The sequence below is a fragment of the Telluria sp. AZSoR62 genome (genome assembly GCF_058111565.1).
On sequence record NZ_JBYTST010000010.1, the window covers coordinates 56,910 to 233,656 of the forward strand.

Consider the following 176,747-nt stretch of genomic DNA (forward strand, 5'->3'; position numbering starts at 1 on the left):
GTGTCTTCGATCAGGCCGCCGAGCACGACGATCTGGCCATCGTCGGCCAGCACATTGGTTTCGATCGCACGCACGTTCGTGGTCACGCCCGAGGCCAGGGTACGGGTGGACGTGTCCACGCTCGAATTCTCGTGGTAGATCGCCATCTTGATGGTACCCCCTTCCGAGATCTGCGGGCGCACTTTGAGCAGCAGGCCGACATCCTTGCGGTCGATGGTCTGGAACGGGTTCGAGCTGCCGCTGGTGCCGGTCGTGAACGAGCCGGTGATGATCGGCACATTCTGGCCGACCTTGATGGTGGCCAGCTCGTTGTCGAGGGTGATCATGTTCGGCGTGGACAGGATGTTGGCATTGCCGTCGTTCTCGAGGAAACGCGCCACCGCGCCCAGGCCGAGGTTGCCGGCCACCTGGCGGAACAGGCCGATCGACAACCCGCCCGGCAGGCTCGGAATCGAGTCGCCCGACAGGCCGCTGGTGGCGGCCGCGGCCAGGTTGACGATGTTGCTGTTGCCGTTGGTGGCAAACGACTGCAGGCCGCCGATGCGGTACTTGCTGTCGGAGTCGCCGCTGGCGCCGACCCATTGCACGCCGAATTCCGAGGCCTTGTTGGAGGTGACTTCGACCACCAGCGCCTCGATGTACACCTGGGCGCGGCGCACGTCGAGCATGTCGATCACGCTGCGCAGGTTGCGGTAGATCGCGTCCGGGGCGGTGATGATCAGGCTGTTGGTCGAGGCATCGGCCTGGATGAAGCCCGAGCCCTGGCCGCCGCCGGCGCCGCTGGCGGTCTGCTGGCTCTGCTGGCCGAAGGAATTGCCGGTGCCGCCCATGCCCACGCTGCTCTGCTGGCCCTGCTGGCCGCCGAGGCCGCCCTGCCCGCCCCCGCCGCCGGCGGAGCTACCGGACTGGATCGAGCCGCCGGAAGTGCCCTGCTGCTGCACCGGCACCGCCGAGGCGTCTTGCGACACCACGGCGCGCAGGGTCTGGGCCACGCGGCTGGCGTCGGCGTTCTTCAGGTAGACGACGTGGATATTGCCTTGCGCCGAGGTCTGGGCGTCGAGGCGCGCGATCAGCGCCTTGGCCAGGTTGGCGCGCGCCTGCGAAGGCGCACGCACCACCACCGAATTGGTGCGCGGGTCGGGCAGCACGCTCACGCGGCCCGAATCGCCGCCGGCCGCCGGTTCCATCAGGCGGCTCACGAGTGCGGCGATGTCGCTGGCGATGGCGTTGCGGATCGGGATCACGTCGAGATCGGCCGCCACCGGGGTGTCGAGCGCGCCGATGATCTTGGCCAGGCGGCGCAGGTTGTCGGCGTAGTCGGTGATGACCAGGGTGTTGTTGCCCGGGTTCGCCATGATGGAATTGTTCGGCGAAATCAGGGGACGCAGCACGGCCGTGAGATTCGCGGCCGACTCGTAGGACAGGTAGAACACCTGGGTCGCGATCTGGTCGCCGGTGGCCTTGCTGGCGCGCACGCCGCCGACCTGGGTCGGCGAGGACTGGGCCTTGGCTTCGGCTTCCGGCACCACCTTGGCGTAGCCGTCGCCGCTGGTGACCACGGCATAGCCCTGCAGGCGCAGCGTCGAGGTCAGCAGGCCGAAGGCCTGGGTCTTGCTGAGCGATTTTTCCGACACCAGGGTGATCGTGCCCTTCACGCGCGGGTCGATGATGAAGGTCATGCCGGTGTAGTGGCCGACGGCCTTGATCACCGACTCGATGTCGGCGTTCACGAAGCTCAGCGCCGCGGCGTTCGCACTATCCTGAGCCCAGGCCGGCGCCGGCGGCAGCACGGCCGCCGCGGCGCAGCACAGCATGGCTCCGGCTGCCAGGCGGCGCAGCGCAGGGAAACGGAAGGTGGTGCGGGTAATTGTTTTCATTATCTGAACTCGAGTGCGATTATGTTTTTGCCGTTCACCATACGACGCTGGCCCAGCAGGTTGAGCATATTGCCCAGCGTCGCTTCGTATCCTTCGGCGGCCGAGGCCTCGCCGGAAAAGCGCAGGCGGCCGTTTTGCAGCATACCGGAGCCCGACAGTAAAAGCGCACCGCGCACGGTACGCAAATTCAGGTCGGCCGCGTTGCCGCGCCAGTTGAATGCCATTTCATAGCTGCCCAGCGGCTTGATCGGCGACATGCGCGAGCCCATGTCCGACAGGGTCAGCACGGTGCGGCCCTGGACGGCGACCGCGTTCGGCTGGCGCAGCAGGTCGAGCGTGTTCCAGACCAGCCGGATGGTGCCGGAGGGCGCCAGCGTGTTAAGCGGCGCGCCGAGCCCCGCCAGGCCTTCGGCCGGCAGCAGTAATTCACCGCTGCTCACCTGCCATTGCGACCAGCTGCCTTCGATGCGTACCGGGCGCACCAGCGCCTGCGGGTTTTCCAGCGTCATGCTGACCTGGCCGAACAGCACCAGCGGCGACAGGCGCCAGGCAAATCGCCCCGGCAGCAGCGGCGTGACCGCCCCGCCCTGTCCCGGCGCCCCGCCCACGAAGGCTGAGCCGTTCCAGAGCGTACCTTGCGCATCCCCGATAGTCAAACGCCCGGCGGTCTGCCGTTCCACGACCGGGCCCAGCCACGAAGCGGGCAGGAAAGCCAGTACCGTGACCAGCACGGCCAGCGCCGTCGGCACCAGCCACAGGAAGAAACGCTTCATTGGGCCGCGCCATTGTTCTGGCGCAGCGTCAGCGTGGCATCGACTTGCCCCACGGCCGCCAGGGCCGTGAAGGCGGCATCTTGCACTTGCACCCGGTTCTCGCGCCGCTGGGCGTCCAGCCAGGACACCAGGTTGGCGAAGGAGACGCCATTGAACTGGACCTTGGCGTATTCGCCGGTCATGGTAATGGAGCCGGCCGTCAGGCCGCGCTGGCCCATGCTCGCCAGCAGGGCTTCGCGCGTCATGGGCGGCGCGGGCGGCGCCGGGTTGGCGGCCACGGTGGAGGCTTCGGCGGCCAGGGTCTGCAGCTGGGCGGCCTGCTGGCGCAGCTCCGGCAGCGCGCGGCGCAGGGTGTCGCGCCCTTCGAGGGCCGGGGCCAGCAGCAGCGCGTAGACCAGCGCGACCAGGACCACGGCGGCGCCGATGGCGAGGAACTTGCGTTCCTGCTCGGTGCGGGCCAGCCAGTAGGCCAGCGCGCGTTCGCGCACGGCGCCGAATCGGGCGCCGACCTGCGCGCCAATGTTTGCTGCTGCCGTCATTGCGGGGCTCCAGTAGTCAAGCCGGTGCTGCGGATCACCCAGGTGGCGGGCGCGGTTTCTTCGATGCTCATGCGGCGCGCGCCGAGGGTGGCGCGTAGCTGGTTCAGGGAAGCCGGGTCGACCGTTTCGGGTTTGACGCGCACGGTCAGCGCGCGTTCGCGGAACTCCATTGACGCAATCCCGGGTGGACGCCCGAGACCGCGTACCGCTTCGCCGAACACGCCCGCGATCCAGCCGAACTCGTCGGTGCCGACCTGGCCGCCGGCCAGCTTGGCGCGCGCGATGTTCTGGCGCATCTGCGCCACCGGATCGATCACCGGCTGGTTCGGATAGGCGCTGCGGAAGGTCTGGGCCATTTCCTGGCGCACCGCATCGGCTTCGCGCTTCAGGCGCAGCCACTCGATGTTGACGCCGATGATGTTGACCACGACCGCGGCCAGCGCCAGGCGGATCGGCCAGCGCCAGCGGCTCCAGTCGCGCTGGGCGACACCGGCCGTGCCCAGGCCCGGCACCAGGTCCAGGGTCGAGGTCTTCGATCCGGCGACCCAGTGCTCCCACGCATCGGCTTCCAGCGTGACGCCTGGACCGGCGTCGACCAGCAGCGCCTGGTATTCGCCGAGCTGCTCGTGCGGCACGTACAGCACCATGGGCGCGTCGCCGGACAGCGCGCGCGCCGTCTGCAGCGCGGCTTCCGGGTTGCCGTCGAGCGCCAGGCCGATGCCTTCGTACTGTCCCTGGCGCAGCAGCAATTCGCCGTGGCCGATGGCGGCGCTCACGCTCCCCGGCAGCAGGGGCAGGCACAGCTGCGAGGGCATGGCGGCGACGGCGCGTGCACCCATGCCGAGCAAGGCCTTCACCATCTGCTCGAGCCAGCTGCGGTGCACCACGCCGACCGCGCGGCGGCCGTCGGGCAAGGCGGGACCGGCGACCAGCACGCAGTCGAGCGGGTCGCCCAGGATCTGTTCTTCGACCAGGCCAGGCAGGGCCGCACGCAGGCGCGCGGCGCTCAGGGGTGGGGCCTGGACCGCCAGCAGGGTGACGTCGGCGCCGGCCAGCAGCAGCACCACGCGGCGGCTGGCGGCGACCACGTCGGCCAGGTTGCGCAGGGGGCCTTCGCCCTGCTGCTCGATGGCGCCGGTGTCGGATACCAGGGCAAAGCGGCACAGCGCGCCTTCGCCCTCTGCCCGGGCCGGGTGCCGGATATATAAAGTAGTCAAACGGTCTCGCTTTCTTCTAATTTTGGCGGGTCCAGATTACTTTGGTGCCGCCGCCGCCGATCACGCCATCCTTGCGCTCGATGAGCGATTCGGCGTTGAGGGCGGCGCGGTCCAGGCGGATACGGCTCTGGACCAGGAACCAGTTGCTCTTGATTGCATAGGCATCGGCCGGGACGAGTTCATCGTTCATCCGGGCTTCCGACTTGAACTGCTCGACCTGGTTCCATGGCGCGGTCTTGCGGCGCGCCACCAGGGTATTGGCCTGCGACATCGACATGTCCGGCACCAGCGCCGCTAGCAGCTCGGCCGGCACCGTGTTCACGTTCAGCGGCGTCGGGGCCGTCGACGGCAGCACGATCAGGAAAGGCCGCAGCGTCGCCAGCACTTCGGGCGTCACACCCTGCACCGCCAGCAGGTCGTCCACCTGCAGCAGGGGGATCGGCACGCCGCTGCTGGGGGGCACCACCAGCTGTCCAGTCGGCAGCGGTGGCAGCGGTGCTTGCTGCGGGTCCTGCACGGCCGCCTGCTGGCCCTGCGCCACGAAAATCCCGATCCGCTCCGCCAGGCGTGCATCCAGGCGCAATTGCGCCAGCAGCCGCTTGAGGATGGCTTCCTGGGCCGCCACCCGCTGCCGGCCCTGCGCCAGGTTGGCCAGATTGTAACGCGACGTGGCGTCGACAATGTTACCCGACAGCGAGGCGTCGAAGGTTTCGCCTTCGACCCGTTCGCGTTCGATGTACTGGTCCAGCCGGGTTTCGGCCAGCGGCGTGGCCCAGACCTGGTCGAGCGAGGTGTATTGCGAGGTATACGCGTCCTGGCGCAGCACCAGGCTGGCCCAGTCGAGCGCGCCGCGCAGGATCCACTGGGTCTGCAATTGCAGGCGCTGGTTTTCCATCGAGCGCACCTGCACCTGCTGCTGCCAGAACAGGCTGGCGACGATCGAGATCGCCAGCGTGGTCAGCAGCAAGGCGGTGACGACCGCGACGCCGCGCTGGCGCAGCAGCAGCTTGGGTCGGCGCATCAGGTACCCCCGAGCAGGAAGAACTTGACCATCGGCCCGACCAGCCCTTGAGAAGTGAGGGCGACCTGGATGCCGCTGGCCTCCTCGGCCTGTGCGCCTTCGGGGACCGGGACCGGTTCCTTGTGCCAGGCATCGTTTTGCCAGGACTGGATTTGCATCGCGGCCACGCCGGTCTGCAGCGTCACCGGCGGCGACGATTCGGAAGGGGCATCGCTGGCGGCGGCCTGCCACAGCGCATCGAGCTGGGACAGGTCGCGCGTGCCGCGCGATTCGCGCCGCACCAGGGCGCCATTGACGACGCGGTAGGACACCACGGCCAGCTGCGAAGGCTCGTTTTCGTTATAGACCTTGCGCACCAGCGTGAGGCGGTTGTCTTCCCATTGCAGGTTGGGACGGCGGCCGATCACGGCGCGCTCGGCCAGGTGCTCGCCGTCGCTCTGCATCTGGGCAAACGCCAGCTGCATGCCGCGCGTGACTTCCATGTTCTCGGTGAGCGCAATGCGGGCGCGCACGATGCCGTCCAGCCCGCGCCAGCCGAGCACGGCCAGGATGGCGAGGATGCTGATCGCCACCAGCAGCTCGACGAGGGTGAAGCCGGCGCGGCGCCGCCGCTTGGCCGGTTGCTGGGCTGGCATCATGGACGGGATGGCCTCAGGACCAGCTGGATCAGCTTGACGATGCGGCGGTCGGGACGCTCGGCGTCGTACACCGACACTTCGATGCGGCGCAGCTGCGGATTCGGGCTGGTGATGACTTCTTCCTCGCAGATCAGCTGCAGGTCGCCCTGGGCGCAGGGGAAATTGCGCTTGCCAACCTGGGGGAATTCGCGGCCGAGGCGGATCTGCACCAGGCGGTTTTCGGCGGACCAGGTCGCCATCATCGAGGACCGCAGGCCGGCGCTGTTGGACGTGAGGCTGCCGACCGCGCGCAGACCGGCCCCGAGCGCGGTGCCGACGATGACCAGCGCCACCAGCACTTCGAGCAGGGTGAATCCTTGGGCGGCAGACGGGCGGCGTGGGTGCATGGTCATGGACGCGTCACTCCACCGTGAAGTGGCCGACGCCGTCGGCGCGGATCGCGACCGCGTCGTCGCCAGCGGCCAGGGTCAGCACGAAGGGACGGTCGACCGGCTCGCGGCCGAACACGATGCGCAAGGCGCTCGGATCGGCGCCGGAATTGGGTTCGAGCACGAGGCGCAGCGGGCCGCTCTTGAAGATGCGTTCGCGCAGCAGGTCGTCGCGCGTCACCGGCACCCAGCCGGTGTCGCTGCGCACGATGAAGCGGTAGCGTTCGGGATTGGCCTCGAAGGCCACCTGGCGGTTGCGCACGATGGCTTCGTCACGCGCCAGCTGCAGCAGCAGGGCGATGCGCTGGGCTTCCTGCTGCAGGTTCTGGCGCGGCGATGGGATGGCGTTGAGCGAAGCGAGCCCCAGCGTGATGCCGATGATGACCATCACGACCAGGAGCTCCACCAGGGTGAAGCCGGCTGCCCTGCGCAAGGCGCCCCGGGCGCGCATGGACCTTATTCCCAGGAGCCGACGTCGGCGTCCTCGCCGGTGCCGCCGGGCTGGCCATCGGCGCCGAGCGAGAAGATGTCCACTTCGCCATGAATGCCCGGCGACAGGTACTGGTAGGCATTACCCCATGGGTCTTTCGGCAGCTTCTCCAGATAGCCGCCGGATTTCCAGCCGTTCGCGGCCGGGCCGGAGGTCGGCTTGGTGACCAGGGACACCAGGCCCTGCTCGGTGCTTGGATAGCGCTGGTTGTCGAGCTTGTACAGCTTGAGGGCTTGCATCATGGTGGCGATGTCGACCTTGGCGGCGGTGACGCGCGACTCGCCGGTGCGGCCCAGCAGCTTCGGCACGACCAGGGCGCCGAGGATGCCGATGATGACCACCACGACCATGATCTCGACCAGGGTGAAACCGCGTGCGCGGCGCTGCTTACGTTGCGAATCAATGTGCATGGATACTCTTTGCAATGGGCGGTTGAAGCGAGACAGTATACGGCCCGATTATGACCGGAACACTGCCGGGGGTGAGCAATTGTAAGCCAGCTTGGCGTGCGCCGCCTTTGTTAATTGTGTGCCACGCCACGGGCGGCGCAGACCGGGCAGGATGGGTTGCGGGCCACCCGGATCGTGGTCCATTCCATGGCGCGCCCGTCGAGCAGCAGCAGGCGTCCCGCCAGCGGCTGGCCGATGCCGGCCACCAGCTTCATCGCCTCGGCCGCCTGCATGGCGCCGACCACGCCCACCAGCGGCGCGAACACGCCCATGCTGCTACAGGCGGCGTCTTCGAAGTGGCTGTCCTCGGGGAACAGGCAGGCGTAGCACGGGGTATCCGGCCTGGTCGTGTCGAAGACCGAGAGCTGGCCGTCGAAGCGGATCGCGGCGCCGGAGACCAGCGGTTTGCCTTCCAGGACACAGGCGCGGTTGACCGCGTGGCGGGTGGCGAAGTTGTCGGTGCAATCGAGTACGACCGTAGCGGCGCGCACCAGTTCCCGCAAACGTTCTCCGCCAGCGCGTTCGCGCAGCGCGACGACCGCGATATCGGGATTGATGGCCAGCAGGGCGGCGCGGCCGGAATCGGCTTTCGGCTCGCCGATGCGCACGGTGGTGTGCATGACCTGGCGCTGCAGGTTGGTCAGGTCCACAGTATCGTCGTCGACCAGGGTGATCTTGCCGACGCCGCTAGAGGCCAGGTAGAGCGCGGCGGGCGAACCGAGGCCGCCGGCGCCGATGACCAGGGCGTGGGCGTCGAGCAGGCGCTGCTGGCCGTCGATGCCGATGTCGTCGAGCAGGATGTGGCGGGAGTAGCGCAGGAGTTGGGTGTCGTTCATTTGGGGGTGCGACGGAGGTCAACTGGATCCCGGTCTGCGCCGGGACCCAAGTCTGCAGCATCAAGCCAAGGCTTATTTCTTCGCCGGCGCCTTCAACTCCGGCGGCTTGGTCTCCGCCCCCGGCAGCGCTTTCGGCGCCGCCGGCTTGGCGGCATCCGGATCGGCCTTGGCCAGCACCACCTTCTGCCCCTTGAAATGGTTGAGCGCCTGCGCCAGCTGGAAGTCGTCCTTGCTGCCGTAGTCGAGCGGCTTGCGGTCTTTCAGCTGGGCGATGGCGCGCTGCTGGGCTTCCAGGGCCGCGCGGGCATCCTTGGCCGCCGGCGTTTTCTCCGCTTCGCCTTCGCTCACCAGGTGGCGCTGCAAATCCGCTTCGCGCACGCGCAGCACGGCCAGCGCGTCGCCTTCGAGCGTCTCGTCGACCTTCATGTCGGGCACGATGCCGGTGGCCTGGATCGGCCGGCCTTTCGGGGTGTAGTAACGCGCGGTGGTGAGCTTGACGGCAGTGTCGGCCGACAGCTGGCGCAGGGTCTGCACCGAGCCCTTGCCGAAAGTCTGGCTGCCCATCACGATGGCGCGCTGGTAATCCTGCAGGGCGCCGGCGACGATTTCGGAAGCCGAAGCCGAGCCGCCATTGACCAGCACCACCATCGGCACCGTTTTCAGGCCTGCCGGCAGGCCGGCCAGCGGGTCGGCGCCGCGCTGGGCATAGTGGTCGCGGCGACCGTAGAACTGCTGGTTCGAATCGGGCAGCTGGCCCTTGGTCGAGACGATGAGTTGGTCGGGCTTGGGCAGGAAGGCCGCCGACACGCCGATCGCGCCGGGCAGCAGGCCGCCCGGGTCGTTTCGCAGGTCGAGCACCAGGCCCTTGATCTCCGGATTCTCGGCGTACAAGGCCTTGGCCTTTTTCGCCAGTTCCTCGACGGTGTTTTCCTGGAACTGGCTCACGCGCAGCCAGGCATAGCCTGGCTCGACCATCTTGGCCTTGACGCTTTGCACCACGATTTCCTGGCGCGCCACCGGCAGCACCCATGGGCGGTCTTCGCCGCGGCGCGCGATCGTCAAGGTGACCTTGCTGCCGGCCTTGCCGCGCATGCGCTTGATCGCTTCGTCGATCGACATATTGCGCACCGGGACGTTGTCGATGCGGGTGATCAGGTCGCCGGACTTGATGCCGGCCTTGTGCGCGGGCGAATCCTCGATCGGGGCCACCACTTTCACGTAGCCGTCTTCGCTGGCCACTTCGATGCCGACGCCGACGAACTTGCCCTGCACCGCTTCCTTCATTTCGCGGAAGGCTTTCTGGTCCAGGTAGGTGGAGTGCGGGTCGAGCGAGGCGACCATGCCGCCGATGGCTTCGGACAGCAGCTTCTTGTCTTCGACAGGCTCGACGTAATCGGTCTTGATCAGGCCGTAGACATCGGCCAGCTGGCGCAGCTCGTCCAGCGGCAGCGGCGCCTTCAGGTCTTTTTGTGCATACGCCGAGAACTGGAAGGAGGCGGCGACACCGGCCACCACGCCCAGTCCGATCAAGCCGAAGTTCTTTGCTTTGCTGCTCATAAATGTGTGCCCTTAGAATTTGATCCAGCTTGCCGGATCGAAGGCCTTGCCACGGTGCCTGAGCTCAAAGTATAGCCCCGATTCCTCGTTGCCGCCGGTGTTGCCGGCGCTCGCGACGGCCTCGCCGCCCCGCACCATGTCGCCCGGGCGCTTGAGCAGCGCCGAGTTGTTCCCGTAGATCGACAGGTACTCGCCGCCATGGTCGATGATGATCAGGTTGCCAAAACCCCGCATCCAGTCGGCATGCACCACCCGGCCCGGTCCGACGGCGCGGATCTCGGTGCCTTCCGGCGCCTTGATGAACATGCCTTTCCAGGTCGGGCCTTCGCCGCGGCGGGCGCCGAAGCGCGCCGCGATGCTGCCGCTGACCGGTACAGTCAAGCGGCCTTTCAGGCTGGCAAAGGCGCCGCTTGGCGCGGCCGGGGCCAGCGTGACTTCGGGCGGCGGCGGCGCGGTCGGTTTCTCGACCGGTTTGGGCTGCTCGGCCACCTTCGGCGGTTCCGGCTCCGGCAGGGGCGCCGGCTTGGCGCCGGGCTTGGCGTTCTGGCGCGCGATGCGTTCGCGCTCGGCCTTCTCGGCCGCCAGCTTGGCGCGCGCCAGGGCGCGGGCTTGCTCCTCGGCTTGCGCCTTGGCCCTGGCGGCGGCCAGCGCCACCTGGCGGCGCTGCTCGGCTTCGGCCTGCTCGCGCAGCAGGCGCGTCAGGCGATCGACCAGGCCGCTCATGCGCTGCTCGTCGCGCTGCAGGCGGTCGGCCTGCTTGCGCTGGTCGGACAGCTTGGTCGACAGATTCTGCAGCAGCGCGCTACGGCGCGATTTTTCCTTCTCCAGCAGCGCTTTCTGGTCGCGCTGCTCGTCGGCGATTTCCTGCAGCTCTTGCTGGGCGTTCTCGACCTTGTCGCGGTTGGCCTCGACCTGGGCCAGGTTGGTGCGCAAGGAGCCCAGCAGCTTGGCCTGGGCCTGCGAGACATAGGCCATCATCTGCAGGTCGCGGTTGATGCGGTTCGGGTTGTCGCCGGACAGCAGCAGCTTGATCCGGTCTTCGTTGCCAGCCACATAGTGCTCGCGCAGCAGCTTGGACAATTGTTTCTTTTGATTAACAATTGTTTGGGCCAGCTGCTCCTGCTCGCGCGCCAGGTCGTTGACGCGGGTGCTGGTCGCATCCTGCTCCTCGGCCAGGTCGCGCAGGGCGCGGTTGGCGTTGGAAATGGCCGCTTCGGACTCCGCCAGCTCGTCGGCAGCGTCTTCCTTTTCGCTTTCGGTGCGGGCGATCTCGCGCTTGATGGCTTGCAGCTGCTGCTGGATACCGGCGCGCTGCTTCTCCGCCGTCACCTTCTGGCGGCTGCGGTCGGTCTGGCGTTGAGCGTAAACAGGGCTGGAAAGCGCGATGGCCAGCAGCGTGCAGAGCAGCGCACTGCCGGCGGACTTCATGGATGGCAAACGCAAGTCTTACTTCGCCTTCCCTTGGTTGGCCACGGCCGCCATCGCGGCGGCAATCGCGTCCTGGTCGCCCAGGTAATAGCTCTTGATCGGCTTGAGGTCGGCATCGAGTTCGTACACCAGCGGCTGGCCGTTCGGGATGTTCAGGCCGACGATGTCGGTGTCGCTGATGCCGTCCAGCATTTTGATAATGGCGCGCAGGCTGTTGCCGTGGGCCGAGATCAGGATGTTCTTGCCGGCGCGGATGGCCGGTGCGATTTCTTCGTTCCAGCATGGCATGACGCGCGCCACGGTGTCCTTCAGGCATTCGGTCAGCGGGATCTGGGATTTGTCGAGGCCGGCGTAACGCGGGTCCTTGAACGAGGTGCGCTCGTCGTGCTCGTCCAGCGCCGGCGGCGGCGTGTCGTAGCTGCGGCGCCAGACCAGCACCTGCTCGTCGCCGTACTTGGCGGCGGTTTCGCCCTTGTCCAGGCCCTGCAGGGCGCCGTAGTGGCGCTCGTTCAGGCGCCAGTCGTTCTTCACCGGCAGGTACATCATGTCCATTTCGTCCATCGCCAGCCACAGGGTGCGGATGGCGCGCTTGAGCACCGAGGTGTAGGCCAGGTCGAAGGTGAAACCCGCCTCGCGCAGGGCGCGGCCGGCGTTCTTCGCTTCCTGGATACCTTTTTCGGTCAGGTCGACGTCGACCCAGCCGGTGAAGCGGTTGGCCAGGTTCCAGGTGGATTCGCCATGGCGCATGAATACGATTTTGTACATAAGCTCGACTTTACATTGAAAGAAATAATGCGATTGAGATCCGGTCCAGCATCTATTTTATAATGCGCCGATTCAGTTCAACCATTGGAAGCCTTGTGAATTTCATTCTCGATAATATCTTTGTCGTGGCAATCGCCGTCGTGTCGGGCGCCGCCCTGCTCTGGCCAGCCATGGCGCCGCGCGGCAAGCGTGCCTCGCCGCTGCAGGCCACGCAGATGATCAACCGCGGCAAGACCGTCGTGCTGGACGTGCGCAGCGCCGACGAATTTGCGGCCGGCCATGTGCGCGACGCCAAAAACATCCCGCTGGCAGACTTGACCAATCGTATCGGCGAGCTGGACAAGTCCAAGGGCCGCACCATCGTCGTCGTCTGCCAGACCGGCGCGCGTGCCGACAAGGCAGTGCGCATGCTGGCGGCCGCAGGCTTCGAGGACGCGCATGCGCTCGAAGGCGGCTTGTCGGCCTGGACCGCGGCTGGCTTGCCGGTAACCAAGTAACTCAGTATGCCTTTCAGGAAGGAAGCATCATGACCCAACATGTCGTTCTGTACCACACCGCAAGCTGCCCCTACTGCGTCCGCGCCGAGCGCCTGCTCGAAGCCAAGGGCGTGACCGACATCGAACGCATCCGCGTCGACCTGGACCCGGAGCAGCGCCAGATCATGATGCAACGCACCGGCCGCCGCACCGTTCCGCAAATCTACGTCGGCGAGACCCATGTCGGCGGCTTCGACGACCTGTACGCCCTCGATCAGGCCGGCCGCCTGGACCCGCTGCTGCAAGGCGCCTGACAGGCCCGATCCCACCTGGATGGAGCCCGGATTGACGGGCTTCGGGGCCTGCGGCGGTGGGGGTATTGCATCCAAATTGATTTTGATACAATTGCCGTCGCGTTTGACCAAAGCACCGTGACGGCGCGTCCGTCCATCCAAAATTTCACGAAAGCGTTCCATGTCTGACGAAAACCTGCAACCAGTCTTCCAAATCCAACGCGTCTACCTGAAAGACATGTCGCTGGAGCAACCGAATTCCCCGGCGATCTTCCTCGAGCAGGAAGCCCCGACCATCGAAGTGTCGCTGGACGTGGGCGCCGACAGCATCGCCGACGGCATCTACGAGTCGACCGTGACCATCACCGTCACCGCCAAGGTCAAGGACAAGGTCGCTTTCCTGGTCGAAGGCAAGCAGGCCGGCATCTTCGAAGCCCGCAACATCCCTGCCGAGCAGATGGATCCGCTGCTGGGGATCGGCTGCCCGAACATCGTCTACCCTTACCTGCGCGCCAACATCGCCGACGTGATCAGCCGCGCCGGCTTCCCACCGGTGCACCTGGCCGAGATCAACTTCGAAGCCTTCTACCAGCAGCGCCAGCAGGCCATGGCCCAGGCTGCCGAAGCTCCGGCACAGTAAGTCGTTTTCTCGCGGGCATCGCTAGCGGTGCCCGTGCTTGCCTTTCCGGCGTCCACGGCGTTACCCCCGGTTTAACCCGCGGTTTTGATCCGATCTTTGGCTCGCCATGATTCCATCCCGTCTCCTCGCCAGCGTGCTCGTGTTGTCCGCACCGGCTGCGTTCGCCTTCGATTTCAAGAGCGTCGGCCCGGCTCCCGTCATCCTGTACGACACCCCTTCCACCCGTGGCGCCAAGCTCTACATCGCCCCGCGCGGCATGCCGCTGCAGGTCGTGATCGGCTATGGCGACTGGGTCAAGGTGCGCGACATGAACGGCGAACTGGCCTGGACCGAGGCCAAGGGCCTGGTGGCCCGCCGCAACGTCATCGTCAGCACGCCCGGCGCCAGGGTGTTTGCGGAAGCCGATGAGACTTCCCCCGTCCTGATGACGGCCGACAAGGGCGTGGTGCTCGAACTGGTCGATCCCTCGGCGATCGCCTGGGTGCGCGTGCGCCACCGCGACGGCATCCTCGGCTATATGCGCTCGAACGACCTCTGGGGCCTGTAATGCCGCCTGCTCAATAAAAATGCAAGTACAAAAACAACCCTCCAAGATTACCGTCCTGGGCGCCGGCGCCTGGGGCACGGCCGTGGCCATTGCGCTGGCGGCCCGCCACGACGTGCTGCTGTGGGGCCGCAACCCCGCGCAAATGGCCGAGACCGAAGCCGCACGCGAGAACCTGCACTACCTGCCGGGCTTCCCCCTGCCCACCAGCCTGCGCGTGGGCGCCGATTTCGAGGCGGCGCTGGCCCACGTGGTCGATGCCACGCTGGAAGAAGCGCCGCTGCTGATCCTGGCCTGCCCGGTGGCCGGCCTGCGTCCGCTGCTGGGCCAGTTGAAGGGCCGCGCCATTCGGAACGTCGTCTGGCTGTGCAAGGGCTTCGAAGCCGGCACCGGCCTGCTGCCGCACCAGGTGGTGGCCGAAGTCCTGGGCGACGCCGCCGAGGGCGCGGCGCTGTCGGGCCCCTCGTTCGCACAGGAAGTCGCGCGCGGCCTGCCCTGCGCGCTGAGCGTGGCCTCGACCTCGAGCCAGCTGCGCGAACGCGTGGTGGCTGCGGCGCACGGCAACAACCTGCGTGTCTACGCCTGCGACGACATGGTCGGCGTGGAAGTGGGCGGCGCGGTGAAGAACGTGATGGCGATCGCCACCGGCGCGGCCGATGGCCTGGGCCTGGGCCTGAATGCACGCGCGGCCCTGATCACGCGCGGCCTGGCCGAAATCACCCGCCTGGGCGTGACCCTGGGCGCGCAGCCGGGCACCTTCATGGGCCTGTCCGGCATGGGCGATTTGATCCTGACCTGCACCGGCGACCTGTCGCGCAACCGGCGCGTGGGCCTGGCGCTGGCACAAGGCAAGCAGCTCGACACCATCGTGGCAGAACTGGGGCATGTGGCCGAAGGCGTGCCCTGCGCGAAGTCGGTGCGCGCGCTGGCGCGCCGCCTTGGCGTGGACATGCCGATCACCGAAGCGGTGGCGGCAGTGCTGTTCGATGGGGTGGATGCGACGGAGATGGCCCAGCAGTTGCTGGCGCGCGATCCGCGGGACGAGCTGGCGTAAATCCAGGGCGCCGCAGCGCGGCGCTCTACTTGCCTGCTGCGCCCTCGTGCGTCGGCCCGCCGCCGCGCTTGGGCACCAGCAGGATGGTCATCAAGGCCACCGCATCCTGGATTGCCCGGATCGCATGCGGCTCGCCGGCCGCCAGGTACACCATCTCGTTGGGCCGCAGGATCGTGGTGCGTCCATGCGCATCGAAAGCGATCTCGCCTTCCAGGCAGACCAGCGTCACTTCCCCTTCGACCCGGTGCTCGGGCATGGGTTTTTCCGTGGGCAGCACCAGGCGGATCAATTCCATGTACTCGGTCTTGATCAGGGCGATCGAAGTGAAATGCGCGATGTCGTCGTCGCCGCGCTGCAAGGCGATGCGTTCGCCCGAAACTGCATGTTGCAAGGCCATGTCGCCCTCCGTAATGAACGTGTGTAGTTATGCCGGCTCTTCGTGTTTTTCCGGGACCCCGCGCAGCCAGGTGACCAGCGCGAACGCATCCTTCATGCCGCTGGCCAGTTGTGGCACCAGCAATTCGGGGGCGTTCAGCAGCAGCGGCACCTCGACCCAGACGAAGAAGCTCTTGAGCTTGAGGTATTCGACCAGCGGGTGATCCGGATCGACGCCCTTCGGGGGACGCTGCAATTTATCTTCTTCCTGCAGGTCGCCGTAGGTAGACCGGAGATGCTTATTCTTCAACATTTTTGCGAAGCCTGTCGCATCGTTGACGAGGTGCTCGCGGATCGCCTTCAGGCGCGGCGCCGGCGGCAGGTACTCGCCGGCCCCGAACAGCAGGTTGCCATTGGCTTCGATATGGAAGTAATAGGTCGGCCCGCCGGCCGCGCTCGGGCGCCGCTTGTTCAGGGGCGCGATACCGGCCGAGAAATGGGTTTTGTAGGGCCGCTTGTCCTTGGCGAAGCGTACGTCGCGGTGGATGCGGAACATCGCCTTCTTGGGATCGCAGCCGGCCACCTGCTTGTCGAACGTGCCCAGCTCGCGAATGAGTTCGGTGACGACATCGAGGAATTCCGCGCGCAGGATGTCGTAGCGCGGCTTGTTCATGATGAACCAGGGACGGGTGTTGTTCTCGCTGAGCTCGCTTAAGAATTGCGTCAGGTCACGCAGGTGCATGCAGGTTCCAAAAAAGAAGTTTACTGGGGCTGGCGCGGCCGCTTGCCGACGGTGACGGCAAGCGTTGCCTCGCGGTTCTTGCGCATGATACGCAAGGGCGCCTTCTCCCCCGGTTCCAGTTGGGCGATCAGGTTGAGCATCTCGCTGGTATTGGACACCGGCTTGCTGCCCACCGCCACCAGGATATCGCCCGGCTGGATGCCGGCGCGGTCGGCCGGGCCGCCGCGCACCACGCCGGCGATGATGGCCCCGCTGTCGCGTCCCAGGCCAAAGCTCTGGGCCAGCTCGGGCGTGATGTCCTGGGATTCGATCCCGATCCAGCCGCGCACCACCGTGCCGTGCTTGACGATCGAATCGAGCACCGTCTTGGCGGTGCTCACGGGAATGGCAAAGCCGATCCCGACCGAGCCGCCGGTCTGGGAATAGATCGCCGAGTTAATCCCGAGCAGGTGGCCGTTGGTATCGACCAGCGCCCCGCCCGAGTTGCCGAAGTTGATGGCGGCGTCGGTCTGGATGAAATTCTCGAAGTGGTTGATGTGCAGGTTGTTGCGCCCCAGCGCAGAAATGATGCCCAGCGTGACGGTCTGGCCGACCCCGAAAGGGTTGCCGATGGCCAGCACCACGTCGCCCACGCGCGCCCGTTCCGGGTCGCCCAGCACCATCACCGGCAAGTTGTTCGCCGAAATGCGGATCACGGCCAGGTCGGTTTCCGGATCGGTGCCGACGATGCGCGCCGGGATCTTGCGCCCGTCCGCCAGGCCGACCTCGATGATATCGGCGCCCTCGACCACGTGGTTATTGGTCAGGATATAACCGTCGGTGCTGACGATCACGCCCGAGCCGAGGCTGGCCAGCTGCTCGTCGGGCGGCATGCGGTCGCCGAAGAAGCGGCGGAAGAAGGGGTCTTTCAGCAGCGGATGGGTTTCGCGCGAAGCCTTGCTGGTGAGGATATTGACCACGGCCGGCATGGCGCGCCCGGCCGCCTCGCGGTAGCTGCCGCTCGCCGGCAGGGCCGGTCCCTGCAGCACCGGCACGGCCTTGCCCGGCGCGCCCTTGCTGCCGATCATGACCTGGGTGGGCGCACGCTCGATCCATTCGGGCCGCAAGGCCGCCACCACGACATACAGCGCCAGCGCCACTGTGACAGTCTGCGCGAACAGCAGCCAGAGCCGCCGCAGGGGGCGGACTGGCTCGATCTCGTGGAGGGTACCGGGTTTCACTTTCTTAATGCATCACGGATGTCGCGCAGCAGCAGGATTTCCTCGGCCTCGGCCGGCGTGACTTCGACCGGCTTGCGGATACGGTTCACGATTCGCACCATCTGGAAGATGACAAACGCCAGCAGGATAAAGTTCAGGAGGATGGTCAGGAAATTGCCGTAAGCGAGCACGGCGCCGGCTTTCTGGGCCTCGGCCAGGGGCAAGGTGGTGCCTTGTCCGTTCAAAGGCAGGTAATAGTTGGCGAAATCGAGGCCGCCCAGCATGGCCCCGATCGGCGGCATGATGATGTCCTTGACCAGCGAATCGACGATGCGCCCGAAAGCACCCCCGATGATGACGCCAACTGCAAGATCGACGACGTTACCCCGCGTTACGAACGTTTTGAACTCACCCATCATGCTCATCACCACCCCTTTCATTATTATTGAGGCAAGGATGGTCATCATACCGTAAGCTGTCGGGCGTGTATGCACAGCCTATAAAGCCACGAAAAATGCTTCAACTTTCAAGCTTGTTGTGTCCGCTTGATAATTTTTTTCCAATCGGTATTGCCCTTCACATATAATTTTGTGTTGCTGGAAGCTCTTTACTAGATTCTTTAAGTTCGTATTTTCACGAGGTGGGGTTGGTATGAGTAACGAAAAACAGGTCGATTCAGGCCGACGCGGGCTGCTCGTCGCTACATGCGCGGCAGGTGGCGTCGTTGGAGTATCCACGGCGGGCGTTCTCGTCAGTACCTTCCAGCCGTCCGAGCGAGCGAAAGCCGCCGGTGCTCCGGTCGAGGTCGACATCGCGGACGTCAAGCCGGGGGAAATGAAGGTCGTCGAATGGCGCGGCAAGCCGGTCTGGATCCTGCGTCGCACGCCCGAAATGATGGCCGCCCTCGAGAAGGATTCGGGCGATCTGGCCGATCCGAACTCCGAGAAAGAGTATCAGCTGCCGACACCGGCATATGCCAAGAATCCCTACCGCGCGCGCGCCGAGCACAAGGAAGTGCTGGTCACCGTCGGTATCTGCTCCCACCTCGGCTGCTCGCCGTCGTCGCGCCTGGCATCCGGCGCCCAGCCGAACCTGCCGGACAACTGGCCGGGGGGCTTCCTTTGCCCTTGCCACGGTTCGACCTTCGACCTGTCGGCGCGTGTGTTCAAGAACAAGCCGGCGCCAACCAACATGGATGTCCCACCGTACATGTACCTGTCCGATAACCGCCTGGTGATCGGCAAAGACGAGAAAGGCGAGGCATAAATGGGCGCCCCGTTCAAAGATACGCAGCTCCCGGCCAACGCGCCGGCGGGCCAGAAGGCCCTGGCCTGGGTCGACGACCGCTTCCCGCTGTCCAAGCTCTGGAATGACCAGTGGGGCAAGTACTACGCTCCGAAAAACTTCAATTTCTGGTACATCTTCGGCTCGCTGGCAATGCTGCTGCTGGTGCTGCAGATCATCACCGGCATCTTCCTGACCATGCACTACAAGCCGGACGCCAACCTGGCCTTCGGTTCGGTCGAATACATCATGCGCGAAGTCCCGTGGGGCTGGCTGGTGCGCTACATGCACTCGACCGGCGCCTCGATGTTCTTCATCGTGGTCTACCTGCACATGGCCCGCGGCCTGATGTACGGCTCGTATCGCAAGCCACGCGAGCTGATCTGGATCTTCGGTTTCGCCATCTTCCTGTGCCTGATGGCCGAAGCCTTCTTCGGCTACCTGCTGCCATGGGGCCAGATGTCGTACTGGGGCGCGCAGGTGATCGTCAACCTGTTCGGCGCCATCCCGCTGATCGGCCCTGACCTGTCGCTGTGGATCCGCGGCGACTATGTCGTGTCGGACGCTACCCTGAACCGCTTCTTCGCCTTCCACGTCATCGCCCTGCCGCTGGTGCTGCTGGGCCTGGTCGCCGCCCACCTGATCGCGCTGCACGAAGTCGGCTCGAACAACCCGGACGGCATCGAGATCAAGGACAACCTGGGTCCGGACGGCCACCCGGTGGACGGCATCATGTCGCACCCGTACTACTCGGCGAAGGACATCTTCGGCGTGTCTGTGTTCCTGGTCATTTTCTCGGCAATCGTGTTCTTCGCGCCTGAGATGGGTGGTTACTTCCTGGAGTACAACAACTTCCTGCCGGCCGATTCGATGAAGACGCCGTCGCACATCGCCCCGACCTGGTACTTCACGCCGTTCTACTCGGTGCTGCGCGCCACCACCGCCGACTTCATGTACGTGCTGATGGCAGCCGTGGCCCTCTACGTCGTGTTCATCTGGTTCAAGTCGCGCCTGGCCTACCGCACCAAGATCATCGTCGCCGTCATCGGCCTGGTGCTGGTGATCGGCATGCTGCCGCAGGTGCTCGATGCGAAGTTCTGGGGCGTGGTGCTGTTCGGCTCGTCGGTGGTGATCATTGCCTTCCTGCCGTGGCTCGACCACTCGCCGGCCCGCTCGATCCGCTACCGTCCAGACTGGCACAAGACCGTGTACATCGTGTTCGCAGTGGTCTTCGTGGTGCTGGGCTACCTGGGTACCCAGCTGCCGACGGCCACCTTCACGATCATCTCGCAAGTGGCGACCCTGCTGTACTTTGCGTTCTTCCTGTTGATGCCGTGGTGGAGCACGATGGGCCGGTTCAAGCCGGTCCCGACGCGCGTGACCTTCACGCCGCACTAATCGAAGAACAAGAGCACAAGGACATCACATGAAATTCTTTGCGAAGAAACTGATCGCAGTCCTGGCGCTGGTGCCGGGACTGGTTTTTGCGGCCGAAGGCGGCTACCCGCTCGAGTCCGCGCCCGAGCGCGCCGACATGTCGTCGCTGCAGAACGGCGCCAAGCTGTTCGTCAACTACTGCCTGAACTGCCACTCGGCATCGAGCATGCGCTACAACCGCCTGCGCGACCTTGGTTTGACGGAAGAGCAGATCAAGACCAACCTGTTGTTTTCGCAAGACAAGGTCGGCGGCATGATGACGACGGCCATGCGCCCGGACGATGCCAAGGCATGGTTCGGCGCCGTGCCGCCTGATCTGTCGGTCATTGCCCGCGCGAAATCGTCGGCAGCCGGCAGCGGCGCGGACTACCTGTACACCTACCTGCGCACCTTCTACGCCGACAAGGATCGCCCGACCGGCTGGAACAACATGGTGGTGCCGAACGTGGCCATGCCGCACGTGATGTGGCAGCAGCAAGGCATCCGCACCGCCAAGTTCGAGGACGTGGCCGACCCGCACGATGCGACCAAGAAGATCCACAAGTTCGTGGGCTTCGAACAGGTCACGCCAGGCACGATGAGCCAGCAGGAATTTGACACTGCAACGGCTGACTTGGTTGCCTACCTGAGCTGGATGGCTGAGCCAGCGCAAGACACCCGTAAGAAGTTGGGCGTTATTGTGTTGTTATTCCTGTCCCTTTTCGCTTTCCTGGCCTGGCGCCTGAACGAATCGTACTGGAAAAACGTCAAGTAAATTCGCTTTCATTGCCCGGTTGGCTATAATACGGGCAATCATTTTTCGGGGTGAGTCGCTCGGCGCTTCACCCCTTTGTTTCTTAAGGAACTATAAACCATGATGGTTCTCTACTCCGGCACCACGTGCCCGTTCTCCCAACGCTGCCGCCTGGTCCTGTTCGAAAAGGGCATGGACTTCGAGGTGCGTGACGTCGACCTGTTCAACAAGCCGGAAGACATCTCGACCATGAACCCGTACGGCCAGGTGCCGATCCTGGTCGAGCGCGAACTGATCCTGTACGAATCGAACATCATCAACGAGTACATCGACGAGCGCTTCCCGCATCCGCAGCTGATGCCGGCCGACCCGCTGATGCGCGCCCGCGCCCGCCTGATGCTGTTCAACTTCGAAAAAGAACTGTTCGTCCACGTGCACGTGCTGGAAAGCGAGCGCAACAAGACCAACGACAAGAGCCACGACAAGGCCCGCACCGAAATCCGCGACCGCCTGACCACCCTGGCTCCGCTGTTCCTGAAGAACAAGTACATGCTGGGCGACGAGTTCTCGATGCTCGACGTCGCGATCGCCCCGCTGCTCTGGCGCCTGGACCACTACGGCATCGAACTGTCGAAGACCGCGGCCCCGCTGATGAAATACGCCGAGCGCATCTTCTCGCGTCCTGCCTACATCGAAGCGCTGACCCCGTCCGAAAAGGTCATGCGCCGTTAATCGGTGCATTGATGCGGCGTGGCGGGCTTGATGTCCGTCACCTGCATCGCCGATCCGGTACACGCCAGTTTCCCACGCCCCCAGGGCGAATCCAGTAAACTGGCGTGGACAACCCGTCTTGTTACCACCAGAGCCAATGTCAGATATCTCCACCAAGCCCTACCTCCTGCGCGCCATCTACGAATGGTGCACGGACAGCGGCTACACCCCCTACCTCGCCGTCAAGGTCGACGCCGCCACGACGGTGCCGATGGAATACGTGCGCAAGGGCGAGATCATCCTGAACATCAGCTACGGCGCCACCTCGGGCCTGAAGATGGACAACGACGCGATCCATTTCCGCGCGCGCTTCAATGGCGTCTCGCGCGAGCTGTATATCCCGGTGCAGAACGTGCTGGCGATTTACGCCAACGAGAACGGCCAGGGGATGGCGTTCGAGGTGGGAGCCACGGCGTCCGAGTCCACGCCTCTGGAGAGTGTCGAGGAAGCGTCGGCGCCGGCCTTGTCGGCGGTGCCGGACAGGCAGCAGGCGGAGGCGTCGGTTGAACCGGCAGCGTCGCCGGATGACAACGACGAGCCGCCCAAGAAGGGTGGGCGTCCAACGCTGACCCGGATCAAGTAAGCGCATCAAATCAGGTATAATTCTTGTCCTAAAGATCACGCCGGCTTAGCTCATTTGGTAGAGCAGTTGATTTGTAATCATCAGGTGGCCAGTTCGAAACCGGCAGCCGGCACCAGTAAAATCAAGCACTTAGCCCAGCCTTCATGGCTGGGCTTTTTGCTATATGAACCTTATGTAGGGTTGATGTAGGTTTTACAGCCGTGTTGTAGATTCTGCTGTTAGACAATCGCAATGATCGAGCCATGTCGGCTTTAAGGAAGAAGGCTCTATAATTTTCAGCCACTGTTGCCCTGCCAACAGTGGGGCAATGCCGGTCATAAAGAACTCATTCATGAAATTCGATCTGAGCACAATAGCTGACTTAACGACCTTATCCGAGACGGTGTCCTTGGAGTGCAAATTGGCACAGGGCGAGGATGGAAAAGGGGCGGTGCCCAAAGATTTTTGGCGCACTTACTCAGCCATGGCTAATACTCAAGGCGGTATCGTTTTGCTTGGTGTACGCGAAGTTGCGGGGAAGTTTTCCGTGGCTGGCATCGATGATGTCGAACGTGTACGCCGCGACCTGTTTAACAACCTCAACAATCCAAGCAAAGTAAGCGCAAACCTGTTGCTTGATGCTGACGTAACAGAGCTGGATTTGGAAGGCAAAAAGATTCTTGCTGTTCGCATCCCTCAAGCACCACGCAAGCGAATGCCAGTGTTCCTTAACGGCCAGCCCCTAGGCAACACTTGGCGCCGGCTCAATGATGGCGACCGACAGTGCGATGATGAGACTGTTAAGCGTATGTTGGCAGAGCAAATCGAGGATGTACGTGATCGACGGGTACTACCGCATTACGGACTAGCTGATCTCGACCAAGAGAGCGTACGTATATATCGTCAAATGCTCAAGGATGAGTCGCCAGCTCACCCTTGGCTAGAGCTTGCAGATGCGTCTTTTCTTCAGCAAATCGGCGCTTGGCGACGGGACCGAGAAAACGGGGATGAAGGCTTGACGTTAGCCGGGCTACTCATGTTCGGCAAGTGGAGTTCGATCCAAGAAGCAGTTCCTCACTACTTCGTTGACTATCAGGAACGTCCAGAAGCTCGTACTGAGCGACGATGGATAGATCGTTTAGTGCCGGACGGCACTTGGTCGGGAAATATCTTCGACTTTTATCGACGAGTGTATCGCAAGCTCGTGACTGATCTAAAGGTTCCATTCGCGCTAAAAGACGGACAGCGTCAGGACGATACCCCTATCCACGAGGCGTTACGGGAAGCGCTGGTTAATACCTTGGTACATGCGGACTATACGGGTCGCGTATCCGTCCTAATTGTCAAACGGCCGGATATGTTTGGCTTCCGCAATCCTGGGTGCTTACGTCTGCCACTAGAGCAAGTTTTGCAAGGTGGAGAGAGCGATTGCCGCAACCGTCTAATGCACCAAATGTTTCTTATGATTGGACTAGGTGAGCGCGCTGGATCTGGAATGCCGAAGATCTTAAGCGGCTGGCGTAGCCAACATTGGCGTCAACCACTACTTAGAGAAAAAAACGATCCAGATCAAACATTGCTAGAGCTGCACATGTTGGATTTGTTGCCAGAGTCAGTGGTACAACAGCTACAGGCGCGCTTTGGCAAGACGTTTGACGCGCTTGATCATGGTGAACGCCTCATTATGGCTACGGCATCGATTGAACAAGTAGTCAACCACGCTCGCCTCATCGAAATCCTAGATCTCCACCCGCACGATCTAAGTATAAAGTTAGCGCGTCTCGAGAAGGATGGCCTGCTCCAGTCATCTGGACAGTCGCGTGGCAAAGTTTACTACCTGCAAGGCGAACATCCTCTATCTCCAGAGGACGTCTTCCCCTCTACAAGCCCAAGTGTTTTAGGCCGTCCGGAGATCATCGAATTTAGCTCCGGAGGTATGACTGTAAGGTTCGTACCTAAGCCTTCTAGCTTCGTACATAGTGCTACTAGCTCCGCACATAACGCTACTAGCTCCGTACATAACGAAACACTAGACAGAGATGATGACGGATGCCTGCTTGCCCAGCGCCTAGACGCTCCTGTAGTAGATGACCTACAAGCAATAAGTGCCGAGCTAAGGGAGGAGTTAGAACAGCGAGCCGCACTGCCACGGAACAGGCCACGCTTAAGCCCGGCTGAGATGGAACTGACTATCCTCTCGGTTTGCCGTGGACGCTATATCAGGCTCAATGTGTTGGCAGAGCTATTGAACAGGAACCCTGGGGCTCTGCGACGGCAATATATGGACAAGCTCGTGAAGGGTCAACAAATGCTCCGCGCGTTCCCAACAAAGCCCAACCATGAGATGCAGTCCTACCGAACGAAAGACTAGTTTGCATCCGGTACGCAAACTAAAGTTGCAATTGATTGCAACCGGCTGTGCAACCGGGAGGATGAAAACAAGGCTATTGCTGCAGCAAACGACGTATCTCAGCCACCGGCCAGCTCAACCGTCTATTGATTCGAACAGGTCGGAGTGGCCCCTGCTCCTTCGACGCCATAGTCGCAATGTCTGCGGCTTACGGCTGAGATGGAAGGCGGCACACGCAGTGTCTACATGACTTCGCACTTCGTGCTCTAGTGATGCAAACTTCGGCCCCGCCAAGCCCAAGACTTCTCGCTTACAGTCGCTCATAGCTCCAACCTCCAAATCGAAACTGATGAGCTAATGGTCCCAAATTCGACTAGGCGTGGTTGCAAAACCTTCCCAGAACTCACTTTGCACGCAGCGATATGGTTAGGTGGAACCGTGAACCTAACAGCAACGAACCTGTTAGGTGCAACCCATCACCTAACCAATCTTGTGGGCGGTTAGGTGATGGGTTCAGAGGGGGCTTTGACCTGTCACCTAACTGAAGGGTAGAGATAGTTTTCCCACGAAATCATGATTGAGAAGATGCGTAGCTGGGATAGGGTACATTTCCTCATTCACCACCACCTTCCCGCTGCGATAAGTCGGTCAAGGCACTCCCCCGTCACGCGTGTGGCGCGAGCACCGATCCGGACCAGCTCGAGCTCGCCGCGCGCCCCCGTCCATGCCTCACCCCCGACCAGCAGCAACACTTCTTCAGCAATCTCGTCTGCCAGATATACGCACGTACGAAGGTTGCCCAGCCTGGCCGTCTCCGAGAGGATATTCATGGTCTCCAACAGCGAACACATGGCATTAGCACGCGCCGTGACCTTCTCGATTGCCGCGGTGCGATCCGCGGACGACCCGAAAACCACCTTTGCGGCCTCCTCAAATCCTTGCCCCTACTCGGCCAACAAATGATCGAGCTCTTCGGGAGTGGCGTCATTCGCGTAAAAGTCGCAGCCGCGACCAGTCTCAAAAAGGAAAATGATGGCAGCCAGCGCGGACTCGCGAAGCGCCTGAATAGTTGGCATTTTGGAGCCTGGGCCAGCCCATTCGACAACGCAATCGCGGCCTGCGGCGCGCGCGTTCTGCTCCAGTGAGAGGTGCCTCATCATGACCGGCCTCCCCTGGATCAGCGTGCAGGCGATTGGCGAGCGGGCGCTCTGGACCGGACTGTCGTTGGTGGCAGCAAGGCTCAGCAACGTGGGCTTCCTTGCAGGGGAGGCTTTCGCCATTGCATCAAGCACGAGGAGCATCTCTGCCTGCTTGTGCGGTTGCATGGCGCGCAGGGCGGCCAAGGAGCAATGTTCGATGGGAATGTTGAGTTGGAGTAGCGCCAGGCATGTGAGCCTCCTATGTCGGTTAGCGAACCGCGCATCCCGCTTCCAAACGGGGTGAGCAGCGAATGGTAAGGTTGGAAGACCGGTGACATAGGAAACCGGCAGACTCGCGCCTCCTCACCACTCGCCGCTCATAGAAGTTGCAAGTGGTCCAGACAAAAAAATACCGCCAGTTGGCGGTTGTCCGCCTGTGTCATTCGAGCTTCCAAACTCGGTCCCCTTTTTCTCGGGACGTATTCAGACTACGCCAGCAAACTTTCTTCTTCAAGTAAATCGCGATGGGGCGAACTATCTCTTAAGCCCTACGGTCTGTAGCGGTCTTCCGCTCATAAGGAACATGGTAGGGTGCTGGCGGCATGCCTACCTCATGAGCACTACCGAATAACTCCAGGCTGCAATCCCCACGGTGAAGCACAGGCGCAGTTCCAGCCAATTGGGCCTATCCATGGGCACATATTAACTTGTGTCGTGCATACAGAACCCTGCTGCATGGGGGGCTGCAGAGGCGGCGGCGCGTAAGGTTGCTGGTTTGAGCCTGCCATATTCCCCAGATTTACAGTTTGCCTCCTAGCGCGCCAGTTCATAAACTCATCAGCACGACGATTCGCCTCAGCCTCAACTGAATCATAGTCTCTGATGTAACGTTTTACGAAGTCATCGATACCCCAGCTTCGATACTGTTCAATATGTGCGAGTTCATGTGCCCAAAGCCAAACGCTGTTGGCGTCGCCACTAGATCGGAAGACTAATACCGTATCTAAAGCGATGGCTGCACGATCACCAAACCGAAACGAATTTGCTTGAAGGCTAAGCTCATGCCCCTGTCCTACACGCCAATAGGCGCTCAGCACCTCTGGTCGGTAGAAGCCACTAAACTCCCAGACAACTTCCGGCGGAAGGGGTCCAGCTCCTGCGTTGAGCGCATCTTGCCTCGACGCCAAAATCAAGTTCTTGAGAATTGGTGCAGTTGACTCGACGGTTACTTCGGAGATTAGTTTTCTACCAACCCCGGCTACAGCCTCCTCGGCTTGACCATATATCGGAACGGCTTTCTTAGCTTCTCTGTTTGCGTTATCGATAGCTCGGCCAACATTTCCCGCACCGATTCTATCGCCGATCCATGTTGCAATTCCCTGGGCTTTAGCAGGCGCATTTGCAGCAATAAGGGTTAGTAAAATTGCGGAGCGACAAGCTACTAGAATGCGTGTAGACATTTCGTTGTCTCCTTGTTCCATTGGAATGGTACTGAGGTCGCGCGCCCATGCGCCATCATCATAATTGCCAAGTCGATCTAGGCTGTTGCTCTCCATCTGCGGGCGTATTTATTCTTCGATGATGGACGTGACCACTTCAACGGCGTTGATTCAGATCATAGATCTGCAAAATTTAACCCGATTTGACTAGAGTAGCTCCTAGGCATCCTATATGGAGAACTTTAGGTTACGCTACTTCATAGTTGGTTAAGAAGCCACGATTCTGTCAAGGAGATGCCAAGTGGAAGTAAGTTTTGATCGCGAGTGTTTATACCGTGAAATTTGGTCAACCCCGTTAAGAGCAGTTGCGCAGAAGTACAATGTATCGGATTACGACATAAGAAAAGCTTGTCTTGCACTTGCCATTCCGCTCCCCGCACGTGGGCATTGGCAGAAGGTCGCGGCTGGCCGCCCTCCCCCTACCCCGCCCCTAGAGGCGGCAGTCGGCCGCACTAAATTTGTATGTGAGAAAAATGCGCCGCCGGGTGGCGCCGAAAAATTAGATCGGGAAAATTTGTTACTTGCCGAGGCCAAAGCCTGGCGCGATGCGGAGGTCATCCGCGAATACGTAGCGCATCTTAGGGCGGCCGCTACAGTCGCCGCTCCATCCCTGGATGGATGGCTGGCTTGGGCCGACGTTGTGGCAGATGAGCTCGATCCCACCTTAAAGCGATTAGGATAGTTGGGCTCTGCGGTTTTGTCGGCTGCAGAATATATGGCGCTATAGATTGCAGCCGACATACAATTATTTTCCTGGCCAGCGGTAGTCCGTCTGATACTTGTACTGACAGTGTGATCGCTCGGCAAACTGCCCAGTTTGGACGCCACGGCAGGTCCAGATGAGTGAGCCTTGGTGATAGAACTGATCCCAGTCCCACTCATACTCGACTGCGGCCGGCGTATATCCTCCGCCTCCACCGTTCCGAGTCGCCGAGTAGGCGATGGCGCCTATGGCGATGACCGCTGCAACCGCAGACCACCTTTGACGATCTTCCGGCGTGGCGCAGCCGGCGAGATGGGCCGCGATGAGCAGGCAAACAATTTTCTTCATACGTCTTTCTCAGCATCTACACGTGCTGTTTTGGGTGGGTAGCTCTTGGGGCACATGCTCCGACGAGAGGCTCACTCGGGCAGCTTCAGCACTTCGCCACCAACGAAGGCAATGGATGTCACTTTAAATGTTCCGCTCATGGCACTGAAGTCCCGTCGAGCGATGCGTTCAATCTCGCCATTGCTGAACTCATTCGTCCTCCAACCAATTCCAGTGTCGGTTTTGATGGTCTGACCTGGTTTAACCGCGTTGTCAATGTCAACCTGGAGGTCACCGATCGGGTCGCCAGACGGATCTACGAAAAAGACCTGTCCCTTGATCTGACGGATGGCCTTCTCAGACTTATTCTCCACGGCATACTTAATCATGAGTAGCTCGTTATAACGACCTGAGTAGATGTCTTTCGGGCGAACTACCTTATCGATCACGGCGACCGTCACCAAGTTGGCCATCTTATTGGCTAGCACCTTGTTTTCCGCCTCCACCTTCTTGCGTAGAGCTGCGGCCTCGTCGTCGCGTTTCTTCTGCTCGGCCTCGGCTAGTTTCACTTTTTCTCGCCAGGCGCGAGCATCCTTCATGACCTCGCCGACAGTTTTACCGGTTACCGAGACACCGGCGCCACCAAAGGTTTTCCCCATCTCACTAAGGCTCAGATAACCTACAAGGAGCATTCGATCGTCTTCTGACATGCGTTTGAACTTGTCGCCCTGTTCAGCGAGTTGCTTCAAGGGCTCAGGGCCCAGCACAATGTCGTTAGGCGACGAACAGCCCGCGGTCAACGCCGCAAAGGCAGCCGCTACAATTATCTTCTTCATGAAATTCCCAATGACAGCATCTAAGCGTGCCGTTTCGCTTGATCATGATACCGCTATGATTGGCGCAAATTCTCTCGAACGATCACCGCATTGTCACTCTGCTGTGTGAAAGACTTTGCTTTCCGAGAACGATCACGGAAGGCCGAACATCGCTGCCAAGGAAGAATGAGCGAATCTTTCGTAGTTCGGAATTGTGCGCGTAGAGGGCCAGATGTAGAGATGAGTAGGAAAATCTGCAGTTGGAATGAGGTAGACGCGCTCGACGTGTTCGTTGGCTTGGTCCATGCGCCCCCAGACTACAAAATCGACTGCAGGCGAGTGCGCCAAAGTGACCTTCCAACACGGATGACTTCGCTCGTAGCGACAGCGAGTGCAGAGCAGCCGCACTGTAACGCCGTTCAGACACCATGTGCGAGGAGTGACATGCTCGATTCGTGCGCCAGCCTCTCGCGCACAGCGCTCAAGCTCGTTGGTCATATCACGTGTCACGCAGCGCAAGCGATAACGCGTGATCGTGGTACGCGACAATGAAGGCCAGCTCACCCCGGCTAACCCTATCGCCGAGACCAAGCCGTTAAACCGATACGCGTATGACTTTACCGATGGCCCAGCGCCAGCGTTGATCAGGTCCGGTGTGACCTTGCCATACTCGACAAATATCTCCCGCAGCGCGTTAAGCATTTCGTCGTCGGTCCACTGCTTGCGCCGGCGTTTGCGCTCCGCTCCAGCCTGATCAAAACGCTCCTGCGCCACAACAGCCTCGAACGCGTTTTCACAGCGCACCCATTTCGTCTTGTCGTTCGCACGCCGAACACTGCGCATGCGTTGCGTGCCGCGGTTGAAGGTCATTGTGCCCACGTACTTTTCGTTGGTAAGCACCTGCTTGACCAGATGCGACGACCAAGGCCGCCCCAGCCCGGTCGGCACCCCTTCGCCATTGAGTCTTGCCACTATGGCGACGTCAGACAGGTGCTCCTCTAGGTACATGGAGTAAATGCGCTGGATAATCGCGCGTTCCTCCGCTGGCCCCGGAACATAAGTGACGCGATCGCTAGGCATATTCTTGCGCTCGCCGTGATGCAGAATGCCCTTTGGTTTTTTGGACGAGGATAGCGCCATGCGACGAAGACCATACCCTGCAGTGCCGCCCTGCTTGTAGCCTGCTTCAGTCAGGCGGACCTGTGCCTGGAACACCTTACCCGACAGCTCCCGACTATACTCAGCAGCCATTGCGCGCTTAAGGCCTTTGAGAACGGTGGCCAACGGCGAGCCGTCGTTGGTGAACGGTTCAGCGCAATACGCGACCGAAATGCCGGCGCGGCGGCAAGCGAACTCGTAGTAGGCACTTTCGTCAACATCCTGAAACCTCCCCCAACGGCTGACGTCGTAGACCAGAATTAGGTCGAAGCCGGGCAACTCCGAATGGATGTCCGTAAGAAGCTGCACTAAGCCACTCCGTCCATCCAGGGTCAGGCCGCTACGTCCCTTGTCGCAATATGTTTTGACGATCTCCAGACCATGCAGGGCTGCATATTCTTGGAGAGCGGCTTCTTGATGATCGGTCGAATAGGTTTGGTGTTCGGTAGATGCCCGGACGTAAAGGACGGCGCGTCTGAGGCTAGGCTTCAGCACGGCGCACCCGGCACGGCCGCGGCTGTGTCCCCAAACATCTCGGCAAGAGAGCTGTACCTCATCGAGGCATACTGATCGAGGTTCGACGCTTTCAAGTAGATAGGCCCGGTTGCCAGGTCAGCCTCGGAGATGAGGAAGTAGTCCGCGATCTCTCCGGTCGAGGACTCCATTCGCCCTGTGATCAAGAAGTCGACACCAGGCTTGCCGGCGATTCTCCAATTGCGTGAACCCCGCCGGGGATTTCGAGGCACTGCAACCGCTACCCAAACCACCAGTGTTCCGTTCAGCACGAAAGTATCTGCTGCTAGCGAGCGGTCGACGGTTCCTCCTGCTCCTTGGGCGAGCGCTTTGGCTTGCGACATCAGTTGGTCTCGCGATACGGACAGTCTCGTTTTTGTGCCGACGAAGGCATATGTCAGAGAGCGAGGCAAGCCAGCCAAATCGTATGCACGGACGAGCGACCCAAACGTTCGAACAAATAGTTGAGGGTCCGGCATCGCAGGATCTGCCGCAATAATTTTCGCGCTCACCTTGCCGTGCTTTTCGTAACAGGCCTGCAATAGGGTTCTCAACTCTGGAGCGGTGTAGCGCCGGAGCCTGCGAGCGCGCTCAGCCTGAGCCAACTCGAACACGTCAGGCTGAATAATCGGGGCGACCGCAGCTGGGTTCACCACCCATTTGTCCTCCGCGTTGCGCGTGCGTGGCTTGGACAGCTTGCATGAGCGTCGGTTGTAAGCGAGGACGCCGCAGTACTTCACGTTGGTCAGGACAGAGTTGACCATGGCCTGGGTCCAAAAGCGGCCAAATTCGCTCGCTATCTGCTCGCTATTGAGATGACGGGCGATGCCGGCCTCGCTGAGCCTGTCGTTCGTGTACAGAACATAGATCCGGCGGACAGTCTCTACTTCATTGGCTGGGCCCCATATCAGAATCACCCGATCGGTCACCGCCACCTTTGACTCTCCATACTCTAGTACCGTCCTTGGGGTACCGCAGGCCTTGAGCGCTAGGCGCCGAAGGCCGTAGCCAGCATGCCCTCCCTGCTTAAAGCCCATCTCGATAAACCGCGACTGGGCGATGAAAACCTTTTCCGATAGGTCGCGGCTGTACTCTGCTGCCATAACTCGCTTCATGCTCTTGAGTAGAGAGGCGTACGGCCCACCATCGTCAACAAACCTCTCGCCACAGTAGACAACCGCGATCCCAGCACGCCGGCAACTGTGCTCGTGGTAAGCGGCTTCGTCGATGTCCTGAAAGCGGCCCCAACGGCTAATGTCGAACACAATGATGTGTGTGAAGTCAGGTTGAGGAGATTGAACGTCTCGCATTAAGGAGAGCAGGCCAGCGCGCCGCTTTATATCAAGCCCGCTCTTTCCATCGTCGACATATTCCCGGACGAGGGTGAAGCCACGCTCGTCAGCGTACTTTCGAATCTGCGCCCGCTGATGATCTGTCGAGTAATCTTGGCTCTCAGTAGACATGCGGACGTACATTACGGCACGTAGCTCCATCTTTAGTCTCCCAAATTGAGGTAGCGCAAGAACCAGCTCATCATTTAAGAGATTATAGGAAGGTCTATAACTATGCCGCACAGGTGAGTAACGAGACCAACTGTCTTAGCACTAGTGGGTACCCATCATTGCATCCTTTGAATTTGTTCAATAGTAAGTTCTTGCCCTTTGGTTTCAGATTTGTCAATTTCTGCCGCTATATTTCGGAGTTCAGCAGCTATAACTTGTTGCACTACTGTCTCATTTGGAATGCACAATTGTTTAGGTGTAGGGTTTCCATCTACCCAAGGTTGTAGCGTAGTTCCGTCAGGACAACCATCTGCTCTTGGAGGAGGTGCTGGAAGGCGAAAAGCAGGAGATCTTTCCCCGGCGATGATATCTATTGGGTTTCGAATGATTATGTCGGCCCCTCTGTCCATCCTTATCGAACTGATGGGTTGTGTAACTTGATTAGCCACTGCTTTGGGAAGTGGTTTATATGTAGGCCCACCAGGGTTCCACCTTGGCCCAAAGTGATATACAGCGGCATACATTATTTTCGCAGTTCGTTGGGGAACACCTGATGCAAGCATTGCATGGTAGAACATCAGATGAACTGCTTCCCAAGGGCGGTTTTTCAGTACACATGCAACATCATGGATGACTGCAGCGTTCCGATATAAGCCATCCCATGATCCGCCGACAAAACTTTTCGCTACTTGTGGAATAGATGCTCCGTCTGTAAGTGCCCCAGCCGGGGCAAGCCAAACCCCACCGGACGCATCTATGAACTTATAAGGTGACATCAGGCGCATTCGCGGCCCAGATGCTTCAGGCGCTAGTAACAGTTGCCCAACGTAATGCCCATAGTAGGGTTGGGGTTGAGCATGTACATAATTCCCGAAGAGGTACATGGCAAAAAGCAAGCTTACACTTGCTACTTTAGAGAAAGGTGTTTTAACGAAACGTTTTGTGGTTTGGTACACGATTCCTCCATACGGTAAACGGCATTCGGAGCTTGAAGATACCGTATTAGAGCTATCTTTAAAAATCAAGATGACATGATGTTGCTAAATCCACTAAATTTTGTTGTTACTACGAAATAAGATATTGCTTCAGCGCTACAAGGCCATGGCTTAATAATAGTACTCATCAGCTATTTGCCATTCAAAATCGTCCGTTTTCTGACATCAGCAAGATCAGCACTAATCACTGTCAGAAAAATAGCCATTGCACTTTCTAACAGTATCGATATTCTGACGGCGTTTTCTAACAGTCTATCCCCTGTAGTACCCATCAGGAGTGCATCATGGCAACTTTCGCCTACGGTCGAGTCAACACGAAAGAGCAAACCACTGAGAACCAAAAGCGCGAGATTGAAGGCGTCAGCTACGCGGTCGACTATTGGTTTGCAGATGAGGGCGTGTCGGGCAAGGTATCGGCAACGCAGCGTCCACAGTTCGCCAAGATGCTGCAGCAAATCCGCGATGGTGAACGCCTGGTGGTGACGAAGCTAGACCGCCTTGGCCGTGATGCGCAAGACGTCGATGCTACTACCAGAATGCTGACTGCTCGTCGGATCGAGGTAATTGTGCTCCAGCTCGGCAAGCTCGACCTAAGCAGCACTGCGGGCAAGATGATGCTGACCATGCTGGCCGCTGTCGCTGAAATGGAGCGTGATTTGCTGGTGGAACGTACTCAAGCAGGCTTGTCCCGCGAAGGCAGAGGGCAAGACGCTGGGCCGTCCATCCAAGACAACCGAGGAACAGCGCTGCCAGATCGCCACAGACTATGCGGCCGGCGTGTCGGTCAGCAAATTAGCCCGCCGCTTTGAGGTCTCCCGAGCCAACATCCTGGGCATCGTGAAGCCTGTAGCAGCTGCTACTTAGATATCGGAAGTGATGCCAATCAAGGCCCGCTCCCAGGCACCGGGGGCCGTATGGTCAAAATTGACTAAAACGCGACCGGAGCTATCACGAGAAGTCACGATCTTGTAGGAGCTAACATCTACAATCTCGAAGGGACCTGGGTAATCATTGTGCAAGGGCACTGGTCCGTCTTCGATACAAATCACGTCCAGATCCGGATTTAGTTTACTTAGTTTCGCAATCAGGTCTTTGACTTTCATACGTCCCTTGTTAGGTTGGCCATAGATGGTAACGATGATAATACGAGTTATCATCTAAAGGCGACCCGAAAAATGTCCTGAAGGCCGTCCGTCATCGTTAAGCTGCTGGATCGCCAGCTCGCAACATGCTTGTTACGCACGACGCCGGCGACGCAGCACCCCAAGCCGCCAACACCCGCAAGCAGCAAGGCTAGGCTGCTTGGCTCCGGAACCTCGGCAACCAGCTCCCGATTATGGTTGATGATAATTCTACCGCTCCTTCATGCGTGCCATCAACGAAGGGTAACCGTCGTGCAAGTGTCAGCAAAAGTTAGCAATCCGGTGTGTCCGCTGCTCACTTTCTTGCAAGCATCGCTCAGCTGATCATTTCGGGCTTGTAAAGCGGATGGCAACAAACCAGCAAGGCTAGTGTCTACGGTTTCAATACGATCAAAAACGTTTGTTTTCATTGAAACCTTAATTGAAACCTGACCTAAACCTGAGCTCGCAACCCACCTACCAGCTAACCGTTTTCTAATCAGGTCATCGTTACGGAGAACACTGTTGTCCTCCGTATTCTTTCGCTGCCCGCCGAGGTAGCTGAAGGCACATGCGGGCTACTTAGATAAATTCATCGGCCCAGTCCTTACCTATTTGTCTTGGGATCTGGATGTCGACCGCGTACCCATTTCGCACCAGACGTCTAGCCAAGTTGAATGCGGCCGACTGACCGGTGAAACTGGCGTCGTTATCTGCGGCGATGAGCACTCGGTCAACGCCTACGGGTGGAACCCAAGATTCCAACAATGCAGCATTAGTTGCCGCCCACACAGGCAGATAGAAGCGAACAGAGGCGGCAAGAGCTGTTTCTATGCCTTCGGCTATACCGAGTGTCGACTGAACCGCTCCTAGCCTCACCGCAGCTGTATTTAGCGGCTTGCCAGCCATGATCTTCTTCGGCCGTGCCACCAGGGCCTTCTCACCATGGTCCGTTAGATAGGTCCGGTGGATCGATGCGCCGGTACCGTCCGGATACTGCAGCCGGGCGATCATCGCGGGGAAGCGCTCCAGATCGCCCCCATTCTCGCTGGTGTACCGCAACCCAGGGTGGAACCGCAGGCTTGGCGGAACCGCCTCGATTCCGAGGCGCCGGTTCAGGTATCGCCACACCGGGTCGCCGTACACGACCGACTTGCTGGTCTCCCACACCTGATTCAGCGCGCGGAGCTTGCTAGCCTCAGTACGCTCCGGTGCGATCGGCCCAGGCGGGATCGTCCCGACGATCCGGTCGACCTGCTTGGCGGCTTCGCTAAACGACCAGCCCATCACCTTCTGCAGCAGCTGGAAGCCGTCGCCTGACCCGCAATGCGAGCAGATCCACGTCCCCCGGCCCGCTTTATCGTCGAACCGGTACCGGTCCTTGCCGGCGCAGATCGGACAGGGCCCGTGCTTCTTGCCTAGGAAGGACTGGTCGATTCCGAGGAACTGAAGGATGCCGGGCCACCGGCCGACTGCCTCGTCGGCGGTACGTGGCTTAAGCGCCTGCATGCTTCGCCTCCCTCTGTTTCGTCCCCTTGATCTGCAGGTGCTTCAAGATACCCATCACCTCGGGGGTGACCGGCGCAGGCACGTTCTGCATGCCGCGAGGCCAGACTCCGAAGTATTCCCGGTACTTGTTCGACACCACCTCTACCAGCTGAGAGTAGAACGCCTGCGTGTCGATCTTCTGCACCTTAGACTTCTTCAGCGGCACCAAGTTGCCAGCGCGGGTCTGTACGTTCGATCGGCGCTCCGGCGCGAACCCGCATACCGGGCACTTGTGCACGGTCTTGACGTAGCTGTAGGACAGGCAGGCCTTCGGCAGCGGCTTCTCCCGCTCCTTCTGGCTGCCCTTCGCATTCTTAGGCGAGCCGTCGTCGAGCTCGAGCGGGAACTCGTCGGTCGGGAAGCCGAGGCGCACTACCGCCCCAGAGTGGTCAAGGATAAGAGCGCGATCCTTGCTAGCGTGCGGATGCAGCACCCGCCCAGTCATCTGGATGTAGCGGATCAGGGAGCGCGTCGGGCGCGCTAGGATCAGCGTGCGGCATGCCAGGAAGTCCCAGCCCTCGGCGAGGATGCCCACGTTCGACAAGACCATAGTCTCACCCGCCTCCATGCGACGCAGGATTTCGCGGCGCTCCTCAGTGTCGGTAAAGCAGTCGATGTGCTCAGCGCTGATCCCCGCCGCCTGAAAGCGCTCGACGATGTGCTTGCTGTAGGCGATGTTCGCCGCAAAGCAGACGGACGGCGTGCCAGCGGCCAGGCGCAGCCAGTGCGTTACGATGTCGCCCACCAGCTCCGGCTTGTCGGCGGCGCGCCCGACATCGGCGTCGGTGTAATCAATGTCGCCGAACGAATTGCGTGCCTGCTTGATGCCGGTCATGTCCGGCTCGCTCGGCGCGTACACGTCAACATCTACCAGGTAGCCGTCTGCAATCAGCTCTGGGATCGTAGCAGCGATCGTCATGTGCTCGAATAGCGGTCCTTCGAGCTCGTCGTAATGCTTCCCGAGCCCCTTAGAGTATGGCGTCGCCGCCGGCCCTACGACAAGGGCGCCCTTGGCTGCCGCCAACACTGCGCGGTACCCGCTCGACCATGCGACCGTGTGTGCTTCGTCAATGATGATTAGGTCAACGTCGGGTAGACCGCGGCGCGCCACAGTCTGGATGCTGGCCACCAGCACGTTTTCATACACGCGAGAGGTGTTCTCACCCTGGATGATCCCATGCGTGATCCCGGCGCGGTTGAAACGGCGCGAGGTTTGTTCGACCAAGTGAACTCGATTACACAGACAGGCCACGCGCTTGCGTTTTGTCATAGCTCCGCGAACCATGGCCATGCCCATCTCGGTTTTCCCGGAGCCAGTGGGCGCTACCAGCATCTCACGCTGCGCGCCCTCGGCCAAGGACAAGCGGAGGTTTTTGACGGCTGCGGACTGATATGGACGCAAAGTCAGCAGGTTTGAAATACTATCGCCTTGGCTGGGTGGGGTCCCAGGCTTTATGTCTTCTCTTCTCTTCTGAGTTGCAATCCAATTGCTAGCGTACTCTTCTGGGCTGCAAGTCAGCGGATAGCTTGGTGCTAGCATGCTGCTAGCGAATGGAATGTGGTACATGTGCTATCCCTTCGCAAGCGCAGCGCTAGCAACGCCGCTCTGGGTCAAAAAACCATGCTGGATCAACACGTCCATGTCTAAGTTGGCGATCGACAGTTTCCGCTCGAGGAAGGGAATGTCATGCGGTACGGTGCCGTTGTTCTGGCTCGCATAGAGCCATAACAACATCAAATGACCCTTCGAGACATCCGGTAAAGCACAGAAAGCGTAATCGTCGAGGATGGCTCGGTGCAGCTTGATCCAGGGTGGATTTCGCTTGCCATAGTGCTGGAACGTATTCCAGTTCTTGATTGCGAGTGCCTGGACAGTCATGTGGCCCCCAAATCGAGCTGAGCCTGGGCGGACAACAGATCCTGACGACGCCCCAGTAGCACGTACCGAGCCACTCCCCTGTGCAGGAGGCCGTCAGGACCAATCACATCTTCACGAAGAGCGTAAATGTTCCACTTTGCTTTGAGTTCTTTGACTCGTGTAGCTAGCCGTAAATAGCCGGCTGCCGTCCCTTCATAAGTGTTGAGTCCACGCGTCCCACGAAACTCGAGAGCTCGACGCAGCGTCTCGATCTGGGTTGCGCCAGACGCATCTCGTAGGCCGATACCATTCTGTACAAGCTCTTCGCAAACGGCTGTGATATTCTGCGCACTGCAGTCGAGAACTTTGCTTTGCCCCGTCATTTCGGACCCGCCAGCCCGATCGACATGAGCGCCTCCCGCAACGGAGGCGTTTTCATTTGTGCGATTAGACATTGGCGCCTCCGCTGGTGAGGCGACGAATTTCGACCACCGGCCAAGCAAGACGGCCGTTGATGCGAACGGGGCGAATGGGACCATTTTCGTAGCAGGCCCATGCCCTCAGGGTTTGTACACGCCGGTTAAAATAATAGGCAGCAGCGGCGGTATCTACCGTCGGGCGAGTGACCGTTTCCAAAGCAGGAAACGTTTTTGCGAGATTGTCTTCCATGTTGCACCTCTTGTGGTTGGGGTGCTTGCATGGTCATTTCGAGTCGTAGATTTCCCTATGATGTCGGCCGAGCCGGCCTCGATCCGGTCAAGTCGGCCGCTATTCGGTCGAGTCGGCCGCGTTATCGGTCATTCTTTTGATAGCCTTTCGAATAGCGTTTAGGTCAGCAAACTTCGGATTGCCGTTAGCATCGTAATACTTCAAGCCATCAGCTAAGATTTCCATGACCTCAGGTGGAGAAATTTTCTTAAATGCATCTAGTACATCCCTTGCAGTCGGCATTTGCTTGTTAGCCGCCTTCTCGCTTTTCAGGAAATCGTAGAGAGGTTTTCCGTATCCTTGGTAGCGATCTGGTCTTCTAACAATCCAGTCTTGGGCTGAACTCAGACCGACGACGTCGTCTGAGATTCCGTCAGACTCGAAAGCGGCCATATCTCGAGATGCCAGCACGCGTAGCTCATCAGGCACTTCGAGCTTCTTGTTTAGCGCCCACTTCGCAAAACCGCGTAAGTGGACACGCGACAGCATACGTTCTGAATATTCCAAAATCTCAAGTTTCGAAAATTCCGCGTCGGCATTGATCACTTCCCACACGTCGTGAAACTCTTGGGGTAAGGCTACTAGTTGGTACAGCGCCCAGGTCTCGCCGTCTGGAGGCTCGATATTTGCAACCAGACAGGCTGCCTGCCACAATCGAACAAAGTCGAGACGTGACCATCGCTCCCAGTCAGGCGTATTTGTCTTTAACTTGGCCGATGCTCCATACCCTGTTGGCCTCAAGATCGTTACAGGGGGCGGAGGCGGAGGCGGAGCTACCCCAAGGGCATTGGTCGTGTCGCGTTGCGGTCGAGGTTCTGCCTGCCTGAGATCGTTCGCGTGTTGGCGCAGCTGCTTTTCTTCGCTATAACGCGTGACGATCTGGTGCAACCATGGAGACACGGAAAAGCCGGTTTCTTTAGCCCATACCAGCCAGTCTGAAGGAGCGAGGGCGGGAATCTTCTGAGCTTGGGCTAAGCGTTCTATCCTCTTCGCCGTGGCGACCGCCTTGCTGTAATTATTTTGGTTCGGCCGAGTTTGATAGCTCTCAAAGACGTCCGGGTCGAGAGCGCATATCAGTCGAGCAGCCTGTTCAGGCGTCCAAACAGGCATCTGCTTCGCCCAGTATCGCCAGTCGATACAACTGCCATTATTTACCGTTTCTTCAAACGCCGCGACGAACTCTGCATCGTCATCTGCATCCTGCGTCATATGCACCCCTTCAGGTGTCGCCTTCATTTGTTGGGGCACCAGCCAGGCCGGTGAAGGAGTCCGGCTTTTCGCCCGCTAAAGCTAGGCTGGTGCGTGAAAATTGCGAGGCTAGGTTTTTGCCACGATCTTGAGCCCTGGCGTTTGAGTCTGGAGATTTATGCCAGCTTGCTCCAGCATCCAGTTTTCAATCTGTACGTGCCAAATTCGAAGGAGGTCGAGGGGCCGGCGGATATAGTTCTGTTCTCGGACGCCTTGTGGAGCATGTCCTTGGATTTGCGCTGCGATTCCTGGCGGGGTCTGTACCCATTCACTCAAGCTAGCAAATGAGCGTCGCAAACCATGCAAGGTCAGCGGTGGCAGACCAGCTACCGCGACCGCCTCATTGTGTGCATAACGAGGCTCTGCAATGTAACCCGACGCTGAACTTAAGCTGGAAAACACGTATGCATTGCGCCGAGGAAGCGAACTCATAAGAGCGGCAACATAAGGCGTAAGCGGCACCATTCGGAAGTCCTCGACCTTGTCTGATAGCTTGATGCTCTTCCACTGGACGTTCACATCCTCCCACTTCAACGCCGCTAGCTCTTCGCGGCGTGAGCCGATTAGCAGCAAAATCTGGAGGTAAGCCGAAATAATGGGATTTCGAATCTGCCGTACAGCCGTAAACCAAGATGCAAGCATCTCACGCTGCAAAACATCGTTACGGATCGTAGGCTTACCAAGGGCCTCACGCGTGCGCGCGCTCTTTGTCGGGTTGCCATCAACCAGAGAGGAATAGACTTTGTGCTCGCCACACCAATTCATGCACGCTTTGAGGAGCCGCCAGGCGAGACGAGCACTGGATGGCCGGCGTTTAGCCTCGTCTCTCGCCCACAGCTCAATGCAGTCAGTGGTAAGGTCGATCAGACGGACGCTGGCTAAAGAGTTTAGCGGCCCTGGCTGTGTAAGCGCTGAGCCACGCTTAACCGGCAGACCTCCAGCCTGCATCAGGATCTGATGGGCACGCACATGATGGTCGGACCAGCCACCAGTCCGCGTTGCCATCCGATCAGCGATATAGGCGGGCCAGACGTCCCCGAGGGTAACTGCGTTTCGAATTGCTGCGGCAGCCTCCGCCTCATCCGCATCAGCTCGCGCCAACTCAGCCGCTTTCTCAGCTGCTATTTGATCGGCAAGAACCCTGCGGGGATCGATTCCACTATCGGTCTGAGCCTTGTAGGCAGTGGCCTTCGCTTGAGCTTGGCTAATAGACCACGTGCGCACATCGCCAATGGTGATCCTCAACGTCTTACTGTTCAGGGTGGTCTCAAAAATATATGACTTGGCTCCCTTGGCAGTTACACGCACCCCAAGGCCCGGCGTCTTGCCATCCCAATATATGCTCTGCTGCTTGCCCTCTGTGCACTTGAACGCCTCGACGCGGGCACTGGTGAAGTTTTCCCATTTCATCCAAGGCTCCCTTCATGTAGTGACTATGTAGGGAATCTTAACATATGAAGATCAACACTTTCCAACAAAAAAGCCGCACGTATTCGTATTAAGTATATGATTATTAAGAATTTATCAGTTTCGACCGACAGAAATCTACACTTCAAAATGCTTCAGCTTGGTGATTTGTAATCATCAGGTGGCCAGTTCGAAACCGGCAGCCGGCACCACATGCTTCAGTACAAAGCCCAGCCCTCACCGGCTGGGCTTTTTGCTTTCCAGTCTTACACCGCTTTCCCACCAGCCGCCAGATAAGCCGCCAGGAACTCGTCGAATTCGATGTAGCGCTGGTGCGGATAATGATTGGATTGGCCAGGCCCTTTTGGCAACGCTGCCCAGGTGCGCGCGACCTTGGGCATGACTCCGGCAATCTCCCCTCCCTTGATCCGATCGATCACCCCAAGGCTGCGCAGGATTTCGACAGCAATCAGATCCTGCGTTCGCGGCGAAAAATCGTCCAGCCCCAGCTTGCCGCCATGATGCTGCCAGGTCGGCCGTGTGATCTGGTACATCCCTGCCGCCGTGGACTTGCCATCGATCCCGGGCCCCGGATGCGTCGACATATCGGTGAAGCGCCACCGGTCGTTGCTCCGCCCTTTTAAGGCCCCGTACTTGAAGTCGTAAGCTCCGCCCTCCGCCGCCGCAATGGCCTTGAGAAAGGCGGCGACGTTGGGATGACACAGGTCTTGCGCGTTCTGTTCGCAGCGCTCCTGGTGCGAACGCGTTGGGCGCCCGTCCTGGGCGCGGGGCTGTGCTTTCGACATACATCCTCCTAGTGGACACGATGGCGACATCGAACAGGTGCACTACGGGGCGTCTGGCTACCGCGGAGAGCGGCTGCCAAGCCCACACAAGTGGCGCGCCCCGTGAACTCATCTTAGAAATCGTCACCACTTGGCGCTTGAGCACGCACAATCCCCTTCTGCGGCTCGACCAAGCGCATGGACATCGAACAAACCGCTTGCGCTTGAGCAAACTGGTCTTCGAGAAAATGCTTGCCGATCAGCCAGCAAAACTGTGCCAAAATCCCCAAGTGCAATATTTGTTTGACCACGATTTCACCCGATGCTATAGTCGGCCAAAGCCAATGGGAACGTTTCCAACGTCCCGACAATAATGGCAAGGAACGGAGACACGATGTCCACAGTACGCACCTTGGCGTCAGCCTGCGCATGGCTCGCCGTTGCCATGACGACTGCCGCTTCGACGCCTGCCGCGCGCGCGGCGCCGGCGCGTGCCGCATCCGTTCCCACGGCCCCGAAAGCAGAAGTCATCCACTGGTGGACATCCGGCGGCGAGTCCGCCGCCGTCAAGCAGGTCGCCCAGGCCTACCGCAATGCGGGCGGCGTCTGGATCGATACGGCCATTGCCGGCGGCGACCAGTCGCGCGCCGTCACCATCAACCGCATCGTCGGCGGCAACCCGCCGACCGCCGCCCAGTTCAACACCTCCAAGCAGTTTCTGGATGTGATCGAAGCGGGGATGCTGAACAACGTCGACGGGGTTGCACGCGCGCAGAACTGGGACCAGATGCTGCCGGCGCCGATCATCGACGTCATCAAGGTGGATGGCCACTACTACGCGGTGCCGCTGAACATCCACATGCAGACCTGGTTCTGGTATTCGAAGGCCGCCTTCCAGAAGGCCGGCATCACGAAGGAACCCGCCAGCATGCAGGAGCTCTTCATCGCGCTCGACAAGCTCAAGGCGGCCGGCATCATCCCCCTCGCCCACGGTGGCCAGTCGTGGCAGGAGACCGTGCTGTTCTCCGCCATCCTCGCCAACATGGGCGGCAAGGAGCTGTACCTGAAAGCCATGCGCGACCGCGACCAGGCGACGCTCCTGTCGCCCGCCTTTCGCAACGTGCTGCTGACGTTCAAACGCATGAAGTCCTATGTGGACGCCGGCGCGCCGGGCCGCAACTGGAACGACGCCACCGCCATGGTCATCGCTGGTCGCGCAGGGCTGCAGGTGATGGGCGACTGGGCCAAGGGCGAATTCACCAACGCGCGCCAGGTGGCGGGCCAGCACTACGGCTGCATGGCCGGCCTGAACGCCTCTACGCCCTACCTGATCCAGGGCGACGTGTTTGTCTTCCCGCGCACCGACGACGGACAGACCGTCAGGGCGCAGAACCTGCTGGCCAAGGTCGTCTCGCAACCGGAGCTGCAAGTAGGTTTTTCAAAGCTGAAGGGCTCGATCCCGGTCCGCACCGATGTCAACCCGGCGGAACTGGACCTGTGCGCGCAAAAGGGCATCGAGATCATGAAGGACCGCTCGCGCCAGGCCGGCGTCACCGAGGTCTATCTCACGCCCGACCAGAACGGCGCCATGCAGGATGTGCTGACCGCCTACTGGAACACGAACATGCCGGCCGAGAAGGCCCAGAAGAGCATCGCCAACGCGCTCAAATATTAACGCCATGCTCGCCCGCGCCAACAAACTGACTCCCCACATCGCCCTGCTGCCGATGGCGCTGACGGTGCTGGTCGCCTATATCGGCGCGGCGCTGTGGACCTTCCGCACTTCGCTTACCAGCTCGCGCACTTTCTCGTCCGATCACTTCATCGGCTTTGCCCAGTACGCGCGCCTGTTCGACAACGAGCGCTGGATGCTCTCGCTGAACAACCTGGCCGTGTACGGCACGCTGTTCATCGTGGCTTGCATGGTGCTGGGCTTCCTGCTGGCCGCCTTCATCGACCAGAAGGTCACCGGCGAAGGTTTCCTGCGCACGGTCTTCCTTTACCCGTATGCGATGTCCTTCATCGCCACCGGCCTCGTATGGCAGTGGATGCTGGCGCCCGGCGCCGGCATCGAGAGCGCGGTGCGCGCCCTGGGCTGGTCCGGCTTTACCTTCGACTGGCTGGTCGACCAGGAGATGGTCATCTACACGATCGTCATCGCCGCCGTGTGGCAGGCCTCGGGCCTGGTCATGGCGATGATGCTGGCGGGGCTGCGCGGGGTCGATCCGGAGATCTACAAGGCGGCGCGCCTGGACGGCATCCCGGCCTGGCGCGTGTATGCCTCGATCGTGCTGCCGATGCTGGGGCCGACCATCGCCACCGTCTTCCTGCTGCTGTGCACCGCGGTGGTCAAGCTGTATGACGCGGTGGTGGCGATGACCGGCGGCGGACCGGGCACGGCCAGCGAAGTGCCGGCCAAGTTCATCATGGACCACCTGTTCCTGCGCTCGAACATCGGCCTGGCCTCGGCCGGCGCGGTGACCTTGCTCATTCCCGTGCTGGCGCTGCTCGCGCCTTACGCCTACGCACGCAGCCGCAGGAGCCGCGCATGAACACCACCCTGGAGGTGCCAGCAGTGAGCTTCGGTTCGGCGCCGGCCGTCCGCCGCAAGCGCTTGTCTCCGGCGCGCATCGGCGTGTATGCTTTCCTGTTCAGCGCCGCGCTGTACTTCCTGCTGCCGCTGTACGTCATGATCATCACCTCGTTCAAGTCGATGGACGAGATCAGGAGTGGCAGCGTGTTCGCCCTGCCCCTGCTGGCGACCGTCGAGCCGTGGCAAAACGCCTGGGCCCAGGTCAGCGGCGGCTTCTGGAATTCGGTGGCGATCACGGTGCCCAGCACGATCATCCCGATCCTGCTGGGTGCGATCAACGGCTATGCGCTGTCGTTCTGGCGTCCGCGCGGCGCCAATGTGCTGTTCGGCGTGCTGCTGGCCGGCGCCTTCATCCCGGTGCAGGTGATGATTTATCCGCTGGTATGGATGATGGCGCGCGCCGGCGTGTTCGGTTCGCTCCCGGCCATCGTGCTGGTGCACGTCATCTTCGGCATGCCGATCATGACGCTGCTGTTCCGGAACTACTATGCCTCGGTGCCGCAGGAGCTGTTCCAGGCGGCGCGCATCGATGGCGGCGGCTTCTGGCGCATCTTTGCGCAGGTGATGCTGCCGATGTCGCTGCCGATCGTCGTGGTCGCCGCGATCATGCAGGTCACGGGCGTGTGGAACGACTACATCCTGGGCCTGGTGTTCGCGGGCCGCGAGAACGCGCCCATGACGGTGCAGCTCAATAACGTGATCAACACCACCACCGGCACCCGCCTGTACAACGTCAACATGGCCGCGACCATGCTGACAGCTAGCGTGCCGCTGGCGATCTATTTCATCTCGGGACGCTGGTTCGTGCGCGGCATCGCCGCCGGCGCCGTGAAAGGTTAACCGCATGTCCAACGTCCACCTGCGCAAGTTGTGCATCACCCGCGGCAGCAATGCCGTCATCCGGGACCTCGACCTGCAGGTCGAGCCGGGCGAATTCCTGGTGCTGCTGGGGCCTTCGGGCTGCGGCAAGTCCACGCTCCTGCACAGCATCGCGGGCCTGATCGACGTGGCCGGCGGCAGCATCGAGATCGGCGGGGTCGACATGAGCCACGCCGATCCGAGCGAGCGCGGGATCGGCATGGTGTTCCAGTCGTATGCGCTGTACCCGACCATGACGGTGGAGAAGAACATGTCCTTCGGCCTGCGCATCTCCGGCGCACCGAAGGCCGAGATCCAGCGCCGCGTGCGGCGCACGGCAGAAATGCTGCAGCTCGAGTCGCTGCTCGACCGCAAACCGGCCCAGCTCTCGGGCGGGCAGCGCCAGCGGGTGGCGATCGGCCGCGCCCTGGTGCGCGAAGCGGGCGTCTACCTGTTCGACGAGCCGCTGTCGAACCTCGACGCCAAGCTGCGCGCCGAGCTGCGCCGCGAACTCAAGCTGCTGCACCAGGCGCTCGGTTCGACCATGATCTACGTGACCCACGACCAGGCAGAGGCGATGACCTTGGCCACCCGCATCGTGGTGATGCAAGGCGGGCATATCCAGCAGATCGGCACGCCGTGCGAAGTCTACGAGCGCCCCGCCAACCGCTTCGTGGCCGGCTTCCTCGGTTCCCCGTCGATGAATTTCGTCGACGGGCGGCTGGAGGCGGGCCGCTTCAGCAGCGGCGCGCTGGCGCTCGCTCTGGCGCCGATGCATGCCGGCCCGCGTGGCGCGGTGACGCTGGCGGTGCGGCCGGAAGACATCCACCTCTCGGACGACGGCCCCTTGCAGGCATCGGTGACGCTGGTCGAGCCGATGGGGAATCACCAGGTCGTGTGGCTGGACTGCGGCGGCCATGCCTTGTCGGCCATCGTGCACGATCAGCGCCCGCTGGCAAGCGGACAGTCGGTGCGCTTTGCGATCGATGCCGCGCGCGTGTCGCTGTTCGACCCGGCCAGCGGCAAGCGCATTTGAAGACAGATGCCAGTGTCACTTGAATACAGTATGCTTCAGTGTTTTTCGACTAATCGTGTAGACCATAAGGATCGTCAGTGGCAACCATCAAGGACGTAGCGCGTCTCGCCGGGGTCGGTCTCGGCACCGCCTCGCGCGTGGTGAGCGGCAAGGGCTCGGTATCGCCCGCCACGCTCGAACGCGTGCGCAAGGCGATCGACGAGCTGGGTTTTCGCCCCTCGCATGCGGCGCGCGCCCTGCTGTCCGGCACCAGCCGGATGATCGGCGTCTACATCCCGGTCCTGAGCGGCACCTTCTACACCCCGATCCTGCAGATCATCGACACCGAGCTGCGCGCCGCCGGCCTGCACATGGTGGTCGCCTTCGGCGTCGGCTTGGGCGATGCGCGGCGCCAGGCGATGGAAGGCATCGAATTCCTCATCGAGCGCGGCTGCGATGGCCTGATCATGATGACCAGCGCCCTCACCGACGAGGACCTGGCCACCCTCGGCGCCAAGCAGCGCCAGCTGGTGGCGCTGAACCACGAATTCGCCGGCATCCCGGAACAGTGCTTCACGGTCGACCACGCGCTGGGCGGCCGGATGGCCGCGCGCGCCCTGCTCGACCACAAGCACCGCGACATCGCCGTGGTGTCCGGCCCGACGGCGCTGGCCGACAATGTGGCCCGCATCAAGGGCTTCATGGATGAACTGGCGAGCGAAGGCATCGATCCGGGCAAGCTGTGGCTGATGGAGAGCGACTTTTCTCCTGCCGGCGGCTGGGCCGCGGCCAAGGCGCTGGTCGAATCCGGCCGCACCTGCACCGCCCTGTTCTGCGCCAACGACGAGATGGCGGTGGGTGCACTGTCGTACTTCCAGGAGGCCGGCATCAGCGTACCGCGCGACCTGTCCGTGATCGGCTACGACGACACGCCGAGCGCCGAATTTGCGGCGCCGCGCCTGACCTCGGTGCACATGCCCTGGCGCGAAATGACGCTCAATGGCCTGAACGCCCTGCTGAACCGCTGCTACGACCTGCATCGCCCGGTGTCGCGCGACTTCCCGGTCAGCGTGACGCTGCGCGCCTCGCTTGCCAGGCTGCCGGCCAGGAGCAAGAAAAAATGACGCGCGCCGCCCTGTGCGGCCGCTCGCCGGCCTTTTTTTTCGATTGCAATTGGAAAGCTTTCCAAATATCCTTGCATAACGACTTCAATTCTCTACGCGACCATGACAACAGCTGACAGTCCCGAGCCGACCGCCCCGGTGCGCGGCGATTTTGCCTCCGATTTCTTGTGGGGCTGTGCCACCTCGTCCTACCAGATCGAAGGCGCTGCCTCCGAGGACGGCCGGGTCGAATCGATCTGGGACCGCTTCGCCGCGACCCCGGGCAAGGTCAAGGATGGCTCGAGCGGCGCGGTCGCCTGCGATCACTACCACCGCTGGCCGGAAGACTTCGACATCGGCCGCGACATGGGCCTGAACGCCTACCGCTTCTCGATCGCCTGGCCCCGCATCTTCTCGGAGATCGGCGGCAAGCCGAACCAGAAGGGACTGGATTTCTACTCGCGCCTGGTGGACGGCATGCTCGAGCGCGGCCTGCAGCCATGGGCCACCTTGTATCACTGGGACCTGCCGCAATTCCTGCAGGACCAGGGAGGCTGGAACAGCCGCGCCACGGTCGACGCCTACCTGGCTTTCGTGGATGCGATGACGCGCCGCCTGGGCGACCGCGTGCAGCACTGGATCACCCACAACGAGCCGTGGTGCACCTCGATCATCGGCAATTTCGAAGGCTGGCATGCACCCGGCCTGACCGATTTCAAGACGTCTTTGCAGGTGGCGCATCACGTGCTGCTCTCGCACGGCAAGGCGGTGCCGCTGATCCGCGCCAACGTCCCAAGTGCGAAGGTCGGCATCGCCCTGAGCCTGCATCCGGTGCGCGCGGCCAGCGACTCGCCAGAAGACGTCGCCGCGGCCGCGCGCCACGACGGCCTGCGCTACCGCTGGTTCCTCGACCCCTTGTATGGCCGCGGCTATCCGCAGGCCACGCTCGACGCCATTGGCGCAGCGGCGCCGGTCGTGCTGCCGGGCGACCTGGAAGCGATCGCCACGCCGACCGACTTCCTCGGCGTGAACTACTACTTCCCCGAGACGATCCGGCACGAAGACGGCCACGCGCCCTTGTCGGCGCGCGTGCTGCCGCCGCGCGCAGGCGCCGAAACCACCTACATGGGTTGGGAAGTGGCGCCGCAAGGCCTGGCCGAGCTGCTGCTGCGCATCGAGAACGACTACCACCCGGGCCCGATGTACATCACCGAGAACGGTTCCTGCTATCCGGACGAAGTCAATGCCGAGGGCGAGATCGACGACGCCGAGCGCCGCCGCTACCTGGTACGCCACCTGGCTTCGCTGGCCTCGGCCATCCGCGACGGCGCGCCGGTGAAAGGCTATTTTGCCTGGAGCCTGCTCGACAATTTCGAATGGGCGGAGGGCTACCTGAAGCGCTTCGGGCTGACCCATATCGACTACGCCACCCAGGAACGGCGCCTGAAAAGCAGCGGCAAATGGTATCGCGGCTTCCTGCGCGGCGCATGACATCCAACTATAAAATACAGCGAGACAGCCTATGACACCCACGCTTCGCAACCCGGTAATGGCGCTTGCCATTGCCCTGGCCCTGCCCGCCGGCGCGGCGCCCCTGACCGACTGGCCGCGCGTTACCAGCGCCATCGGCAAGGACGCGGCGCTGGAGCAGCGCGTGCGCGAGATCGTCGGCAAGATGACGCTCGCACAGAAGGTCGGCCAGATGACCCAGCCCGAGATCAAGAGCGCTACGCCGGACGACGTGAAGCGCTATTACCTCGGGTCGGTGTTGAATGGCGGCGGCAGCTGGCCGAACGGGAACAAGCATGCCAAGGCGGCCGAATGGCTGGCGCTGGCGCAGCGCTACCACGAGGCCTCGCTGGCCACCGACATGGCGGTCAAGGTGCCGGTGATCTGGGGCACGGACGCGGTCCACGGCCACAACAACGTCTTCGGCGCCACGCTCTTCCCGCACAACATCGGCCTGGGCGCGGCGCGCAACCCGAAGCTGCTGGAGGAAATCGGCGCGGCCACCGCGAAAGCCACCCGCGCCAGCGGCATCGCCTGGGTGTTCGGCCCGACCCTGGCCGTGGTGCGCGACGACCGCTGGGGACGCACCTACGAGAGCTATTCCGAGAACCCGGAAGTCGTGAAGAGCTATGCCGGCGCCTATGTGCGCGGCATGCAGGGCATGCTCAAGGACGATGCCAATACCATCGCCACCGCCAAGCATTTCATCGGCGACGGCGGCACCGAGTTCGGCAAGGACCGTGGCGTCAACAAGTCGAGCAAGTCGCAGATGATCAACATCCACGGCGCCGGCTACTACCCTGCCCTGCAGGCCGGAGCGCAGACGGTCATGTCGTCCTTCAATTCGTGGAACGACGTCGCCGCCGGCACCGATTACGGCAAGATGCACGGCAGCCGCGCCATGCTGACCGACGTGCTCAAGACGAAGATGGGCTTCGATGGCTTCGTCGTCACCGACTGGAACGGGCATGGCGAAGTGCCAGGCTGCAGCAACGAGAGCTGCGCCGCTGCCATCAATGCCGGCAACGACATGGTCATGGTGCCGGACGACTGGAAGGCCTTCATCGCCAACACCATCAAGCAGGTGGAAAGCGGGCAGATCCCGATGGCGCGTATCGACGATGCGGTAAGCCGCATCATCCGCGTCAAGCTGCGCGCAGGGTTGTTCGAGAAAAGCCCGGCGCAGAACGCGTATGCCGGCAAGGACGAGGCCATGCAGCCGCGCGAGCTGGCGCGCCGCGCGGTGCGCGAGTCACTCGTGCTGATCAAGAACGACAAGCCGGTGCTGCCGATCGCACGCGGCAAGAAGATCCTCGTGGTCGGCAAGACCGCGGACGACCTGTCGAACCAGAGCGGCGGCTGGTCGATCACCTGGCAGGGCACGGCCAATACCAATGCGGACTTCCCGAATGCCGATACGATCCTGGCCGGCATCCGGGCAGCAGCGGGCAGCGAGAACGTGCACTTCAGCGTGGATGCGAAGGGCGTCGACGTGTCGCAGTTCGACGCCGTGGTGGCGGTGATCGGCGAGCGTCCGTATGCGGAAGGCGACGGCGACATCGGCCCGAACGGCACGTTGCGCCACAGCGGCCGCTATCCGGAAGACCTGGCGGTCCTGCAGGCGGTTTCTGGCCGCGGCAAGCCGGTCGTCACCGTCTTCGTGTCGGGCCGTCCGCTCTACGTCAACGACCTGCTCAATTTGTCGGACGTGTTTGTCGCAGCCTGGCTGCCGGGCACCGAGGGCAAGGGCGTGTCGGACCTGCTGGTGGCAGGCAGCAAGCGCTACGAGTTCACCGGCAAGCTGCCGTTCTCCTGGCCGAAGTCGGCCTGCCAGACGGACTTGAACGTCGGCGACAAGGGGTATGCGCCACTGTTCGCCTGGGGTTATGGCCTGAAGTCTGCTACGCGCTCGAAGGTCGGCGAGCTCGATGCCACCTACCCTGCCGGCGGTTGCGGCATCAGCAATACCTTCCCGGTGTTCAGCCAGGCCGACCGGGCCAGCTTCCCGATGGCGATCCGCAGCGGTTCCCAGCAGCTGGTGCTGGGCGCCGATCTCAATTCGAGCTTCAGCCTGCCCGGCGTGACGGTGCAGACCTCGCAGGTGAACACCCAGCAGGATGCGAAGCTCATCACCTGGACTGGCCCGGCCACCGTCGAAACCCGCGGTGCGCGGCCGATGGTGCTGCCGACGGCAGCCAGTGCGAATGCCGCGCTGCGCTTCGACACCATCGTCTCGGGCGCACCGGCTGGCAAGGTAATGATGACCATGGGCGGCGGCACGCTCGACACCACCGCGTTGTTCAAGCGCCTGGCCGGCAAGGGCAAGCAGACCGTCAAGATCCCGCTCAGCTGCTTCCAGGCCAAGGGCACGGACCTGGCGAAGGTCGATGCGCCGTTCAGCATCGCCAGCGACGCCGGTTTCGCTGCGGCCTTTACCGGCATCGAGATCGCCGGCGGCGCAGCTAGCGAAGCCGATGCCGTGCGCTGCGAGGAACTGCGATGAACGGGGAGCTGCGCCTGCTGGCCGACATCGGCGGCACCAATGCGCGCTTCGCCCTGGAGTCCAGCGACAGGCAGCTCGCGGACATCGAGGTGCTGGCCTGCGCCGATTATCCGACGCTGGACGATGCGATGCGGGCCTACCTTGGCAAGGCCGCGGGGCGCGGTCACGCAGTGGAAACGGTGCGCCATGCGGCGATCGCGATCGCCAACCCGGTCGAGGAAGACCGGGTCAGCATGACCAACCACCACTGGAGCTTCTCGATCGAAGCCCTGCGCCTTCAGCAGGGTCTGGCGACGCTGCTGGTGGTGAACGATTTTGCAGCGCTGGCGATGTCGCTGCCGCACCTGGCGCTCGAACAGCGCGAACGGATAGGCGGCGGCATCGAGCTGGCCGACCGTCCCATCGGCCTGATCGGTCCCGGCACCGGGCTCGGCGTCTCGGGCGTGATTCCGGCAGGCGGCAAGCGCTGGATTGCACTGGCAGGCGAAGGCGGGCATGTGAGCTTCGCGCCGGCGAACAAGGACGAGGTGGCGATCTTGGAGGCGCTGTGGGGCGAATATGGTCACGTGTCGGCCGAGCGTCTGCTATCCGGGATGGGCCTGGAGCTGATTCACTGGGCGCGCACCGGCGAGCGCCTCGATGCCCCGGCCATCACCGGCGCCGCGCTCGATGGCAGCTCCGGCGACTGCCGGCGCACGGTCGACACCTTCTGCGCCATCCTGGGCAGCGTGGCCGGCAACGTCGCGCTGACCCTGGGCGCGACCGGCGGCATGTATATTGGCGGCGGCATCGTGCCGCGCCTGGGAAGGCTGTTTGCCGAATCCAGCTTCCGCGCGCGCTTCGAGGACAAGGGACGCCTGAGTCCTTACCTCGCGCGCATCCCGACTTACCTCATTACCGAGCAGTACCCGGCGCTGCGCGGCGTGTCCGCCATGCTGTCGGACCGGGTCGCAGCCCAGCCATAACAATACGGAGACACCATGCAAAGCACAGCACCGAAATCGCCCGAGGCGCCATCGCTGGCGCAGGCCACGGCGAACGAGCACAACCCGCATACCGGCGCGCTCGTCATCGTCACCATCCTGTTCTTCATGTGGGGCCTGCTTACCTCGCTCAACGACGTGCTGATCCCGCACCTGAAGTCGATCTATACGCTGACCTACCTGGAAGCGATGCTGGTGCAGTTCTGCTTTTTCGGCGCCTATTTCATCGTGTCGCTGCCGGCGGGCGCGCTGATCCGACGGATCGGCTACCAGAATGGCGCCGTCGCCGGCCTGAGCATCGCGGCTGCCGGCTGCGCCCTGTTCTACCCGGCCTCGAAGGGCAGCTACGGCCTGTTCCTGTTCGCCTTCTTCGTGCTCGCCAGCGGCATCACGATCCTGCAAGTGGCTGCCAATCCTTTCGTGACCGTGCTCGGGCCGGCGCGTACCGCATCCAGCCGCCTGACCCTGACCCAGGCCTTCAATTCGCTCGGCACGACGGTCGCGCCGGCGCTGGGCGGGATCCTGATCCTGTCGACGGTGGCGCTGGGCGCCGACCAGCTGGCGGCCATGACCGCCGCCGAGCAGGCAGCCTACAAAGCGCAAGAGGCGGCCACCGTGCAGGGTCCCTACCTTGGCCTGGCGGCGGCGCTGGCCGTCCTCGCGGTGTTGTTCGCGGTGGCGAAGCTGCCGAAGATCAGCCATGCCCAGGACGGCAAGCCGGCCATCGACGGCAAGGGCGGCGCGATGGCCTACCGCCACCTGGTGCTGGGGGCGGTCGCGATCTTCCTGTACGTGGGCGCGGAGGTCAGCATCGGCAGCTTCCTGATCAACTTCCTGGGTGAGGGCCATATCGCGGCCTTGAGCCACGCGGATGCGGCGCAGTACGTCAGCCTGTACTGGGGCGGCGCGCTGGTGGGACGCTTCATCGGCTTTGCGGTGATGCGCTACGTCAGCCCCGGTAAAACCCTGGCCTTCAATGCGCTCGGCTCGATCCTGCTGGTGCTGGTCGCCACCTTCGGCGAAGGCAAGCTGGCGATGTGGGCGATCCTGGCGGTGGGCCTGTGCAATTCGATCATGTTCCCGACCATCTTCAGCATGGCCTTGCATGGCCTGGGCAAGTTCACCGGCCAGGGCTCGGGTATCCTCTGCATGGCCATCGTGGGCGGCGCGGTGGTGCCCTTCGTGCAGGGCATGTTCGCCGACACGGTCGGCCTGCAGCCGTCCTTCTTGGTGCCGGCCGTGTGCTACCTGTTCATCCTGTACTTCGGCGTGAAGTATGCGAACCTGCACAAGCAGCCGGTGGCAAACGCCTGATTTTTTTACCAGTTGTAAAAAAAATGCCCACATCGATGTGGGCATTTTTCATGGTGCTTACTTGACCTCGCGCCACCAGGGTTTGCCGGCATGCGGCGCCTTCAGGCTCAAGGGCTCGCCCATTTCCGGGGTCGTCATCGATACGCCTTTTGCTGCGGCCAGCGCAGCGATGCGCTCGAACGGGTCCTGCCAGCGGTGCAGCGCCAGGTCAAAGGTGCCGTTGTGGATCGGTAGCAGCCAGGCGCCCTTCAGATCGAGGAAGGCTTGCAGGGTTTCTTCGGGCTGCATGTGCACGTCGGGCCACTGCTTGTCGTAGGCGCCGGTTTCCACCAGGGCGACGTCGAAGGGACCGAAGCGCTCGCCGATCTCCTTGAATCCCTTGAAATAGCCGCTGTCGCCGCTGAAGAACAGGCGCAGGTCGTCGTGCAGGATGACCCAGGAGGCCCACAAGGTGGTGTCGCGGTCGCTCAGGGTACGGCCCGAGAAGTGCTGGGCCGGGGTGGCGACGAAGCGCACGCCGTCGATGGACGCTTCCTGCCACCAGTCCAGCTGGCGTACTTTCGATGCCTCGACACCCCACTTGATCAGGCGCTCGCCCACTCCCAGCGGCGTCAGGAAATGCTGGGTCTTCGCGGCCAGGGCCATGATGGCTGCATGGTCGAGGTGGTCGTAATGGTCGTGCGACAGGATGATGGCCTTGATCGGCGGGAGCTCCTCGATGCCGATCGGTGGCGCATGGAAGCGCTTGGGACCGGCCCACTGCACCGGCGAGGCGCGCTCGGAGAAGACCGGGTCGGTCAGGTAGAACTCGCCCTTGATCTTGACCAGCATGGTCGAGTGGCCGAGGCGGTACAGGGTGTTGTCGGGTGCGGCAAGCAGCGCGGCGCGCGACAAGGGCCGCACGGGAATCGCGCCTCCCGGAAGGGTGCCGGACGGCTTGTTGACCATGGCGTTCCACCACAGGCTGGCCATCTCGCCGAAGCTGTATTCGCGCATCTTGATGGCGTTGCGGAATTTACCGTCCTGATAGTGGGTCGAGGCCGGGAAGACGGGTGCGGCCGAGGCAAAGGTGCAGTAGGTCATGATGGAGACAACTCCCAGAAGAAGCGTGGTGAACAGGATGCGCATGGTGGACCTGACAGTAGAAAGTGACAATGTACACTACACAGTGTAGTTTCTATTTTTGAGAAAGTAAACTGGTCGGTGTAAAATAAACGCATGCATACTCCCCGGCTTACCGATCTCAAGCGCAATGCCATCGTCAATGCCGCTGCCGCCGAGTTCCGTGCCAACGGGTTCGAGGCGACCAGCATGGACCGGATTGCGCTTGTCGCCAACGTGTCTAAGCGCACGGTCTACAACCACTTTCCGAGCAAGGAAGAGCTGTTCGCGGAAACCATCGTGCAGCTGTTCCAGGCCAGCGCGGAGCTGCTCGAGCTGCCTTACCGCAGCGACGCCGGCCTGCGCGAGCAGCTGACGGAGCTGATGCGCCTGAAGATGCGCACGCTGGAAGACCCGGATTTCATCGCGCTGGCGCGGGTGGCGATTTCGGAAGCGATCCATGCGCCCGCGCGCGCGCTGCCGATTTTCACGCGCCTGAACGAGCGCGAGGAAGGGGTGACGGCCTGGATCCGGGCGGCCCAGGCGGACGGCAAACTCAAGGCCGGCGACCCGGCATTTGCGGCGACCATCCTGCAGGGCCAGCTCAAGGCCTTCGGCTTCTGGCCGCAGGTGGCGATGGGCGCCGCCCCGATCACGCCAAGCGCAGCGCAGCCGGTGATCGAGGCCGCGGTGTCGATGTTCCTGGCTTACTTCGGCGCGGAGTAGTACTTGGGAGAGCATTGGTGCGATGCCGAGCCTGCCATTTCCATGCTGTTTCTGCTGGAATAAGCCCGCGCTCTAAGCTTGCGAAGCATCGCATCGTCCTACTCATCGCGATCGACTAGCTAGCTGGATGTCTTAAAAACAACTGTTGTACCATATCGACAAGGGCCTCCTTAAGTGTTCGTGAATTTCGTCTGCCATACGGAACATGCGTAACGAATTTCCAAATGTCTATAAAATACGGTTTTTACAACAACTCTTGAGTTCGAGTAAGCATCGAATGCTGCGTCGATCTTCAACTACATTCTAGGAACCGCAGGGATGACTATCCTCGTAACGGGCGGAGCAGGCTTCATTGGGTCGAACTTCGTCATTGACTGGCTTTCCCATCACGACGAGCCAGTCATCAACCTTGACCTGTTGACCTATGCGGGCAACCTGCAAAACGTCGATCGCCTGAAAAATGACCCGCGCCACCATTTCGTGCGCGGCGACATCGGTAACAGTGCCCTGGTAGCGCGTCTTCTTTCCGAGCATAAGGTACGCGCAATCATGAATTTTGCTGCCGAAAGTCATGTAGACCGTTCCATTACAGGTCCTGGCGCGTTTGTCGAAACCAACATTGTCGGCACCTTCAAACTGCTTGAAGCGGTGCGCGCCTATTGGAACGGGCTCGACGGTGGCGAAAAGGCGGATTTCCGCTTCCTCCACGTTTCCACCGACGAGGTCTATGGCTCGCTCTCGCATGATGCACCGGCGTTCGACGAGCAGCACCGCTATGAGCCAAACAGCCCATACTCGGCCAGCAAGGCGGCCTCGGACCATCTCGTGCGCGCCTACCACCATACGTATGGCTTGCCGGTACTGACCACCAATTGCTCGAACAATTATGGTCCTTATCATTTCCCGGAAAAGCTCATTCCCCTGGTGATCCACAACGCCTTGGCCGGCAAGCCGCTGCCGATCTACGGCGACGGCCAACAAATCCGCGATTGGCTGTACGTAACCGACCATTGCAGCGCCATTCGTCGCGTCCTGGCCGATGGCAAGCTGGGGGAAACCTATAACGTTGGCGGCTGCAATGAAAAAGCGAATATCGAGGTGGTGCGTACCCTGTGTGCGATCCTGGATGAATTGCGTCCACGTGCAGACGGCCAGTCGTATGCAAGCCAGATGACCTTCGTAAAGGATCGTCCGGGGCACGACCGACGCTATGCTATCGATGCAGGCAAGCTGGAGCGCGAGCTGGGCTGGCGACCGGCAGAGACCTTCGAGACTGGTATCCGCAAGACGGTGGCGTGGTACCTGGCCAATGGCGAGTGGGTCGAGAATGTCACCAGCGGTGCCTACCGTGAATGGATGGAAAGGCAGTACGACGTATGAAGATTCTGTTGCTCGGCAAGGACGGCCAGGTCGGCTGGGAGCTGCAGCGTTCGCTGGCACCGCTCGGCGAGCTTTCCGCGTATGGCCGCACCGAGGCCGATTTTACCGCTCCCGAATCGCTGCGCGCCCTGGTCCGCGCCCATGCCCCCGACGTCATCGTCAATGCCGCTGCCTATACGGCCGTGGACAAGGCGGAAAGTGAAGAAGCAGTCGCGCACACGGTCAATGCGGTATCGCCCGGTGTGCTGGCCGAGGAGGCCGCTGCCTGCGGCGCCTGGTTGGTGCATTTCTCGACTGATTACGTCTTCGACGGCACAAAGGACCGTGCTTGGCTGGAAACCGATACAACCCAGCCCTTGTCGGTATATGGCCGTAGCAAGTGCGAGGGCGAAGAGCGCATTCGTGCGAGCGGAGCGCGTCACCTGATCCTGCGCACCAGTTGGGTATTCGCCCTGCGAGGTGGCAATTTTGCAAAGACCATGCTGCGGCTTGCCAAGGAGCGCGACACCCTGAACGTGGTCGCGGACCAGCATGGAGCGCCGACTGCCGCTGAACTGTTGGCCGATGCGACAGCCCTTGCACTCCACCGTATTATCCTGGCTGGGGCCGACGCTGGCGCCCTGGCCGGCACCTATCACCTGGCGGCGGCTGGAGAGACAACCTGGCATGCCTATGCCCGCCATGTGCTGGCCCAGGCGCAGCTGCATGGGGCAGCGCTCAAGGTGGGACCGGAGCAGGTGCTGCCGATCGATGCCAGCGCATTCCCCACACCCGCAGTACGCCCCTCGAATTCACGCCTCGACAGCAGCAAATTTTGCAACAGTTTTGGTTTAGTGCTGCCTGACTGGCGCTACCATGTCAACCGTTTGATCGCCGAACTGGCATCCCAAGGAAATCTATGAGCGCATCCATGCAACGTAAGGGCATCATTCTTGCCGGCGGCAGTGGTACTCGCCTGCATCCGGCAACGCTCGCAATCTCGAAGCAGTTGCTGCCGGTGTTCGATAAACCAATGATCTATTACCCGCTCAGCACGCTGATGCTGGGGGGGATCCGCGATATCCTGATCATTTCGACGCCGCAGGATACGCCGCGTTTCCAGCAGTTGCTCGGCGATGGCGCGCGCTGGGGATTGAACCTGTCGTATGCGGTCCAGGACGCACCGGACGGACTGGCGCAGGCTTTCCTCATCGGCGAGGCATTCCTTGACGGCGCGCCGTCGGCACTGGTGCTCGGCGATAACCTCTTCTACGGCCACGATCTGCACACCCTGCTCGACCGCGCCAACGCGCGTACCGATTGCGCCAGTGTGTTTGCCTACCATGTCCACGATCCGCAGCGCTACGGGGTTGTCGAGTTCGACGCCGGGGGCCGGGCCATTAGTCTCGAAGAAAAACCGGCGGTGCCGCGCTCCAATTACGCGGTGACAGGGCTGTATTTTTACGATGAACATGTTTCTGAAATAGCGCGCTCGCTCAAGCCGTCCACACGTGGCGAACTCGAGATTACTGACCTCAACCGTATCTACATGGACATGGGGAAGATGCATGTCGAGATAATGGGCCGCGGCTATGCTTGGCTCGACACCGGAACGCACGAGTCTCTGCTCGATGCCAGCCAATTCATTGCGACAATCGAACGTCGCCAGGGGCTAAAGGTCGCTTGCCCTGAAGAGATTGCATTCCGTCAGAACTGGATCGATGCCGGACAGCTTGAAATGCTCGCCGCCCCGATGCGCAAGAACGGTTATGGCCAATACCTGATGCGTGTATTAAACGAAACGGTTTTCTGATGCAAATTACTCCATTGGCCATTCCCGATGTTCTGTGCATCCAGCCGCGTGTATTCGGCGACGAACGTGGCTTTTTCTATGAAAGCTTTCATCACGCCCGCTTTGAGGAAGCGATCGGACGCAAGGTGAATTTTGTCCAGGACAACCATTCGAAATCAGCCTACAACGTCCTGCGGGGCCTTCATTATCAGACTCGCCAGACCCAGGGCAAACTGGTGCGGGTGGTTGCCGGCAGCGTGTTCGACGTAGCTGTCGACCTGCGCCGCTCATCCCCCACGTTCGGGAAGTGGGTGGGCCAGATTCTCAGCGCCGAGAACAAGACGCAGATGTGGGTGCCGGAAGGTTTTGCGCATGGTTTCGTCGTGCTGTCCGAATCGGCTGAGTTCCTCTACAAGACGACCGATTATTATGCGCCGGAATACGAGCGCTGCATCGCCTGGAACGATGCGACTCTCGGTATCGCCTGGCCGGTCGACAGTGCACCTGTCGTGTCGAGCAAGGATGACCAGGGCGTGGGGTTCCTGGCAGCCGAAACCTTCGACTGAGCTTGTCGCGTCAGGCCTTCTGCAGTTTTATCTGAGCGCGGAGCAGTAACGCTCGACATAGGACTGGTGCGAGGGCAGCCCCGCCACCGTCTTGTCGATCTGTCCCTTGATGGTGCCGAGGAAGTGCGACAGCTCCTCGTCGCCCATCAGGTCGGCCGTCTGGTGGTGCTGGAAAGGCATGATGCCCTGCCCCAGCATCACCTGGATCCACGAGTTCTCGGCAAACAGCTCGTTCGGCACGCGGAATACGCGCCCTGTCTCGCGGAACAGGTCGATGCGGTGCTGCAGCGACACCGGAACGGCCATGTTGCGCGCATCCCGCCAGTAAGGTGCGTCGATGCGGTTGTTGACCTTGTAGTGCAGGATGATGAAGTCGCGGATATGCTCGACCTCAATCGAGGACTGCCGGTTGTACTCGTCGACGTCCGTCTGTGCGATGCCATTCGTTGGGAACATCTGCATCAGGCGCACGATGCTGCGCTGGATCAGGTGGATGCTGGTCGACTCGATCGGCTCCAGGAAGCCGCTCGACAGGCCGACCGCCACGCAGTTGCCCTTCCAGACCTGCTCGCGCTGGCCCGGCGTGAACTTGATCACGCGCGGCTGCATCAGGGGCTCGCCCACGATATTCCCCATCAGTGCCTGCACCGCCTCGTCTTGCGCCACGTAGCGGCTCGAGAACACGATGCCGTTGCCGACCCGGTGCTGCAGCGGAATGCGCCACTGCCAGCCGAAGGGATGGGCGATCGAGCGCGTCAGCGGCACCGCGTCGCCGACGGAACTGGTCTGCAGCGCCGCGGCGCAGTCGTTGAACAGCCATTGCGACCAGTCCTGGTACGCCACCTTCATCGCCTGCCCGATCAGGAGCGCGCGGAAGCCCGTGCAGTCGATGAACAGGTCGCCCTCGATGTCCACGCCCGAGTCGAGCGTGATCGAGCGGATATGGCCGGAGAGCGCGCTGGTGGTGACATCGACGATCTTGCCCTCGATGCGCTGCACGCCAAAGCGCTCGCTGAACTTGCGCAGGTAGCGCGCATAGGCGCTGGCGTCCAGGTGGTAGGCGTAGTTCATGCCGCCGCGCGGCAGGTGGGCGAACTTGTTCTCCTGCGAGGCGCGCAGCTCCAGGCAGTAGTCGCCGTAGTCGCCCGCCAGGCCGCGCTCGCGGCCCTTGTGCCAGAAGTGCTGGAAGCCCGCCGTCCAATGGTCGGTGCCGGTCAGGCCGAAGGAGTGGATGTAGTCCTCGTTCACGTTGCGCCAGTTTTCGAAACTGATGCCGAGCTTGAAGGTGGCCTTGGTCTCGGCCATGAACTCCTGCTCGTTAATCTCGAGCAGGTTATGGAAATTCAGCAGGGTCGGAATGGTGGCTTCGCCCACGCCCACGGTCCCGATCTCGTCGGATTCGACCAGGATGATTTCGAGCTGCTTTCCCAGCACCTTCGAAATGCAGGCCGCCGCCATCCAGCCGGCGGTGCCGCCGCCGGCAATCACTACCCGGCGTACCGGCTTGCCCATGCCATTGATTCCCTTGTCCACGTCTGGTCTCCTCAGCGGTTCATTCTTTTTAATAGTTGGGCGCGGATGCCGCGCACGGCGTCGCCGTCGAGCGGGCCCAGGATGCGGCGGGCGGCTTCCGGGATGTGGGCGGAGGTGCCGTCGTCCGCCTCGAACACGTAGTGGCGGAACAGCTCCTGCCAGGCCTGGCGCTGCTCGCGCGGCAGGTCGCGCACCGACATCAATGCGTGCATCAGCGCGTTGGTGGGCGTGTCCATGTACTCGGGCGAGCGGCGCCACCAATAGTTGACCAGCACGTTGAAGGCGTCCAGCGCCTGGATGTGGTGCCACCACATGCTGGGGATGAACAGGGCGTCGCCCGGCTCCAGGTCTGCGGTCAGCGCATGTTCCATCGCCTGCGCAAAGCGCGGGAAGCGCTCCAGGTCGGGCTGCAGGAAATCGACCAGGCTGATGGCCTGCCCCGCCGGCGTGAAGTCGAGCGGGCCGATATACAAGTTCTCCACCTGCTGCGGCGGGAACAGGGTGAAGCGGCGCCGGCCGGCGGCGATGCAGGCCAGGTTGTCCGGCAAGTCGTAATGGGCGGCGATGCGGGTGCGGTTGCCGATCCAGATACTGGCCAGCGCGTCGCGCCCACCGAGATCGACGTCGTTCTCGCTGCGAAAGCCCGGCAGCGCGGTGTCGATCGTGGTCGAGCCGACGTAGATGGCCGGCGCCTTGTCGGCATCGCGGTAGCGTGCGAGTTCGTCGAGCACCTTGTCGATGCGCACCCGCACCGGCGCGAAATTGAAGCCGCTGAGGTCTTCGTTATAGAAAAAGCGTCCCTCGATCTCCGGCGTGCCGAGCATGGCGGTGACGGTGGCGTCGCGGTAGAAGCGGCGCAGGTAGGCGTCCGCCGCGCTGCTTGACGCGCGCGCGGCTGCCACCATCGGCCAGCCGGCAACCAGGCCGCGCAAGACCACCGGCTCGGTCGCCTCGAGAATGTCCGGGCCGAGGTCGCGCGGCGTCAAGCCGGCGAGCTCGCGGATCGCCCGGGCTGCGGGCAGATTAGCCTTTGGCGGCATTGCGTGCGTTCTTGCGGTCGATCAGCGCCCGGAAGTTCGACAGCGACGCCAGCTGGAAGAAGATCGCGGCCAGGTAGCCTTCCTTGTGCAGGCTGTCCAGCGTCGCCGCATCGAGCTTGTTCAGGTTGTCTTCGTGGATGGTATGGAAGCCGGTCATGCGGTGCTGCGAGCCGTCGTCCAGCTGCACGTCGAGCGCAAACGATTCGAGCAGGTCGTGCTTGACCAGGGCGGCGATGAAGCCGGCATTGGACTCCATCCCCTGGTGCACGGTGATCAGCATGGAGTTGACGTTTTCCAGGTAGGGCGTCATACCGCCATGCTCCAGGAACAGCGGCTCGCCTTCGGTCTTGCTGATGCGCGGGCTGTCCAGGTCGATGTGGATCATCAGGTCTTCGCCGTGCTTGCCGATCAGGAAAGGCAGGCGCTCGACCAGCAGCGGAATGGTGGCGGCGTCCCAGCCGCTGTCGGTCAGGAACAGGTTTTCTTCGTTCTCGAAGCCGAACAGGGCGACCGGCTCGAAGGGCTGGTCTTCGGCAGGCTTGCTGAAGACGATCGGATAATGCGCCTGCAGCAGGCGGAATTCGCCGGCAAAGGTCGGTACATAAGGATGGCTGTCGCCCAGGCCGTGACCGTGGCGGGTGATCACGCGCAGGTCTTTGTGTTCGATGTTATTCAGCAGTACAGGGTTGGCCATTACGTGTCTCTTTATCGGTTGTCGTTAATGCTTGTGCAGCCCATGGCGCAGGATGTGCGCGATGAGCGTGCGGTTGTCGGGCAGCGCAGGCAGCATCTTGCGCGTCAGGTCGGCCGCCTGGCGGAAGAATCCATCCGCCGTCTCGCCATTGCCTTCGCCGGCGCGGTCGCGCCGCGCGAGGCCCGGTTCGGGGCGGAATCCCATCCCATACAAAATATACTGGTAACTCGCCGCCGGGAACACCTCCTGGATGCGATTAAAGTCGTAGCGCGAGGGGGGACGGTGCCTCCATAGCGCCAGCAGGTCGTGCAGGCGGCCGGGAATCGTGCCGGCGGCGCGGTTGTCGCGCCAGTAGCCGCTGGAATCGACGCCACCCTCGCGGCGGCTCAGGACATAGTGCAGCTTGAGGAAATCGATCACCCGCTCCCAGCGGTAGGTAAAGGTGTCGTTGAAGCGCGCCGCGCCGATCTCCATCTGCGCGCGCGTGACCGGCATCTCGTCGGCCAGCATGGCGGCGGACAGTTCCACCAGCGCCAGGGCGGATGCTTCGAGCGGCTCGATGAAGCCGGCCGACAGGCCGATGGCGACGCAGTTACGGTGCCAGAATTTTTCGCGGTAGCCGGGATGGAAAGTCAACTTGCGCGGCGTCGGCATGTCCTCGGGGCCGCCGGTGGCGCGGACATAGGCGCGCAATGCCGCCTCGGCCTGCTCGTCGCTCGTATGCGCGCTGGAGTACACATGGCCGATGCCGCGCCTGTTCGGCAGGCCGATGTCCCAGATCCAGCCGGCGTCCTGCGCGGTGGAGGTGGTTTGCGACGCGATCGGGTCGTCCTCGCGCGCATAGGGCACCTGCACCGCCAGCGCGCTGTCGTTGAACAGGATACCGCGCTGGGACAGGAAGGGAATGTCGTAGTGCTTCCCGAGCAGCAGCGACTGCATGCCGGTGCAGTCCACGAACAGGTCGCCCGCCAGCTCGCCGTGCGCTTTCGTATGCAGGGCGGCGATGTCGCCATTGTCGTAGGAACGGATGCCGGTCACGTGGTCCGGCACGTAGTGCACGCCGAGTTGTTCCAGGCAGTGCTTCTTCAGGAAGACGCCGAACTTGCCCGCGTCCAGATGGTAGCCGTAGTTGGCCACCGCCGCGAATTCGGGCGTGCCGGCCTGCTTCGGCGCGCGGCCGTGCACGCACAGGTGCGGCTGGTAGCTGGCCAGGTCGGCGAAGGGAACGCCGGCATGGCGCTCGAGCCAGCGCCCGGCCAGGTCGGCGTCGCCATACCCCTGGGGCAGCACGAAGGGATGGAAGTAATAGTCGTTCTCGGCGCCCGTCACCCAGCGGTTGAAGCGCGAGCCCTGCTTGAAGGCGGCGTCGCATTCGCGGAAAAAGGCGGTCTCGGAGATGCCGGCTGCGCGCAGCGTGTCGCGCATGGTGGGCCAGGTGCCCTCGCCTACGCCGATGGTCGGCACGTCGGGCGATTCGATGAGGGTGACGCGGATGCCGCCACGGTCCTCGGCCTGGAGGCTGGACGCGAGCACGGCGGCCGTCAGCCAGCCGGCCGAGCCTCCGCCTACGATCACGACATGCCGGATGGTGGTGGTCACCATGGAGTGGTTCCAAAAAAGATGCGGGCAAGTTTAAACCAGAACAGGCCACAGCGGACTGTGGCCTGGGGCGATCCTTTCCGCTGGCGCGGAAAGGCCCTGGTCAGAACTTGTAGCGGGCGGCCAGCATGTAGCGCGGACCGGACTGCTCCACGTACAGCAGGTTGCGCTCGGTGCGGCCGTGGATCCGCTTGATCTCGTCCGTCAGGTTGATGCCTTCGAACTGGATGCTCAGGTTCTTGTTGATGTTGTAGCCGATGCTCAGGTCGAGCTGGCCGTAGGCCTCGACATAGTTCGGGTTCGGGCCCGAGCCGTCGAAGGTCGAGGAGAGGAACTTGTCGCGCCAATTGTAGGCCGCACGCACGTTCCACTTGTCGTTCTCGAAGATACCCACCAGGTTGGCCGAGTCGCTCATGCCCACCAGCGCGAACTGCTCGCCGATGCTGCCGTTGTCGTAGGCCAGGCCCGAATCGACCTTGGTGTAGTTGGCGGAGATGCCGAAGCCGCTGGCGCCGAACATGTGCTGCACGTTGAACTCGAGGCCGCGCAGGCGTGCTTCCTTCTGGTTCGAGTAGCTCGTGATCTGGAAGTTCGCCACCGGATCGTTGCCCTGGCCGGTGATCACGCCGGTCGCATTGCCGCTGGCGTCATCCGCGCCGCGCACCACGCCGGGCTGGCCGTTGAAGTTGCGGAAGATGTAGTTGCGGATGCAGGTGGTGTCGGCGGTGGTGCAGCCATTGGCCAGCGCCGCGTTCCAGTAGGCGCCGCCCACCGGGGTGCGCAGGCCGAAGGGCTGGGCGATGACCTGCGACTGGCCGGCGTAGTTCTCGAGATTCTTGCGGAAGTGGCCGACCGACAGGAAGCTCGATTTTGCGTAGTACCACTCGTAGGCCAGGTCGAAGTTCTTCGACTTGACCGGCAACAGGCCGGGATTGCCCTGGCGTCCGGTGCCGCCCTGGACGCGCGCCAGGTTGTCGAGTACCTGGCCGCCGGTGAGCTGGTCGTAGCGCGCACGGCCGATGGTTTCACCGTAGCTGAAGCGGCCCTTCATGTCCGAGCGCAGTTCGATGTCGGCATCGAAGCTCGGCAGCACGTGCTTGTATTTGCCGGTCAGCGTGGTGAAGTTCGGTGCGCCGAAGACGATCGGCAGTTCGTTCTGCGAGACCCAGGTGATGGCGGTGGCGGTCGGCACCAGCGCCGTCGAGGTGACGTCGGTCTTCTCGTAGCGCACGCCGATCGAGGTATGGATCGGCAGCGCCGTATCCCAGTCGGTGTTGAACTGCAGGTACAGGCTCTTCGACTTTTCGCGCGTGCGCTGGTCGGTGTCGTAGGTGGTCTTCGGCAGGTACAGGTCCGGGCGGCCCGAGGCCGTGGCCGCGGCGCGGCGCACCTGGTCGAAATCGAAGGTGTAGAAGGTGTTGAACAGGGCCGGGTTGTCGCTGCCGTCGATGTTGTCGAAGTACTGGCGCAGGCTCTCCTGGTGGAACAGGCTGGCCGGGTAGTCGGCCGGCGAGGTGGCGCCGCCCCAGGTGTCGCGCTGCTGCGTCGAGAAGGCCGAGCGGTTTTGCACGTCGGTGGTGGCCAGGCCGAATTTCAGCTCGGACGCTTCCAGCATTTTCCAGCTGCCATGCGCCTGTACCTGCTCGATCTCGCTTTTTACCAAGCCGTTCTGGAACACGGAGCCGGTAACCTGCTGCGGCGCGCGTGCAAAATCGGCGCCGGCGATGCTTAGCACCGGGAAGTCCTTCGAAAAGTCGACGCCGGTGTTGCCGCGGCTGAAGCTGGCGGTGCCCAGGGTATTGTCCGAGCCAAACGGGCTGTCCGGCAGCGATTCGGCAGTCGACTTGTGGACGTCGAGCTCGAGGCGGATGTCGCTGTTGACGCGCCAGGCGGTGTTGAAGCCGAGCGACTTGTTCTCGGTCTTGGTGGCGAAGTCGGCAGCGCCCATGGCGATGTCGCTCACGGCCGGGTTGATGATCTCGGTATAGGTCAGCGGGCCGGCAATCGGGCCATCGGTCCAGCTGCTGGTCGACGGGCCAAAGTTGAACCAGGCCGAGATGTCGTTGCGGCGGGTCTGGATCTTGTTTTCCGAATAGGTGTAGTCCAGCGTCGTGGTCAGTTCCTTGACCGGGGCGAACTGGAATACCAGCTGGCCATTGGTGCGCTGGCGCTGCACGCCGTTCATGTTGTAGTTCAGGTTCTGCGGCACCTGGTAGAGGTCGGCGCCTTCCGGGCGGTTGACGGCGCCGGCCTGCGGGATCGTGCCCCAGTTGTTCTCGTCGCCGCGGAACGGGCCTTTCCAGCCGTTGGACACCGCGGCCTGGTTGTAGCCCAGGTTGCGTTCCTGGTAGCTAGCCGACAGGGCGATACCGAAGCGGCCGTCGGCCGAGGTATTGCTGTACAGGCCGGAGATTTCCGGCGTGATCTTGTCGCCGCGCTTGACATCGTTCGGCAGGTTTTCGGCCGACTTGTCGTACACGCCCTTGACGCCGACCGTGGCCTGCATGCCCGGACGCGACAGCGGACGCGCGGTAATCACATTGATGGTGGCGCCGATGCCGCCGGTCGGGGTCTCGGCGCGCGCCGACTTGTACACCTGCAGCTGCGCGACGCCTTCCGAGGCGATATTGGCGAAGTCATAGCTGCGTCCCGGGCGGTCGCCCAGGTTCGAGGTCGGCATCTGACGGCCGTTGAGCAGCACCAGGTTGAAGTCGGGGCCAACGCCGCGCACGGTGACTTTCGAGCCTTCGCCGATCGAGCGGTCGATCGAGACGCCGCTGATGCGCTGCAGCGATTCGGCCAGGTTGGTATCCGGGAACTTGCCGATGTCTTCGGCGACGATGCCGTCGACGAAACCGGTCGCATTGCGCTTCAGGTTCATCGACGATTCGAGGCTGGCGCGCAGGCCGGTGACGAGGACGGTCTGGACGCCGGCCGGCGAGGATGGGGTGGTCGCTTCCTGGGCCTGGACCGATGCCGGGTCAGTGGCGGTGGCGGCATTCGGAGTCGGGGCGACTTCCTGGGCATAGGCCGGCATGAATGCTGCGCAAGCGCTGGCTACGGCCAGGCTCATCAATGTCTGTTTGGCATTGGGGTAATGCATGGTGCTCTCCTGTTTTTTTAAATTTTGACCGTCACCCATATCGACGGTGTCTCCACTACCAATGCCGGCTCGACTACAGCTGCACGCTGCCGGCGATCATGCTGTCCCTGCACGTCCTGTCGTCAAGCACCTCCCCAGCCCAGTGCCGGACCGCATCGGCCCAGCTGGGGCAACACGTCCGGTGCGGACGGACCATCCAGCCGCCACGCAACACAGCGATGACATCCGGGCAGCGCCGATGTCGCCGCTTTCAAGTCGCGGGCGATGGCTTGCGCATTGCGCTTGTTCATCTCATTCATCCAGGCACTCACATGCACATGGAAGCCGATGCTGAAACATTTTTTCGGAGACAGTGGAAACGTTTCCACGTTGCTTGTCTGAATATTAGGGTTAGCAAAAAAAATTGTCAACGGAATATTCCGCGTAGGTATGCACTCACCTGCGGCTGATTTGCAACACCTTCACTGATGCATGGAGCCTTGCCGCTGTGTCAGCCGGATGTGCTGATGAGGGGAAGGCAATTGACACTCAAAAAATCGAATGTTATCGTCAGGTGGACAATTTGGTAACGTTTCCACCAAGGAGGAGCGGTAATGGAAAGGCGTTGGATTCGCAGAGCACAGCCTGCCCTCTCTTCGCTGGCTGGTCAGCAGCCTGGAGCCGAGCGCCGATGCTGGCGCGCTGTCGCAGCAGGCGCACTGTCCCTCGGCCTCGTCGTGGGAACAGGCCCTGCCCGTGCAGACGAGCCGGGCGCGGCATTTGCGTGGCCCGATGGAGCGCGCAGCGCCGTCAGCCTCGCCTATGACGATGCTCTCGATTCGCAACTCGACTACGCCCTCCCCACCCTCGACAAACACGGTCTCAAGGGCAGTTTCTATCTGCAACTGTCGAATCCTTCGGTAGCGCGTCGCATGCAGGACTGGCGTACAGCGGCGCGCACTGGCCATGAACTGGGCAACCATAGCCTGTTCCACCAATGTGCCCGCAGCAAACCTGGGCGCGACTGGGTCGAGCCGCACCGGAACCTTGATACAACCAGTGCAGAACAGATGCGCGATCAGGTCTTGTTGGCCAATACGATGCTGACGGCAATCGACGGGCGCCAGGAACGCACGTTCACGGTGCCCTGTGGCGATACCGTGGCAGGCGGCCGTGATTACCTGTCTTCCGTGCAGGACAGTTTCGTCGCGGTCAAGGTGAGCGGCGGCAACGGCATCGTGGAATCGATGTCCGCGCTCGATCCACTTGCGGTACCGGTCGCGGCGCCGAGCGGTGTCAGCGGCGCGCAACTGATCGCCCTTGTCCGGCAGTCGATGGTGCGCGGGACCATGGTCAACTTCACCTTTCACGGCATTGGCGGGGACTACCTCGGCGTGTCAGCGCAAGCGCACGAAGAGTTGGTGCGCTTCTTGGCAGACAACCGCAAGCTCGTATGGACCGATACCTTTATTCGCATCATAAAACACGTCCGGCAGGAGCAGGCACGCAGGCCTGCTCCGCGCTGACACCACGAGGATACGTATGACGATTCGCCTTGCCGCCATGCTGCTTGCCATTGCCGCCACTACCGCTTGCACCACCCCGGCTCCTGGTCCGGTCCCCGCTTCCGCGCCGGATGGCGTGCCCGCCGGATGGACGCTGGCGTGGAGCGATGAATTCGATGGCATGGAACTCGACCGCACGAAATGGGTCGCCGAAACGGGCGGTCATGGCTGGGGCAACAAGGAATTACAGCACTACACTGACCGGCCGGAAAACGTCAGGCTGGCAGATGGCAAGCTCATCATCGAAGCGCGTCGCGAGCCCTATGGGCAGAATGCGTACACCTCGGCCCGGATCAAGACTGCCGGGCGGATGGAGCAGATGCATGGGCGCTTCGAAGCACGCATCAAAGTGGCGAAAGGACAAGGCATCTGGCCGGCCTTCTGGATGCTGGGCGCGGACATCCAGCAGGTCGGCTGGCCGCGCAGTGGCGAAATCGACATTATGGAAAACATCGGCAAGGAGCCCTCGATCGTGCATGGCACGCTGCACGGACCGGGATATTCGGGCGAGCATGCCTTCGGCAGTCCGTCCCCGCTGGAACAGGGCAGCTATGCCGACGATTACCATGTGTTTGCGGTGGAATGGGAACGCGGCGAGATCCGCTGGTACCGCGACGGCATGCTCTATCACACGGCGCGGCCAGGTCTGGTCACGGGTGAATGGGTCTTCGAGCATCCCTTCTTCGTTCTGCTGAACCTGGCCGTCGGCGGACTCTGGCCCGGTAACCCGGACAGCAGCACGGTGCTGCCGCAACAGATGCTGGTCGACTATGTGCGTGTCTTTCGCCGCACTCCTCCCGCAGGCCAGGCCAGGTAGCATTGCCCGCCGCCCGCCAGGCTACTCGCCTTGCCGCCAGCCGTGCTGCGCTTTCCCGGTTTTTAACGCTTCAGGCAGCGGAATGCGCAGTCCATCGCAATCGCTATCAACGCATGCGATCTGGCCCCTATAGTGGTTTCATCGCTATCCTATCGGAGAACCAGCATGAAACAACTCTTGAGCGCCGCCGCCGTGGCAGCCACCCTCGCCTTCGTTGCCAGCCCTGCCCTCGCCGGCGACATGGTGCGCGAAACGCGCAGCGTGGATGCACGGGTGACCAAGGTCAAACTGGGAGGCGTCGTGGACCTGGTGCTGCGCCAGGGCGCCACGCCCTCCCTCGTGGTATCAGGCGACCGCCGCTACGTGCAGCGTATTACGACCTCCCAGCAGGGCGACACGCTGGAAATCGGCACCGAATCGTTCAACTCGCGCGATGGCGACCGGCACGAGAAGCTGCGCGCCGAGCTCACGGTGCCGAACCTGAGCGAGTTTGCCTCGCAGGGCGTGGGGGCATCGACCGTGACCGGTTTCTCGGGCGACGCGATGCGTGTGGCGCTCGATGGCGCCGGCTCGGTGACGATGAACAGCAACTACCGCACGATCGATGCCCGCCTTGGCGGCGTAGGCGGCCTGACCATCAATGGCGTGCGCGCCGAACGCCTCGACCTGAGCCTGCGCGGCGCCGGACGCATCAGCGTCAGCGGCGAAAGCAAGCTGCTTAACGCCAAGCTGGCGGGCGTCGGCAGCCTCGAAGCTCAGGGGCTGCGCGCGGACACGGTCGACCTCGACATGAGCGGCCTGGGTGGCGCGACCGTGCACGCAACCCGCGCTGCCGACGTCGACCTGAGCGGCATGGGTTCTGCCACGGTCTACGGCAACCCGTCGACCCGCAAGGCCAACACCAGCGGCATGGGCCGGGTAGCGTGGAAGTAAGCCGGAGCCTGCCCGATACGCGTCGTTAGCGGCGCGTATCCTTGGGCACCATGGCGTTGCGCACTTCTTTCACGCCCGGTACGGCACGCGCAATCTGCGCTGCCTTGACGGCGCTCTCGGCCGACTCGATGAAGCCGCTGAGCTGCACCGTGCCCTTGAAGGTCTCGACCTGCACTTCGGTGGCCTTGACTGCCGGGTCGGCAGCGAAGGCCGCCTTGACGCGGCTGGTGATGACGGCGTCGTCGATGTATTCGCCGGTGCCCTGGCGCGTGCTGGTCGGCGCGCAGGCGGTGAGCGCGGCAAGCATGAGGCCGGCGAGGATGAAATAGAGGCGGTAGGAAAGGTTCATGGCAGGCTCCCGAGAGAAGTCGAATCAACTCATTCTCTCGGGCGCCGCCTTCCCGGGTTTGATGCTGAGCAAACGTGCAATCGGACCTTTTTTAACCAGGCCCGTTCGCGGCCAGCACCGGCGCAGATTCTTCAGCCGGCGCGGGCGGCTTCAGGGCAAAGCCGCGGCGTGCGATATCGCGCCCGATCACCACGCGCAGGCCCGCGGGCGCGCAGTTCGCCACCTCTTGCAGAGAGACGGCGCCGAAGCGGGCCGCGAGCCGCTCGGCCAGCGCGCGGTCGGCCGCTTCGTACTCGATGCGGGTGGCGGGCACGCCGAAGCCCTGTGCGTTCGACAGGCGTGTCACTTTCCATTCGGTGCCGCCGAGCTGGCGCGCCAGCATGCGCGCCATCCCCTGCACACCATTGCCGTTGCGTATTTCAACCGCGACCGGGGCGCGGCTGCCCGGCGCCGCTGGTGCCGGTACAGGCGCGGGTCCGGGCAGCGGTAGCGGCGCCGGGCTGCGCCGCAATTCGAGCATGCCGTTGGCGCCCACGTGCAGGTGCGTCTGGCCCCAGCCCGGCTCTTCCCGGGTGGGCGACTTGACGGCACGGTCGATGGCCGCAACGCTGCTCTGGCTGCCGGTGGCGGCGTAGTCCTTCTGGAAATCGTGGCTACGCAAGGCATCGGCCTGGCTCAGCATCTGCTGGGCACGCTCTTCCTGGCCGAGCTTGCGCAGGGTTTCGCCCAGCAGCTGCCAGGAGCGGTGGTTCAACGGGTCGAGCAGGCAGGCTTTTTCGAGCGTCACGAGCGCCTGGTCGTAGTCACCGTTGAGGAAGTAGGCATGGCCCAGGTTGCTGAACAAATACGCCTTGCCGGGACCGGAGGCCAGCGTCAGCGACTCGGTCAGCGTGCGCCACGACGCGATCGCGGCGCCGAATTCGCGCTGCTCGGCATGCAGGGTGGCCAGGCCGTTGCGGGCATCGACATGCTGGGGCGAGACCCTCAGCACCGCCTGGTAGGCCGCGCGCGCTTCGTCGTAGCGGCGCGCCAGGTGGTGGTTGCGGCCGGCCAGGTAGTCCTGGTCGGCAGGCGAGATGGCCACGGCGAGGCTGCTCCGTCCGGAAATCGGCGCGCAGGCGAGCAGGCTGCAGGCGGCGCACAGCAGCGTCAGGCGGGTGAACAAGATAGGGATTCGCATCGCAGGCTCCTTCGTACTCATTGCGCGCCAGGCAGGGCGCCCAGGGCGCGCCCGATCTGCATCGCGGCGGGACCGAGCAGCACCATCAGCAGCGTCGGGAAAATACAGAAAATCAGGGGAAACAGCAACTTCAGGCCGATCTTGGCCGCGCATTCCTCGGCCATCACGCGCCGCTTGTGGCGCAGGTTATCGGAGTGCACGCGCAGCGCGTCGCCCACGCTGGTGCCGAAGCGCTCGGACTGGATCAGCATCGCCACCAGGGTGTCGACGTCCTCGACGCCCGAGCGCAGTGCGAAATTGCGCAGCGCCTTCTCCTTGGTGAAACCGGCCCGCATCTCCATCAGCACGAGCTGCAGTTCCTGCGCCAGCACGGCGCTCTTGATGTGGATTTCGCTGGCCACCTTGACCATGGCCCGCTCCAGGCTCAAGCCGGCTTCGACGCAGACCGTCAGCAGGTCGAGTGCATCGGGGACGGTCTCGAAAATCTCGCGGCTGCGACGGGCCACGATCCTCCCCAGCACGATGTTCGGCAGGTAGTAGCCAAGCGAGGCAGCCGCCAGCAGCAGCGCCAGCAGGTGGCCGCTGGGCATCGTGCTGCCGTAGATGAAGGCAAAGGGCGCCGACAGGGCGGGCAGCAGCAGCGCCAGCCCTGTCTTCGAGGCGAAGTACAGGGTCGGCGCAGCGGGATTGCGCCAGCCCGCTTTCATGAAGCGGGTGCGCAGGGTCGATTTTTCCCAGCCTTCGTCGGGGATCGAGAGCTTGGTCAGCGGCTTGGCGACGATGGCCACGCGTTCGATCCAGCCGCCGCCCGCATCGAGCTGGCCGGGGGCCGCGCTGCCGAGGAAGCGGCTCAGGCGCTCGCGCAGGGCCAGCGGCGCGAACAACACCACGCCGAGCCAGGCCAGGCCGCAAACGACACACAGGACGAGGAGCAGGAAGGTCAGCTGGGATGACGTCATGTTAACCTCAGATGCGGATACGGATGATCTTGCGCAGCCAGACGACGCCGAAGGCGATCATGCCCAGGCCATACCAGAGCATGCGCACGCCTTGCGGGTCGGTCCAGAGCATGCTGACGTACTGCGGGCTCGAGATCGTCATCATGGCCATCACCCCGAAGGGCAGCAGGCCGAGGATCCAGGCAGACATCCGCCCTTCCGCCGACAGCACGCGCACGTGCGCCACCAGCTTCAGGCGGGCACGGATGATCTGGCTGATGTTGCCCAGGATTTCGGCCAGGTTGCCGCCGGACTCGCGCTGGATCAGCACCGCGATGATCAGGTAGCGCAGGTCGGTCAGCGGGATCCGTGCGGCCATGCCGTGCAGCGCTTCGTTCATCGGCACGCCGTAGTTGATTTCCTCGCGGGCGATGCGGAATTCGCCGCTGAGCGGCTCGGGCAGCTCGGTGCCGACGATCTGCAGCACGTTGGTGAACGAGTGGCCGGCGCGCAGGGCGCGGGCGATGAAGTCGGCCGCCTCGGGCAGCTGCTGCTCGATCCGGATCAGGCGCCGCTGGCGCGCACGGCGCACCAGGAACCAGGGAATGGCCAGCCCGAGTACCGCCACGAAGACACGCGCCGGCGCCGGCAGGGGCCAGCCGAGCGACAGCAGCACGAGCATGGCCATGCAGCCGAACGACCAGGTCAGGAAGCGCCCGACGGTGGCGCGCGAGCCGGCCTGCACCAGTAGCACGTCGATTCGCTGCGCCGGCGGGAAGCCGTGCAGCAGCCGGTCGAAGGTGGCATTGCGGCTGTAGGGCCGCTGCTTGAGGATCGAGATCCGCTCGCCGCTGCGCCCCGCGGAGCCGGACATGAGCTGCAGCCGGCGGGCCACCCGGCGCGCCGCCGCGCCATAGGTGCCCACCCACCACAGGTAGCTCGCTTCGATCGCGAGGATCACCGCCGCGAACAGGAATACCGCAAAAGCATAGAACACCGCGTCCATGCGTCCTCCCTTAATCGAACGTCCGGTCCGGATCGAAGGCGTTGTCCGGCACCGGGACGCCGTACATCTTCAGGCGGTCGGCAAAGCGCGGCCGTACGCCGGTGGCGCTGAAGCGGCCCAGTACCTTGCCGTCGGTACCGACGCCGCTCTGCTCGAAGCGGAAAATCTCCTGCATCGAGATGATTTCGCCTTCCATGCCCGTGATTTCCTGCAGGCTGACCACCTTGCGCGTGCCGTCGGTCAGGCGCGAAGCCTGCACCACCACCGTCACCGCCGACACGATCTGCTGGCGGATCGCACGCGCGGTCAGGTTCACGCCGGCCATGCTGACCATGTTCTCCAGCCGCGACAGCGCATCGCGCGGGGTGTTCGAGTGGATCGTCGCCAGCGAGCCTTCGTGGCCGGTGTTCATCGCCTGCAGCATGTCGAGCGCCTCGGCGCCGCGCACCTCGCCCAGGATGATGCGGTCGGGGCGCATGCGCAGCGCATTGCGCACCAGCGCGCGCTGGGTCACCTCGCCCTTGCCTTCGATGTTGGGCGGGCGCGTCTCCAGGCGCACCACGTGCGGCTGGCGCAGCTGCAGCTCGGCGGCGTCTTCGATCGTGACCACGCGCTCGCTGGCCGGGATGAAACCCGAGATGAGGTTCAGCAGCGTGGTCTTGCCGCTGCCGGTGCCGCCCGAGATCAGGATGTTGACCTTGGCCGCGCCCAGGCACTGCAGCACGTGGATCATCGGCTCGGTCAGGCTTTTATAGTCGAGCAGGTTTTGCACCGACAGCGGCGTGTTGCCGAAGCGGCGGATCGACAGCAGCGGCCCATCGACTGCCAGCGGCGGAATGATCGCGTTGACGCGCGAGCCGTCCGGCAGGCGCGCATCGACCATCGGGCTCGACTCGTCCACCCGCCGGCCCATGCGCGAGACGATCTTTTCGATGATCTTCATCAGGTGGGCGTTGTCGTGGAAGGTGATGTCGGTCAGTTCGAGCCGGCCGCGCCGCTCGACATAGACCTTGCTGGACGTGTTGACAAGGATGTCCGAGACGGTCGGGTCGTTCAACAGCGGCTCGAGCGGGCCGAAGCCGAGCATCTCGTGCTGGATGTCGAGCACCAGGTTGTGGCGCTCGTGCTGGTTCAGCACGATGCGTTCTTCCTCGATGATGCGCTGGATCAGCAGCGCCAGCTCGTGCTTGAACTGCTCGGCCGTCAGGCGTTTCAGGCGCTCCAGGTCGATGCGGTCCAGAATCATCTGGTGCATCGACTTCTTGAGCTCCTGGTAAGCCTGGTTGGACGTGTCCGGAAGGACGGCGCCGGACTGGCGTTCCGGGGCGGTGGTCGAAAGACGTTCTCGTAAGGACATGGGATGCTCCGTGGTGTCCGTGGTTGCGTTCAGTCGTCGGAATCGCCGCGCCCGAACAGGCGGTCGAACAGGCCCTTGCTTTCCTGGACGCGGCGGGTGGTCACGAGTTCGACCATGTCGGCCAGGCTGCGCGCGGCGGCGCTCGAGCGCGACAGCTGCAGCACCGGCACGCCCTGGTTGACCGAATCGGTGACGGCGACGTAATCATTGGGGAAGGTATGCACGACTTCGCAGCCAAGCGCCCCGTGCAGGTCCTGCAGGCGCAGCTTGCCGCCCTTTTCGTAGCGGTTCACGATCAGGCGGATGTTGTCGAGCACATAGCCGAGCGAGCGGAAGATATCGAGCAACCGGCGCGCATCGCGGATGTCGGGAAGCGCCAGCTGCAGCACCGGATAGATGGTGTCGGTGACGTCGAGCGCGCGCAGCGATACCGCGTCGATCTGGCGCCCGACGTCGAGCAGCACGTAATCGTAGTGCTGGCGCGCCACGCGCAGGATGGTGTCGATGTGTTCGGGCTTGGCTTCCTTGGCATGGCCCGGATCGTCGGCTGCGGCCAATACGCCAAAGCCGGGCGTGACGTGCACCACGCAGTTTTCCAGGAAGGGACCGTCGATACGGGCGATCTGCGCGCACACGTCCGACAGGGTCATGGTCGGCTTCTGGTCCGAGACATACAGCGCGGCGTCGCCAAACTGGCCGTGCAGGTCGATCAAGAGCACCTTCTTGGCCGCCAGCGTGGCCAGCGCATAGCCGAAATTGGTCGAGATGAAGGTGGCGCCGCTGCCGCCCTTGCAGGCGATGAAGGCGAGCACCTTGCCGTCGCGCAGGGCCGAGACGCCGGCGGCGGTCGAGATGCGGTCCATCGACTCGTGGAAGGCGCGGTGCACCAGGGGCAGCTGCAGCACCTCGCGTACGCCTGCGCGCATGGCGCGGATCAGGAGCTCGGGCTGGTTCTGGTCGGTCAGCAGCATCAGGTGCGCTTCGGGATACTGGCGCCCAAGGCGCTCGAGCAGCGCAACTTCGGACGGCTCGGTATCGGTGGCATCGACGATGACCAGCTGCGGACTGTCGGCCTCGGGCCGGTCGAGCGCCTCGCGCATGCTGGCGCGAATGGCGCCGAGGTTCAGCGGCGGCACGCGCGCAGCGCCCTGGGAGGCGATTTCCGCGTAAAGCTGGCTGTCGCGGCTGATGAGTAGCGCTTTCATGGCGGGCCTCGTAGCAAGCACATTCGGATCAGGATTGGAGGGATGCGTTCATCGCGCGCCGCCGGCGTTGATGACCAGCGTCGGCGCCTGCGCTTCGGGCTGCGCGAAGCTGCGCTGGTAGCGGTCGTGCGCGCCCTTGGCCGCGCGGCCGTCGATGCCGGTGGCAGGATGCTGCTTGGCCGAGGCAGCCGGGTCAATCACCTGGGCGGCCAGGTTGTGGCGCGTGGCCTTGCCGAACTGCTGGTCCCACTGCGGCGTCGTCTGCACGCAGCCCTGCAGGCAGGCGCCCAGCAGCACCAGTGCAGCGAGTCGGGTCGTCGTCACGATAAGCTCCTATTTGAGTTCGAAGCCGCCGGCGGTGTGCGCGGCGGGCTGGGCGGCCGATGGGGTGGATACGGCAGCGGTGGTCGCGTCCGGCGCCTTGCCTTCGAGCTTCCCGCCGAGCAGTACGCCGGCACGCGACGGGATGCCGACCTTGTCGGTAGGCAGCGAGTAGCTGGCGCCCGGCATCGGCTTGACCAGCCGCGCCGTGATCACGAACACCAGCTCGGTGCGGTCCTGCTGGTAGTCGGTACTGCGGAACAGCGCGCCGAGCACCGGGACCTCGCCCAGCATCGGCAGGCCTTTCAGGTTGGCCACCAGGTTATTCCTGATCAGCCCACCGATGGCGAAGCTCTGGCCGTCGTACAGCTGCACCGTGGTGCTGGCGCGGCGCGTGGTAATCAAGGGCAGGATTGCAGTGCCGGAAATGCCGGCGGCCGACACGCCGACGCCCTCGCGCGACAATTCGGACACTTCCGGCGCCACCTTCAGGTTGATGCGGCCGCCGGCCAGTACGGTCGGAGTGAAGCGCAGGCCGACGCCGAATTCCTTTTCCTCGAGGACGATCTTCTTGTCGTCCTGGGCAACCGGGATGAAGAACTTGCCGCCCGCGAGGAAGGTGCCTTCCTGGCCGCTGATGGCCAGCACGTTCGGCTCGGCCAGCACGCGGACCAGGCTGTCCTGCTTGTCGGCATCCACGCCCAGCCGGTTGCCGTTCGACTTGACGTTCGATAAACCGCCCTGGGCCCGCCCGGTCAGGAAGTTCGACACCAGGGTCGTGGTCCAGCTGCCCGAACCGAAGCGGAATGCGGTATCGGCTTCGAGCCGTTCGAGCAGGGTCTTGGACACCTCGGCGATCTTCACCTCGAGCTGCACCTGCTGCGGCGCGCTGACATTGAGGAGGTTGACCACGCGCGCGGTGGCGGCGGCCCCGCCACCTGCGGCGCCGCCGTTGCCGCCGAGGCCCACCACGCTGCCGTTCTCGTTTTCCGCGACCGTCAGCTGGCGCAGCGGACGCCGCACGTAGGCGCCGGCCAGCTCCAGTGCGCGCGCGATGGCGCCGGCGTCGCTCACGGTGCCGGTCAATATCAGCGAATCAGCGGCCGACATCACGCGGATGTCCTTCTCCTCGGGCATAGCGGCGGCGAGCGTGGCCTGCAGCGCGGCCGGGTCCATCGCGACCACGATGTCAACCACGCTGCACAAGCCGCTCTTGCCCTGGACGATCATGTTGGTGGTGCCCACGTCGACGCCTGCGATATACAGCGTGTCCGGCGCCACCAGCATCGCCTGCACGATGGCGGGATTGCCGACGCTGCGGTGGGCGACCCGCTCGGGCAGGCGCAGCATGGTCGACTTGCCCATGTGGAGCGCCAGGCTGGCGGGGCGCGCGGCCTCGCCACGGCAACCTGCGGCGGGCTGGGAACGCGCTTCCGGCGCCCTGGCCGGAGCTGCGGCGTCAGCCTTGGCGGCGGCCGGTGCGCCGGGTTTGGCCGGGGCTGCGGCTACAGCCTTGGCTGGTGCGGGGGCGGCGTGGACCGGCACGCTGGCGGCCAGCGCCAGGCTGGCTGCGAGCTGTGCAAAATTGAGGCGTCTGTTCATGGCATCCATCCGGGTTCGCTAGGGGTCAGAAGCATTCCTGGGAAGCGTGCAGGCCGTTGATGACCTTCACGCAATCGCGCTGCGGGGCCGGGCGCGGCGCCTGCACCCTGGGCCGCGGCGCCGGCACCGGCAGCGCTACCGGCTTGATCGGCGCGGCGGCGGCAGGCAGGAGGTTTTGCTTGGTCGCGCCCAGGGTCTGGGCCGCGGCCGGGTCGACCTGGTTGCGCAGGGCCAGCGACAAGGTCCCGACGCTGCGCGCCAGGTCGAGCATCTCGGCCTGCTCGGGCGTGACTTCGAGCGTGACCGCATTGACGACCTTCGGCTTGGTCTCGTCGCGGTTGACTTCCTGCGCCACGGCCAGCACCAGGATCCGCTCGAGCACGATCTTCGAAATGCTGTGTTGGCGGGCGGTGCCGGATTGCGCCTGCGTTTCGGTCTCGGTGCTGACGATGATGTCGACGTAGTTGCCCGGCAGGGCGAAGCCCGCCACGCCGATCACGTCGTTCACGCGCACCGTGATGGCGCGCTTGCCTTCGGTGATCAGGGCCGACAGGCCGCCCAGGGTGCCGGCCGGCGCCAGCTTGGCCTCGCTCAGCGGCTCGCCCAGCAGGAGGCTGGTCTTGAGCACACGGCCACTGAGTTTTTGCGGATCGTCGAATGCGCCTTTCGGCACGCTGTGGGCCGGCCACTCGACCAGCTTGAGCATCTCGGGCGTGAGGCGCTGCCCGATATTGATGTCGGCCGCCGCCACCACGATGCGGCCGGCGCTGGACGCAGGCTGGGTCAGGAGCCAGCGCGAGGCCAGCACCACGGCGGCCAGGCCGAACAGGATCGCGAGCGCCATCACGATCAGGGCACGCTTGTTTTTCATTGGGCGTCTCCCAGGTTGCTTGATTCATGCGCCGCCTTGGCGCCGAACAGGCTGCTCCAGGCCTGGGCCACGCTGTCCACGTCGAAACGCGGGGTGTGGCCGGCAAAGCCGGCGAAATCGGCAATCCGGCCCAGCAGCTCGTGCGGCCAGGCTGCCAGCAGGGGGCGGCGGGTACGGCGGTGCAGCTCGTTGACCAGGTAATCCATCGCCGCCTCGTCCGGCTCGACGCCGCGCAGCCGGCACTGGCGCCGCACCAGCGTGCGGTAGCCGGTGTCGGATAACGGGCCCACGGGAATCCGGTAGCCGATGCGGCGCAGGCAGGATTCGTCCAGCACCGACTCGGGCGCCAGGCTGGTGGCCAGCACCAGCGACACGTCGAAGGGCAGCGCATGGGTGGCCCCACCCGGCACCGCGACGTGGTCGACACCGCATTCGAGGGCGCCGAGCCAGCGGTGCAGCACTTCGCCGGCCGGCACGCGCTGGCGGCCGACGTCGTCGAGCACCAGCAAGCCATTGTTGGCCAGCAGGTGCGGCGGCGCGCGCAGCACGCCGCTGGCGGCATCGATGCGCAGCTCCAGCATGTCGCGCGCCAGCTCGGCGCCCGCGTGCACCAGCGGCCGCTGGCACAGGGCCCAGCGCGCGTCGCAGCTGCGGCGCTCTTCCAAAGCCCGCGGCAGCAGGGGTGCCGGATGCAGGCTGGGGTCGTACACCTGCATGATCTCGTGGTTCACCATCACCGCGTAGGGCACCGCGATCGGGTCCTGGCGCAGCCGCGCCAGCTTGCGCGCCAGCGTCGTCTTGCCGCTGCCGGACGGGCCATACAGCATCAGCGGGCGGTTCGAATGCAAAGCCGCGCCGATCAGGTCGCGCACCGCCGGTTCGATGCCGTCTTCCGCCAGCGCCGCAGCCAGGGCCGCGGGTGTGACGCGCTGGGCATCGGGCTGGCTCAGCGATTGCTGCGCAACCATGATGCGGTAGGCATCGAGCGTGACCGGGGCCGGACCGACATAGCGCGACTCAACCAGGTAGTCGGTGGCGGCGCGCTGGCCGAAGGCGGTCAGCTGGTAATGCACGTCGATGTCGGAATCGCCGCACCAGGCCACCTCGACCTGCTGTTCGGCCACCAGTGCCTGCAGCACTTCGCGCGCCACGCCGATCGAGAGCCGCAGGCGGCCAGTGAGCATCGACAGGGCCGTCTTGCCGCCCGCATGCATGGTCTTGACGACCAGCGCGGTCAGGAAGCGCGGCTCCAGGCCGGTATCGCGCACCGTGCGCGGCTGGCGCGGCAGGACAGGCACAAGCTCGGCCTCGCAAGCACCGTCCGGCAGGATCGCCGGTCGTGCGTCGAGGCCCTCGGTCGTCGTCGCTGTTAATACTTCCATGGGGAAACCTCCTGCTCGGTGCGGATATTTCTTACATTTGTTAAATTGATTCTAGCCATCGCTACCTCCCCCCGTTTGACCTCCGGCAAGGAAGCGAACTCAGCATCAAAATCAAGCGTAATTGCCTACCAGGACGTAGATCGTGCCGGCCGCGATCGCCACCCCGTAGGGCATCGTGCCGGCGCTTTCCCGCACGGCGCCGGGTGTCGCCGGGAGCCGCAGCATCACGGGCCGCAGGATTCCCCACAGGTTGCCCAGCGCCAGCCGCAGCCGGCCGCGGAGGATGATGATGCCGATCGCCATGATGCCGCCGGCGCACCAGGCGAAGATGGCGATCTGGAGGCCCACGAGGGGGCCGGTGAAGGCCCCGATGGTGGCCATCATCTTGACGTCCCCGGCAGCCATGCCGCGGACCAGGTAAAAGGGGATGAACATCAGAAAGCCGGTCACCATGCCGCCAAGGGCGGACAGCAATGCCTTGCCGGGATCCGGCGACAGCGCATGCAGCACCAGTGCCGCCGCGAGGCCGCACAAGAGCAGGAGATTCGGGATGCGGCGGCTGGCGAGATCGTTGATTGCAGCGGCGCTGACCAGCAGCAGCAGCACGGTGTCGAGGTAAAGGGTCACAACCATGATCCGCTCCAGAAAAAAAAAGCCCCCAGGGGCCGCAAGGCGCCTGGGGGCGTCAGCCATCAGGCGCCCGCAGCTGGGGCGGCGGGGGCGGCTGGCAGGGTGCTGAACGCGTCTCGGATGGTCTCGAAAGCGAGCTTGATTTTGCCGCCGACCTGGCCGGCCACCGTCGCCATCGCAACGCCGACCAGCGCAGCGATCAGGCCATATTCGATGGCAGTCACACCGTTTTCATCGGCGATAAAAGTTTTGATGGCGGAGGTAATGGTGCTCATGACAACTCCTTGTGTAGTTAAAGGGACTACTGACAGCAGACGGGGCCCCGTCCTTGTTGCTGTTTCCTGTTGCGTCTGTCAGTGAGTTCACTGTACCGAATAGTTCCATGTAGCAAGTTGATGTTGGGCAAGTTTTCCATGTGGAAATGGTTTTGCACTGCAGCTTTTGTGCTCGGACAAGCGCCGTGGGGCTCTTCAAAGGGCTGCCCGGACGGCCCGACAAATATTGTCAAGAATAGTTGCCTCTAATACAAAAAGGTTATATGCTGTCTCCCTTGTGCGCTTAAAAAAGCGGCACTTTCCCGTGGTATCGACTAGCTGTGCTTATGCGTGACTTTGGTGCTGTGAACGACATGGATTCCCTGCTGAGACACATGGTGGACATGACTGGCCACCGCGATCACACGATGCTCGACATCTCGGTGATTTCGGCTGTCCAGGAATTGTCGGGCGCGCTGCAAACCCGGGTGCTGGCGATTTCCGCGGTCTGCGGGAACCGCTTCGTGCGGGCGCGCGCCTGCATCCGCGCCGGCGGCGTCGCCTGCCCCGAAGAAGCGCAGGACGGCAGCCCGGGCGAGCCGATCCTCGCCTTCCCCGAACTGGCGCACTGCCTCGATCATCACGATTCGCGTGCGGAAGGTGTCAACCCCGCCGGCCTGCGCGTGCTGTGGCTGCCGATCTGGTTCGGCGACAAGGCCGCGGCCTGCCTCGAGATCACGCACCGGGGCGAGTTCACGAGCGACACGGTCCACATGATCAGCGGGATCGTCAGCGTCTACCGCAACTTCCAGAATTTGCTCGACTACAGCGAGCGCGACTCGCTCACCGGCCTGCTCAACCGCAAGACCTTCGACGACCAGCTGGCCCGCATGCTGCACTCGCCCGATGCCGAACCCGTGGTGCCGGGCTTGCCCGAACGGCGCCACCACGTGGCCGAGGAAAAGCAGTGGCTGGCCGTGGTCGACGTCGACCATTTCAAGAGCGTGAACGACCGCTTCGGCCATTTGTACGGCGACGAAGTGCTGATCCTGGTGGCCAACCTGCTGCAATCCTCGTTCCGCGCGCAGGACCGGGTATTCCGCTTCGGTGGCGAGGAGTTCGTGGTGCTGCTGCGTTCCACGACGCTGGACAATGCGCGCAAGATCATCGACCGCTTCCGCCTCGACGTCGAGACGCATGACTTCCCGCAGGTGGGACGAGTGACGGTCAGCGTCGGCTTCACCAGCATCCGCGCCGCCGATTCGCCGGTGGTCACGCTCGGCCACGCCGACCAGGCGCTGTATTTCGCCAAGGCCAATGGGCGCAACCGCGCCTGCTACTACGAAGAGCTGGTGGCCAGCGGCCTGCTGCAGACCATCGCCACCAACGACACCGCCGAATTCTTCTGACGCTGCCTCAAGCGCGCGCCTGCGCCCAGTCCAGCGCGTCTTCCAGGCGGTCGTCGCCCCAGAACATCTCGCCATCCACGATGAAGGTCGGCGCGCCGAAAATGCCGAGTGCACGCGCGGCCGCGGTCTGGGCGCGCAGCGCTGCCTTGACCGCGTCGTCGCCCGCCCCCGCCACGAGGGCCGCTGGATCCGCGACCAGCTCCGCAAGCGCCGCCAATACCACCTCGACCCTGTCGATCTCGGCATCCTGCGACCAGTTCTGCAGCATGATGCGGCGGCAGAATTCACCCATCCATGCCTGGTCCGCACCCAGCAGCGCCACGCGCATCGGCAGCAGCGCCGGGCGCGGGAATACCGTCGGCCGCGTGAACGGCAGCGCGTACTTCGCGGCGCGCCGCGCCGTGTCGCGCCACACGTAATCGCCCTTTTCCTTGTGCTCGTTGAAGGGCGAGCTTTGGTAGCCGAGTTCGCGGAGGATGGGGCCGAGCAGGAAGGGCTTCCACTGTAGCGGTACGCCGGCGCGTGCGGCCAGCGCCTCGATACGCATCAGGGAGAGATAGCTGTAGTTGCTGCCGAACTCGAACCAGAATTCGATGGGTACGTGCATCGCACATCCTTTACCAGATGGTAAAAAAAAAGCCCCGGGGATGCCATTGTCGCATCCCCGGGGCCTGGCGCACCTGGCGCCTCAAGCGATGTTCATGAACTGCAGCGGGTTGACGTTCCACTTCTCGGCCGACTCGTGGCGCACGATCTTGTCGCCGCCGCCGAAGCCCAGCGCCTTGGACAGATCGACGGTCTGCGGCTTGATATAGCCCGGGGTCTTGGTGCTGAAGAAGACGTTCACCTTTGGCGTGAGCAGGCTCGTTTCGTGCGGCTCGATCACCACCCCCAGGCGGCCCGATTCCAGCAGCACCAGGGTGCCGACCGGGTAGATGCCCACGCAGCGCATGAACTCCTGGGCCAGCGTCGGATTGAAGTGGAACTTGCTCCACTCGTAGATCTTGCGTAGTGCTTCGGCCGCCGGCATGCCCTTGTGGTAGCAGCGGTCGGAGGTAATGGCATCGTAGACGTCGACGATCGCGGCCATCTGCGCCAGCTCGCTGATGCTGCCTTCGCCCTGCTTGTCCGGATAACCGCTGCCGTCGCGCCGCTCGTGGTGGTGCAGCGTGATGTCGAGCGGGATCTGGCCGATCTCCGGCGACTTGACCAGGATGTCGTAGCCGTCGCGCGGGTGGCGCTTGATGATGTCGAATTCCTCGTCGGTCAGGCGCCCTGCCTTGTTCAGGATACTGTCCGGCACCAGCGCCTTGCCGGTATCGTGCAGCAGGCCGCCCAGGCCGGCCTGGTAGATCGTCTCGGCGTCCATGTTGCGCGAGCGGCAGAAAGCCACCAGCAGCGCGCACACGCTCACCGAATGCAGGAAGGTGTAGTCGTCCTTGTTCTTGATGCGCAGGAGCCCGAGCAGCGCGCCGGAATTGCGCAGGATCGATTCGGTGATGCTCTCGACCACCGGCGCTACCTTGTCCATCTCGACCGCCTTGCCCAGGCGGGCGTCGGCCATTACGGTGCGCACCATACCGGCTGCCTGCTTGCGGATCTGGGCAGCGCGCTGCAGTTCCTCACCCAGCGAGACGCGGGTGACGATCAGCGGCTTGGTCGCGATCGCGGTCACTTCCGCTTCGGTCTCGGCTTCGGCCTCGGCCAGGGTCGGCGCATTGTCGATGTCCAGGCCCTTGCTGCAGTCGATGACCACGCCGCGGATCTTGGCGTTGCGGATCTTGTAGATCTCGTCCTCGGTCGTCAGCACGAAGCGCGCGCGCACGAACGGATGATCCATCCAGCCGCAATCGAGATCGTGGATGAACATCCCGACCTTCAGCTGCGATGCATCCACCTTCTTTAACATGGTTTGTCTCTGCTCTGTAATAATGTCGGCGCACGTCGGCCAAGATGCAGTATAGCAAGACTGTTACCAATGTTCATCAATTGTTTCCTTTAAGACACAGTCTATTGCATGGAACTGCGCCAACTCCGCTATTTCGTCGCCATCGTCGACCACGGCTCGCTCTCGCGCGCTGCGCTGGTCCTGCACGTGGCGCAGCCGGCGCTGACCCAGCAGTTGCGCCAGCTCGAGGAAGAACTGGGCGCCCAACTGCTGCACCGCTCGGCCCACGGCGTGCTCAGCACCGACGCCGGCAAGATCTTCTACGAGCATGCGCAGGCGATCCTGAAGCAGGTGGCCGATGCCCGCTCGGCGGTGGTGCAATCCACCACGCGCCCCTCGGGCAGCGTGACGCTCGGCCTGCCCCACAGTATCTCGGGCGCGCTGGCGCTGCCGATCCTGAGCAGCGCACGCGCGCGCTACCCCGAAATCACCCTGCAGCTCACCGAAGAGATCTCGGGCAGCCTCACCGAGCAGCTCAAGTCGGGCCGTCTGAACCTGGCGGTGCTGTTCGATGAAGTCCCGGCCGGGCACTTCACCAATACGCCGCTGGTCGAGGAAGACCTGATGTTCATCTGCCGCGCCGGCTCCGCGCTGGCGCCCGCCGCCGCCAGCCTGACCCTGGCCGAGGCCCTGGCCAGCACCCTGATCCTGCCGGCGCGCCAACATGGCGTGCGCCCGCTGGTCGAGCAGGTGGCGTCGAAAGCGGGCCTGGCGCCCGGCCCCATCCTCGAGATCAACTCGCTCGCCATCCTGCGCTCGGCCCTGCTGGCCGACCTGGGCGCGACCCTGCTGCCGGTTGCGCCCCTACTGGCCGATATCGAACGCGGCGCGATCCGGGCCTGGCCCGTGCAGGACCCGGCCTTGACGCGCCAGGTGAGCCTGTCCGCCTCGCGCAATATCCCGCTCACGAATGCGGCGGCGGCGATCGCGAAGCTGGTGCGCGACGTGACCGAAGACCTGTGCGCGCGCGGCGCATGGCCGGGTGCACGGCTGATCGTATAACGGTCATCATTATTTCTTATACCCCCATCCGCAATCCCTATTGGCCCTGGCTGGCCTGAGTCCCTACACTCCACGCGGTCAAAAAGCGCCCTCGCCTACCCGGCAAGAGGCAGCACAGCACCGAACCACACAATGGAGACCCGCATGCCAGATACCGTCACGCCACAGGCCGTGGCGCCGGACACTTCGTCCCGCCTCACCACCGTTACCCTGGAAGACAAGTACACCGCCAGGACCGGCAACATCTTCCTGTCCGGTATCCAGGCCCTGGTGCGCCTGCCGATGATCCAGCGCGAGCGCGACGCCGCCGCCGGCCTCGATACCGCGGGCTTCGTATCCGGCTACCGCGGCTCGCCCCTGGGCGGCCTGGACGAGACACTGTGGAAGGCCAAGGGCCACCTGGAAGCGAACCGCATCCAGTTCGTCCCGGGCGTGAACGAAGACCTGGCCGCGACCGCCGTCTGGGGCACCCAGACCGTGGACCTGATCGGCCCGGCCAAGTACGATGGCGTATTCGCCATGTGGTACGGCAAAGGCCCGGGCGTGGACCGCTGCGGCGACGTCTTCAAGCACATGAACCATGCCGGCACCGCGAAACACGGCGGCGTGCTGCTGGTGGCCGGCGACGACCACGGCGCCTATTCCTCGACCCTGCCGCACCAGTCGGACCACATCTTCTCGGCCTGCATGATTCCGGTGCTGTATCCCTGCAACGTGCAGGAATACCTGGACCTGGGCGTGCACGGCTGGGCGATGTCGCGCTTCTCGGGTTGCGCGGTGGCATTCAAGGCGCTGGCCGACACGGTCGAATCGAGCAGCTCGGTCGACGCCAACCCGTTCCGCGTCGAGGTCAAGCTGCCGCAGGACTTCGCGGTGCCGGAAGGCGGCCTGAATACGAAACTGTCTTCGGTCCCGCTGGGCCAGCAGGCACGCGCCCAGGAAGCGCTGATGCAGGACTACAAGATCTATGCGGCGCTGGCCTACGCGCGCGAAAACAAGCTCAATCGCGTCACCATCGACAGCCCGGACGCCAAGCTGGGCATCATCGCCTCCGGCAAATCCTACCTGGACGTGCTGGAAGCGCTGGAAGAACTGGGCATCAACGAGGAGATGGCCGCGAAAGTCGGCCTGCGCCTGTACAAGGTCGCGATGATCTGGCCGCTGGAGCCGGACGGCGTGCGTGAATTCGCGCAAGGCCTGGACGAAATCCTGGTGGTCGAGGAAAAGCGCCAGGTCGTCGAATACCAGTTGAAAGAGCAGCTGTATAACTGGCGCGACGACGTGCGCCCGCACGTGGTCGGCAAGTTCGACGACAAGGGCGAATGGGTCGCCCCGCGCGGCGACTGGCTGCTGCCGCCGAAAGCCGACTTCTCGGTCGCGCAAGTCGCGCGCGTGATTGCCGGCCGCATCGCGCGCCTGAACCTGGAAGACACCACGCGCGACTTGATCAAGGCGCGCCTGGCCTTCCTCGACGCGAAGGACGCCGTGCTTGCCAAGGCGATCACCACGCCCTTCCGCCCGGCCTTCTACTGCTCCGGCTGCCCGCACAATACCTCGACCAAGGTGCCGGACGGTTCCTTCGCGCTGGCCGGCATCGGCTGCCACGTGATGGCCACCTCGATCTACCCCGAGATGAACAAGCTGACCACCCACATGGGCGGCGAAGGCACGCCGTGGATCGGCCAGGCCGCGTTCTCGAAAGTGCCGCACGTGTTCCAGAACCTGGGCGACGGCACCTATTTCCATTCGGGCTATCTCGCCATCCGCGCGGCCGTGGCTGCGAAGGTCAACATCACCTACAAGATCCTGTACAACGACGCGGTGGCGATGACCGGCGGCCAGCCGGTCGACGGCCAGACCTCGGTGCCGATGATCGCCCAGCAGATGGCGGCCGAAGGCGTCAAGCGCATCGCGCTGGTGACCGAAGACCTGTCGCGCTATGCCGACCGCTCCAACCTGCCGGCGCTGGTGACCCTGCACGACCGCAAGGAGATGGACAACATCCAGCGCGAGCTGCGCGAACTGCCGGGCGTGACCGTCATCATCTACGACCAGACCTGCGCCGCCGAGAAACGCCGCCGCCGCAAGAAGGGCGAGTTCGCCGACCCGAACCAGCGCATGGTGATCAACGAAGCCGTCTGCGAAGGCTGCGGCGACTGCGGCATCCAGTCGAACTGCGTCTCGATCCTGCCGAAAGAGACGGAATTCGGCCGCAAGCGCGCCATCGACCAGTCGTCCTGCAACAAGGACTATTCCTGCGCCAAGGGTTTCTGTCCGAGCTTCGTCACCGTCGAAGGCGGCACGCTCAAGAAGAGCAAGGCCGGCGTATCCAGACAAGGCGCGGATGATGGCTGGGGCCAACTGCCCATGCCGGCGCTGCCGAGCATCGAGCACCCCTACAACATCCTGATCAACGGCATCGGCGGCACCGGCGTCATCACGGTCGGGGCGCTGATGGGCATGGCCGCCCACCTCGAGGGCAAGGGCGCCTCGGTGCTGGACATGACCGGCATGAGCCAGAAAAACGGTTCGGTGACCTCGCACGTGAAGATCGCCGTGACGCCGGAGCGCCTGCGCGCCCAGCGCATCGCCACCGGCGAAGCGGACCTGATCCTCGGCTGCGATATGCTGACCACCGGCGCGCTTGACGCGGTATCCAAAATGCGCCCGGGCCGCACGCTGGCCATCGTCAACCTGCACGAGCAGCCGACCGGCACCTTCGCGCAGAACGCCGACTGGGAGTTCCCGGCCGCGGACGTGCGCTCCCTGATCCTGGAAGCCGTCGGCGGCGCAGATGGCGTGGACTTCGTGGACGCGACCCGCATTGCGACCGCCCTGATGGGAGACTCGATCGCCACCAACCTGTTCCTGATGGGTTACGCCTGGCAGAAAGGCCGCATCCCCTTGAGTGAGGCCGCCCTGCTGCGCGCGATCGAACTCAATGGGGTGGCGGTCGCTTCGAACAAGATGAGCTTCCTGTGGGGGCGCCGCGCCGCCGTGGACTTCAAGCGCGTCGAGAAGCAGGCCACGCCAACCCAGGCGATCGTGGTGCAGATGCCGCAAAGCCTCGAGACCACCATCAAGAAACGCGTCGACTTCCTGACAAGCTACCAGGACCGCGCCTATGCGGGCGTATACGAAGACCTGGTGGCGCGCGTCCGTGCAGCCGAGACCACCCAGGGCCTGGGCAACAAGCTCTCGCTGGCCGTGGCCAAGTACTACTTCAAGCTGATGGCCTACAAGGACGAATACGAAGTGGCGCGCCTGTACACCGACGGCGCCTTCCTGGAACAGGTCAAGAGCCAGTTCGAGGGTGACTTCTCCTTCAAGTTCAACCTGGCCCCGCCGCTGTTCGCGAAAAAGGATGCCAAGGGCCGCATGGTCAAGGCGCAGTATGGCGCGTGGATGTTCGGCGCCTTCAAGCTGCTGGCCAAACTCAAGGGCCTGCGCGGCGGCGCCTTCGACATCTTCGGCTACACCGAAGAGCGCAAGATGGAACGCGCCTTGGTTGTCGAATACCGAGAAATGGTGGAAGGTTTGTTGGCCGGCCTGAACGCTGGCACGCATGCCGATGCGGTCGAACTGGCCTCGCTGCCGGAACAGATCCGCGGCTTCGGCCACGTGAAGGAAAAGGCCGTGGCCGAGTTCCGTGCACGCAAGGCTGAGCTGCTCTCGGGCAACATCAAGAAACGCGCCGCGTAATCCTTCCGGAAGGGTGGCCATCGTCCACCCTTCCTCCCTCGTGCCCGGCTTGACGTTAACGTTAACGTCATATACCGTACCAAGATTCCCTGTCCTCCCGATACCCAAGGACCACATCCCCATGAACGACATCACTCCCGCCGCCAAACTCGACCTGCCGGAGCAGCCGAAGCTGGCCAACAAGGTGCGCTTCGTCACCGCTGCGTCCCTGTTCGACGGCCATGACGCCTCGATCAACATCATGCGCCGCATCCTGCAGTCGAACGGCGCCGAAGTGATCCACCTCGGCCACAACCGCTCGGTCGACGAAGTCGTCACCGCGGCCCTGAACGAAGACGTGCAGGGCATCGCCATCTCGAGCTACCAGGGTGGCCACGTCGAATACTTCAAGTACATGATCGACCTGCTGCGCCAGCGCGGCGGCGCCCACATCAAGGTGTTCGGCGGCGGCGGCGGCGTGATCGTGCCGAGCGAGATCGACGAACTGCACGCCTATGGCGTCACCCGCATCTTCAGCCCGGAAGACGGCCAGCGCATGGGCCTGGTGGGCATGATCCGCTCGATGCTGGAAACCTGCGACGTCGATTTGTCGTCCTACGCGCCGACCAGCATCGACGCCCTGCGCCAAGGCGAGATCGGCCAGCGCCATCGCCCGCTGGCCCAGCTGATCACCGCGCTGGAAAGCGGCATGGTCGATCCCGAGCTGCGCAAGCAGGTCGTCGATACCGCAGAAACGCTCAAGGTGCCGACCCTCGGCATCACCGGCACCGGCGGCGCCGGCAAGTCCTCGCTGACCGATGAACTGATTCGCCGCATTCGCCTGGACCAGGGCGACCGCCTGAACATCGCCGTCATCTCGATCGACCCGTCGCGCCGCAAATCGGGTGGCGCCCTGCTTGGCGACCGCATCCGCATGAATGCGATCAATCCCTGGAACGGGGAGACCCGTGTCTTCATGCGCTCGCTCGCCACGCGCGAAGCGGGCTCCGAGATTTCGCAGGCGCTGCCGGACGTGATCGCCGCCTGCAAGGTGGCCGGTTTCGACCTGGTGATCGTCGAGACCTCCGGCATCGGCCAGGGCGACGCGGCCATCGTGCCGCACGTCGACACCTCGATGTATGTGATGACGCCCGAATTCGGCGCGGCCTCGCAGCTGGAAAAAATCGACATGCTCGATTTCGCCGACTTCATCGCGATCAACAAGTTCGACCGCAAGGGCGCCCAGGATGCGCTGCGCGACGTCGCCAAGCAATACCAGCGCAACCGCGAACAGTGGAGCAAGAGCCCCGACGAGATGCCGGTCTACGGCACCCAGGCGTCGCGCTTCAACGACGACGGCGTCACGGCGCTGTATCACGGCCTGCTGCCCAGGCTGGCGGAACTGGGCCTGCAGGTCGAGGCCAGCCGCCTGGCCGCGCCGACCTCGAAATACTCGAGCGGCAAGAACGTGATCGTGCCGCCAGCCCGCGCGCGCTACCTCGCCGAGATCGCCGACACCGTGCGCGGCTACCACCGCAACGTCAAGAAGCAGGTCTCGCTGGCGCGCGAGCGCCAGCAGCTGGTTGAGACCAAGCGCATGCTGGCCGCGGCCAACCGCGACGTCGTATTGGACGACCTGATTCAAGAGCGGGACAACGCCATGGAAGGCGGCGCGAAAAAGCTGCTGGCCATGTGGCCCGACATGCAGGCCGCCTATGCCGGCGACGACTACGTCGTGAAAATCCGCGACAAGGAAATCCGCACCCGCCTGGTCTCGAAGACCCTGTCGGGCAACCCGATCCGCAAGGTGGCGCTGCCGCGCTTCGAAGACCACGGCGAAGTGCTGCGCTTCCTGATGCTGGAAAACGTGCCGGGCTCGTTCCCCTACACGGCCGGCGTGTTCGCCTTCAAGCGCGAAGGCGAAGACCCGACCCGCATGTTCGCCGGCGAAGGCGACGCCTTCCGCACCAACCGCCGCTTCAAGCTGGTGTCCACCGGCATGGACGCCAAGCGCCTGTCGACCGCTTTTGATTCGGTGACCCTGTACGGCGCCGACCCGGCGATTCGTCCCGACATCTACGGCAAGGTCGGCAACTCGGGCGTGTCGATCGCGACCCTGGACGACATGAAGGTGCTGTACGACGGCTTCGATTTGTGCAGCCCATCGACCTCGGTGTCGATGACGATCAACGGGCCGGCCCCGACCATCCTGGCGATGTTCATGAACACCGCCATCGACCAGCAGATCGACAAGTTCGTGGCGGACAACGGCCGCCAGCCGACCGACGACGAAGCGCAAAAGATCCGCGACTGGGTCCTGATGAACGTGCGCGGCACCGTGCAGGCCGACATCCTGAAGGAAGACCAGGGCCAGAACACCTGCATCTTCTCGACCGAGTTCTCGCTGAAGGTCATGGGTGACATCCAGGAGTATTTCGTGCACCACCAGGTGCGCAACTTCTACTCGGTGTCGATCTCGGGCTACCACATCGCCGAAGCCGGCGCGAACCCGATCTCCCAGCTGGCCTTCACGCTGTCGAACGGTTTTACTTTTGTCGAGGCCTACCTGGCGCGCGGCATGCACATCGACGATTTCGCACCGAACCTGTCGTTCTTCTTCTCGAACGGCATGGACCCGGAATACACGGTGCTGGGCCGCGTGGCGCGCCGCATCTGGGCCGTGGCGATGCGCGACAAGTACGGCGCCAACGAGCGCTCGCAAAAGCTCAAGTACCACATCCAGACTTCGGGCCGCTCGCTGCACGCGCAGGAAATCGACTTCAACGACATCCGCACCACGCTCCAGGCCCTGATCGCGATCTACGACAACTGCAACTCGCTGCACACCAACGCCTACGACGAAGCGATCACCACGCCGACCGACGAATCCGTCCGCCGCGCGCTGGCGATCCAGCTGATCATCAACCGCGAATGGGGCCTGGCCAAGAACGAGAACCCGAACCAGGGCTCGTTCATCATGGACGAGCTGACCGACCTGGTCGAAGAGCAGGTGATGCAGGAGTTCGAGCGCATCGCCGAACGTGGCGGCGTGCTGGGCGCGATGGAAACCGGCTACCAGCGCGGCAAGATCCAGGAAGAGTCGATGCTGTACGAGCACCAGAAGCACGACGGCACCCTGCCGATCATCGGTGTGAATACCTTCCGCAACCCGAACAGCACGGGCGCGCCTGCCATCATCGAGCTGGCGCGTTCGACCGACGACGAAAAGCAGTCGCAGCTGACCCGCCTGGACGAGTTCCACAGCCGCAACGCCGCCGCGGCGCCGGCCGCCCTGGCCGCGCTGCAGCAGGCGGCGATCGACAACGAGAACGTGTTCGCCAAGTTGATGGATGCGGTACGCGTCTGCTCGCTGGGCCAGATCACGACCGCGCTGTTCGAGGTGGGCGGGCAGTACCGCCGCAATATGTAAGCATGCACGCGTGCCGGCGATCCCGGCACGGATGCAACAAGGCTGGCGCCTTCATCGGGCCGGCCTTTTTTTGTGACCTTCGAGCCGGCGCCGCGCCTGTTCAATCCGCTCGCCGGGAGCCATGGTGCTGGCCTAGAATGGACTTTCCTTGTCCAGCGGAGTTCACCATGCCGATCCAGCCCGAGCAGCTTGCCGCCCTGATGCACGAAGTCGAACAGGAAGACCCGATCGATTTCGCCGACCTGCCCTTCCCCGAGGACGAGCTGCGCTCGCTGGTGGCGACCCACCTGTGCGAAATGGCGGCCGCGATGGAAAATTTCAGCACCGAAGACCGCTTGATGACGCTGCTGGCGGTGTCGGCCAAGCTGGTGCTGGAGAACCTCGTGCTGCACGTCCAGCTGCTGCGCCGCCATGGGCTGCCGGTGGGCGAGGACGTCGAAGCCCTGCTCGGGCGCCTGCGCAAATCCTGAACACGGACTGGCTGATTAACTGCTGCGATCGCCTGTCATCTTTCTGCAAATCAACACTAGCCTTCACTCATCTCGCACAATAGCAACAGCAGAAAGCTATTTGCGATAACGGATGAGCTGGGGGCGCTTGCGACGCATTCCGTGAGGTATTATTAACAGTCGGGAAACTTCGCTTGCACCCAACACACGAAATTCGCAAGTGCCTTCATCAAAGGGAAAGACAATGCCGGGTAATCTCACCAAAAAACAACTTGCCGTTGCCGTGGTCTCTGGCGCTATCCTGCTGGGCGCGGGCATGGCAGGTTGCAACCGCACCCAGACTGCGGAAGAATTGCTGGCCGAAGCACAGCAATATGAAACCAAGGGCGACCGCAAGGCGGCGCTGATCCAGCTCAAGAACGCTGTCGCGCAAAATCCGGAAAACGCCGAAGCGCGCCTGCGCTTGGGCACCCTGCATTTCGAGCTTGGCGATCCGGCCTCGGCCGACAAGGAATTGCGCAAGGCCGCCAGCCTGGGCGTCGCAGCCGACAAGACGCTGCCGCTGCTGGCGCAGAGCCTGCTGATGCAAGGCCAGTTCCAGCCGCTGCTGGACGAAATCACCGAAGAAAAGGCCAATGCCTCGGCGCCGCTGCTGGCACGCCGCGGCGACGCCTTCCTGGCGCTGGGCGATGCAGCCAAGGCACGCGCATCCTACGATGCGGCGCTGGCGCTCAATCCGAATTCCGGCGACGCCCTGATCGGCATGGCGCGCCACGCCGCTGCCGCCAACGACCTGGCCAGCGCCGAGCGCTTCACCCAGGACGCCACCACGCGCGACCCGAAGAATGCGGAAACCTGGATGCTGATGGGCAGCCTGCTGCGCAGCCAGGGCAAGACCAAGGAAGCGCTGGCCGCCTACGACAAGGCGCTGGCGATCAATCCGGCCCACCGCAGCGCCAATATCGAAAAAGCCTATGTGCACATCGGCAGCAACGACCTCGTGGCCGCCAAGGCCGACGTCGACGCCGCGCTCAAGCACAGCGCGGGCGACCTGAACACGACCTATGTGCAGGCCCTGCTGGCCTTCACCGGCGGCAAGAACGCGGAAGCGAAAGAATCGCTGCAAAAGATCCTGCGTGTGGCGCCGAACCACATGCCGAGCCTGCTGCTGTCGGGCGCCGTCGAGCTCAATCTGGGCGCCTACCAGCAATCCGAGCAGTATCTGCGTGGCTATCTGGCCAATAACGAAAACAATGTCTACGCACGCAAGCTGCTGGCCCAGGTCCTGCTGAAGACCAACCAGCCGGCCGAAGCCGCTGCCGTGCTGGCCCCGGCCCTGAAGTCCGGCTCCACCGATCCGCAGCTGCTGGCCCTGACCGGCCAATCCTACCTGCAGGCGCGCGATTTCGCCAAGGCCTCGTCCTATCTCGAGCAGGCCAGCACCCTGGCGCCGTCGGCCGCCAGCATCCACACCTCGCTGGGCCTGTCGAAGCTGGGCCAGGGCGATGTCGGCAATGCCGTGGTCCAGCTGGAAAAGGCCACCGCCCTCGATCCGAAATCGCTGGACGCCGGATTCGCCCTGGTGCAGGTCGAGCTCGGCCGCGGCCAGTACGACAAGGCCCTGGCGGCCGTGGCGGCCCTGGAAAAGACCCAGCCCAACAGCGCTGCGGTCCAGAACGTCAAAGGCAAGGTCTACATGGCCAAGGGCGACGTCAAGAACGCCCGCGCCAGCTTCGAGAAAGCCGTCGCGCTCGAGCCGACCATGTTCCAGGCCGTGTCGAACCTGGCCCAGCTGGACATGAACGAGAAGAACGTTGCCGGCGCCAGGAAGCGTTTCGAGGCCGTGCTGGCGAAAGACAAGAAGAACATCGAAGCGATGACGGCGCTGGCGCTGATCGAGCAGTCGCAGAACAATGTGGCGGGCACGACGAGCTGGCTGGAAAAAGCCCAGAGCGAGAATTCGGAAGCGGTGCGTCCGGCGCTGGCGCTGGGTTCGCATTACCTGCGCATCAAGCAGCCGGAAAAGGCGCTGGCGCTGGCGCGCAAGACGCTGGCCCTGCACCCGACCGAACCGGAAGTGCTGGACCTGATGGGCCAGGCCCAGATCGCCACCAAGGACAATGCCGGCGCCCTCGATTCCTACGACAAGCTGGCCAAGGCCGTGCCGAAATCGGCCCAGGCCCAGGTGCGCCTGGCGGCGGTCCACATGCTGATGAAGAACAACACCGCGGCGGAAGATAGCCTGAAGCGTGCGCTGGCCCTCGACCCGAAATTCGACCAGGCACGCATCGCCCAGATCGAACTGGCCATGCGCAACAACAAGCCCCAGGAAGCGCTGGCCGTCGCCCGCCAGATGCAGAAGGACAACCCGAAAGCGGTGCCCGGCTATGTCCTCGAAGGCGACCTCCTGATGACGCAAAAGCAAGCCGCGGCCGCGGCCCAGGCCTATGACAAGGCGTTTGCGCTGTCGAATTCGCCCCAGGTGCTGATGAAGGCCACCCAGGCGCTGGCGCAGAGCGGCAAGGGCGCCGAAGCCGAAGCGCGCATGGTGAAATTTCATGCGGCCAACCCGAAGGACGAGCTGGTCGCGATGGTGGTGGCTGACGGCTACCTGGCCAAGCGCCAGTTCAAGCCGGCCATCGCCAGCCTGGAAGCGGCGCTCAAGACCAACCCGTCAAACGCGGCTGCCCTGAACAACCTGGCCTGGGCCTACCAGCAGGAAAACGATGCACGTGCGCTGCCGACCGCCGAAAAGGCGTTCAAGCTGGCCGGCAGCAACCCGGCCATCCTCGACACCTATGGCTGGATCCTGGTCCAGAAGGGCGACACCGCGCGCGGCGTCGAGCTGTTGCGCAAGGCCGTGGCTGCCAGCCCGCAGGCGCCGGACCTGCGCTACCACCTCGCCGCCGGCCTGGCAAAAGCCGGCGACAAGGCGGGCGCACGCAAGGAAGCCGAGACGGCGATCGCCGGCGGCAAGCCGTTTGCCAGCCTGGACGACACCAAGGCATTACTGCGCCAGCTGTAAGCCCCCTGCGGCCGCTCCGGCGGCCGCAGTCTCCCACTGCATCCTTGCCTGTAATCTCTTTCTCACCTATGACAACCGTTATCCAACAACAAGAGCGTGAACCAGTCCCGCTTGGATTCCTTGCTCGCTTGACCGGACGTTTTACTGGCAAGCAAGACATCCTTATTCCCTACTTTAATTTCCGCAAGGTATTAAAAGGGAATATGGAGTCGTACGTACTGAAAGAGATTTATAAACTGCGTTATGAAGTGTATTGCCTTGAGCGACATTATCTCGAAGCAAGTAATTGCAAAGAGGAAATGGAAACCGATGAATATGACGATTGCTCGACGCATTTCGCAGCCTACACGCTCAACAACGATATCGTCGGTACCGTCCGCTTGGTACAACCACATGCTGGACAGCAATATCCTTTTCAGTCACATTGTGTTCCATTTCCAGAATTCATTTATCCAGAACCCGATTCGGCCGCCGAAATCTCGCGTTTAGTTGTGCGTAAGACATATCGTCGCCGCCGTGGCGACTCGATGGAGGGTATTTCCCAGGACTTCCGCGAGAAAGGCAGCACGAAGGCGATTCAACCGAGTTCAACCGTGCGCGGCGACAAGCGCGGCAATAGTCCGCTATTATTGCTCGGCATGTATCGTGAGATGTACCGCCATAGCCGTCAGAACGGGATTCGTTACTGGTATGCCGCTATGGAAAGGTCACTGGCGCGCTCGCTGGATAAGATGGGATTCAAGTTCGTGCCGATTGGGCCGCAGGTCGATTACTACGGTCCCGTTACGCCGCACATGGTCGACTTGAACGAGCTGAACGAGCGCTTAAAGAGAGAAAACAAGTTCCTGGCAGCTTGGTTCAATGACGAACCGATTCCCCTCTGGATCATGGTGAAGACCGTGGTCGGAAATTATCTGGGGGCACGCTTCAGGAAAAAATAACTAGGGTCCGAGACTGGACAATAAAAACAGATGGACAACGGAAAAGCCCGCGTCAATCCTGACGCCTTCCTGTCCCGTGTAGAGTTCGGGGCGCACCAGGAAACGATTGATCACGTCAATAGCAACATTTTCCGCGCTTACCGGGGCACCCACCTAGGCAACATCCCGGGTGACATTTTTAAACTCCGCCACCAGGTCTATTGCCTGGAATGCGCCTTCCTCCAGCCCGACCAGTACGTCGACGGCATGGAGCTCGACGACTACGACGACGCGTCCACCCACTTCGCAGCCTATACGCTGGAAGAAAAGCTGGTCGGCGCGGTCAGGCTGGTGCAGCCCGTGGCGCCCAAGCCCTACCCGTTCGAGTTGCACTGCGAGGTGTTCAGCGATTTCGAGATGCCCGAGCGCGAGCAGTCGGCCGAGATTTCGCGCCTGGTGGTGAAGAAAAGCCACCGCCGCCGGCGTGCCGACAGCGTGCTGGGCATTCCTGGTTTCCTGCCGAGCAACGAGCCGGCGATCGAATTCGATCCGGCCGTGGACCGGCGCGACCGCACTTCGCCGATGCTGCTGCTGGGGATGTACCGCGAAATGTTCCGCCACAGCCAGGAACACGGCATCCGCTACTGGTATGCCGCGATGGAGCGTTCGCTTGCGCACGCGCTCAAGAAGATGGGGTTCCGCTTCATGGCCATTGGCCCGGAAGCGAATTACTACGGTTCCGTCACGCCCTACGTGCTGGACCTGCAGGACTTGCGGCGCAAGCTCTCGGCCAGCAATCCGACCCTGGCAGCCTGGTTCAACGAAAAACCGCCGGTGGTCGAACACACCCACCCTTCCCGCGTCCACGTGGTCCGCAATCCGGGCAACGACATCAACTAGCGCGCCTGGACTGTCTCCGATTACCGGGTCGACGCCAGGCGCTCTTCATCTCAGGCAGCGATATTCACCAGCTTGGTCGTATGGTTGCGGAAGCTGTGCACCACCATGTTCGGCGAGGCCGGCATATCCATTCCTGCCAGCATGTCGTGCATCATCGACACGGCCAGCGCGGCGACCGTGAAGCTGCCCACCGCGATCTGGGATGCCGGGCAAGGGCGGCCGTCTTCCATGATCGTCAAGGCCTTGGCCACCTGCTCGACCACCTGGCGGTCGAGGTGGGCGCCGATGCGGCCCATGATTTTCCCGAACACGTTCGCATAGCTGGCGTCGCCCTCGCCCTGGGCGTGCTGGACGTCGTGCGCAATGACATCGGCCAGCGAGGCGCTGGTGCCGGCAGGGAAATACAGTACGCCGGCGCCGAAACCGATCGACAGCGCGGTAAACACGGCCTTGCGCTGCTCGCGCGCATTCGTGTGCAGGGCCAGGATGGCTTCGAGGTCGAGGAAATCGATGGTATCGAAGATGATGTCGACGCTGCCCACCAGCGATTGGGCGTTGCTCGCGTCGAGGTTGGCCTGCACCGCTTCGACTTTCGCTTCCGGGTTGATGCGCAGGATCTGTTTCTTGAGCGCCTGCACCTTCGGCGAACCGATGTCGTCGAAATCGTAGAACTGGCGGTTGAGGTTGTGGGCATCGACGGTATCGCCGTCGATCAGGACGAATTCGGTAAAGCCCATGCGGGCGGCGCAGATGGCGGTCGATGCGCCCAGGCCGCAGCCGGCGATCAACAGGCGCGTGCCGCGGATCTTGGCCTGGGTGTCGCTGGACACATAGCCGTTATTGCGGGTGGTAAAGGTATCGTAATCGAAAGCGTTGGTCATAAAACCCCTCATATCGGAATGGCGCCGCACTGGCACGGGTGCAGGGAAAAGCGCGCTGCCTCTCCCATGAAGCACGCGCCGTTTCCTTGCAAATCATGCTAGGCATCATGCCATTTTCTGGCCATGTCAGCCAGCTTTTCGACGGGCTCGCCTGAACTGTCGGTTTTCCTTACAGCCGCAGGGTGGCAGGCTGATCCAACAGGCCTTGCCACTCTAATATTGGCTTAGCCCACCCCTTACTTGCCCTACTCAACAGCTCCGCAATACTGTGCTGCCGGAATACCGTGGATTTTGATACATATCAACAACTTCTGTCCCCGCAAGCGGTAGCGCTTGTCGGAGAACTTTACAGGAGCAAAACGCAGGCAAGTTTGACTCTGTAGGACTAGTTCCCGCCTAGAAAAATAAGCCCAGTAAAATCAATCAGTTGCAAAAAAGCATACTTAGCTGGCACGCTGATTGCTTAATACCCTGTGTCGCTCCCTGCAGCACCAAATACAATCTCTGGAGATTAGAATGAAACTGAAACAACTGATTAGCGCCCTGACCCTCGGCTTCGCAGCACTGTCCGCATCGGCTACCCCGCTGGACGCACTGACCGGCAACCTGAACATCAAGCTGACCGGCCTGACCACCGAGTCGAACAACGCTGCCGGCACCAACGAAACGACCTGGGGCGTGGGTAACATCACCCAGATCATCGGCACCGGCGGCCAGAACTGGTTCTCGGGCGTGTCGGATGGCACCTACCTGTACTACATGATCTACGGCATCGCCGACCAGAACATCGTGCAAGATCCAAACACCGGCAAGTTCAGCATCTACAACATCGGCGCAACCGGTGGTGCAGCTGACGGCCAGATCCACCTGGACATCTACCGTTCGACCACCAACCTGCTCGAGCTGACCTCGAACTTCAACGCCAACCCAGCCAACCGTACCGGCTACGACAGCTACTCGCTGTTCGCTGGCATGGAAAAGTACCTGGAAGTTGAATTCCGCGCCGACAAGCAGCTGATCGACGTCGCCGGCGGCACCAACCCACTGGCTGACGAGCGCCTGGCGACCCTGGTGCAGACCGCAACCGCGGCAACCCTGCCAGCAGCTGGCGAAGGCCAGTTCTTCGCTGACGTCGTCGGCGGCACCGCCAAGGTTCAGTGGGACACCAACGGCCAGTTCGGTCACGACCTGGACGGCAAGTTCACACTGAGCACCAACGGTTCGCAATTCGGTTCGGGCACCTGCTCGCCAGCTGAAGTTGCTGCCAACACCTGCTTCGTCGGCCTGATCAACGATCCGATCCGCGCCAACAAGATCCCTGAGCCAGGTTCGCTGGCCCTGCTGGGTCTGGGCTTCGCCGGTCTGGCTGGCCTGCGCCGCCGCCGCGCTGCCAAGTAATTTTCTGCACACGGCCGGGGCAACCCGGTTGTGGCACGAAGGCTGAAAAGGCCGGATTCCGCAAGGGATCCGGCCTTTTTCATTGCGCATTCAACTAACGGCGCGGGCGCCATCCTGCAGCGTGCCCTTGAGCTGCCCGATCAGTTCGGTCGCCGCGCTGACGATCTGGCCCGGCGCGAAGCCGGCCCGCGTCATCTCCTTGTAGAAGGAACGCGCCAGGATGCGCGCGACGTCTTCCGGATTCTGGTAAGTGGTGCCGGGCGCGGGGCCGCCCACCTGCGCCGCGCCCGGCCCCCGTTCATGGGCGTCGCGCACCAGCGCCATCTGGGCAAAGCGCGACGCCAGCAGGTGCTGCAGCTGGATCACCTGGACCGATTTCCCGATATACAGCGCCACCACCTCGAGCAGGTGCAGTTCCGCTTCGCAGAAGGCCGCGCCGGTGACGTTCACCACGCCGACCAGGCGCCCGTCGATGCGCACCGGCGCCGACATCAGGGCCGGCAGCGCGGCGCGCTTGCGCCGCGCCAGCTCGGCGAAGGGGGAATGGGCGATGTCTTCGACCAGCAGCGCGCGCCCGCTGGCGAGCACCTGGCCGCAGATGCCTTCGCCGCTGGCCACCAGCGCGTCGGCCGCGGCAGGCGGCAGTTCGCCGGCGCTGGCGCACAGGCGCATGCGCAGATCGTCGGGGGATTCGCTGTTGAGCAGCATGACCGAGCAGCTGCTGGCGCCGACCAGGCGCTTGGCCAGCTCGGCATGGCTGTGCAGGTTGTCGTCCAGGTTGCCGCTGGCGAGCAGGGCCTGCACGTCGCGCAGGCGCACCAGGCGCTTTGCATGGTCAGTCATGGATCACCTTCTCGATTCGGGTAAAGGCTCATGCTGCCATGTTCTGGCACGAATTAATAATAAATTAATGCACATATTTCAACGCTAAGCGGCAGTCATGCCTTTGCGAAGGCTAAGCTTGGCCGTTGACCACCATCTCCTCTGCAGATCTGGAAATGAAGGCTTTATGGAACAGGTGCCGAGCCAGCATAAGGGGGGGCATCCGCAGCCAATTCCCACGCAAGTAAAGCACCCCGAGCGCAATGGGCGTCAGGCGGTCGCCGCTGCTCGGATGCAAAGGTAAGAGCGCGCGCAGGAACAAGCTGTCCATCAGGATGAGCAGCAAGGCCGGTGGTCTTCCAGCGGCATCGACCTGACTCTTCACAGCCGCCGGCACTGGCGTGCCCAACAGGCGCTCCGCGTAGCGCAAGGCATAGAATAGCGGCCGCGCTAATTGCAACTGGATGGCGCGTGCCGGCAGGGCTTCCCAGAAGCCCTGCATGGCGCCGAAGTGCGTCAGCAACCGATGGATGTCGAGCAGATCACGCAATCCATGATGCATTTCGCTCTCGGAGAACAGGTGTACGGCGCTATGCAGCACCATATCGTGGGGTGCCAGCATCCACAGCGCCTGGCCGTCCTGGCCGTTGTCGCGCGTGTCTGGGTCGCGTATCGGCACTGCCGCGGCGCGCAGAAGCGCAGGATCCGGACGCACGCTGGCTGTCTCGGGAAGGATCGCATGGTGGACATCAATCGCGTTGCCGCGGTGGATATGCTCCATCGGGGGCAATTCATGCATCCATTCGCGGTAGTAGCGCTGGTCGTACTCATCCTGGTGGGTACTCGCCCAGCCGTGCAGCATCAAGGCAGCTTCGACTTCGCCAGTGCGGTTTTTGGGCACCAGGATATCGACATCAGAAAATAGACGCCCGGATGCCGGCGGCAGGTCGGCCATTGCATAAGCAGCTCCCTTGAGCAGGATCAACGGCAGATCCAGCGGACGAAGCGCGCGTGCGATCTGGTCTACCTCGAAACGCACTGCACGCCGATGGCGCGTTGCGACAACGCGCACCCATTCCAGGTGCGCGCGCGGCGCCTCAGGGATTTCATTGAGCAGCCCAGCAGTTTCGAAGATACCGAGCAGGGTGGCAGTCATGTCTGCTCTTGCGGCCTGGCGCAGCAACAGGTCCCAGTCGCTCAAAACAAATGAGCGCATGTGCTCTGGATCGCGCACAACGGCTAGCAGAATGGGCAGAGCGGTCACGCCGCCCCCTGCAAGGCCGCAGAGCGTACCGCGATGTTTTCGCGCATGGGGACTGAAGCGGCCAGCGTGTCGAACATGGCCATTGCCTCATCAAGATTGCTGTAGCAAAACCTGAATCCCTGGCATGCATCTACCAGTCGCCCGAGCGTATCGAAACCAGTGGCGCCGAGGATCGGGTAATTGAAAGCGTTGTCGGCGATGCCCATGAAGGTGCGGGCCTTGGTCAAGATATCGAGGCGTGTCGGCGCGCCAGCCTGGTAGCGCGGAAAGATGACATGGCTGGCATTCGCCATCCGGCCTGCGTCGGCAAGGCTTGCGCTGGAAGGACGCATGTGGGCGATCGTGCCTTTCACCGTCTCCGGCACGGCGGGACCAAACACCGCCTGTGGCGCGAACTCGCGCATGACGCCGATCGAGGCATTCTTCAGGCTCACCGGCCGCGGCATAGGCACGAGGGCAAGGTCGGCGGGACGGATCAAGGTCATCTCATCCGACAGCAAGCGCCAGCCGCGGCTGGCCAAAGCTGCGCACAGGGTGCTTTTGCCGGACCCAGGTGGCGCCGGCAAGATCACGGCACAGCCGTCGCGTTCGAGCACGGCAGCGTGAATGATGAGGTAAGCATGTGCTTTGGTGGATACGCACCAGTTCATCACCCATTCGAACATCGGATGCGCCTGCGCCAAGGGCAGTGGCAAGAATGGCGTGAGACCGTCCTGCTCGAAGCGGACCTGGGGTCGAAACCAGCGGCGCAGCCCGCGGGAGCGCTGCAGCGTGATGTCGAAGTCGGCGAAGCCGTCGTCTGCAAGCGGGTAATCCGCATACAGCAAGGCGATGGTGTCGATCAATTCCGGGATGTCGGTGCGGATACGGCAGCTGAACGGCCCGGTACGCAGCATCAGGCCAGCTCCTACGGCGCGGCGCCGCAGTTCGGGCACAGCGAGGGAGGACACGAGCGGGATCAGCATGCAATGGCTTCAATCAGGTCAAGCTTCGCCAGGCTGTCCAGCAGGCCAGCAAGCTCTTCACTCAGGAGCGATGGTTCGATCTCGAACTCGGCCAGCAGTGCGGCCGACAAGGCAGCGATGCTTGCTGGCCCGCCGCGCAAGGCTTCCAGGATGCACACGGCCGCCATACCAAGGAGGTGGGTGGCGCCCGAGAGGTCGTTATACAACACGGCTTCATCGTCCCAGCAGCGATAAACGAGATTCTGGCCTGCCGTCACGCGCCACATCGAGCCTGCCACCGTGCACCTGTCAATCGTGGGTCGCTTCGAGGTATCGCTTGGTCTGCTCGGGGCTCCAGAAGACATTCGCAGCAGGCGTGTAATAGCCGCGGCTTTGCAACTGCCCCCACATGTCGGCCAGAGTCTTGACTGAAAGGAAGGAGATTTTGCCTGATAAGACATTCAGATAGGTTGCAACCAGATGCATGCCCAGATTGTACTTATCGAAATCGCAACCTTCGACGATTTGCAACATTGTCTTGCTGCCGTAGGTCGACATGCTACCGGTGTTACATGCAAAGACGCTGTCAAACTCGCGGTCACGCGGACATGGCCAAGCAGTATGGTTCTTCCAGTAGCCGGGCGACTTGCCATTGCAAACGGCATTATTGTTGTAATTGCTGCTCAATTTTCCCGAGTAACCTGCCGAGGGCGAAAAACATACCATCGGTTGCATGGTGGCTCGGCTTTCAAGACTCAACAGAACGCCAGCGGTGCCAAGACCTGCTTTGGCAACGCGACGACGTGCCGCACCGTGCTGGCTAAGCGGCGGCGTTGAATTTGCTGGATCTGGCTGGTGGTCGTTCGACACGGTGCATCCTCACACAGTTGTTATGCCACACTAGGCAGGCATTTCGATTAAGCAAGAATTGTGCCGCCAGAGCATATATCTTGAAACTTGCTGTTAAAACAAAGGCCTACATCCATTGGCTCATCCTTATTTTTTCAGTCTAGTCAGTTCTTGCCCACCTGTGTAAGAATTTTCGACAGCTAATTAGAAAAAGCTTTCAGGCACGACCAGTATGTCGCCAGGACGCATCGCCATGTTGGCCGATATATCGCCGTCCTTGATCAAATCGTCGAGTCGAACCGGCAGGCGCTGCTGTTTGCCATCGACAGTTCGGATAACGCTGGCACGGTTACCTGCAGCAAATTCCGTGACGCCTCCCACTGCAATAAGCACATCCATCAAAGACATTTCTTTGCGGTAAGGAAGCGCTTGCGGCTTGGCAGCCTGGCCGATTACCCGGATTTGTTCATTGTAATTACCCACAAAATTGGTTACCACCACCGTCACGACAGGCTGCTGGATGAACTTCGCCAATGCCGCTTCGATGTCGCGTGCCAGCTGAGTCGAGGTCTTGCCTGCGGCAGGCAGGTCTTCGACCAGAGGAGTCGTAATCTTGCCATCCGGACGGACAGGCACCGACATCGACACTTCCGGATTACGCCAGACAATGATGTTGATGTTATCACCCGGTCCGATCAGGTACTCCGGGTTGATCACTTGCGTGTCGACCGCTACAGGCCTGGTGGTGGCGCAACCTGCGAGTGCCAAAAGGCAGCCGATTGCCGCAGCCTGCGCCGCGCGCTTCATTCCTTGCATCATATTCGTGCTCACGTCAAAAATCCCCTGGTTGGCATTGGCGGCAGCCCTCTGCCGAGGTCACTGCTTGCTCGCAAAATTGTCGAGCGCTATTTTATACCATAGCACTTCGGCAATCTTCCGCACAACTGAAATACACTTATTCCGATCTTTGCAACAGCGCATGAACATGACGTACCGGGATGGCATACGTGATGCCGCTCGGATCTGTTACCGCACTTTCCTTCAAACTCTTGAGAAACACCATGTTGATCACGCCTACGACAGCACCGCTTGCAGGGTCATACAGCGGGCTGCCGCTATTGCCGGGATAGGCCGTGGCATCCAAATGATAGATGTCGAATGGACGGCGCTGCAATTGGGAGATGGCGCGCGGATCGAGCTGGCGGGAGTTGAGCGAGGGTCGTACGACTGGCGCGATTGCAGCAAGCAGGGCTCGGTGAGTGGCGGCGTGCAAGCCCAACCGCATGCCGAGCGGATAGCCGGTAAATGCCAACGCCTGTCCTTCGGCCACTGTACCGTCCGGAGCCAGCGCCAATGACGCCAGAGGTGCTCCGCTCAGGCGCAGATGGGCCAGATCATGTTCACGATCGAGCCCTACAACGCGCGCGCTGCGAAAACTCACGGCCTCCCCGCCATTGCCGACAACGATACCGATTTCCTCGAAGCCTGCAGTATTGAGCTGATTAGGAATAACGTGGGCATTCGTGATGACACTCAGCCCATCCCCGACGATGAATCCCGTGCCGGTGAAGACAACGGCGGGCTGTCGCGTTTTGAGTTGGGTACCGACTCCCACCACCGATGGCTTGATCCGCGCCACAGTGCGAGGCAAGCTCTGGGGCAGTTCCTGCGGAACTTGACCAGGAACGGCCTGTGCCGACGCACCAGGTACGATGCTGCACAGCACAATTATCACGCTTAACAACAGACAGCTCAGCCGCCTGGCTGGCATGATGATGGTTTGGTCAGAAATCAATTGTGTGGCCTCTTTTGTCTTTCAGACATTAAAATATACAAGTTTGATTATTAGCAAGAGTTGTTGTAAAAAGATCAGAAGTGAGGTTTTGATGAACGTTGCATGTTGATCTTGGAAAACAAATTATTGTCAGAATTGTTGCAATTCTGCAATAAAACGATAAAAACAACGTAAATCTTGAGGTACGGTTATCCGACCCACGATTTGCTGTTGCACAGACACTATTTTTGTGACAGAAACCGCTTATTTTTCCGACCTGCAATTGCAATTGCTCAGTCAACAAGCGATCATTCACACTCTTATTGATTGACGGGCTTGCGTTTGACGCAAGTCACTATGGCGAGATCCCAACATGGCAGAAATCACAGCCTCAATTCTTACCTTCCTCAAAGCACTTGGGAAGTACCGCTGGCACGCAATTTTCATTACCTGGGCCTTTGCCATCGTTGGCTGGGCCGTGGTGCTCAAGCTGCCGAACCAGTACGAAACCTCGGCACGCGTCTATGTCGATACCCAGAGTATCCTGAAGCCGCTGCTATCGGGCATGACCACGCTTCCGAATGTCGAACAGCAGGTGATGTTCATGCGGGGGACCCTGATCAGCCGTCCGAACGTCGAGCGTGTCATGCGCATGGTCGACCTGGATGTGAAAGCTACCACGACCAAAGAGCATGATGAAATGGTCGATGAGTTGATGTCGCAGATTAAGATCGCAGGAACCGAGCGCGACGATATCTACACGATCAGCTATACCGCCCCCGACCCCAAGCTCGGCAAGGATGTCGTGCAGGCGCTGTTGACCATCTTCGTCGAAGGTAGTTTTGGCGGCAAGAAGCAGGACTCCGAAAAAGCCATTCAGTTCATCGATGACCAGATCCGCAACTACGAGCAAAAGCTTGCCGCGGCGGAGAATTCGCTGAAAGAGTTCAAGATCCGTAACGTCGGCATGCTGCCGTCGGAAGGCGCCGATTTTGGATCGCGGATGGTAACTACGAACGAATCCTTGAATACAGCACGCTTGGAGCTGGCTGAGGCTATCCAGGCGCGCAACGCCATTCGCCGCCGGATCTCGGGCGAGTCCCGCCCTGGCGAGACGGCCGCCCCAATGATCAGCAACCCTGAGCTAGACGAACGCATTGCCACGGTCAACAAGACACTGGACGCCTTGCGTACGCAATATACCGAGGCTCATCCCGACATCGTGGCCAACTCGCGCCTGCTCGAACAGCTGATTGCGCGCAAGCGTGACGAGGCGAAGAATATCAAGCGCAGCAACGATCCAGGCGCTGGTTACAGCCCGATGTTCCAGCAACTCAATATTGCACTGTCCGAGGCGGAAGCTCGGGTGGCCTCGCTGCAAGCCCGGGTGAACGAGTACAGCTCGCGTGTCGGCCGATTGCGCACCCAAAGTACCATCGCGCCCGAAGTCGAGGCGCAGCTGGCTCAGCTGAATCGCGACTATCAGATCAATCGCGAGAACTACCAGAAACTGGTGGAACGCCGCGAGTCGGCCAAGCTCTCGGGCGACCTGTCGTCGGCCACCGACATGCTGACCTTCCGCGTCATCGATCCGCCGACCGCACCGTTGCTGCCGTCGGGCCCAAACCGCTTGCGTCTGTTCTCCCTGGTGTTCGCCGCAGCGTTGATTGCAGGCCTGGCCGCTGCTTTCCTGATGAGCCAACTGCGTCCTACTTTCCTGAGCCAGGCTGCATTGCGCGATGCCACTGGCTTGCCGATTCTCGGCTCGATCAGCATGAACTGGACCGGAGAGCAGACCATCCGCCGCAAGCGCCGCCTGTTGGCGCTGGGCGCATCGGTCCTGCTGTTGCTGGCCATCTATGGTTTGGGCGTGACGGCCATTCTGGTCCGTCCGAACGGCCTGTAATCGAATCCAAGGAGCAGACGTGAGCATTATCGAAAAAGCGGCACGCCGTATCGACCTGAACCGCGGTCAAACCAACGTGCCGGTCGCTGCAGCGCCGCAACCCGCCATGCCGGATTCCACCCCACTGACCGACATCGACGCGCCGGCGCTACTGGAAACCCACGGCGCCTTGGCGCAGCCGCTGCCGAGCGTGGTTGCAGCCGCCCCGCTGTCGTCCCCCCCGGTCGCGGATGGGGCCCCGACGCAATCGATTCGCCCCTTGACTCGCAAGGTCGAGCTGGACTTGAACAGGATGCGCGATAGCGGCATGGTCACCGCCGCAGGTGGTCGTACCAGCCTGCTCGAAGACTTCCGACTCATCAAGCGCCCATTGCTCAAGCGGGCGTTCGCCGAACGTGTCGAAGGCGAGAATCCGGGCAACCTGATCATGTTGACCAGCTCGCTGCCGGGCGAGGGAAAAACCTATTGCTCGATCAACTTGGCGATGAGCATCGCCATGGAACTCGACCATACTGTGCTGCTGATCGATGCCGACGTGGCGCGTCCTTCGGTGCTGCGAACTCTCGGCCTGCCTGCCGAGCGCGGCCTGATGGACCTGCTGGTCGACGACAAGATGGACATGTCCGAGGTGCTGCTGCGTACCAATGTTGACACCCTGAGCATTCTCGCGGCGGGTACCAGCACGCCACGCGCGACCGAGCTGCTGGCCAGCTCGACCATGACCTCGCTGGTGCACGAAATCGCCAACCGCTATCCAGACCGGATCGTCATCTTCGATTCGCCCCCCCTGCTGCTCACCAGTGAAGCGCGGGTACTGGCATCGCACATGGGACAGATCGTGGTCGTCGTGGAATCCCAGACCACGACCCAGCATGCGCTCAAAGAAGCACTGCACCAGCTGGAAGGCTGCGCCAACGTCAATCTCATCTATAACAAGACCAGGGACATTCCTGGCATTGAAGAGACGTATGACTACCATTACGGTTAAGCCTGGCAACTGGCGCGCGCTTGCGCCCCGCCTGACGCCGTTGGCTGCCGCGATGCTGATCACGGGGACTTGCCACGCCCAATGGCGGGTCCAGCCCACCCTGTCGCTAACCGAGACCTACACTGACAATGTCGCCCTCCAAAGCGACGAGCTCAAGCAATCGCAGTTCGTTTCGGAAATCACGCCCGGTCTGGCCGTGAGCGGCGCGAGTCGCCGTTTCCGAGTGCAAGGCTCGGCCCGTTGGCGTCATTTTGCCTACAGCGACGACCAACAGGCCAATACCCTTGATCACTCGTTCGAATATGCGCTGGACGGACAAGCCACCGTCATTGACGACCTGTTCTTCGTCGACGCCAGCGCATCGGCCACGCCGCGCAGCATTTATGCGTTCGGCCCGCAGGTGGAAAATTCTCCCTATGTGGGCGAGAACCGCGCCAAGATCCAGACCTGGCGTATCAGCCCGCGCCTCGAACACCGCTTCGGTAACACCGCCAACATGATGCTGCGTTATACGCGCGATTCCGTGGACGGTGGCGACGTTCAGGCCTTTGGCAATACCATCGGCGACACCTTCATGGCCAGCCTGACCAGCGGGGCTGCCTCGCAGACCTTGGGCTGGGGCCTGACTGCCATCCGCCAGGACCTCAAGGACGACATCTCCGGCGAAACGACGACCGAGACCGTGGTGGCCGACCTGCGCTATCCGGTCACACGCCGCCTCGCATTGACCGCCAGCGCCGGATACGACAGCTACGATTACCAGGCGCTTGGCGGACGGACGGCCGGGCGCAACTGGTCTGCCGGCATCGACTGGGCGCCGTCGCAACGGACCCGCGCCATCGTTTCCCTAGGACGCCATTTCTATGGCCAGACCGGCAAGCTCGACGTGAGTCACCGCAGCCGCCACACCGTCTGGAGTATCAACTACGGCGATGCGATCACCACCAGCCGCCAGCAGTTCCTGCTGCCGTCGACCATCGACACGGCCTCGCTGCTCGATAACCTGTTTGCCGCGACGATCAGCGACCCGATCCTGCGCCGCCAGGCGGTCGCCAACTACATCCGTAGTGCCAACCTGCCGCCGAGCCTTGCCGAGAGCATCAACTACCTCAGCAATCGCTACATCCGCCAGAAGCTGCTGCAGGCCTCGATGGCCTATAACCGTGCGCGCAGTACCGCGCTCGTGTCGCTGTTCGCCAGCGAGCGTCTTGCGCTATCGACGCAGGAAACCGACAGCCCGCTGCTCGGAAGCCAATTGACTAACCTGAACGACAATGTGCGCCAACGCGGTATCAACACGAGCTTCACCTACCGCCTGACCCCGCGCTCGAGTCTGCTGGCGAATGCCAGCTTTACCCGCAGCCGTTCGATTGAAACCGATATCGAGGATTCGCGGCGCGATTTCCGGATCGGTTACACGCGCCGGCTGAGCAGCACGATGCGCGCGGCGGTCGAGCTGCGCCATCTGCGCGGCGGCGTCGGCATCAACGCGGGCGACTATCGGGAAAACGCCATTTCGGCCACCCTGTCCGCGCAGCTTTAAGGAGCAGCAAGCGATGTACGAAACTTACTATGGTCTGTCGGCCAAGCCGTTCCAGCTGCGCCCGGACCCCCACTTCTTCTTCGGCAGCAAGGGCCACAAGCGCGCCATGGCCTACCTCGAGTACGGCATGTCGCAGGGCGAGGGCTTCATCGTCATCACCGGCGAAGTCGGCGCCGGCAAGACCACGCTGGTGCGCAACCTGCTCAACAAGATCCCGCTCGACCAGATCGTCGCCGCCCACATCGTCAACACCAGCCTCGATCCGGAAGACACGCTGCGCATGGTGGTCTCCAGCTTCGGCCTGCCGTACGAAGGCGCCAGCAAGGCCGAGCTGCTCAACCGCCTCGAGCAGTTCCTGCGCAGCGTCGACCGCCAGGGCAAGCGCGCCCTGCTCCTGATCGACGAAGCCCAGAACCTGAATGCACGCACGGTCGAAGAACTGCGCATGCTGTCGAACTTCCAGACCGACGACCGCTCGCTGCTGCAGACCTTCCTGCTCGGCCAGCCGGAATTCCGCACCACCTTGCACAGCCCCGGCATGCAGCAGCTGCGCCAGCGCGTGATCGCCAGCTACCACCTGGGCCCGATGGATGCGCAGGAAACCCGCGCCTACATCGAGCACCGCCTGGCCACCGTCGGCTGGCAGGGCGACCCCGCGTTCGACGAGGGCGCCCATGCGGCCATCTTCGCCTACAGCGGCGGCATCCCGCGCAAGACCAATACGCTGATGGACCGCGTGCTCCTGATGGGCTACCTGGAAGAGATGCACGCCTTCACCGAAGCGGACGTCAACGAAGTGGTGCGCGACATCTCGGAAGAATACGAATTGCCCGAGGGCGCCAGCCCGTCCGACCCGGCCGGCTCGGCCGCCATGGCCCAGCACGAGCTGCGCACCATGGACACCCGCGGGGGCGACCGCCGCGCCAGCGTGGAGCTGCTCGACGAGCGCATGATGCGGCTCGAGAAATCGATCGTCTCGGTGCTGTCGATCCTGAAGAAAATCGTCGCCACGCCCCAGGGCACGGCGGCCCAGCACATGGACAACCAGGAATGAAACCCTACGAACCGGTCGCCCGCCCCGCTCCCGTGCCGGGTGCGCGCATCAAGAACGCCATGACCTGCGACGTCGAGGACTATTTCCAGGTCTCGGCGTTTGCCCCTTACATCGACCGCGACAGCTGGCCTGCGCGCGAATGCCGGGTCGAAGCCAACATGGAGCGCATCCTGGCGCTGTACGAGCGCCATGGCGTGAAAGCGACCTTCTTCACCCTGGGCTGGATCGCCGAGCGCTATCCGCAGATGGTCAAGAAGATCGTCGCCGCCGGCCACGAGTTGGCCAGCCACGGCTACGGCCACCTGCGCGCCTCCGACCAGAGCCGCGCCGAATTCGACAACGACATCCGCTCGAGCAAGGCCCTGCTGGAAGACCTGGGCGGCCAGGCCGTGCTGGGCTACCGCGCGCCGAGCTTCTCGATCGGCCACGCCAACCTGTGGGCGCTGGAAGCGCTGCACGAAGCCGGCTACCGCTACAGCTCGAGCATCTACCCGATCGCGCACGACCACTACGGCATGCCGGACGCGCCGCGCTTCGCTTTCTACCCGCACGGACCGGACGGCCTGCTGGAAGTGCCGGTCACCACGGTCAACATGTTCGGCCGCAACCTGCCGGCCGGCGGCGGCGGCTATTTCCGCCTGCTGCCCTACGCCCTGTCGCGCTGGATGATGCAGAAGGTGAACCGCGACGACGGCCAGCCGGCCCTGTTCTACTTCCACCCCTGGGAAGTCGACCCCGGCCAGCCGCGCCCCGAAGGCCTGGACGCGAAATCGCGCTTCCGCCACTACGTCAACATCGACCGCATGGAAGCCCGCCTGGAACGGCTGGCGCGCGACTTCGCGTGGGACCGCATGGACCGCATCTTCCTGGACAAGAAATAAATCGTTAGGCACACCCGCACCATGAACTCGATCATCGAAGCCGCCCAGGCCAAACGCGCCGCGCCGGCCCAGGCCGCCGGCCCGCACACGCTCCACCTGCTGCAGCCGCAAGACTATCCACGCTGGGACGCTTTTGTCCGCGCCTGCCCCGAAGCCACCTTCTTCCACCTGTCCGGCTGGCAGAAAGTGATCGAGGAATCCTTCGGCATCAAGACCTGGTTCTACTACGTGCAGCAGGACGGCCAGATCCAGGGCATCCTCCCCTTGGCAGAGATCAAGAGCCGCCTGTTCGGCCACTCGCTCGGGGCCATGCCTTTCTGCGTGTATGGCGGCGTGGCGGCCATCGACGACGGCGCCCGCGTGCTGCTCGATGAAGCGGCCGACAAGCTGGCGCGCGAACTGAACGTGGGCCACCTGGAATACCGCGGCATGCAGCGCGCCCACCCGGGCGACGACAGCTGGCATACCAAGGAACTCTACGTCACCTTCCGCAAGGAGATCTCCAGCGACGACGAGGCCAACCTGAACGCCATCCCGCGCAAGCAGCGCGCCATGGTGCGCAAGGGGATCAAGCTGGGCCTGAAAGGCGTGGTCGAGGACAACGTCGACAACATGTTCGAGGCCTATGCCAACAGCGTGCTGCGCCTGGGCACCCCGGTGTTCCCGAAAAAATACTTCGCCAAGCTGCAGCAGGTCTTCGGCAAGGAATGCGAAGTGCGCTCCATCTATACCAGCGACGACCGCCTGGTGGCCTCGGTGCTGTCGTTCTACTGGCGCGACGAAGTCGTGCCCTACTACGGCGGCGGCATGGACCTGGCGCGCGAAGTGGCCGGCAACGATTTCATGTACTGGAACCTGATGCAGGCCGCCGCCGCGCGCGGTTGCAGGATCTTCGACTACGGCCGCAGCAAGCTCGGCACCGGCGCCTACGACTTCAAGAAGAACTGGGGCTTCACCGCCGAGCCGCTGCCGTACGAGTACAAGCTGTACGCATCGAGCGCGCTGCCGGACAACAATCCGCTGAACCCGAAGTACCAGCTGTTCATCAAGATGTGGAAGAAGCTGCCGCTGCCGGTGGCGAACTTCCTCGGCCCTTACATCGTGCGCAACCTGGGATAAACCGTGGAAGACCTGCTCCTGCTGATCCACCGGATCCCCTACCCGCCGAACAAGGGCGACAAGATCCGTTCCTACCACCTGCTCAAGCACCTGGCGCGCGACTACCGCGTGCACCTGGCGACGTTCGTGGACGACGCCGACGACTGGCAGCATGTGCCGACCGTGGAAAAGCTGTGCGCGAGCAGCCATTTCGCCAGCCTGAACCCCTTGCTGGCGCGCGTGCGCAGCCTGAAGGCGCTGGCGACCAACCGCTCGCTCTCGCTCGACTACTACCGCGACGCCGGCATGCAGCGCTGGGTCGACGAAACCGTCGCCGCCCACGGCATCGAGCGCGTGCTGGTGTTCTCGTCGGCGATGGCGCAGTACGCCGACAAGTACGCGAGCGCGCGCCGCGTGGTCGACTTCTGCGACGTCGACTCGGACAAATGGCGCCAGTACGCCGACAAGAAATCCTGGCCGATGAGCTGGCTGTACCGCCATGAGGCGCGCCAGCTGCTGTCCTACGAACGCCAGGTGGCGCGCGACTACGACGCCTCGCTGTTCGTCTCCAGCCCGGAAGCGGACCTGTTCCGCCAGCTGGCGCCGGAAAGCGACGCCAAGATCGGCTTCTTCAGCAATGGCGTGGACACCGACTACTTCTCGCCCGAGGCAGTCGACACCAGCCCGTTCGCCGCGGGCGAGCGCGCCATCGTGTTCACTGGCGCCATGGATTACTGGCCGAACGTGGATGCGGTGCAGTGGTTCGCGGACGACGTGATGCCGCTGCTGCGCGCGCGCTTCCCTGACCTGAAGTTCTACATCGTCGGCGCGCGTCCTGCGCCGGCCGTGCTGGAACTGGCCAAGCAGCCGAACATCGTCGTCACCGGCACCGTGCCGGACGTGCGCCCGTATATCGCGCATGCCCAGGCCGCCGTGGCGCCGCTGCGCATTGCGCGCGGCATCCAGAACAAGGTGCTGGAAGCGATGGCGATGGCCACCCCGGTGGTGGTCTCGCCCCAGGCGCTGGAAGGCATCGACGCCGAGCCGGGCCTGGAACTGGTGCTGGCCCAGGACGCCGCCGGCTTTGCCGACGCCGTCGCCGCACTGCTGGCGCGCACCGGCAACGAGATCGGCCTGGCCGCCCGCGCCAAGGTCGAACGAAAATATAGCTGGCCCAGCAACCTGGCCTGCATCGGAGAGCGACTCGAATGTTCCTGACCCCACCACCCGGCATCGTCGACAGCCCGGTCCACACCCCGGCCACCCTGCCGCGCGCTGACATGATCATCCTGGCGCTGGCCCTGCTGGCGCCCTTCGCGCTGTATTTCGCCACCGCCTCCTCGATGGTGTCGATCTGGAACAGCTCCGAGACCTTCGCCCACGGCTACATCATCCTGCCGATCAGCCTGGCCCTGATCTGGCGCCAGCGCGCCTGGTTCGGCCAGCTGCCGGCCCAGCCATGGCGCCCGGGCCTGATCCTGCTGGCCGGCGCCGGCGCGGCCTGGCTGGCCGCCCGCATGGGCGACGTCCAGGTGGTGATGCAATACGCCTTCGTGACCATGTTCCCGCTGGCCGCACTGACCCTGCTGGGCCCGCGCCTGGCCGCGAAATTCACCTTCCCGCTGCTGTTCCTGCTGTTCGCGGTGCCCTTCGGCGAAGTCTTCGTCGACCCGCTGATCGAATACACCGCCGACTTCACGGTCTGGGCAGTGCAGGCCACCGGCATCCCGGTGCTGCGCAACGGCACCCGCTTCGAGCTGCCCACCGGCAGCTGGTCGGTGGTCGAAGCCTGCAGCGGCATCCGCTACCTGATCTCGTCGATCACCCTGGGCTGCCTGTACGCCTACCTGACCTATCGCTCCAACCTGCGCCGCACGGTGTTCATCGTCCTGTCGATCCTGGCGCCGATCGTCGCCAACTGGCTGCGCGCCTACGGCATCGTCATGATCGGCCACCTGAGCGGCATGGAACTTGCCACCGGCGTCGACCACCTGGTCTACGGCTGGCTGTTCTTCGGCGTGATCATGTTCATCATGTTCTGGATCGGCAGCTACTGGCGCGAAGACGAGCTGCCGGCGCAAGCCGCCGCCGCACCGGCAGCACCCGGCAAGCTTGCCGGCGCAGCGCGCTCGCTGCTGCCGATGGCGCTGGCCGTGGTGGCCCTGAGCGCCGTGTGGCCGGCGTTTGCCGCCTTCAATGACCGCGCCAACCACAACCCGCAGGCGGTGGCGCTGGCCGAGCCGGCCGTGTCCTGGCCGCTGGCCCCGGCCTTCCCGGACTGGCAGGTCGACTACATGGAACCGGACGCCCGCATCGCGCGCGTCTACCGCGCGCCGGAAGGCCGCCCAGTCCTGCTGCAGATGCTGTACTACCGTAACCAGAGCAAGCAGAAGGGCCTGATCAGCTCCGTCAACCGCCTGGTCGGCGAGAAGGACGCCTTCCACGAAACCGCCTCGGCGATGCGCACCGAACAGGCAGCCGGGCATACCCTGCCGCTGCGCGAAGCGGTGCTCGACGGTCCGGGCGGACCGCTGGTGGTGTGGCAGGTCATGTGGGTCGATGGCCGCTACACGGCCAGCAACGTGGCCGGCAAGCTGCACCAGGCCAAGGGCAAGCTGCAGTTCCGCGGCGACGACGGCGCACTGGTGGCGATTGCCGCACCGATCGACGGCAATCCGGACGCCGCGCGCGCCACGCTGCGCGCCTTCCTCGGCCAGCATTTCGCCGCGGTCGACGGCGCCCTGCTGCAGGCGCGCGGACGCTAAGCGCATGCGCGACGATTCCGCCCACCTGAGCATGCAGCGCCCCCTGGTCGTGCACCTGACCTATGCGCTCGACGTCGGGGGACTGGAAACCCTGCTGGTGGACTGCATCAACCGCATGCCGCCGGAGCGCTACCGGCATGCGGTGGTGTGCCTGACGCGCTACACCGATTTCGCCCAGCGCATCACCCAGCCGGGCGTCGAGGTCTACGCCCTGGGCAAGCCGCCCGGGCTGGGGCTGGGCACCCACCTGAAATTCTGGAAGCTGATGCGCAAGCTGCGCCCGGCCATCCTGCATACCTATAACCTGTCGGCGCTGGAATATGCCTTCAGCGGCGCGCTGGCCGGGATCCCGGTGCGGGTGCATGCGGAGCACGGGCGCGACGCCAGCGACCCGCATGGCCTGAACCCCAAGCACAACTTCCTGCGCCGCCGCGTGGCGCCCTTCATCGACTGCTTCGTGCCGGTCTCGGAAGACCTGCACCGCTGGCTGGGCGAGAAGGTAGGAATCCCGGCGTCCAAGACCCTGTTCATCAAGAACGGGGTCGATACCGGCAAGTTCGCCGCGGCCGCCGGCACGGGGGCTTCTCCCTGGGACGGGGGCGATCACTTCGTGATCGGCACCGTGGCGCGCATTCAGGACGTCAAGAACCACCGCGACCTGGTCACCGCCTTTGCCCGCCTGCGCGAGCAGTTGCCGGAGCAGCGCGCGCGCCTGCGCCTGAGCATCGTCGGTGATGGTCCCCTGATGGGGGCGGTGCGCGAGCAGGTCGCCAGCCTCGGCTTGAACGATGTGGTCTGGCTGCCCGGCGCGCGCGCCGACGTGGCCAGCCTGCTGCACGGTTTTTCCCTGTTCGTGCTGCCGTCGCTGGCCGAAGGCACGCCGGTGTCGATGCTCGAAGCCATGGCCTGCGGCTTGCCGGTGGTGGCGTCCGGCGTCGGCGGCATTCCCGAAGTGGTCACCGACGGCCGCGAAGGCACCCTGGTGGCGCCGCGCGACGTCGATGCGCTGGTGGCGGCGCTGGCCGCTTACGTGCGCGACCCGGAACTCTTGCAGCGCCACGGCGAAGCGGCGCGCGCGCGGGTGGAGGACGCCTTCAGCATGCGCGCCATGCTGCACGAATACGGCAAGCTGTACGACCGCCTCTGCCAGCAGAAACTGCGCCGGCCCCAGGCTGCGGCGCTTAAATAAAATTAATTCAACTTCAAGCAAGTTTAGAGCAACTTAAGGAACACCCAGAACTATGTGCGGAATTGTCGGCATCCTGGATACCCGCGGCAGCCGCGGGATCGATCGCGAAGCGCTGCGACGCATGAACGAAAGCCAGCACCATCGTGGCCCGGATGAGGGCGAGCTGTACCTGGAACCGGGCCTGGGCATGGGCCACCGGCGCCTGTCGGTGATCGACATCGCCACCGGCCAGCAGCCCTTCCGCAGCGCGGACGGCACCATGACCCTGGTGTTCAACGGCGAGATCTACAACTACCGCAAGCTGCGCGACGAGCTGGTCGCGCTGGGCCACGTGTTCCGCACCAAGTCGGACACCGAAGTGGTGATGCAGGCGTATCAAGCCTGGGGCGAGGACTGCCTGCGCCGCCTGCGCGGCATGTTCGCCTTCGCGCTATGGGACCGCAACCGCCAGCTGATGTTCATGGCGCGCGACCACGTGGGCGTCAAGCCGATGTTCTATTCGCTGCTGCCCAATGGCCTGTTCGTGTTCGGCTCCGAGCTCAAATCGATCATGACCTTCCCCGAACTGTCGCGCGAGCTGAACCCGCGCGCGGTCGAGGAGTATTTCGCCTTCGGCTATGTGCCGGAACCGGGCACCATCTTCAACAACGCCTTCAAGCTCAGCCCGGGCTACTGCATTACCCTGCGCGTGGGCGACACCAAAGTCGAACCGCGGCGCTACTGGGACCTGCCCTTCCGCCCGCACGCGCCGCGTCCGGAAGCCGAGGTCACCGAAGAACTGGCCGCGCGCCTGCAGGAAGCGGTGCTGTCGCAGACCGAATCGGAAGTGCCGTTGGGCGCCTTCCTGTCGGGCGGCGTCGATTCGAGCGCCGTGGTGGCCATGATGGCCCAGCAGGGCAAGGAGCAGGTCACTACCTGCTCGATCGGCTTCGACGACCCCGAGTTCGACGAATCGAAGTACGCGTCGATGGTGGCCGAGCGCTACGCGACGCGCCACCATGCCCAGGTGGTCAGCAAGGACGACTACGGCCTGGTCGACACGCTCGCCGGCCTGTACGACGAGCCGTATGCCGACAGCTCGGCGATCCCGACCTACCGCGTCTGCCAGCTGGCGCGCCGGCAGGTGACGGTGGCGCTGTCGGGCGACGGCGGCGACGAGAACTTCGCCGGCTACCGCCGCTACCGCTATGCGATGGCCGAGCACAGCGTGCGCTCGAAGCTGCCGGCCGGCCTGCGCAAGCCGCTGTTCGGCACCCTGGGCGCGCTGTATCCGAAGGCCGACTGGGCGCCGCGCATGTTCCGCGCCAAGACCACCTTCGAGGCGCTGGCGCGCGACCTGGTCGAGGGCTACTTCCACGGCGTGTCCATCATGCCGGACCGGGTGCGCGACGAATTGTTCAGCGACGGCTTCCGCAGCCGCCTGCAGGGCTACCGCGCGATCGACGTGATGCGGGGCCATGCGGCCAATGCGCCGACCGACGACCCGCTGTCGGTGCTGCAATACCTCGACTTCAAGACCTACCTGCCGGGCGACATCCTGACCAAGGTCGACCGCGCCAGCATGGCCCACTCGCTGGAAGTGCGCGTGCCGCTGCTGGACCACACCTTCCTGGAGTGGGTGTCGGGACTACCGTCGGACATCAAGCTGAAGGGCGGCGAAGGCAAGTACATCTTCAAGAAGTCGCTCGAGCCCTTCCTGCCGAACGACGTGCTGTACCGCTCCAAGAAAGGCTTCTCGATCCCGGTCGCGGCCTGGCTGCGCGGCCCGCTGCGCCAGGCCGTGCGCGACGCGGTGCTGAGCCAGCGCCTGCTCGACACCGGCATCTTCAACGAGAAGTATCTGCGCCACATGGTCGAGCAACACGAGTCGGGCGCCAGCGACTACAGCGCCCCGCTGTGGTCGGTCCTGATGTTCGAAGCCTTCCTGCGCGTGAGCCTGGAGCGCTGAAATACAAAACGCCCGGCTTGACCGGGCGTTTTATCGAGCACGATGACCGGGCCGCAGGCCCGGTTGTCACGTTCAGGCGGCGGAGCTGACGCGGCCGATGCCTTCGTAATGCAGGCCATACGACGACACGGTCGCCGGCTGGTAGATGTTGCGGCCATCGAACACGGCCTTGGACGACAGTTCCTGCGCCAGGTAGCTGAAGTCGGGCGAACGGAATTCCTTCCACTCGGTGACCAGGGCCAGCGCATCGGCGCCGCGCACCGCTTCGTTGGCCGAGCCCACGATGCGCAGCAGCTCGTCGCAGCGCTGGGCGCCATGCTCGGCCACCAGCACGCGGCCGGCTTCTTCCGCCGCCACCGGATCGTAGGCCACGACCTTGCAGCCGGCCGCGAACAGCTTGCGGATCAGGCGCAGGCTCGGCGCTTCGCGCATGTCGTCGGTATTCGGCTTGAACGACAGGCCCCAGATCGCGACCGTGCGGCCGCTGAGGGCCGCTTCGCCGCCGAAGAAACGGCACAGCTTGTTGAACAGCACGTCCTTCTGCGCCTCGTTGACCTTCTCGGTGGCGTTCAGGAGGTACATCGGCTGGTCATGGTTGGCAGCGGTCTTGACCAGTGCCTTGATGTCTTTCGGGAAGCACGAACCACCATAGCCCACGCCTGCGTACAGGAAGCTCGGGCCGATGCGCGGGTCCAGGCCCATGCCCATGCGGATCGCCTCGATGTCGGCGCCCAGCAGCTCGGCCAGGTTGGCCACTTCGTTCATGAAGCTGATGCGGGTGGCCAGCATGGCATTGCAGGCGTACTTGGTCAGCTCGGCGCTGCGCACGTCCATCTCGACCAGCTTTTCGTGGTTGCGGTTGAACGGTGCGTACAGCTGGCGCATGAGCTGGGTCGCGCTGGCGCTGTCGCTGCCGATCACGATGCGGTCCGGGCGCGTGAAGTCGCCGATGGCCGCGCCTTCCTTCAGGAATTCGGGATTGCTGATGACCGAGAACTCGACGCTCACGCCGCGCTTGTCCAGCTCGCCGGAAATGGCGGCGCGGACCTTGTCCGCGGTACCGACCGGCACGGTCGACTTGTCGACCACGACCACCGGACGCGTGATGCGCTGGCCGATGCTGCGCGCGGCAGCCAGGATGTGGGTCAGGTCGGCGCTGCCGTCTTCGTCCGGCGGGGTGCCGACGGCCAGGAAGATGCATTCGGCGTGGGCGACGGCGTCGTCGTAGCTGGTCGAGAACAGCAGGCGGCCTGCGCTGGCGTTGCGCGCGACCAACGAGTCGAGGCCGGGTTCATGGATCGGGATTTGCCCGTCCTTGAGCATGTCGATTTTACGGGCGTCGACGTCAAGGCAGAGCACGGTGTTGCCGACGTCGGCAAAGCAGGCGCCGGACACCAGGCCAACATACCCGGTGCCAATGATGGAAATTTTCATAGGAATTCAGACTGAGAAGTGCACGAATGGCCGTGGCTGCACTGCTGGGGCCGCCGGCCGCGAAAGTTTCCAGCAAGACTAACAGTGCTGTTAAAAAATTGCAAACGGATCAACCCCTATTGTGTGGCGGCATTTGTACGTCGGAATTGCGCTACGTTTCTCGCACGAAACAATGCGATCTTTTAATTTTTCTAAGGTAATATACTGACTTGTTTTTAACGAAAATAGCAATCCGGCAAGCATTGCTCTTGCTGCTGCAGCAGTCGCGCGCAGCCGCCCCGCGGATCCTTCCGCGCGCCGCAGGCGGCCGCGCCGGGATGCTCATCCGGCCACTCCCGAAATGAAATTACTGACGTTTTCCACCCTGTTTCCGAATGCCGAACAGCCCAACCACGGCCTGTTCGTGGAAACCCGGCTGCGCTACCTGGTCGCCAGCGGCCAGGTCGAGTCGCGCGTGGTCGCGCCGGTGCCCTGGTTCCCCTTCAAGGGGAAACGCTTCGGCAACTACGGCAAGATGGCGCGCGTGCCGGCCGCCGAGGTACGCGGCGGCATCGAGGTCATGCATCCGCGCTATGTGGCGCTGCCCAAGATCGGCATGAACGTCGCGCCCCAGCTGATGGCGCGCGCGGTGCGCCCGGCCATCGGCCGCCTGATCGACAGCGGCTACGACTTCGACGCCATCGACGCGCACTACTTCTATCCGGACGGCGTGGCCGCCGTCATGCTCGGCAAGTACTTCAACAAGCCGGTCGTGATCACCGCGCGCGGCAGCGACATCAACCTGCTGCCGCAGTTTCCCGTGCCGCGCAAGATGATCCTGTGGGCCGCCGAGAACGCGCGCGCCGTGATCACCGTCTGCAGCTACCTGAAGGACGAACTGGCCAAGCTCGGCGCCGACCCGCGCCGCATCACCCCGCTGCGCAACGGCGTCGACCTGCAGCGCTTCGCGCCGCTGGACCGCGCCACCGCCCGCGCCGCGCTCGGCCTGGACGGCTACACCCTGCTGTCGGTGGGCCGCCTGAACGAACACAAGGGCCACCACATCATCGTCAAGGCCTTGACCCGCCTGCCGGGCGTGACCCTGCTGGTGGCGGGCGACGGCCCGGACCACGGCAAGCTCGAGGCGCTGGCGCGCGAGCTGGGCGTGGCCGACCGCGTGCGCCTGCTGGGCCCCGTGCCCCAGACCGAGCTGCGCACCTATTACGGCGCGGCCGACCTGATGGTGCTCGCTTCCAGCCGCGAAGGCTGGGCCAATGTACTGCTCGAATCGATGGCCTGCGGCACGCCCGTGGTGGCCACCAGCATCTGCGGCACGCCGGAAGTCGTCACTGCGCCGGAAGCGGGCCGCCTGATGCTCGATCGCACGCCGGAAAGCCTGGTGGAAGCCATCGAGCTGCTGCGCGCCGCCGCGCCCGACCGCGCCGACACCCGCCGCTACGCCGAACGCTTCAGCTGGGACCAGACTACTCAGGGACAGATCGACCTGTTCCGCAACATCCTCATGGGGCAGCCGTAAATGCGCATCCTTTATCACCACCGCACCCGTTCCAAGGACGGGCAATACGTCCACATCGAAGAAATGATCGGCGCGCTGCGTGCGCAGGGCCATGAGATCATCATCGTGGCGCCCCCGAGCGCCGAGACCGAGTCCTTCGGCTCGGACGCCGGCGCGGTTGCCCTGCTCAAGCGCTACCTGCCGAAATGGTTCTACGAGCTGATGGAACTGGGCTATTCGCTGGTAGCCTACCGCCGCCTGGCCAAGGCCGTGCGCCAGCACAAGCCCGACTGCATCTACGAACGCTACAACCTGTTCCTGCCGGCCGGTATCTGGCTGGCGCGCAAGTACAAGCTGCCGCTGCTGCTCGAGATCAATGCCCCGATCCTGGAAGAGCGCAGCCGCTACGACGGCCTGTCGCTCACGCGCCTGGCGCGCTGGTCGCAAGCCTACGCCTGGCGCAATGCCGACGTGGTGCTGCCGGTCACGCGCGTGCTGGGCGACATCGTCGCCTCCTACGGCGTGCCGGAAGAGCGCATCGTCGTGATCCCGAACGGCATCAACGGCGAGCGCTTCGGCGGCGTGCCCGATGTCGAAGCGGCCAAGCGCGCGCTCGGTCTGGAAGGCAACCTGGTGCTGGGCTTCACCGGCTTCGTGCGCGACTGGCACGGCCTGGACAAGGTGGTCGACCTGATCGCCGGCGACCCGCCGGAATCGCGCCGCCACCTGCTCGTGGTGGGCGACGGCCCGGCCCGCGCCGCGCTCGAGCAGCAGGCGCGCGACCTGGGCATCGCCAACCGCGTGACCTTCACCGGCATCGTCGAGCGCGACGACGTGGCGCGCCACGTGGCCGCCTTCGACATCGCCCTGCAGCCGGCCGTGGTGGCCTATGCCTCGCCGCTCAAGCTGTTCGAATACCTCGCGCTGGGCAAGGCCATCATCGGCCCGGCCCAGCCGAACATCGAGGAAATCCTGGCGCCGGACCAGAATGCGGTACTGTTCGACCCGAACAGCACCGCCTCGATGGCCGCCGCCGTGGACCGCCTGTGCACCGACCGTGCGCTGCGCGAACGCGTCGCCGCGGGCGCGCGCGCCACGATTACCGAACAAAAACTGACCTGGCACGAGAACGCCCTGCGCGTGGTCGGGCTGTTCCAAGGTCTGTTGCGTCGTGCGTAAATATCCCCTATGCAAGTGTCGGTCCACCGGCGCAATGGTTTACACTCCAGTCGGCGCCCTGTCCGGGCACGTTTCTACCTAGTACCGACTACCAGACCCGAGATATAAATGGAATCGTTGTTGTGGATGCTTGACCTTGTTGCAGTGGTCTACCTGTGCTACTGGGGCTTGCGCGAGGAGCGCAGGGAAAATGCCGTCGCAAAACCTGACGCTTCCCGCCAGGATCGTTAACCGATGCGCGACATTTTTTTGTTGGCAATATTGCCATTGCTCCTCTATGCCATGTTCAGGCGCCCCTTTATTGCGCTAGGAATGTGGCCATGGACTGCACTCTTTTTCCCGAATGGCTGGGTGTACGGCATTGCCGGCAATATCCGCTATAACTTGCTCTTTGCTGGGGTAACGATCCTCAGCTATCTAGTGAGTAAGAACAAGCCTAAGTTCAAACTGACCGGCCTCGGTGTTTTGGTACTGATGTTCTTCGTCTGGACAACTATCAGTGCGATTTTCACTATCGGCAATCCCGAAGTCGCATGGACCTACTGGAATCGCTTCTGGAAGGTCATCGCGCTGTTTATCTTCGTATTGTTGATTGTCGAAAAAAAGCTGCATGTCGATATCGTACTGTGGGGCATTGCTTTGTCGGTCGGCTTCTACGGCGACCTGGAGGCATTGAAATTCATCCTCAGTGGAGGAAAACACGCGATCTCGGGATTGGAAGGCCACGTGCTGGGTGACCGCAACGAGCTGTCGGTTGCTTTTGTAATGACTCTACCGATCTGCGCGTATCTGCTGGGCGAATACGGCAAGCGTTCCCGTATTATCCAGCTGGGCTTGTTAGGAACGATGGCGATGCTGGTATTCGCCGTCATCGGTACCCAGTCCCGCGGCGGCTTCGTGTCTATGGTGGCGGTTGCCGGGTACCTGTTCCTCAAGAGCGACCGCAAAGGCTTGCTGACCATCCTGATCGTCGTCGTCGTCATGGCCTTGTCCGCAATCGTCACGTCCGAATGGACCGCACGAATGGACAGTATCGGTGACGCTGCTGCCGATGATTCGTTCATGGGACGAGTGGTTGCATGGAAACTCAGCTTTATCATGGCTGTCGAGAATCCCGTGTTTGGTGGCGGCTTCAAGGCGCTGGAGATCAAGGCCGTCAACGACAATCTCATCAGAAGTTTCCACTCCTACCCGTGGTTCTACACCGGCGATGCGGTCCCTCCTCCCTTTGCGCGCGCCGCGCACAGCGTGTACTTCCAGGTCCTGGGCGACCAAGGCTTCGGAGGCTTGGCATTGTATGTCGCCTGCCTCGTGACGGCTTTCCGCAAGGTAGCCAAGGTGGCACGCATGGTGCGCAAGGGCCAGGGACCGGCATGGCTTGCCAACCTGGCTGCCATGATCCAATTGAGTATTTTCGCTTTTGCGCTTGGCGGTGCTGCACTGAGCTTTGCGTATTTCGACCTGATCTTTACCCTCTTTGCCCTGGCAATTGTCATCGAAACCAAATTGCTACCCGCCGCCCTCGCATCTGCCGGCACCGCGGCGGTAACGCCCGTGCAACGCCAGGTACTTGGTTCCGCCGGACGGCAAGGCGTGCCCGCTGCCTTGAAAACACCATTGAAGAAGGCAGGCTGAGCACACCATGACAACCAACCAGACCCTGGACAACTTTGCTGCGCCTGTCGGCGCATCCAACACAATGAGTGTTCCTGAATCGATCCCGGCCAAGCGCCAATCCATGGGCATGCCTGTGAAACCTGTTGCTCCTATCAAGTCCGGCATCATCAAGAGCATGCTCTCCCTGATCTCGCCAGGAGGAACGCGCGGCCGCCTGTCGCTGATGCTGTTCCATAAGATCCCGCGCCATGCCGACCCGCTGACACCGCGCGAATTGACGCTGGACAGGATCGAGCCGCTCCTGGACTTTTTCGCCGCTAACACGCACGTCCTGCCACTGTCGGAAGCCACCGCCGCCCTGGCTAATGGCACGCTGCCGCGCCGCGCGGTGGTGTTAACTTTCGATGACGGCTATACCGAGTGGGTAGACCACATCGCGCCAGCCCTGCGCCAGCGTAACCTGCCAGCCACTTTTTTTGTCACGACCGGTCAGTTGCACGATGGGGCATCGCTATGGCACGAGCGGATCACCTCCGCCGTGCGCGCGCTCCCCGATAACAATGTGTCCCTGCCCTTCGGTTTCGGCAGCTATGCGCGTCTCGACACGCTGGAACAGCGTGCGAGACTTGTGCAAGATCTGCAGGAACGCCTGAAATATGTCCCTCTGCGCGAGCGGATCGATGCGATCGCCATGCTCGAGGCACAGGCAGGGCAGCCATTGGTGCTGCCGGCACGCTTCGGCAGCGGGGCAGTGCGCGCACTGCACAGCCAGGGTTTTGAAATCGGCGCCCACACCGTACACCATCCGATCCTCAACGAGAGCACGCTCGCCGAAGCGCGCGACGAAATCGGCCGCTGCAAGGAAGAACTCGAGGCCATCATTGGTGGCGAGGTCAGCTCGTTTGCTTATCCGAACGGACGTCCCGGTACCGACTTTGGCCCCGAGCATGTCGAGATCGTCAAGGCCTGCGGCTACACTTCTGCTCTCACCACTAGCAATGGCGTGGCAACGCGCTCTTCGGACATCTTCCAGCTGCCACGTTTCTCCCCTTGGGGCGTGACCGACGAACAGGTGGCACTCCAGCTGGCGCGCAACGTAATGGTACCGGTACAAACTCTTGTCCCGCGCAAAGTGGGCGCCGCCGTGCCGGAAACGGATGTACGGTGTCTCATGATCGCAAGCATGTTCCCCCCCATTCACGGCGGTTCGGCGGTAGTCTACGACAACCTGTGCGCAAATATGCCAAAAGGCAGCATCCGGGTGCTGACGGCCTATGAAAGTTACATGACAGGCAAGGAGATCGAAGGTTGGCGCGCGCATGATGAGGAAAAGTCTTTCCCGATCGAGCGTAGCGCCTTGCTGCGTCCCCGCATGCTGCCAGGACCGGCCAACGCCTTCGTGTCCCTGTATCGACTGCTCGGTCAGGATCTACCCTTGTTCGCCAAGGTCTTCCTGCGTGCTGGGAAACTGATACGGCGTCACGATATCAATGTCATCTGCATCGGCGAAGTGGTGGCGGGCGGATTGCTCGGTATCGCGCTGAAAAAAGTCTATGACTGCAAGCTGGTGGTCTATGTGCACGGTGAAGAATTGACAACGGTCGCCAGCGGCCGTTTATACGGCAAATGGCGCCAACGCTATCTCCAGGCCGCCGACAAGATCGTAGCCGTCAGCTCTTTTACCTGCGATGTGCTGACCGACCAGATGGGTATTGCACCGGATGCCATTACCCTGATTCCGAATGGGGTCGATACCAACCGGTTTTCGCCCGGCATGCGCGATGAGGAGCTGATTGCCCGTCACCGGCTCGAGGGGAAGAAGATCATCCTGACGGTCGGCCGCTTGGTGGAACGCAAGGGCATCGACATGACGATCCAGGCGATGCGTGACATCGTCGCGCACCGCGACGACGTGCATTACTTGATCGTCGGCGACGGGGAAATGCGCCCGCATCTCAAGCGCATGATTGCCGACCTCGGGTTGGCATCGCATGTGACACTGGTAGGCAAGGTAAGCGACGACGAACTGTTGCGCTATCTGCGCACCTGCGACCTGTTCGTCATGCCGAACCGCACGATGGCGGATGGCGATACCGAAGGCTTCGGTCTCGTATTCAGGGAAGCAAATGCGTGCCACAAACCAGTGGTCGGCGGACGGGCAGGTGGTGCGGTCGAAGCCGTCCACGACGGAAAATCGGGACTGCTGGTAGACGGTTACCAGCCTGAACAAATTGCAGAAGCGATCAAGCGCATTCTGTCAGACCCGGAACTGTCGCAATCCTTGGCCGACTATGGGCTGCAACTGGCGCGCGACAACAATACTGCCGCTGTTGCGCACCAGTTCCTCCGTGCATGCGAGCGTCTGCTGGTGTCGAAGCGGCGCTGAGCGAACCCTCAGCCAGCCAGCCTTGTACGCAAGCCGACGCCGAGACGATGCACTTCGTCCAGTAATTCGTGGTGCGTCAGCCGCAACGCGCCATACCAGACCACGGCCAGGGCCGGCATCAGAACCAGCAGGCGCGCCCACGCGGGCAGCGTGGCCGACATCGCTGCTTGCAAGGTCGCACAGGCCAAGGCACAGGCAAACGCCACCACTGCGCTTGGCAACATTCCTCTTAAAAAACGCGCCGGTCCCAGGCCAACATGGCGCCACTGCATCCATAGCATGAGCGGTACGATTGACAACGTTGCCAGACAAATGGCCCACGCGAAACTACGCAAGCTACCGTCATACAAGTACGCCGCCAGTGCGATACGGGCCGCGATCATGGCCAGCAACGGCTGGCTAGATAGATAGGGCCGGCCCTGCGCGGTGAGCGTCGCCGGAAGATACTGGAACAGCATGGCTGCCGCGGCGGCCAGCGCCAGGGGCGCGACCGCCGGTACGGAATCCATCCATTGCTGCCCATATAATGCCCGGATGAGATCAGCACCAAGCAGCGCCGTCACCGCGAATGCGGGCCAGCCTATCCCGGTCACCAGGCGCGAGGCACGCATCAAAATAGGGGCGAGTGCTTCGCCTTTGTGATGAGAGCGCGACAGATAGGCAACAGCGCCATAATTCATTGTGGCGCCTGCAACATGGCTGAAGATCGACACCGTCGAATTAGCGCGGCTGAACAGGCCGACATGGCTGGCGCTGCCCAACTTCCCAAGTACCACGTCGGGTAGTGCGTTGTTGACCGCATCGGCGCAATTCGTCGCCAGTGTTCCCGCCCCGAACTGGACTACGTTGCGCCAGTGGCGCAAGGAGGGACGCCACGGCATGCCAGGTGGACGCAACAGAACACAAACCAGCACCGTCGCCAGAATGTTGGCCAGGTTCGCCCACGCCAGGCTAATCGCCCCTAATCCGAGCCACGCCAACAGCAGGCAACTCACGCAGTAGCTGATCGTCCCGGCACCGTGGATCCAGGCCTGCTTGTCGGCCGCCAGTTCCCGGATCAGCAACGATTGGGTGATCGAACCGAAGGGGATGAACACAAAACCGAGGGCAAGCACCTGCATCACCGCTTCCATGGCCGGTTCGCCGAACCAGTCGCTTAGCAGGCCGCTCAGCACATAGAGCACCGATGCAATGGTCCAAGACGTCACGAACATGACACCCATTGCTGAACGCATTTTCTCTGCCGAAAGCTCTTTCTCGTGCTGGACGTAGGTGGCGACGCCGAAGTCACGGAACATGTGCGCGATATTGACGAATACGACTGTCATCGAGAACACCCCGATATCGTGGGGGCTCAGCAGTCGGGCCAATATCAGACTGACGATGAAATGCAGGAGCGTAGAGCCTGATGACGAACAGAAGGTAATCAACAGTGAGCGCCGCAGGTCGGCCATGGGAATTCCGGAAGAGGGTGCGACGGACTGGGCACCTTGCCGATTGTACACTGATGTTCTTGCAATGCCACAATCAGGCGTACTAGAACCTTTTCCTAGTGACACTATGGCAGAATAGAAGGCGTTACTCAGACGTCAATTTTCCAGCATCGCACGCTTGCCGATGCTGCCTGCTTTTCGGAGACTCCTTGTTCACTTCCTCGCAGCATCCCGTCGGCATCACCCTAGTGATCCCTACTTATAACCGGGGCGCACTGATCGCTGAAACCATCGAAAGCGCATTGAATCAGCAGCATCCATTCGAGCAAATCATCGTTGTCGACGACGGTTCGACCGATAACACGATGGAAGTCCTAGCCAGATTTGGCGCCCGTATTACTGTCCTCAATGTTCCCAACGGTGGCGTGCAGCAGGCGCGTAACGCTGGCGTGCGCGCGGCAGCTTCCGATTGGATAGCCTTGTGCGATTCCGACGATCTCTTGGTGCCTGCATACAGCGCCACCGTCGCCCGCCATCTGCAGAGCGATCCGGCGTGCGACGCGATCTATTGCAACTTCATCCCGTTCACGGAAACGAAAGACCAGGCCGACAAGTTCTCCGGCGCGCCGGCCGATTTCTTCGATGGCGCCAAGCGCAGTGGCGACATGTGGCACGATATTCCCGATTTGTACGCGCGTACGGTGGCGTTCCAGCCCCTGTTCCCTTCAGGAAGCCTGATACGCAAATCGCTGTATGAGGCGATCGGTGGATATGATGCCCGCTTCAATCGCGTCGGCGCGGAAGACTGGGAATTCACCTTGCGCCTCATTGCCGCAGGACGCGTGGCCCTGTGCGCCCCTCCCCTAGTACGCATCCGCAAACACGACAGCAACGACTCGATCGACAACCTGCGCCAGAACAGCGGATGTATCCAGATTCTGGAATATGCGCTGCAACACCATCCTCTGGCCGAGCGGTATCGTGCAGCCATTCTTCAGAGTATCGATGAACGCCGTCTCGCGGTATTTTCCGAGGCATTTGCACGTGGTAACTTTCCCTTGGCAGTGCACAGCCTCGAACATCTGCGCGAGCGCCCGCGCGACCTGCGCTTCCGGATGAAATCCCTGATTACCCGGCTTCCTGAAAGCATGCGCCACCCACTATGGCGGACGACACAAGCCAAGTAGGCCCAAGCGTGCGTCGGACATTCAATGTCTCTTATATAATAATTCCCGAAATCAATCAATCTTGCGGTAGTGAAGGCAATAGCATGGTCTTATTCTATGAATTAACCCAGTACGGGATGTCGCACGCTCCATTCACGCGTGCCTTCGTACAAATGGTTGCGCATGCCTACCCCGAAGAGAGCCTGACGATCTACGGCCAGCCTTCGCACCTGGCCGCCGCTTTTGGCGAACCGGATGCCATGCTGGAAGGACGGCTGCGCCAGTTGTCCTACACGCCGCCCTCGCCTCATCCGCGCGATTTCTTCAAGTTGATGGCCGACACCTTGCGCGTCTTGCGCGATACCTACGGACCACTGCGCGATCAGCAGCCGCAAGTCATTTTTCTAACTGGTCAACCGCATCACATCTGGGCCGCCAAACTGTACCGGATGATGACACCGGGTTTTCGCTGCCATTTGGTGCTGCATGGAGACATCCACAGCCTGCGTGGACCGCGCTCGCGCAACCCTCTGCTGCGTGCACGCGATTACACGACGAGCATCGCCTATGCCAATCATCCGGACGTGCGTCTGCTGGCACTGGAAACCCACATCCGCACCAACATCGACGCGCTCCATCCGGGCGCGGCGGCGTTCATCGACGTCATTCGGCATCCTTGCATGCCGGCCACTTTCGACTGGCAGGCACCTGATTCGCCACAGGGCGACCTGCGTTTTGGCCTGCTCGGTATTGCGGGTAAGTCCAAGGGCCTCGACGTATTCGCGCGCCTCGCCTTGCGCGCGCAGGAAGGGCTGCAGCACCGCGCGCTGTTCCGCCTGATCGGCAAGCTGCAGGGCGCTAGCGAACAGCTCGACCTGAGCGGCATCAGTGGTCCACATCCGATCTCGACCGAATGGTTGCCCCGCGAAGTGTTCGACGACGAGCTGGCTCGGCTGCATTACGTCATCCTTCCTTACAATATGGATTATTACGGTCTGTCCGCCAGTGGTGTATTGCTTGATGTACTGCGCTGGCGCAAGCCGGTCATTGCCTTCGACACGCCCGTCATGCGCGAGCTCGAGGAGCGCTTCGGCGACATCGGCCATATCTGCAGCACGGAAGACGAGATGGCTGCCGCCATCAACGGCGTGCTCGGCGGCTTCGATGCGGCGCGCTATGCGCGCCAACGCCTCAACCTCGACGCCGCGTACCGCAGCCGCCTTCCGGATGCGGCTGCCGCGGAATACCTCCAGATGCGGGGACAGTGGTCTTTACATCCGCAACTGAAAGCAGCCTGACACGTGCGTCGCAACCTCGTTATCTCATTCATCCAGAAGCACCTTCAGCTGCTGGTCAACATTGCTTCGGTCATGATTCTGTCGCGCTTGATCTCCCCAGAGGAGACCGGCGTGTTTTCGATCGGTGTTGCGATTGCCGCCTTGACCCATGCCATTCGCGATTTCGGCGTGGGCAATTTCCTTGTGAAAGAAGCGGACATTTCTAAAGGCAAGATTCAGACGGCATTTACCGTGTCTCTGCTGATCGCAGCCGTGCTGGGACTGGTGCTGCTGGCGGCTTCTTTCCCGGTCGCGGCGTTCTATGCAAAACCCGAAGTGGCCACGGTCATCTGGATCACCACCCTCGGGCTGCTTATATCGCCGTTCTCGACGATCGCATTGGCGCTCATGCTGCGTCACCAGCGTTTCGTCGACATGTTCAAGGTCAGCATGGCAGCCGCTTTCTGCAATGCGGGCGTGGCTATCCTGTTTGGCTGGCTTGGTTGGGGCGCCAAGGCGCTCGCGCTCGGACAGCTGGCCAGTGCCGTGGTACTCGTCATCGCCGCCAACCTGGTGCTGCGTGAAGGCGGAATTTATCGCCTTTCTCTCGCACACTGGCGCGACATTTCGCACTTTGGCTTCCACATGACCGTTTCCGGCGTGTCTGATCAGATCGGCCAGCGTTCCAGCGACCTCGTGGTTGGCAAACTGGTAGGCTTCAGCGCGGTCGGTCTGCTGTCGCGCTCGGGTACCTTGGTCACGATGGTCCAGGACTCGGTGCAGTCGGCTGTGATGCCGGTCGTGCTCACGTCGATGTCAGAAGACGTACGCAAGAGCGGCAATGTGGCCCCGCTCCTGCTCAAATCGCTGTCCTATTTCACTGCGGTCATGTGGCCGGTGTACGCCGTCATTTCATTGTTCGCCCTCGATGCGATTGCGGTCCTGTTCGGTCCCAAGTGGCTGGAAGCGGCTCCTTACACCAGCATCCTGTGCTATGGCGCGGCGTTTGCCGTCCTGTCCTCGCTCGTGAGCACGACCTGCAATGCCACCAACAATGCGCATCTGCTGTCGCGCTACAGTCCGGCCGTGCAAGGCATGCGTGTGCTGCTGGTGACTATAGGCGCGCTGACCGCGGATCTGGGCATCGTGGTGCGCATGCTGGTGCTGGCCGAGATACTGCAATGCGCACTGGCGTTTTTCATCGTCCGCCGGGCCACCGGCATCCAGTTCCAGCAGGTGGTCCATCATTGCTGGCGCAGCCTGGTAGTGGCCATCTTGGTCTGCGCCGCGATGGCGCCTCTGCAACTACTCGACTGCCCCGCGGGCTTGCGCCTTGTTATCGTCGGCCTGTGCGCATCGCTGGCATGGCTGCTGGCCTTGTTTCTTGCCCGCCATCCGATGGCGCAAGAGGTCAGCAATGCCTACAGTATCCTGGCGCTGCGCATGCGCGGGCAAGCTCGCTAATCATTCATCCATACCAGATCTACCATGAGCCAAGTACGAACCGTTCTCGTCAGCATCCTGAATTGGAATACCGCCACGATGACTGTCGAATGCGTGTCGTCCGTTCTGCAACTGGCGCGCGAGCCCGGGGTGAACCTGGAGATCGTAGTAACCGACAACGCTTCCGCGCCGGAAGATTGGGCCGCGCTGCAGGCCAGTCTCGACCCTAGTCAGGTGACCCTGTTGCGCCAGGAGCGCAACCTGGGTTTCGCAGGCGGACATAACGTGGCGATCCGCCATGCCGCGCAACGGGGTGTGGACTACGTCTGGCTGGTCAACAGCGATGCCTTGCTCGAGCCCGATACGCTGAGCAAGATGGTGCGGCTGATGGACGCCGACCCGCGCTGCGGCAGCGTATCCCCGGTGATTCGCGCGCTGCACGACAGCGAGCATATGGATTTCTGCGGCGCCAGACGCGATTGGCGCATGCTCGATTCAGTGCGTCCCAACTCGATCGAGGCGGCCAAGGCACTGGAAGCAGCCCACCCCAACGATATGTGGTTGGCGGGCACGGTGGTGATGTTCCGTCTTGCCGCCCTGGCCCAGGTCGGCGAACTCAACGAAAAGCTGTTTGCGTATTTCGAAGACGACGACATCGGCGTGCGCCTGTCGCGCGGTGGCTGGACCAATCGTCTCGCATTCGATGCGGTGGCGCGCCATGCCCAGCCAAACGTGCAAGAGCGCGGTCCGCACTATTTTTACCTGCTTTACCGGAATGCCTTCCTGTTCTGGACGGAGCATACGCCGGCCCCTTACCGCCGCTTCCTGCGCCTGCGCCTGCTCGACCGGGCACTGTTTACCGCCAGCCGGCTGTACGACCGGGGCCTGGACCAGAAAGCGCAAGCCTGTCTGCTGGGCGCGTTCGATGGCCTGCAAGGCCGGGGTGGCCCGTTCGACCTGACACGCAGCCCGCCCATGACCATTCGCTTGTTGCGCGGCCTGATGAAGATCAAGCATTACCGGCGCCTGCGCTGGTACCGGGCCTGATTTCTTACACCAGCACCTCCGCCGGCGCCGGATGTCCCAGGAACGCCACCGGACTGGCCGATAATCCGTAGGCGCCTGACTGGAACACCACGACCAGGTCACCCGGTCCGGCCGCCGGCAATTCCATGCGGTCGGCCAGCACATCGAGCGGCGTGCATAGCGGCCCGACCACGGTCACTGTTTCGCGTTCGCCGCTGTCGATCCGGTTGCCGATCGCTGCGGGGTAGTTCTTGCGGATCACTTGTCCGAAGTTTCCAGATGCCGCCAAGTGATGGTGCAGACCACCATCGGTGACCAGGAAGACCTGACCGCGCGACTCCTTGCGCTCGATGACGCGCGCCACGTAGATGCCCGCCTCGCCCACCAGATAGCGCCCCGATTCCAGGGACACCCTCACCTCGCCCAACCGTGCGCGGATACGCGGAAGCCATTCGGCCAAACCGGTGGCAACCGGCGCCAGATCGAGCGCGGTCTCGCCGGGGAAATACGGAATGCCGAAGCCGGCGCCCAGATTCAGCATCTTCGGTGCGAGCGCGCACTCATCGGCCAAGCGCAGCGCCAGTTCGAAGCTGCGGGCATGCGCCTCCACGATCGCCTCGGTCTTGAGACTTTGCGATCCCGAGAAGATATGAAGGCCCAGGGGCGCGATTGCGAGCGTGCGCAGTTGCGCCAGCGCCTCCGGCACCCGCTCGGCATCGATGCCGAACGGTTTGGCGCCGCCGCCCATGCGCATGCCCGACGCCTTCAGCTCGAAGTCGGGGTTCACCCGCAGCACTACCCGCGGCGCAATGCCCAGCGCATCGGCCTGCTGCGCAATGCGGTCGATTTCGCCGCACGATTCCACGTTCAGGCAAACGCCGGCGGCTATCGCGCGGCGCAGTTCCGGCGTGCTTTTGCCTGGACCGGCGAAGCTGATGTGGCGGGGGTCGAACCCGGTGTCCAGGGCAGTAGCCAGTTCGCCGCCGGAGGCGACATCGAGACCGTCGGCCATGCCCGCCATCAAGTGCACCACGGCAGCCATTGGGTTCGCCTTGATCGAATAATGCAGCTTGATATCGTCGGGCAAGGTCGCGCGCAGCGCTGCCATACGGGCGGTGATCAGGGCCCGATCATAGGCGTAGAACGGCGTGGCGCCGACCCGCTCTGCCAGGCGTGACAGCGTGACGCCGCCGACCGTCAGCTCGCCATCGAGGACCGGAAACTGGGTTTGCGGCGCGTGCACGGGCTTATTCATGCGGATTCCTTGTTAAAAAGACCAAGGCAGGCGGCGCGCAATGACGGGCGGTCGATCTTGCCGTTCGGGTTGCGCGGGAACGGCTCGCTACGCAGTGCCACGTGCTGGGGGACCATGTAGGCAGGCAGATGGCGCTGGCAATGCTTGAGCAGCGCAGCTCCGCTGGTGTCCTGCGCAACGGCCAGCAGGACCACCGCCTGTCCTAGTTCGGGATGCGGCACGCCGAAGGCGACCGCCTCTTCGACCAGCGTACTGGCATAGGCCAGCTCCTCGATTTCGGTAGGACTGATGCGGTAACCGGATACCTTGATCAGATCGTCGGTGCGGCCGACGAAGTACAGGAACCCTTCCGCATCGCGGCGCACGGTGTCGCCCGACCAGACCGCCATCTCGACCAGTGGCAAGGCCGGATCCTGGCCGGGTGCGGGGCGGAAGCGCTCGGCAGTCTTGGCCGGATCGTTCCAATACCCCAGCGACACCAGTGCGCCGCGGTGAACCAGTTCGCCCGGCTCATCCGGCGCGCATGGCGTGCCGTCGGGGCGGACCACCATCACCTCGGCATTTGGAATGGCCCGACCCATCGAATCGGGGCGGCGGTCCAGTTCTTCCGGCGGCAGGTAGGTCGAGCGGAAGGCCTCGGTCAGGCCGTACATCAGGAATATCCGGGCCTGCGGCAGGGCCGTGCGCAGGGCAGCCAGGGTCGCGCCCGGCATGGCGCCGCCGGAATTGGTCAGATAGCGCAGGCTGCAATCCTGTGGCCAGGACAAACGCGCCAGTTGGTTCCACAGGGGCGGCACGGCCGCCAGGCCGGTGATGCGTTCGGCCGTCACCGCGGCCACGATGTCGCGCGCAAACAGGTGATTGATCAGCACAACGGAGGCGCCGGCAAGGAAAGCGCAGGTCAGCTGGCTCAGGCCATAGTCAAAGCTCAACGGCAGCACCGACAGGATGCGCTCCTGCGGCGTGATGCCAAGGTAGTCTGCAACGCTATGCGCGCCCGCCACCAGATTTCGGTGCGACAGCACGACGCCTTTTGGCTTGCCGGTGGAACCGGAGGTATATAGGATGGCGGCCACGTCAGCGTCGATGCGGCGCGCCAGGACCGGGCTGCTTTCCACTGCCGCGCCAGCGAGGTGTGGCGCCCAGGCCGCCAGCTCTACCCCGGTGGACAACACATGACCCTCGCGCAGGCCGATGGCCAGCACGGTGCGCAAGTCGGGACAGGCTGCAAGCACAGGCGCCAGCGCTGCCAGCCGCTCCTGCGAGGTGACCAGGATACGCACATTACAGTCTTGCAGAATGTGTGCGACCTGTTCCGGCTTGAGCAGCGGATTGACCGGCACGAACACGGCGCCGGCGGCCACCGCGCCGAACATCGCCGCCACGTTCTCGATTCGCTTTTCCAGGAAGATGGCAATGCGCTCTCCGGGAACGCGCAGGCGCGCACCCAGAGCGGCCGCGGCGTTGCGCACTGAATCGGCCAGTGCCGTATAGTCGAGCCGTTGCTCGCCGTATGCCAGCGCAGGCGCATGCGGCGTGCGCGCCGCCGAAGCAAAGATGAAGTCTTGGACCAGCTCGCTCATGGTGTCGTTGCGCAAAGGGTGGGACGCAAGGGGGTGGCGCTTGTCATTTACGATCGGTATTGCAATGCAAATAGGGCGCAATGTTACCATTTCGCCTGCGAAACAAGGCACAATACACCGAACATTCCCAGTCATCCATGCAGCTTCCTTCCACCCTCCCTCTTGCCCAGCCCGTTCGCCCCTTCGTGCCGCTCGCACCCGTGCTGTCGCGCGCGTCTTTCGGACGCGGGCGGACCGGCCTGAAAAGCGTGCTCGACGCGGGCGACGCGCAGCTGGTGACCAGCGGTCGGGTGGCGCTGGCACTGGCGCTGCGTGCAATCGGCGTGAAGCAGGGCGATACCGTGCTGCTGCCGGCTTACCACAGCCTGTCGATGGTGCCGCCGGTATTATGGCGCGGCGCCACGCCCGCGTTCTACCGCGTGGGCATGGATGCGGCGATCGACCTGGACGATATAGCGGACAGGCTCGACCCGTCGGTCAAGGCGCTAGTAGTGACCCACTACTTCGGTTTTCCCCAGGACCTGACCCGGATCCGCGCATGGTGCGACGCCAATCGGGTGGCCCTGGTCGAAGACTGCGCGCATTGCTTCTTCGGCGAGTACGCAGGACGGCCGGTCGGGTCGTTTGGCGACTACGCCATTGCCAGCAGCATGAAATTCTTCCCGGCCTACGATGGCGGCGTGCTGGTATCGAATCGGGGACCGCTGGTGCTCGGGCTGCGTCCCGCCGGCCCGGGCTTCGAGATCAAGGCGCTGCTCAACACGCTGGAGCTTGGTTTTGCCTATGGCCGCCTGCCGCTGCTGCGCGCGCTGCTGGCCCTGCCACTGGCCGCCAAAGACCTGCTATGGCGCGCATTGAAGAGCATGCGCGCTGCACCGGGAATTGCCGCAACCGCGGGCTTGGCCCCGGACTCGTCCGACAGCGGCACCGGGTTCGACCCGTCCTGGGTCGACAAGCGCGCCTCCTGGATCGCGCGTCGCCTGCTGCGCCGGGCATCCAGCCAGCGCATTGTCGCACGCCGCCGCGCCAACTACCTGCAGCTCGAGCGCGCCCTCGGCCAGCTGCCGGGCTGCCAACCGCTGTTCGCATGCTTGCCCGACAGCGTATGCCCTTGGCTGTTCCCGCTACTGGTGGACGACCCCGAGCCGGCATTCGCGCGCCTGTGCGCATGGGGAGTGCCGGTCACGCGTTTCGCCTCGACCCTGTGGCCGGGCGTGGATGCCCGAAGCTGCGCCGCCAGTGCCAGCTTGTCGCGCCGGATACTGGCATTCCCGGTACACCAGGAACTGCGCGAGGACGAACTAGCCTGGTTGTGCGCGCGCGCGAGCGCCGCGCTGGCGCCATGAAGTGGCGCATCGAACCGGCCGCGCGCTTCGATTCACTGGTGCCGCAGTGGGCCTTGTTGCATGCCGCCGGGCCGGCCGCACCCATGTTCGTACCCGGGTTCGTCTCGGCGTTGCTGGCCGAATTCGCCGGCGGTGACGAGCTGCTGGCCTTATGCGAAGATGCCGACGGTCCGTGCGCGGCCGCTGTGCTGGCGCCACGGGGGCCTGGTCGCTGGGCCAGCTTTCAGCCGCCGCAAGCGCCACTTGGCTTATGGCTGCAACGGCCTGGGCTCGATACTGGTTTCCTGCTAACGGAGCTGGCCGGCGCCCTGCCCGGTTTTGCGTTGCAGGTCGGCCTGACCCAGTGCGATCCGCTGCTGCTGGCGCGCCCGGCCGACGGTGGCCGCGCGCGGAGTCTCGACTATATCGCCACCGCGCGCATCGACATCGCCGGCGGCTTCGAAGCTTACTGGCAGGCGCGCGGCAAGAACTTGCGCAGCAATCTGAAGAAGCAGCGCAACCGCTTGGCCGCCGACGGCGTGGAGACGCGCCTGGAGATCGTCACCCGGCCAGACCAGATGGCGCAAGCCGTTGCCGATTACGGCCGGCTCGAAAGCGCCGGCTGGAAAGCAAGCGGCGGAACCGCGGTCGATGCGGGCAATGCCCAGGGTCGTTTCTACACGCGCGTGCTCGGCGCCCTGGCCCGCCAGGGTAACGCACGCGCCTATCGCTACTGGTTCGGCGAACAGCTGGTGGCGATGGACCTGTGCATCCTGGAGCGCGACACCATCGTCATCCTGAAAACGGCCTACGACGAAAGCGTGCCAAACGGGCTGTCTCCGGCGCTGCTGATGCGCGAAGAAGCTTGCCGCGCTCTGTTCGACGAGGGGCGCTTGGCCCGCATCGAATTCTACGGCAGGGTCATGGAATGGCATACGCGCTGGACCGACCAGGTGCGCACGCTCTACCATCTCAACCATTATCGCTGGCCTGCCCTTGCTCACCTGCACACGATGCTGCAGGCGCGTGGCCAGGCAAGCACTTCCAACTGAATATGCAATGGAGCAGCACATGTACCTCGACGAAGTAAAGAATCTCCTGGCAGATGTCCTCGGTCTCGGCGCCGCCGCGCAGTCCCTGGGTGCGAAGTCGCCCCTCCTGGGCGCCATTCCCGAGCTCGACTCGATGGCGGTGGTCAGCGTGATCGCCGCCATCGAGGAACGTTTCGGCATCATGATCGACGACGAGGATATCAGCGCCAGCACCTTCGAGACAGTGGGCAGCCTGGCCGCCTTCGTGGAACAGAAAACCGCGCAATGACCGCGCCGTTGCCGGCACGGCATTTCTTCCTGCCCACGGCGAGCGGGCGGCGCTACTGCGTGTATCACCCGGCGCATGGCGACGTGCGTGCCGCCTTGCTGTACGTGCCGCCCTTCGGTGAAGAAATGAACCGCACCCGGCGCGCGGCAGCGCTGGCCGCACGCGCATTGGCGGTCCAGGGATGCGCCGTCCTCCAACTCGACCTGCATGGAACCGGCGATAGCGACGGCGATTTCAGCGAGGCGCGCTGGGATGCCTGGCGCGCCGATCTTGCGCTCGGCCACGCTTGGCTGGCGCAGGAAACCGGCTGCATGGTCGGCCTATGGGGAGTGCGCTTGGGTGGGTTGCTGGCGCTGGATTACGCGGGCGGCGCAGCTTTGCCTATTGCCCGCTTCATGCTGTGGCAACCCGTGCTGCGCGGTGCGGTCTATCTGCACCAGCTGCTACGAATGCGGTTGGCCAGCGAAATGCTCAGCGGCGGCAAGGCCGACAGCCAGGCCCTGCGTGCTTCCTTGCGCATGCATGCCTTGGAGATCGGCGGCTACCTGGTGGCGCCGGAACTCGCGCAGGCACTCGAAGCATTGGACGCGGCTGCCTTGCCGACACCTGCAGCACCCGTATACTGGCTCGATGTCGTCCAGGCCGCAGGGCGCTCCACGTCCCCGGCCTCGCAACAACTGGCCTGGGCATGGGGCGTGCAGGGCGCGCAGGTTCAACTGCAAGCTGTTCACGATGAGGCCTGCTGGAACACGCAGGAGATCGCAGAGTGCCCGCAACTGCGGGCTGCCACGGTGGCCTTGCTGGCAGGAGAAGCGCAATGACCGACATCCGGACGCATGAACCGATTGATGAAATTCCGGTTTCGTTTGAGTGCGAGGGCATGCGCCTTTACGGCATTGTCAGCCGACCCGCAGCTGCCATTCCTACGACCCGCGGCGTGCTAATCGTAGTCGGGGGACCGCAATACCGCGCCGGGAGCCACCGTCAGTTCACATTGCTGGCGCGCAGCCTGGCGGCGCGCGGGGTGGCGGCAATGCGCTTCGACTACCGCGGGATGGGCGACAGCGAAGGCGACACCCGCAGCTTCGAAGACGTCGGCGCCGACCTGCGTGCAGCGCTCGACTGCTTCACGCGCACGATAACGGGACTGCGCAATATCGCGCTGTGGGGCTTGTGCGACGGCGCGTCGGCGATTGCCTTCTACGCGGCGGATGACACGCGCGTGGGCGGCCTGGCCCTGCTCAACCCCTGGGTGCGTACCGAGGGAGGCGCCGCCAAGGCCACCATCAAGCACTACTACCGCGCGCGCCTCTTCCAGCGCGAACTATGGACCAAGATTCTGCGCGGACGATTCGATCTGCGGGCCGCGCTGTCGTCGGCCTTCCGGCTGGCAGGCAGCGCCTTGAAGTCACACGCCGTCGCGCCGCCCGAGGCATCGCTGCCGCAGCGCATGGCGGCAGGCCTGGCGCGCTTCGATGGGCCCCTGCTGGTCATGCTCAGCGGCGCCGACCTGACCGCGCAGGAATTTGCCGACGTGGCCGACAGCGACCCGCGCTGGCGCAGCGTGCTGGCGGGCGCGCGCCTGACCCGTCATCACTTGCCGGGCGCCGACCACACCTGCTCGCACCGGGAGTGGCACGAACAGGTCGTCGACTGGACCTGCGACTGGATGTCCAAGTGGTGAACAAGGTACTGATGGTGGCGTTTCATTTCCCGCCCCAGCGCGGCAGCAGCGGCATCCAGCGAACCTTGAAATTTGCCCAGTATTTGCCTGCGCTCGGCTGGCAACCTCTGGTATTGAGCGCGCATCCGCGTGCCTATACCGACGCGGGCGGCACGCCCTATGGCGGACCGGCTCTGGTAACTCGCGCGTTCGCGCTCGATACAGCGCGTCATCTGGCGCTGCGCGGGCGCTACAGCCAGTTCATGGCGCTGCCCGACCGCTGGGCTTCCTGGATCCTCGGCGCGGTGCCGGCTGGCTTACAGCTGGTGCGCCGCGAGCGTCCCGCGCTGATCTGGTCTACCTATCCTATCGCCAGCGCGCACCTGATCGGCCTCGTGCTGCACCGATGCACCGGATTGCCATGGATCGCCGACTTGCGAGATCCGATGATCGATGCGGTACACCCGGCCGGATACTGGATGCGCCGCGCCGCGGCCTGGGTAGAGCGTCTGACCGTGCGCCACTGCACGCGCGCCGTCTGCACGACGCCGGGAGCAATACGCAGCTATCGCGCGCGTTACCCTGACATTCCGCCGGAGCGCTTTTGCTTAATCGAAAACGGATTCGACGAAGAAGAATTCAGCCAGGTAGCGCCTGTTCCGCGCGTGACCGGAGGACCGTTCGTCCTGCTTCACAGCGGAATCGTGTATCCATCCGAACGCGATCCTGGCGCGCTGTTCGCAGCGCTGGGCAGCCTTGCGCAAGCGGGCGTGCTTGCCTCCCACACGTTCAGGTTGGTGCTGCGGGCGCCGGTGCACGACGCCTTGCTCGCTGGGTTGGCGCGCGAGCATGGCATCGAAGCGTTGGTGGAGATTGCGCCGCCCCTGCCCTACGGCGCGGCCCTGGCGGAAATGCTGGCCGCCGATGCCCTGCTTGTGCTGCAAGCCGCCAACTGCAATGACCAGGTGCCGGCCAAGCTGTACGAATATCTGCGCGCCGGACGGCCGCTGCTGGCGCTGACCGATCCGGAAGGCGACACGGCTGGCGTGATGCGCTCCGCAGGCATCGATACCGTAGCGCCGCTGGACAATGCCGGAGCGATTGCGCACGCGCTGGTGCGCTTGCTCGACCTGGCCGGGCGTGGGAAGGCGCCGCTAGCGCCATCGGCTTTCGTCCAGGCCCAGGGCCGCCGTGCACGGACAGCTCAATTGGCGACGCTGATGGACGAACTGACCGCCGCCGGCGCGAGGCAAGGCGCGAAATCGTCGAATGCGCCATAGGCGGGCGCCGCCGTGCGTGCCTGGCCGCACAAGTCGGCCGGCGGGTTCATGGCCCCCGTACGGCGCACCGGCGCATCGCGCCACCCCAAGCCCGACGCCTTGTACAGCGCCCGCACCGGATGATAGCCGGCATAGGCATACACCGGTGCAGTGGCCAGGTTGTCGCGTTCTCGCACGGCTCCGCCGTTACGGCTGCGGATGACGCCATCGACCAGATTGCCCTCCAGTTCTGCACTGCTGCCGGCATACCGGACGTCGATGCCGGCCGTGTCGACGAGGCTGTTATGCACTACGCTGCTTTGGGCGGCATTGTTCAGGTAGATGCCCACGTCCGAGCAGGCGGCGATCAGGTTGCTGCGCAACGTGCTGCCCTGCTGCTCGACGACGCAGGCGCGGTCGCGGCAGTAGGGCTTGCCGGTGGCGCCGCCACCGAGCGAAAGGCCGACGCGCTGGCCGGGCAAACCGGTCAGGCTGCGTTCGCACCAGACCAGGTTCTGTTCGAACAGATTGTTCTCGCCTCCGCCCTTTGCGAAGCCGCCGTAGCTGACGCCGTCTCCACCGGCCTTGGCGAAGTCGCTGATCAGGTTGCGCCGGATCGTCCAGTGACTGGCCGCGACCAGGTCGATCGGGGTGACCGGATTGGCAGTAGCACGCACATGGGTGTTGGTCAGCGTATTACCGCCGATCAGGCCGTGGTCGGGGAAGCGCCCGCCTTCACCGTTGATCTTGACATGGGCATTGAAATCGGCCACCACGTTGTTGACCACGGCGACATGTTGCGCCCCGCCTGTGATGTGAAACGCATGCTCGCAGGAAGAGTCGTCGGCACACACCCCGCGTATGGTCAGGTTCTCGAAGCGCCACCAGGGAGCAGTGATGCGGAAACCTTCGACGGATTGCTGTTCCATCGTAACAGTGCCGGGCTGGCTTGCACGCACCGTGATGGGCGCGAGTTCGGTACCAGGGCGCACTGCATCGATCGTTTGCATGATACGGTACTGACCTGGCAACAAGGTGATGGCATCACCGGGCCTGGCGCTGGCCATGGCGGCGCGCAGTTCGTCGATGCTGTCCACCAGCACGGTGCGCGTCGCCAGTTTGCTCTCCGTCGGCGTATGCTGTGCTCCCAGACGCAAGGAGGCAAGGTCAGGCTGCGCGGCTTGCCCGCGATCGATCGCCACCATGATCCTGCCCAGCCAGCTGCCGGTCTGGGTAATAATCGGGTTGTGGCCGCTGGCGCGGCGTTCGAGATACGGTCCGAGCTGGCGGGGAGCCACCTGCGCGCGCTCCAGCGTCACCGCCACCCCTACGGCGCCGACAACTGGCACAGCCAGCAGCACCAGGTATGTCGCCTTGCGGCGCGATCGGCGCGACTCGCGCGGGCTACGCGGCTGGCCCATCAGGCGCCGGTCTTGATGCCGTGCCTGCCCATCAGGTCGTACAGGGTCGGGCGGCTCACGCCCAGCACCTCTGAGGCCTTGACGATATTGCCGTCCACCCGCGCCAGCGCCTTGACGATGGCCTTGTACTCGGCCTCGTCGCGCACCTGGCGCAGGTTGATCGGTTCTTCTTCCGCGCCCTCGCCCGGCAAGCCCAGATCGTCGGCCACGATCGTGTTCCCGTCGGCCATGATGACCGCGCGCTTGATGTAGTTCTCCATCTCGCGCACATTGCCCGGCCAGCCATAGCTTTCGATCGCCGCGATCGCATCCGGCGCGAAGTGCAGCGAAGGACGCGACTCCGCGGCGCAGAACTTGTTCTTGAAATGGTGGGCCAGCAGCGCAGCATCGCCCTCGCGCTGGCGCAGCGGCGGGATGGTTACCACGATCTCGGACAGGCGGTAGTACAAGTCTTCGCGGAAGCGGCCCTGGGCGCACAATTCCTTGAGCTTCTGGTGGGTTGCGCAGACGATGCGCACGTCCACCGGAATCTCTTCGTGGCCACCGATGCGCTCAATCACGCGCTCCTGCAAAAAGCGCAGCAGCTTGGCCTGCAGCGGCATCGGCAGGTCACCCACTTCGTCGAGGAAGAAGGTGCCGCCGTGCGCCAGTTCGACCTTGCCCTTGGTCTGCTTGGCCGCGCCGGTAAACGCGCCTTTTTCGTAGCCGAACAGTTCGCTCTCGAGCAGGTTCTCGGGAATCGCGGCGCAGTTAATGGCCATGAAGCGTTCCTTGGAGCGCGGCGAGAGCTGGTGCAGCGCGCGCGCCAGCACTTCCTTGCCGGTGCCCGATTCGCCCAGCAGCATCACCGAGGCCGAGGTCGGCGCCACTTTCTCGATGTTGCGGCAGACCTTGAGCATGCCGGGGTCGCGCGAGATCACGCCGGACATCGGCGAGTCGGCCTGAGACTGCTGCATGCGGCGGTTTTCCATCTGCAGGTTGTTCAGGAAGAATGCACGCTGGATCACCAGGTTGAGCACTTCCGGATCGCACGGCTTCTGGTGGAAATCGTAGGCGCCCATGCCGATCGCCTTGACCGCATTGGTGTGGTCCTGGTTGCCGGTCAGGACGATGACGCGGGTGTCCGGCGCCAGCGCCAGGATCTGCTGCAGCGTCGCCAGTCCTTCGGTCGAGCCGTCCGGGTCGGGCGGCAGCCCGAGGTCCATGGTGCATACCGCCGGCTCGTGGCGCCGGATCTGGGCCAACGCCGCCTCGCGGTCGCCGGCTACCACCACGTCATAGGCATCGAGGCTCCAGCGCAGCTGCTTTTGCAGGCCTGGATCGTCTTCGATGATCAAGAGTTTCGGTTTGGTCTGGGTCACGTTTTTCCTCGGGTCATGCGGCGCGCGAAGCATTCTGCTCCGCCGGCATTTCTTGTTGATGGAGCGGCAGCAGGACACGGAAGGTGGTGCCGGCGCCAGGCCTGCTGCTCACCTCCAGGCTGCCGCCCAGTTCATTGATGTATTCACGGCTTTCGAACACGCCGATGCCCATGCCGGCCGACTTGGTCGAGTCGAAGGGCTTGAACAGGCGCTCACGGATGAATTCCTCGCTCATGCCCTCGCCGGTATCGGCAATCTCGATCACGGCGCTGGCCGCTTCGCGCGCCAGGCGGATCTGCACGCTGCCGGTACGCGGGGTCGCTTCGATCGCATTCTGGATCAGGTGGCCCACCACGCGCTCGAGGCGCTCGCGGTCGGCCAGCACGCGCAGCTGCGGGTCGTCGACAGCCAGCTGCGGGCGCGGCTCGAAGGCGGCCTTGAGCGCCACCGCCTGGCGCACCACCTGGTCGACCGACAGCGCCAGCGGCTGCTCGTGGTTCTCGATGCGGCTGAGCTTTTGCAGCATGATCTTCATCTTCTGCACCGAGTAGTCGATCGTCTCGAGCATGTCGGCCTGGAACTCGGGATTGTCCTTGTGCTTGACCGCGTTGGCATTCATCAGAGACAGCTGCAGCACCAGGTTCTTCAGGTCGTGCACGACGAAGGTCGACATGCGGTTGAAGGACTCGAACTGGCGCGCCACCATCAGCGCATGCGCGGCGTCCTGCTGCGCCAGCTGGCTGGCGGCCTGGCTGCCCGCGATCTCGAGCACGTCGATGACTTCCCAGTTCAGCTTGACCGGGCTGCGCGGGTTCTGCAGCAGCACGAAGCCGAACAGGCGCGCGTGCAGGATCAGGGGCACCACCAGCCAGGCGCGCGGATAGCTGCCCAGCCATTCCGGCAGCACCAGCGCATCGTACTTGCCGGGGCTGTGGGCGTATTCGTGCAGGTCGACCACCCACTGGCTCGACTCCAGGAACTGGCAAAAGGCCGAATCGGCCGGCTCGGACGCCGCCACTGCCGGGCCGCGCCAGTGCGCGGCCGGCTCGTAGTGGCCGGACTCGCCGCGCTGCCACAGGGCGCCGGCGGGGCTTTCCACCAGCGCCGCCACCGCCTCGATGACGCGCTCGCCCAGGTCCGGGCCCGGCTTGGACAGGGTGCGGGTGAAGCGCATCCACTCTTCGCGGTAATCGTAGTTGTAGCGGTAGAAGTGCTTGCTGATGAAGACCTTCAGGCGCGCCCGGAAGCTGCCCGAGAACAGCACGCCGGCCAGCAGGATCAGGGCCGCGAACAGGAAGGTCACCTGCATCACGGTGCCCCAGCTGCCGCCGAAATAGCGCAGGTAGTAGCCGGCCGAGCCCATGGCCAGCAGGTAGAGGGCCGAGCCGAACAGCGTGGCCGAGTGGAACATCGCGCGCCGCGACACCGCCAGCGGCGAGGACCACAGCTTGCTGCGCCCGAGCGAGATCGCGATCAGGGGCACGGTCAGGGCATTGACCACGCCGCGCGCGGCCCAGATATCGGGATCGACTTCGCGGAACAGCATCACGTTGCTGTACAGGTAGAAGTCGTAGGCGAACATGGCGCCGATGCCCAGGCAGGCGAATTTGACCGCCCAGCGCTCGTGCAGCGTGCGGTTACGGTAGACGTGCTCGATCAGGAGCATGCCGGAGACCGCCATCGCCACCCGCGCCGCGACCGGCACCGCGCCGGAATGGGCCAGCAGCGACAGATCCCACCAGCCGGCCGCCGCGGCGCCGAGGCAGCCGAGGTAGACCAGGGCGCCAAGCAGGATCGCCGGCTGCAGGCGCAGCGGCAGGCGGCTGCCTTCTTCGGTGAAATGCCCGCGCAAGACCACCAGGAACACCGACCAGGCCGCGTTGCGCAGCAGTTCGGCGCAATCGGTCAGGGGCGACCACATGACGCCATAGGCCGCTTCCCAGGCCAGCGCCGCGCCCCACAGCACGCTCGACAGGCAGGCCAGGCCCAGCACGATGTCGTGGCGGCGCCGCTGGCGGACCGCAAGCGGCGCGCCCAGCACGAGGAAACTGGCGGCGACCAGCACATAGCTGTAGACCGCGATGCTGGTCAGGGGGACGGCATCCATGTAGTGGAAGGTGGCGGCGCGGGGCGGAAGAAAGGTGGATCGGCGCGTGCAGTGCACCCGGCGGGTTGCCCCGCCGGGCGCAGCCGGATCAGCGGCCGCTGCGGAACAGGACGACCTTGAGGGTGTTAATCAGGATCAGGACGTCGAGGAACAGGCTGTTGTTCTTCACGTAGTACAGGTCGTACTGCAGCTTCTGCAGCGCGTCTTCGGCCGACGAGCCGTAGCCGTAGCGCACCTGGGCCCAGCCGGTGATGCCCGGCTTGACGCTGTGGCGCACGTTGTAATACGGGACCACTTCGATCAGCTGCTCGACGAAGTAAGGACGCTCCGGGCGCGGGCCGACGAAGGACATCTCGCCCTTGAACACGTTGAGGATCTGCGGCAGCTCGTCGATACGGGTCTTGCGCATGAAGTTGCCGAAGCGGGTGACGCGCGGGTCGTTCTGCGCGGCCCATTGCGGCTTGCCGCCTTTTTCGGCGTCGGCGCGCATGCTGCGGAACTTGTGGACGCGGAAGGTCTTGCCATCCTTGCCGACCCGCTCCTGCGAGTAGAACACCGGGCCGCCGTCTTCGAGCCTGACCAGCAGCGCCGCCAGCAGCATCAGCGGGAAGGCCATCAACAGGATCAACAGGCTGCACACCAGGTCGAAGGTGCGCTTCATGAAGGTGCGCACGAAGCTCTGGTCGAAGCCGCCGCCGAACACCAGCCACGAAGGCTGCAGCGAATCGACCCGGATCTGGCAGGTTTCGCGCTCGAAGAAGGTGGCTGCATCGGTGACACGGATGCCTTGCAGCTTGCAGTCGAGCAGTTCCTTGATCGGGAAGCCGCCGCGGCGGTTCTGCACCGACACCACGATTTCCGACACGTTGTGCTGGCGCGCCAGCGAGACCAGCGAATCGCCGTCGCGCACCTTCAGCAGGTTCTCGGCCGGGATGCACAGCTCTTCGCTCGGGCTCGGGATGAAGCCGGCGATGTCGTAGCGGTGGTAGTTCGAATTCTTGGCTGCCAGCTCGCTGCATTCCTTGGCCAGCGGGCCGCCGCCGAGGAACATGATGCGCGACTGCAGGATGCGCGCCTCGGACGACTTGAAGAAGGCCATGCGCGCCAGGAAGATGCCGAAGCCGCCCAGGATGAACACGACGGCCATGGTGCCGCGACCGAAGGACAGTTCCGGCGCCATGTAGAACACCAGCGCCAGGATCGCGAAGGCCATCATGAACGATGGCATCAGCTTCATGAAGAACGGGTGGCGCAGCCCTTCGTCGTAGTCGAGCTGGTACATGCCCATGGCGCTCATGCTGAAGATGATCGCCACGGTGAAGGCAACTGCCGAGGTGAAGAAGTGGTCCAGATGGGCCGCCGTCGCCGCGTCGCCGAATTCGAGCATGCGCAGGGCCGAGCCGATGTAGGCCGCCCCCAGCAGCACGATCACTTCGACGAACAGCAGAAGAAAGACGATCTTCGACACGTAGTGGTTAGAGATCCTAAACACGGCAGCCTCCCCGATTTTTATTGCTTGTTTGGTTGTGCATTGCTGTTCTCAGATGGCGCGAGGTGTTGCACATACCATGCCATCGCCTGTTGCAGGCCTTCTCCGATCCGGTGCGTGGGCTGGTAGCCCAGCAGGGCTCCCGCCTTCGAGATGTCCGCCAGCGAATGGCGTACGTCGCCGCGGCGGAAGTCCACATACTGCGGCTGGTGCGCATCCAGGTGCGGGAACTGCGCACGCAGCAGGCCGCGCATGGTCTCGTACAGCTGGTTCAGGCTGGTCTGGTCGCCGACCGCGATGTTGAACACCTGGTTGGCCGCTTCGCTGCCGGACAGGGCCGACAGGATGTTCGCCTGCACCACGTTGTCGATGTAGCAGAAGTCGCGGCTGGTCTCGCCGTCGCCGTTGATGCGCAGCTCGTCGTTGCGGATCAGCGCCGCGACCCATTGCGGGATCACGGCGGCATAGGCGCCGTTCGGATCCTGGCGCGGGCCGAACACGTTGAAATAGCGCAGGCCGATCGATTCGGTGCCGTAGGTGCGGCCGAACACGTTGGCATACAGCTCGTTGACATACTTGGTCACGGCGTAGGGCGAGAGCGGGTTGCCGATGCGGTCTTCGATCTTCGGCAGGTCGGGGTGGTCGCCGTAGGTCGAGCTCGAGGCGGCGTAGACGAAGCGCTTCGCTTTCGCGTCGCGCGCGGCCACCAGCATGTTGAGGAAGCCGGTGACATTGACCTCGTTGGTCATGATCGGATTGTCGATCGAGCGCGACACCGAGCCCAGTGCCGCCTGGTGCAGCACGAAGTCGACGCCGGCGCAGGCGCTGGCGCAGTCGGCTTCGCTGCGGATGTCGCCTTCGATGAAGGCAAAGCGGGTCCAGGCCTCGGCGCCGACGGCGTCGCGCACGAGGTCGAGGTTATGGCGGTGTCCCGTTGCGAAGTTGTCCAGGCCGGTGACCTGCTGGCCGAGCTTGAGCAGCGCCTCGACCAGGTTCGAACCGATGAACCCGGCCGCACCGGTCACGAGCCAGTGATAGCGGTGCTGCAGCAGGTGTTGCTGGACGTCTTGGAACTTGTTCACTTTCGAAACACTTTCAGGGTCGCGCCGGCGCTGCCGGCGGCGTCGCCGCGCACGTGCGCGGCCACGGAACGTTATAGGCGCCAGACGCAGTAGCCGGCTTCCTGGAGGGCGGTCGGCTCGAACTGCGACTTGACGTCGATGAAGCAGCCGCCTTCGTTGAGCTTGGACTGGAAGTCAGGCAGCGACAGGGCCAGCACTTCCTTGTGCGGCACGGCGATGATCACGGCGTCGGCCTTCGGCAGGCTGTCCCAGCTCTCGAGCGCGATGCCGTACTCGTGCTGCGCTTCGGCGGCGTCGGCCTGCGGATCGAACACGTGCACCTCGACGCCATACGATTCGAGTTCGTGGACGATGTCGGCCACTTTCGAGTTGCGCAGGTCCGGGCAGTTTTCCTTGAAGGTCAGGCCGATCACGTTGACCTTCGAGCCCTTGACGTGGAAGCCCGAGGAGATCATCGACTTGACGGTCTTCTCGGCCACGAACTTGGCCATGCCGTCGTTGATGCGGCGGCCCGCCAGGATCACCTGCGGGTGGTAGCCGACCATTTCGGCCTTGTGGGTCAGGTAGTAGGGATCGACGCCGATGCAGTGGCCGCCGACCAGGCCCGGACGGAAGGGCAGGAAGTTCCACTTGGTACCGGCCGCCTTCAACACCTCGAGGGTGTCGATGCCGATCTTGTCGAAGATGATCGCCAGCTCGTTCATCAGCGCGATGTTCAGGTCGCGCTGGGTGTTCTCGATGACTTTCGCGGCTTCGGCCACCTTGATGCTGGAGGCGCGGTAGACGCCGGCGGTGATCACCGATTCGTACAGGCTGGCGATGCGCTCGAGCGATTCGTCGCCGTCGCCCGAGACCACTTTCAGGATCGTGGTCAGGGTGTGTTCCTTGTCGCCCGGGTTGATGCGCTCGGGCGAGAAGCCGACGTTGAAGTCCTGCTTCCATTTCAGGCCCGACTCGCGCTCCAGGATCGGAATGCACACTTCCTCGGTCGCGCCTGGATAGACGGTCGATTCATACACGACGGTTGCGCCGCGCTTCATGTGCTTGCCGACCGACTTGCTGGCGCCGACCAGCGGCGTGAAGTCGGGATTGTGCGCGATGTCGACCGGGGTCGGCACGGCCACAACGATATAGTCTGCCTGCGCCAGCATGGCCGGGTCGGTGGTGACCTCGAGCTGGTTCGCAGCGCGCAGCGCGTCCGACGAGACTTCGCCGGTCGGATCCACGAACTGTTGATAGTGTTCGATCTTGGCGCGCGACAGGTCAAAACCGATGGTGCGCCCCTTCTTGCCAAATTCAACTGCCAGGGGCAACCCGACGTAACCCAGCCCTACAACTGCGACGACTTCATCAGCTTTCATTATCGCATTCCGCTCAAGAATTTAGTTTTGCAATTATGCTAACTTTCAGTTTAGCACGAATGCATAAGTACACTCAACTTACCTTTAGAATTTGTCTACCGGTAACAACATTGATGCCAGAATGATAGCTAAACGACATGACATCCGCGTGACGCCAAGTGCCAGCTCATCTGTATCGATCGCCGGATATTAGCATTTTCTGAAACATATGTTCCAAGCAAGCATGAATCGTGCGCAGTGTATCGATAGCAATCCGTTAAACATTGCATGCAATCCGCCGACGCGCGGAACAGTACCTGGAGGACGACGAAGGAAGATGAATACGACTGGTGCGGCTGGCGGGGATCGAACCCACGACCCTTGGCTTCGGAGGCCAATACTCTATCCACTGAGCTACAGCCGCGTTAAGGGAGAGAAAGTGAGGCGAAGGATACAGTCTTTCGCCACTTGCGTCCATGGGCAAGCTCTGTACGGTACTGAATTTCGTTACACTACAGCAGCTTTACGTCTATAATCGGCCGTTTGACGGCATTTGCAAAAGAACATGTAATCGCAAGCGCTGGTAGTGGCAGGTTTTTTTAATAGAATTAAGGAAATCATGAGCGACGCACACAATGAACATCAATCCCTGATCAGTACCCCGAAGCAGCTCATTGTAGCGGTCGCAGGGTTCTTTTTGGTCATCGTCATCGGCATCATCCTGCTCGTGATTTTCGCTACCAATGACCGTCTGGTAGGCGCCGGTACCAATAGCCAAGCCGCCGAGGCCGTGGCTGCACGCCTACGTCCGGTAGCGGAGGAAGGCTTTACCCTGGTCGATGCCAATGCTCCTCGCGTTCTGCAAGCCGGTAGCGCCGTGTATGCCGCGGTCTGCGCCGCCTGTCATGACAGTGGCGCGGCTGGCGCCCCGAAACTTGGCGATAGCGCCGGCTGGAGCGCGCGCCTGGCACAAGGGTATGACACTCTGGTCAAGCATGCGATCGAAGGCATCCGCGCAATGCCGGCCAAAGGTGGCAATCCCGACCTTGACAACGTCGAAGTTGCACGCGCTGTTGTTTTTCTGGCCAATAAGAGCGGTGCGTCGTTCAAGGAGCCTGCAGCGCCTGCGACAGCAGCACCTGCGACTACGGAAGCAAGCGTCAACACTTCAGCAATGCCTATCCCTGCTGCCGTTGCGGCGCCCGCCGTTGCCGCTACGGCGCCAGCTGCCGCCACCTCTGCAGTTCGGACAGTTGCCACTGCCGAAGTCGGCAAGACGCTCTATAACAGCGCGTGTGTCGCTTGCCATGGTGCCGGTATCGCCGGCGCGCCGAAAGTCGGCGACAAGGCTGCTTGGTCTGCCCGCATAGCGCAAGGCAATCCTATCCTGTACGAGCATGCTATCAAAGGCTACCAAGGCAAAGCTGGTGTCATGCCGGCAAAGGGAGGTTCGACCGCACCCGATGCCGACGTGAAGGCGGCCGTCGATTATATGGTGACCGCTTCCAAATAAGGCGTCGAATCCAACAAGCCCGTGCAAACGGGCTTTTTTTCTGTAAGTTGTCGAAGTAACAGAAATTATTGTCAAAACGACGTTGGCTTGCAACTAACAGGTGTTAAGCATTGACAAATCTTCTGTTGTATAGGGTAGAAATTTCGAAAAAATGTAGGGTTAGTTTGTGATTCCTCTGGGAATTTAAATTTCTTTGGCGTAACCTTTGGGCTTACAGCGGCGTAATTGAACAGCCGTCCTCCTGAAGAGACCCCAAAATGAAATTCCCTTTGCATTTCCTGAACATTCGCGTCGCCTGTACCGTGTTGATCGGTGCAAACCTGGTGGCATGCGGTGGCGGTACCGCGGAAGAAAATACCAGTGTGGCCCTGCAGGGCTCTAGCCAGCAGAACGTCGGGGTAAATGTGTCGTTGTCTTCGCAGTCCCGTTCACTGTCCACCGTGAATACAGCCGGTGTGACAAATACTGCAACGAGTGCTATTACCGATGTGCGGTTCGAAAGCACCTCGAGTACTACCCAGATTAATGTCCCGGTCACGTTCGGCCAAGTATTCGCGACGGGACATCTTGCTGCAAATAGCAGCCTGGAAGGCCGCCTGGCCAACGGCACCGTCATTCCCCTTCAGCTTGACGTGAAAGCCACCCATCCTGACGGCTCGGTGCGTCATGCCGTCATTTCGGCAGTGTTGCCTTCGCTGGCGGCCAGCGAAATCCAGACCGTCTCATTGGTCCGTTCCACTGCGCCAGCCACGGCACCTGCTACTGCCTCGGCACTCCTTGCTGCAGGCTTTACCTCGTCGTTCCATGCTACGGTCAACGGTGTACGCTACAGCGCTTCTGCAGATCAACTGATCAGGAATGGGAAGTTGACCAACTGGTTGGCAGGCGCCGAAGCAAATGAATGGCATGTATCGGCACCGCTGACCAGTGCAGCCGGCGTCCAGCACCCGCATTTGACAGCTCGTTTTGCCATTCGTTGGTATCCAACGGCACAGAAAGCACGCGTCGATGTCGCAGTCGAAAATAACTGGGCATACGAAGCCGCACCTCAAAACTTCACTTACGACGCCGACTTCGTAGTCGGCGGTGTGAGTGTGTACGCCAAGTCCGGCATGACCCACCTGCACCATGCCCGCTGGCGCAAGCTGGCTTGGTGGGGAAGCGCTGCACCAGAGGTCAATGTCAAGCATAACTCGGCATACCTGATCGGTAGCCGTGCAGTGCCGAACTACGACCAGAGCCTCGTCATTCCCGAAACCTCGCTCAGCAGCTTGAAGGCAGAATGGACGGGTTCACGTACCGAACCGATGGGGGTCGGCGTCGCTTCCCCGTATATGCCCATGAGCGGTGGACGGCGCGATATCGGCCTGCTGCCCAGCTGGACAGCGATGTATGTACTGAGCATGGATAAGCGTGCACGCGAGGTTACGTTGGGCACGGCCGACCTTTCGGGAAGCTGGTCGTCACACTATCGCGATAAACAGACCGGTTATCCAGTCAGTCTAGTTGACTACCCGTACATGACCCTTCTCGGTCGTGCCAGCGACACGTTCAATCCAGCCGCGAACCGCACAGAAGCATTCCCCGCCTGCGCTTCCGCGGATGCTTGTAATACGCCCCATACCGCCGACACCTCGCACCAGCCGAACCTGGCCTATGTTCCCTACCTGGTGACCGGCGATTTCTACTACCTGGAAGAACTGCAGTTCTGGGGAATGTGGAGTGCTTTCTCGTCGAACCCGGGCTACCGTGGTTTTGAGAAGGGATTGGTCAAATCCGACCAGGTACGTGGTCAGGCCTGGACCTTGCGTACCCTTGCGGAAGCTGCCTATATCACGCCCGATGCGCACCCTCTCAAAAGCCACTTCATGCAGTTCGTGGACGCAAACCTCGATTGGTTCAATACCAACTATGCGGCTGACGCCAGCACCAGCAACAAGCTTGGCGTCATCACGAACGGCTATGCGCTTGAATACGACAGCGGCAATGCAATCGCACCTTGGCAAGATGACTTCTTTACATCCGCAGTGGGGCATGCGTCCGAGCTTGGCTTCACCAAAGCGGCGACGCTGCTGCAATGGAAAGGAAAATTCGTTATTGACCGCCTGACCGCCCAAAACACCTGCTGGCTTTTCGCAGCAAACTACGGTTTCAAGCTTCGTGATAATGCTGGCGCGCCTTTCTTCGATAGCTATGCGAAGGTATTCGCTGCAACCTTGCCTGAGTACGTGGGTATGGAATGCGGCGGTATGACGATGGCAATGAAACTTGGCCTGAAGGTTGGGGAAATGCCAGGCTATGCCGCTGAAACAATTGGTTACCCTGCAAACATGCAGCCAGCACTCGCCTATGCAGCCGATATCAACGGAGCAGCTGGCAAACTAGCCTGGGAGCAGTTTGAAAAACGGTCTCAGAAGCCCGACTATAGCAAGTCGCCGCAGTTTGCTATCAGGCCCATGTTCGCCCCGACGTCGGATGCAGCCCCCCTTACAGCGCCATTGATTGACTCGTCAGGTTGGGTCAGCTGCGCCAAGGAAGGCGAGACCTGTTTCATCAATGGTACTGGTCAAGTTCGATACGGTAATGGAACGTCTTATTACGAGAAAACTGCAACGGGTTCGATTGCATGTTCCAATGCCGTCTTTGGTGATCCGAGCCCAAACTTGGCAAAAACATGCACCATCGTCTCGACCTTGTCATCGACGACCACTGCGCCTGCGCCAACTCCGGCACCTGTCCCAGTAGCGACAAACTGGATCAACTGCGCGACCGAAGGCAAAACTTGCGCATTTTCGGGAACTCGCCAAGTGCGTTACGGTACAGCATCGGTTTACTACACGAAGATCGCTACAGCCTCGCTCCTGTGTTCGAATACTGTTTTCGGCGACCCCGCTTTTGGTGCGAGCAAATCTTGCAGCTATTCTGCGGCGCCCGAATCAGAGACTTGGACACAATGTGCTACTGAAGGCGGAGTGTGCCAGATTGAAGGCAAACGTGAGATGCGTTATGGTGCTAATGGAAACTATGCATCAAAAATAGTAAGTGGCAGTGTGCTTTGCTCGAATAAGGTTTTTGGTGACCCAGCACCGAATGTCCTAAAGTCTTGCAGCTTCTCAAGTATCGCGCGTTAAGAACTTTTGCAGCATCAAAATCGGCCGCGATGAAAATTGCGGCCTTTTTTTTAGCGAGCTGGCTACACTCAAGCAGATGTTCTAGCTTGTAACCATTTATCCCTGTGCAAGTTTCGAAAATAATTAACTAAACTTGCTAATTACGACGTAGCAACAGCTGTAAGGCCAAAAAAAATAATGATTTTTACAATGCTTGATCCGTAGATGCAAGCCATTCAAAAAAACCGCAAATTCACCAATCACGTTCAGATCGTGTAATTTAGGCTTGTTATAGAAGAAAAAGCTGTATGATGTTACCTTAGTGAAAGTTATCAAAAGTCCGAAATGTTACAATTGGTTACGTGATTTTACACACGGTATCGTATATCCTCGCAACAAATGTGTCTTAGAGAAATTTATTTTGGACACATATTTTGTTATTTTGACCAGAGGTATATTGATGCGCCAATTTTCTTACCCTATCTTGCAGACTGCTCTTGTGTACGCAGGAATGATGTCGGCTTTACCTGCCGCAGCGTCCACTCTGTCGGTCGGTCCTGGCAAGACGTTCGCAACGCCATGTAGCGCGATTGCAGTTGCCAAGGACGGCGATCTCGTCGAGATCCAAGGCAATAACACCTACACTGGCGATGTCTGCGGAATCTATGCAAGCAATTTGACAATACGCGGTGTCAACGGTCGACCCAAGATAGACGCAGGCGGCCGTAATGCCATGGGCAAGGGCACATGGGTTGTCATCGGCAACAATGTTGTAGTGGAAAACGTCGAGATGTATGGGGCGCGTGTCGCAGATCAGAACGGTGCCGCATTGCGCCTGGAAGGCAGAAATTTCACCCTGCGTTCAGCCTTCTTGCACGATAACGAAAACGGCATTCTGTCGAATCCTGTACAAGAAAGCAATATCTTGATCGAAACGAGCGAGTTCGGCCGGAATGGCACTGGCGCAGGCTATACGCATAACCTTTACATCGGCAACGTTGCAAGCCTAACGTTCCGCTATAACTTCTCGCATGACGCAAACGTTGGCCATAATTTGAAGTCGCGTGCACGTGTCAACACCATTGTCTACAACCGATTTTCCAGTCTTCCAGAAGGACAGGCTGGTAGCGGCAAGCCCAGCTATGAAATCAACCTGCCGAACGCAGGAACGTCATACATTATCGGCAATGTGATCCAGCAACCTGCCACCAACAGCAATCCATCGCTCGTGGCCTATGGCGAGGAAGGGGCAAGCAACCCGGGACATGACCTCTACGTCGTGAACAATACTTTCTTGAACGACGATAGCTCGCGAGGCACGTTCCTATTGGTTGGGAGCGGTGTCACCAAACCGGTGCTCGTGCAGAACAATATCTTTGCTGGCACCGGGGCTCTGAGTACCCAGGCCTCGACCGTCGAGAAAACCAACTACCGCGCCGCTGCCCCCGGGTTTGTCAATCGCGCTGCCTACGATCTGCATCCGACTGCAAATGCCCTGGTCATTAACGCTGGTTCAGCGCCTGGCAACTCAAGCGTTGGGGTGTCCTTGGCTCCAGTGGCGCAATACAAGCACACCGCCACCGGCGAGGGCAGGGTCGTATCGGGTCAGCTGGACATCGGAGCATACGAATCCGATACCGGTCTGACTGCACCCCTGCCAACTCCGGAGCCGGCACCTGCCCCCGCGCCAGCTCCGGCGCCTGCTCCGTCGACATGGACGTCCTGTGCAACGGAAGGCAACATGTGCACGTTTTCCGGTAGTGCCGAGGTACGGTATGGTACGGCCACATCCTACGTGACCAAGACCGTGACCGGGTCGATCGCCTGTTCCAACGCCGTATTCGGTGATCCTGCGCCAAACGTCGTGAAGTCGTGCAGCTATGCCGGCACGACCGCGCCAGCGCCAGCGCCAGCTCCCGTGCCAGGCACCTGGGCAGTTTGCGCTCAGGAAGGCGGCATCTGTACCTTCAATGGTACGCTGCAGATTCGCTACGGTACAGCAACGGCCTATTACACCAAAACCGCAACCGGCTCGATCAACTGTTCGAACGCGGTATTCGGCGACCCGGCTCCAAACGTCGCCAAAACATGCAGCTACGGTGGCACGAATGTCACGGCTCCGGTTGTCACGTGGACCCAATGCGCAACTGAAAATGGCAATTGCACGGTTTCGGGAACCCGCGAAGTTCGATATGGCGCTGACGGCAGCTATACGTCGAAAATCGTTACCGGCTTGATCCAATGCACGAATGCGATTTTTGGCGACCCGAAGATTGGTGTTGCCAAGGCGTGCAGCTTCTCCAATATCCTGGGCTGATCTGATCCGGACACCCGCAGTTAAAAACGGCCGCGATGCAGATCGCGGCCGTTTTTCATTGGTGCTGCAAGAACGTGCTTACCAGATGATCACGCGGTCCTTCGGCGCCAGGTACATCTTGTCGCCCGGCTTGACGCCGAAGGCCTCGTAGAAGCCCGGCTGGTTCTTCAGGGTGCCGTTGGCGCGGTACTGGCCCGGCGAGTGCGGGTCGGTCTTGATCTGGGCGATCTGCGCCGGCTCGCGCATCTTGGTGCGCCACACCTGGCCCCAGCCCATGTAGAAGCGCTGGTCGCCGGTCAAGCCGTTGATGACCGGCGCCTTCTTGCCCTTGAGCGAAAGCTTGTAGGCCTTGTAGGCGATCGCCAGGCCCGAGTTGTCGCCGATGTTCTCGCCCAGGGTCAGTTCGCCGTTCACGTTATAGCCGGGCAGCGGACTGTAGGCGGCGTACTGGCTGACCAGCACCTTGGTCTTTTCGGCGAAGCGCTTGCCGTCTTCGGCGGTCCACCAGTTGCGCATGTTGCCGTCGCCGTCGTACTGGGAACCCTGGTCGTCGAAACCGTGGCTGATCTCGTGGCCGATCACGGCGCCGATGCCGCCGTAGTTCACCGCGTCGTCCGCTTTCGCATCGAAGAACGGTGGCTGCAGGATCGCGGCCGGGAACACGATTTCGTTGAGTTCCGGGTTGTAGTAGGCATTGATGGTCTGCGGCGTCATGCCCCACTCGTCGCGGTCGATCGGCTTGCCCAGCTTGTTGATCTCGCGGTTGTACTCCACTTCGCGCGAGCGCATCACGTTGCCGACCAGGTCATCGCGCTTGACGGCGAGCGCCGAATAATCCTTCCACTTGTTCGGGTAGCCGATCTTCGGGGTGAACTTGGCCAGCTTGGCCTGGGCTTCCTTCTTGGTCGCAGGGCTCATCCAGTCGAGGGTATTGATCGAGTCCTTGTAGGCCGCCAGCAGGTTCTTCACCAGGGTTTCCATGCGCGCCTTGCGCTCGGCCGGGAAGTGCTCTTTCACGTACAGCTTGCCGACCGCTTCGCCCACGCTCGTTTCCAGGGTCGATACCGCACGCTTCCAGCGCGGCTCGAGCTGCGGAATGCCCGACAGCACGGTGCCGTTGAAGGCAAAGCGCTGGTCGACGAAGGATTTCGACAGGAAGCCGGCGTAACCGTTCACGGTATGCAGCTGCAGGTAGGTCTTCCAGGTCTCGAGCGGCACGCGGTCCAGGACCTCGGCGAAGCCCTTCAGGTAGCTCGGCTGGCTCACGATCAGGTAGGACGCCTTGCCCTTCAGGCCGGCCGCATCGAGCCAGGCGTTCCAGTCGTAGCCCGGCGCCAGCTCGGCCAGCTTGGCCAGCTCGACCTTGTTGTAGGTCTTGATCGGGTCGCGGTTCTCGACCTTGGTCCACTGGACCTTGGCCAGTTCGGTTTCCAGGTCGACGACCGCCTTCGCATCGGCCGCAGCGTTCTTGTTGCCGGCCATGGCCAGCAGCTTTTCGACGTGCTGCTGGTATTTGGCGCGGATGTCGGCCAGCTTGGCGTCGTCGCCCTTCAGGTAGTAGTCGCGGTCGGGCATGCCCAGGCCAGCCTGGTACAGGTCGGCCACGTACTTGGTCGAATCCTTGGCGTCCTGGTGGATGTAGAACACGAAAGGCACGGTCACGCCAAGGCGGCCGAGGCGGGCAAAGGCTGCCGGCAGCTCGGATTTGTCCTTCAGGGCGGCAATCTTGCCCAGTTCGCCATTCAGGGGCGAGATGCCCAGTTGCTCCAGGCGCGCTTCATCCATGTAGCTGGCGTAGAAATCGCCGATCTTGCGGGTTTCCGAACCAGCGGCCGCGTTCTTGTCGGCAGCGGCGCGTTCGATGATGGCGCGCAGCTGCGGCAGGGTGTCGTCGCGCAGCTGGTGGAAGGCGCCCCAGGTCGACTTGTCGGCCGGGATCTCGACCGTCTTGAGCCACTTGCCGTTCAGGTGCTGGAAGAAGTCGTCCTGCGGGCGCACCGCCGGCTCCACGTATTCCAGCGCGATGCCGGACGAGAGCGCCGCGGCCTTGGCGCCGCTCTTGGCGCCGGCGCTTGCCGCGGCGCCGGTTTCGGCCTGGGCCAGCGAGGCCACCAGGACCAGCGCCGCAGCGCTGAGCAAATGTCGTTTCATGTTCTCTCCGTGTCTTTTCTATTATCGTCATGCCGAACGGGCCGGCTTGCGCCGACCCGTTCAGATTGTGCCTGCCAGCGCGAGATTACCAGATGATCACGCGGTCTTGCGGGGCCAGGTACATCTTGTCGCCCGGCTTGACGCCGAAGGCCTCGTAGAACTCCGGCATGTTCATCACGGTGCCGTTGGCGCGGAACTGGCCCGGCGAGTGCGGGTCGGTCTTGACCTGGTTGATCTGCTGGGCTTCACGCATCTTCGAGCGCCACACCTGGCCGAAGCCCATGAAGAAGCGCTGGTCGCCGGTGAGGCCGTCGATCACCGGGGCCGGCTTGCCGTTCAGCGACAGCTTGTAGGCCTTGTAGGCGATCGACAGGCCGGCGTTGTCGCCGATGTTCTCGCCCAGGGTCAGTTCGCCATTGACGTTATAGCCGGGCAGCGGCGAGAAGCCGTTGAACTGCTTGACCAGCTTGTCGGTGCGCGCCTTGAACGCCGCGCGGTCGGCATCGCTCCACCAGTCGCGCAGGTTGCCGTCGCCGTCGGACTGGCTGCCCTTGTCGTCGAAACCGTGGCCGATTTCGTGGCCGATCACGGCGCCGATGCCGCCATAGTTCACCGCATCGTCGGCACGCATGTCGAAGAACGGCGGCTGCAGGATCGCGGCCGGGAACACGATCTCGTTGGTGGTGCTGCGGTAGTAGGCGTTCACGGTCTGCGGCGTCATGCCCCATTCGGTGCGGTCGACCGGCTTGCCCAGCTTGTTCAACTGGTAGTTGTAGCGGAAGGTCGCGGTGCGCATCGCGTTGCCGACCAGGTCGTCACGCTTGATGTTCAGCTTCGAGTAGTCGCGCCACTTGTCGGGATAGCCGATCTTCGGGGTGAACTTGGCCAGCTTGGCGCGGGCTTCCTTCTTGGTTTCCGGGCTCATCCACTCCAGGTTGTCGATCGACTGGCCGTAGGCGATGATCAGGTTCTTCACCAGCTCTTCCATGCGCGCCTTGCGCTCGGCCGGGAAATGCTGCTGCACGTACAGCTTGCCGAGCGCTTCGCCCAGCGAGCTTTCGACCGTGCCCACGCCGCGCTTCCACAGCGGCGCCTGCTCCGAGACGCCGGACAGCGCGGTGCCGTAGAACGAGAAGCTCTGCGCCACGAAGGCTTTCGACAGGACCGGCGAGAATTCGCGCAGCAGCTGCCATTCGAAGTAGGACTTCAGGGTCGACAGCTCGGTCTTGGCCAGCACCTCGTTCAGGCCCTTGAAATAGCTCGGCTGGTTGACGATGAGGGTGTCGACCTTGTTGCCGATGCCGGCCGCGCCCAGCGCCGCCTTCCAGTCATAGCCCGGCGCCAGCTGGCCCAGCTCGGCCACGCTCATCTTGTTGTAGCGCTTGACCGGGTCGCGGTTCTCGACGCGGGTCCACTGCACCTTGGCCAGTTCGGTCTCGAAATCGACGATGGCCTTGGCCTGGGCCGCGGCATCCTTTTCGCCGGCCAGCGCCAGCGTCTGCTCGACGTGCTTGAGGTATTTGGCGCGCACTTCGGCCAGCTTGGCGTCGTCCTGCTTCAGGTAGTAGTCGCGGTCCGGCATGCCGAGGCCGCTCTGCGAGATGTACACGACGTGCTCGCTCGACTTGCGCATGTCCTGGCTGACGTAGATGCCGTATGGGGTCGACACGCCGATCTTCGACAGGTGCGCCACCAGGCTTGGGAGCGCCTTCTTGTCCTTGAGCGAACGGATCTTCTGCAGTTCGCCGGTCAGGGGCTTGGTGCCGAGGGCTTCGCGGCGCGCTTCGTCCATGTAGCTGGCGTACAGGTCGCCGATCTTCCGGGTTTCGCTGCCTGCCTTGGCCGACTTGTCGGCCTGGGCGGCCTCGATGATCGCCTTGATCTGCGGCGTGGTGTCGTCGCGCAGCTTCATGAAGGTGCCCCAGCTGGCTTTGTCGCTCGGGATCTCGGTGGACTTGAGCCACTTGCCGTTCAGGTGGGTGAAGAAGTCGTCCTGCGCACGCACGCTGGTGTCGATGTACTGCGTGTCGATGCCGGAGATCGGCGCGCCGGCCGGCTTGGCAGGGGCAGGGTCTGCCGCATGGGCGAAGGCCGCCATCATCGACAGGGTCAGGGTGCTCAAAAGGAGTCGCTTCACGGGGATGTCCTCGGTTGCTGGGAAGGTTGCTGGAAAATGAGCGGCTTGTGGCTGCTCGTCAAAATATGCGTCATCAGAGCTTGAGCTCCAGGCGCACGCCGACAGTCGCGTGGGTGCGCGCCTGGGTAGAGGTAAAGACTTCGGGCACGGTCACGAACCGCGCCGTGTTGGCGCGGCTGTGGCCGATGGTCGTCTGCTGCAGCTTGTCGCCGCCGGCCGGGGCCTTGGAAGTCACGGGGGCGGGCGCGGTAGCCTGGGCGGAAGGAGAAGTGTCCTGGGCGGCCTGCGCTGCGCCAGGGTCGGCCGACTGGCCACCGGCGTGGGCTGCGGCCGGGCCGAGCATCGCCAGGCAGGCGATCGATACGAGTGTCTTCATGCTTCTTTATTGTTGTACTTAGGGGGCAACCCCGGTAGGTGCGCCCGCCGTCCGGGACGGCAGGGCTGAGGCCCATTCTAGCCCGTGCGCAACAGGCGGCAACGGCCATCGCCGCTTTTTTACTTTTCGATACATGCAAGCTGGGTGTTATTGCATATGCATGTGTTGGTACGCCACAACAACGTCAAGCGCCAAATCGATTTACTCCCGGAAAGTGTCAACAGGATGAAAAAACACGGGACATAAAAAAGCCCGCGGAGGGGGCCGCGGGCAAGACCACTTCAAAAGTGGAGAGAGAGAGAAAAACTGAGATTGACTATAGGACGCACCCCTCGCGCTCGCTTGGACTCTTACAATTGCTTACCAAGCTGAAGAAGTCGTAACAGCGGCCTGGCCAGCCATATGTATTGCTTCGAAGTTTGGCCGGATCCAGACGACGCCCGATGATCGGGTTTATACTGGACTGGCGCTATCTCATGCGTGACGGCCGCGTGCGGCCATACCGGGTGAACCATGGGCTCCACTTTCAAGAATTCCTGTCTCGTCGGCCTCGGCGCCATCACCGGGGTCGCCTTGACCATGCAGTTTTCCGCCCTGGCCCAGAAGCCCGTCGACGCCGGCATGCCGCTGGCCGAGCTGCGCCAGCTGGCCGACGTCTACGGCGTCATCAAGGCTACCTATGTCGAACCGGTCGAAGACAAGGCGCTGCTGTCGCAAGCCATTTCCGGCATGGTCGCCTCGCTCGACCCGCATTCGGCCTACCTCGACCCGCGCGCCTACCGCGAGCTGCGCGAAGGCACCGAGGGCCGCTTCGTGGGCCTGGGCATCGAGATCTCCGAAAGCGAAGACGGTTATGTGGAGATCGTCGCTCCCATCGAAGACTCCCCCGCCTGGCGCGCAGGCATCAAGGAGGGCGACCTGATCACCCAGATCGACGGCCATCCGGTGCAGGGCCTGCCGATCGACGAAGCGATCAAGCGCATGCGCGGCGAACCCGGCACCCGGGTCACGCTCACCATCACGCGCAAGGAGTCCCCTGCCCCGCTGCGCTTTGCCATCGTGCGCAGCGAAATCGTCCAGAAAAGCGTCAAGGCGAAAATGGTCGAGCCGGGCTATGCGTGGCTGCGCATCGCGCAGTTCCAGGAGCCGACCGTGGACGACATGGCCGCCAAGCTGCAGGCCCTATACCGCCAGGACCCGGACCTGAAAGGCATCGTGCTCGACCTGCGCAACGATCCAGGCGGCCTGCTGCAGGGCGCGATCGGCGTGGCCGCGGCCTTCTTGCCGAAAGACGCCGAAATCGTCTCGACCAATGGCCAGCTGGCCGATTCGCGCCAGCGCTTCTATGGACGTCCCGAGTTCTACATGCTGCGCAGCGGGGGCGATCCGCTCTCGAACCTGCCGGACACCTTCAAGACCCTGCCGATGGTGGTGCTGGTCAATACCGGCTCGGCCTCGGCCTCCGAGATCGTCGCCGGCGCCCTGCAGGACTACAAGCGCGCGACCATCCTCGGCAGCCAGACCTTCGGCAAGGGTTCGGTGCAGACCATCCGCCCGATCGGCCACGACGCCGCGGTCAAGCTCACCACGGCGCGCTACTACACCCCGGCCGGGCGCTCGATCCAGGCGCGCGGCATCCTGCCCGACCTGGCCGTCGACGAAACCAGCGACGGCGACGGCTTGAACGCCCTGCGCATGCGCGAGGCCGACCTCGACCGCCACCTGTCGAACGACCGCGAACGCGAAACAGCCACCCGCGAAGACGATATCGAAGAACAGATGCGGCTGCTGGCCGAGGCGCGCCAGCGCAAGCCGCTCGACTACGGCAGCGCCAGCGACTTCCAGCTGGCGCAAGCGCTGCGCCACCTGAAGGGCCAGCCGGTGCAGCTCTCGCGCCGGCCCGGCGGCGCCACCCTGGCCCAGCACGCGCGCTGAGCAAACCAGGCGCCTTGTTGTCGGGCCAGCCAATTCCCAGGCCCGGCGCGAGCGTGTAGAATCGCCGCATCTTCCGGCTAACGCCTGTTATTTTCTTTGAAAGTCCCCCACCATGAAACCTGTCGTCATCAGCGGCACCGGCCTGTTTACGCCACCGTATTCCATCTCGAACGACGAGCTGGTGACGGCCTATAACGCCTATGTGGAGCTGTTCAACCAGGAAAACGCGCCGGCGATCGCGGCCGGCGAGGTCACCGCGCTGGAAGCCTCGAGCAGCGGCTTCATCGAAAAAGCCTCCGGCATCAAGTCGCGCTACGTGATGGAAAAGGAAGGCATCCTGGATCCGGCCCGCATGACCGCCCGCATTCCCGAACGTGCGGACGAAGAAGTGTCGCTGCAGGCCGAGATGTGCGTGGCCGCCGCGCGCGAAGCGCTCGAGCGCGCCGGCAAGCAGGCCGCCGATATCGACATGGTGCTGGTCGCCTGCAGCAACATGCAGCGCCCCTACCCGGCCATGGCGGTCGAGGTGCAGGAGTTGCTGGGCATCGACGGTTTCGGCTTCGACATGAACGTGGCCTGCTCCTCGGCCACTTTCGGCATCCAGACGGCGGTGGACGCGGTGCGCAGCGGCCGCGCGCGCGCAGTCCTGATGCTGAACCCGGAAATCACCAGCGGCCACCTGAACTTCCGCGACCGCGACAGCCATTTCATCTTCGGCGACGCCTGCACCGCGGTCATCGTGGAAGCAGCCGATACCGCTACCGGCGCGCACCAGTGGGAGATCCTGGACAGCAAGCTCAAGACCAAGTTCTCGAACAACATCCGCAACAACTTCGGCTTCATGAACCGCTTCGACGAAGCCGGCATCGGCGCGCCCGACAAGCTGTTCCGCCAGCAGGGCCGCAAGGTGTTCAAGGAAGTCTGCCCGATGGCGGCCGAGATGATCGCCGACACGGTCAAGAACGCCGGCCTGGAGATCAAGGACGTGTCGCGCTACTGGCTGCACCAGGCCAATCTGAACATGAATCTGCTGATCGCGCGCACCCTGCTGGGCCGCGACGCCGAGCCGGGCGAAGCGCCGGTGATTCTCGACACCTACGCCAATACCTCGTCGGCGGGCTCGATCATTGCCTTCCACAAGTACCAGGACGACATGCCGAGCGGCGCGAACGGCGTGATCTGCTCGTTCGGGGCGGGGTATTCGATCGGGTGCGTGGTCGTTCGCAAAAAATAAGCGCGGCCGCCGATTGAACGGCGGCCGGTAGGGTGGGCAGATCCTGCCCACGCGGTGATAGCTGGCGGGTGCTATGCCCCGCTGGCTGACCTGGTGTGCTGTGAACGCGCAGGCGGCCAAGCCGCCCAGCTTACAAGCGCGCAGCCAGCTCCGCCCCCTCCCGTATCGCCCGCTTCGCATCGAGCTCCGCCGCCAGCGCCGCTCCGCCGATCTTGTGGAAGCGCGGCCCGCCGTTTGCTCCTTCCGCCGGCATCAAGTCCGCCAGGCTCTCCTGCCCCGCGCAGATCACCACGTTGTCCACCTCCAGCACCCGCCGCTCGCCGCCGACCGTGATGTGCAGGCCGGCGTCGTCAATGCGGTCGTACTGCACCCCGGCCAGCATCTGCACGCCGTTGCGCACCAGGGTGGCGCGGTGCACCCAGCCCGAAGTCTTGCCCAGGCCCGCGCCCGGACGCGTGGTCTTGCGCTGCAGGAGCCACACCTGGCGCGGCGGATGCGGCGCCACCGGCGGCGCCAGGCCGCCCGGCGTGTTCGACGCGGGGTCGACGCCCCACTCGGCCATCCAGTGCGCGGACGGCACCGGCAGCGGCACGCCGGGGTCGTGCACCAGGAATTCGCCCATGTCGAAACCGATGCCGCCGGCGCCGATGATGGCCACCTTGCGGCCCACCGGTTTGCCGTCGCGCAGCACGTCCAGATAGCTCAGCACCTTCGGGTGGTCGATGCCCTCGATCTTCGGCTTGCGCGTGACGATGCCGGTGGCGACGATCACGTCGTCGAAGCCTTCGGCCAGCAGTTCCTCGCGCGTGACGCGGACACCCAGGCGCACGTCGACGCCAGTCAACTCCAGCTTGCGGCCGAAATAGCGAATGGTCTCGGCAAATTCCTCCTTGCCCGGCACGCGCATCGCCACGTTGAACTGCCCGCCGATGTGGCCGAGCCCATCGAACAGCGTGACCCGGTGGCCGCATTCGGCAGCAACCGTGGCTGCCGACAGACCGGCCGGTCCGGCGCCGACCACCGCAACGCGGCGCGGCCGCGCCGACTTGCGGAACACCAGTTCAGTCTCGTGGCAGGCGCGCGGATTGACCAGGCAGCTGGCGCGCTTGTTTTGAAAGGTGTGGTCCAGGCAGGCCTGGTTGCAGGCGATGCAGGTATTGATTTCGTCGACCCGGCCGCCGGCGGCCTTGGCGACCCAGTCTGGATCGGCCAGGAAGGGCCGCGCCATCGACACCAGGTCGGCGCTGCCCTGCGCCAGCAGCGCTTCGGCGTCGCCCGGCATGTTGATGCGGTTCGAGGCCACCACCGGAATGCCCACCTCGGCGCGCAGCCGGCCCGCAACCTGCGCAAAGGCCGCGCGCGGCACCGAGGTGACGATGGTGGGCACGCGCGCCTCGTGCCAGCCATAGCCGGTGTTCAGGATGGTCACGCCAGCCGCCTCCAGGGCCTTGGCCACGGCGACCACCTCGTCCCAGGTATTGCCGCCTTCGACCAGGTCGAGCACCGAGTGGCGGTACATCAGGATGAAGTCGGGCCCGACCGCGGCGCGGATGCGGCGCACCACCTCGACGGCCAGGCGCATGCGGTTCTCGATCGAGCCGCCCCAGCTATCCGTGCGCTTGTTGGTACGCGCGCACAGGAACTGGTTCAGCAAATAGCCTTCGCTGCCCATCACCTCGACGCCGTCATAGCCGGCCATTTTCGCCAGTTTCGCGCAGCGCGCGTAAGACGCGATGGTGTGCTCGATGCCACGCGCGTCGAGCGCCTTGGGCTTGAACTTCGAAATCGGCGACTTGATGCTCGACGCCGACACCACGAACGGCTGGTAGCCGTAGCGGCCGGCGTGCAGGACCTGCAGCACGATCTTGCCGCCCTCGGCGTGCACCGCGCGCGTGACGCGCCGGTGGTTGGGCACGTCGCCCAAAAAATTCAGGGTGCCGCCGAAAGGCAGCAGCCAGCCCTGGCGGTTCGGCGAGATGCCGCCGGTGACGATCAGGCCGGCGCCGCCGCGCGCGCGTTCGGCGTAGAAGGCGGCCAGCTTGCCGTAGTTGTAGAACCGGTCTTCGAGCCCGGTGTGCATGGAGCCCATGATCACCCGGTTCTTCAGGGTGGTGAATCCGAGGTCGAGCGGGGCGAGGAGATGGGGATAGGTGGAATGCGTCATCACGGCATTACACCGTGATTTCGTGGAGGGATGTTACTAAACCGCTCGCGCGCCTCAGGACGGGCGGAAGTCGCGCTCGCGCAATTCGGCGAACTGCTCGATATTGCCGATGTTGATCACGACCGGATTGAGGCTGGCGCCCGGCGACATCGAGCGCCAGGCGAACTGCCATTCCTTCTCGCGCGACATGCCCAGGCTCTTGGAAAAGGCCGCGCCCAGGGGCGAGCGCTGGCCGTATTCCACCTGGCCGTCGATGCCGGCCCAGTTGGGCAGGGTGCGCTGCACCGCGCGGTGCAGGCGTTCGCCGAATTCCTCGGTATTGTGGATCACCAGGCAGCGGTCGGCGGGGCTGAATACGTCGAACAGCTGCTTGTCCCAGGCAGTCGAAAACGACAGGGCCAGGAAGCCGCCATCGGGCAGCAGGCGGAACTGGCCGCGCAGCGCGGCTTCGAGTTCGTCCTGCGGTGCGTAGCGGTACAGGGTCGGGGGGCGTTGGTAGTCGTGCATGGGATAAAACCGTTCGAGTGAAGCGTTAGCGGGACTGCTTGAGCGACAGCGTGTGCTGCAGGCGCATGAAGCGCGAGGCGATGAAGATCTCGCGCAGGAAAAAGACGAAGCTGCTGATCAGGCCGAGCATGGCGATCACGAACAGGCCGGCGATGTACTGGTCGAGCGGCAGGTTGGTGGTATCGCCCAGGAACAGCAGGGCAATCACCAGGCAGACCATCAGGCCGCAGGCGGTGCTGGAGGTGATGGCGGTGTTGATCAGGTGGGCGCGGGTATAGAGCGTTTCTCGTTCGGAGAAGAACTGCTCGTCGGCGCCATGCGCCAGGCGCTCGTCGAGCACGCGGGTGCGGTCGATGATGCGCGCCAGGCGGTTGGTCAGCACGGTCAGCTTGGTTGCCACGCCAGTGAGCAGGAAGACCGGCGCGATCGCCAGCTGGATGACGTGGCCGATGTCGCTGATCTGGATATTCATGGGGTAGCGTGCATGTTGGTCAGGGTAGCCTTAGTGTAGCAGCCGCGGTAGGGGCCGGGCAGCCCGACAGCGCTCAATCGAAGCGTCCGTGGCGCTTGAACTGCTCGGTCGCGCCGACGAGGGCGCGCGCGATGCCGGTCTCCAGCGCGCCATGGCCGCCGTCGGGAATCATGTGCAGCTTCGCGCCGGGCCAGGCCTGGTGCAGGCGCCAGGCCGACAGCGGCGGGCAGATCACGTCGTAGCGGCCCTGCACGATCACCGCCGGCAGGTGGCTGATGCGGCCGACGTCGCGCAGCAGCTGGTCTTCTGCTAAAAAAGCGCCGTGCAGCATGTAGTGCGATTCGAGCCGGCCCACGCCCAGGTCGAGCGCGTCCGACGAGGCTTCCTCGGGTTGCGGCAGCAGGAACACGCGGCGCCCTTCGAAGCGGCTCCAGGCGCGCGCCGCCGGCCAGTAGACCTCGGGGTCGTCGCACAACAGGCGCGAGGTATAGGCAGTGAGCAGGTCGCCGCGTTCGGCCACCGGGATCGGCGCCACGAATTCTTCGTACAGCTCGGGATAGAACCACTGGACGCCGTGCAGGAACCAGTCGACTTCGGCTTTCGTGCACAGGAAGATCCCGCGCAGCACGAAGCCGAGGCAGCGCTCCGGGTGGGCCTGGCCATAGGCCAGCGCCAGGGTCGAACCCCAGGAGCCGCCGAACACCAGCCATTGGTGAATCCCGAACATGGCGCGCAGGCGCTCGATGTCGTCGACCAGCAGCTGGGTGGTGTTGTTGCGCCATTCGCCCAGCGGCGTCGACTTGCCGGCGCCGCGCTGGTCGAACAGGATCACGCGGTAGGCGTTCGGGTCGAAGAAGCGCCGGTGCTGGGGCGACAGCCCGGCGCCCGGTCCGCCATGCAGGAACAGCACCGGGATGCCGTTGGGGTTGCCGACTTCTTCCCAGTAGATCGTATGCAGCTCGTCGACGGCAAGCTGGCCGTGGCGGATGGGCTGGATCGGGGGGAACAGTGACGGCGGTGTGGCGGGCATGGCGGCTCTCTCGGCAGGCTAGGTGCCGATTGTAGCGTACGGCCCCTGTCAGAAGAAGGTGTTCAGCGCCTGCGTCACCGTGTAGGCGTCGTCGACCGCCAGCAAGACCTGCCACTTGTCAAAGGTGGTGCACGGGTGCGAGATGCCGCAGCCGACCAGGTCGCCCACTTTGATCTGGTCGCGAATCTCGCCTTCCGGCAGCGCCAAATAGGCGTGCTGGTCGTTCATCTTGACGATGGCGCAGCCGGGCGGCAGCGCGGTCGGTTGCTTGGCGTCGCTGCCGGGGCGGTGCATGAACAGCGGGATCGGAAGCTCGATGTCGTAGGAGGCGTCGCGCTTGCCCATGGTGAGGATGGCCAAGCCCGGTTCGGGACGCGATTGCACGGTGCTCCATACTTCCAGTGCGGGACGCAGCCCCTCTTCCGGCCGCGCCTCGCGCGCATCGAGCCGGCCCAGCAGGCGGTGATAGGAACCGTGGTCGCTGGTGAGATAGCAGCCGCTGCGCAGCACGGCGCGCACCGGGCGCGAAAGATTCGCTACGCCGGCAAAGCCGCGCGCCACCAGGTCGAAATAGGCCGAGCCCCCGGCCGACAGCAGGATCTCGGCGCTGCCGAATAAATTGTCGGCGTCGGCCGTCTTCACCAGGTCCACCAGGCCGGCCACGAAAGCGTTCACGGCGCGCACATCGGCGTCGACATCGTCGCTGACCAGCAGGCCTTCATAGCCTTCGATACCGGCGAGCACCAGGCCATCAGCGCCGGCGATCGCGCGCCCTACCTCCAATGCTTCTTCAGGCGTGCGGCAGCCGGCGCGCTTGCCGGCCAGGCCCAGCTCGACCAGCACCGGCAGCGGGCGCGCCAGGGCGCGGGCCTGCACCGCTCGTGCCAGGCGCGATACGCCGTCCAGGGAATCGGCCAGCACGAAGCATTCGAAATCCGGGTCGTCATGCAGCAGGGCCAGCACGGCCTCGATGTCGGCGCGCGCCACCAGCTGGTTGGCCAGCAGCACGCGGCGCACGTTGAACCGGTGCGCCACCTGCACCTGGCAAGCAGAGGCCAGCGTGATGCCCCAGGCACCATTGGCCAGCTGGGCGCCGAACAGCTGCGGGCTCATGGTGGTCTTGCCGTGCGGAGCCAGCGTGGCGCCGTGGCGTTCACAAAAATTCTTCATCCACGCGAGGTTGTGCTGCAGCGCGGATTCCTTGAGCACGGCGACGGGGAAGGAGGTGTCGCCGCGCAGGATGTTCCAGGCCTGGACGGCGATGGCGCCCTGGCGCAGGGGTTCGGTGATCGGGAGGCCCTTGGTGCCGGGTGGGAGCAGTTGTTCATCGAGGCTGGAGAGGGCGAGGCCGTCGCGAGGAAGGGTGTGCATGAGAATCTTTCGTTGAACGATACGATGCGAATATTCTAATGGTGGTTGAACACGTGGGTAGGCCAGATAGGCCAGTGAACCAATTGGCGCCCACCCTACGAGGTACGGCTGTTCCAGTGGCTCAGGAATGGCAAAAAAAAGCACCGCCGCAGCGGTGCTTCGAGCGCCGACAAGCGGCAATTACTGCATGTGCTGCCCGCCATTGATCGCGATATTTGCGCCAGTGACGAACGCCGCTTCATCCGACGACAGGTAAGCCACCAGGCCGGCGACTTCTTCCGGCTTGCCCAGGCGGCCCATCGGGATCTGCGGGATGATCTTGGTTTCGAGCACTTCGCTCGGGATGTCCATCACCATCTTGGTACCGATATAGCCCGGCGAGATGGTATTGACCGTCACGCCCTTGCGCGCCACTTCATAGGCCAGGGCCTTGGTGAAGCCGTGCATGCCGGCCTTGGCGGCCGAGTAGTTGGTCTGGCCGAAGGCGCCCTTCTGGCCGTTGACGGACGAGATGTTGATGATCCGGCCCCAGCCACGCTCGACCATGCCGTCGCAGACCGGCTTGGTCATGTTGAACACGGAATCCAGGTTGGTCTTCATGACCGCGTCCCAGTTCGGCTTGTCCATCTTTTTAAACGTCATGTCGCGGGTGATGCCGGCATTGTTGACCAGCACGTCGACTGGGCCGACTTCCTGCTCGATCTTGCGCACGCATTCCTGGGCCGAGTCGTAGTCCGAGACGTCGCAGGCATAGGCCTTGAAGTCGAAGCCTTGCTCGCGCATGGTGCTGAGCCAGGCATCGGCTTTCGTGTTACCCGGCGAAAAGGTGGTGACGACACGGTATCCCAGCGCCGCCAGCTTGATGCAGACCGCTTCGCCCAGACCGCCCATGCCACCCGTTACTAATGCAACTCTAGCCATTGTCTTCTCCAATTTTATTGTCGTCAGTGCTACATCAAACCGGGCGCCGTGCGCGGCTGCCCGTTCCCTCAGTCGTATATCAGTCGCGCTCCACCGCCAGCGCCACGCCCATGCCGCCGCCGATGCACAGGCTGGCCAGCCCGCGCTTGGCGTCGCGGCGCACCATTTCGTGCAGCAGGGTAACCAGCACGCGGCAGCCGGAGGCGCCGATCGGGTGGCCCAGCGCAATGGCGCCGCCATTCACGTTGATTTTGGACGTATCCCAGCCCATTTCCTTATTGACCGCGATGGCCTGGGCAGCGAAGGCCTCGTTGATTTCCATCAGGTCGATGTCTTCGTGGGTCCAGCCGGCCTTCTGCAGGCACAGGCGGGTGGCCGAGACCGGGCCCATGCCCATGATCGACGGGTCCAGGCCGGCCGAGGCGTAGGCCTTGATGCGGGCCAGCGGGCTCAAGCCGAGTTCTTTCGCTTTCGATGCGCTCATCATGATGACGGCGGCCGCGCCGTCGTTCAGGCCGGAGGCGTTGCCGGCGGTGACGGTGCCTTCCTTGTTGAAGGCGGGGCGCAGGCCGGACAGCGCCTCCAGGGTCGAGCCGTGCTTCGGATACTCGTCGGTGTCGAAGACGATCGCGCCTTTTTTCGACGGGATCTCGATCGGCAGGATCTCGTCCTTGAACTTGCCTTCTTTTTGGGCAGCTTCGGCCTTGAGCTGGGACTGCAGCGCGAATTCGTCCTGCTCGGCGCGCGACACTTCGTACTTGCGGGCGACGTTCTCGGCGGTGACGCCCATGTGGTACTGGTTATAGACGTCCCACAGGCCGTCGACGATCATGGTGTCGACCAGCTTGGCGTCGCCCATGCGGAAGCCGTCGCGCGAGCCGTTGAGCACGTGCGGCGAAGCCGACATGTTTTCCTGGCCGCCGGCGATGACGATCTGGGCGTCGCCGCTCTTGATGGCCTGGGCCGCGAGGTGGGTGGCTTTCAGGCCGCTGCCGCAGACGGCATTGATGGTCATGCCCGGCACCATGTCGGGCAGCCCGCCCTTGATCACGGCCTGGCGCGCCGGGTTCTGGCCGGCGCCGGCGGTGAGCACCTGGCCCATGATGACCTCGCTGACCGAGGCAGGATCGATGCCGGTCTTGGCCAGCAGCTGGCGAATCACCTGTGCGCCGAGCTCGGTTGCAGGGATCTTGGCCAGCGAACCGCCGAATTTACCGACCGCAGTGCGGCCGGCGGCCACGATGACGACGTCTTCCATGTTGATTCTCCCTAGTCCCGGCTCTGGCCGGGGATTTGTTGAGACTGCAGGTTGCGAACCATGCATCTTAAGGTGCGTGCCGTACCCACGTTTGAGGAAAATCAATCTTATCAGCTAATCCACAGATTACAACCGCCCGCTACGCCAGCCTGTTGGTGTTGTCAGGTCGTTTTTGAACGGTGGCGACAAGGTTCGTTTCCTACTGGAATGATGTGTACGCAACTCTCCTTTTGGTCAATTTTCACAGTAGAATGCACGAGCGCAACGCCAACCAGACTGCTTTATGACGAAAACCCCAACCTCGCTGCCCATCGAAATCAAGATCTCCACGGTCGTCGCCATTTCGACGATCCTGCATTCGGCCGATCCGGCCACGATCGATGGCGCGCTGCATCAGATGACCGGCGGGGTCTCGGACTTCTTCGAAGACGAGTTCGCGGTGATCGACGTCGCCGCCATCGCGCATGAAGCACCGAGCATCGACTGGCCGGCCCTGGTGGCGCTGTTGAAGAAATACCGCCTGAACGCGGTCGCCGTGCGCGGCGCCGCACCGGGCATGGAAGAGGCGATCCGCGCCCATGGCCTGTCGCTGGACGATGGCTCGAGCGGCGTGCGCGCCCCGGAGGCGGCGCCGGCCCCGGTGGCGGCCCCCGCGCCTGCACCGGTGGTGGAAGCCGCTCCAGCGCCCGATCCGGTACCGGTCGAACCGGCGCCGAGCGCGGCGCCTGCGCCGCTGCCGGTGTCGGCCATGATCATCGATACCCCGGTGCGGGCCGGCCAGCGCGTGTATGCGCGCGGCAGCGACCTGATCATTACCGCGGTCGTCAACAATGGTGCGGAAATCATTGCCGACGGCAGCATCCATGTGTATGCACCACTGAATGGCCGGGCGCTCGCGGGCGCATCCGGCAACCCGGAAGCGCGCATCTTCGCCTTGTCGATGCAGCCGGAACTGGTGTCGATCGCGGGCGTGTACCGCACCTTCGACGACGGTTTCCCCAACGACCTGACGCGCCAGCCGGCACAAATTCGGCTCGTGGGCGACCGTCTCGATATATCATCGCTGGCTCCGGCGACAGCGCGCGCGTAACCCTGGCCTCGATACTGCTAGATACTGTAAAGGACTTATTTGTGGCACGAATTATTGTTGTAACGTCCGGCAAGGGCGGTGTGGGCAAAACCACCTCGAGCGCGAGCTTCTCCAGCGGCCTGGCCCTGCGCGGCCACAAGACCGTGGTCATCGACTTCGACGTCGGCCTGCGTAACCTCGACCTGATCATGGGCTGCGAACGCCGCGTGGTCTACGACCTCATCAACGTGATCAATGGCGAAGCGACCCTGAACCAGGCGCTGATCAAGGACAAGCACACGGACAACCTGTTCATCCTGCCGGCGTCGCAGACGCGCGACAAGGATGCGCTGGGCGAAGAAGGCGTGGAACGCGTGCTGAACGACCTGGTGCAGATGGGCTTCGAGTTCATCATCTGCGATTCGCCGGCCGGCATCGAGCACGGCGCGCTGATGGCTCTGACCTTCGCCGACGAAGCGATCATCGTGACCAACCCGGAAGTGTCGTCGGTGCGCGATTCGGACCGCATCCTCGGCATCATCCAGGCCAAGTCGCGCCGCGCCCAGAGCGGTTCGGAGCCGGTCAAGGAGCACCTGCTCATCACCCGCTACTCGCCCAAGCGCGTCGAAGCCGATGAAATGCTGTCCTACCAGGACGTGCAGGAAATCCTGCGCATCCCGCTGATCGGCATCATCCCGGAATCGGAATCGGTGCTGCACGCCTCGAACCAGGGCAACCCGGCGATCCACTTCAAGGGTACCGACGTGGCCGACGCCTATGAGGACGTGATTGCCCGCTTCCTGGGCGAAGACCGTCCGCTGCGCTTCACCAGCTACGAAAAGCCGGGCCTGTTCCAGCGTATTTTTGGAGCGAAGTGATATGCCACTGCTCAATTTCCTGTTCCCGGAGAAAAAGAAGAGCGCCACGGCTGCCAAGGAACGCCTGCAGATCATCATCGCGCGCGAGCGCACCAACCGCGCCGGGCCTGACTTCCTGCCGGCGCTGCACCGCGAGCTGATCGAGGTCATTTCGAAGTACACCAAGGTCAACGCGGACGACATCAAGATCTCGCTCGACCGCCAGGGCAACCTGGAAGTGCTGGATGTGAACGTGGTGCTGCCGGACGCGTAATCCCCAAGGACTTACGACTACCTCAGATTGAAGCTGCCTCATTAAGTTGCTCGTTAACTTATTGAGGCAGTTTTGTTTCGACAAGACGGAAGCCGACGCGTGCATCAAGGTCGACACGGTGTTCCGGTCAACAGCGGCCAGAAAAAAGGCCGCCGCGAACACCTGTTCCGCGGCGGCCCTGTCCTGCGCACTGCCCGGGTATCAGGCGCGCTTGTAGATGTCCTCGAAGCGGACGATGTCGTCCTCGCCGAGATAGCTGCCCGACTGCACTTCGATGATGTGCAGCGGAAGCTTGCCCGGGTTTTCCAGGCGGTGGTTCATGCCGATCGGGATATAGGTCGACTCGTTTTCGGAGAGCAGGCTGACCTTCTCGCCGCAGGTCACGCGCGCCGTGCCCGACACCACGACCCAGTGCTCGGCCCGGTGGTGGTGCATCTGCAACGAGAGCTTCTCGCCCGGTTTCACGGTGATGCGCTTGACCTGGAAGCGGTCGCCCGCATCGATGCCTTCGTAATGGCCCCACGGGCGGTAGACCTTGGTGTGGTGCAGGTGCTCGGTGCGCGACTTGGACTTGAGGTGGTCGACCACCTGCTTGACGCGCTGAACCTGGCTCTTGTGCGTGACCAGCACCGCGTCCTGGGTCTCGACCACGATCAGGTCCTCGACGCCGACCACGGCCACGATGCGGCTTTCGGCGCGCACCAGCGAATTCTTCACGCCGTCGAGGTAGACGTCGCC

General features: G+C 63.0%; 153 protein-coding genes, 2 tRNA genes and 1 pseudogene (1 of these 156 only partly in view). 71 read left to right on the forward strand and 85 right to left on the reverse strand.

Annotated elements, in window-relative coordinates:
• The 13 genes from gspD to gpmA form a co-directional block, all read right to left on the reverse strand.
• Positions 1-1,877, reverse strand: the 5' portion of a protein-coding gene (gene gspD, locus AC3XQU_RS16155; RefSeq protein WP_489875185.1) for a type II secretion system secretin GspD. Its footprint begins 439 nt before the window's first position; the window shows 1,877 of its 2,316 coding nt (coding positions 1-1,877); the start codon lies at positions 1,875-1,877; its stop codon lies off the left edge, out of view.
• Positions 1,877-2,650, reverse strand: a complete 774-nt coding sequence (gene gspN, locus AC3XQU_RS16160; protein WP_489875186.1) for a type II secretion system protein N — start codon at positions 2,648-2,650, stop codon at positions 1,877-1,879. The genes gspD and gspN overlap by 1 nt, the downstream gene beginning before the upstream one ends.
• Positions 2,647-3,189 carry a type II secretion system protein M gene (locus tag AC3XQU_RS16165; RefSeq protein ID WP_489875187.1) on the reverse strand — a complete coding sequence of 181 codons (543 nt, stop codon included), beginning with the start codon at positions 3,187-3,189 and terminating at the stop codon, positions 2,647-2,649. Before AC3XQU_RS16165 ends, gspN begins: the two co-directional genes overlap by 4 nt.
• Complete coding sequence (gspL, locus tag AC3XQU_RS16170) at positions 3,186-4,406, reverse strand: type II secretion system protein GspL (RefSeq protein WP_489875188.1); 1,221 nt, start codon at positions 4,404-4,406, stop codon at positions 3,186-3,188. Before gspL ends, AC3XQU_RS16165 begins: the two co-directional genes overlap by 4 nt.
• Positions 4,407-4,422: 16 nt before the next feature.
• The gene (gspK, locus tag AC3XQU_RS16175) at positions 4,423-5,427 is read right to left on the reverse strand and encodes a type II secretion system minor pseudopilin GspK (RefSeq protein ID WP_489875189.1); all 1,005 of its coding nucleotides are present in this window, start codon (positions 5,425-5,427) and stop codon (positions 4,423-4,425) included.
• Positions 5,427-6,065 carry a PulJ/GspJ family protein gene (locus AC3XQU_RS16180; protein WP_489875190.1) on the reverse strand — a complete coding sequence of 213 codons (639 nt, stop codon included), beginning with the start codon at positions 6,063-6,065 and terminating at the stop codon, positions 5,427-5,429. The genes gspK and AC3XQU_RS16180 overlap by 1 nt, the downstream gene beginning before the upstream one ends.
• Positions 6,062-6,451 (reverse strand): type II secretion system minor pseudopilin GspI, encoded by a 390-nt coding sequence (gspI, locus tag AC3XQU_RS16185; RefSeq protein ID WP_489875329.1) that lies wholly within the window; start codon positions 6,449-6,451, stop codon positions 6,062-6,064. Before gspI ends, AC3XQU_RS16180 begins: the two co-directional genes overlap by 4 nt.
• A gap of 13 nt (positions 6,452-6,464) precedes the next feature.
• A complete protein-coding gene (locus tag AC3XQU_RS16190) occupies positions 6,465-6,944 on the reverse strand; it encodes a GspH/FimT family pseudopilin (RefSeq protein ID WP_489875191.1) in 480 nt (159 codons plus the stop codon).
• Between the two features lie 5 nt (positions 6,945-6,949).
• Entirely contained in the window at positions 6,950-7,393 is a 444-nt protein-coding gene (gspG, locus tag AC3XQU_RS16195; RefSeq protein ID WP_489875192.1) for a type II secretion system major pseudopilin GspG, read from the reverse strand.
• 110 nt (positions 7,394-7,503) lie between these two features.
• Complete coding sequence (locus tag AC3XQU_RS16200; protein WP_489875193.1) at positions 7,504-8,268, reverse strand: HesA/MoeB/ThiF family protein; 765 nt, start codon at positions 8,266-8,268, stop codon at positions 7,504-7,506.
• Positions 8,269-8,340: 72 nt separating this feature from the next.
• Complete coding sequence (locus tag AC3XQU_RS16205; RefSeq protein WP_489875194.1) at positions 8,341-9,825, reverse strand: S41 family peptidase; 1,485 nt, start codon at positions 9,823-9,825, stop codon at positions 8,341-8,343.
• A gap of 12 nt (positions 9,826-9,837) precedes the next feature.
• Positions 9,838-11,262, reverse strand: a complete 1,425-nt coding sequence (locus tag AC3XQU_RS16210; RefSeq protein ID WP_489875330.1) for a murein hydrolase activator EnvC family protein — start codon at positions 11,260-11,262, stop codon at positions 9,838-9,840.
• A gap of 9 nt (positions 11,263-11,271) precedes the next feature.
• The gene (gpmA, locus tag AC3XQU_RS16215; RefSeq protein WP_489875195.1) at positions 11,272-12,018 is read right to left on the reverse strand and encodes a 2,3-diphosphoglycerate-dependent phosphoglycerate mutase; all 747 of its coding nucleotides are present in this window, start codon (positions 12,016-12,018) and stop codon (positions 11,272-11,274) included.
• Positions 12,019-12,113: 95 nt separating this feature from the next.
• On the opposite strand from gpmA, the gene AC3XQU_RS16220 reads away from it, so the two are divergent.
• The 5 genes from AC3XQU_RS16220 (at position 12,114) to AC3XQU_RS16240 (ending at position 15,025) form a co-directional block, all read left to right on the forward strand.
• A complete protein-coding gene (locus tag AC3XQU_RS16220; protein WP_489875196.1) occupies positions 12,114-12,515 on the forward strand; it encodes a rhodanese-like domain-containing protein in 402 nt (133 codons plus the stop codon).
• Between the two features lie 29 nt (positions 12,516-12,544).
• Entirely contained in the window at positions 12,545-12,808 is a 264-nt protein-coding gene (gene grxC / locus AC3XQU_RS16225; protein ID WP_489875197.1) for a glutaredoxin 3, read from the forward strand.
• A gap of 160 nt (positions 12,809-12,968) precedes the next feature.
• Positions 12,969-13,427 (forward strand): protein-export chaperone SecB, encoded by a 459-nt coding sequence (gene secB / locus AC3XQU_RS16230; protein ID WP_489875198.1) that lies wholly within the window; start codon positions 12,969-12,971, stop codon positions 13,425-13,427.
• A gap of 106 nt (positions 13,428-13,533) precedes the next feature.
• On the forward strand, positions 13,534-13,974 hold the full coding sequence (locus AC3XQU_RS16235) for an SH3 domain-containing protein (protein WP_489875199.1): 441 nt from the start codon (positions 13,534-13,536) through the stop codon (positions 13,972-13,974).
• A 19-nt stretch (positions 13,975-13,993) separates the two neighbouring features.
• The gene (locus tag AC3XQU_RS16240; protein ID WP_489875200.1) at positions 13,994-15,025 is read left to right on the forward strand and encodes an NAD(P)H-dependent glycerol-3-phosphate dehydrogenase; all 1,032 of its coding nucleotides are present in this window, start codon (positions 13,994-13,996) and stop codon (positions 15,023-15,025) included.
• Positions 15,026-15,050: 25 nt separating this feature from the next.
• Here the strand turns inward: AC3XQU_RS16240 and AC3XQU_RS16245 are convergent, their stop codons facing one another.
• Genes AC3XQU_RS16245 through mscL form a run of 4 tightly spaced genes read right to left on the reverse strand, consistent with a single transcriptional unit; the run spans position 15,051 to position 17,766 of the window.
• The gene (locus tag AC3XQU_RS16245) at positions 15,051-15,422 is read right to left on the reverse strand and encodes a cupin domain-containing protein (RefSeq protein ID WP_489875201.1); all 372 of its coding nucleotides are present in this window, start codon (positions 15,420-15,422) and stop codon (positions 15,051-15,053) included.
• A 27-nt stretch (positions 15,423-15,449) separates the two neighbouring features.
• Entirely contained in the window at positions 15,450-16,142 is a 693-nt protein-coding gene (locus AC3XQU_RS16250) for a DUF2461 domain-containing protein (RefSeq protein ID WP_489875202.1), read from the reverse strand.
• A gap of 20 nt (positions 16,143-16,162) precedes the next feature.
• Positions 16,163-17,320: a Do family serine endopeptidase gene (locus AC3XQU_RS16255; protein WP_489875331.1), complete on the reverse strand. Its 1,158-nt coding sequence runs from the start codon at positions 17,318-17,320 to the stop codon at positions 16,163-16,165.
• 38 nt (positions 17,321-17,358) lie between these two features.
• The gene (gene mscL, locus AC3XQU_RS16260) at positions 17,359-17,766 is read right to left on the reverse strand and encodes a large conductance mechanosensitive channel protein MscL (RefSeq protein WP_489875332.1); all 408 of its coding nucleotides are present in this window, start codon (positions 17,764-17,766) and stop codon (positions 17,359-17,361) included.
• Between the two features lie 226 nt (positions 17,767-17,992).
• On the opposite strand from mscL, the gene petA reads away from it, so the two are divergent.
• The 7 genes from petA to AC3XQU_RS16295 all read left to right on the forward strand — a co-directional run bounded on the left by petA (position 17,993) and on the right by AC3XQU_RS16295 (position 24,499).
• Positions 17,993-18,607: a ubiquinol-cytochrome c reductase iron-sulfur subunit gene (gene petA / locus AC3XQU_RS16265; RefSeq protein WP_489875203.1), complete on the forward strand. Its 615-nt coding sequence runs from the start codon at positions 17,993-17,995 to the stop codon at positions 18,605-18,607.
• A complete protein-coding gene (locus AC3XQU_RS16270; RefSeq protein WP_489875204.1) occupies positions 18,608-20,023 on the forward strand; it encodes a cytochrome b in 1,416 nt (471 codons plus the stop codon). It begins immediately after the preceding gene.
• A gap of 28 nt (positions 20,024-20,051) precedes the next feature.
• Positions 20,052-20,816: a cytochrome c1 gene (locus AC3XQU_RS16275; RefSeq protein ID WP_489875205.1), complete on the forward strand. Its 765-nt coding sequence runs from the start codon at positions 20,052-20,054 to the stop codon at positions 20,814-20,816.
• Between the two features lie 99 nt (positions 20,817-20,915).
• On the forward strand, positions 20,916-21,527 hold the full coding sequence (locus tag AC3XQU_RS16280) for a glutathione S-transferase N-terminal domain-containing protein (protein WP_171085447.1): 612 nt from the start codon (positions 20,916-20,918) through the stop codon (positions 21,525-21,527).
• A 136-nt stretch (positions 21,528-21,663) separates the two neighbouring features.
• On the forward strand, positions 21,664-22,149 hold the full coding sequence (locus AC3XQU_RS16285) for a ClpXP protease specificity-enhancing factor (protein WP_489875206.1): 486 nt from the start codon (positions 21,664-21,666) through the stop codon (positions 22,147-22,149).
• Between the two features lie 39 nt (positions 22,150-22,188).
• Positions 22,189-22,264 (forward strand) — tRNA-Thr (locus AC3XQU_RS16290).
• A gap of 216 nt (positions 22,265-22,480) precedes the next feature.
• On the forward strand, positions 22,481-24,499 hold the full coding sequence (locus tag AC3XQU_RS16295) for an RNA/DNA-binding domain-containing protein (protein ID WP_489875207.1): 2,019 nt from the start codon (positions 22,481-22,483) through the stop codon (positions 24,497-24,499).
• Between the two features lie 923 nt (positions 24,500-25,422).
• Here the strand turns inward: AC3XQU_RS16295 and AC3XQU_RS16300 are convergent.
• From AC3XQU_RS16300 to AC3XQU_RS16330, 7 genes are all read right to left on the reverse strand, one after another.
• Positions 25,423-25,821, reverse strand: a complete 399-nt coding sequence (locus AC3XQU_RS16300) for a hypothetical protein (protein WP_489875208.1) — start codon at positions 25,819-25,821, stop codon at positions 25,423-25,425.
• 416 nt (positions 25,822-26,237) lie between these two features.
• A complete protein-coding gene (locus tag AC3XQU_RS16305) occupies positions 26,238-27,173 on the reverse strand; it encodes a hypothetical protein (protein WP_489875209.1) in 936 nt (311 codons plus the stop codon).
• Positions 27,174-27,861: 688 nt separating this feature from the next.
• Positions 27,862-28,167: a hypothetical protein gene (locus AC3XQU_RS16310; protein WP_489875210.1), complete on the reverse strand. Its 306-nt coding sequence runs from the start codon at positions 28,165-28,167 to the stop codon at positions 27,862-27,864.
• A gap of 71 nt (positions 28,168-28,238) precedes the next feature.
• Positions 28,239-28,982, reverse strand: a complete 744-nt coding sequence (locus AC3XQU_RS16315; protein WP_489875211.1) for a hypothetical protein — start codon at positions 28,980-28,982, stop codon at positions 28,239-28,241.
• A gap of 132 nt (positions 28,983-29,114) precedes the next feature.
• On the reverse strand, positions 29,115-30,614 hold the full coding sequence (locus AC3XQU_RS16320; protein WP_489875212.1) for a recombinase family protein: 1,500 nt from the start codon (positions 30,612-30,614) through the stop codon (positions 29,115-29,117).
• A complete protein-coding gene (locus AC3XQU_RS16325; protein ID WP_489875213.1) occupies positions 30,608-32,125 on the reverse strand; it encodes a recombinase family protein in 1,518 nt (505 codons plus the stop codon). Before AC3XQU_RS16325 ends, AC3XQU_RS16320 begins: the two co-directional genes overlap by 7 nt.
• 125 nt (positions 32,126-32,250) lie before the next feature.
• Positions 32,251-33,090 (reverse strand): DUF1353 domain-containing protein, encoded by an 840-nt coding sequence (locus tag AC3XQU_RS16330; protein ID WP_489875214.1) that lies wholly within the window; start codon positions 33,088-33,090, stop codon positions 32,251-32,253.
• Positions 33,091-33,413: 323 nt separating this feature from the next.
• Between AC3XQU_RS16330 and AC3XQU_RS16335 the strand changes: the two are divergent.
• Positions 33,414-33,993, forward strand: a pseudogene (locus AC3XQU_RS16335) (recombinase family protein).
• On the opposite strand, the gene AC3XQU_RS16340 reads toward AC3XQU_RS16335, so the two are convergent.
• From AC3XQU_RS16340 to AC3XQU_RS16385, 10 genes are all read right to left on the reverse strand, one after another.
• On the reverse strand, positions 33,990-34,232 hold the full coding sequence (locus AC3XQU_RS16340) for a hypothetical protein (protein WP_489875215.1): 243 nt from the start codon (positions 34,230-34,232) through the stop codon (positions 33,990-33,992). The pseudogene AC3XQU_RS16335 and the gene AC3XQU_RS16340 overlap by 4 nt on opposite strands.
• 50 nt (positions 34,233-34,282) lie before the next feature.
• Positions 34,283-34,480: a PEP-CTERM sorting domain-containing protein gene (locus AC3XQU_RS16345; protein ID WP_489875333.1), complete on the reverse strand. Its 198-nt coding sequence runs from the start codon at positions 34,478-34,480 to the stop codon at positions 34,283-34,285.
• A 352-nt stretch (positions 34,481-34,832) separates the two neighbouring features.
• Positions 34,833-35,759 (reverse strand): DUF7146 domain-containing protein, encoded by a 927-nt coding sequence (locus AC3XQU_RS16350; RefSeq protein ID WP_489875216.1) that lies wholly within the window; start codon positions 35,757-35,759, stop codon positions 34,833-34,835.
• Entirely contained in the window at positions 35,746-37,365 is a 1,620-nt protein-coding gene (locus AC3XQU_RS16355) for a DEAD/DEAH box helicase (RefSeq protein ID WP_489875217.1), read from the reverse strand. Before AC3XQU_RS16355 ends, AC3XQU_RS16350 begins: the two co-directional genes overlap by 14 nt.
• 3 nt (positions 37,366-37,368) lie before the next feature.
• Positions 37,369-37,677 carry a hypothetical protein gene (locus AC3XQU_RS16360; protein WP_489875218.1) on the reverse strand — a complete coding sequence of 103 codons (309 nt, stop codon included), beginning with the start codon at positions 37,675-37,677 and terminating at the stop codon, positions 37,369-37,371.
• 426 nt (positions 37,678-38,103) lie between these two features.
• Positions 38,104-38,325: a hypothetical protein gene (locus AC3XQU_RS16365; protein ID WP_489875219.1), complete on the reverse strand. Its 222-nt coding sequence runs from the start codon at positions 38,323-38,325 to the stop codon at positions 38,104-38,106.
• Between the two features lie 99 nt (positions 38,326-38,424).
• Positions 38,425-39,573, reverse strand: coding sequence for a hypothetical protein (locus AC3XQU_RS16370; RefSeq protein WP_489875220.1), 1,149 nt, complete (start codon positions 39,571-39,573; stop codon positions 38,425-38,427).
• A 108-nt stretch (positions 39,574-39,681) separates the two neighbouring features.
• Complete coding sequence (locus AC3XQU_RS16375; protein ID WP_489875221.1) at positions 39,682-41,022, reverse strand: tyrosine-type recombinase/integrase; 1,341 nt, start codon at positions 41,020-41,022, stop codon at positions 39,682-39,684.
• A gap of 263 nt (positions 41,023-41,285) precedes the next feature.
• Positions 41,286-41,825 (reverse strand): lysozyme family protein, encoded by a 540-nt coding sequence (locus tag AC3XQU_RS16380; protein WP_489875222.1) that lies wholly within the window; start codon positions 41,823-41,825, stop codon positions 41,286-41,288.
• Positions 41,826-41,938: 113 nt separating this feature from the next.
• Positions 41,939-42,115 carry a hypothetical protein gene (locus AC3XQU_RS16385; RefSeq protein WP_489875223.1) on the reverse strand — a complete coding sequence of 59 codons (177 nt, stop codon included), beginning with the start codon at positions 42,113-42,115 and terminating at the stop codon, positions 41,939-41,941.
• A gap of 83 nt (positions 42,116-42,198) precedes the next feature.
• Here AC3XQU_RS16385 and AC3XQU_RS16390 point away from each other — a divergent pair, with 83 nt between their 5' ends.
• The 9 genes from AC3XQU_RS16390 (at position 42,199) to AC3XQU_RS16430 (ending at position 53,682) form a co-directional block, all read left to right on the forward strand.
• Complete coding sequence (locus tag AC3XQU_RS16390; RefSeq protein WP_489875224.1) at positions 42,199-43,479, forward strand: ABC transporter substrate-binding protein; 1,281 nt, start codon at positions 42,199-42,201, stop codon at positions 43,477-43,479.
• Positions 43,480-43,483: 4 nt separating this feature from the next.
• Positions 43,484-44,356 carry a carbohydrate ABC transporter permease gene (locus AC3XQU_RS16395; RefSeq protein ID WP_489875225.1) on the forward strand — a complete coding sequence of 291 codons (873 nt, stop codon included), beginning with the start codon at positions 43,484-43,486 and terminating at the stop codon, positions 44,354-44,356.
• Positions 44,353-45,237, forward strand: a complete 885-nt coding sequence (locus AC3XQU_RS16400) for a carbohydrate ABC transporter permease (RefSeq protein ID WP_489875226.1) — start codon at positions 44,353-44,355, stop codon at positions 45,235-45,237. Before AC3XQU_RS16395 ends, AC3XQU_RS16400 begins: the two co-directional genes overlap by 4 nt.
• Positions 45,238-45,241: 4 nt before the next feature.
• Complete coding sequence (locus AC3XQU_RS16405; RefSeq protein WP_489875227.1) at positions 45,242-46,291, forward strand: ABC transporter ATP-binding protein; 1,050 nt, start codon at positions 45,242-45,244, stop codon at positions 46,289-46,291.
• A 77-nt stretch (positions 46,292-46,368) separates the two neighbouring features.
• Positions 46,369-47,394 carry a LacI family DNA-binding transcriptional regulator gene (locus AC3XQU_RS16410; protein ID WP_489875228.1) on the forward strand — a complete coding sequence of 342 codons (1,026 nt, stop codon included), beginning with the start codon at positions 46,369-46,371 and terminating at the stop codon, positions 47,392-47,394.
• A gap of 102 nt (positions 47,395-47,496) precedes the next feature.
• Entirely contained in the window at positions 47,497-48,864 is a 1,368-nt protein-coding gene (locus tag AC3XQU_RS16415; protein ID WP_489875229.1) for a GH1 family beta-glucosidase, read from the forward strand.
• A gap of 31 nt (positions 48,865-48,895) precedes the next feature.
• Positions 48,896-51,385 (forward strand): glycoside hydrolase family 3 protein, encoded by a 2,490-nt coding sequence (locus AC3XQU_RS16420; RefSeq protein WP_489875230.1) that lies wholly within the window; start codon positions 48,896-48,898, stop codon positions 51,383-51,385.
• Entirely contained in the window at positions 51,382-52,350 is a 969-nt protein-coding gene (locus AC3XQU_RS16425; protein WP_489875231.1) for a glucokinase, read from the forward strand. The genes AC3XQU_RS16420 and AC3XQU_RS16425 overlap by 4 nt, the downstream gene beginning before the upstream one ends.
• Positions 52,351-52,365: 15 nt before the next feature.
• Positions 52,366-53,682, forward strand: coding sequence for a sugar MFS transporter (locus tag AC3XQU_RS16430; protein WP_489875232.1), 1,317 nt, complete (start codon positions 52,366-52,368; stop codon positions 53,680-53,682).
• A 57-nt stretch (positions 53,683-53,739) separates the two neighbouring features.
• On the opposite strand, the gene AC3XQU_RS16435 is transcribed toward AC3XQU_RS16430, so the two are convergent.
• Positions 53,740-54,765: an MBL fold metallo-hydrolase gene (locus AC3XQU_RS16435; RefSeq protein WP_489875233.1), complete on the reverse strand. Its 1,026-nt coding sequence runs from the start codon at positions 54,763-54,765 to the stop codon at positions 53,740-53,742.
• A 135-nt stretch (positions 54,766-54,900) separates the two neighbouring features.
• Here AC3XQU_RS16435 and AC3XQU_RS16440 point away from each other — a divergent pair, with 135 nt between their 5' ends.
• From AC3XQU_RS16440 to rfbC, 5 genes are all read left to right on the forward strand, one after another.
• The gene (locus AC3XQU_RS16440) at positions 54,901-55,509 is read left to right on the forward strand and encodes a TetR/AcrR family transcriptional regulator (protein ID WP_489875234.1); all 609 of its coding nucleotides are present in this window, start codon (positions 54,901-54,903) and stop codon (positions 55,507-55,509) included.
• A 318-nt stretch (positions 55,510-55,827) separates the two neighbouring features.
• Entirely contained in the window at positions 55,828-56,889 is a 1,062-nt protein-coding gene (gene rfbB / locus AC3XQU_RS16445) for a dTDP-glucose 4,6-dehydratase (RefSeq protein WP_489875235.1), read from the forward strand.
• The gene (gene rfbD / locus AC3XQU_RS16450; protein ID WP_489875236.1) at positions 56,886-57,791 is read left to right on the forward strand and encodes a dTDP-4-dehydrorhamnose reductase; all 906 of its coding nucleotides are present in this window, start codon (positions 56,886-56,888) and stop codon (positions 57,789-57,791) included. The genes rfbB and rfbD overlap by 4 nt, the downstream gene beginning before the upstream one ends.
• Positions 57,788-58,681: a glucose-1-phosphate thymidylyltransferase RfbA gene (gene rfbA / locus AC3XQU_RS16455; protein ID WP_489875237.1), complete on the forward strand. Its 894-nt coding sequence runs from the start codon at positions 57,788-57,790 to the stop codon at positions 58,679-58,681. The genes rfbD and rfbA overlap by 4 nt, the downstream gene beginning before the upstream one ends.
• Entirely contained in the window at positions 58,681-59,226 is a 546-nt protein-coding gene (rfbC, locus tag AC3XQU_RS16460; RefSeq protein WP_489875238.1) for a dTDP-4-dehydrorhamnose 3,5-epimerase, read from the forward strand. The genes rfbA and rfbC overlap by 1 nt, the downstream gene beginning before the upstream one ends.
• A gap of 27 nt (positions 59,227-59,253) precedes the next feature.
• Here rfbC and AC3XQU_RS16465 read toward each other — a convergent pair whose 3' ends face one another.
• From AC3XQU_RS16465 to AC3XQU_RS16490, 6 genes are all read right to left on the reverse strand, one after another.
• Positions 59,254-60,759, reverse strand: coding sequence for a tryptophan halogenase family protein (locus AC3XQU_RS16465; RefSeq protein ID WP_489875239.1), 1,506 nt, complete (start codon positions 60,757-60,759; stop codon positions 59,254-59,256).
• An 11-nt stretch (positions 60,760-60,770) separates the two neighbouring features.
• Positions 60,771-61,799, reverse strand: coding sequence for a cupin-like domain-containing protein (locus tag AC3XQU_RS16470; RefSeq protein ID WP_489875240.1), 1,029 nt, complete (start codon positions 61,797-61,799; stop codon positions 60,771-60,773).
• The gene (locus tag AC3XQU_RS16475; RefSeq protein ID WP_489875241.1) at positions 61,783-62,493 is read right to left on the reverse strand and encodes a SapC family protein; all 711 of its coding nucleotides are present in this window, start codon (positions 62,491-62,493) and stop codon (positions 61,783-61,785) included. Before AC3XQU_RS16475 ends, AC3XQU_RS16470 begins: the two co-directional genes overlap by 17 nt.
• 24 nt (positions 62,494-62,517) lie before the next feature.
• Positions 62,518-64,095: a tryptophan halogenase family protein gene (locus tag AC3XQU_RS16480; RefSeq protein ID WP_489875242.1), complete on the reverse strand. Its 1,578-nt coding sequence runs from the start codon at positions 64,093-64,095 to the stop codon at positions 62,518-62,520.
• Positions 64,096-64,195: 100 nt separating this feature from the next.
• The gene (locus AC3XQU_RS16485) at positions 64,196-67,195 is read right to left on the reverse strand and encodes a TonB-dependent receptor (protein WP_489875243.1); all 3,000 of its coding nucleotides are present in this window, start codon (positions 67,193-67,195) and stop codon (positions 64,196-64,198) included.
• Positions 67,196-67,317: 122 nt separating this feature from the next.
• Positions 67,318-67,605, reverse strand: coding sequence for a hypothetical protein (locus AC3XQU_RS16490; protein ID WP_489875244.1), 288 nt, complete (start codon positions 67,603-67,605; stop codon positions 67,318-67,320).
• 183 nt (positions 67,606-67,788) lie between these two features.
• Here AC3XQU_RS16490 and AC3XQU_RS16495 point away from each other — a divergent pair, with 183 nt between their 5' ends.
• The 3 genes from AC3XQU_RS16495 to AC3XQU_RS16505 all read left to right on the forward strand — a co-directional run bounded on the left by AC3XQU_RS16495 (position 67,789) and on the right by AC3XQU_RS16505 (position 70,489).
• Positions 67,789-68,700, forward strand: coding sequence for a polysaccharide deacetylase family protein (locus tag AC3XQU_RS16495; RefSeq protein WP_489875245.1), 912 nt, complete (start codon positions 67,789-67,791; stop codon positions 68,698-68,700).
• 16 nt (positions 68,701-68,716) lie between these two features.
• Complete coding sequence (locus tag AC3XQU_RS16500; protein ID WP_489875246.1) at positions 68,717-69,556, forward strand: glycoside hydrolase family 16 protein; 840 nt, start codon at positions 68,717-68,719, stop codon at positions 69,554-69,556.
• Positions 69,557-69,721: 165 nt separating this feature from the next.
• Positions 69,722-70,489, forward strand: a complete 768-nt coding sequence (locus AC3XQU_RS16505) for a head GIN domain-containing protein (protein WP_489875247.1) — start codon at positions 69,722-69,724, stop codon at positions 70,487-70,489.
• 25 nt (positions 70,490-70,514) lie between these two features.
• Here AC3XQU_RS16505 and AC3XQU_RS16510 read toward each other — a convergent pair whose 3' ends face one another.
• The 12 genes from AC3XQU_RS16510 to AC3XQU_RS16565 form a co-directional block, all read right to left on the reverse strand.
• Positions 70,515-70,838 (reverse strand): BON domain-containing protein, encoded by a 324-nt coding sequence (locus AC3XQU_RS16510; protein ID WP_489875248.1) that lies wholly within the window; start codon positions 70,836-70,838, stop codon positions 70,515-70,517.
• A gap of 91 nt (positions 70,839-70,929) precedes the next feature.
• Entirely contained in the window at positions 70,930-72,018 is a 1,089-nt protein-coding gene (locus AC3XQU_RS16515) for a LytR C-terminal domain-containing protein (protein ID WP_489875249.1), read from the reverse strand.
• Between the two features lie 17 nt (positions 72,019-72,035).
• Positions 72,036-72,977 (reverse strand): type II secretion system F family protein, encoded by a 942-nt coding sequence (locus AC3XQU_RS16520; RefSeq protein ID WP_489875250.1) that lies wholly within the window; start codon positions 72,975-72,977, stop codon positions 72,036-72,038.
• A gap of 7 nt (positions 72,978-72,984) precedes the next feature.
• Positions 72,985-73,962: a type II secretion system F family protein gene (locus AC3XQU_RS16525; protein WP_489875251.1), complete on the reverse strand. Its 978-nt coding sequence runs from the start codon at positions 73,960-73,962 to the stop codon at positions 72,985-72,987.
• A 10-nt stretch (positions 73,963-73,972) separates the two neighbouring features.
• On the reverse strand, positions 73,973-75,319 hold the full coding sequence (locus AC3XQU_RS16530; RefSeq protein ID WP_489875252.1) for a TadA family conjugal transfer-associated ATPase: 1,347 nt from the start codon (positions 75,317-75,319) through the stop codon (positions 73,973-73,975).
• 29 nt (positions 75,320-75,348) lie between these two features.
• Positions 75,349-76,524 (reverse strand): CpaE/TadZ family protein, encoded by a 1,176-nt coding sequence (locus AC3XQU_RS16535; RefSeq protein WP_489875253.1) that lies wholly within the window; start codon positions 76,522-76,524, stop codon positions 75,349-75,351.
• A 48-nt stretch (positions 76,525-76,572) separates the two neighbouring features.
• Positions 76,573-76,848, reverse strand: coding sequence for a hypothetical protein (locus tag AC3XQU_RS16540; RefSeq protein ID WP_489875254.1), 276 nt, complete (start codon positions 76,846-76,848; stop codon positions 76,573-76,575).
• 9 nt (positions 76,849-76,857) lie between these two features.
• Positions 76,858-78,447, reverse strand: a complete 1,590-nt coding sequence (locus AC3XQU_RS16545; RefSeq protein WP_489875255.1) for a type II and III secretion system protein family protein — start codon at positions 78,445-78,447, stop codon at positions 76,858-76,860.
• Between the two features lie 25 nt (positions 78,448-78,472).
• Positions 78,473-79,318: a Flp pilus assembly protein CpaB gene (cpaB, locus tag AC3XQU_RS16550; RefSeq protein ID WP_489875256.1), complete on the reverse strand. Its 846-nt coding sequence runs from the start codon at positions 79,316-79,318 to the stop codon at positions 78,473-78,475.
• Positions 79,315-80,700 (reverse strand): DUF8689 domain-containing protein, encoded by a 1,386-nt coding sequence (locus AC3XQU_RS16555; RefSeq protein WP_489875257.1) that lies wholly within the window; start codon positions 80,698-80,700, stop codon positions 79,315-79,317. The genes cpaB and AC3XQU_RS16555 overlap by 4 nt, the downstream gene beginning before the upstream one ends.
• Before the next feature lie 111 nt (positions 80,701-80,811).
• A complete protein-coding gene (locus tag AC3XQU_RS16560; protein ID WP_489875258.1) occupies positions 80,812-81,333 on the reverse strand; it encodes an A24 family peptidase in 522 nt (173 codons plus the stop codon).
• Positions 81,334-81,392: 59 nt separating this feature from the next.
• A complete protein-coding gene (locus AC3XQU_RS16565) occupies positions 81,393-81,605 on the reverse strand; it encodes a Flp family type IVb pilin (protein WP_489875259.1) in 213 nt (70 codons plus the stop codon).
• 353 nt (positions 81,606-81,958) lie between these two features.
• Between AC3XQU_RS16565 and AC3XQU_RS16570 the strand changes: the two genes are divergently transcribed.
• On the forward strand, positions 81,959-82,993 hold the full coding sequence (locus AC3XQU_RS16570) for a GGDEF domain-containing protein (RefSeq protein ID WP_489875260.1): 1,035 nt from the start codon (positions 81,959-81,961) through the stop codon (positions 82,991-82,993).
• A gap of 7 nt (positions 82,994-83,000) precedes the next feature.
• On the opposite strand, the gene AC3XQU_RS16575 is transcribed toward AC3XQU_RS16570, so the two are convergent.
• Positions 83,001-83,600 carry a 2-hydroxychromene-2-carboxylate isomerase gene (locus tag AC3XQU_RS16575; protein ID WP_489875261.1) on the reverse strand — a complete coding sequence of 200 codons (600 nt, stop codon included), beginning with the start codon at positions 83,598-83,600 and terminating at the stop codon, positions 83,001-83,003.
• A gap of 81 nt (positions 83,601-83,681) precedes the next feature.
• Positions 83,682-84,902, reverse strand: a complete 1,221-nt coding sequence (locus AC3XQU_RS16580) for an HD-GYP domain-containing protein (RefSeq protein WP_489875262.1) — start codon at positions 84,900-84,902, stop codon at positions 83,682-83,684.
• Between the two features lie 108 nt (positions 84,903-85,010).
• Between AC3XQU_RS16580 and AC3XQU_RS16585 the strand changes: the two genes are divergently transcribed.
• From AC3XQU_RS16585 to AC3XQU_RS16615, 7 genes are all read left to right on the forward strand, one after another.
• Entirely contained in the window at positions 85,011-85,943 is a 933-nt protein-coding gene (locus tag AC3XQU_RS16585; protein ID WP_489875263.1) for a LysR substrate-binding domain-containing protein, read from the forward strand.
• A gap of 144 nt (positions 85,944-86,087) precedes the next feature.
• The gene (locus tag AC3XQU_RS16590; protein WP_489875264.1) at positions 86,088-89,645 is read left to right on the forward strand and encodes an indolepyruvate ferredoxin oxidoreductase family protein; all 3,558 of its coding nucleotides are present in this window, start codon (positions 86,088-86,090) and stop codon (positions 89,643-89,645) included.
• Positions 89,646-89,766: 121 nt separating this feature from the next.
• A complete protein-coding gene (gene icmF / locus AC3XQU_RS16595; protein ID WP_489875265.1) occupies positions 89,767-93,054 on the forward strand; it encodes a fused isobutyryl-CoA mutase/GTPase IcmF in 3,288 nt (1,095 codons plus the stop codon).
• Positions 93,055-93,221: 167 nt separating this feature from the next.
• Entirely contained in the window at positions 93,222-93,524 is a 303-nt protein-coding gene (locus tag AC3XQU_RS16600; RefSeq protein WP_489875266.1) for a hypothetical protein, read from the forward strand.
• 223 nt (positions 93,525-93,747) lie between these two features.
• Positions 93,748-96,528 carry an XrtA/PEP-CTERM system TPR-repeat protein PrsT gene (gene prsT / locus AC3XQU_RS16605; RefSeq protein WP_489875267.1) on the forward strand — a complete coding sequence of 927 codons (2,781 nt, stop codon included), beginning with the start codon at positions 93,748-93,750 and terminating at the stop codon, positions 96,526-96,528.
• Positions 96,529-96,596: 68 nt separating this feature from the next.
• Positions 96,597-97,469: a PEP-CTERM/exosortase system-associated acyltransferase gene (locus AC3XQU_RS16610; RefSeq protein WP_489875268.1), complete on the forward strand. Its 873-nt coding sequence runs from the start codon at positions 96,597-96,599 to the stop codon at positions 97,467-97,469.
• 30 nt (positions 97,470-97,499) lie between these two features.
• Positions 97,500-98,348: a PEP-CTERM/exosortase system-associated acyltransferase gene (locus tag AC3XQU_RS16615; protein WP_489875269.1), complete on the forward strand. Its 849-nt coding sequence runs from the start codon at positions 97,500-97,502 to the stop codon at positions 98,346-98,348.
• A gap of 50 nt (positions 98,349-98,398) precedes the next feature.
• Here the strand turns inward: AC3XQU_RS16615 and AC3XQU_RS16620 are convergent, their stop codons facing one another.
• The gene (locus AC3XQU_RS16620) at positions 98,399-99,229 is read right to left on the reverse strand and encodes a ThiF family adenylyltransferase (protein ID WP_489875270.1); all 831 of its coding nucleotides are present in this window, start codon (positions 99,227-99,229) and stop codon (positions 98,399-98,401) included.
• A gap of 516 nt (positions 99,230-99,745) precedes the next feature.
• Between AC3XQU_RS16620 and AC3XQU_RS16625 the strand changes: the two genes are divergently transcribed.
• Entirely contained in the window at positions 99,746-100,627 is an 882-nt protein-coding gene (locus tag AC3XQU_RS16625; RefSeq protein ID WP_489875271.1) for a PEP-CTERM sorting domain-containing protein, read from the forward strand.
• A 90-nt stretch (positions 100,628-100,717) separates the two neighbouring features.
• On the opposite strand, the gene AC3XQU_RS16630 is transcribed toward AC3XQU_RS16625, so the two are convergent.
• The 7 genes from AC3XQU_RS16630 to AC3XQU_RS16660 all read right to left on the reverse strand — a co-directional run bounded on the left by AC3XQU_RS16630 (position 100,718) and on the right by AC3XQU_RS16660 (position 106,301).
• On the reverse strand, positions 100,718-101,470 hold the full coding sequence (locus AC3XQU_RS16630; protein ID WP_489875272.1) for a GAF domain-containing protein: 753 nt from the start codon (positions 101,468-101,470) through the stop codon (positions 100,718-100,720).
• 112 nt (positions 101,471-101,582) lie between these two features.
• On the reverse strand, positions 101,583-102,665 hold the full coding sequence (locus AC3XQU_RS16635) for a nucleotidyltransferase domain-containing protein (protein ID WP_489875334.1): 1,083 nt from the start codon (positions 102,663-102,665) through the stop codon (positions 101,583-101,585).
• A gap of 44 nt (positions 102,666-102,709) precedes the next feature.
• On the reverse strand, positions 102,710-103,678 hold the full coding sequence (locus AC3XQU_RS16640) for an HprK-related kinase A (protein ID WP_489875273.1): 969 nt from the start codon (positions 103,676-103,678) through the stop codon (positions 102,710-102,712).
• A complete protein-coding gene (locus AC3XQU_RS16645; protein WP_489875274.1) occupies positions 103,672-103,944 on the reverse strand; it encodes an HPr-rel-A system PqqD family peptide chaperone in 273 nt (90 codons plus the stop codon). Before AC3XQU_RS16645 ends, AC3XQU_RS16640 begins: the two co-directional genes overlap by 7 nt.
• A gap of 22 nt (positions 103,945-103,966) precedes the next feature.
• Positions 103,967-104,527 (reverse strand): hypothetical protein, encoded by a 561-nt coding sequence (locus AC3XQU_RS16650; RefSeq protein WP_489875275.1) that lies wholly within the window; start codon positions 104,525-104,527, stop codon positions 103,967-103,969.
• 183 nt (positions 104,528-104,710) lie between these two features.
• On the reverse strand, positions 104,711-105,313 hold the full coding sequence (locus AC3XQU_RS16655) for an XrtA/PEP-CTERM system exopolysaccharide export protein (RefSeq protein WP_489875335.1): 603 nt from the start codon (positions 105,311-105,313) through the stop codon (positions 104,711-104,713).
• Positions 105,314-105,461: 148 nt separating this feature from the next.
• Positions 105,462-106,301, reverse strand: a complete 840-nt coding sequence (locus tag AC3XQU_RS16660) for a S1 family peptidase (protein WP_489875276.1) — start codon at positions 106,299-106,301, stop codon at positions 105,462-105,464.
• Positions 106,302-106,653: 352 nt separating this feature from the next.
• Here AC3XQU_RS16660 and AC3XQU_RS16665 point away from each other — a divergent pair, with 352 nt between their 5' ends.
• Genes AC3XQU_RS16665 through AC3XQU_RS16710 form a run of 10 tightly spaced genes read left to right on the forward strand, consistent with a single transcriptional unit; the run spans position 106,654 to position 119,652 of the window.
• Positions 106,654-108,186 carry an XrtA system polysaccharide chain length determinant gene (locus tag AC3XQU_RS16665; protein WP_489875277.1) on the forward strand — a complete coding sequence of 511 codons (1,533 nt, stop codon included), beginning with the start codon at positions 106,654-106,656 and terminating at the stop codon, positions 108,184-108,186.
• A 19-nt stretch (positions 108,187-108,205) separates the two neighbouring features.
• Positions 108,206-109,174, forward strand: a complete 969-nt coding sequence (locus tag AC3XQU_RS16670; RefSeq protein WP_489875278.1) for an XrtA-associated tyrosine autokinase — start codon at positions 108,206-108,208, stop codon at positions 109,172-109,174.
• Positions 109,155-110,717, forward strand: coding sequence for a TIGR03016 family PEP-CTERM system-associated outer membrane protein (locus tag AC3XQU_RS16675; protein ID WP_489875279.1), 1,563 nt, complete (start codon positions 109,155-109,157; stop codon positions 110,715-110,717). Before AC3XQU_RS16670 ends, AC3XQU_RS16675 begins: the two co-directional genes overlap by 20 nt.
• Before the next feature lie 13 nt (positions 110,718-110,730).
• A complete protein-coding gene (locus tag AC3XQU_RS16680; RefSeq protein ID WP_489875280.1) occupies positions 110,731-111,771 on the forward strand; it encodes an XrtA/PEP-CTERM system-associated ATPase in 1,041 nt (346 codons plus the stop codon).
• Positions 111,768-112,652, forward strand: coding sequence for an XrtA system polysaccharide deacetylase (locus tag AC3XQU_RS16685; RefSeq protein ID WP_489875281.1), 885 nt, complete (start codon positions 111,768-111,770; stop codon positions 112,650-112,652). Before AC3XQU_RS16680 ends, AC3XQU_RS16685 begins: the two co-directional genes overlap by 4 nt.
• A gap of 21 nt (positions 112,653-112,673) precedes the next feature.
• Positions 112,674-113,771 carry a FemAB family XrtA/PEP-CTERM system-associated protein gene (locus tag AC3XQU_RS16690; RefSeq protein ID WP_489875282.1) on the forward strand — a complete coding sequence of 366 codons (1,098 nt, stop codon included), beginning with the start codon at positions 112,674-112,676 and terminating at the stop codon, positions 113,769-113,771.
• Between the two features lie 3 nt (positions 113,772-113,774).
• Positions 113,775-114,968, forward strand: coding sequence for a TIGR03087 family PEP-CTERM/XrtA system glycosyltransferase (locus AC3XQU_RS16695; protein ID WP_489875283.1), 1,194 nt, complete (start codon positions 113,775-113,777; stop codon positions 114,966-114,968).
• Entirely contained in the window at positions 114,959-116,515 is a 1,557-nt protein-coding gene (xrtA, locus tag AC3XQU_RS16700) for an exosortase A (protein WP_489875284.1), read from the forward strand. Before AC3XQU_RS16695 ends, xrtA begins: the two co-directional genes overlap by 10 nt.
• A 4-nt stretch (positions 116,516-116,519) precedes the next feature.
• Positions 116,520-117,704 carry a TIGR03088 family PEP-CTERM/XrtA system glycosyltransferase gene (locus tag AC3XQU_RS16705; RefSeq protein ID WP_489875285.1) on the forward strand — a complete coding sequence of 395 codons (1,185 nt, stop codon included), beginning with the start codon at positions 116,520-116,522 and terminating at the stop codon, positions 117,702-117,704.
• Between the two features lie 52 nt (positions 117,705-117,756).
• Complete coding sequence (locus AC3XQU_RS16710; RefSeq protein ID WP_489875286.1) at positions 117,757-119,652, forward strand: XrtA/PEP-CTERM system amidotransferase; 1,896 nt, start codon at positions 117,757-117,759, stop codon at positions 119,650-119,652.
• 72 nt (positions 119,653-119,724) lie between these two features.
• On the opposite strand, the gene AC3XQU_RS16715 is transcribed toward AC3XQU_RS16710, so the two are convergent.
• Positions 119,725-121,086 carry a UDP-glucose dehydrogenase family protein gene (locus AC3XQU_RS16715; protein WP_489875287.1) on the reverse strand — a complete coding sequence of 454 codons (1,362 nt, stop codon included), beginning with the start codon at positions 121,084-121,086 and terminating at the stop codon, positions 119,725-119,727.
• A 340-nt stretch (positions 121,087-121,426) separates the two neighbouring features.
• Between AC3XQU_RS16715 and AC3XQU_RS16720 the strand changes: the two genes are divergently transcribed.
• The 4 genes from AC3XQU_RS16720 (at position 121,427) to AC3XQU_RS16735 (ending at position 127,763) form a co-directional block, all read left to right on the forward strand.
• Positions 121,427-122,602, forward strand: coding sequence for a glycosyltransferase family 4 protein (locus tag AC3XQU_RS16720; protein ID WP_489875288.1), 1,176 nt, complete (start codon positions 121,427-121,429; stop codon positions 122,600-122,602).
• Positions 122,603-123,760, forward strand: coding sequence for a glycosyltransferase family 4 protein (locus AC3XQU_RS16725; RefSeq protein WP_489875289.1), 1,158 nt, complete (start codon positions 122,603-122,605; stop codon positions 123,758-123,760).
• Between the two features lie 234 nt (positions 123,761-123,994).
• The gene (locus tag AC3XQU_RS16730) at positions 123,995-125,395 is read left to right on the forward strand and encodes a putative O-glycosylation ligase, exosortase A system-associated (protein ID WP_489875290.1); all 1,401 of its coding nucleotides are present in this window, start codon (positions 123,995-123,997) and stop codon (positions 125,393-125,395) included.
• 7 nt (positions 125,396-125,402) lie between these two features.
• On the forward strand, positions 125,403-127,763 hold the full coding sequence (locus tag AC3XQU_RS16735; protein WP_489875291.1) for a glycosyltransferase: 2,361 nt from the start codon (positions 125,403-125,405) through the stop codon (positions 127,761-127,763).
• 8 nt (positions 127,764-127,771) lie between these two features.
• On the opposite strand, the gene AC3XQU_RS16740 is transcribed toward AC3XQU_RS16735, so the two are convergent.
• Entirely contained in the window at positions 127,772-129,217 is a 1,446-nt protein-coding gene (locus AC3XQU_RS16740; RefSeq protein ID WP_489875292.1) for an oligosaccharide flippase family protein, read from the reverse strand.
• A 188-nt stretch (positions 129,218-129,405) separates the two neighbouring features.
• Between AC3XQU_RS16740 and AC3XQU_RS16745 the strand changes: the two genes are divergently transcribed.
• The 4 genes from AC3XQU_RS16745 (at position 129,406) to AC3XQU_RS16760 (ending at position 134,129) form a co-directional block, all read left to right on the forward strand.
• Positions 129,406-130,383 (forward strand): glycosyltransferase family 2 protein, encoded by a 978-nt coding sequence (locus tag AC3XQU_RS16745; protein WP_489875293.1) that lies wholly within the window; start codon positions 129,406-129,408, stop codon positions 130,381-130,383.
• Positions 130,384-130,466: 83 nt separating this feature from the next.
• Entirely contained in the window at positions 130,467-131,660 is a 1,194-nt protein-coding gene (locus AC3XQU_RS16750) for a glycosyltransferase family protein (protein WP_489875294.1), read from the forward strand.
• Positions 131,661-131,663: 3 nt separating this feature from the next.
• Positions 131,664-133,103, forward strand: a complete 1,440-nt coding sequence (locus AC3XQU_RS16755) for an oligosaccharide flippase family protein (protein WP_489875295.1) — start codon at positions 131,664-131,666, stop codon at positions 133,101-133,103.
• A 24-nt stretch (positions 133,104-133,127) separates the two neighbouring features.
• Positions 133,128-134,129 carry a glycosyltransferase family 2 protein gene (locus AC3XQU_RS16760; protein WP_489875296.1) on the forward strand — a complete coding sequence of 334 codons (1,002 nt, stop codon included), beginning with the start codon at positions 133,128-133,130 and terminating at the stop codon, positions 134,127-134,129.
• Positions 134,130-134,133: 4 nt separating this feature from the next.
• Here AC3XQU_RS16760 and AC3XQU_RS16765 read toward each other — a convergent pair whose 3' ends face one another.
• Positions 134,134-135,363: a pyridoxal-dependent decarboxylase, exosortase A system-associated gene (locus AC3XQU_RS16765; RefSeq protein WP_489875297.1), complete on the reverse strand. Its 1,230-nt coding sequence runs from the start codon at positions 135,361-135,363 to the stop codon at positions 134,134-134,136.
• Complete coding sequence (locus tag AC3XQU_RS16770; RefSeq protein WP_489875298.1) at positions 135,360-136,946, reverse strand: acyl-CoA ligase (AMP-forming), exosortase A system-associated; 1,587 nt, start codon at positions 136,944-136,946, stop codon at positions 135,360-135,362. The genes AC3XQU_RS16765 and AC3XQU_RS16770 overlap by 4 nt, the downstream gene beginning before the upstream one ends.
• Before the next feature lie 137 nt (positions 136,947-137,083).
• Here AC3XQU_RS16770 and AC3XQU_RS16775 point away from each other — a divergent pair, with 137 nt between their 5' ends.
• Genes AC3XQU_RS16775 through AC3XQU_RS16800 form a run of 6 tightly spaced genes read left to right on the forward strand, consistent with a single transcriptional unit; the run spans position 137,084 to position 142,534 of the window.
• The gene (locus AC3XQU_RS16775) at positions 137,084-138,292 is read left to right on the forward strand and encodes a DegT/DnrJ/EryC1/StrS family aminotransferase (RefSeq protein ID WP_489875299.1); all 1,209 of its coding nucleotides are present in this window, start codon (positions 137,084-137,086) and stop codon (positions 138,290-138,292) included.
• A complete protein-coding gene (locus AC3XQU_RS16780; RefSeq protein ID WP_489875300.1) occupies positions 138,289-139,323 on the forward strand; it encodes a GNAT family N-acetyltransferase in 1,035 nt (344 codons plus the stop codon). Before AC3XQU_RS16775 ends, AC3XQU_RS16780 begins: the two co-directional genes overlap by 4 nt.
• 19 nt (positions 139,324-139,342) lie before the next feature.
• Entirely contained in the window at positions 139,343-139,591 is a 249-nt protein-coding gene (locus AC3XQU_RS16785; protein WP_489875301.1) for an acyl carrier protein, read from the forward strand.
• The gene (locus AC3XQU_RS16790; RefSeq protein WP_489875302.1) at positions 139,588-140,412 is read left to right on the forward strand and encodes a hydrolase 2, exosortase A system-associated; all 825 of its coding nucleotides are present in this window, start codon (positions 139,588-139,590) and stop codon (positions 140,410-140,412) included. The genes AC3XQU_RS16785 and AC3XQU_RS16790 overlap by 4 nt, the downstream gene beginning before the upstream one ends.
• Positions 140,409-141,275, forward strand: coding sequence for a hydrolase 1, exosortase A system-associated (locus AC3XQU_RS16795; protein ID WP_489875303.1), 867 nt, complete (start codon positions 140,409-140,411; stop codon positions 141,273-141,275). Before AC3XQU_RS16790 ends, AC3XQU_RS16795 begins: the two co-directional genes overlap by 4 nt.
• Positions 141,272-142,534 carry a glycosyltransferase gene (locus AC3XQU_RS16800; protein WP_489875304.1) on the forward strand — a complete coding sequence of 421 codons (1,263 nt, stop codon included), beginning with the start codon at positions 141,272-141,274 and terminating at the stop codon, positions 142,532-142,534. Before AC3XQU_RS16795 ends, AC3XQU_RS16800 begins: the two co-directional genes overlap by 4 nt.
• On the opposite strand, the gene AC3XQU_RS16805 is transcribed toward AC3XQU_RS16800, so the two are convergent.
• The 7 genes from AC3XQU_RS16805 to AC3XQU_RS16835 all read right to left on the reverse strand — a co-directional run bounded on the left by AC3XQU_RS16805 (position 142,459) and on the right by AC3XQU_RS16835 (position 151,737).
• Entirely contained in the window at positions 142,459-143,934 is a 1,476-nt protein-coding gene (locus AC3XQU_RS16805) for a right-handed parallel beta-helix repeat-containing protein (RefSeq protein WP_489875305.1), read from the reverse strand. The genes AC3XQU_RS16800 and AC3XQU_RS16805 overlap by 76 nt on opposite strands.
• Positions 143,934-145,295 carry a PEP-CTERM-box response regulator transcription factor gene (gene prsR, locus AC3XQU_RS16810; protein WP_489875306.1) on the reverse strand — a complete coding sequence of 454 codons (1,362 nt, stop codon included), beginning with the start codon at positions 145,293-145,295 and terminating at the stop codon, positions 143,934-143,936. The genes AC3XQU_RS16805 and prsR overlap by 1 nt, the downstream gene beginning before the upstream one ends.
• A gap of 13 nt (positions 145,296-145,308) precedes the next feature.
• Complete coding sequence (gene prsK / locus AC3XQU_RS16815) at positions 145,309-147,402, reverse strand: XrtA/PEP-CTERM system histidine kinase PrsK (RefSeq protein WP_489875307.1); 2,094 nt, start codon at positions 147,400-147,402, stop codon at positions 145,309-145,311.
• A gap of 88 nt (positions 147,403-147,490) precedes the next feature.
• Positions 147,491-148,894, reverse strand: a complete 1,404-nt coding sequence (locus tag AC3XQU_RS16820; RefSeq protein WP_489875308.1) for a TIGR03013 family XrtA/PEP-CTERM system glycosyltransferase — start codon at positions 148,892-148,894, stop codon at positions 147,491-147,493.
• 17 nt (positions 148,895-148,911) lie between these two features.
• The gene (locus AC3XQU_RS16825; protein ID WP_489875309.1) at positions 148,912-149,973 is read right to left on the reverse strand and encodes an SDR family oxidoreductase; all 1,062 of its coding nucleotides are present in this window, start codon (positions 149,971-149,973) and stop codon (positions 148,912-148,914) included.
• 71 nt (positions 149,974-150,044) lie between these two features.
• Complete coding sequence (locus AC3XQU_RS16830; RefSeq protein WP_489875310.1) at positions 150,045-151,334, reverse strand: nucleotide sugar dehydrogenase; 1,290 nt, start codon at positions 151,332-151,334, stop codon at positions 150,045-150,047.
• 327 nt (positions 151,335-151,661) lie between these two features.
• Positions 151,662-151,737, reverse strand: a tRNA-Arg gene (locus AC3XQU_RS16835).
• A 195-nt stretch (positions 151,738-151,932) separates the two neighbouring features.
• Between AC3XQU_RS16835 and AC3XQU_RS16840 the strand changes: the two genes are divergently transcribed.
• The 3 genes from AC3XQU_RS16840 (at position 151,933) to AC3XQU_RS16850 (ending at position 158,253) form a co-directional block, all read left to right on the forward strand.
• Positions 151,933-152,826, forward strand: a complete 894-nt coding sequence (locus AC3XQU_RS16840) for a c-type cytochrome (RefSeq protein WP_489875311.1) — start codon at positions 151,933-151,935, stop codon at positions 152,824-152,826.
• A 257-nt stretch (positions 152,827-153,083) separates the two neighbouring features.
• The gene (locus AC3XQU_RS16845) at positions 153,084-155,957 is read left to right on the forward strand and encodes an RIFT barrel domain-containing protein (RefSeq protein WP_489875312.1); all 2,874 of its coding nucleotides are present in this window, start codon (positions 153,084-153,086) and stop codon (positions 155,955-155,957) included.
• A 400-nt stretch (positions 155,958-156,357) separates the two neighbouring features.
• On the forward strand, positions 156,358-158,253 hold the full coding sequence (locus AC3XQU_RS16850) for a right-handed parallel beta-helix repeat-containing protein (RefSeq protein WP_489875313.1): 1,896 nt from the start codon (positions 156,358-156,360) through the stop codon (positions 158,251-158,253).
• 78 nt (positions 158,254-158,331) lie between these two features.
• On the opposite strand, the gene AC3XQU_RS16855 is transcribed toward AC3XQU_RS16850, so the two are convergent.
• The 3 genes from AC3XQU_RS16855 to AC3XQU_RS16865 all read right to left on the reverse strand — a co-directional run bounded on the left by AC3XQU_RS16855 (position 158,332) and on the right by AC3XQU_RS16865 (position 162,917).
• A complete protein-coding gene (locus tag AC3XQU_RS16855; protein ID WP_489875314.1) occupies positions 158,332-160,404 on the reverse strand; it encodes a M13 family metallopeptidase in 2,073 nt (690 codons plus the stop codon).
• An 85-nt stretch (positions 160,405-160,489) separates the two neighbouring features.
• Complete coding sequence (locus tag AC3XQU_RS16860; RefSeq protein ID WP_489875315.1) at positions 160,490-162,541, reverse strand: M13 family metallopeptidase; 2,052 nt, start codon at positions 162,539-162,541, stop codon at positions 160,490-160,492.
• A gap of 73 nt (positions 162,542-162,614) precedes the next feature.
• The gene (locus AC3XQU_RS16865) at positions 162,615-162,917 is read right to left on the reverse strand and encodes a hypothetical protein (protein WP_489875316.1); all 303 of its coding nucleotides are present in this window, start codon (positions 162,915-162,917) and stop codon (positions 162,615-162,617) included.
• Between the two features lie 513 nt (positions 162,918-163,430).
• Between AC3XQU_RS16865 and AC3XQU_RS16870 the strand changes: the two genes are divergently transcribed.
• Positions 163,431-164,852: a S41 family peptidase gene (locus AC3XQU_RS16870; protein WP_489875317.1), complete on the forward strand. Its 1,422-nt coding sequence runs from the start codon at positions 163,431-163,433 to the stop codon at positions 164,850-164,852.
• 112 nt (positions 164,853-164,964) lie between these two features.
• The gene (locus AC3XQU_RS16875; RefSeq protein ID WP_489875318.1) at positions 164,965-166,086 is read left to right on the forward strand and encodes a beta-ketoacyl-ACP synthase III; all 1,122 of its coding nucleotides are present in this window, start codon (positions 164,965-164,967) and stop codon (positions 166,084-166,086) included.
• A 130-nt stretch (positions 166,087-166,216) separates the two neighbouring features.
• On the opposite strand, the gene AC3XQU_RS16880 is transcribed toward AC3XQU_RS16875, so the two are convergent.
• From AC3XQU_RS16880 to AC3XQU_RS16910, 7 genes are all read right to left on the reverse strand, one after another.
• Positions 166,217-168,250: a 2,4-dienoyl-CoA reductase FMN-binding domain-containing protein gene (locus tag AC3XQU_RS16880; RefSeq protein WP_489875336.1), complete on the reverse strand. Its 2,034-nt coding sequence runs from the start codon at positions 168,248-168,250 to the stop codon at positions 166,217-166,219.
• Positions 168,251-168,304: 54 nt separating this feature from the next.
• Complete coding sequence (locus AC3XQU_RS16885; RefSeq protein ID WP_489875319.1) at positions 168,305-168,757, reverse strand: hypothetical protein; 453 nt, start codon at positions 168,755-168,757, stop codon at positions 168,305-168,307.
• A gap of 25 nt (positions 168,758-168,782) precedes the next feature.
• The gene (locus tag AC3XQU_RS16890; RefSeq protein WP_489875320.1) at positions 168,783-169,229 is read right to left on the reverse strand and encodes a DUF2721 domain-containing protein; all 447 of its coding nucleotides are present in this window, start codon (positions 169,227-169,229) and stop codon (positions 168,783-168,785) included.
• A 73-nt stretch (positions 169,230-169,302) separates the two neighbouring features.
• A complete protein-coding gene (pip, locus tag AC3XQU_RS16895) occupies positions 169,303-170,259 on the reverse strand; it encodes a prolyl aminopeptidase (protein WP_489875321.1) in 957 nt (318 codons plus the stop codon).
• 48 nt (positions 170,260-170,307) lie between these two features.
• A complete protein-coding gene (locus AC3XQU_RS16900; protein WP_489875322.1) occupies positions 170,308-171,630 on the reverse strand; it encodes an amino acid deaminase in 1,323 nt (440 codons plus the stop codon).
• 180 nt (positions 171,631-171,810) lie between these two features.
• Positions 171,811-172,551 carry an acetoacetyl-CoA reductase gene (gene phbB / locus AC3XQU_RS16905; RefSeq protein ID WP_489875323.1) on the reverse strand — a complete coding sequence of 247 codons (741 nt, stop codon included), beginning with the start codon at positions 172,549-172,551 and terminating at the stop codon, positions 171,811-171,813.
• Positions 172,552-172,630: 79 nt separating this feature from the next.
• Positions 172,631-173,809: an acetyl-CoA C-acetyltransferase gene (locus tag AC3XQU_RS16910; protein ID WP_489875324.1), complete on the reverse strand. Its 1,179-nt coding sequence runs from the start codon at positions 173,807-173,809 to the stop codon at positions 172,631-172,633.
• A gap of 283 nt (positions 173,810-174,092) precedes the next feature.
• Between AC3XQU_RS16910 and minC the strand changes: the two genes are divergently transcribed.
• Genes minC through minE form a run of 3 tightly spaced genes read left to right on the forward strand, consistent with a single transcriptional unit; the run spans position 174,093 to position 176,009 of the window.
• On the forward strand, positions 174,093-174,899 hold the full coding sequence (gene minC, locus AC3XQU_RS16915) for a septum site-determining protein MinC (protein WP_489875325.1): 807 nt from the start codon (positions 174,093-174,095) through the stop codon (positions 174,897-174,899).
• 41 nt (positions 174,900-174,940) lie between these two features.
• Positions 174,941-175,756, forward strand: coding sequence for a septum site-determining protein MinD (minD, locus tag AC3XQU_RS16920; protein ID WP_489875326.1), 816 nt, complete (start codon positions 174,941-174,943; stop codon positions 175,754-175,756).
• Position 175,757: 1 nt separating this feature from the next.
• Positions 175,758-176,009 carry a cell division topological specificity factor MinE gene (minE, locus tag AC3XQU_RS16925; protein ID WP_171085651.1) on the forward strand — a complete coding sequence of 84 codons (252 nt, stop codon included), beginning with the start codon at positions 175,758-175,760 and terminating at the stop codon, positions 176,007-176,009.
• 201 nt (positions 176,010-176,210) lie between these two features.
• On the opposite strand, the gene AC3XQU_RS16930 is transcribed toward minE, so the two are convergent.
• A partial coding sequence (locus tag AC3XQU_RS16930; RefSeq protein ID WP_489875327.1) for a cupin domain-containing protein occupies positions 176,211-176,747 on the reverse strand: 537 nt, incomplete at its 5' end.

What these genes read in the sequence shown, in the direction of transcription:
- AC3XQU_RS16380 (WP_489875222.1), bottom strand. Translation starts at nt 41,825, where the DNA reads ATGTCGAAAGCACAGCCCCGCGCCCAGGACGGGCGCCCAACGCGTTCG.
- AC3XQU_RS16590 (WP_489875264.1), top strand. Translation starts at nt 86,088, where the DNA reads ATGCCAGATACCGTCACGCCACAGGCCGTGGCGCCGGACACTTCGTCC.
- xrtA (WP_489875284.1), top strand. Translation starts at nt 114,959, where the DNA reads ATGTTCCTGACCCCACCACCCGGCATCGTCGACAGCCCGGTCCACACC.
- AC3XQU_RS16575 (WP_489875261.1), bottom strand. Translation starts at nt 83,600, where the DNA reads ATGCACGTACCCATCGAATTCTGGTTCGAGTTCGGCAGCAACTACAGC.
- rfbA (WP_489875237.1), top strand. Translation starts at nt 57,788, where the DNA reads ATGAGCGCATCCATGCAACGTAAGGGCATCATTCTTGCCGGCGGCAGT.
- AC3XQU_RS16555 (WP_489875257.1), bottom strand. Translation starts at nt 80,700, where the DNA reads ATGGAAGTATTAACAGCGACGACGACCGAGGGCCTCGACGCACGACCG.
- gspI (WP_489875329.1), bottom strand. Translation starts at nt 6,451, where the DNA reads ATGCACCCACGCCGCCCGTCTGCCGCCCAAGGATTCACCCTGCTCGAA.
- AC3XQU_RS16390 (WP_489875224.1), top strand. Translation starts at nt 42,199, where the DNA reads ATGTCCACAGTACGCACCTTGGCGTCAGCCTGCGCATGGCTCGCCGTT.
- AC3XQU_RS16885 (WP_489875319.1), bottom strand. Translation starts at nt 168,757, where the DNA reads ATGCACGACTACCAACGCCCCCCGACCCTGTACCGCTACGCACCGCAG.
- AC3XQU_RS16245 (WP_489875201.1), bottom strand. Translation starts at nt 15,422, where the DNA reads ATGGCCTTGCAACATGCAGTTTCGGGCGAACGCATCGCCTTGCAGCGC.
- AC3XQU_RS16440 (WP_489875234.1), top strand. Translation starts at nt 54,901, where the DNA reads ATGCATACTCCCCGGCTTACCGATCTCAAGCGCAATGCCATCGTCAAT.
- AC3XQU_RS16305 (WP_489875209.1), bottom strand. Translation starts at nt 27,173, where the DNA reads ATGGAGAGCAACAGCCTAGATCGACTTGGCAATTATGATGATGGCGCA.
- AC3XQU_RS16430 (WP_489875232.1), top strand. Translation starts at nt 52,366, where the DNA reads ATGCAAAGCACAGCACCGAAATCGCCCGAGGCGCCATCGCTGGCGCAG.
- icmF (WP_489875265.1), top strand. Translation starts at nt 89,767, where the DNA reads ATGAACGACATCACTCCCGCCGCCAAACTCGACCTGCCGGAGCAGCCG.
- AC3XQU_RS16525 (WP_489875251.1), bottom strand. Translation starts at nt 73,962, where the DNA reads ATGGACGCGGTGTTCTATGCTTTTGCGGTATTCCTGTTCGCGGCGGTG.
- AC3XQU_RS16235 (WP_489875199.1), top strand. Translation starts at nt 13,534, where the DNA reads ATGATTCCATCCCGTCTCCTCGCCAGCGTGCTCGTGTTGTCCGCACCG.
- AC3XQU_RS16720 (WP_489875288.1), top strand. Translation starts at nt 121,427, where the DNA reads ATGAAATTACTGACGTTTTCCACCCTGTTTCCGAATGCCGAACAGCCC.
- AC3XQU_RS16635 (WP_489875334.1), bottom strand. Translation starts at nt 102,665, where the DNA reads ATGCGCTCATTTGTTTTGAGCGACTGGGACCTGTTGCTGCGCCAGGCC.
- AC3XQU_RS16325 (WP_489875213.1), bottom strand. Translation starts at nt 32,125, where the DNA reads ATGGAGCTACGTGCCGTAATGTACGTCCGCATGTCTACTGAGAGCCAA.
- AC3XQU_RS16485 (WP_489875243.1), bottom strand. Translation starts at nt 67,195, where the DNA reads ATGCATTACCCCAATGCCAAACAGACATTGATGAGCCTGGCCGTAGCC.
- AC3XQU_RS16240 (WP_489875200.1), top strand. Translation starts at nt 13,994, where the DNA reads ATGCAAGTACAAAAACAACCCTCCAAGATTACCGTCCTGGGCGCCGGC.
- AC3XQU_RS16875 (WP_489875318.1), top strand. Translation starts at nt 164,965, where the DNA reads ATGAAACCTGTCGTCATCAGCGGCACCGGCCTGTTTACGCCACCGTAT.
- AC3XQU_RS16480 (WP_489875242.1), bottom strand. Translation starts at nt 64,095, where the DNA reads ATGGTGACCACCACCATCCGGCATGTCGTGATCGTAGGCGGAGGCTCG.
- AC3XQU_RS16510 (WP_489875248.1), bottom strand. Translation starts at nt 70,838, where the DNA reads ATGAACCTTTCCTACCGCCTCTATTTCATCCTCGCCGGCCTCATGCTT.
- AC3XQU_RS16200 (WP_489875193.1), bottom strand. Translation starts at nt 8,268, where the DNA reads ATGAACGACACCCAACTCCTGCGCTACTCCCGCCACATCCTGCTCGAC.
- petA (WP_489875203.1), top strand. Translation starts at nt 17,993, where the DNA reads ATGAGTAACGAAAAACAGGTCGATTCAGGCCGACGCGGGCTGCTCGTC.
- AC3XQU_RS16295 (WP_489875207.1), top strand. Translation starts at nt 22,481, where the DNA reads ATGAAATTCGATCTGAGCACAATAGCTGACTTAACGACCTTATCCGAG.
- AC3XQU_RS16285 (WP_489875206.1), top strand. Translation starts at nt 21,664, where the DNA reads ATGTCAGATATCTCCACCAAGCCCTACCTCCTGCGCGCCATCTACGAA.
- AC3XQU_RS16505 (WP_489875247.1), top strand. Translation starts at nt 69,722, where the DNA reads ATGAAACAACTCTTGAGCGCCGCCGCCGTGGCAGCCACCCTCGCCTTC.
- prsT (WP_489875267.1), top strand. Translation starts at nt 93,748, where the DNA reads ATGCCGGGTAATCTCACCAAAAAACAACTTGCCGTTGCCGTGGTCTCT.
- AC3XQU_RS16340 (WP_489875215.1), bottom strand. Translation starts at nt 34,232, where the DNA reads ATGAAAGTCAAAGACCTGATTGCGAAACTAAGTAAACTAAATCCGGAT.
- AC3XQU_RS16270 (WP_489875204.1), top strand. Translation starts at nt 18,608, where the DNA reads ATGGGCGCCCCGTTCAAAGATACGCAGCTCCCGGCCAACGCGCCGGCG.
- AC3XQU_RS16415 (WP_489875229.1), top strand. Translation starts at nt 47,497, where the DNA reads ATGACAACAGCTGACAGTCCCGAGCCGACCGCCCCGGTGCGCGGCGAT.
- AC3XQU_RS16395 (WP_489875225.1), top strand. Translation starts at nt 43,484, where the DNA reads ATGCTCGCCCGCGCCAACAAACTGACTCCCCACATCGCCCTGCTGCCG.
- AC3XQU_RS16880 (WP_489875336.1), bottom strand. Translation starts at nt 168,250, where the DNA reads ATGACGCATTCCACCTATCCCCATCTCCTCGCCCCGCTCGACCTCGGA.
- AC3XQU_RS16675 (WP_489875279.1), top strand. Translation starts at nt 109,155, where the DNA reads ATGACTACCATTACGGTTAAGCCTGGCAACTGGCGCGCGCTTGCGCCC.
- AC3XQU_RS16910 (WP_489875324.1), bottom strand. Translation starts at nt 173,809, where the DNA reads ATGGAAGACGTCGTCATCGTGGCCGCCGGCCGCACTGCGGTCGGTAAA.
- AC3XQU_RS16535 (WP_489875253.1), bottom strand. Translation starts at nt 76,524, where the DNA reads ATGAAAGCGCTACTCATCAGCCGCGACAGCCAGCTTTACGCGGAAATC.
- AC3XQU_RS16845 (WP_489875312.1), top strand. Translation starts at nt 153,084, where the DNA reads ATGAAATTCCCTTTGCATTTCCTGAACATTCGCGTCGCCTGTACCGTG.
- AC3XQU_RS16560 (WP_489875258.1), bottom strand. Translation starts at nt 81,333, where the DNA reads ATGGTTGTGACCCTTTACCTCGACACCGTGCTGCTGCTGCTGGTCAGC.
- AC3XQU_RS16495 (WP_489875245.1), top strand. Translation starts at nt 67,789, where the DNA reads ATGGAAAGGCGTTGGATTCGCAGAGCACAGCCTGCCCTCTCTTCGCTG.
- AC3XQU_RS16705 (WP_489875285.1), top strand. Translation starts at nt 116,520, where the DNA reads ATGCGCGACGATTCCGCCCACCTGAGCATGCAGCGCCCCCTGGTCGTG.
- AC3XQU_RS16205 (WP_489875194.1), bottom strand. Translation starts at nt 9,825, where the DNA reads ATGAGCAGCAAAGCAAAGAACTTCGGCTTGATCGGACTGGGCGTGGTG.
- AC3XQU_RS16760 (WP_489875296.1), top strand. Translation starts at nt 133,128, where the DNA reads ATGAGCCAAGTACGAACCGTTCTCGTCAGCATCCTGAATTGGAATACC.
- AC3XQU_RS16655 (WP_489875335.1), bottom strand. Translation starts at nt 105,313, where the DNA reads ATGAAGCGCGCGGCGCAGGCTGCGGCAATCGGCTGCCTTTTGGCACTC.
- AC3XQU_RS16435 (WP_489875233.1), bottom strand. Translation starts at nt 54,765, where the DNA reads ATGACCTACTGCACCTTTGCCTCGGCCGCACCCGTCTTCCCGGCCTCG.
- minE (WP_171085651.1), top strand. Translation starts at nt 175,758, where the DNA reads ATGCCACTGCTCAATTTCCTGTTCCCGGAGAAAAAGAAGAGCGCCACG.
- gspG (WP_489875192.1), bottom strand. Translation starts at nt 7,393, where the DNA reads ATGCACATTGATTCGCAACGTAAGCAGCGCCGCGCACGCGGTTTCACC.
- AC3XQU_RS16790 (WP_489875302.1), top strand. Translation starts at nt 139,588, where the DNA reads ATGACCGCGCCGTTGCCGGCACGGCATTTCTTCCTGCCCACGGCGAGC.
- AC3XQU_RS16400 (WP_489875226.1), top strand. Translation starts at nt 44,353, where the DNA reads ATGAACACCACCCTGGAGGTGCCAGCAGTGAGCTTCGGTTCGGCGCCG.
- prsK (WP_489875307.1), bottom strand. Translation starts at nt 147,402, where the DNA reads ATGGATGCCGTCCCCCTGACCAGCATCGCGGTCTACAGCTATGTGCTG.
- rfbC (WP_489875238.1), top strand. Translation starts at nt 58,681, where the DNA reads ATGCAAATTACTCCATTGGCCATTCCCGATGTTCTGTGCATCCAGCCG.
- gpmA (WP_489875195.1), bottom strand. Translation starts at nt 12,018, where the DNA reads ATGTACAAAATCGTATTCATGCGCCATGGCGAATCCACCTGGAACCTG.
- AC3XQU_RS16900 (WP_489875322.1), bottom strand. Translation starts at nt 171,630, where the DNA reads ATGCACACCCTTCCTCGCGACGGCCTCGCCCTCTCCAGCCTCGATGAA.
- AC3XQU_RS16355 (WP_489875217.1), bottom strand. Translation starts at nt 37,365, where the DNA reads ATGTACCACATTCCATTCGCTAGCAGCATGCTAGCACCAAGCTATCCG.
- AC3XQU_RS16795 (WP_489875303.1), top strand. Translation starts at nt 140,409, where the DNA reads ATGACCGACATCCGGACGCATGAACCGATTGATGAAATTCCGGTTTCG.
- AC3XQU_RS16640 (WP_489875273.1), bottom strand. Translation starts at nt 103,678, where the DNA reads ATGCTGATCCCGCTCGTGTCCTCCCTCGCTGTGCCCGAACTGCGGCGC.
- AC3XQU_RS16780 (WP_489875300.1), top strand. Translation starts at nt 138,289, where the DNA reads ATGAAGTGGCGCATCGAACCGGCCGCGCGCTTCGATTCACTGGTGCCG.
- AC3XQU_RS16250 (WP_489875202.1), bottom strand. Translation starts at nt 16,142, where the DNA reads ATGCACCTGCGTGACCTGACGCAATTCTTAAGCGAGCTCAGCGAGAAC.
- mscL (WP_489875332.1), bottom strand. Translation starts at nt 17,766, where the DNA reads ATGAGCATGATGGGTGAGTTCAAAACGTTCGTAACGCGGGGTAACGTC.
- AC3XQU_RS16425 (WP_489875231.1), top strand. Translation starts at nt 51,382, where the DNA reads ATGAACGGGGAGCTGCGCCTGCTGGCCGACATCGGCGGCACCAATGCG.
- AC3XQU_RS16405 (WP_489875227.1), top strand. Translation starts at nt 45,242, where the DNA reads ATGTCCAACGTCCACCTGCGCAAGTTGTGCATCACCCGCGGCAGCAAT.
- AC3XQU_RS16715 (WP_489875287.1), bottom strand. Translation starts at nt 121,086, where the DNA reads ATGAAAATTTCCATCATTGGCACCGGGTATGTTGGCCTGGTGTCCGGC.
- AC3XQU_RS16840 (WP_489875311.1), top strand. Translation starts at nt 151,933, where the DNA reads ATGAGCGACGCACACAATGAACATCAATCCCTGATCAGTACCCCGAAG.
- AC3XQU_RS16350 (WP_489875216.1), bottom strand. Translation starts at nt 35,759, where the DNA reads ATGCAGGCGCTTAAGCCACGTACCGCCGACGAGGCAGTCGGCCGGTGG.
- grxC (WP_489875197.1), top strand. Translation starts at nt 12,545, where the DNA reads ATGACCCAACATGTCGTTCTGTACCACACCGCAAGCTGCCCCTACTGC.
- AC3XQU_RS16585 (WP_489875263.1), top strand. Translation starts at nt 85,011, where the DNA reads ATGGAACTGCGCCAACTCCGCTATTTCGTCGCCATCGTCGACCACGGC.
- AC3XQU_RS16725 (WP_489875289.1), top strand. Translation starts at nt 122,603, where the DNA reads ATGCGCATCCTTTATCACCACCGCACCCGTTCCAAGGACGGGCAATAC.
- AC3XQU_RS16370 (WP_489875220.1), bottom strand. Translation starts at nt 39,573, where the DNA reads ATGACGCAGGATGCAGATGACGATGCAGAGTTCGTCGCGGCGTTTGAA.
- AC3XQU_RS16365 (WP_489875219.1), bottom strand. Translation starts at nt 38,325, where the DNA reads ATGGAAGACAATCTCGCAAAAACGTTTCCTGCTTTGGAAACGGTCACT.
- AC3XQU_RS16580 (WP_489875262.1), bottom strand. Translation starts at nt 84,902, where the DNA reads ATGTTAAAGAAGGTGGATGCATCGCAGCTGAAGGTCGGGATGTTCATC.
- AC3XQU_RS16570 (WP_489875260.1), top strand. Translation starts at nt 81,959, where the DNA reads ATGGATTCCCTGCTGAGACACATGGTGGACATGACTGGCCACCGCGAT.
- AC3XQU_RS16775 (WP_489875299.1), top strand. Translation starts at nt 137,084, where the DNA reads ATGCAGCTTCCTTCCACCCTCCCTCTTGCCCAGCCCGTTCGCCCCTTC.
- AC3XQU_RS16375 (WP_489875221.1), bottom strand. Translation starts at nt 41,022, where the DNA reads ATGAAATGGGAAAACTTCACCAGTGCCCGCGTCGAGGCGTTCAAGTGC.
- AC3XQU_RS16630 (WP_489875272.1), bottom strand. Translation starts at nt 101,470, where the DNA reads ATGACTGACCATGCAAAGCGCCTGGTGCGCCTGCGCGACGTGCAGGCC.
- AC3XQU_RS16765 (WP_489875297.1), bottom strand. Translation starts at nt 135,363, where the DNA reads ATGAATAAGCCCGTGCACGCGCCGCAAACCCAGTTTCCGGTCCTCGAT.
- AC3XQU_RS16315 (WP_489875211.1), bottom strand. Translation starts at nt 28,982, where the DNA reads ATGAAGAAGATAATTGTAGCGGCTGCCTTTGCGGCGTTGACCGCGGGC.
- AC3XQU_RS16865 (WP_489875316.1), bottom strand. Translation starts at nt 162,917, where the DNA reads ATGAAGACACTCGTATCGATCGCCTGCCTGGCGATGCTCGGCCCGGCC.
- AC3XQU_RS16530 (WP_489875252.1), bottom strand. Translation starts at nt 75,319, where the DNA reads ATGTCCTTACGAGAACGTCTTTCGACCACCGCCCCGGAACGCCAGTCC.
- AC3XQU_RS16520 (WP_489875250.1), bottom strand. Translation starts at nt 72,977, where the DNA reads ATGACGTCATCCCAGCTGACCTTCCTGCTCCTCGTCCTGTGTGTCGTT.
- AC3XQU_RS16645 (WP_489875274.1), bottom strand. Translation starts at nt 103,944, where the DNA reads ATGTGGCGCGTGACGGCAGGCCAGAATCTCGTTTATCGCTGCTGGGAC.
- AC3XQU_RS16785 (WP_489875301.1), top strand. Translation starts at nt 139,343, where the DNA reads ATGTACCTCGACGAAGTAAAGAATCTCCTGGCAGATGTCCTCGGTCTC.
- AC3XQU_RS16165 (WP_489875187.1), bottom strand. Translation starts at nt 3,189, where the DNA reads ATGACGGCAGCAGCAAACATTGGCGCGCAGGTCGGCGCCCGATTCGGC.
- AC3XQU_RS16750 (WP_489875294.1), top strand. Translation starts at nt 130,467, where the DNA reads ATGGTCTTATTCTATGAATTAACCCAGTACGGGATGTCGCACGCTCCA.
- AC3XQU_RS16855 (WP_489875314.1), bottom strand. Translation starts at nt 160,404, where the DNA reads ATGAAACGACATTTGCTCAGCGCTGCGGCGCTGGTCCTGGTGGCCTCG.
- AC3XQU_RS16685 (WP_489875281.1), top strand. Translation starts at nt 111,768, where the DNA reads ATGAAACCCTACGAACCGGTCGCCCGCCCCGCTCCCGTGCCGGGTGCG.
- AC3XQU_RS16890 (WP_489875320.1), bottom strand. Translation starts at nt 169,229, where the DNA reads ATGAATATCCAGATCAGCGACATCGGCCACGTCATCCAGCTGGCGATC.
- AC3XQU_RS16610 (WP_489875268.1), top strand. Translation starts at nt 96,597, where the DNA reads ATGACAACCGTTATCCAACAACAAGAGCGTGAACCAGTCCCGCTTGGA.
- secB (WP_489875198.1), top strand. Translation starts at nt 12,969, where the DNA reads ATGTCTGACGAAAACCTGCAACCAGTCTTCCAAATCCAACGCGTCTAC.
- AC3XQU_RS16275 (WP_489875205.1), top strand. Translation starts at nt 20,052, where the DNA reads ATGAAATTCTTTGCGAAGAAACTGATCGCAGTCCTGGCGCTGGTGCCG.
- AC3XQU_RS16870 (WP_489875317.1), top strand. Translation starts at nt 163,431, where the DNA reads ATGGGCTCCACTTTCAAGAATTCCTGTCTCGTCGGCCTCGGCGCCATC.
- AC3XQU_RS16620 (WP_489875270.1), bottom strand. Translation starts at nt 99,229, where the DNA reads ATGACCAACGCTTTCGATTACGATACCTTTACCACCCGCAATAACGGC.
- AC3XQU_RS16805 (WP_489875305.1), bottom strand. Translation starts at nt 143,934, where the DNA reads ATGGGCCAGCCGCGTAGCCCGCGCGAGTCGCGCCGATCGCGCCGCAAG.
- AC3XQU_RS16190 (WP_489875191.1), bottom strand. Translation starts at nt 6,944, where the DNA reads ATGCGCGCCCGGGGCGCCTTGCGCAGGGCAGCCGGCTTCACCCTGGTG.
- AC3XQU_RS16310 (WP_489875210.1), bottom strand. Translation starts at nt 28,167, where the DNA reads ATGAAGAAAATTGTTTGCCTGCTCATCGCGGCCCATCTCGCCGGCTGC.
- AC3XQU_RS16515 (WP_489875249.1), bottom strand. Translation starts at nt 72,018, where the DNA reads ATGCGAATCCCTATCTTGTTCACCCGCCTGACGCTGCTGTGCGCCGCC.
- AC3XQU_RS16545 (WP_489875255.1), bottom strand. Translation starts at nt 78,447, where the DNA reads ATGAACAGACGCCTCAATTTTGCACAGCTCGCAGCCAGCCTGGCGCTG.
- rfbD (WP_489875236.1), top strand. Translation starts at nt 56,886, where the DNA reads ATGAAGATTCTGTTGCTCGGCAAGGACGGCCAGGTCGGCTGGGAGCTG.
- rfbB (WP_489875235.1), top strand. Translation starts at nt 55,828, where the DNA reads ATGACTATCCTCGTAACGGGCGGAGCAGGCTTCATTGGGTCGAACTTC.
- AC3XQU_RS16470 (WP_489875240.1), bottom strand. Translation starts at nt 61,799, where the DNA reads ATGCCGCCAAAGGCTAATCTGCCCGCAGCCCGGGCGATCCGCGAGCTC.
- AC3XQU_RS16665 (WP_489875277.1), top strand. Translation starts at nt 106,654, where the DNA reads ATGGCAGAAATCACAGCCTCAATTCTTACCTTCCTCAAAGCACTTGGG.
- cpaB (WP_489875256.1), bottom strand. Translation starts at nt 79,318, where the DNA reads ATGAAAAACAAGCGTGCCCTGATCGTGATGGCGCTCGCGATCCTGTTC.
- AC3XQU_RS16565 (WP_489875259.1), bottom strand. Translation starts at nt 81,605, where the DNA reads ATGAGCACCATTACCTCCGCCATCAAAACTTTTATCGCCGATGAAAAC.
- AC3XQU_RS16420 (WP_489875230.1), top strand. Translation starts at nt 48,896, where the DNA reads ATGACACCCACGCTTCGCAACCCGGTAATGGCGCTTGCCATTGCCCTG.
- gspN (WP_489875186.1), bottom strand. Translation starts at nt 2,650, where the DNA reads ATGAAGCGTTTCTTCCTGTGGCTGGTGCCGACGGCGCTGGCCGTGCTG.
- AC3XQU_RS16690 (WP_489875282.1), top strand. Translation starts at nt 112,674, where the DNA reads ATGAACTCGATCATCGAAGCCGCCCAGGCCAAACGCGCCGCGCCGGCC.
- AC3XQU_RS16615 (WP_489875269.1), top strand. Translation starts at nt 97,500, where the DNA reads ATGGACAACGGAAAAGCCCGCGTCAATCCTGACGCCTTCCTGTCCCGT.
- AC3XQU_RS16600 (WP_489875266.1), top strand. Translation starts at nt 93,222, where the DNA reads ATGCCGATCCAGCCCGAGCAGCTTGCCGCCCTGATGCACGAAGTCGAA.
- AC3XQU_RS16710 (WP_489875286.1), top strand. Translation starts at nt 117,757, where the DNA reads ATGTGCGGAATTGTCGGCATCCTGGATACCCGCGGCAGCCGCGGGATC.
- AC3XQU_RS16735 (WP_489875291.1), top strand. Translation starts at nt 125,403, where the DNA reads ATGACAACCAACCAGACCCTGGACAACTTTGCTGCGCCTGTCGGCGCA.
- AC3XQU_RS16680 (WP_489875280.1), top strand. Translation starts at nt 110,731, where the DNA reads ATGTACGAAACTTACTATGGTCTGTCGGCCAAGCCGTTCCAGCTGCGC.
- AC3XQU_RS16830 (WP_489875310.1), bottom strand. Translation starts at nt 151,334, where the DNA reads ATGAAAGCTGATGAAGTCGTCGCAGTTGTAGGGCTGGGTTACGTCGGG.
- AC3XQU_RS16625 (WP_489875271.1), top strand. Translation starts at nt 99,746, where the DNA reads ATGAAACTGAAACAACTGATTAGCGCCCTGACCCTCGGCTTCGCAGCA.
- AC3XQU_RS16500 (WP_489875246.1), top strand. Translation starts at nt 68,717, where the DNA reads ATGACGATTCGCCTTGCCGCCATGCTGCTTGCCATTGCCGCCACTACC.
- AC3XQU_RS16280 (WP_171085447.1), top strand. Translation starts at nt 20,916, where the DNA reads ATGATGGTTCTCTACTCCGGCACCACGTGCCCGTTCTCCCAACGCTGC.
- AC3XQU_RS16770 (WP_489875298.1), bottom strand. Translation starts at nt 136,946, where the DNA reads ATGAGCGAGCTGGTCCAAGACTTCATCTTTGCTTCGGCGGCGCGCACG.
- phbB (WP_489875323.1), bottom strand. Translation starts at nt 172,551, where the DNA reads ATGGCTAGAGTTGCATTAGTAACGGGTGGCATGGGCGGTCTGGGCGAA.
- AC3XQU_RS16180 (WP_489875190.1), bottom strand. Translation starts at nt 6,065, where the DNA reads ATGATGCCAGCCCAGCAACCGGCCAAGCGGCGGCGCCGCGCCGGCTTC.
- AC3XQU_RS16730 (WP_489875290.1), top strand. Translation starts at nt 123,995, where the DNA reads ATGCGCGACATTTTTTTGTTGGCAATATTGCCATTGCTCCTCTATGCC.
- minC (WP_489875325.1), top strand. Translation starts at nt 174,093, where the DNA reads ATGACGAAAACCCCAACCTCGCTGCCCATCGAAATCAAGATCTCCACG.
- AC3XQU_RS16360 (WP_489875218.1), bottom strand. Translation starts at nt 37,677, where the DNA reads ATGACTGTCCAGGCACTCGCAATCAAGAACTGGAATACGTTCCAGCAC.
- AC3XQU_RS16740 (WP_489875292.1), bottom strand. Translation starts at nt 129,217, where the DNA reads ATGGCCGACCTGCGGCGCTCACTGTTGATTACCTTCTGTTCGTCATCA.
- pip (WP_489875321.1), bottom strand. Translation starts at nt 170,259, where the DNA reads ATGCCCGCCACACCGCCGTCACTGTTCCCCCCGATCCAGCCCATCCGC.
- AC3XQU_RS16475 (WP_489875241.1), bottom strand. Translation starts at nt 62,493, where the DNA reads ATGGCCAACCCTGTACTGCTGAATAACATCGAACACAAAGACCTGCGC.
- gspK (WP_489875189.1), bottom strand. Translation starts at nt 5,427, where the DNA reads ATGCGCCGACCCAAGCTGCTGCTGCGCCAGCGCGGCGTCGCGGTCGTC.